The sequence below is a fragment of the Paracoccus haeundaensis genome (genome assembly GCF_006239215.1).
In the GTDB taxonomy this organism is placed as follows: Bacteria; Pseudomonadota; Alphaproteobacteria; order Rhodobacterales; family Rhodobacteraceae; genus Paracoccus; species Paracoccus marcusii.
Genome location: NZ_VDDC01000005.1, coordinates 1 through 193,723, shown reverse-complemented (window position 1 = coordinate 193,723; position 193,723 = coordinate 1). Strand labels below are relative to the sequence as shown.

Below are 193,723 nucleotides of genomic sequence, written 5' to 3'. Positions count from 1 at the left end.
ATAACACCCGCACAGAAACTGAAAATGGCTGCGTGAGTTCTACGACCAAACCCCGTTAAAACGGGGAGGATTACCCTGTGACAGAACTGGAAAGAGCAATGCATGCTGCCAATTTCGATGGTGAAATGCCTGCCCTTGATGCCGGAGAGCTTGATCTCTGGATACACGCTCTACAGCGAAATGATGTTTGGTTTCTTTGCGGCCCTGATCGCGCCAGCATGAAGTTCGGGTGTCAGGCAGGTCAAAAAGACAAACTGGTCTCCTTGGAGCAAGCGCTTTCAAGGCTGAATATCGGCGCCGCCAATCTCAAGGCACACTACCAGGAACGCTGGCTTAGTGATGTTAAGGTAAAGTTCACGCTCGGATTGCACTAATTAGCTTCTGATCTTGGTCGCAACTCAACAAAAACTCGCCTGAAAGGACGTCGCGGTCAGCGAGACATGCGCGTCCAGCGGCGGGTGCAGCTCAAACGCTTTCGGCTCGCGCGCGAAGTTCCAGAGCCGGAACAGGGACCATTCCGAACGCCGCTCCTCGGCTACGTCCAGCTCGTTGCGGCTGATGTGGAAAGGGGTGCGTTCCCAGCCATTCGTCGTCTTCACCTCGATCAGGCGCGGACGGCCATCCGGCGCGAAGCTGGCGATATCGTAGCCGGCACCATCGCCATCCTCCTCTGACACCCACCGGACCTTGCGCGCAAGATCATCGCGGCCCGCTGATTTCAGGGCTGCACGTTCATGCGCCAGGACGCGCTCCTCACCGGCCCGGCCGAGGGCGCGGTTTCGTTCGTCTCTCGCCGCGACATCGAATTTGCGGGCGATGTGCAGCATCTGCTCCAGTTCCTGTGGCGGCGGCTGGTTCGACAACGTGGGCGGCGGCCCGATCCAGATCGGCCGCGCCTCCGCGAGGCCAGTCGGCGCTCCTGCACCCGAATGGCGGCCGAGCCAAGCCGGGTTCAGCGCCAGCCAACGCGTCACGGCATCCACCAGCGTCATCTGGAAATTGAAGGCGGGCTTGTAGCCCGGGATCCAGTCCTCACCCAGCCCCTTCATCACGGCGCTGATGTTCTGGTGCTTGAACTCGACCGATCCCTCGGACCGATCATTCAACAACGGTAGAAGCCCGCGCCGGTGCTCGGCCTTTTTGTAGGGGCGGCCAGAGACGTCGTTGGCCAGCATCGCGAAGTAATCCGCAACGATCAGGTCGTTCTCTTGATCTGTCCAAGGCTCGTTCGAGATTGCGCCAGGCTAGGGGCCGAAACTGCGTTTGTCATCAGAGACTTCGCGCAAAACTCCCAAGACATACCAACTACAACGCCGCCCGTGTCGCGTCGCCATCTGCTTTGAGACAAGCCGGGACCAGTGAAACAAGGGCGCAGCGCGACCTCATCAGATTACTGAAATATATGGTGATTTATTACCCGTCTCGCCGAGAGTGAGGGGCGGGTGGAAAGAGACGGTGGGCGTTCGGAGACCGATCTCGCGCGGTTGGGCCGTCTCCGAAGGACGGATGGCTCCTACAAACCCCTTTGGCACATAAAGAAAAAGGCCCCGCGAGGGACCTGTTTTCGGGTTTGCAATGTGCAAGTGGCGGAGCGAGAGGGATTCGTTCAGTCTTTTATATAATTGTTTTGATTGAATATCGTTAGATATGGTGTCTCAAATAGTGAACCAGAAGGTGAACCAAAGTTAGCAGTATGAGCTCTAAATCCTGTCGACCTCCATCGTCTGTGGTTTTCGCCGGCCTTGATCCTGCGGGCCTACTGTTCCGCTGATTTTGTACGCGGATTTCGTCGGTTTTGTTGACCGGCCGTACTTGACGCAAGAAGCCGCCTTCTGGGACAGCTCTCAAGCGATTACTTTTTGAGATATAGAACTGGCTACGGCGACATTTGACCCTGCGGCCTTCAGGTTATGAGGCGGACCAAAAGGAGACCACCGGGCCCATAAATTTCAACCACTTACGCGCCAACTCGTTGATCTCCCTTGATTACCTCGCCGCTCTAAGCCGCAGTCAACGGATGCGATTGCAGCCCAAACCGTGAACGACGTAGGTCGGCCGGTTGACCTATTGTTGACCCGTGATGACCCTCACCTCAACTTCGCCCCTAGCTGATCTTCTTGTCGATGAAGCCCAACGTCGATGCATTCTCTAAAAGCGTCCGAACCTTGCTCCGATCCAGTCCATTCGGCACATCGGCATCGATCTCGAGCTTAAGTGTCACCTCGCTGCCGGGAAGCACGGTAAGCTGTTCGATGATTGCCTCCACAATCTGCCGCATTTCGTGTGCAGGCCGATCTGCCGAGATCATGACGGTCCCCATGAACCGAGTAGGATCGCGTTCAGGCTGCACGACAGCTGCCGTTGGCTTTAGGCCGGTCTGTTCTGCCGCAGCTTTCGCGGGTGTTTGCACCGGTTCCGATGGTGCAGCAGCGGCCGCTGCGGTTTCAAGCGTCTGCTTTTCCGCCACCTCTGGCTTCACGATCACACTGTCAGAGTCTATGACCACCGGGGCGTTCGCGGCATTCTGCAGGACCAAGCCAATGTAGCGGCCGCTCTTTTCGTCCCATCGTTCCGCATAGGCGAATGGACCGGGCACCATAGCGCCGACGGCCGCGCGCACGGCCTTGATCAGGACGTTCCGATCCTTGACCCGCGGCAGGTAGATGTAGCGATTCAGGTATTCCCAGAGATCCCTGAGCGACAGGTGGCCTTTCCCATTCCAAATGTACTTCTGCAGTTCGCGGTCTAGTCGGGCGGGACCAAGCTCCGGCAGCAGGCCCTCGTCGCTGGCCAGCTTCTTGCTGGCACGGGAAAGAAGGCCATCCTGCGCGGGAACCTTGGACGCAATCCACTCGACATCGGCCTGCGCGCCATCCTGCATCGGATACAGGAGGTAGCACCAGGTCTCCTTGAGCCGCGTCTTCACAGTCTCGCTCGCCTCGGCAACCTTTGCCTTGGCAAGCGCGCTGTCTCGCTGCGTCAGGTTCAGCCGATCCGTATCTTTGACGATCCCTGCCCAAGCTAAGGACGAACGCATCGCCTCCTTCAGCCCATCAAGCTGACGCGACTCCGCCGCGAGGAAAACAAGCATATTGCGATAGACCCGCGGCGTGGAACCCCGCTGGAGGAGGATATCTTTGGCCTCGGCCATCGCATCGGAGTTCTCGCGCCCGGTATGCGGATGGGCCACGCCAAGCACAACGGCACGAACGCCACCGGCTTCGTCGGGGACGTCAGCGGAACTGCTGGGCGCGACCTGCACAGTGTCGAAGTGCCCGCGGTCGCCCAAACCGTTGATGTAGGTCGCCAGCGCCTTGTCGATTTCCAGAAGGACCAGCGGCTCTTCGATTTGTCCGGCCCGATCTGCCGCGAGCCGATTGAGGCTGGCTGACATCGAGTACCAGTATCGGCCAAGATCGCCATGCATGAACCTGGCGTTGTTCGCGAGGCGGCGGAGGGCATCGCCGAAGATGGCAGGACGTTCACCGGGCTGAACCACGCCCAGATTGATCTGGCGATCATCGAGGCCTTTGTTGTCTTGCCCATGGGTCGGAGCGGTTCCCATGAAGATCGCCCGCGCGACCCGACGCGTGGCCGAGTAGCGGTTGAGGTTCGGGGCCGACTGGTCGATCCGGTAGGGCGTCGAGTTCGGCCCATCGACATCGCCAGCGATGATCGACTGCCATGACACGTCGAGGTAATGCAGCAACTCCGGTTCGACGCGCGCCGAGCTAATGGACACGCTTCCCGGCATGATCATCACCGAGGGGTCATTGTTCATCCACAACTCGTGGATCACCTGCGCCATCAGACGCAGAACGCCACGGGTGCGCTGGAACTTCTCGAGCGAACCCCAGCTAGTGTAGAGCTGATCGAACAGCTCCGGATGGATCGGATACGCCTTCTCAAGCTTCCGGCGGTAATCCTCGCCCTCGCAGTTCTGCGGGAACTCGTTCGGGCTGTCGCGATACATCTTCGCGAACTGCTTCAGCGTGTTGTCGCGGTGATGGAACTTGTCGCCCGGGATTTCCTTGAACAGCCGCCGTCGGACGATCTCGTAGCTTTCCTCTTGGTCAGCCGGGCGCCAGCCGGTCTCGACCCGGCTGAAAGTCTGCTTCAGACGCGAAAGCGCCTCTTGGCCCCCTTCTCCGCCGACCTCGATCTGCGAAGCGGGCAGCGATGCCACGAGAAGTGTGCCCGGGCTGGCTTTCACCGCCTCGGTCAGCGACTGCACGAACGACAGGTTCGAGTCGAACGACCCCGAGGGCAGTCCCTCAACCTTGTAGATCTGGCGCAGGTAGGCGACCCACTCGTCGATCAGGATAAGGGATGGAGCGCATTGCCGGAACAGTTCCTCCAGCAAGTTCGACCCCGGCGCGATGCCGTTGGCGTCGTTTTCGGCCACCAGCGCATAGCCCGCCTCGCCCCCAAGCTGGAACGCCAGTTCCCCCCAGGTCGTGCGGATCGGCCGCCCGTAATCCTTCTGGCGCTTGGCCGCGTCCGAGGGGCCATAGGACGTGCCCACCAGCACCGCCCGGTTCACCTTGCCCGACACGGTCAGCCCTTCGCGCGACAGAAGCTGGTCGAGCCCCGGCAAATCCTCGACCGGCGTGCCCCCCGCCATGTGGTATAGCGCCAGCATCGAGTGGGTCTTGCCGCCGCCGAAGTTCGTCTGCAACTCGACCACCGGATCGCCGCCGGTGCCCGACAGCCGCTTCGCTGCGCCGATCAGCAGCGTCGACAGGCCCGAGGTCAGATAGGTGCGCGAGAAGAACTCGGTCGGGTTGCGGTACTCCGACGGCGCGCTGCCGTTGTGCACCTTGGCCAGGTCGGCCGCGAACTCTGCCTGCTGGAACTCGCCGGTCGCCACGTCCCGGTGCGGCTCAACCACCTCGCGCCAAGGCAGCAGCCCAGCCACCGTTTCGACCGAGATGTCGGACCGCTGGCTTTTCTTCCGCTCCTCGTTGCGCTGCAATTCGGTGAACTTGGTGCGCAGGATCGTGTCGCGCATCTTGCCCAGCTGGTCGGCCACGTCCGAGGCGCTGATCGCCTCCATCAGCCGCCGCATGCTGTCCAGCGCGCGTTCGGCATCGTCATAAGTAAAGGTCTCGTTGTGCGACAGCTTGTTGCGCACATCGACCAGCTCGTTGACGATCGACCGCTCGGCCCGACCCAGAACGGTCTTGAACGCCTCCATCCAGAAGCGGTCCATCGCGTTCAACAGCGCCGCCTGATCCCAACCCACCTTGCCCTGACTGTTCGGCCGCAAGCCCGAGATCTTCTCCAGAACCTGAACCTGCCAATGCCCCTGCAACGAGGCCTCGAGCCGCCGTTCGACAAAGGGGATCAGCGCTTCGGGCAGCAGTTCCATGCCCTCGAACACATACTGGCGCGTGCTTTTTGCCATGGCTCTACCCCTTAAACCTCAAATCTCATCTGACCGCTGCGGTTCGTCAGCGGAGCGGTGGCGGCTTCGCGGGTCAGGTCGGTCCAGTCCGCGATCAGCGCGTTGTAGGCGGTCGCCTCCTTCGCGTCGCCCCGCTTTTCGCAGATGTTGTAAAGCACATAGGCCAGGTCGCGCACGTCATCCGCCTTGGAGCCGAACTTCTTCAGCATCACCGCCGCCTCATAGCCGATCCCGTATTTCTCGTGCAGGCGCACCAGATGCTGGCAGCATTCCCAGACCGTCAGGTGGCCATCGGCATCCGGCTCCCACTCCGCATCCATCTCGTCGCGCTTCAGGATTCGCACCTTTCCGGCCGCGCTTTCCACGATCCCGGCATGCTTCACGCTTTCAACTGAGATGCCGCGCGCCGTGGCGATGTTGTTCGCCGTGCCGTAATCGCCCGCCTTCAGCCCGTTCTGTTCGAACCAGGTGATGGCAAAGCGGGTGTCGGCGTCGAACTCGCCCTGGATGCCGCCAAGGTATTCGTCGAGCTCGCGGTTGATCAGTTGCAGCGCGGCTTTCACAGTCATCGGGCTGTCGTCGGATTCCAGCACCGCCTTGTAGCGCGAGAAGACACCCATGCCGGGACCGATGGCCGATTGCGGCATGTCGGCCGGGGCGATGTTGGCAGCCTGAAGTTCTCCGATGGCCGGGGGCAGTTCGCGTTTCAGGGCACGGATGAACTCGGCCCGGGTGATGACCTCGGCCGAGGCTTCCTTCTTGCGACAGACGAGGACGACGGAGTTTGCGAGGGCGTTACTCTCCTGCCCCCTCATTCGGTTCGCAAGTTCTGTTCGCATCGGCCACGTACTTACGACTGAATACCCGGCATCTAGAATCCCCTGCAGGAATGTCGCCCAACCAGTTGAGCTAATCCCTTCGTTCGCGACCTCACTTTGTTTGAAAGCATAGTAGATCGCCGCAGGAAAAACATTGGCGGACTGGAGAGCCATGTTCGCGATTGCTCTGCGCATCCCGTCCAGAAAGAAAACTTCGGCTGCGTCCCTCCCGCCTTGCCGGTGGGGAGCAGCAATCAATTCCTCTGCCTTCGGAGTAGCCAATACACTGAATATATCAGGATAGACTGATCGGAGGGCTGGCTTTAGCCAACAAAAGAAAAAGTCTGACAGATCAGCGTAGCCTATATTGTCATAGTAAGGTGGATCAGTAGAAATTACCGCTCCCTCGGGGTAGACAACGGTTTGAGCGTCGTGGTTGATCTCAATACCTTCGCCACTGGGGTGAAATCGCTCAATCACCTTGACGATGCTTCCAAGACTAGTCCGGTAGTCTCCCGCAGCATCGCAAAAAACGTTGTTTTCGCCAAAGTCCCACATCATGGGAATAGCCTGACGACCGAAAAGGTTTCGGACCTGTGTTTTCGACGATTCCCATCTGCAAAGTGAGTTTTGAATGTCGGTCAATCTGCTGACGCCAAACGCCAAATACACACTAACTGCCTCGGCATAGGCTTTTGCGCCTTTGCCACCGTCGCGCAGCAAAGTAGGATCGGCGGAAAGTGTGGCGGATGCGTCGGCCTCAATCTGTGCCCGCGCCTCATGCACAAGATCGCTGAAGGTGTTCAACGCCACTAGCTGCCGATCGGTGAAAAGATCACCGAAGGTCTCCATTCCATAATCTGGAGGAGTGAACGCGCGGCGATCAGGCGAAATCGTCATCTCGGGCCGCCATGAGGGCTTCGCAGCGCAGGCGGCTTCGACCTGTTCGGCGATTGGAGCAACAAAAACCCGCTCTCGCGGACCTTCTGCAACAATTGCGATGAGTTGCTCTCCCAAGCCTTCCTTTGCAGTACGCCGAACGTGTTCCATTGTGATCGCGGTATCCGAGATCAGGCAGCGGAAGTTTGCCCCGCGCCCGGCCTTCGTTCCCTCTTTAGCCGCCTCAAGCTCGGCTTTCGTCCCACCCTGCCGGATACGATAGGTGATCGTCTTGGCCTGCCGGTCAACGATCGGCTCAATCCAGGCCTCTTTCCCGGTCTTGGAGGACAGAAGGAAGCTCGACGCAATTGGCACCTGCACATCCGCAAACGCCGGGTCCGGGCTCGGCACCGTCCGTGCCCAAATCCAGGCGATCACCGTAGCTTTGCCGCCCCCATACTCCTTCGGCAGGTCCACCTGCGGGTAAAGATGCCCGATGCGCTCCCACGCCTTCTCGCGCATCCATTCGCCATAGTATTTCACATCCTCGGCCAGCCCTTCGGCATTGCGGTAGAACGACCGATCCTTGATGCCAGGGTGGATGGGAGGCATGTCCTTGAACTTCGGCGGGATCTCGATCATCGCCTTGCCGATCATCACCGCCACCGGGTTCAGGTCGGACCCATAGGCAGGCAGGCCCAGCCGCTGCGCCTCGAGCGGGATCGACCCGCCGCCCGAGAACGGGTCATAGACCGGCGGCAGCACCCCACCGCAAGACCGCCGGATTTCCGCCCGCGCGCGTTCCAGCACCTCCTCGTTGGTCGAATTCTCCCACTTCACCAAGTCTTCGATGATGGCAAACAGCCGCTGCCGCTCGCGCTCCTGATCCTCATGTGTCGGAAACTGGTCGGGGTGGCTGGAGGGATCATCCACCAGCTGCGCAAACAGCACCGCCCGACAGGCCGCCAACGGCCGCCGCGCCCACCACAGGTGAAGGGTGGAGGGGTGCCCATGCCGGATCGACTTCTCCCGCGCCGAGGCGGCATTGATGGCCTCAAGCGGGATGGCGACTTCGATCAGTTTTTTCTTGTAGGGCGCGGTCATGACTTCTTCTTTGCTTTCTTGGGATCGCGGGGCTGAGCGACCAATAGGTCAACGCCGAGGCCGACGCGAACAAGTTCTCGCATCACCAGTAGGTCTGTCGTGACGGATCTCACCCGATCATCCATAGCGGCAGAACCATCAGCCGCTTGTCTCCGGGTTTCAATGCGATCACGCACTTTCGCCTCGGCATCGCGGAGTTCGGGCGGCAGGAGAGAAAGGACTCCTTGCCGAATTTCCCCGGCGGTGTCCTCAAGAGACCGGTCCACCCGCTTCGTCAAATCTTCATCAATGCCTCGCACGAGGTCATCAAACTTCCGTACCTTCACCTCTCTCGGCTCCGAACAGCGCCAAGCGCTGCGAGCCGCAGCTGAATAGGCAACCGCGTGGTTATCATCGTCTGGGAGTGGTCCTATGCCTAAGGGTGAAAAAAGGGCAGAATGCAAATGCACCTCTGCACGGCCATAGGCCGCGTTGAAATTGGCACAATCTTCAATCATCGGCGAGGCGTAGAGGACCGAGTTTGGGAAACGCGCCTCAAGCCTCATCAGGTGGATGTGTTGATCTGAGAGGTTGCGACGCATCAAAGGCATTCTGAAGAACGGCACTGTCAGTCCAGGAAGGCCCAGAACTGAGATTTCTCGTGCCGTCTCTCGTACCATCAACTCCGGCAATTTGAACTGAAAGAACAGGGGTAATCCGGGCATGTCGATCTTGACGTCATACCCGAGTTGAGCCTCCTGCACGAGATTAGGGAACACTGGCGCCGTGCTCGGGCCCGAGGCGCTCCACCGGATCAGGTTTTCTGTGAAAGCGTATCCATATGAAAATTCTGAGAAATCCAGCTTCATCGCGGCACCTCGGCCCTTTCGAGCAGGCGCTTCAAATTGAACTGGATCGCCGTGTGTTCGAACGAGGGTTCGTGGTCTGACAGCGCCCCGCGAACATACCGCGGTTCGCGAGCAAAGCCACTCTCGATCTGGACAATGGCCAGGATGTATTTCCCGGGCTCGTGCAGCGAGGTGATGATCTCCTGCCGGGTCAGCATCACCGTATCGGAGCCATCGATGCGGCCCTTGACCTCGATGAAGCGCAGATGGCCAGAGCGGGGATCGTAGGAAGCGATGTCGTAGCCGACCTTCTGCGCCGAGACGTCGCTCGGCTCGTTGCCCAGCGCCCGCTCGGCGTTGATGACTGCCTCCATGGCCTTCAATTCGCTGATCCGCCGGGCCTCCGGGTCTTCGGCAAAGGCATTGGGCTTGGCGCCGCTTGCGACGGCCGCCTTCGCCAACAGCAGCCCCTTCGGCACGACGACCATGCCACCCCGCACCCGCGGCGGCTGAGCCGAGATGAAGCGTTCCTTCTCCAGCAGCTCCATCCGGCGTTTCAGACGGTCGGCCAGGTCTTCGGCCCGACGTTCTGCGTTCTGCCAGTTCAAGCGGGTCTTCTTCCCGGCCTTCTCATCCTCACGCAGCTCGGCGGCCCGGTTGTCCCAGAAGTTGATCTCCTTCTTCAGGCGGGCCTTCACCTCCTGCTCGACCTTGGCGACCTCGGGCAGGCGCCGCGCCTTCACCTCGGCCACGTGGCTTTGCGCCAGATCAACCGTTGCGAAGCGGATCGCAGCCTTCTCCAGATCGTTGCGCAGCCAGTCCTCGTGCAGCTTGTCGGAAACCAGCGCGATTTCCTCGGCCGTGGCAGGGCGCAGGTTCAGGTGCGGGGCGATCCCCGCGTTCGCCGCTTTCCCTGTCTTGTCGATCGACGCGAACTGTAGCTTCTCCGAGATGATTTGGGGTTTGCCGGTGCTGGTCGGGCGGCCATCCTGGACGCTGTGTTCCAGCAAGAAGATGGCGGACAATTCCTGGCCGAGGTCGGTTTCATCGACCATGACCGCGCCCTGTTTCATCAGGTGATCGTACTGTTCGCGCACGATGCTGATGACGGCTTCGAGCAGAGGGTGGCCAGGGCAGACGAACGTTGCCACGGGCTGCTGGTTCACCTTGCCCTTCTCGAAGCAGATGCGTTCGTACTTCTTCTGGACTGGCGAGCCGGTCCCGATCTGCCTGTCGCGCTCGCGGATGCTGACGGGGACATGGGTGATCTCCCAACGCCCCTCCTCCCGAGGCTTGATCTGGCCGCCAAGGCGCTTGAACGCCTCGACAAAGAAACTCTGGATGTGGTGCGGTTGCAGGCGCTGGGCCTCGGCACGTTCCATGTCGATGCGGATTTCCTGCACTTTGGCAGCTGGCATCGTGTCGTTGGTCAGCGCCCGGCGCGCGAGAAGATCAAGGAGATGCTTCTGATCGACGGCACCGTCGACGGCCTGGAACAGCCGGGCCTTCACATCAGGCTGCTCGCCATACTGTATCGCTTCGAACAAGAGATCCTTTAGCGCCGTGCCGTCGAACAACTCGCCAAGGACGTCGTAAACCCGCCCGCCCAGCGCCTCTCGCGCGGCCTCGAGTTTTTCCAGAAGCCGAGCGTAGACCTCCCCTTCGCGCGTGTCGGCCGCCACGAGGTTCCAGAGATGGCAGACCTCGGTCTGGCCGATCCGGTGGATACGGCCAAACCGCTGTTCAATCTTGTTCGGGTTCCAGGGGAGGTCGTAGTTCACCATCAGGTGGCCACGCTGAAGGTTCACGCCTTCACCAGCCGCGTCGTTCGCGATGAGCACCAGCATGTCCCGGTCCTGCATGAACCGCTCGACGATCTTCCGCCGATCCTCGCGGGACACGCCGCCATGGATCACCTCGACCGCATCGGCGCGGCCAAGGCGCGACCTCACGCGATCATGCAGGTAGTAGAGGGTGTCTTTCGGCTCGGTAAAGATGATTAGCTTTCGGCGGTTGCCCTGCGAGTCAACCATCAACTCATCATCGAGGATACGGTTCAGCTGCGACCACTTGGTGTCCTGGCCAGAGCTGAGAACGCCCAGCGCCATTCGTTCGAGGCCTTGCAGCGTTTCGACCTCAAGGGCGAGCTGATCGACGGTTTCCGCGGTCGTCGCGGTCGTGGAAATCCGATCTTCGATATCGTCGATCTCGTCCTGACCGAGTTCCTCGAGGTTCTGCAGGGCATCATCCGGCACGTCAGGGGCATCGAAACCGGACCTCTTGCCGCGGACCATCAGCCGCGCCTCGGCCAGTTCTGCCTCCAGCCGTTCGCGCCGCCTTTTCAGCGACTGGTAGATCGCGGCCGGTGAAGAGGCGAGGCGACGCTGAAGGATTTGAAGGGCAAAGCCGACGTTGTTCCGTTTCCTGCCATCCTCAGCCGCAAAACGCTGGACCCGGTTCATCTCGTTGCGAACGTACTCGGTCACAGCAGCGTAAAGCGCAGCCTCTTCGGGCGACAACTCGTACTTGACCGTATAGGCACGGCGCTCGGGGAAGAGCGGGCGGCCATCAAAGCGCAGCAGTTCCTCTTTAGTAAGGCGCCGCATCATGTCGGCAGTGTCGGCGTAGTGAACGCCGTCGCGGAACCGGCCCTCGAACCGGTCACCATCCAGCAGCGCCATGAACAGCTGGAAGTCCTGCTCATGCCCATTGTGCGGGGTTGCCGACATCAGGAGCAGGTGACGGCAGGCTTCGCCGAGTTTCTGACCGACACGATACCGCTTGGTGTATTTCGCCTCACCGCCGAAGTAGGTCGCGGACATGCGGTGAGCTTCGTCACAGATAATCAGATCCCACTCAGCCGCCTGCGCGAGCTTGTCCTGCAGTTCCTCATTACGGGCGAGAACATCAAGCCGAGCGATCAGTCGATTGCGGTCGCTGAACGGATTCCCAGAGCGAGAATTCTCGATCATGTCGCGGGTTAGGATGTCAAATTCCAGGCCGAACTTTTCCCCAAGTTCGTCTTGCCACTGTTCGACCAGACTACCCGGCGCAACGACAAGGCAGCGCTCAAGATCGCTGCGGGCGATCAGTTCCTTGATCAGGAGACCCGCCATGATGGTCTTTCCTGCACCCGGATCGTCGGCGAGAAGAAACCGCAACGGCTGGCGCGGGAGCATTTCGCCGTAGACCGCAGAAATCTGGTGCGGAAGCGGATCAACCAGGCTGGTGTGGATCGCAAGGTAGGGATCGAAGTAATGCGCCAGCTTGATCCGATTTGCCTCCGTGACAAGGCGCAGCATTTCGCCGTCAGCATCAAATGACCAGGCCCGCCCGCGAGCCTCGATTTGAATCCGAGCTTGATCATCGCGATAGAGGGTTGTCTCGGAAACGCCCGCTCCCGGCACACGATAGATTAAGTTTATGGCTTGATCGCCAATCCATTCAACGGAAACAACCTCTACCGGCTGACCGGGAACAACGCCGCGCAATTGAGCGCCATTCTTGATGTCCTCCAGGGCGGCCATTTTCTCTCCACTTCACGCACGATCAGGTCAGATCGATTTCAAGAACCGCCATACACGGGCCAGATTACCAAAATGCTTGAAAAACCATTGCATTCGGCCCTTACAAGGTATGCGGACGAAGCGCGAGCGACAAGCCTGTCAAACACTGCTTTGGCTAGTAACTGGTGCCGCAAGAGGCGGCACCCTATCATTCCCCCACTATCCTGAGCCTCGGCTTCAGCATCTCACCCACGGCGTTCACCCCGGCCCGCAGGGGCGCGTCGATCAAGTGGGCGTAGCGCTGGGTGGTGCCGACCCTTGTGGATCTCGGTGCCGGGTTCCCGGTCGCCACAGCCGGGCTGATCACGCTGACGATCTGGTGCCCGGCGGCGGGCGCTTCGATCTGGCTGCGCGCCGTCAACGAGCTGACCGGCGCCATCTTCGAACAGGAGGTGACGACCGACCTGCCCCAGGCGGCAACCTTCCTCGCCCCGCGCCTCTTCCTGAATAACGGCGCCACCGCCGCGGCGGTCGCTTTCGAATGCACCGGCCTCTACCTCGAGACCGACTTCTGATCCTGAAAGGAGCCCCAATGTCCCCTGCCGCCTCATCCGCCTATGTCGCCGAACTGCGCCAGCAGATCGCGATCCTCTCCGAACGTTGCGCCCTTCTCGCCGCCGAACTGGCCGCAGCAGGGGAAGCCCCAAGCCCGCCGCCCGACCAGCCCGCTGCCGGTTGAACCCTGCCCAGACGGCCCCGCGCCCCGCCCTTCCGGCGGGGTTTTTCTTTGCCCGAAAGGACCACACCCATGACCGACCAAATCGATGCGCTGAAGGCGCTGCAAATGGCGCTGGCGCGCCTCGGTTACTACACCGGCGCGATCGACGGCCTTTTCGGCCCTCGTACCGAGGCCGTGCTGAAGGCTGTCGCGGCCGAGGGTGGCGCGATCCGCACCCTGAAACCTGCGGTCGCGGTGCCAAGCGAACCGATGATCTTCCAGGGCAGCGCCCGCTATCCGGTGGACGAGATCGTCATCCATTGCGCCGCCACTCACCCGGACTGGATGCGCGGACAGCCACTCACCGCCAAGCGCAAGGAGATCGACCGCTGGCACCGCGAAGAGCGCGGCTGGCGCAAGATCGGCTACCACCATGTGATTGATCGCGACGGTGCGATCCTGCCTGGCCGGGCCGAGACTGAAATCGGCGCCGGGGTCGAAGGCCATAACCGCGGCGTGATCCATATCTGCCTGATCGGCGGCGCGGGTTCGGCCGCCACCGATCCGTTCGAGCGCAACTTCACCGCTGCCCAGGATCGGGCCCTTCGGGGCCTGATCGACGCCATCCGCGCCGAGACCGCCATCACCCGCATCACCGGTCACAACGACCACGCCGCCAAAGCCTGCCCGGGCTTCGTCGTGCGCACTTGGATCAACCGGGCCTGAAACCCACCAAAGGAGAGACCATCATGAACCTGATCAATCAACCCAGCCTTCGCCCGACCCGGAAAATGGCCGCAGTCGGCTGGACGAGCCTGCTTGGCCCGATCGTGGCCGCGATCATCGCACCCTGGCTGCCCGGGCTGTCAGAGGCCTGCGGTGGGGAGGTCGGAGCGTCCCTCGTGGCAGGCGGTCTCGCGCTCGCACAGGGGGCCGTGAACTTCGTGGCTGGGTATGTTGTAAAGGATCGGAAAAACAGATCGTAGCCATCATCAACAAGCAGTCACCCGACCCAGGACCACGAAAAAGCTTCAGGCGGTCACCGAAGTAGGGAGGTAAGGCTGCTGTCGGCTTCGAGGCGCTTACGCAGCTTCTCAACTTCAGCATGCCTTTCCGCTCCCAAGACTGCTGCAATAATCTTGGTTGCCTGTTCCAAAACCGCGTCCTTCCTTTTTGGGGCCTTGGCTACTGCTTTCGATATCTCATGAGGAGTCATCGGTGTATCAACACCCTCACCTGCACGCTTCGCGAATTCCTTTTCCAAATGAGAGATCGTTGAATCTGGCACCCAAATTGCAGCCTCGCGAAGCAAACCACTTATCTTTCTCTGCAGGGAGGCCTGCTCCCAATCTTGTGTTCCAATGCGCGAGTAAAGCTGCCCAACTAGCCAACCGAGTTTCGCTTGGAACTCTGCTCGGAGCTGAAGGACCTTTGCTCTCTTACAGGCGGCAAAGTGAAGATCGGATTTTAAAGCGATCGACAGGTTCAGAAAGGCTGCGCAGTCCGATCCAAGGGCGGTACCCTGTCCCTCAAGAAAGAAGTAACCAGGTTCATTGTTGTTGATTAGACGCGAAAGAAATTCCGACGCCTTTGACTTCACTTTATCACTCAACACAGGCAGATCGGCTGTTACGGCCGCGGCGTTGGCCTGAGAAATATGCCGCTCAATCACCAGATCGAGAGATCGGACTGGCGCAATTGAAATATAGGGCGCCTTACATTTTCCACCTGCGCTGCGAACGACGAGATCGCAGCTCTGAGTTAGAACCATAAAGAATAGGTTCTTCGGATGATCGTGGAAATGGGGGTGAACTTGCTTCAGGATATCGTTTATTTCATGGGTCCGAGCAAGGATGTCACCCTGCATTAGCTCATATTGATCTACTTCCTCGTCGTACGTAAAGTGCATATCTTTTATTCATGCTTCAACTTAACGGGACTTACCGAGCATCGTATTGCTTCTTGCGGTCCAACCTTCTACCTCATGGTTGAGTTTACGGATGGCAAGCTTTTTTGATACGGTTGCTGGAGCCATTGAGAGCTTAATTCCCTCAGAAACCACATGGCTAGAAGCACTCCCAGTTATGACAAACTCGTCGCCCTTTCGTTGCACGTACGTCTCAGTGTGCAGCTTGGCACGAGGGGCATTGCCTTCGACCGTCCAACCACCAATGGAGTGACCTGTGCCAGACTTTTTATTGACGCTAGTGACCATTGTCTTCCTCCCCGTAAAGTTGATTTACTAGCTCAGCCGCTTGAGCATAGTTCGTCCACATTCGCCGATAGTCGCTTTCACCACGAAGCACTTGCAGGGCCTGCTCCACCGATGCAATCACATGATGATAATTGAACTTGACTATATGTATCCCTGCGTCAAGCGTGCGGCTTATATTAACTATCACACTGCCGTCGTGATTTCTGAAGCTTGAATTGATGCTTGCCGATGCGGCATCCCATCCCTGCGGCATTTGGTCGACCAAATCCTGCCGAGCCGCGGTAAATCCATTGACGCAAACATCGCTCGGAGCCTCATCACGAAACTCGAAGTTATGCCCAAGTCCGGACACAGGAGTGTGCTTCAGGACGTCGATCATCCGGGCGACGGCATCTTCACAAGCGGCGATTGAGGCCTCACTGGTCTCCGGTGGTGCCACGATAAGAGCATCCGGCCGTACGACATATGAGAAATCGCCGACATTGTAGCGTGGGAATTCGAAAATCATTCCGACACCAGCCGGGATAAGAACCTGAACACGCTCCTCGGCCTGGCGCTGAAGTCCATGACGTAAGACCCACTCCGGAGATAGAATCGCAGTATTCCAAGCACCTGCGATGACCAGGGCGGTTTCCGTCGGGTTGTTCTGTATCATCGCGTTGAACGCCGCCTTCGAAGAATGTCACTCAACCGTAACTACCCTCGAACGACCTCAAGGCGCAAGCGTGCGTTACGTTAGGATTTTGGTGTTCTTCAGCGGTGCCTTACTCTGAGGACTGCGTGGCGCGGTTGCAGCGGTCAAAAGGGCAAGATCTTACGGCGGTCGGCGAGGCCCATCTCGATGAGCCGGTTGAGGACTAGGCAGAACGCACGGGTGAGGAGGTTGAGGCTGCCAGCCAGACGGCGTTTCCTGCCGTGCGCGTTCTTCAGCGGTTTTCGCGCGATCTGCGCCCTGCCGGGCTACTATCCCACTGATCTTGCACTCAGTTTCCGTCCGTTTGTTGACCTATTGTTGACCCGCCGTTCGGACATGCAAAAGCCCCGCGGTGAGGCGGGGCGTAAGGCATTGATAACGTTGCTAGATTTTTGTTGCGGGGGCAGGATTTGAACCTGCGGCCTTCAGGTTATGAGCCAAAGCTACAGAGTAAAGCTGAAGGCTTTGAAATTAAACAGTTGGCATGTAACCATCTCAAATCAAAAAGCCTTCATGCAGACGCTGGTTAATTCCCTGCCCGTTTCGACTGCACTATTTGCGTCAAAACGACAGGCCTCGGTTGAGGTAGCGTTGAGTTAGGCAAGCCCAGGGTTTGCATCATCTACAACACCCATTCAGTCTGTAGTTTCCAAGCGGCTCCTGCCGGGTCCAGGAAAAGTCTCAGCCACTCTATCACTCAGCATCAATGAGAGAGAGGAAGTACATCATTGACAGAATCAATGAATAGTTACAATTTTTATAACTAGAGATAGGGGGTAGGGACTATGGATATAGACCAGAGAACACTCGATATCCTGATAAAAAGCAAAGCTCTTCTGGATGCGATCAAAAGTGACCCGCTCACGCCATATCTAGCTAGCACGGACACTGAAAGTAGCGAGGCATCAGAGACCTCTGAGGATACCGAAGGATCAGAAACGACAGAGCATAGTGAAGACAAAGAAGGGTCGTGTCGCGAATGTGGTGGAAATTGGCGAGCAGCGCGCTCCGAGCATGTAACGTTGGCTCCGGTCAGGCCGCGAGGTCAAGAGACATCGGCACGAGAGGCTGAGAAAGGGTTTCCCAGCCATCGACTTTTCGCATCTGGATCTGCCCTGACGCCAGGAGCGCCCAGAGCAGCATCGGCACGGTTTCAGCGCAGGGCAGCACGGTCTGGGTCTTGATGCGGCGGCGGAACTCCTCGTTCAGACGCTCAATGGCGTTGGTGGTCCGTGCGGATTTCCATTGCGACGGATCGAGGCGGGTGAAGCTGAAGAGGCGATCGCCGGCCTCCTCAAGGCTATCGGCCACGGCCCGGCACTTGAGCTTCCACTTGCGGAGGAAGGCCTTGCGGCGCGTCTCGATCTCGGCGGCGCTGTCGGCATAGATCATGTCGCGGTAGTCTTCGCTCAGCTCGTCATGCAGGCGCTTGGGCGCGTGGCCAAGCAGGTTGCGGTGCTTGTGAACCGTGCAGCGCTGGATGGGCAGGTCCCCGCCCCAGAGCGCCACGAGCGCGGCTTCAAGGCCGGGGGCGCCGTCAACGATTACGAACTCGGGCCGCCTGAGGCCCCGCGCGTCCAGGTCGGCAAGGAAGCTGCCCCAGGCAGCCGTGCTTTCGCCGCCCATGTTCCTGATCGAGAGGAGCACCTTTTGTCCGTCGCGGCGGATGCCGATCGCCGCCAGCACCGAGATGTTGGTGGCCTTGCGGTCCAGCCGGGTCTTGATGACGGTGCCGTCGAGGATGAGCCGCACGATCTCTTCGCCGGTCAGGTCGCGGGCGGACCAGGCGTCCCAGTCGACCTTCACCTTGCGCCAGGCGCGGCTGACCACGTCCTTGCTCACCGCCCCTTCGAATAAGCCAAACAGCGCCCGCTTGACGCGCCGGGTATTGGTGCCGGCCAGATAGACCGCCGCGATCAGGGCCTCGGCCTTCTTGGTCAGCCGCCTGTAGCGGGGCAGTGCCTTCGAGCGCCATTCGGTGATCTTGCCGGCTTCGTTCTCGATCCGAGCACGAGGAACCCGCACCGTCTCGGTGCCGAATGTGCCGGTCAGCTGCCGATCGCGGTGCCCGTGGCGGTAGCCCCTGGCCCGCTCATTGCCGCGGCCGTAACGAAGCCGACCAAGAAAGACGGCCAGTTCCTCTTCGAACATGGCCTCAATGGTGGCACGGACATTTGCCCGCAGGCGGTCCTCGATCGGATCATACCCGCCTGCGTCGGGCAGTAGCGAAAAGGACGAGCTGTCGGTATTCTGCTTCATGGCGTGATCTCCCTGGCGGTTGCAGCCGCCGGCTGGGTGGGTGTCAGTTCACCCGGAGATTACGCCGCCATCCAATTTCTACCACTTCCGAGACACGACCCAAAGAAGGCAAGGAAGGCACAGAAGATTCTGAGGGAAGCGAAGGCAGCGAGAGCAGCGAGGATACTGAGCAGAGTGAAAACACTGAAAATAGCGAGACCTCGGAAAGTAGTGAAGATACGGAAGACGCTGAAAGTGAATACTAAAGCCTAATTGCTCCCTATATCTACCCTCCGAATCCTGATTATCTTACAAACGAAGAATTCCGCATGCATCACGATAGAATTATGGAGCTAAAGGATGTTCTTGAACAAAGATATTCTCTTAAGCTCTAGCCAACAACTTGATGTAACTTCTAATCTTTACAGTTCAGAAAGTTGGCACGAAGAAAATTTAACTCCCCCCGCCCCAATCACCAAAGGCAACTTGGTATTCCCGCCTTACAATTTTAATTATAGATTAACCATTACACATGATGGTACGCCTTCATTGCAGGATTCGCTCCCGGACGATACTACGCTGTTTTGCCTTCCTTATGATTTCAATGGCAACTTAATAAAATTCGAGCCTGAGGTTTTCTCCTCCGCTTGGGCATATCTTTATTTCTCACGATCCGCTACGCTGGATTCTTTTACGGAATTCAGGGAAGCCACTTTGCGAAAGCCACCCGCACCGGAAGCCAACCAATGGAAGCCACCTGAGAGAAGCTGCTGAATCCACTCGCGATTAAATGTTGACAGGCTGCCCGTCTTGACTCATACATAAATCATCGATGAACCGCGCCCGGAGGTATGACCTCGCGGGCGCTTTTGTTTTTCTTTATCCCTGCGACAAATGCCGGCGCCGAGGTCCCTTGATGGACCTGGCATTCGGCGTCGGGCAACCCAATACATCGAGACCATTCATGGACCTTGTCTTCGCGCCAAGCGAGATCGAGACGTGGCCAATTGACCGGCTGCGCCCCTATGCCCGCAATGCCAAGATCCATGGCAGTGACCAAGTTGCCAAGATTGCCGCCAGCATGGCAAAGTTTGGCTGGACGGTTCCCTGCATGGTGGCTGACGATGGCGAGTTGATCGTCGGCCACGGCCGCGTACTGGCAGCGACGATGCTGGGGCTGACGGATGTGCCAGTGATCCGGCTGGGTCACCTCGACGAAGCCGAGCGCCGGGCCTATCGCATTGCTGACAACAAACTGACTGAGCTCGGTGAATGGGACGAGGCCGTCCTGCGCGACGAGATTGCCGGGCTGCTGGCCGAGGATTTCGATCTGTCGTTGCTGGGCATTACCGACGAGGATTTGGATGCACTGCTGCGGGACCCGGACACTGCTGACGGCGATGGTCCAATGGAGGGCGAGGACGACGTCCCAGAAGCACCCGTTTCACCGGTCTTTGTCCCGGGTGACCTATGGCAGCTGGGATCGCACCGGCTGATCTGTGGCGACAGCACATCGGCCGACGTCGTCGGGCGGCTGTTTGGTGACGTAAAGCCGTTGCTGATGGTGACCGTCCCACCCTACGGCGTGGAGTATGATCCCAGCTGGCGCAACCAGGCGGGTGCGGCAAAGACCAAACGCACCGGCAAGGTACTAAATGACGACCGGGCCGATTGGCGCGAGGCCTGGGCGCTGTTTCCGGGCGATGTGGCCTACGTCTGGCACGGCGCCCTGCACGCCGCGACGGTTGCCGAGAGCTTGACCGCGGCAGGCTTCACCGTTCGCTCGCAGATCATTTGGGCCATGGACCGGCTGGTGCTGAGCCGCGGGGATTATCACTGGCAGCATGAGCCGTGTTGGTATGCAGTTCGCAAGACCGGCAAGGGTCACTGGGCCGGGGATCGCAAGCAGACCACGCTGTGGTAGATCGCCAACAAGGATCAGGATGCTGCCACTGTTCATGGCACCCAGAAGCCGGTGGAATGCATGCGCCGCCCAATCATGAACAACTCCAGTCCAGGTCAGGCGGTGTATGAACCGTTCATGGGATCTGGAACCACGCTGATCGCAGCGGAAGCCACCGGAAGGGTATGCTTCGGGATCGAGCTGAACCCAGTCTACGTGGATGTGGCGGTGGAACGCTGGCAGCTGTTTACGGGAGATACTGCGGTGCTAGCCGATAGCGGTAAAACGTTCGCAGACGTTAAGGCGAAAAGTATCTAGCTCACCAGTTGCCGGGACACCTATGGTACAAATGCCTCGACCTGAAACAATTGCTTGAGAAGATAATGGCGACGACGACCCATTGGGACTGGAGTGATCCGAAAGGACAAAGACGTCTCCATACCGTAGGTGACCACATCCTATGGTCCTATTCGGCGCTGACCGTCACTCGCATAGCAATGTCATGCGAAAAGGCCGGGAAGCCTCACCCGTACCGAGACGGCCGAACCAAGGGCGCCAATATGATGATGAAGCAGTACGAGGGGCTGCAAAAAAACATTACCAATCTGGACCGGGATGATCGCTTGGCCCAAGGGGGCTCCGCAGTTTGTGCCCACTTCGGGTGCTCTGCGATAACATTCCACTTCGACCACCTAATTCCGCAGAGCAAAATCAAAGACGACTACATCCCGCTGAACCAGGTTCGCTCTTGCCCACGCTGCAATACGAGCCGCGGCAATAAAGAGCTGATGGTTTGGCACCGCGAGAACAGAACATTCCCAAGCCTGGCTGTGCTGCGCCGATATCTCAAGCTGTGTTACGGGTATGCCAAACATCGGGAATGCCTGGACGACTTGGCTAAGGACGCGTCAAAAAATGGCTTGCCGTTCGACCCTGTGGCGCTTCCTCGGAAATTGCCTCCCTTGGAGCAGCTCGTGTGGGACTATGCCCACCCGGAATTCTGGCCGGCGCAGGGTGAAGTTACTTGAGTATCTGAAGAGCTTGGCAGTCCGATCAAACCCTCGGTCAGCCAGGCCTCCGGCTTAAGCAACCCGATAGACCCGCCCCCTGCCCTCCTCCTTGGCGGAGGTCACCGTCAGCCCCAGCTTCTTGCCCAAGGCGCCGGACATCGCGCCACGGGCGGTGTGAGCCAGCCACCCAGCGGCGGCAACGATCTCAGCCATCGTGGCGCCGCTGGGGTCTTGCAGCATCTCGATCAGCATAGCTTGCTTTGTCCCCGCTCGCGGTGTTGGCGACTTGGGTGCTGACGTCTCGGAGGTGCGCTTAACAATCGTGACTGTCGGCGGCTTCAGAGGAGGGTCGATCCCGATAGCTAGCAACCCCTTGTCGGTGACCATCAGCGTCGTGCCATGCCCATCGCCGGTCTCACGCCACAGCGGCTCATTGCGACGGAGATTGGCATCAACCTCCTGTAGCCAGCCAAGTGCGATCATGCGGGTCACCGCCATCTTCGCCGCCGCGCCATGCAGTCCGGGCGGCAAAGGCATTGCAATATGGTCCGGGCGCTGGGCGCCGGCAGTCAAAACTGCAGGTTGGGTTTCCGACAATCTGGTCATCGCTTGATCTCCGAGTGGCGTCGTCGTCCCGGCATCGCTCTGTCATCGAGTTTAATCAACTAAATTCACAGCAATATCATTGCGATCATCGACACAGGACCTGCCATGGAGGGGATGAGCGAGCGCGAGTACTCCACCCATTCCGGCCTGTCGCGTGGGGCGATCCAAAAGGCCCGCAAAGCCGGGCGGCTGGTGGTCAATAGCGATGGCTCGATCAATGCCGCGGCGTCCGATGCGCGCCGAGGGGCGCCTGAACACCAAGGGACGCGCTGTGGCGTCACGATCAAAGACCGGCCTCGGCGTGGCGACGGTGCCGATCTTCCTGCTATTGTCGCAGGTCTGGCTTCGGAAACGACTCGACCTGGCACGGGCTGCAGGGCAGGCATGGGACAGCATACCTGGGAGCATTGCCAAAAATTGGAAGATAATTTGAATAGCTAAAACGCATTATGATTCAAAATTTTCTATGCTAACTACACGCCGAATAGGGATAGAATATTGCTTAATAATCCCAGCACGTCACTAGCGACCGCTATAGTGCCAATCAAGGTAACACTGGCAAATAATGTTTGCAGTTTTCGTACAGGGTTTTTTGAGAGTTCTTGAACTGTTGCAACGTCACGCGGCTTTACCTTCCTCGCAACAGGGGTACCTATAACGTTCGCTTGCTCAAAATAGGCGTCATTTGTATCGCATTTTCCCGCACTGCTAGCCTCATTTATGCCCTTTTGATTAGCAATTAGAGGCAGCTTCTTCCTCTGCGTCAATTCGAACAACACTTGTTCGCTGATACTATCTGCAAACAAGCATGCGGCCTCGATAATATTAGGCTCTTGATTGTATAGATCTGCAAGTTCAGCTTCTCCACGGGCAGTCAGTACATAGAATCTCCAAGACGGAAGAGAGCTATCACTAGCCACAGATCGAAACGTAACTAAACCTAAATCTTCAAGGTAAGCATAACTACCTTCTGCCTTGCTATCATTTGAATTTGATACACCATGAATGATGGCACCATCTGAATTCCGGTCAGCATTTATAATGGAGAGCCAGAAAAATTTCTCAGCTCCAGACATATGGAAAAAAAAGAAAAAAAAGAAAGCACGTACTCCTTAATGAAGGCAGAAAATTCGATGCTTGGCACGCTAGAAGCAGAAGCAATGCTCGATCAAGCCTTTTTCGGGTTTCTTCGTAAGTTTAGTGTCACAGCGAAGGTGTATGGCACGCAGTGACGCGCATGACATATTGCAACGTCGGTACCTGGTCTTGCCCCCGTTTCACCGGACACTCAGGCAGTTGCGGTTTGAGCTGCGATGAACTCGCGAGGCGAGCGCATCTTCAGCCCTGAATGCGGGTGATTGTCGTTGTAGTCCTCGATCCAGCCTCCGATCAATCCGAGAACGGTTTGGGCGTCTGGTAGCGGCGTCACTTGGACGTAATCGCGCTTGAGCGTCTTCACGAATGGCGAGACCTTGTCCGCCATTGGTCCGAGGACAATGGTCGAGCGACATGCCATTGCTCTGAGGGCTCCGGACCGGGGTGAAGCAAGGCTTCAGACCAAGTTGGCGCGCGAAGATCTGCGTGTCCCTGGCGATGTAGGGTGAGCCGTTGTCGGACAGCATCTCGACGACCGCAGGCGCACGGTATGTTCCGAAGCGACGCTCGACGGCCTCTAGCATGATGTCGCGGATGTCTGACCCGCTGACCCCTGCATTTACGACGGCACGCCAAGCGATGATTTCGCGGTCGTGGGCATCGATGATGAAGGCACCGCGGACGATATCGCCATTCCAGCAGGTGAACTCGAACCCATCCGAACAGTGAGCCGGTGAGGCGCCACTGGTTCGAGCCCACCGGCGAACGCAGGTTAGAGCGTATAACGATGACCTTGCCGTCGTGAACATGCTCGGGACGCTCCGTATATGTCCGCGCAAGCAGCAGGCTATGGGCCTGCATGATCCTGTAGACCCTTTTGTGATTGACCGGTGCCAAGCATTCTGACCGCAGCTGGCGGTTCAGGATCGCGGTGATGCGGCGGTAGCCATAAGTCGGCCGGGACGTCACCAGCGTGGTGATCCGCGGCACCAGCTCACCGTCTTGCGCCTTGTGGTAGCGCCGACGCGGCTTCGTCTTGCCCTTCAGTCGATCGACCAGGTTCGAGCGGGCCACACCGAGGGTTTCTGCCACGACCTTCACCGGAAACCGCCTGTCAGCGGCGACCGCACATGCCAGGTCGGTTTTTTTGAGCGTGACTTGTCCAGGGCCTCGCGCAGGATCTCGGCCTCAAGCGTCTTGCAGCCGAGATGCCGTTCAAGTTCGCGGATGCGATCCTCGAGCTGCCGCACGACCTTGTTGCTGGTGACGTCATCATCCTCGGTCACGGCGACACTCCCCCCTTCGAGCATGAGCCTTCGCCAACGATACGAGCCAAGTTGGGTGCAACGCCATTGCGCCGCGCAACAATGGAAATGCTGGCGTGATCCTCCAGCGTCTCCTCGACGATCCGCAGCTTTTCGGCAGCAGTCCAGCGGCGCCGACGACCGCCATCGGTGATGATCTCAATCTCAGACATAAGCACGTGCTCAGGCATATACCTAAGCCTCCATGGCTATGCCCAAATGTCCGGTCGAAACGGGGGCAAGTTCAGAGTCATAGCCTCGATCTGCATCAGCAAAGCAGGCGCGGGCAGATTATCGTCCATCAAAGCCCCAATAATCCGTTGTTTGACCCGGTGTGATGTCCGACCTCATGGGCAGGCCTGCGCCATTGACGCGGAGATGGATCTTGGTCGCAAAACCACCTCTTGAGCGGCCAAGACCCTGTCTCGGCGTCCCTCTTTTGCGCCCGCTGCCTGATGATGGGCGCGAACCACTGTGCTGTCGATCATCTGAAGTGCGTCCGGCACGATCCGGCTTTCGTTCAGGGCCTCCAGGATCTACTCCCACAAACCCGCCAGGGTCCAGCGTCGGAACTGGCGGTAGACGCTGGACCACTTCCCGAACTCTGCCGGCAAGTCACGCCACTGCGAGCCTGTCCGGGCTATCCAGAAAATCCCATCGAGAACGAGCCGATGGTCGGTAGGTTTGCGCCCGTTCGGCGCTCGGATGGCAAGAATGAAGCGCTCGTGAAAAGCCCATTCTTCGTCCGACATCAAATCTCGTGCCAAGCTGGTCTCCATCACAGATACCAGCTTGAATCACAATCAGCGCGCCCTGTGAATCCTTTTTGTCAACACGGCCTAGTGTACGCTCGGCCATGTTCTTCGCTGATGTAGAAGCAGCGAGAAGTTTGGTCCATACCAACCATTCGTGCATTACTTGGCGAATGGTTGGTATGGACCAGAACTGTCGGGTGATCCATTGCTTAAAATTCAGATGCAGCTATAAGATAACAACAGAAAAAGCGAATTAGTTGGAGGGATAAGCCAGCCAAATCACGGTATCCAGTTCAGCAATGTTTTTTGCCGGATGCTCTGGATTCTGATGGAGCGATAGACGAAGCCTCAGCGCCAAGTCGAGGTATCTCGCTCCTTCTGACATTCCAGGTGAACCGCGAAAATTCTTGTCTAAAAGATAACGCTGAACTGGCTGATTCAAAACCGGGTATAACTCCGGAAACTCCAGGCAAAGCATTTCTGATAAGAAGGCTTTCCTAGCTGGGTTATTTGCGTCTGCTAAACGATCAATTTCAGAAACCGCAGTGTCGTCCCGAGTGGAAGTAGTTGCATCGACGATCTTAAGATAGCTTTCAGCCAGCTGTTTGAAATTGGCTTCCTTTCCTCTTCGCTCCCAACCCTTACCCTGTAAACGGCCTCCTACTTCACCACCCCAGTATCTTGGAAGTTGGTCATAGAACCTGGAGGAGCTGATAGTGCCGGCGCCGCATTGACGAAAGAGTTCAATTAAACCATCCCGATTTTCTCGAAACCGTTTAAGCTGCTTCCGGCGCTTCCTGACAGCTGTCTCCGCTCCTGTTGGATTCGGCAGCTGTATTGGCAGCACCTCAGCTATCTGAACATTGTTTTTATGGGGTCTTGGGTCGCTCCCTCCGCGTGGTTTACTCTCACGGTAGGAATTAAGCCAGTCTGGCGATATCGGGACCGAAAAAGCAGCCATTTGATCCACCCAATCTCGTGCTCGATCGAAATCTTTTGAACTAATCGGCAATGCGACATTTGCTTCATAGTTTTTTTCAAATGCAGCTAGCGAAAGATTAGACGAGCCAATAACAGCGTAGGATTGCCCGCCTGCCTCGCGCCAAAATATAGCTTTGGGGTGAAATCCCTGAATTTGATCGGCAACCCGAAAATGAACCTTGTGTTTTGCAGGAACCCACTTTAGGACATCCTTGCAAGCTAGCTTTCGCGTAATTCCAAAGTCTTTTCCGACTATCATCCTGAAGCGCGCACAGTTCTTGTTAAGCTTCGTGGTGCTATCCCAGTTTGTTAAGTATGCATTGACGATTAGAAGCTCAACTGCCGAGTTAAATGCACGATGGTAAAATGATTTTAAATTGCTATCCTCGTTTTTAGAGTGAAAAAAGAGGTGAAACGATTTCGTACATTCAATAGTTCCTGATACATGATTCATTAGCGTACCATTTTACCTAACTTGCATATTGTTGGGATAGATACTGATACGGCCGTTTCTGGCCAAGGAAGACTTAACTGAATGTGTCGACCGGACGATTCGGATTTTACTAAATTTTACGGGTAAGGCCAAACAGCTGCGATCATGCCCACGAGGGTTCGCCGCCGAGCAAAGCGGAAAGCCGGTCATTCAACAAATTTTCTTGCCTTAGCGCGGCCAGAAATCTTGTGAAGCTGACGACATCCACAATGATGTCAGTCTGATCGAGCTCATTCGGCCCCTCTGCCCTTCTGATAGTCTTCGGATTGTCAGTAACCAGATGCACCATAATCTCACTCACCCCTAACGCACCGATATTACGCAGAATGGTGTGAATAGTCCCTGTACTCAAGGACATCCCGTGAAGACGTTTAACGCCGCCCTGCAGGCCCATCTCGACGATGGCACGACGACGCTGTGCCAGGGCTGCGACTGTCCCGTGCCGACGGTGTCGCACTCGGGTTCACCGATCATGACCAGGCACTGGAATTAGACGGCAGCTCCTTCGAGCCGGAGAGCGGCTTTGCTGCCTCGGAAATCCGCTCCAGTTCCGATCTGGGTGTTGACGACCAGGATGTGGCAGGGGTGCTGAGCTCAGACAGGATGACCAAGACGGACATCCTGGACAGACGCTGGGACAATGCCAGCGTGGAGCTGTGGCGGGCGATCGCACACCCAAAATTCGATCCGGCTGGCAACCTATCCGAAGGGCAGCGCTAGTCTGAACGCAGCCGCATTGGTTTGGTCGAACGCGCCGGTCATCGTTGGCGCCCATGATGCGGGGCCACTGATCCGATCGAACGATGGATTCTGGTTGGCGATCCCGACAGCAGCTGCGGGCAAGTCGACCCGCGGGGTCCGGATCACGCCCGGCGAATGGGAGCGTCGCACGGGTCTCCGACTGCGGTTCATCTATCGGCGCCGCGGGCCAAGCCTGCTGGTCGCAGAGGGGTGCCTGAATACCAAGGGGCGCGCTGTGGCGTCGCGATCAAAGAATGGCCGCGGCGTGGTGACGGTGCCGATCTTCCTGCTGGTGCCGCAGGTCAAGCTAGGGAGAAGGCTCAATCTGGCACAGGCTGCACGGCAAGCGGTAGACAGCGTGCCAGGGAGGTTCGTGGCGGGGTGGAGCAACACCGTCGAATATTAATCGATTCCACTGGAATACTCAGTCAATTCCCTTGCAGTTCTCGCCCTTGCTAGCTCAGATCAGATACAATTGATGTTTCCCTAGAGGTTGTGATGAATTCGTTTCTGGCTGCGCTGTTGACGTCGACTATTTTTGCCCACCCAGCTTTTTCAGAAGTCACGTTTCCGGAAAGTCGGAAGTTCGTCGGAACGGACGAGTTCTATGTTCTGGAAAGCTTTGGCGACTGGGACACCCTCTGTATGAAGGCACAAAATGGCGAGGATTTCTGCCTCGCTAACTTAGAGTTCGAAGAACCAACCCTGGCTCTGGCACTTGAGCTAGCAGTTTGGCCGTCGGTATACCCACTGGGCGATGCAAGGGCCGATGTCGATACGGTTCCACGGGCCTCCGTCTCAGTCGACCCCAGGTCCGTTGCTGAGCACTACGAAAACTACTCGGCATTTATCAGCACCATAGACGATCAAAGCTTTGACGGCTTTTGGTGCAACATTACCGATGAGGATTGTGATCGCGGACCCAGCCTTGCACGTGCTGAAACCAACCAGCTGCTGTCAGGGCGAACGGCAGAGATCTCGCTTTTTTCTCGCTTGGATGCGACGAACGACGCCCCTGCAGTGGCAACAGTCGAAGTTTCAGTAGGGAATCTGCGCCAAGCCTTCGAAAGGGCCGCGGCATTCAACGCTGAGATACTTGGTTACGACCCAGAGGACATGGTTGAAACTCGCACTTGTGGTTTTAAGCTCGCTGGCGAAGACAAGCGGATTTCGTATGTTTACGATGAAGACTACCACGCAGAGAACAGCACGTTTCGCGAGAACATGTTAGGGTCAAAAGGTGGTGATTGCCCAAGCTATGTTACTATAGCATATGCCGCACCAGATGCGACCTCAGCTCAACAAAAGCTCTTTTGCTTGTCCTATGACAAGACGACCGAACAGTACTTGGGCTTTGAGGAAGGGGCGCAGAACGCCTACGGCCTGTGCAAGCAACCCAAGCGGAGCTTTTGCGAGCGTGTCAACGCATCTACGACGGCTGCGACCTCTATTGCCGGGTTCGGCAGTGGCGTGGTGGGATCGGCAGTCGGGTCAACAAACGTGGCCGGAGTGTCCGTCGTAGCACACAGCTCGGGAGCTTACATTTTGACAGGGACATCTGGTTATATCGCCGGCACGTTAGGAACCATCGGCACCTCGGCGCTTGCTGTGCTCACGGCACCGGCTACCATTGCAGGTGCGGCGGTTTCAGTCGTAGCACTCGGCGGCGCCGTCTATGTTTGCTCAGGTACAAACTGACGGACTTGCTGGGATTGCTCTCCATCTTAGGCAAGACAAATCGGTTGTCGGTGTCGACGATTGCACTATCCGATCACTGATTGCGGCGTGGTTCACGACGACCAGTAGACATCCTTGCCGACCGGGCCTGGCCATATTTTGTCAGGGTGCAGCTCATGGATCCAGATGAGGGGCCATGCGGATGTTGCCCGTGCAAGGCTCAACGCGCCCGCCGAGTCGTCGGCAAGCGCGTATCCCCAGCGGCAGCACTGGCGGTCATCGGTCCAACAGGCTTCGAGTTTCCAAACTTGCATGCTAACAGGAGTGCACACGATTGCTGAAAAAATGGTTAGCGAGGTCCGTCAGGCTGCCTTCTTGAGAATGAATTTCCGGTGGTATGAGAGGTAAGGCAGCTGTTCGGCTCGGAAAGGCCCACAAACCGTCCCCTCTTCGATTTGCCACTTCGCCAAAGTCTCCTCATCACATCCGATACCCAGCAGGATGGCGCCATCGTCAGTAAAGCTGAGATATCCCCGGTCAAAAAGGTGGTCGATGTGAGGGCTCAGCAACAGACCGTTATTGCCGTCAAGCTTCTCAAAGTCCGTTGATGCCGCCCACGGCTTGATGTGACTTGCTCTGAGGTGCTGGAGGTTGGTGACCCCAGTCACCCGGCAGGCCTTCTCAAACTGCACGAGGTTGGATCGGTAAATGCCTTGCCCGCGTCGAGACTGGACCAGCCGAAGCTTCTTCGTTTCGCCGATATCCGTTCGGTTCGAAATGGCTTTTTCGACCTCAGCTTCGGTTTGGTCAATCGCGATATCTACAGCTTGCGGGCTGACAGGCGCATTCAATGTTGCGACATCCCACTGGCCACCAAGCAACCGTATGAGGATCTCCGCCATCTCGGCTGGAACAACGGCGAGATACGCCCCTTGATTGCCATCTCCGTTTGCTTGGATCGGTGAGTACTTCTCGGGCAGTGTCGGGGCTAAAACACCCATGTGATCTTTGACACGCAACGGCTGATCAAGCTTCGAAAACGAGACAGGAACCCGCCAGCCCTCGTTCAACCACGCACTCCCTGCTGCCCCAAATTCAGTTGGCTTCGGCATAAGGATGGCCGGCGCAACGCACACACCAACGGCTCGGAGTTTTGCGTTCGCAAAGGAGAAGACAACGTCACCCGGCCGGACACGCTTCATGTTCTCGTAAAACTCGTGGCGTCCGCCGTCGCTGCGGGTCAGCGGCGACCAAAGATAGCCACCATCTACTTCATGCTTGTAGGTTTGCTTGTTGTTCACCCACCAAAAGGACCGGCCTTTAATCTTTGGTTCAGCCGCGAGAGCTTCTAAGTCCAATATTTCGAAGCCGAGGCCCGTCAGGTGGGGGACGACATAACCGAGACCGCCGCTGTGCTCCTCATATTTCATTGCCCCTAGATCCGGGCGCGCATACCCCCGCGCAACACCGAAGATCGCCTTTGAATCGTAGAGGTTTCCATCTTGTCGAAGGAAGTACCGTTTGGCTTCGCCGTACCCGTACTTCTTCAAAAATTCACCGCGCCCATCCGCATCGAACTCATCGATGGCCTGAAGGACAGCTGCCCGATCAATATCCAGGATGCTCAAGCTCACAGTCTCCAAATGTCTTTGCCGCCGCATTCTCTGAGGGGCTGATAAAATTGATGACGACATTTTCCGGGCAGCCGTCGCAATGCGATGCCGGTCCTGCCCCACAAGGCAACGATCCGCTATGTTACATTGGGAGGTGCATCATGCGACACCGTTTAGCAGCGTGTCGAGTACAGTCGCGGTGACGGCTCCTACGGCCACGTCGCCGAAGGCAGTTCGAAATTGATTAGGTGAGATTGTCCCTGACCACAAACTACGACCAGCGGCAAATGCACCGGATACAAGGGTCGACATTGCAACACCCTCACCGAGTTCGCGCACCCTCCTTCTACACTAAATCTCCCAGGCTTCATCATAAGCTACATCAGCTAAGCCACCGCGATAATTAGACACTTTGAAGGTAAAAATTGTTTGATCGGAGGCCGGCGATCGGCAAAGGCTATAACGTCACCCTTATGCCGATGCTTTATTTTTCAGGATCCACATGAAAATTTTTACCCGCTGTTTCTTCACCTTTGTGGCATTTGCACCCCTTGGACATTCGTCGGTGTTTGCGGCCGATATCCAGATTACGCAGGGGGATACCACAACACCGTCCATCATCGACATCACCGGGCCAATCGAAAGTGGAGATGCCGATCAATTCTATAATCTCGCGCAGCGCACTGAGAGGGCTTGTATCGACCCAGCAGAATCTGCACAGGTTAAGCCGCTAATGCGAATGCTTCAGCGGGGGTTTTCATGTCCAGCGCCTGATGCGGGCGTCGGTTGTTGTAGAAGCTGATCCAGTCGCCGATGGCGCGCGTCGCGTGCTGGATGCTGTCGAAGCGCTGGCGATGGATGCACTGTTCTTTCAGTGTCCGGATCACACGCTCGACCATGCCATTCTGCTGCGGGCAATGCGGCGTGATAAACTCCTGCTTCAAGCCATAGCTGCGGACCAGTGCGGTGTAGCGGCGTGACGTGAAGACCAGGCCGTTGTCGGACCTCAGAAGGAACTCGCGCGTGACCTTTCCCAAGGTGCCGAACCGGCTGATCAGGGCGTGCTCCAAGGCGCTGGCCGCCGTTGTCGCTTTGCCGGAGCGCGACAGATGCCAGCCCAGTAGCTCGCGGGTGTGGCAGTCGATGACCAGGGCCAAAGTGGTCCAGCCGTCGCGCCCTGCCCAGACTCGGCACAGGTCGGTGGACCAGCGCTCGTTCGGCGCGTTCGCGACCGAGGGCACGGCCTCGATGCGGGGCCGCATGCCGATCGGGCGCTTGCGGACCTGCCAGCCTTTGAGCTGGAAGATGCGCTGAACCGTGTTCTTGTTGAAGCCCAGAAGCCAGGCGACCGTGCGATAACCGAAGGAAGGCTCCTTTTCGATCATCGCCTTGATCGGCTCGGCAAAGCGGGGATCGATCTTTGGCGTGGCCTTCGTCGGCTTGTAATAGACGGTCCGCCGCGGCACGCCGAACCAGGCACAGAGCTTGGTCAGCGGCACCGCGATCCCATCCGCCAGAAGGCCCTCATGGAGCGTCCGGATCAATTGCCGTCCTCCCGCTCCATGAGGGCCGCCAACTTTTTTCTGGCGCGCAGCTCCAGCATGGCCTCGCCATAGGCCTCCTGCAGGTCCTTCAGCTGCTTCTCATACTGCTCGCGGATCTCCAGCGGGTTCGCACGCAACGCGTTCTCCATGCCCCGCTTGGCGTCATCCACCCAGCCCTCGATCTCCGAAGGCGACAGGTCATACGCCCGACTGGCCTCTGCCACCGTCGTCTTGCCCTGAATGATCTCGACCACCAGCGCCGTCTTTCGCTTGGCCGTCCACCGCTTGATGCTGTCGTCCATCGTCACACTCATCGCTACCGTCTCCTTTGTAGCATGAGCAGATCTTCACTGGGTCGATACAAATGCTTCTACCTGCACGCTTGGGAGACCGGCTCTCAGGCCAAGGCTGGCATCGGGGCCTGGATCACCTTCTACAACCACCAGCGGCCTCAAGCCGCCCATGGCGGTCAACCACCCGCCGTAGTCTACTTCAACACCATCGAAACCGAACAGCAGGTGCAGGCAGCAGCTTAAAGCTGCCGGAAATCTGTCCAAGGATTGGGGAGTAGCTCAGTCCGTTGATGCCGCCCATGGCTTGATATGACTTGCTCTGAGGTGCTGGAGGTTGGTGACCCCGGTCACCCAGCAGGCCTTTTCAAGCTGCGCGAGGTTGGATCGATAGACTTCTTTCTCGCGTCGAGACTGGTCCAGCCGGAGCTTTTTCGTTTCGCCGATATCCGCTCGGTTCGACATGGCTTTTTCGACCTCAGCTTCAGTTTGGTCAATCGCGATATCTACAGCTTGAAGCCCGACAGGCGCATCCAATGTTGCGACATCCCACTGGCCACCAAGCAACCTTAAGAGGATCTTCACCATCTCGGCTGGAACAGCGGCGAGATACGCCCCCTAATTGCCATCTCCGCTTGCTTGAATCGGCGAGTACTATTCCGGCAATGTCGGAGCTAAAACACCCATGTGATCTTTGACACGCAAAGGCTGATCAAGCTTCGAGAACGAGACAGGAACCTGCCAGCCCTCGTTCAACCACGCACTCCCTGCTACCCCAATTTCATAATCTCCGGCGCACCCGGCCGGCATATTGCGATACCTCAAGGCTCCGCAAGCAGCCTCGTGCACCCACTGCCAATATCGGCTGAGATCAGAAGAGCGCTCTCGCCATTGGTCCATGAACAACGGCCGCGTCATTCATTAGCATATATCCCGAAGCTACCAACAACCTTAATACTTTACAGTTCTGCTTGCGACAACAATGTCGCAGCTACCAAAAAGCGCCGCGAGAAATTCCTGCTCGAAGCTATACACTTCTGTGTCTCCCACGATTACCGAATAGCTAGGATATCCATCATGGCAGCCACTAACCACTATCTCTCTAGCGGCCCGGTCAACAGTGATCGTAAAGCGGTAATTGATGTTAGGTAGGACCCCAACAGCAGACGCTGTTTGTCCCTCCATGATAAAAGATGCGACCTCGCCGGAAAAAATTGGGGAGTAAACCGTAAATCTGTCGCGCACACTTCCAAGTTCAATCCCGACCAAATTTGTTACGCCGGTTAAAAAATCCGAGGACAATGATCTGGACGAATAGTCAATTTTAACTGTGTGCCTAGACTTCATGCCAGCCTGGAAGCTCAGTGCCCCCTCTTTAATCCTGGTTTCCACAACAACCGCATCGGGTAATGCCATAGTTTGCTGTGCCGAGAGCAACACAGCAACTGATCCCAATAGCATGACCGCGCAATGTTGGAGGCGCATAACCTTATGTCTCTAGCTCTATATTCCCACGGGCCACAAGCAAGAGCCTATGACCATTCTGCAACTGCGCTGGCGGAATGCTGTAACCAGTTCCATGTTACCTCGGTGAAGGTGGATAACACTTGCACTTGACAGCCGAGCACATCGCAGGCCAACTTGCAAGGGCAAGATCAGCATGGGAGTGAACTTACCGTGCTTACTAGTTTCTTCTCGCGAACGTCGGCCGGGCAGAATGCAGCCCTGCTAGTTGGTGGAGTAGCCGCTATGGCGTTAGCTGGAGCGCTGCCGCAGCAAAGTCTAGCGCAAGAACTCCGCTTCACGATCGACTGCGATCCTGTCCTTGTAGAAACACTGACTACAGTCGATCCTTCCGCCGCAGATGTAGCTGCCGCCACAACGCCTGCGCAGGATAGCAACTTCGCAAAGAGAATTGACGTTTCGAAGAATGAGGACAGCTGTCTACTATCGGCACTCCCATCGTATGTTGAAGGTAGCATACAACTTGCCATCACTCGCAAATCCCTGGCGGATGAGAAGTTCTTACTGGGTTCCGTGGACGAGGCAAAGCAATGGTATGATGCAGCTCTGGATGCAATTTCGGAGCTAGCGGAGATGCCTCCGGCCGCTCGCGCCGCTTCCGACTTCCAGCTTTCGCTTTTAGATAGAGACATAAAGTACCGGCAGCGACTACTTGCGGTAGGCGCAGACTTCTGGGGGAGTGGATATTTCAATCACCCGGCCAATCCAGTGAAGTTGCTGCAAGAGCTGCAAGAGAACTATGACGAATTTAGTACGTTGATCGCAGAAATTGAGCATTATCGGGCGAGAGCTGACAATACAGCTGTCGACCAGGCGACCCTCCGCGCCGTGCATAGCCAATCATCGTCGGACGAACAGGCGGAGAGGTGGCGATCTGATCAGCAGGCCGAGGTTGTTGAAAATAGTATTCTAGCCCGACAGCTTTTATTGCAGAGGCTTAAAGATAATCAGCGAAGGCAGCAGGAGATCGCAGCAGAGCTCTCTGAAAATCGCGATACGGTGGCGAAACTCAACAGCCAGTTAACAAATTCTGTTATTTCGGCCATTGCTAGCTCGGCTGGTATTAGCCCAGATATGGTAGAGGCTGCCACTTCTGGCGGCGATTTACCGGAAATTGCGCTCGGGTTAGCTTTCTCGGAACCAAGCTTCAGAGATGCAATTGGATCGCTTTCTCCCGATGTGGCTGGCCTCATAGACGTTGTGGCTGAGATTGAGTCTGTTGCTGGTAACATTGAGGACGCAAAGGTTGCATTAATTCATCTTCAGCAGGGCTTGCATGAGCAAAATATTACGAAGCTTTTGCAGGCCGGCTCTTTCATTTGGGAAAAGCTACCCAATGATGATCGTCAGCGCCTCTTGTCGGCAGTTGAGGCAAGTGTCCCTCTTGAGGAGTTGATCGATCTTGTTCCCGAGAATGAAGCTCTCATTGAAGAGATCAGCACGGTCGTCATAGAACTCGTTGTCAGTCAAAGGCCGTGGGAGGATGTCACTAAGGATTCGCTTCGCCGGAACGGGCTTCTACCTGCTTGGGAGTTAGCTACAGTTATTTCGCAAGCAAGCGATGGCCAGCCTCTGGACCAAACAGTACAGGCCATACTCGCCAAAGCTCTCGTCCAAGAGGTGTCTCAAGCAGGGGCTGGTAAGACTATTGACCAAGCGGGGGAGCAGCTAGCTGAGTTGCGAGCTTTGGTTGGGGAAGTCATACCAGATTACACGAGTATAGCCAGATCGGTGGAGCTACTCACCGCCGTTGAACGCGCCGTTGAACATGGGTCAGTTACCATTGAGATATCACAGAACGAGCTACTGGTGAGAGCCGAAGAGGCGGTAGTTAAAGTACCATTCCTTGAGGCAAAGACTATTATCAACAGGCAGGTGAACTCACAGGGCTTATCCTCCGCGCTGATTGCAAGTAGTGATGGCTCTGCCCGTATCTCCGTGGTTGATAGCATGGTGTCATTGGGTTTGACGGCCGCTCAAAAAGGCGGCGTTCCTCCGGAGCAAGCTTTGATGGCGTTGATCCAGGCCGACGCGGTCAGCGCGGGAACACTACTGGAGCTTGGTCAGGTAACTGGCGCGGATTTGCGCATGCAAATCGAGGCTCGACCTGGGCTTAAGTCCGCGTTGAACGAAGCGGGTGCAACCTTGCTTGCCGCTCAAGCTGCCGCAGGCGATCCCGCGGTATTAGCCGCGGCATCGCCGCCCGCTAGAACTAAAATCCAAGAAGCGGGCCTCTCCGTACGGCGCACCGACGTTGCAGGTACTTCTGCAGAGGAAATGGTCGCTCAAATCATTCTTGCGAACGCTGTGCCAGGCGGCGCTATTGCGGTAACTGTTCTGAACGCAGCCAAGTTAGTCGGACAGATCGAGCTGGCGATCACTAAGGGGAGGGAGCTGTACAACGAGGACAATGCTCTGATGCGGGAGCAGATACATCTTGCCGATATGATCGGGTCTACCTCGCGTGCACAAGGACTCGCGGAGTACGATCAGCAGATCGCCGAAGTACGGAGTGCAGGTGCCGCTGCAGCGGGTAGTGAGTATCTAAGGGGAATATTTAAAGCTTCCGCGAGCATCACTGACTCCCAGGCACAGGCGCGTCTACGGATCCCCTTGGCCATCTACTACGCAGAGCAGATGCGGAGAAGTTATGACGAGCTAAACCATGCCCTCTCGTTGTGGATCGGTAGTGATGGGAGTCCCCGCGGTACAATCGCTCGGTTAGTCGAAGACGATCCCCAATTTTTGAGGTTCGCACTCGATGAGGATATACAACTTTACCAGTGGCTTGTCCGAGATTTCGAAGGGGAGAGAACCGACCTGCGGCGGCTTATGACGCACTGGCGTCAGCTTATTGCATTGACGACAGACGTTTGCCGACGGGTAGGTTGCAGCTCCGATGCCGCGGTACTTGGGCCGGTGAAACAAACCGGGCCGGTGCGGCTGAGCGGACTTGTGGGAGAAGGCCAGTGGGCTAGCTTTAAGCGATGGGCAGCGGCACCTTCTGGGCCAACGTTCGAATTCAACATTCTTATTTCACCTGAGACCGAGATAATTGACCCTCGCCTTCAGCTGCTCCGAGTGGTCGAAGTATTTTTGGGCATCGAAACGGAAGACGGGCGGGTAGTTGATCCAAAAGCTGCGACCCTGAGACATCCCGGAGTGGCTTACGTATCTGAAAATCAGGGGAATTTTTTCAAGGAGTTCTACCCCTCAATCGAGAAAAATGACTTGGAATGGGATGAAGATGTCGACGTCGGTCAATTAAAACTGCGGTGGGCTCGTACTGCTGATTTGTCTCGGCGCGATTTCGAAGGATATGGTCTGTACACAGTTTGGCAATTGACCATAAGCCAGCGTGACTTACGAGAGATACCATCTGAGATACTGATAAATTTTGCCATTCAATATAAGCCAGAGCGGACAGGGCAGCCGGACGAGGAGAGGACTATATCGTTCCTGGCTTCTGAACCAACCATCGAGCTCAAACAAGGCGAGCAATCCGTCACTGAGTTGAATGGTGGAAGCATCAGCCTTATCTCGTCGGATTTTGATCCATGCTCGCGTATCCGCGTCATTTATGATGTACTTTCGTCCACAGGAGAGCGGGATGACGGAGCATCGGCTATCAATGGGATCACAGTTCCGGCTTGTCGCATTATAGGGTCGCGAAATTTAGATCCGACTCCAAGGTGAAACGGAGGTTAACATATGCGGCATACTTTCTTTATAGCGTGCTGTGCTTTTGCTGCTTGGTCAATGGCCTCAATGGGCGAGTCGCTGGCACAAAGTATGACTGGAACAGTTGCACCGGCTAACCGCGACTTCGCTGACGTAGTATCCGGACCTCAGTCTAAAATATTCGCAGGTACCGACATAGATGTAGATATTGTCGGCGGGCAGGCCGATATCAATTTTGTTCACAGGGAGCGAAGAGAATGCACCTGGTATGGCCGGTGTTGGTACGACAGGTGGATTGATCATAGGTTTTATGCACCCAACGAATGGCCAGAGGGAATAGAATACAGGTTCATTAATGAGGACAACCCATCAGAGATGTCTGATGTTGTTGTACTAAATTCTCAGAACAAGCGAATTAGGGCACCGTTGACCAGCCCTGGTAGATACGGCGCTTCGTATCGTTTGCAGGCACGCGTTAGAGGAGATATCGATCCAAACAGAACGCGAGGAACTTACGAGTTACGGGTCAATGTTGACACAGCCTTTCGTCACGATAACTTTGTCAAATACTTAAACAATGGGGGCTTCTCGCCTGTTGCTGCTGATCTCGCGCCGATGCTTCAGCTGGACGTGTGGACTCGCCAACAACATCGAGAGGGGCTAGTTCGCTCGTTGATCAACTATGCAAGCATAGTATTTCCCACCATTAGCCCCGATAAGTTAAAAACTGAGGAGCACTTCAAGGTGCTCGAAGTGGCGAAATTGATAGATCCTAATTCAACAGTGCTCAGTCGCGCGCTGGCGACCTACTACGTCGACCAAGGCGACTATGCGTCTGCCGGGCTGCAAATTAAGGAGGGCATCAAGAGAAAGGAAGAGCAACTCAAGTCTGACCAAAGCAATACAACTGTTCAGAACCTTAGATCGCTTAGGATTGATCTTGCAACCGACTATGCGCATCTGGGAGGGTTGGCAGAAAGAGAAGGGTCGTTAGCGAGCAGCGCTGACTATGAACGAGTTGACTCGATCTTCGTAAGGGCTGCGGATCACGCTCGCGGAGCGAACGCCAGGGATTTACTCGCCCGAGTATTGACTAGTCGGGCAAAGATCTTGCGGAAGAGTAGGACCTTGGAAGCTCTGGAGAGGTCAGGGGTGTCGTTCCAGGCAGCACGTGCGCTGCTAGGGCGCCCAATCAGTGGCACATTGCTGCACACCACAATGAATGGATCGCACGCACTGATGGCGGACAGTGATCCGTCTAGGGGAGTTGTATTCGAAAAGATCGATTCGTTAGCAGATGAGGCCGCACTGGAGGGTCAACAACTCCCTTATCCCGCAGTACGTACCAACAAGGGCTTGACACCTTTGGACATCGGTTCCGATGGATCAGTATTGGTCGACGATGGCGGGGTGCTCTCGTGGATGTCATTAAGCGATCCAGGTAACGTAGATCTTCGGACCGTTGAAAACGTACACTTTACCGAGGCACACGTTTATAGGGATGGCGTTCTCGGACGTGTTCGAGACGCGACTGGCGCATCGACCTTGCAGTACTTACATGGTTCAGAAGGGCCTAGGCCGGTCCTGACAGCAGACCTACTAACGCTTGGCGGACCTGATCAATGGTTGATGGCTGCGTCACGAGGTGCGAACCATGCGGCCATAGCTTTGAGGGGCAGCTCTGCTACCCAGAAATTTCATACTTTCGAACTGTCAGAGAACAGCCCCAGCGCTGTGCTCTCTTGGGGCTTGGAAAGACCAGATTCGGAGGTGACTCACATCGCACTATCAGACGCCGGCGATCAAATTGCATTCATTATACGAGACACCGCTGGCCAGGCCGAGCTTTTCGTAGGTAACATCGACGGAAGCAATCTTCGATCCGTATATGCGACCTCTAACGACCCAAATGGCCTTGCATTGGGCCAAGCTGCTGGGCTTGTATTCGAAGCTGATGGGGGCTCACTACTTTCGGTAGCTGGCAATAAACTGCTGTACGTTGACCTTCTCAACCCCGCAGCTCAAGCAGTCCTCACACCGATCAATTTGACAAGTACTAGCGCAAAAGTTATTAATGGCACCTTCGGTTTGGATAATTCAGGATCGTTGGTAGTCGGAGTTATCGACGAGGGCCGTGGTAACGGGTTTCTGTTTCGATTGGCCTATGATCAGTCTACTGGTGAATTCGAGTTGAATCCAGAAAGACTGAAGATCGCAAATATGATCTTGGCCGAGCATGTCCCAATATTCCTTGAGAGTCGCGGTGACATATATGTGGGACTCAGCCGGCCTTCCCAGAATAAAGTTTCAGTCGTCCAGCTAACTAATGGCACAGTAGTTGGACGTCGCGAGCTGCCAGTAGATGCTGGAGCGAGACTGTTGGAAGGCGCGTCGTACATAGTATACTCTGACGCAATGGCTAACTCAGTAGTCGTGACCACAGTCAGTTCCGAAGCGGAGCCTCTGTTAATATCAGCGAAGGAAGACCTAAAGGGGATCCCGTTAGGTATAAATGAACGTGCTAAACTCCGCCCCGTTGTGTTGAGTGGTCTTGCTAGAGATGAATGGCTGCTGGCCTGGACAGAGCGGATAAGCGGTAACGTTCGGTACATCTCCCGCTACGTGGGGCCTAGCAAACAAGGAGAGACTTTCGAATTCTCGGTTCGGCAGTATTCCGAGCTGATAGACACGCTAATACCTGTAGCAAGTCAGGTAAGTGTTGGCCCGACCGATCTCCAACCTGGTTTTCGCCTGTCGCTTATCGGTGGAATTCACAGCGGTAGCCAGCCTTTACCCGTGGTATCTTTCAGCAGTCAACTCTCGCGTGGCAGTTACCGGAGTCAACTTGATGCTGCCAATGCTAACGCGCCACTGCAAATACCGGTTTTCGATTTGTCGACCTGGCCGCCGGCTCCGGTTAATATCATAGCGAAGCCAACCACGCAGGTCCAGGCGTTCTCAAGGTCGACTGGCGTCTCGATTGGCGTGGAGGCCACGGGCGCAAACGACATGCGCTACGTATTGCTAAGAGGAGATGGCTCAGATCAGCCTATCGCGGCATCGTCGATGCTCCAGGCAGATGAAGTTGCTGAGTCCCCGTTGATCGTCATTCCGGGCCCGCTGACCACCGATGGAAACTTACAGGGAACGTCTTTGATATCGTTGGTACGCACCGCCCAAGGAACACATAGTGTGCGGCATGCTAATGTTACGGCAGACGGAACAATCTTGAACTGCGCTTCGTGCGGGTCGTACTCAGCCTCGATTGGGTCGCCTTACAGCCTATTCTCGGCGGCGGGTGATGTTCGAACGGATGCAGATTGGACTTTGCTCAAGGGTTTCGCCTCAAGTAGCGAGGCATGGGGGGTATTATCAGGGCCGAGTGTAATAATGCTGGACAAGAAATCAGGGACGATTCTCGATGAAGTTCCTCTAGGTGTGCCATATAGCCTATTCTCTTCCAAAGCCCACTTAGTAATAAGCCCGGAGAAAATGGGACTGTTGTATTCGCCACTGCAGGATCCCAATTAGGTGCGCTTTACGGACGTTGTTTCGCAAAGTTCTAGGGTGGATGCAGATCATGAATTTGATGTGGTAGCTGGGTTCGCGTGAGTAGATCTACAGCGCCAAGCGACAAGACCACTGACCTGCTCCTCTAAAAAGTCCGCGATTTGGGGTTAGTCTGTTCCTTGTCAAGGAGACGGACGATGAAGCTATCAAGGTTCACGGAAGAACAGATTATTGGCATGTTGAAGGAGCACCAGGTCGGGCCCGGAGCGAAGGATCTGTGTGAACCGCGCCGAGTTTGCCGGAGGCTGATTTCGGTTAGTTACGCTGCCATGGGTTCGGTTTCCAGAGCTGCATAGAAGTTTACCTCGGCTTCGGCTGGCGGGATGTTCCCGATAGGCTCAAGGAGACGGCGGTTGTTGAACCAGCCCACCAATTCGAGCGTCGCGTACTCCACCGCGTCTAAGCTGCGCCATGGGCCGCGGCAGTGGATGACCTCAGCCTTGAACAGGCCATTGATCGTCTCGGCCAGGGCATTGTCGTAACTGTCGCCGACGCTGCCCACCGAGGGTTCGATACCGGCTTCTGCCAAGCGCTCAGTGTAGCGTATAGACAAGTATTGGGCGGTCTCAACCGGTCGTCGCAACACTCTGCTGATGGAGGTTGCGATGACGACAGGCAAACGAAGATCCGAACAGTCGACGAGGCGCAAATTGCGCTCACCAGGGCGGCCGGGAGTGGCAAGGCAGTCGGAGCGGCGCCGTTTCTGGTCCCTGATTGCATTGGGTCTTTCCAGCGAGGACGCTGCCGCCCGGACCGGCATCTCGCAGCCGGTCGGAACACGGTGGTTTCGAAAGGCTGGCGGCATGCCCCCTTCACATCTAGCTCCATCCGCGGCGGCACCGTCTCGGCGCTACCTGTGCCTGGAAGAGCGTGAAGAGATCGCTCTGCTCTTGGTGCAGAATGTCGGCTTGCGTGAGATTGCCCGCCGTCTTGGCCGCGCTGCGTCGACTATCTCGCGGGAGATCCGTCGCAATGCCGCCACACGCTCCGGCGGGTTTGAGTATCGTGCGACCACGGCCCAGTGGCATGCCGAGCGCGCGGCCGAGCGGCCAAAGGCCGCAAAGCTGGCAACGAACGCGGCTTTGCGGCAGTATGTGCAGGACAGGCTCTCCGGCCATATCTCGCACCCGGGTGGCTCGGTCGTTGTTGGCCCGCCTACAGCCTGGAAAGGCCGGCGACATGGACGGCGGCAATCGCGTCGGTGGGCCAAAGCCTGGAGTCCCGAGCAGATTGCCGGTCGGTTGCGCATCGACTTTCCAGGGGACGAGACCATGCGGATCAGTCACGAGGCCATCTACCAGGCGCTCTACATTCAGGGGCGTGGCGCTCTGCGCCGTGAGCTGACGGCGTGTTTGCGCACTGGTCGAGCGTTGCGTGTTCCCCGTGCCCGGACTGCCGGCCGAGGAAAATCCTTCGTGACATCCGAAATCATGATCAGCGAGCGCCCCGCCGAAGCTGCGGATCGTGCCGTCCCCGGCCATTGGGAAGGCGACCTCATCATCGGCCTCAACCGCTCTGCCATCGGCACGCTGGTCGAGCGGCAGACGCGCTTAACGCTGTTGCTGCACCTTCCACGGATGCCCGGGCATGGTGACGGACCACGCGTGAAGAATGGGCCGCCTCTTGCGGGTCACGGTGCCGAGGCCGTGCGCGATGCCATCGTGCGGAGCATCGTTCATCTGCCCCGCCATCTTCGGCGGTCGCTGTCTTGGGATCAGGGTCCGAGATGGCCCGTCATGCCGAACTGACCGTCGCCGCTGATCTGCCGGTCTACTTCTGCGATCCTCACAGCCCATGGCAGCGCGGCACAAATGAAAACACCAATGGGCTGCTGCGCCAATACTTCCCCAAGGGCACCGATCTTAGCTTGCACGGTCCTGATGATCTCGAAGCTGTTGCAGCTGCGCTCAACGGACGTCCGCGCAAAACCCTCGGCTGGAGAACCCCGGCAGAGGCACTGGACGCGCTGCTCACGAACGCCGAAACTGACCATGTTGCGACGACCGGTTGAGACCGCCTTGCGAGCCCCTGTCGCTGTGATGAACCAGCCCCATGCCCTTTCCGGGGCGGCGATCATGCACTGCCTGTTCCAGGGCATCGAGAACGAACCCCGCATGCGCCGAATTGCTGACGCGCCAGCCAACGATCTTGCGGGCATAGGCATCGATGACGAAGGCGACATAGACGAAACCCTTCCAAGTGGCGACATATATGAAATCCGACACCCACAGCATGTTCGGTGCCGGAACACGGAACTGGCGGTTCACCTTGTCCAGCGGACACGGTGCCTTGTTGTCCGAGATCGTCGTCCGATGCGGCTTGCCTCTGATAATACCCTGAATACCCATGCCCCTCATCAGCCGTGCCACCGTGCAACGGGCGATATCGAAGCCTTCGCGGCGCAGCTGGTGCCAGATCTTGCGCACGCCGTAGACGCGCCAGTTATCTTCGAAAACACGGCGGATCTCGGGACGCAGGGCTTCATCGAGGCGGGCGCGGTCCGACAACCGCGCCGGATCGGCCCGCTTCGCCAGATGTTCATAATAGGTGGACGGGGTAATCGGCAGCGCGCTGCAGATCGGCTCGACCCCGTGCGCATCCCTGTGCGCGTCGATGAAACCCACCATCAGTTCGACCGGCGGTCGAGCTCCGCCATCGCAAAATAAGCTGACGCCTTGCGCAGGATCTCGTTCGCCTGGCGCAGCTCGCGGTTCGCGCGTTCCAGTGCCTTCATGCGGTCGGCCATCTCGGTCGGAATACCTGCCCGCTTGCCGCTATCAACCTCGGCCTTCTTGACCCAATCGTTTAAGGTCTGCGGCGCGCAGCCGATCTTCGCCGAAATCGACATCACAGCCTGCCACCGCGATCCATGCTGACCCTCATTGTCGAGGACCAACCGTACCGCGCGTTCACGCACTTCAGGGGAAAACTTGTTCGTTGTCTTGCTCATGATGCTCCATCCTACTCACGAGTTGGAGCCTCCGGCAAACCCGGCGCGGTTCAGTGTCGCAAGCACGGTGTCAGCGATGCGACCTTTGCTCTGCCCCTGGAAACTGGACCGTTTGAAGCTGGAGTTTTTGGTTAACCTTCCCTGGCTGGGAGAGGAGCGGAGAACGATGAAAGCATCGAGGTTCACGGAGGCGCAAAAGGCGTTTGTCCTGAAGCAGGGCGAGGAAGGCACGCCGGTGGCCGAGGTCTGCCGCAATGCGGGGATCAGCCAGGCGACCTATTTTAACTCGAAGAAGCGATATGGCGGTTTGTTGCCCGACGAGATGCGCCGGCTGAAGGCGCTGGAATGAGGCGCAAGCGCCATGGGTTCGAGCGCAGCGCCGAATGAGAACAGCCGGTTGAAGAAGATCGTGGCCGACCTGACTTTGGATCGGGAAATGCTGCAGGACGTCATCCGGCGAAATGTATGGTTCGCCCCGCCTGTGCAAGGTTCTTCCTGATGACGTGCAGGATTGCATAAATGTATCCGGCCTCTCGCGAGTGAGCTGGTTTTCCAGCCAGGCCATGATGAGATCCGCACGCGCCGTTCCCAATTAGCTTGTTCGGGCACAAAACCCGCTTTCGGAACGGGTTTACGGCGCGTCGATCATCCTTTTCGTCATCATTTCGAGCCTCGCATTCTGATCCGGTCGAACCGGATGGGGTTAAGCGCCACCGCCTGCTGGCAGGCGCCGTTCATATGTTGCTCCGGGCTTGCTGAGCACGACCCAGACCACTCTCGCCATTTTTGCAGCCAAGGCGACCGTAACCTTGTTGACGTGCATCCTGCCTCGCAGTTCGTCTGCCCATTGGCCAAGGCGGTCCTTCGTTCGGTCCAAATGCATCAGAACCGATCGTGCGCCGTGAATCAGAAGCGTTCTGACATAACTACTTCCTCGCTTCGCGATGCCGAGCAGGGTCTGCTTGCCACCTGTCGAGTGTTGCCGCGGCACGAGGCCCAGCCATGCAGCCACGTCTCGTGCTTTCTTGAAGCGCGACGGGTCACCGATGGACGCCAGGATGGCAGTTGCGCCAAGTGGTCCGACACCAGGGATCGTCATTAGCCGACGCGCGGTCTCATCTCTGTCCGCAATGTTCTTGATTTCAGTGGAGACGCTGAGGATCCGCTCTTCCAAGCGAAGAAGGTCCGCCTGTAGCTCCCGCAGGACAACGCGCGCCCGCTCGGTCAGATCATTTTCCGGGTCATCGATCGTGCGGACAATATCAAGTTTGAACACCCCGGCGCCTTGGCGGAGAGCGACGCCGTGCTCCAGACAGTATGAACGCATCTGACAGATAAGATTGGTCCGTCCCTTTACCAGTCGGCTGCGGACACGGTGTAGCATCTGCAGATCAATCTGGTGCGCCTCCTTGATCCCGACGAAGCGCATTGTGGGTCTGGTTGCAGCTTCCGCGATAGCCTCAGCGTCAATGATATCGTTTTTATGCGACTTCACGTAGGGTTTGACGAACTGCGCCGGGATGATGCGGACCTCGTGACCGAGTTCCTTTAGTTTCCTGGCTAGCCACTGAGACCCTGGGCAGGCCTCCATGCTGACAAGAGTCGGCGCCGCTCGCGCAAAGAACTGCAGAAGGGTCTCGCGCCGAAACTTGGCTTTCTGAATGGGTGCGCCGGAAGTATCGAGACCGACCACGTGAAATAGGGATTTGCCGATGTCGATGCCAAAGACTGCGCAGATTTTGGGTTGATGGTGCATGCTCATATCTCCCCTATTGACGGTGACACGATTATCGCCCGAGGCGGCGGGGCGAACCATCCTATTAGCTCTGAAGCCTGGTCGGATGCGCGAGCTGGTTCGCGGGATGTGCATCGATTGGGGCGTGTCGATACGCGGCGCTTGTGGGGCCCTGCAGTTCGACACCTCCACGTTCCACTACAAGTCCCGGCGCACCGATCAGGCGGCCGTCGCACGACGGATCAAGGAAATCTGCGAAACGCGCCTGCGCTACGGCTATCGGCGCGTGCATGTCCTGCTGCGACGGGAGGGGTGGGTGATCAACATCAAGAAGACCCGCAGAATTTACAATGAACTGGCCTTGCAGCTCAGGAACAAGAACCCGAAGCGGCGGGTGAAGGCCAAGCTGCGCGATGATCGCCAGGAGGCAGTCGGGCCAAACGAAGTCTGGGCCATGGACTTCGTTCATGACCAATTGGCCTTGGGCAACAAGCTGCGGATCCTGACGATCGTGGATACGCATTCCCGTTTTTGTCCAGCAGCTGACCCGCGCTTCAAATACCGCGGTGAGGATCTGGTCCGGACACTGGAACGGGTCTGTGCCCAGGTCGGCTATCCCAGGACGATCCGGGTCGACAATGGCAGCGAATTTATCTCTCGAGATCTCGACCTGTGGGCTTATGCCCACGACGTTACCCTGGACTTCTCACGCCCCGGCAAGCCCACGGACAACGGCTTCATCGAGGCGTTCAACAGCAAGCTCCGGTCCGAATGCCTGAACGCGCGTCGCCATTGCCGCTCGGACCAATGGCGCAACAATGGCAACTTCATGAGCCTTGCAGACGCGCGGGAAAAGCTGGAAGATTGGCGTAGACACTACAACGAGGACCGACCCCATAGCGCGATCGGATATAACGTCCCGATCGCTCTGCATTATCCCGGCGACGCAGTCAGCCCGTCGCCATGACCAAGCCGGAAAATTCCAGCATCCGGCGGTCCAAAGTCGGGGAGCAGCGCAGAAAGAGCCGCCCTAAGTTCGCCATCTGTACAACGGGCGGGGGCAACGATAGCTTCGTTCTCAATAGCGTTCATTATTTCTTTTGGCACATTCATTGCTGGTGGGATTAGCCGTGCAAACTTTTCTGCTTCAGCGACCTTTATTATCGAGGATGGTGAGAAGGCACGTGCAGGTGTCCCTTTTGGTCCGCCCGCTAAATCTCTAAACGCTTGGTAAATCTTGCCGTGACAATCTTGGAGCTTAAGAAAAGCACTATAGGTCGCTGTACCTTCAGCGGCTGGTATGACGCTGCCGATAATGTCAATGATGTAGCTTGCCCTCGAACTAGCCGTCTATCTTTTTCCTTCCAGTTCTTTATGGATTCGATGGGATCCCATAAAATTCAAACCCATTCAGCCTGCGCTTTTAATTTAATTTCACACTTCCATCAAGGGAAAACCATAAATTTAGTGATTTAACGCTTACGGGCGTTATAGGAATACTTTGCGTAAATATATTGTCGGCATAATTTAATAAATAATTTAATTTTAGGAGTTTATTCATATCCCGGCCGAATATAAATTAATTGTTTGCATTTATTTAATTTAGATCGATAATATTCAGAGGAACGCAAATAAAATAGTTTTTGGTGTGAAGCCTAACCGCCCGTTCTTTTCATCGTTGGCATTTTTTTGCCAGGTGAACGTCGGCACAAAGGTCCCGAAGGTCATGTGTGCCGCCCTGAGCGATGACCAGGTAGTAGATGCAGTCACGAGCCGGGGTGATTAGCCCGCTTAGGGCGTAACACCTGACACAACAGACATCCCGACGCCTGATGATGTCCATGTGTAGTCTATACGTGCTGTCGTTGTGGTGGTTCTCAGCTTTGGTCTACTTGCCCGTCATGGGGTCAGCAGCGTCTTCATGATCGCTACGACCGTATGGACTTTGTGAGGGCATGAGCGGTCTACGTATCGGATCAGCTTGACCTTGTGACTTTCTGCATCAGCAAGGATGCCTGCCTTCACAGCGTCATTAATAAGTCTAATTTCTTTTGGCAGTTTCTGAATTGTTGCTGAGACGATATCCCGAATAAGTTGGGGATTGGCTTTCTTGTACAGCCCTTCTGATTTGATCATGAATTGATTGCTAGCCCGATCAAATTTGATTTCGCCTTGCAGTTCGATAAGGATGCGTTCTGCAATGCCCTTGTCGGAAATTTGGAAATCCAATGATTGCAAGATTCGCTTTACTGAATATTCAGTTTGGGTTGCCTGATGGATGCGGGCTTGGTCTGACCGGGCTTGGTCAATGTCTTCGCGTGTAATGATACGCATATTTTGTTCTTTCGAATGAAAAAACCCGCCAATCGATTGATCAGCGGGCTAAGGTTTGACAACAGATTTTGAGGAAACGTCTTTTGTGTCTAACGAAAGTATTTAGGGGACGGAACTTTATTGTAACTAGTTTGCCAAGCGACCAGCTTGCTCGACAAACCGAGTGTACTCCTTATGAAATCCGTAAGCCTTTTTGTATTGCATTCTCTCCAATGCGTCGTACTCCCGCTTTATTATATCCCTCACTTTCTCGACTTTCTTGTCCTCTGAATAAAAATAGGCAGCAAACCACTCATTACGCGGCTTTCGTGATATCCAAGACATTGCGCTAACGTAATCGAAAAATCTGAAGTTTGCCTTCACGTAGTGCTTTGATGAAATTTCCTTTCCACTTAAATTGAGGTCATGATCTTGAAGGAAGGCGTTGTGCTCTTTGTTGTGATCCGGCTTTATTCCTTTCATTGTTGCAGCGATTATTGAGCACAAATATACGAAATCCATTTTTGGGAATTCGTCTTCCCACATAATTGTAGCAGCAGAAAACAAATCCATGAAATGTTCTGCTTCTCGTAGCGTAAATTTACACGATTGAATGAGGGCTACTACAAAATCTAGTGGGTCAGGTAGGATCGTCTCGGTAGCAAAAACACTTTCATTGACGTCAAGTGTTCTCCACAAAGTTCTAACAAACCCTTCCATATCCGGATCATCAAGATGGTATGTGCGGGAAAAAAATCTGCTCAGGTAATCCTCACTTGCAAATTCACTGCCGTATACCGCTCTAATCGAGTGGGATAACTGACTTGTGTTTGTTGATAGAATAAAAACCAAACCTTCGACGTCAAAAAGATGTTTAATTCTTTCCAGCATTTCTAGTGCGTAAGTCGGTCTGCATCGATCTAACTCATCAATTACAATATAGAGTGGTGAATTGATCTTTCCGCCGATACTAGAACTTTGAAGAAAACTTCTCAAGGTATCTTTGAAATTAGATTGACTTTCTTTTGCTGCCAGAAAGTAATTAATTTTTTCCTGGGCGTATCGTTCAAATTCATCACCAGCAACGTTCATCACTTGATCTTTGGCCTCAACCAATATGTCTTTAGTGGTTCCGGAGCTTATATCATCATAAATTTCCTCAACAGCATCAGAGAGATGCCGAAGTCCAATAGTCTTCACAGTTCCCTTAGCTATTGTAAGTAGATGCTTTCCATAACTTCTTTTAACGTGGTTGAACGTTTTGGATATCGCGCTGGAATCATCCTCAGCTTTCGGATTGACTCCAACAAGGTACCTTTCAATTTCTGCCATAACAGCGGTAAAGGGATCATCCGAATGATCATCCGCCCACGCATCAATATAGAGTGCCGGGCATGAGTTTGCGTTAAGATGCCTTACCAGTCGTTTAACAAAGTATGTTTTCCCTAAACCCCAATTAGCGTCCACGTTGAGAACAAATGAACCTCTCCCTCCCCACTTTCGGTAGCTTTCTGCAAACACTGGCAGAATAGTCGTAAGCAACTGAGCCTCTTGCTTCCGCTTAAGAAGGTCATCAGCCCAAATCTCATCAACAGTATCTGTCATTTTTCCATTTCCTATTTCGAATGATAATGTTGCTGATATGGTGGCTCGGTGACAAGAGTTGCCCTTGACGGTCAACTATGTTCCTGTTGTGTTCTCACCATGAGCGACATCACGATCCAAGACGTCATGGACTCATCAGCCACGATCCGCATCCAGTGCGTAACGTGCGGGCGCTGCGCTGTGCATGCAGGTCCGCGTCTGGTCGCAAAGCTAGGGCCGCGTGACATGCAGCTTCGGACGCTACAACGTCGCCTACGCTGTCGATCCTGTGCCTCACGCGCTGAAATCGTCATGCTGCTTCCGGACATCGACATCCAGACTGCGAAAGGCATTGCAATCTACAAGAAGCGAACCCGTACCATAGGCAGCTTGGATCATGGTCACGGGCGATAAAGCACCCAAGTCCAAGGCCTGCCAGTCGTATAGACGAAATGCAACTTCCGAGGCAGTATTCCGTCAGCATTACTCCATCGACGGGAATCAATATGAAGACCAGCTTTGCAGCGGTTTATTTGATCATAGGTGCCGGTGTGGCCTTCGGGGATAACACAGATGGCTTTTATATGATGGGAAATGATCTCTACGAAGGATGCACAGACAGTCACTCTGGCGTTGCAGAGTATGTCATGGCCGTCTTTGACTACAGCAGCCACGTAGCGTGGACACATAAAGCAATGGACGCGCGACTGTGTTCAGCAGATGGCGTAAAAAGCAGCCAACTCAGAGACGTTGTCTGCATGTACTTGCAAAACAATCCGACCACTCGGCACGAGGAAGCAGCCTCTCTCGTCTCGCAGGCTATCCGCGAAGCATATCCCTGCACGAACTGATGGGAACTCACATGAGGCAGGGCATTGCAGTAGGTGTTTTCGGGGGTGCAATTGTAGGCTTCATCGTAGCCCTGTTCTCAGGGGTGTTGGGACTATCACAGATCGAGAAAGCACCTGATTGGCTACAAGGCTGGTCAGGTACGCTTGGGGTTTTGGTAAGTGTGTATGCCGTCTACCTCGTGGGTCAAACTCTCACAGCGACACAGGATGCTTTAAAGGTCACACGGAAAATGGCAGACGACCAAACCAAGATCGGCCATGAGCAGACACAGGCACTTGTGTTGTACGAAGATCATTCTGTCACAGGTACATTCGGAACAAACAGGGTAGTAATTAAACTAAAGAATTACGGAATCACGCCTGCAATTAATGTTAAAGTGTTCCCATATCTTGTCACCCATGAATGGGTAGAAGTTGACCGGGAGACAGGTGCGGGCTTTGTCAAAGAAACAAGAAAGGAACCACTAGGGGCAATAATGAATTCAACTTTGCCACCCGGAGGAATCATTGTATTAGACAATAATCTGAAGTGTGCGAAATCAACCATATACAGTTCGAGAACCCTAGAAATCGAGGTTCAGTACAACACAATTTATGACTCCATTAAACCAGTCACTCGGCAGGTGATATTTGAGGCCCCTGAAACTGGAAATTCGATCAAACTTATTTTGCAGTAGCGTTTCTATCACCCCTGCCATGCGCTGTGGCGCAATCATCGTGTGACAGTGCGACTCCAAGCAACAAATTCGAAATCTCAGCACCGAAAAACAAGCAAAAGCTGATAAGCACAATGATTACATAATGATAACAAGATTCATTAAAAAACCTAACACCCAGGATTTCCGCCATCATTATCACTGTATTTCAATGGCTTGTTAATTACGCTCCATTTGAGAAACCGCGAGGTACCGAATCCCCGGCGAAGCCGGAAACCAAACGCGCCAACCTTCTTGAACGATGATGATGCTTTAGTAACCGTTCATGAAGTAATCAGATTTCCCGGTGCTAGCTGCAATTGTACAGGGGCACATGAGGCGTCAGCCGAATGTGCGCCGTGAATGATCAATAGTCCGAATAAGCGTAAGGGGGCGGGATGCGAAGCAGACCGAACCCTATCCGACGATAGGAGGATCACAGATGGATCGTTCATAAAATGCCCAATGAGATATCCATAAGGATATCATTGATTCAGGAAACAATGGAACCTCGATTTAAACGGGTAACAAGAAAAATAATTTAATATTTTCAATATGAAAATACCCATGAAATATACGGGTAACAATATTCTTGTTACCCGTTTAAATCGAGGTCTCATTCATTATAGAGTTTAGAACGGTCCTTCGGACCTAATCTTACACAAGATGATGAACATCCTTATGGACATCCCATGAACGCTCAGATGAACATCCTTATGGATATCCCGTGAATATGACATTAATGAAAGGGATACCCATGAAATATACGGGTAACAAGAACATTGTTACCCGTTTAAATCGAGGTTTTGTTTTTCAAACAAATTCATAATATCCACTTGTTACCCGCTTTAATCGTCGTTCCACCTACTTTCATGGGATTGAGGATTGTCCGCACGCTCACTACCGGCTCATTTATCCAGTCGGTCAAATTTTTTGCTAACTCTTGCACCTGATTTGAGGAATTGCCCCGTCGTATCATGCGTTTTTCACTTTTCACAAGCTGACTGCTGGGAAAGCTATTCCGCACCCATCACATCCCATGTCGTCCGATAGTCAGAACTTTACTCGGTTCGGTCCACTTTGTTCATTGACATCATTGCGTCTTTGGCGTACACAAAGCCATCTATATGACAGATAGCCATTGATCCGCTTTTCAGAGCATACCAATGGCGCATTCCTGACATTCCATAAAATTATTGCTTAAACAACCTCATGCGGGGTTTTTTGGCGTTTTTATGCCCTGTCGGAAACACAATGTCACCTAGATACTTATGTCTTCCTTATTGGATTGATTTTGTGTGTTGCAGAAAGGGATTCGGAGTAGCTACCGAATCCCAGAAGCACTTAAGGCACCAAAATAAGCGAAAGGAATACCAAACACAAAACTCATTGGATAAAGGAAATTACAATGCCCGAAGAAATAGTGCGCCGTTGCTCATGCTGTTATAAAGCAATTACTCCCCCGAAGGGTCGAGGTCGCCCGAGTCTCTATTGCGAGGAATGCGCGCCAAAGAGCAAACAGCAAAAGAATAAGCTGCGAGATATAGCTAAAGCTAACCGAGCGCTAGCTGTGCTAGATCACCTAACGAAACGACACAATAGTCTACGTATACGTGGTGAAATCGATGAAAAAGTTCTATTCGCCACTTTGTATGCAGAAATTCGTAAGAATCCAAAGTGCTTGCCAACCGACATGCGACGTGCTTTGACTCGATATATTGATCCAGAATTTAGAAAACCCAAGGATTGGATACCGACATTCGGGACTTATTTCGGACGATTTTGTAACGAGTTTAGAGGTATACGAGTATCAAACTTGGTTAAACTATACCCAAAGCCGGAGGAGATTAAGGAGTTCATCGATCTTGAGGAGTCAACTAAAGCACAGTTTGGTGGTGACTTTCCCTACTCTCCATCAACAGAATACTCTGCAATTGAACTTTTGATGGGAGGTTATGCAATCGATGATTCCGTTATCGAAGAAGATGCGGAAGATAGGAAATCTGACTCTCTATTAGAGGCATTTGAGATCGTAGATTACGTCGAACCGGAGAAAGAAAACATTGAAAATGCAATCTACAAAATTATGGAAAAAGGTGGAATATTTGGCATGGGTTATCCGCAGCATATAAGATTGCACTTTTGTAAGCTTGGATATTCCGAGAATGAGATAAATTCGGCATTGCGATCTCTACTTGAGAGCGGGCGTCTGGAATATGACTTTGGACAATATATGCTACCAAAGCCTGTACCTAAATGTAGACGGCGGCTTACAGCAGCCTGATCACGTCATACAGTCCCCTAGTGGCTTCGTGGTGGGGGCTTTCTTATCATAAAGGAACGATACCAGTGACCCTACAGATGAACCCCCTCCCCCCGCGTGAGCGGACACGATCTCTATTTAGCATGACGCATCCAGCGAGCAACTGTTCTGCCGTGAACCGAGAGGCGGGCAGACCGATCAACCGTCCCGCTGCAACAGTCACGGCGCAAGTCTACTGACACGTGAAAGTGGATTGTGTTGCCTTCATGACCACGTTGTCATGAAGAAAAACGCCCCACCAGTGAGGCAGGGCATTCCGGGTCATGTAACTTGGTTTGCCTTAAGGCTGGACTTCACCAGCAGCCGGGATGGGCTTGGCGTTAATCTTACCCTCTTTGTATGCCTGAATAATCCAGTGAGGCATCTGGCCCCGCTTTCCGACCTCGTAATCCTTTCCCGAGTCTTCCGGGTTATGGATTACATGTCCTGCATACTCGCGCTTGATCTTAGCTTTGATATCTGCGTCTGCGTCGTTGCCCTTGGGCTTGCGACCAGAGACAGGCGCGGACGCGGGAGAGCCTGCGCCGATGAACATTGCGAACTGATGGGGATCAATCCCTGCATTCGTCAGTTGCTCTTTCAGCGAATTCATGGCGTTTTCTTCTGAAACGCTGAGCGCTTCTTCAATGTTATTCTTAAATTGAAGAAGGTCGGCGCGGTCCATCGTGGACAATTCTTCAATAGAGTACACGCTAGGTGCTTTCGGGGCCATTATTCATTTCCTCACTTGCTATGCCATTACAGATAGAACAGCCGCATCAATTGTCAATTACCAAATTAAATTTAACAAGAAAAGGTTTCCAAATGACTAATGTAATACCCTTCCGGTCAACCACGTCTGTGACTATTCGCGACTTGGAACGATGGCTTTCCATTGCGGCTGAACTGGCGCATACATATCCAGACGCTCTAATGATTTTTGATAGAGTCGATACGGAGTTGAAGCAGGCACGAGCCGAACAGGATGCAATGTTGCTAAATGATCCTGTCTCTCAAGCCCGCGCCCGTTTGGCAGCTAGAAAAGCTAGTTGATCAAAGCGCAAGTGGAAGCAATAACCCGTGAATGTGGGCGAAATCCCCACCCTTTCCATATCGCTCACGCTTCAAGCCATGGCCCATCAGATCGCGCCTGATGCGTTCGTCAATTCCCGCAACTAGCAACCGATCCTCAAATGAGTGTCGAAGACTATACATCGACTGATCATCGGACTCGGTCAGCCCATTCTCACGTAGAAATTTATTGACCGTCGCTGACAGACTAGCACTACTTGAAGCATATCGAGGGAAGCCTGTAGGGGCATGCTTTAACGCCTCAAGGCTGATGCCCGTCAGTGGTATGATCCTCTCCGCATTGGCATTCTTAAGTGTCCTGTGGTCTTCGGGCCTGATCAAGATATGAGGAACGTCGGTATCAAGCCTGATAGTACTTGCAACCAACCCTGCCCCTTCCGATGGTCGGTAGCCTGTATTGACCATACCTAGCAAAATCACGCGGGCCTCAAGGTTCAAGCCGTCCAGCGCACCATCAGCAAGTAGCTTGGTCTTGATCCAATCATCCGAAAACGGAGGTCTGGTAGCTTTACGTTTGGTCGTATCGGATATTGTCAGACCCTCGGTACTATACGCGAGAGTAATCTTCTTAGCCCGCGCGACCGTAGCCCACATGGCTTTTAGGTACGTCAAATCCTTGTTCGCTGATGAAGCTTGAATTTCCTTGGAAGCAACCTTCTTCACAAGCCAGCTTCGAAATTCGTACATGTCGTCTTGGCTAATTTCGCCTAGTGGCTTGTTGCTGACCGCCTTGATGAAATTATTGGTTGCTTTCAACCGTGGCGCTTTGTGCCTTCTGATTTGATCGGCGCTTTTTCCTATGATCTTGTCCGCGCCGACACGATAGAATTCCTCAAGGGCCTGACGAACATTCAGCTTCGGCACCTTCACGAGTCCAATCAGAGCCTCAGCCTCAAGCTTATCGACCTTTCCAGATTTGCCCTTCACTGCATCAAGACGCTGACCAATTTCAGCGATAGGTAGTTGCGCTACATGATCAGCGGTCATGAAGCGATACCCGCGCCTTTGGGCCAGTCTACTAGCGGCTTCCATCCGGGAGTCAGCCTCAGCATCGTTCCCTTCAAGTTTGCATTCCCAACTTTCAACTAGTTCGGTCCAGACTTCCTCTGCCTTCTTGGACGCGATCTTTGGGGAGTCGGTAAACAAACAAAGCTGTATGATCTTACGGCCTTCGACGGCAGCGTATCTGGCCGGGACTTTGCGCCGGATATAGTAGCTGTCGCCACGCAAGACTGGTTTGGGAGATTTCATCGGATGGTCCTTCCGGCACGATTCCGTTGCCTGCATCATGGCTACGGTGAACCAGAACGCAACCCAAAAGATGAACCAGAAAGTGAACCAAAGAAGCAGTTTAGCCGCGTGAAATTTCGTACCCTACGCAAATTTCTTACGATTTACAGTGGTTTAGTGATGTTATGATTGATTGAATTTGGCGGAGCGAGAGGGATTCGAACCCTCGAGACGGTCTCCCGCCTACACACTTTCCAGGCGTGCGCCTTCGACCACTCGGCCACCGCTCCGTGACGCGGGTCTAGCCCGACGCACGGCGCGGTGCAAGGGGATCACAGCTTGGAAACGCGCTTTTGCAGTTCGGCAAGCTGGCGACGGATCTCGGCCATGTCGCGCTCGTCTTCGGGGGTTGCGGGGCCGGCGGGGGGCGTAGGCGTGCCATCCTCGCGTTCGGGGCCCGAGGCGCCACCGCGCCAGCCGCCCATCATCGCCTTGAGAAACATCTGCTGCTGGCGCTGCAGCGCGTCGAATCCCGGCATCGTGGCCATGGGATTGGGCATCGCCGCCATGTTCTCCATCAGCTTGGACTGTCCCTCGCGCAGCATTTCGAAGCTGGCGGCAAGGAACTGCGGGACGACCGATTGCGCGTTGGTCGTATAGCTGCGCACCAGGTCGGTCAGAACGTCCAGCGGCAGGACGCTCTCGCCCCGGCTTTCATGTTCGGCGATGATCTGCAGCAGGTACTGGCGGGTCAGATCGTCGCCCGACTTCAGGTCGATGATCTTGACCTCGCGGCCATCGCGGATGAAGCCCGCGATATCCTCCAGCGTGACATAGTCGCTGGTCTGCGTGTTATAGAGGCGGCGGCTGGCATAACGCTTGATCAGCAGCGGCGCAGTCGATGCGGCCATCCTGGGTTCCTTGAATTCATCCTGGCCGCCATGATGAATTCTGCACCCGCAAAACGCAAAGGAAAAAGCCCCGGCGCGCAAATGCGAACAGGGGCGACCGAAGTCGCCCCTGCCCGGTCGTTTCCGGTGATCAGGCGATCACTTGTCGGCGGTCGCCGTGGCGGCCTTCTTGACGGCGGTCTGGGTGTCACGGGCGGCCTTTTCAGCCACCTTCTGCGCATCCGACGCCATGTCCTTGCCGGCGGTCAGCATCAGGTCGACGGTGTCCATCTGGACCTTCTTGGCGACTTCGGCATAGGCAGCCATGTGCTCGGCGGCCATTTCGGCTGCGGCCGAGGCGAAATCGCTCATGGCCTTGGCGTATTCGGACGGGTCCTGCTTGACGGCAGCCAGCTCGCCCATGCGCGAGATCGAGTCCTTGGCCCAGCGGGCCGAGATCTCGGTCGAACGCTCGGCGGCGCTCAGCGCGACGCGGGCCAGCTTCTCGCCCATCATCGACTGCGACTTCATCGCGTCCTGCATCGAGCTGGTATCGATGGGAAAGTTCGCCATCATGTCCTGCATCGTCTTGGTCATATCGGGGGTCTTTGCCATGTCGTTCACTCCTGTGATGCAGCGACCGAGAGACAGAGGGAACGGGTCGCTGCGATCCATTCCATGCCACCAATATGAATGCTGCACCGCAGCATTTCAAGTATTTTTTCTGCGGCGCGGCGAAAATCCGGCGGGCCGGCGCAAGCCCTTGGAAAGTCCTGTGCGCCAGCCCCGCTTCAGCCTGCGCGCTCGTGGACATAGCGGCCAGGGGCGGGATCAAGACCCGCTCCGGGGTCGCGGGCGGGCACCATCGGACCGGCCCGCTCGGCCAGCCATGCACCCCAGGTCGGCCACCAGCTGGACTGCTGGAACGCGGCCGCGTCCTTCCAGTCCTGATGCGTGCCGCCAAAGCCGTGATCGCTGAGGTAGTGGCCGTATTTCTGCCGCGTGGGCGGGTTCACGATGCCCGCCACATGCCCCGATTGCGACAGGATGAAGGTCTTGTCCTTTGATCCCATCTGCGCCACCCCGCGCCAGCAATCCTTCCAGGGTGCGATGTGGTCACCCTCGCAGGCGACCGAACACAGGGGCACCGTGACGTCGGACAGGTGCAGGCGGTGGCCCAGCAGTTCGAACCCCTCCTCGGCAAAGGCGTTCTTCTGGCACAGGCCGCGCAGGTACTGTATCGCCATGCGTCCAGGAAGGTTGGTGCTGTCGCCGTTCCAGAACAGCAGATCGAAGGCCGGCGGCGTCTCTCCCATCATGTAGCTGCGGATGGCAGGGCCCCAGACCAGGTCGTTGGCGCGCAGGAAGCTCATGGTGCGCGACATCAGCTGCGCCCGCAGCAGGCCGTGGCGCTGGACCTCGGCCTCGATGCCGCCGACGAAATCGTCCTGCAGGAAGCTGGTGAATTCGCCCTGGTCGGAAAAGTCCGTCAGCGTGGTCAGCAGCGTGGCCGAGTTCACGCGGCGATCGCCCTTCTGCTTCAGCAGCGCCAGCGTCAGCGACAGCGTGGTGCCCGCGATGCAATAGCCGACCGCGTTCAGCCGCGCCTGTCCCGTCAGGGCCTGCACCTGGTCCATCGCGTCCAGATAGGCCTGGACGTACTCCTCCATGCCGGTGTCGGACAGGCTGGCATCGGGGTTCTTCCAACTGACGACGAACAGCGTCTGACCCTGATCCACCAGCCAGCGGATCAGACTGTTCTGGGGCTTCAGGTCCAGAATGTAGAACTTGTTGATCCAGGGCGGAAAGATCACCAAGGGCAGCGCATGCGCCTTGGGCGTCGTGGGCGCGTACTGGATCAGCTCGAACAGCGGCGCGCGATAGACGACGGTGCCGGGCGCGGTGCCGATGTTCTCTCCGACCGTGAAGGCGCGGCGATCGGCCAGGGACACGATCATCTCTCCGCCATGCTGCTCGACGTCGCGAACCAGGTTCTCTAGCCCCTTGACCAGGCTTTCGCCCTCGGTCTCGACGGCCTTCTCCAGCGCGTCGGGATTGGTCGCAAGAAAGTTGGTGGGCGCCATCATGTCGATGATCTGCGCGGTCATCCAGTGGACACGCTTGCGGGTCACGTCGTCGGGCAGGTCCAGCGTCGCCGTCGCATCCTTCAGCGCGCGCGCATTGGTCAGGTACTGCTTCTTGATCAGGTTGAAATAGGGATGGGTCTGCCACAGCGGGTTGGCAAAGCGGCGATCGGCGGGGCTGTCATCCTCGGGGGCGGTCAGCTGCCCAGTGGCCAGCGCCTTCTGCGCGCGGGCATAGTTCGACAGGGTCTGTCCCCAGAAGGTGACCTGCGTCTCGATCATCTTGGCAGGATGTTCCGCCAGCGTCTTCAGGAACGCGTTCGCGGCGGTCAGGTACAGCTCGGCACCCGGCCCCTCGACGCCGGGATTGGGCAGGTTGCGATCGGCCAGCGCGGCCATCAGGCGGTGACCCAGGGTCTCGATCCGCTCGATATTCTCGGCCAGCTTGTGGGCGGCGGGGGCGGGCTTGGGCGCCGCAACCTTAGCTTCGGCCTCGGGCGACGTGACCTCGACCCGCGGCGTCTCGATCTTGGATTCGGCGGCCTCCACCTTGGCCTGGGGCGTTTTCACCTCGACCTCCGGGGTCTTGGCCTGGGGCTTGGGCTTCGCGCGCGCCTTTGCGGTTGTTGCCGGTTTCGCACGTGATTTGGCAACATTTTTACCCGTCTTGTCCGGCTGTCTTGCCATGATCCGTAATCCCCCCTACTTATACGGTCATGATATGCGCAGGGCAGGCAAGGCGTAAACCCGGCTTCTGACCCCGTTCCCGCCGCCCCGTCGCGCGCAGATCATGTGCCGCGGCGCAGCAATTGTGGGGTTACATGTCGGTCAAAGGTCTTCGCGGCATCGTGTCCTATGACGCGATGGAGACGATTCGGAACACGAACGAATGGATGGGCGCGACCGCCCGCGCGATCGGGGCCTATCCCGCCTTCGCGCTGGTCCCGCATCCCGCGTTCCGGATGCTGGGGGCCTGGGGCCGTGTCACCGAACGCAGCTTCGCACGCATGGTGATCAAGCCCGACTGGGAGATCCCCCCTATCGCCGGAGAGGACGGGCAGGACCACGTCGTCTATGTCGAGCCGGTCTTGCGCCGGGCCTTCGGCGACCTGATCCATTTCCGCGTCGCCCGTCGCGACCCCCTGCCCCGCAAGGTCTTGCTGGTCGCGCCGATGTCGGGTCACTACGCGACCCTGATGCGCTCGACCGTGCTGTCGCTTCTGAACGATTGCGAACTCTACGTGACCGATTGGCACAATGCCCGCGACATTCCGGTCAGCGAGGGCAAGTTCGACGTCGAGGATTATACCCGCTACCTGGTCGACTTCATTCGTCACCTGGGCCCCGACGTGAATGTCATTGCGGTGTGTCAGCCGGCGCCCCTGGCCTTGGTCGCGACAGCCATCCTGGCGGAGGAGGAGCCGGCCGCGCAGCCGCGCACCCTGACCCTGATCGGCGGCCCCGTCGACCCCGATGCGGCCGCGACCGAGGTCACCGATTTCGGCAACCGCATCACCATGGGTGAGTTGGAGCATCTGGCGATCCAGTCCGTGGGCTTCAAGTATCGCGGTGCCGGGCGCATGGTCTATCCTGGGCTGGCGCAGCTGTCGTCGTTCATCACCATGAACATGCAGACCCATACCCGCGCCTTCATCGAACAGATCTATGCCGAGGCGCGCGGCACCGCCAGTGAAGGCGACAAGCACAACAAGTTCTATGACGAATACCTGGCGGTCATGGACATGACGGCTGAATTCTACCTGTCGACCGTCGAACGCATCTTCAAGAACCTCGAGATCGCGCAGAACCGTTTCACCGTCGACGGCCGTCCCGTCGATATCGGCAAGATCACCGACGTCGCCGTGATGACGGTCGAGGGGGCGAATGACGACATCTCGGCGCCGGGCCAATGCGTCGCGGCGCTGGAACTGTGCACCGGCGTGCCCGATGCCAGGAAGGTTCAGCATCTTGAACCGGGCGCCGGCCATTACGGCATCTTTGCAGGCAAGTCGTGGCGCCTGAACATCCGCCCGCTGGTTCTTGACTTCATTGACGAAAACGCAGCCCTTCCGGACAGCGTCAAGCCACGGCGCAAGCGTCGGGCCGGCGGCGCGGCCGCCGATTGCGGCGTCAACGATCCGGTCCATTCGGACAACGTCGCGGTCTGACGCCAGTCCCGCGGGACGGGGGAACCCGGTCCCGCGGATCGTTGTTTATCCCGCGATCGCCGCCTGATGCGGCACGAAAGGATCGCAGGATGACCGACCACAATCACCAGTTCTGGAGCCGTCTGGACGACATCAACAGCGGCATGCTGGGTGTGACCCAGGATTCGCGGCTTGTTCCGATGTCGCATTATACCGACCGCAAGGTCGGCGTGCTGTGGTTCATCACCGCCAAGGACACCGACCTGGCCCGCAGCGTGGCATCGGGTCCGCAGGATGCGATGCATGTGGTCAGCGATGGCGGCCAAGGCCTTTACGCCCGCATCCACGGCACCCTGTCCCTGTCCGACAACCGCGCCAAGCTGGACGAGTTGTGGAACGCAGTCGCCTCCAGCTGGTTCGAGGATGGCAAGCAGGACCCCGACGTCCAACTGCTGCGTCTGGACCTGACCGAGGCGGAAGTCTGGGCCACCGGCGGCAGCATGGCCTTCCTGTACCAGATCGCCAAATCCAAGATCACCGGCGACAAGCCCGACATGGGCGACCACTATTCCCTGACGTTCTGAACGACCTCCTCGATCGTCGCGACGATCAGGTCCAGACAGTCGGGCGAGGAGAACCGGTGATCGGCCCCCTTGACTAGGGTCAGCCGCAGATCCTCGCCCGACGCATGGTCCAGCAGGTCCATCGCCCAGGACACCTGCACATCCGCATCCGCTGTCCCCTGCAGCATCCGCGCCGGAAAAGGCAGCGAAAGCGGCTGGTTCAGGACCAGTTGGTCGCGGCCATCCTCGATCAACCGGCGCGTCACGACCAACGGCTCTCCGTACTCGCTTGGCAGGGCAATGCGGCCGTCGCGCATCAGCGCCTCGCGTTGACCGGGTGAAAACCCGACCCAGAACCCGCTTTCGGTGAAATCAGGCGCCGCGGCAATCGTGACAAGCCCGGCAACGCGGTCCGGGATCGTCCGTGCCATCAGCAGGCTGATCCACCCGCCCATCGACGATCCGACCAGAACCTGCGGGCCCTGTGTCAGCGCCTCGATCGCTGCACGGGCATCGGCGGCCCAATCCCCAATACAGCCCTCTTCGAACACGCCATCGCTGGCGCCGTGCCCGGAATAATCGAACCGCAAAAAGGCACGCCCCTGCGCCGCCGCCCAGTCGCGCAGATGGACCACCTTCGACCCCTGCATGTCGGACCGGAACCCGCCCAGGAAAACGATTCCGGGGCCCTGCCCCTCCAGGCGTTCATAGGCGATGCGCCGTCCCGTATCCGTCGTCAGATAATTCGTCATTCGCTCACCTCGTCCAATCCCCATGCGACCCAGGCCCCCAGGGCCGACGCCGCGGCGAAGGCGGCCACCGCCCAGTGCGCGCCCAGCACCGCCAGCCCCGCAGAGGCGGCGCCGGCCACCAGCAGGACAACACCGACCACCAGGTTCGACACCGCGGTATAGGCGGCGCGTTGATCATCGGGCGCCATGTCGACCAGATAGGTCGTCCGCCCCTGCCGCACGCCGTGATAGGCGATCATCAGGCCGAACAGAACCACCGCGATCGCGCCCGTCACCTGTGCCAGCCCCACCGCGGCCAGAACCAGGGCCGCACCCAGGGCGATTGCCCCCGCGACGCCCGACCAGATCAGCACCCGGCGGGCCGACCGGTCCGACATCCGCCCCCAGACCCAGGACGAAAGCAGGGATGCCAGCGCCGATGCCAGCACCAGAAGGCCCAGCTGACGGTCTCCCTGTCCCGCCGCGGCCAGCACCAGCAGATAGGGCGGCGCCAAGGCCGATCCCACCAGCAGCGACCGCGCTACGATGAACCGGGCCAGCTGTCCATCCTCACGCACCAGACGCAGCTGGCCGATGGACTGCGACAGGCTCAGCACCTCCTCACGCGGCTGCGCCTCCTCGTCCAAGGTCGCAAAGATCGCACCGCCCAGGTTCCAAGCGACGCCCGCCAGCGCCACCGCGCCGATGACCAGCACCGCCCGGTCCAGCGGCTGCCACAGCAGCAGGCCGGCAAAGACGATGACCCCCGCGGCACCTACGCTGCTGGCGAAACCCGTGGCAGCGCCGCGCCGCGACTTGCCCACCGTCTTGCCCAAGACATCCTTGTAGCTGGCCGAACAGACCGACCGCGCCAGGGCCAGCACCGCTAGGGCCGCGATGATGGCCCCGCCCGCGGCCGGCCCCTCTATCGTCAGGGCGATGCCCGCGATGGCCAGCGCCGCCAGACCCTGCACGACGCTGCCCACGGCCCAGGCCCATTTGCGTCGCGGCAATGCGCCGATTGCCCCTGCGGTGAACAGTTGCGGCAGCAGCGACCCGGCCTCGCGGACGGGCACCAGAAGGCCGATCACGCCCGCCCCAGCCCCCAGATGGGTCAGCAGCCAGGACAGAACCAGTTTCGCGTCGACCAGCCCGTCCGCCAGCTTGGACGCCGCCAAGGACAGGATGTGGCGCAGGAAGTTGCGCGGCTCGACCCGGCTCTGGGCGTCGGACAGGCCGCCGTCGCTGTCGGGGTCCTCAACCAGACGCTCGAACAGTTGCTCCTCGAAATCGCTGTGGTGGCTCATGCTGGCTTCCCGTGTGTTGCCGTAATCTTGACTAATCGCGCGGGCACGTCCATGCCTGCCCGACCATAACCCGCAACCGGGCGTTCCGTGGGCGCCAAACCGACGAGGAGGACAACATGTCCCAGATCACCCTCACCTTTCCCGATGGCAATGCGCGCGACTATCCCGCCGGCGTGACCGCCGCCGAGGTCGCCGAAAGCATCGCGCCCAGCCTTGCCAAGCGCGCCATTTCCGCCAGCCTGGACGGCAGCCACATCGACCTGGCTTGGCCGATCACCGCCAGCGGCCAGATCGCCATCCATTCGATGAAGGACGAGGCGCAGGCGCTGGAGCTGATCCGCCACGATTTCGCCCATGTGATGGCCCGTGCGGTCCAGGCGATCTGGCCCGACGTCAAGGTCACCATCGGCCCCGTCCGCGACCACGGCTGGTTCTATGATTTCGACCGGGCCGAACCCTTCACTCCCGACGACCTGGGCGCGATCGAGGCCAAGATGAAGGAGATCATCAACGCCCGCGAACCCGTCCGCACCGAGATCTGGGACCGCGACCGCGCGATTGCCCATTACAAGGCGGCGAACGAGCCCTTCAAGCTGGAGCTGATCGACCGCATCCCAGAAGGTCAGGACCTGCGCATGTACTGGCACGGCGACTGGCAGGACCTGTGCCGCGGTCCGCACCTGCAGAATACAGGCCAGCTGCCTGCCGATGCCTTCAAGCTGACCCATATCGCCGGGGCCTATTGGTTGGGCGACGCGACGCGACCCATGCTGCAGCGCATCTATGGCGTGGCCTTCCGCAACCGCGACGACCTCAAGGCGCACATGACGATGCTGGAGGAGGCCGCCAAGCGCGACCACCGCAAGCTGGGCCGCGAGATGGACCTGTACCACATGCAGGAGGAGGCGCCGGGCCAGGTGTTCTGGCACCCGAACGGCTGGAACATCTATACCACGCTGCAGGACTACATGCGCCGCAAGCAGCGCGCCGACGGTTATGTCGAGGTCAACACGCCCCAGGTCGTCAGCCGGAAATTGTGGGAAGAATCAGGGCACTGGGAGAACTATCAGGAAAACATGTTCATCGTCGAGGTCGACGAGGAGCATGCCAAGACCAAGACCATCAACGCCCTGAAGCCGATGAACTGCCCGTGCCACGTTCAGATCTTCAACCACGGCCTGAAATCCTATCGCGACCTGCCGCTGCGCATGGCCGAGTTCGGGTCCTGCAACCGCTATGAACCCTCGGGCGCGCTGCACGGCATCATGCGCGTGCGCGGCTTCACCCAGGACGACGCCCACATCTTCTGCACCGAGGACCAGATCGAAGCCGAGACCAAGAAGTTCATCGACTTCCTGGCCGGGATCTATTCCGACCTGGGCTTCGAGGGCTGGCGGATCAAGCTGTCGACGCGCCCCGAAAAGCGCATCGGCACCGAGGAAAGCTGGGACCGGGCCGAGGCCGCCCTGGGCAACGCCTGCAAGGCCGCGGGCCATGACTACACGGTTTTCCCCGGTGAGGGCGCCTTCTACGGGCCGAAGCTGGAATTCGTGCTGACCGACGCCATCGGTCGCGACTGGCAATGCGGCACGCTGCAGGTTGACCCCAACCTGCCGGAACGCCTGGATGCGGAATATGTCGGTGCCGACGGGCACAAGCACCGGCCCATTATGCTGCACCGCGCGGTGCTGGGCAGCTTCGAGCGTTTCATCGGCATCCTGATCGAGAACAGCGCCGGCAAGCTGCCCTTCTGGCTGGCGCCGCGTCAGGTGGTCGTGGCCTCGATCGTGTCGGATGCGGACGCCTATGTGCACGAGGTCGTGGCCGCCTTGCGCGCCCGCGGCATCCGCGCCGAGGCGGACATCCGCAACGAAAAGATCAACTACAAGGTCCGCGAACATTCCGTCGGCCGCGTTCCCGCGATCCTGGCCATCGGCATGAAGGAGGTCGAGGACCGCACCGTCTCGCTGCGCCGCCTGGACGCGCAGGGCAGTCGCACCGTGACCTTGGACCAGGTCGTGGCCGATCTGGCGGCCGAAGCCACGCCCCCGGACCTGCGTTGAACCCCGCCTGCGTCAAACGCGGCACCAGGGGGCCGCGTTTGACTCTTGCGTTTTGCAACGATTCGGGCATCCTCTCAGTCGCGTGAGCGAAGACTTTCTACCGCCTCCCTCTTGGGCAGCCGGAAGACCGAAAGCGGGCTGCACGGCCTGGCGCAATCCTGCGTCGGGATGACTTGAAGGAGAATACGGTTATGGCGACCGGAACGGTAAAATGGTTCAACTCGACCAAGGGCTTCGGCTTCATCGCGCCCGATGACGGCGGCAAGGACGTGTTCGTGCACATCTCGGCCGTGGAACGTGCCGGGCTGACGGGCCTTCAGGACAACCAGAAGATCGCATTCGAGCTGCAGTCCGGCCGTGACGGCCGCGCCTCGGCCAGCGATCTGAAACTGCTCTGATCCGCCATCGCGCGTGATCCGGACGGCCCGTTCGCGCGGGCCGTTTTTTATTGGGCGACAGGCAGGACGCAGGAATGAACCTGGCCGAACATGTGCTGCGGGCGGGGCAGGCTGTCCCGGACCACCAGGCTCTGGTCGTCATGGGCGCGGACGACGCGCAGATCTGGACCCATGGCGATCTGCGCCGCGCGGTGCTGGGCACGGCCACGGGCCTGACGCGCGCGGGCCTGCGCCCGGGCGACCGGCTGCTGATGCGGCTGGCGAACCGCCCGGCCTTTCCCATCGCCTATCTGGGGGCAATCGCTGCGGGGGTGATCCCGGTGCCGACCTCGGCCCAGCTGACCGGGGCCGAGATCACGCGCATCGCTGCCCGCATCGCACCCGCGATGATCGTGGCCGGCGCGGGCGTGCCCCTGCCCGACCATCCCGCCCCCGTCCTGACCGAGGGTGACCTTGACGGCATTGCCACGCTTCCCCCGGCCGATTTCGCCCAAGGGTCCGCGGATCGCCTGGCCTATATCGTCTTCACCTCGGGCAGTTCGGGCCAGCCCCGGGCCGTCATGCACGCGCATCGCGCGATCCTGGCGCGGCAGGCGATGATGCAGGGCTGGTACGGGCTGCGCGTCGACGATCGCCTGCTGCATGCCGGGGCGTTCAACTGGACATTTACCCTTGGCACCGGGCTGCTGGATCCGTGGACCCTGGGGGCGACGGCATTGATTCCCGCCGACGGCACCCCGATCGAACGCATCCCCCTGCTGGCCGCGCGTCACGGCGCGACGATCCTGGCCGGGGTGCCCGGTGTCTTTCGCCGGATGCTGCGCGCGGACTGGCCCCCGATTGCCACCCTCCGCCACGCCCTGGCCGCCGGAGAGCGGTTGGACCCCGGCCTGCGCACCGCCTGGACCGCCCGCACCGGCACCGACCTGCACGAGGCGATGGGCGCCTCCGAAATCTCGACCTTCCTTTCGGGCAGCCCGTCCCGGCCCGCGCCCCACGGCACGGCGGGCTTTCCGCAGCCCGGCCGTCATGTCGCGATCCTGGGCGACGATGGCCCCCTGCCGCCGGGACAGCCGGGCGCGCTGGCGGTCCGGCGCGACGATCCGGGCCTGTTCCTGGGCTATCTGGACGATCCCGACGCGACGCGCGCCTGCTTTCGCGGCGACTGGTTCGTGACCGGCGACATGGCGCAGGCCGATGATCGCGGCGCGATCACGCTGCTGGGGCGGGCCGACGACATCATGAATGCCGGCGGCTTTCGCGTCGCCCCGCCCGAGATCGAGGATCACCTGGCCAGCCATCCCCATGCGGGTGACGTGGCGGTGGCGGAACTGCCCACCGCGCCGGGGGTCAGCATCGTCGCGGCCTTCTGGACCGGTGCCGCGACGCCTGACCAGATGCAGGCTCTGGCCGAGGCCGGCCTTGCCCGCTACAAGCAGCCCCGCGCGTGGATCCCGTTGGACGCGCTGCCGCGCACGCCCACCGGCAAGATCAACCGCCGCGCCCTGCGCGAGGCGCATCGCAAGGACCGACCATGACCCGCCTGGACATCTTCGCCGATCCCGTCTGCCCCTGGTGCCTGATCGGCAAGGTCGAACTGGATCGCGCCCTGGAAAGCCGCCCCGATCATCCCTTCGCGATCACCTGGCACCCGTTCCGCCTGAACCCCGCCATGCCGCCCGAAGGGATGGACCGCGTGGCCTATCTGCGGGCCAAGCTGGGCGATCAGGTCGATGCCGCCGCGCGCGCGCTGGCGGAACGCGCCGCGGCCCTCGGCCTGACGCTGAACCCCTCGCCGCGCGAACCCGACACGACCGATGCGCATCGCCTGATGCACTGGGCCGGGCTGGAAGGTGCACAAGGCCGGGTGATGGCCGGCCTGCTGCGGGCGCATTGGCAGGATGCCCAGGACATCGGCGATGCGTCCGTCCTGTCGGCGATCGCCGGGGCGGCCGGCATGGACCCTGCCCTGACCGCGCGCCTGCTGGCCAGCGACGCCGACCGCGACGAGGTCGCCCGTCGCGAATCGCACGCCCGACAGCGCGGGATCTCGTCGGTCCCGACCTTCATCGTCGCGGATGCCCATGCGGTCAGCGGCGCCCAGCCCGCTGAATTGTGGCAGAGCGTCATCGACGAGATCATGGCAGCATCCCGTTAGCGTCAACTTGCAGACTCTGCAAGATGGGCCTATCTGAGGGTCTGACCCAACCGGTGACCCCATGACAGACGTTTCCCACCCCGGGCTTGCGCAACAGCAGCGCCTGCCCCTGCCCGAATTCATCGCGATGCTGGCATTCCTTTTCGCCACCATCGCCTTTTCCATCGACGCGATGCTGCCTGCATTGCCTGACATCGCGGCGGACCTGACGCCCGACAACGTGAACCGCGCCCAGCTGATCCTGACCACCTTCGTGGCCGGGATGGGACTTGGCACGCTGTTCGCGGGCCCGCTATCCGACGCGCTTGGCCGCAAGCGCACGATCACCATCGGCTTTGGCATCTACATCGCCGCGACCATCGCCGCGATCTATGCCGATTCGCTGGAGCTTCTGCTGGTTGCCCGCTTCGTGCAGGGCCTCGGCGCCGCCGGTCCGCGCATCGTGGGCCTGGCCCTGGTCCGCGACCTCTACGAAGGGCGCGAGATGGCCCGGATCAGCAGCTTCGTCATGATGATCTTCATCATGATCCCGGCTGTGGCGCCGACGCTTGGTGCGGGGATCATCGCGATCTCGGACTGGCACGGGGTGTTCCTGGCCTTCATCGCCTTCGCTTTGATCGGCGCGTTGTGGCTGAACATCCGCCAGGCAGAGACGTTGCCCCCCGCCGCCCGCCGTCCGCTGCGCATCGGCACCCTCTATGCCGCCGCGCGCGAGGTCCTGTCCGACCGCCAGGTGATGCTGGCGACGCTGATCCTGACGCTCGGCTTTGGGCAGATGTTCGGCCTGCTGTCCTCGGCCCAGCAGCTTTTCGGCGAAACCTACGGCAAGGGAGAGAACTTCCACCTGTGGTTCGCCGCCATGGCGCTGCTGTCGGGGTCGGGAACGGTACTGAACGCAACCTTCGTGATGCGCTTTGGCATGCGGCGGATCGCGAAATGGGCCTACGTGATGCAGACCATCGTGTCGGGACTGGCGCTGACGCTGATCCTGTCCGGCGTGCTGCCGCAGGGATTGGAGTTCCCGGTCTTCTTCTTCTGGGCGGTCAGCGTGTTCTTCATGGCCGGGGTGACCTTCGGCAACCTGAACGCACTGGCGCTGCAGCGCATGGGCCATATCGCCGGCATGGCCGCATCCATCGTCGCGGCGATCTCGACGCTGGCGGCGGTGCTGATCGCGGCCCCGGTTGGACTGCTTTATAACGGCACGGCGATCCCAGCGATCACGGCGACGCTGATCTGCTCGGGCCTGGCCTGGGCGCTGATGCGGCGTCTGAACGACTGAAGAAGGGCGGGGCCTTGCGGTCCCGCCCGTTCGTCATGGAACCGCCCACGGGGGGTCCGGGGGGCTGGCCCCCCGGCCGTCGCGGGACGCAAGGCTCAGGCGGCAACCCCTTCGGGCGCGCGCGCGCCGGTCATGTAGGCCACGGCATCCGACATCGAATGTTGCTTGGGGTCGATCACGCACAGCCGCTTGCCCAGGCGGTGGATGTGGACGCGGTCCGCCACCTCGAACACGTGCGGCATGTTGTGGCTGATCAGCACGATCGGGATGCCCCGCGACCGCACGTCCTGGATCAGGTCCAGCACCCGGCGGCTTTCCTTGACGCCCAGGGCGGCGGTCGGCTCGTCCAGGATGATCACCCGGCTGCCGAAGGCCGCCGCCCGCGCCACGGCGACGCCCTGGCGCTGACCGCCGGACAGGGTCTCGACGGGCTGGGCGATGTTCTGGATCGTCATCAGGCCCAGTTCGGACAGCTTGGCGCGGGCGAAATCGTCCATCGCCTGCTTGTCCAGCATCCCGAACCACTGGCCCATGATGCCCTTCTTGCGGATCTCGCGCCCCATGAACATGTTGTCCGAGATCGACAGCGCGGGCGACAGGGCCAGCGTCTGATAGACCGTCTCGATCCCCATCTTGCGGGCATCCAGCGGGCTGTCAAAGCTGACCACCTGGCCGTTCAGCCGGATCTCGCCCTCGTCGGGCTTGACCGCGCCCGAGATGGCCTTGATCAGGCTGGACTTGCCGGCGCCGTTGTCGCCGATCACGGCAAGGATCTCGCCGGGATAAAGGTCGAAGTCGGCGTGATCCATGGCAGTCACACGGCCGTAGCGCTTGACCAGGTTGCGGGCGGTAAGCAGCGGCTCGGTCATGACGACACCTTTCTGATCCATTGGTCAATGGCGACGGCGAAGATGATCAGCCAGCCGGTCGCAAACAGCTGCCACAGCACGTCCACACCCGCCAGCCGCAGGCCCGAGTTGAACACGCCCACGATCAGCGCCCCGATCAGCGGCCCCACGATCGACCCGCGACCCCCGAACAGCGAGATGCCCCCGATGACCACGGCCGTGATCGATTCCAGGTTCGCCTCGAAGAACGACGTCGGGCTGATCGACCCCACGCGACCGATGGACGACCATGCCGCCAGGCCGCAGATCAGGCCCGCCACGACATAGACCGACAGCAGCACGCGCTTGGTCTGAATGCCGGCCAGCGCGGCCGATTCCGGGTCGTCGCCGACCGCATAGACCCGCCGCCCCCAGGCGGTATAGTACAGCGCATAGAACAGCACCGCGAACACAACCAGCATCAGCACCACGCCATAGGTCAGCACGGCGCCGCCCAGGTTGAACCGGGTGCCGAAGAACTTCAACAGCGGCGCGTCCATGTCCAGGGTCTGGCTGCGGATCGTCTCTCGACCCGACAGGTAGTAGTTCAGCGCCAGGAACACGTTCCAGGTCCCAAGCGTGGTGATGAAGGGCGGCAGCTTCAGCCGCGTGACCAGAAAACCGTTCAGCGCGCCGGTTCCCGCCCCGCAGGCCAGGCCGACCAGGATGGCGATCGGGACCGGGATGCCGAAGTTGACCGCCAGCTGCCCCATCACGACCGAGATCAGCACCATGACCGCGCCGACTGACAGGTCGATGCCCGCGGTCAGGATGACCAGCGACTGCGCCGCCGCCAGCGTGCCGACGACGGCCACCTGCTGCAGGATCAGCGACAGGTTGAACGCCGAGAAGAAGTTGGGAGAGATCAGCCCGAAGGCGATCAGCGACAGGACCAGCACGATGACCGGAACCATGGTGGGATACTGGTGCAGGAAATGCTGCACCCGGTCCAGCGTGCTGCGGTGACGATGGTCGAACTGCGCGACCTTCTCACCGGCAACGCGCTCGACCACGGGATCGGGGGTGTCGGACATCGGGGACCTCGTGGCGTGTCACGGAAGGCGACGGCGGCCAACCCGCCGTCGCGACGTCATGCGGCGGGGGGCATCAGCCCCAGCACTGCTCCAGGCCTTCGGCCACGCTGATCGACGGCACGCCCTCGACCGGCTTGTCCGTGACCAGGTTCACGCCGGTGTTGGTGAAATCCAACCCTTCGCTGGTTTCCGGCTTGGTGCCGTCGGCGGCAAAGGCCGCGATGGCCTCGATGCCCATCGACGCCATCAGCAGCGGATACTGCTGGGCGGTGGCGCCGATCACGCCCGCCTCGACGTTCTGGACACCGGGGCAGCCGCCGTCGATCGACACGATCAGGGCGTTCTCTTCCATGCCGAAGGACTTCAGCGCCTCATAGGCGCCGGCCGCGGCCGGTTCGTTGATCGTGTAGACCAGGTTGATCGCCGGATCGCGCTGCATCAACGCCTCCATGGCCTGCTGACCGCCTTCCTCGTTGCCCGAGGTGACCTCGTGGCCGACAATGCGGGCATCGTCCTCGTCACCGATGACGTTCTCGTCCTTCACGTCGATGCCAAAGCCCGCCATGAAGCCCTGATCGCGCAGCACGTCCACCGACGGCGCGCTGGCCGACAGGTCCAGCATGGCGATCTTGGCATCCGCCGCAGCATCGCCCATCTGGCCCGCGGCCCAGGCGCCGATCAGGCGGCCCGCCTCGCGGTTGTCGGTGGCAAATGTCGCGTCGGCTGCATCGATCGGGTCCAGCGGCGTGTCCAGCGCGATGACCAGGATCCCCGCCTCGCGGGCCTGGCCCAGCGATTCGGTGATGGCCTTGGTGTCGGACGCGGTGATCAGGATGCCCTTGACGCCCGCCGCGATGCAGCTTTCGACGGCCTGCTGCTGGGTCTCGTGGTCGCCGTCGATCTTGCCGGCAAAGGTCATCAGCTCGATGCCCAGCTCCGCGGCCTTGGCGGTGGCGCCTTCCTTCATCTTCACGAAGAACGGGTTAATGTCCGTCTTGGTGATCAGGCAGGCCTTGGTGGCCTCTTGCGCTTGGGCAAAGCCTGCCGACAGGGCAAGCGCGGACACCGCGACGGATGCGCGGATAACGGTTTTGATGGTCACTTGACTAACTCCTCCAGCACGACGGTTCCTCGGCCGTCTTGATGTTACAAAGCACCAGAAGATTGCGCTTGTCAATAAATCAATCATGTTGATTAATGCGATTCAGGAGGACGGAACCCATGCCCCTAGATCGTGACGGCCCCGGCGCGCTCAGCCGGAACGAACGGCTGATCCTGTCGCTGATCCGACGGCGGGGACCGATGCCGCGCGCGGCGCTGGCGCAGCTGACGGGGCTGTCGGCACAGTCCATCACCAACCTGACGCGCAAGCTGATGATGGCGGGCTATCTGGATGCCGGTGCGGTGGTGCGGGGCAAGGTCGGCCAACCCTCGACCCCGCTGGCGCTGGCCCCGGACGGGGCGTGGTTCCTGGGGCTCAAGATCGGACGCCGGCTGGTCGAACTGGCGCTGGTCGATTTCGCGGGCCGCGTGCGCATGCACCGCCAAGAGGTCTATGCCCATCCCACCCCCGACCGCGTGCTGGCATTCGCGCGTCAGGGGCTGGACACGATGACCGCATCGCTGGACCCCGGCCAGCGCGCACGTCTGATGGGCCTGGGTGTCGCGACCCCCTATCGGCTGTGGGACTGGGGCCAGGAGATGGCCGACTGGCTGGACCACGACCTGCAGGCCGAACTGTCGCGCAGCCTGCCCGTCCCGATCTTCGTGGAAAACGACGCCACCACCGCCTGCGGGGCAGAGCTGATCTTCGGCAAGACGGATCTGCCGCGGGACTTCATCCATATCTACATCGCCCATTTCGCGGGCGGCGGGATCGTCCTGGACGGCGCGCTGCGCCATGGTCCGACCCGCAACGCGGGCGCCCTGGGGTCGATGCCCATTCCGGTCGTGGGCGCACAGGGCGGCCAGCTGCTGGAAAAGGCCTCGGTCTCGGCGCTGGAGGCCCTGATCGGACGGTCCCTGCCGCCAGACGATTCGGGCTGGGACGTTCCCACCGGGATCGAGGCGGAATGGGCCGACCAGGCGGGCCGGGCGCTGGCCTTCGTCGCGCTATCGGCGGTGGCTCTGGTCGATCTGCCGCTGGTGGTGATCGACGGGGCGGTACCGCCCGCGACGCGCGCGCGGCTGGCCCAGGCGACCCGCGTGGCGCTGGAGGGGATGCCGACCGCCGGCATCGACCGTCCGCAGGTGATCGAGGGATCGCTTGGCCGCAGCGCGCGCATCCTGGGGGCCGCGGGGCTGCCGCTGGCGCATTTCTTTCAGCCGGACGGGGCGCTGGACTAGGGCGATTGCGGTTGACACCGGGGCCTGCGCGTCTATACGGCACGCTTCGTTGGTGTTGGTGGACCCCGCAAGGGGAACCCTGTCAGGCCCCGGATCGCAAGACCCCTGGGCCAAAGGACAACGCCCTTCGCAACCTGTTGAAGGAGATCAGCCGTGACCAAACGCACGTCTGCCAAGTACAAACTCGATCGCCGCATGGGCGAGAACATCTGGGGCCGCGCCAAGTCGCCCGTCAACCGTCGCGAATACGGCCCCGGCCAGCACGGCCAGCGCCGCAAGAACAAGCTGTCGGACTTCGGCACCCAGCTGCGCGCCAAGCAGAAGCTCAAGGGCTACTACGGCGACCTGACCGAAAAGCAGTTCCGCCGCATCTATGCCGAAGCCGAGCGGATCCGTGGCGACACCGGCGAGAACCTGGTCGGCCTGCTGGAGCGCCGCCTGGACGCCGTCGTCTATCGCGCCAAGTTCGTGGCGACCATCTGGGCCGCCCGCCAGTTCGTGAACCACGGCCACATCCAGGTCAACGGTCAGCGCGTGAACATCGCGTCCTACCGCGTCAAGGAAGGCGATGTCATCTCGATCCGCGAGCGTTCGCGCCAGCTGGCCATCGTGCTGGAAGCCGTCGCCCTGACCGAGCGTGACGTCCCGGACTATCTGGAAGTCGACCACAACAAGATGACCGCGACCTTCGTGCGCACCCCGGCCCTGGGCGACATCCCCTATGCCGTGCAGATGGAACCGAACCTGGTCGTCGAATTCTACGCGAAGAACTGATCTTCGCCAGATCGACCGTCTTTGGGCCGCATCTTCGGATGCGGCCTTTTGCATGGCATCGCGCCCATTTTTCCGATCGTCGTTCGATCAGGATCGGCTGGCGGGGCGGCGTTCGTCCCCTTTGGACTGCCGTGATGGCCCACATCCAGCGCGGACCCTTTGAACTGACCGCCCCAACCAATCCCGGTTCTGGCCGCTTGACCGGAAACGGGGCTTGGATCGCGCATCCCAGCGGTCATCGGGCCAGGATTGGCTTTGGCCCCATCGGATTGCGGATCTGTGCATCATTGATCGGGACACGGTCATCCGCTGTGGCGGCGATGGCATCGTGCTGCGCCATGTCGACATCCCGCCGATCAACGCAGCGGAATTCGTCCTTGCCCAAGCATGCGGCACGCGACGGTTTGGGGGCTTTCCTTGGCATCGGCACGGCACTAAACGGGGCCGGACACAAGGATGGACCCCCATGACCCAGACCCCCGTGCAGCCCGGCATCATGGATATCGCGCTTTACGTCAGCGGCGAAAGCACGCTGGCGGGCCGCGACGACGTGCTCAAGCTGTCGTCGAACGAGAACCCGCTTGGCCCCAGCCCCGCGGCCCAGGACGCGTTCCGCCGCGCGGCGGGCGATCTGCACCGCTATCCGGCGACCGATCACGCGGGCCTGCGCGCGGCCATCGGCCAGGTGCACGGGCTGGATCCGGACCGCATCATCTGCGGCGTGGGCTCGGACGAGGTGCTGCAGTTCGTGGTTCAGGCCTTTGCCGGTCCGGACGACGAGGTCATCACGACCGAGCACGGCTTTTCGATGTATCCCATCCTGGCACGCATGGTCGGCGCGATCCCGGTGACCGTGCCGGAGGACACGCGCCGGGTCGATGTGGACGCGATCCTGGCCGCGGTGACCGAGCGCACACGCGTCGTCTTCATCGCGAACCCGGCCAATCCGACCGGCACGATGCTGGGCGCGGACGAGTTGCAGCGCCTGGTCGACGGCCTGCCGCCGCAGGTGTTGTTCGTCCATGACGGCGCCTATACGGAATTCGCCGACGGGTTCGACGGCGGCGCGTCGCTGGTCGACCGGCATCCGAACGTGATCATGACGCGGACCTTCTCCAAGGCCTATGGCCTGGGCGGGCTGCGCATCGGATGGGGCTATGCCGCGCGCGCGGTGATCGACGTGCTGAACCGCATCCGCCAACCCTTCAACCTCTCCAACGCCCAGATGGAGGCCGCACGTGCCGCCGTCCTGGACCGCGACTTCACCGACCGCTGCATTGCGCTGAACGCGCGGATGCGCGACCGGATTCGGCAATCGCTGATCCAGATGGGCATCGGCTGCGACGAAAGCTTCGCCAATTTCGTGCTGGCCCGCTTTGACAGCCCCCAGACCGCGGCCGCGGCCGATGCGGCACTGCGCGCCGAAGGCATCCTGGTGCGGCGCGTGGGCGGATACGGCCTGCCCGAGGCGCTGCGCATCACCGTGGGCGACGAGGCGGCCGTGACGCGGGTGCTGGACTGCCTGGGCAACTTCATGCAGGGGCGCGCGCAATGACCCAGGTCTATGACAAGGTGGCGCTGATCGGGCTGGGCCTAATTGCGGGATCGATGGCGCATGCCATTCGCGACGGCGGCCTGGCCGGCCGCGTCACCGGCTATGCCCGCAGCCAGGCGACGCGCGACACCGCACGCGAGATCGGCCTGTGCGAGGTCTGCGACACCGCCGCCCTGGCGGTGGCCGGCGCCGATCTGGTGGTGCTGGCCGTCCCCGTCGGCGCCATGGCCGAGGTCATGGCCGAGATCGCGCCCCATCTGGCCCCCGGTGCCACGATCACCGATGTCGGTTCGGTCAAGCAGTCGGTCATCGACGCGGTCGCCCCCTGCCTGCCGGCAGGCGTGCATTTCATCCCCGGACACCCGCTGGCCGGCACCGAACATTCAGGGCCCCGCGCGGGCTTTGCCAGCCTGTTCCGCAACCGCTGGTGGCTGTTGACGCCGCTGGCCGACACCGACCCGGAGGCGCTTGCGCGGCTGGACCGGCTGATCACCGCGATGGGCGCCAAGACCGACCGGATGGACGCCCCCCATCACGACCTGGTCCTGGCCGTGACCAGCCATGCGCCGCACCTGATCGCCTATACGATGGTGGGGGTGGCCGACCACCTGCGCCGTGTGTCCGGCGAGGAGGTGATCCAGTATTCCGCCGCCGGTTTCCGCGACTTCACCCGGATCGCGGCCAGCGACCCGACGATGTGGCGCGACGTGTTCTTGCACAACAAGGAGGCGACGCTGGACATCCTGGGTCGCTTCACCGAGGAGCTGTTCGTCCTGCAGCGCGCGATCCGCATGGGCGACGGCCAGCAGCTGCACGACTACTTCACCCGCACGCGGGCGATCCGCCGCGGCATCATCGAGGCCGGACAGGACACCGAGGCGCCCGATTTCGGCCGCACCCCCGGCGCCCGACCCGCGGGCTAGATCGCCGGGGCGGGGCCGATCGGCACACCGCCCAGGATCAGCTGGCCATCGCGCATGATGACGGCCACGCGCAACTCGCCCTCGGCCGCTGCGGGAAAGTCGGGGCCGGGCAGCGTGTCGTCCAGTTCCGCCCGCGACAGCTGCGACAGTCCCGCCCGCAGCAGCATCGCGGCCTGCGCCGGGATCAGCCCCAGCCCGGTGGCCATCCCGATCATCGCATCCGCGTCTGCGGAATACAGCGCCACCTGCCCTTCGGCCAAGCCCTGGTCGTCGCGCGACAGGCGACCCACGATGCGCAGGCCGATCGTGTCGGCGCGCAGGTCCAGACCGGCGGTCTGCCAGCCGACGATCTGCGGCGCGGCGTCGCCGGTGACCGTGGGCGTGCTGTCCAGCCAGATCCGCAGCGGCCCCGTGACCGACAGCGGTCCGGGGATCGGACCGGGGTCCAGCCCCAGCTGCGCCAGTCCGCCGACCTGCAGGTCGGTCAGTCCCAGATCGAGGTCATAGGCGGCGCGCGCGGGGCGCGGCGCATCCGATCCCAGCCCCGCCAGCCGCGCCTGCAGCGACAGGCCCTGCGCCAGGGGCTGGCCGTCCAGCGTCAAGTCGCGGGCCTGCACGTCCAGCCGGTTGGGCGCCATGCCGTTCAGAGGGGACAGGGCCATGCTGGCCACGGGTGCAGACAGGCCCAGCTGCCTCACCTGCCCGCCTTGGGTAACCGCCGCCCCGTCGGGCAGGTCCAGCCGCGCGGTCAGCGGCGACGCAGGCGACAGGAACAGGCGCGCCCAGGGCAGGCTGATGGAAAGCGCCGGGTCCGACCAGGACGGTTCGGACAGCGCGACGCCGATCCGGCGCGGATCGCGCAGGGGCGAAACCGATGCGGCCTGCAGCGCCGGGTCCTGCGCGATCAGTGCGGCCACGCGGTTGCAGGCCAGCGTCTCGGCGCCCAGCCAGCCGCCCGCCAGCAGCGCCAGCACCAGTCCCGTCCCGATCACCATCCCGCGCATGCCCGCCCTGCCCTTTTTTCCCGCCCCGTCCTGCCCTACCTTGTGCCCCGAAAGGACGGACAATGGAACGCATCGATTGGGTCTTCGGCTATGGCTCGCTGATCTGGAACCCCGGTTTCGATCCGGTCGAGACCGTGCATGCGCGCCTGGCCGGATATGCCCGCAGCTTCTGCCTGCGGTCGATCCAGCATCGCGGGACCGAGGCCGTGCCCGGCCTGGTGCTGGGCCTTGATCCGCAGGACGGCGCCAGCTGCCAGGGCGTGGCCCTGCGCATCCGCCCCCACGATCATGACCGCGTCCTGGCCGACCTGCGTGCGCGCGAACTGGTGACCGACGCCTATCGCGAGGCGATCCTGCCTGTCGATCTGCAGGACGGTCGGCGGGTGCAGGCGCTGGCCTATGTGATGCGGCGCGACCACTGGCAATATGCCGGCGGCCTGCCCACCGACGAACAGGCCCGCATCATCGCGCAGGCGCATGGCGGGCGCGGCCCGAATGCCGAATACCTGTTCAACACCGCCGCCCATCTGGCGCAGATCGGCATGCCCGACGACCATCTGGACGCGCTGTCCGATGCCGTCCGGGCGCTGTTGCCGCCGCCCGGCTGACCCGCGCCGTCGGAATGCTTGGCAAGTGAGGCGCCCCGTCCTACAGTCGAGCAAAAGCATCGATGGGACGGGGATTTACCGGTGAGCGATCCGACACATGGCGACCCCAGGGCGCCCTCGCGGCTGACCCTGACGAACCGGCGCATCTCGGCCACGCGGGACAAGGCACTGATCGGGGCGGCGGGCGCGCCGCGCTTTTCCCAACCGGTGCGGCAGATCCTGATGATGCTGATTGTGCTGGGGCTGGTCCTGGCGGGGGGCTGGTTCGCCTATGGGCGGATCCTGTCCATCTTCGACGCGAACCGCTGGCTGAACGGACTGATCCTGACGGTCTTTGCCCTGGGCGTGCTGGCCTGCTTCTGGCAGGTGGGGCAGCTGACCCGGTCGGTCAGCTGGATCGAACGGTTCGCCGCCCGGCGCCGCGACACCGACCGCAACGGCACCATCCAGGACGAGGCGCCCCGCCTGCTGGCCCCCCTGGCGGCCCTGCTGGGATCGCGCGGGCCCGGAGGAGAGGCGATCAGCGCCAGCGCCGCAAGCTCGATCCTGGATTCGGTCGCGACGCGCATCGACGAGGCGCGCGACATCACCCGGTATCTGGCAAATCTGCTGATCTTTCTGGGGCTTCTGGGCACATTCTACGGTCTTGCGACAACCATCCCGGCGGTCGTGGCGACCATCCGGGCACTGTCGCCTGAAAACGGACAGTCGGGGCTGGACCTGTTCCAGAACCTGATGACGGGCCTTGAATCACAGCTGGGCGGGATGGCTACGGCATTCTCCTCGTCGTTGCTGGGTCTGGCGGGGTCGCTGGTGGTGGGCCTTCTGGAGCTGTTCGTGACGCACGGCCAGAACCGGTTCTATCGCGAACTGGAGGAGTGGATGTCGGGCTTTACCCGGATCAGCATTGCCTCCGGTGACGGGGACGGTGTCGATCAGGCGGCACTGGCCGGGTTCCTGGACCAGATGGCGGGACAGATGGACCGCCTGCAGGCCTATCACGCCGAACGCGACGCCATGCGCGACGAGGCCGCGCTGATGGCCGACGAACGCGTCGTGGTCATGGCACAGGCGATCGACGCGCTGGTCCAGCAGGTGCAGGCGGACCGCGACGCGCCCGATGGCCAGTCCGAACGCCTGACCCAGGCCCTGACGCGGCTGGCCGATCACCAGCCGCCCGCCCCCGACCTGACACGGCTGGAGGCCGCGCTGGACCGCCTGACCACCGAACTGACCAATGGCCGGAACGAAGCGGTTGCCGATCTGCGCGCCGACATCCTGGTGCTGACCCGCGCGGTCCGCGCCGCGCGCTTTGGTGATCCGTTCCGCGACGACCTGCTGGGCCGCGACCCCGCCCGCGGCGAGGGCTAGACCGATGCGCCTGTCCCGCGGATCCTCGGCGCAGCGTTTCTCGTCCACGATCTGGCCGGGCTTCGTCGACGCGATGACGGCGCTGCTTCTGGTGCTGATGTTCGTGCTGACGATCTTTACCGTGGTCCAGGGGGTGCTGCGCGAACAGATCACCACCCAGGACGACACGATCAGCACCCAGGACGAGACGATCACCGATCAGGGTCAGGTCATCTCGCGCCAGGAACGCCAGCTGAACGAACTGGGCGCGCAGGTCGCGTCCCTGGGTCAGGCGCTGAACGCGTCCCAGGATCGCGAAACCGACCTGACCCGGTCGCTGGAGACCGAGGCCGAGCGTGCCGCCCGGGCCGAGGCGGAGGCCCGCGACCGGGCCGCCCGCATCGCCCGCCTGTCCAGCCAGCTGGCCACCGGAGAGACCCAGCTGGCCGAGGCGCGCACCCGCCTGACCGACTTCGAGGCCGAGGTCGCTGCCTTGCTGGCCGAACGCGCACAGGGTCAGGCGCGGCTGGAGACGTTGGAGACACAGCTGGATCAGGCAGAGGACCGCGCATCGGCCGCGGAACTGGCCGTCGCGGCCGCCCGCTCCGAGACCGACGCGCAGGCCGAGGCCGCGCGCCTTGCCGCCGCCCGCCGCGATGCGCTGGAGGCGCTGGCCGCGGACCTGCGCGCTCAGGTCGGCCAGCAGCGGGCGCAGCTGGACCGGACCCAGGCCAGCCTGACCGAGGCCGAACAGACCCGCCTGGCCGAGGCCGAGGCCGCAGCCCTGCTGCGCGAGCGGCTGGAGGGGGCGGATGCCGAACTGACCGCCATGACACTGGCCCTGGAGGAGCGTCGCCGCGAGGCGGAGGAGACGCTGACCCTGCTGGCCGCCGCGAATGCCGCCCGCGACGCGGCGGAGACGCAGGCCCAGGCCCAGCTGTCCGAGGCCGAGCGTCAGGCCGCCCTGCTGGCCACCGCGCGGGCGGAGCTGGCCGATCAGGAGGACCTGTCGCAGGACAGCCAGCGCCGGGTGGCGGCGCTGAACGAACAGGTGGCGCAGCTGCGCTCTCAGCTGGGGTCGTTGCAGGCGCTGCTGGATGCGGCGGGGCAGGAGCAGGCGGATGCAGAGCTGCGCGTGTCCGACCTGGGCCAGCAACTGAACGCCGCCCTTGTCCGCGCCGCCGAGGAAACCCGCGCCCGCCTGGCGCTGGAAGAGGAGGCCCGCCTGGCGGCCGAGGCGGAGGCCCAGGACCTAGCCCGCTATCGGTCCGAATTCTTTGGCCGCCTATCGCAGATCCTGTCGGGGCGCGAAGGCGTGCAGGTCGTGGGCGACCGTTTCGTGTTCCAGTCCGAAGTGCTGTTCGCCCCAGGAGAGGCCACCCTGTCCCAGGCTGGCCGTGAACAGGTCGCCGGGCTTGCCACCCTGCTGCGCGACATCGCCGACGAGATCCCGCCCGAAATCGACTGGATCATCCGCGTCGACGGGCATACCGACAATCTGCCCCTGTCGGGGACCGGCCGCTATGCCGACAACTGGGAACTGAGCCAGGCCCGCGCCCTGGCCGTGGTACGTTATCTGTCCGACGATCTGGACTTTCCGGCCGCGCGCCTGGCGCCCACGGGCTTTGCCGACACCCGCCCCATCGCGACCCAGGACACGCCCGAAGCCCGCGCCCTGAACCGCCGGATCGAACTGAAGCTGACCGAGCGCTAGTGCCCGACGGTACGGGAGAACACGTTGATCACGACGACCCCGGCGACGATCAGGCACAGCCCGATCACCGCCGGCAGGTCCAACCGCTGGCCGAACACGACCAGCCCGATCATCGCGACCAGGGCCACGCCGAACGCGCTCCAGATCGCATAGGCCACGCCCAGGGGCAGCACCTTGAGGCTGACAGACAGCAGGTAGAAGCTGGCCAGATAGCAGACGGCCATCCCCACCGTGGGCGCCAAGCGCGTGAACTGTTCCGAGCGCTGCAACAGCGTCGTGCCCAGAACCTCCAGCGCGATGGCGAACCCCAGGGGGATGTAAGGGGACAGGGTCATCGGGCCTCGCGCTTTAGGGGACGGTCGTCGGGCAAGCCTGCCATATGTTTCAGGTGGCGTTCCAGTTCGGAATTGATCTCGGCCCCGACCAGCACGATCGTCGCGTTCAGCCACAGCCAGGTCATCAGTGCGACCACCGCACCCAGCGATCCGTAGGTCTCGTTGTAATTGCCGAAATTCACCGCGTACCAGGAAAACAGCATCGAGGTCGCGACAAGCGCCAGCCCGGCAAAGACCGCGCCCGGAGAAATCCAGCGCCAGCGTGACTTGGGCGCCGCGGGCCCCCAGCGATAGACCGCCGCCAGCGCCGCGATCAGCAGGCCCAGCATCAGCGGCCAGCGGATCACGGCCAGGATCGTCTCGGCCCCCCAGCCGATGGGCAACAGCCGCAGCAGCATGGGCACGACCGCGATCACCGCCAGCATCAGCGCGATCATCGCCAACCCGCCGATGGTAAAGCACATCGCCACCAGGTTCAGCCGCACGATGCCGCGCGTCTCGCGCTGAAAGAATGCGACGTTCAGCGCCGAAAGCAGCGCCTTCATTCCGCCATTCGCCGAATAGAATGCGACCAGCAGCGCGACGACCCCGGCCAGGGACAGCGCGCCCGTCGAGGCCGAGGCAATGGACACGACCTGCGCGCGGATGATCTCCAGCGAGCTTTCGGGCAGCAGCGGTTCGATCAGTTCCAGGTGGCTCTGGATGGTCGAGGGGTCCGCCCACAGCCCGTACAGCGACACGAAGGCGGTGATCGCCGGAAACAGCGACAGCAGGCCGAAGAAGGTGACGCCCCCGGACACCGACGTGACGCGATCGTCGCCGATCTGGCGAAACGTCGATTTCGCCACCGCCAGCAGGTCGGCCCGCGTCATGTCGCGAAGCCCCGGCATCCGCTTGGCGGGCACCGGGGCGGGGTCATCGGCCATCAGGCCGAAACGCCGTTTCGTGTCGTCATCCAGCGGGCCGAACAGGGCGTCGCGAATGCCGGTCCCTTGGGTCATGCGTCGTCCCTGATGGGCGGATCAGATCCGGGTGTCGTCGGATTGCGGGCGCGGGGCACGCTGCTGGACGGGGCCCGGATTGGGACCGGGCGCACCATTCAGGATGGCACGCAGCTGATCGGCCGCGGCCACGAAATCGCCCACGATGGTCGTCGCCTGGCTGGAAACGCCGCGGAACGACTGAAAAGCCCCCGCCAGCGACTGCGCGACGCCGTTCAGACCGTCCGACAGGTCGGTCGCGGTGCGCGTCAGGTCCTTGGCGAAATTGCCGCTGCGGCCGCGCGACGCTTTGGCGCGCAGACGGGCGGCATGGGCGTTGTCTTCGCGGGCCTGGGCACGGACGCGGCGGCGCATCGCCTCGCGCTCGTCCTCTTCCAGATGGGCGAACCGGGGGGCGGCTGCCGGGCGATAGGCCGGGCGGGGCGCATCGTCCGTTCCGGCCAGCTTGCGCGCAGCGATGGCCGCGGCGGCCGTTACCCCTGCCATGCCCAGCGCGACGCCGGCCCAGACCACGGCCTTGGCGACGGTCGAGGTGTCGTCCGTGCGGCGCGACTGCGGGCCACGATGGCCGGCAGGCACGGGGCGCGGACCAAAGCGGGTCTGGCTGGTGCGGTCGGCCTCGGTCAGGGGCGGGCGGGGGGTCTGGGGGCGGCGCATGGCAATCTCCGGTCGGTTGTCGCGTCTGTTGCCACCGAACCCCCCTTGCGCGGGGAATGTTCCCGCAAAGCCAGCCGGGGCGCATGAAAACTTGCCCCCGCCCCCCTGCCCCGCTATGCCCCGACCCAGCAAAAGGAGCCCGCCATGATCCCGCGTTACAGCCGCCCCGAAATGGTCGCCATCTGGTCCCCCGAGACCAAGTTCCGCATCTGGTACGAGATCGAGGCCCATGCCTGCGACGCGCAGGCCGATCTGGGCGTGATCCCGCGCGAGAATGCCGAGGCCGTCTGGAAGGCCCGCGACGTCCAGTTCGACGTGGCCCGCATCGACGAGATCGAGGCCGTCACCAAGCATGACGTCATCGCCTTCCTGACGCATCTGGCCGAGCATGTGGGCGCCGACCAGGCGCGTTTCGTCCACCAGGGCATGACCAGCAGCGACGTGCTGGACACCACCCTGAACGTGCAGCTGGTCCGCGCCAGCGGCCTGCTGCTGGCGGGCATGGACCGGGTTTTGGCCGCCCTGAAGGCCCGCGCGCATGAACACAAGGACACCGTCCGCATCGGCCGCAGCCACGGCATCCACGCCGAACCGACCACCATGGGCCTGACCTTCGCGCGCTTCTATGCCGAGATGGCCCGCGGTCGCGCGCGCCTGCAGGCCGCGCGCGAGGAGATCGCCACCGGCGCGATCAGCGGCGCGGTGGGCACCTTTGCCAATATCGACCCCGCCGTCGAGGAGCATGTCTGTGCGAAGCTGGGCCTGCGCCCCGAACCGATCAGCACCCAGGTCATCCCGCGCGACCGCCATGCGATGTTCTTTGCCACCCTGGGCGTGATCGCCTCCAGCATCGAGAACATCGCCATCGAGATCCGCCACATGCAGCGCACCGAGGTTCTGGAGGCCGAGGAGTTCTTCAGCCCCGGTCAGAAGGGCTCGTCAGCGATGCCCCACAAGCGCAACCCCGTCCTGACCGAGAACCTGACCGGTCTGGCGCGGCTGGTGCGCATGTCGGTCATCCCCGCGATGGAGAACGTCGCCCTGTGGCACGAGCGCGACATCAGCCATTCCTCGGTCGAGCGTGCGATCGGGCCGGACACGACCATCACGCTGGATTTCGCGCTGCACCGCCTGGCGGGCGTGGTCGAGAAGCTGGTGATCTATCCAAAAAACATGCTGCGCAACATGAACCAGTTCAAGGGTCTGGTCATGTCCCAACGGGTGCTGCTGGCCCTGACGCAGGCCGGCGTGTCGCGCGAGGACAGCTATCGCCTGGTTCAGCGCAACGCCATGAAGGTCTGGGAAAAGGGCGCGGATTTCCGCACCGAACTGCTGGCCGATGCCGAGGTGACCGCCGCCCTCACCCCGGACGAGATCAACGAGAAGTTCGATCTGGGCTATCACACCAAGCATGTCGACACGATCTTTGCCCGCGTCTTCGGCGCCGACCCGCTTTAATTTCGGGTCGCCGTCAACCTTGCGTTAAGGCTGTCGTGGCAATCTGCCGTCGGATGCGATGACGGAGGCGGCGATGACGGGCCAGACAGGGCTGAACCAGCGGCAGAAGGCGGCGGTGATCGTGCGCCTTCTGCTGGACGATGACGAGGTCGCGGGACTGGACCGCCTGAACCCCAATGCCCAGACGCTGCTGGCGCAGGAGATGGCGGGGATGGAGCTGATCGACCGCAACACCCGCGACGCCGTCATCACCGAATTCTGCGACCGGCTGGAATCGGTCGGTGTCACCTTTCCGGGCGATCTGGACGGCACGCTGGCCATGCTGGGCGCACGGTTGTCGGACGACAGTTCTGACGCGCTGCGGCGCACCGCGGCGATCACCGGGCAGTCCGACCCCTGGGTGCGTCTGTGCAACCTGCCCAAGGAATCCCTGATCGCGCTGGCGAATGCCGAATCCGTCGAACTGGTGGCGCTGATGCTGTCCAAGCTGCCGGTCGAGGCGGCATCGGCCACCTTCATCGCCCTGCCCCGCGACCGGGCGCGCGTGGTAGCGCAGGCGATGTCGATGACCTCGGGCGTGACGCCCGCGGCGCTGCGCCGGGTCGGGCTGGTGCTGCTGCAGGCGGCCGAGGCGCTGCCCAAGCCCGCCATCGCCACGCCGGCCTGCGACCGCATGGGCGCGATCCTGAACTTTGCCACCGCCGATCTGCGCGATGACGTGCTGGGCGCGCTGGACGAACGCGACATGGAATTCGCGGATGGCGTGCGCAAGGCGATCTTCATCTTTGCCCATATCCCCACCCGGATCGAACCGCGCGAGGTGCCCAAGATCGTCCGCGAACTGGATCAGACCACGCTGGTCCGCGCCCTGGCCGCGCCGGGCGAGGCCGATGCCGCGGCCGCGGAGTTCATCCTGTCGAACCTGTCGCAGCGCATGTCCGACGGACTGCGAGAGGAGCGGGAGGCCTTGGGCAAGCCCCGCCCCAAGGATGTCGAGGAGGCAATGACCGAGGTCATCAGCGCGATCCGCCGTCTGCAGGAGGCGGGTCAGCTGACCCTGAAGATGCCGCAGGAGGACGAATAGGGTCTTGGCGCGGGCAGGCCCCCGCGCGATAACCCCGGCGACCGGAGGCGCAGATGACCAACCAGATCGCGATTGCCCTGCTGCTGCTGATCGCCGCGGCCTTTGCCGTGGACCATGTGTGGCTGGACGGACACCTGCCGCTGATGGCCGCGCGAGCAATGGATCGGTTGATAGAGTATCTCAGCTTCTGGCGCTGACGGGCGGGGCTGCTGCCCGTTTCGGCATTTGCATCGCCCCTGCCGCCACGCTACACCACGGGCAACCATCACCTGCTCGAGAGGGATACCCATGGCAGTCAAGGTCGCCATCAACGGCTTCGGCCGGATCGGTCGCAACGTCCTGCGCGCAATCATCGAATCGGGCCGCACCGATATCGAGGTCGTCGCCATCAACGATCTTGGCCCGGTCGAGACCAACGCCCACCTGCTGCGCTATGACAGCGTCCACGGACGCTTTCCGGCACAGGTCACGGTGTCGGACGACAGCATCGACGTGGGCCGCGGCCCGATCAAGGTCACCGCGATCCGCAACCCGGCCGAACTGCCCTGGGGCGATGTCGACGTGATCATGGAATGCACGGGCCTGTTCACCTCCAAGGAGAAGGTGCAGGCGCATCTGTCCACCGGTGCCAAGCGCGTCCTGATCTCGGCCCCGGGCGAGAACGCCGACAAGACCATCGTCTATGGCGTGAACCACGACACGCTGACCAAGGACGACCTGGTCGTCTCGAACGCCAGCTGCACCACGAACTGCCTGTCGCCGGTGGCGAAGGTGCTGAACGACACGATCGGCATCGATCGCGGCTTCATGACCACGATCCACAGCTATACCGGCGATCAGCCGACGCTGGACACGATGCACAAGGACCTGTACCGCGCCCGAGCCGCGGCGCTGTCGATGATCCCGACCTCGACCGGGGCCGCCAAGGCCGTGGGCCTGGTCCTGCCCGAGCTGAAGGGCAAGCTGGACGGCGTGGCCATCCGCGTGCCGACGCCCAACGTCTCGGTCGTGGACCTGGTGTTCGAGGCCAGCCGCGACACCTCGGTCGCCGAGATCAACGGCGCCATCAAGGCGGCCGCCGACGGCCCGCTGAAGGGCGTCCTGGGCTATACCGAGGAATCGCTGGTGTCGTCCGACTTCAACCACGACCCGCATTCGTCGATCTTCCACATGGACCAGACCAAGGTCATGGAGGGCCGCATGGTCCGCATCCTGACCTGGTACGACAACGAATGGGGCTTTTCGAACCGCATGTCGGACACGGCCGTGGCGATGGGCAAGCTGATCTGACACCCCCGCCGGACCAAAGGAAAGGGCCCCGTTGCGGGGCCCTTTTTCATGGCAAGACGCCACATTCAGTCGGCATAGATCATCCGCACCGTCATGCCGCCATCGACCACAAAACGCTGGCCCGTCACGAACCCGGCCTCGTCCGAGGCCAGCCACGCGACCAGCCCGGCGATATCTTCGACCCGGCCGACGCGGCCCACGGGATGCTGATTGCGGTCGGCGTCGGAATGGTCCGCATCGCTGCGGTTCGCGGTCTTCTGCCACGGCCCTGTGTCGATCCAGCCGGGCAGGATGCAGTTCGCGCGCACCTTGGGCCCCAGGCTGACCGCCAGCGCATGGGTCATCGCGACCAGCGCGCCCTTGGCCGCGGCATAGGCCTCGGTGTCGGGTTCCGATTGCAGCGCACGGGTCGATGCCATCGTGACGATGCTGCCCCGCGCCTGACGCAGCAGGGGCACCGTCGCGCGGATCACCAGAAACGCCCCGGTCACGTGGCTGTCCTGCCACCGCTGCCAGTCCTCAAGGCTCAGATCCTCGATGGGGCCGCTGACCGGGTCGGCGATGCCCGCATTCGACACCACCAGGTTCAGACCTGCCCCCTTCAGCCAGCCCTGTAGGGCCAGCATTCCCTGCGCCACCTGCCGTTCGTCGCCGACATCGATGGGCAGGGCCAACAGGCCGGGATCGGCCGCGCCGATCTCATCCAGCGCCTCTGCATCCAGATCGAAAACCGCGACGCGCCAGCCGTCTGACCGCAGGCGGGTCACGATGCCCCTGCCGATGCCCTGTGCGCCGCCGGTGATCAGTGCCGTCTTCATCCGCCCGCTCCATCCCGATGTTGCGTCATGGACCAACGGGGCGGATGCACGGCTTGTTCCGCCTCAGCCGGCCTTGACCGCGGACAGGCGCCGGGAATTTGCGCGGGTCCGTCGGGCATAGGGACGCATGCCGGCCGACAGCATGCGTTCGGCGCTGTGCCCACGCATCCCGGCGCTGGCCATCGCGAACAGCGATTCCGATACCGCAGCCTGCTTTTCGGCGACCATGCGGAACGGCTCTCCGGGGGCCTGGACCATCAGGCCCATCATCCCCGCCATGCGCAGCCCGATCACCATGTTCGATTCGATCGCGATCCGCGCGAACTGGGACGCAAGCCGGGCCTGGGCTGCGGGAAGAATCATCGGCATCATCGGGTTCATCGGCGAGGGTCCTTTCGGCTGCCATCACAGGAACTGCCCGGCAAAGCCACATTGCGCCCCATGGCGCAGACACTCAACCGCGACTTTCGGACAGGGTTCCCGAAATCTGAACGCGGCTGCTTGGCAAGACGGTGCTGCCGTGGTTAGAGGCAGCCTCATGACACAGACGCTGACCCTTCGCCGCCCGGACGACTGGCACCTGCATCTGCGCGACGGCGCGATGCTGGCCGCGGTCGCGCCGCATTCCGCGCAATTCGGCCGCGCGATCATCATGCCCAATCTGGTGCCGCCGGTCACGACCGGCGCCCAGGCTGCCGCCTATCGCGACCGCATCCGCGCCGCCCTGCCCCAGGGTGCTGCGCTGGACCCGCAGATGGTGCTGTACCTGACCGATACGACGGACGCGGCCGATGTCGTAGGCGCGTTCCGGGACGGGATCATTCGCGCGGTCAAGCTGTATCCGGCGGGCGCCACCACGAATAGCGCATCGGGCGTGACCGATTTCGACCGCGTCCAGCCCGTGCTGGAGGCGATGGCCGAGGCCGGCGTGACGCTGTGCGTGCACGGAGAGGTCACCGACCCGTCCGTCGACATCTTCGACCGAGAGGCCGTGTTCATCGACACGGTCCTGGACCCGCTGCGCCGCCGTACGCCGGGCCTGCGCGTTGTGATGGAGCATATCACGACCTCGCAGGGCGTCGATTACGCCCGCGCGGGCGGCGACGACCTGGGCGCGACGATCACGACGCATCATCTGGTCATCAACCGCAATGCCATCTTGGCGGGGGGCATCCGGCCGCATTACTACTGCCTGCCGGTCGCAAAACGCGAATCCCACCGCCTGGCGCTGCGCGAGGCCGCGACCAGCGGAGATGCGCGGTTCTTCCTAGGCACCGACAGCGCGCCGCACACGGATGCGGCGAAGCTTCAGCCCTGCGGCTGCGCGGGCTGCTTCACGGCGCCGAACACTATGTCGATCCTGGCGCAGGTGTTCCAGGACGACGGCGCTCTGGACCGGCTGGAAGCCTTCACCAGCCTGAACGGCGCAGCCTTCTATCGCATGGCGCCGAACGAGGACCGCATCACCCTGACGCGCCGCGACACGGCCGTCGACTATCCGGCGCAGATCACCGCGGGCGACGAGACCGTCACCGTCTTCGACCCCGGTTTCCCACTGTTCTGGCATCTGGAGGACCAATGAGCCTGACCTTCCCCGCGCGCGAGGAGATCGCCCGCCTGACCGCCCGGATGCTGCTGGAAATCAAGGCCGTCGACTTCAACGCGGCCCAGCCCTTCACCTATGCGTCCGGTCTCAAGGGGCCGACCTATGTCGATTGCCGCCGCATCATCAGCTTTCCGCGCGTCCGCGCCACGCTGATGGATTTCATGGCAGCGACGGTCATGCGCGACGCGGGCTTCGAGGCCTTCGACAACGTCGCGGGCGGTGAGACCGCGGGCATCCCCTTCGGCGCGCTGGTCGCCGAACGCTTGGGCCTGCCGATGACCTATGTGCGCAAGAAGCCCAAGGGCTATGGCCGCAACGCCCGGATCGAGGGCGTGATGACCGAGGGCCAGCGGGTCCTGCTGGTCGAGGATCTGACCACCGACGGCGGCAGCAAGCTGTCCTTTGTCGACGCGATCCGCGAGACGGGCGCGACCTGCGCGCATACGGCGGTGATCTTCTACTATGGCATCTTCCCGGAGACCACGCAGCGACTGGCCGATCACGGCGTGGCGCTGCACCACCTGTGCACCTGGTGGGACGTCTTGGCCGAGGCCCGCGCCCAGGGGGCCTTCGACGACGCGACCCTGACCGAGGTCGAGGCCTTCCTGACCGACCCCCGCGCCTGGCAGGCGGCGAACGGCTGAACCGGGGTTATCCCCAACAAACTGCGGCCGGCCCCATGACGCGGCCGGCCGCTTCGGTTTAATCTGGACCGCAACCAACGAAGGGGCAGGCAGACCATGAGCACTCTCACCGTCACCAGCGCGCATTTCATCGTTCCCGGACAGGCCGACGGGCCCGAGGACAAGCAGGCCATCCCCTTTTCGCTGGAGGCGGAGCAGCAGTTGCTGGGCGCGCTGCTGACCAACAACGACGTGTTCGACCGGGTCAGCCAGATCATCAAGTCGGACCATTTCTATCACCCGGTCCATGCCCGCATCTTCGACATCTGCGCCGAACGCATCCGCCGCAACGCGCTGGCCAGCCCCGTCACGATCAAGGCCTTCCTTGAGAACGACGACGGCCTGAAGGAACTGGGCGGCCCGGCCTATCTGGCCCGCATGGCGGCGGCGGCGATCAGCGCCTATGCCGCGCGCGACTATGCCCAGATGATCCGCGAATTCGCCCTGCGGCGCGAGTTGATGACCCTGGGCCAGGACATCGCCGCCCGCGCCGCCACCGTCGAGGTCGGGGACGACGCCGAGGAGCAGATCAAGGCCGCGGAACAGACACTCTACAAGCTGGGCGAGGCCGGGGTGGCCGAACGCGGGTTCCAGTCCTTCCTCAAGGCCGTGACCGGCGCAGTTCAGGTCGCCAACGCCGCCTATCAGCGCGACGGCAAGCTGTCGGGGATTTCCACCGGGCTGATCGACCTGGACGGCAAGATGGGCGGTCTGAACAATTCGGACCTGATCATCCTGGCCGGCCGCCCGTCGATGGGCAAGACCGCGCTGGCAACCAACATCGCCTTCAACATCGCCAAGTCGCACAAGCTGGGCGAAAAGCCCGACGGCACCCAAGGCTCGATCGAGGGCGGCGTCGTCGGCTTCTTCAGCCTCGAGATGTCGGCCGAACAGCTGGCCGCCCGCATCCTGTCCGAGGCCGCCGAGGTGCCGTCCGAGCGCATCCGCAGCGGCAACATGGACGAGGGCGAATTCCGCCGCTTCGTCGAGGCCGCGCACGCGCTGCAGAACTGCCCGCTGTTCATCGACGACACGCCCGCCCTGCCCATCAACCAGCTGGCCGCCCGCGCCCGCAAGCTGAAGCGCACGCATGGGCTGGACGTGCTGATCGTGGACTACCTTCAGCTCTTGAAGGCCGCGACCGCCAAGGACAGCCGCGTGAACGAGGTGTCCGAGATCACCCAGGGCCTCAAGGCCGTGGCCAAGGAGCTGAACATCCCCGTCATCGCCCTGTCCCAGCTGTCGCGCCAGGTCGAGAACCGCGAGGACAAGCGCCCGCAGCTGTCGGACCTGCGCGAATCCGGCTCGATCGAGCAGGACGCCGACATCGTGATGTTCGTGTTCCGCGAGGAATACTACAAGGAACGTGAAAAGCCCTCGGACAGCGACCTGGACGCGATGGCCCGCTGGCAGCAGGTGATGGAGAACGTCCACGGCAAGGCCGAGGTGATCCTGGGCAAGCAGCGCCACGGCCCCATCGGCACGGTCGAGCTGGCCTTCGAGGGCCAGTTCACCCGCTTCGGCAACCTCGCCCGCGACCGCCAGAGCCAGTGGGACTGACGCCATGAACCTGCCCGTCCCCGTGGCGACCATCGGCCTCCTGCTGGCCTCGAACATCTTCATGACCGTCGCGTGGTACGGTCACCTCAAGTTCAAGACCGCCCCCCTGGTGACGGTGATCTTCATCAGCTGGGGCATCGCCTTCTTCGAATACCTGATGCAGGTGCCCGCGAACCGCATCGGCTACGGCTATTTCAGCGCCGCGCAGCTCAAGACCATCCAGGAGGTCATCAGCCTCTCGGTCTTCGCGATCTTCTCCTGGGTCTATCTGGGCGAACGGATCGGTTGGCAGCACGGCGTGGGCTTCTCCCTGATCTGCCTCGGCGCCTGGTTCATCTTCCACGACTTCGGCTGATCGCGGGGGTGGCCCGGAGGGGGCGCTGCCCCCGCCGGCGGGGGGTCCGGGGGGCCGGCCCCCCGGCTCGCTGCGCGGGACGCAATCCATCTGGCGCATCCCCCCGCAGCCGCGCTATGGATTTCGCGCGGAGGTTTTGCAGATCGTGCATTCCGCCCCTCGAAAGGTCCGACCATGCGCACGCCCCCCCATCTTCTGACCCTCGTCGCCCTGTCCGGGGTGTCCGCGCTGTCGATGAACGTGTTTTTGCCCTCGCTGCCCGGCATGGCGCGCGATTTCCAGGTCGATTACGGCGTGATGCAGCTGTCAGTCTCGGCCTATATCGGGGCCAGCGCGGTCCTTCAGCTGCTGGGCGGCCCGCTCAGCGACCGCTTTGGCCGCCGGCCCGTGGTCATCTGGGGGCTGATCGGCTTCCTGCTGGCCACCGTCGGCACGCTGCTTGCGACCACGGCCACCACCTTCCTGGTCTTCCGGCTGGCGCAGTCGGTCATCACCGTCTGCATGCTGGTCCCCCGTGCCGTAATCCGCGACCTCTATGACGGCGATCGCGCCGCCTCGATGCTGGGCTACGTCACGATGGGCATGGCCGTCGTGCCGATGATGGCCCCCGTCTTCGGCGGCGTCCTGGACGAGCTGTTCGGCTGGCAGGCCAACTTCGCCGTCATGGGCCTTCTGGGCATCGCCGTCCTGGCGCTGGCCTATCGCGACATGGGCGAGACCGTCCGTGGCGGCGGGATGAGCCTGCGCGCCCAGATGGTCAACTATCCGATCCTTGCCCGATCGCATCGGTTCTGGGGCTATTGCCTGGCCGCGACCCTGTCGTCGGGGGCGTTCTTCGCCTATCTGGGAGGCGCGCCCTTCGTCGGGGAACAGGTCTTCGGCCTGACCCCCGCCCAGGTGGGCTACTGGTTCGCGGCGCCCTCGATCGGGTATCTGCTGGGCAACTTCCTGTCGGCGCGCTTCTCTCCGGTCATGGGCCTGAACCGGATGATCCTGATCGGCGCGGTCATCTGCCTCGTCGCGCTGTCGGCCGCGCTGCTGGTCGACCTGTCGGGCGTGGTGCACCCGCTTGTCTTCTTCGGCGCCATCGCGCTGATGGGGCTGGGCAACGGCATGGTCCTGCCCAACGCCAATGCCGGCATGATGAGCGTGCGCCCCGAACTGGCCGGGACCGCGTCGGGCCTGGGCGGCGCCCTGGCCGTGGCCGGCGGCGCAGCGCTTTCGGCGCTGGCGGGCGCGCTGCTGCAACCGGGCAGCGGCGCCACGCCCCTGCTGGCGATCATGTGCGCCTCTGCCCTGGGCGGGTTGCTGGCGATCACCTGGGTGCTGCGCCGCGAACGTCAGCTGGCCCTGCAGGGCTGAACCCCTTGCTCGACCGCCTTTGCAACCGCTAGAACCGGCTTTGCAAACGGGGGATGGGACGTGGCGACACAAAAGATCTATGCCGGCAGCGCGCTGCGCGAAACCCGCGCCCGCGCCGCCCTGACCCAACGCCGCTTTGCCGAAAAGCTGGGCGTGTCCCTGCCCTATCTGTCCCAGATGGAGAACAACCACCGTCCCATCAGCGCGGGCGTCCTGCTGCGCTTGGCGCAGGAATTCGGCGTTGACCTGACCACCCTGGCCGCGGGCGATGCCGAGCGCATGGTCATCGACATGCAGGAGGCGCTTGCCGACCCGCTGTTCGATGCGGCACCCCCTTTGGCCGACCTGCGCCTGGCCGCGACCAATGCCCCGGTGCTTGCCCGCGCCTTCCTGGACCTGTACCGCGCCCATCGCGAAGGCCAGGAACGCCTGGCCGCCTTGGACGAGGCGATCGGCGCCGCCAGCCAGAACAGCCTGTCGACCCCATGGGAAGAAGTTCGTGACTTTTTCCACTATTGCGACAACTACATCGACGCCGTCGACCGTGCGGCCGAACGCTTTGCCTGCCCCGACGGGCGGCGTGGCGACCTCTGGGCAATGGCGGTCGCAGCCCTGGCCGCCAAGGGCATCCGTGTCCAGCTGACCGAACTGCCTGCCAACGCGGTCTTCCGCCGCGACGGCGACCGGCTGCTGGTCAATGCCGCGGCCGAGGCGCCGACCCGCCTGTTCCAGCTGCTGCATCTGGTGGCCCTGGAACGCCAGTCCGACCTGCTGGAGGCGACCCTGGACTTGGCGCGCTTTCGCAGCCCCACCGCCCGCCAGATCGCCCGCCTTGGCATGGCCAACTATTTTGCAGGTGCCGCGCTGATGCCCTATCGCGCGTTCATGGCCGCGGCCCAAGCCGAACGCCATGACCTGGAACGGCTGTCGCACCTGTTCGACGCGTCGCTGGAACAGGTCGCGCATCGGCTGTCCACGCTGCAGCGGCCGGGGGCCAAGGGCGTACCCTTCTTCTTCGTGCGCGTCGATCAGGCGGGCACGATCACCAAGCGCCATTCCGCGACCCGCCTGCAATTCGCCCGCTTTGGCGGTGCCTGCCCGCTGTGGAACGTCCATCAGGCGTTCGAGCAGCCGGGCCGCTTCCTGCGCCAGCTGGCAGAGACGCCGGACGGGGTCCGTTACCTGCTGCTGGCACGCGACGTCTCGAAGCATGCGGGCGCCTTCAACGCGCCGGTCCGCCGATTTGCCATCGGGTTGGGGGTCGAGGTCGCGCATGCGGGCGGGCTGGTCTATGCCGACGGGCTGGACCTGACCAAGCCGCGCGCCTATCAGCCCATCGGGATCTCGTGCCGGATCTGCCCGCGCCCGGACTGCCATCAGCGCTCGGTCCCGCCGATCGACCGGCCGCTGCGAATCCCCGCGGATCGTGATGGCCCCCTGCCCTATGAAATCACTTAGGTTTCTCGCCCCCAGGTTGCACGATTGGCGGATCCTTGCCGATAAAGGCAGGGTTCCGCCAATGCGGGGAACCAGACCGTAGGGTCTTGTTGCCAAGAAGGCACAGCTGCTGTTTACCCGTGACCGAACGGAACAACCCGCCGAACTGCTGACAACGGCGTGCCTTCGAGGGACAGTATCTGACAATGACGGTGATGGATCGACTGAACGCGTCGCTGGAAAAGTGGCTGCCGGAGCAACGGCTTTTCCTCCGCTCGGATGATACGACACGCTTTGTCCGCCTGCGCCCCGTGACCCAGATGGTCGGCATCAGCGGCATCACGCTGGTCTTCGGCTGGACGCTGGTGGCCAGTTCCTTCCTGGTCATCGACGCCGTCAGCTCGGGCAACACCCGCGAACAGATCCAGCGCAGCCAGGCCGCCTTCGAGGAACGCCTGGCCGAGCTGCAGGCCGAACGCGACGCCCGCGCGGCCGAGGCGCTGGCCGCGCAGTCGCGCTTTGCCGTGGCGCTGGACCAGGTCTCTCAGATGCAGTCGCAGCTCCTCTCCTCCGAGGAGAGCCGCCGCGAGATGGAGACCGGCCTGGCTGCCGTCCAGTCCACGCTGCGCGACACGCTGGCCGATCGCGACACCGCCGTCGCCGCCGCCGATGCGGGCACGACCCCCGCCCCCGACCGTACCGAGGAATTCTCGGTCGCGCTGGACATCCTGTCGGGAGAGCTGCGCAGTTCGGCCGACCAGCGGTCCGAAGCCGTCGAGGAGGCCGAGGCCGCCAAGCTGACCGCACAGGAACTGACCGTCGAGCGCGACCAGATCCTGGCCCGCAACGACGAGATCCTGACCCAGCTGGAGGACGCCGTGACCGTGTCCGTGGCCCCCCTGGACGAGGTCTTCCGCAATGTCGGCATGAACCCGGACGAGGTTCTGCGCACCATCCGCAGCGGCTATTCCGGGCAGGGCGGACCGCTGACGCCGATGTCCTATTCGACCCGCGGCAACGCGGCGCTGACCGACACCGAACTGAAGGCCCGCCAGATCATCGTTACGCTGGACCAGATGAACACCTATCGCATCGCGATCGAGAAGCTGCCGCTGGCCATGCCGGTCACCGACAACTTCCGCTATACCTCGGGCTTCGGCCGCCGGTGGGGTCGCATGCACGAGGGCATCGACATGGCCGGTCCCGTCGGCACGCCGATCCACGTCACGGGCGACGGGGTCGTGACCTTTGCCGGGCGCAGCGGCGCCTATGGCAACCTGATCAAGATCCGCCACGAGCTGGGCACCGAGACCCGCTATGCCCACCTGAGCCGCATCCATGTAAAAGTTGGCGATCGGGTGTCGCAAGGCGACCGGATCGGTGATATGGGGAATACCGGACGCTCGACCGGGCCGCATCTGCATTACGAAGTGCGCATGAACGGTCGGGCCGTGGACCCGATGAGCTTCATCAAGGCAGCAGACAATGTTCAGTAAGACCCGCGTGACCGAGACCCGCCCGACCCCCGACGCAGCCCCGCAGGCGGCCCCCGTCGCGCCCGAGCGCAGCACCCCCGAGGCGCAGGCACCGGCCTCCGCACCCCGTGCGCGCGTGGCACCCTCGGTCCTGTCGGCGGACCTGACGGTGACGGGCAACATCAAGACGCAGGGCGACATCCAGATCGAGGGCACGGTCGAAGGCGACATCCGCGCCCATCAGCTGACCATCGGCGAAACCGCCACCATCAAGGGCGAGATCGTCGGCGACGACGTCATCGTCAACGGTCGCGTCATCGGTCGCGTGCGCGGCCTCAAGGTCCGCCTGACCGCCACCGCGCGGGTCGAGGGCGACATCATCCACAAGACCATCGCCATCGAATCGGGCGCCCATTTCGAGGGTTCGGTCCAGCGCCAGGAAGACCCGCTGAACAACGGCGGCACCAAGAAGCTGGCCCCGCCGACCGAGTGATCGGCCCCTGCCACCCGTCCCGACAAGGCCCGCGTTTCGCGGGCCTTTTTCATGGATTGCGGTCCCCCTGCGATGCGGGTCCAATGCGCGCGAACCGCGGAACGGCGACGGGTGCCCATGCGGGCGGGCCCGTCACGGGATAGGCGATCACGGGAGAAAATGATGAAAAGCATTCTGATCACGGGCGCCGGCAGCGGCATCGGGCAGGCCACGGCGCGGCTGTTCCTGGACCGCGGCTGGCGCGTGGGGCTGGTCGGGCGCAGGCCCGAACCCCTGCACCAGACCGCCGACGGGCATGACGGCGCGCTGGTCCTGCCCTGCGACATCACCGACGACGCCGCGGTCGAGGCGGCATTCGCGCAGGCCGTCCGCAGCTGGGGCCGCCTGGATGTCCTGTTCAACAATGCCGGACGCGCCGCCCCGCTGGCCGATCCCGACCATCTGTCGCCGGACGATTTCCGTGACGTGATTGCGACCAATGTGACGGGCATGTTCCTCTGCGCGCGCGCGGCCTTTGCGGCAATGCGGGCGCAGTCGCCCCAGGGCGGGCGGATCATCAACAACGGCTCGGTCGCGGCCCATGCGCCGCGGGCGGGGTCGGTCGCCTATACGATGTCCAAGCATGCCGTGACCGGCCTGACGCGCAGCCTGTCGCTGGACGGGCGCGCGGTGAACATCGCCTGCGGCCAGATCGACGTGGGCAATGCCGCGACGCAGTTGCTGCGCGAGGCCGCCGCCCGCGATCCCGATGCCGAACCGGTGATCGACGTCGCCACCGTGGCCGATGCCGTCTGGCACATGGCAACGCTGCCCCAGGGCGCGAATGTTCAGTTCATGACGCTGATGGCGACCAACATGCCCTTCATCGGGCGCGGCTAGCCATAGCGGCGCAGCAGCGCGTCCGCGACCGGGGGGGTGACGAATTTCGACACGTCCCCGCCCAGGCGCGCGATCTCCTTGACCAGCTTGGAGGCGATGGCCTGGCGCCGGGCGTCGGCCATCATGAAGACGGTCTCGATGCTGCTGTCCAGGGCACGGTTCATGCCGACCATCTGGAATTCGTATTCGAAATCGGCCACCGCGCGCAGGCCGCGCACGATGATGCTGGCACCCACGTCGCGGGCACAGTCGATCAGCAGGTTCTCGAACGGGTGGACGACGATCTCTCCGCCGGTCTTGGCGACGATGGCGTCGCATTCGGCCTGGACCATGGCCACGCGCGCCTCCAGGTCGAACAGCGGGCCCTTGTCGCGGTTGATCGCGACGCCGATCACCAGACGGTCGACCAGCGCCATCGCCCGCTGGATGATGTCGATATGTCCAAGCGTGATCGGATCGAAGGTTCCGGGATAAAGGCCGATGCGCATGGATGTCGCGTCCTTGGGGTCATGGTCCTGACCCCAAGGCAAACCGCATTTGACCCCGGATTGCAAGATCGTGAACGGCTGCGACGATGCGTCAGCTGCCCATGATCATCCCGGTCAGGGCTTCCTTTTCGGCCGCCAGCTCCTTCAGGCGCCCGCTGACCGCATCGCCGATCGAGATCACGCCCAGCATGTCGCCCTGACCGTCCACCACCGGCATGTGGCGGAACCGCCCCTGGGTCATGCGCTCCAGGATGGTCAGCGCGTCCTCTCCGGTGGTGCAGGTCTGGACCTGGGTGGTCATCACGCCGCTGACAGGCTGGGACAGCACGTCGGGTCCGTGCTTGCCCAGCTGACGGACGATGTCGCGTTCGGACAGGATGCCTTCGGGCCTCCGGCCATCGGTGGACACGACCACCGCGCCGATGCGCTTTTCGGCCAGCAGCGTCGCGGCCTCGCCCAGGGTGGTGGTCGGCGCGATGGTCACGATCGTCGCGGAATCGATCCACGGCTTGGCATTGTCGGACTTCATCGACAGCAACTGTTTGACCAGCATCACGGGCCTCCCTCGGACTTGTTCCCCTTCATCATTTTCGCCAAATCGGTTCGCGTCAAGTGCGACCATCGGGGGCCGCGGAAAGCTGCCCCTCCAGTCGGGCGACCTCGGTGCGGATGCCTTGGGCCACCGCCTCGGCCAGCAGGGTCAGCCGGCGCGAGGCGCGGTCGTCGGCATGCCGGATCAGCCAGAAGCTGCGTTTCAGCGCGATGCGTCCGGTCAGCACGCGGCGCACCCCCGGGGCAAAGGGGATCGCGAAATCATGCACGATGCCAAGGCCCGCCCCGGCGCGCACGGCCTGCATCTGCACCGCCACGGAATTGCTGCTGATCTGGGCCGCCTCGACCCCAGTCGCGGACAGATAATCCAGCTCGCGATCGAAGATCATGTCCGGGATATAGCTGATCATCCGATGCCCGTGCAGATCCTCCAGCCGGTCCAGCGGAGGGTGGCGCGACAGGTAATCGTCATGCCCCGCCAGGTGCAGGTGATAGTCGACCAGCCGCTGGACCATCAGCCGCCCCGTGTCGGGCGGCGACACGGCGATGGCCATGTCGGCCTCGCGCCGGGTCAGGTTCACGACGCGCGGCAGGGCCACGATCTGGATCTCCAGCCCCGGATGGGCGGCGCACAGGTCGCGCGCGACCTGCGGCAGCAGATAGTTCGCGCAGCCGTCGGGCGCCCCGATGCGCAACTGTCCCGACAGGCCCGCATCCCCGCTGACGGCCTCGGCTGCGGCGGTGGCGGCGCGTTCGGCGGCCTCGGCCGGGGCCATCAGGCGCGACCCTTCGGCGGTCAGCTGATAGCCCCCCGGTGTCTTGAGAAACAGCGCCGCCCCGACCGACGCCTCCAGCCGCGCGATGCGGCGGCCGACGGTCGATGCGTCCATCGCCAGCCTGCGCCCGGCGCCCGACAGGCTTTCGGCCCGCGCGACGGCCAGAAAGATGCGCAGATCATCCCAATCCATCGCCGTCCTTTGCAAAAACGCAAAACCCTTTTGCCAGCATTCCCCTTTCTTCAGCAAATCCGCAAGACTAGGCTGCGCCCAACAGTTGCAGGAGGACGCGATGAAAGAGATACATCACTGGATCGACGGCAAGGAATACAAGGGCACCTCTGGCCGATTTTCCGACGTCTACAACCCCGCCACGGGCGAGGTTCAGGCCCGCCTGTCGCTGATCACCAAGGCCGAGATGGACGACGCCATCGCCCGCGCCGCCAAGGCCCAGATCGCATGGGGCGCCACCAATCCGCAGCGCCGCGCCCGCGTGATGATGGCCTTTGTCGGCCTGATCAACCGCGACATGGACAAGCTGGCCGAGGCCCTGTCCAGCGAACACGGCAAGACCTTCCCCGACGCCAAGGGCGACATCCAGCGCGGGCTGGAGGTGATCGAATTCTGCATCGGCGCGCCGCATCTGCTGAAGGGCGAGTTCACCGACAGCGCCGGCCCCGGCATCGACATGTATTCCATGCGCCAGCCCCTGGGCGTGGTCGCGGGCATCACGCCCTTCAACTTTCCGGCCATGATCCCGCTGTGGAAGATGGGCCCGGCCCTGTCCGCCGGCAACGCGATGATCCTGAAACCCTCCGAGCGTGACCCCTCGGTGCCGCTGATGCTGGCCAAGCTGCTGCAGGAGGCGGGCCTGCCCGACGGCGTGCTTCAGGTGGTCAACGGCGATAAGGAATCGGTCGACGCGATCCTGGACAGCGAGGTCATCCAGGCCGTGGGCTTTGTCGGCTCGACCCCGATCGCGCAGTACATCTATGAACGCGCCGCCGCGACCGGCAAGCGCGCGCAGTGCTTCGGCGGTGCGAAGAACCACATGATTATCATGCCCGACGCCGACCTGGACCAGGCCGCCGACGCGCTGGTCGGCGCGGGTTACGGGGCTGCGGGCGAGCGTTGCATGGCGATCTCGGTCGCGGTGCCGGTGGGCGAGAAGACCGCCGATGCGCTGATCGAGAAGCTGATCCCGCGGATCGAAAAGCTGAAGGTCGGTCCCTGGACCGCCGGCAACGACATCGACTACGGCCCGGTCGTGACCAAGGCCGCCAAGGAGAACATCCTGCGCCTGGTGCAGTCGGGCGTGGATCAGGGCGCCGACCTGGTCGTCGACGGCCGCGACTTCAACCTGCAGGGCTATGAGGACGGCTTCTTCGTCGGCCCCCACCTCTTCGACCGCGTGACCCCGGACATGGACATCTACAAGACCGAGATCTTCGGCCCGGTCCTGTCCACCGTCCGCGCCGCGACCTATGAGGACGCGATCAAGCTGGCGCTCGACCACGAATACGGCAACGGCACTGCGATCTATACCCGCGACGGCGACACGGCGCGCGACTTCGCGAACCGCATCAACATCGGCATGGTGGGCATCAACGTGCCGATCCCGGTGCCGCTGGCCTACCACACCTTCGGCGGCTGGAAGAAATCGGGCTTCGGCGACCTGAACCAGCACGGCCCGGATGCGTTCCGCTTCTATACGCGGACCAAGACCGTGACGGCGCGCTGGCCGTCGGGGATCAAGGAAGGCGGAGAGTTCAACTTCAAGGCCATGGACTGACGCCGGAACCGGCCTTCCCCATGCGGGGGGCGCTGCGCGGGGGGTCCGGGGGGCAGCCAGCCCCCCGGCACCTCGCGGGACGCAAGCCCGGCGCGTCGTGGCAACCAGGACGGACCCATGACGACTGATCCCGACTTCACCCTGGGCATCGAGGAGGAATATCTCCTCGTCGATGCCGAAACCCTCCAGCTGGCCGCGGCCCCCGAGGCGCTGATGCAGGCGCTCACGGCCGATCTGGGCGAGCAGGTCAGCCCCGAATTTCTGCGCTGCCAGGTCGAGATCGGCACCCCGGTCAGCGCCGACATCCGCACCGCGGGCGATCACCTGCGCCACCTGCGCCGCACCGTTGCCCGGCGCGCCGCCGAACATGGGCTGGCGCCCATTTCGGCATCGTGCCACCCGCAGGCCGACTGGCGCGAACAGGATCATACCGACAAGGACCGCTACAACCAGCTGTCGCGCGACATGGGCGGCGTGGCGCGGCGCATGCTGATCTGCGGCATGCATGTCCATGTGGGCATCCCCGACCCCGCGCAGCGCATCGACCTGATGAACCAGCTGGCCTATTTCCTGCCGCATCTGCTGGGCTTGTCCGCCTCCAGCCCCTTCTGGATGGGCGAGGATTCGGGCCTTGCCTCGTACCGCACCACGGTCTTCGGCGACATGCCCCGCACCGGCCTGCCGCCGCAGATGGGCAGTTGGGACGAGTTCGAACGCTCGGTCCAGGCCCTGACCGACCTGGGCATCATCGAGGACAGCAGCAAGATCTGGTGGGACCTGCGCCCCAGCAGCAAATACCCCACGCTGGAGACCCGCATCTGCGACGCCTGCCCGCGGATCGAGGATGCGCTGACCCTGGCTGCCCTGATCCAGACCACCTTGCGCATGTTGTGGCGCCTGTCGCGCGCCAATCAGCGCTGGCGGCAATACGAGCCCTTCCTGCTGGCCGAGAACCGCTGGCGCGCGCTGCGCTATGGCACCACCGAGGGTCTGATCGATTTCGGCGCGGGGCGGATCATCCCGTTCGACCAGATCGCCGACGACTGGCTGGGCCTGATTGCGCAGGATGCCGACGCGCTGGACTGTCAGCCCCATGTGGCCCGCCTGCGCGAGATGGTGGCGCATGGCACCGCGGCCGAGGCGCAGCGCGCCGTCCATGCCCGCGCGCGTCAGGCCGGGGCCGACCCCGACGACGCGCTGCGCGCCGTCACCCGCCATCTGGTGCAGGAGTTCACCCGCGACCTGTAACCGCTTGCAACACTGTCGCAACATCTGGCAATTAAACAGATGTTCAATTCAGACCGGTCCGGGGAGGGGCTGCCGATGGATTTCGCACTGACCGAGGAACAGCAGGCCATCTTCGACATGGCCCGTGATTTCGGGGCCGACCGCATCGCGCCCCACGCGCAGGACTGGGAACGTCAGGGCACCATCCCGCGCGACCTCTGGCCCGACGTGGCGGCCCTGGGCCTGGGCGGCATCTTCGTCTCCGAGGATCACGGCGGCACGGGGCTGTCGCGCCTGGACGGCACGCTGGTCTTCGAGGCGCTGTCGATGGCCTGCCCCTCGGTCGCGTCCTTCCTGTCGATCCACAACATGTGCGGCGGCATGATCGATAAATTCGGCAGCGATCAGGCCCGCGACCGCTGGCTGCCCGACCTGTGTTCGATGACCCGCATCTTCAGCTATTGCCTGACCGAACCGGGTTCCGGGTCGGACGCGGCCGCCCTGCGCACCCGCGCCGACCGCGACGATCAGGGCTGGCGGCTGAACGGGACCAAGGCCTTCATCAGCGGCGGCGGCTATAGCGACGTCTATGTCGCCATGGTCCGCAGCGGCGGCGACGGCCCCAAGGGCATCAGCACCGTCATCGTGGAGAACGGCACGCCGGGCCTCTCCTTCGGGGGGCTTGAGGACAAGATGGGCTGGCGGTCCCAGCCCACGACCCAGGTCCAGTTCGATGACTGCATCCTGCCCGCCGACAACCTGCTGGGCGAGGAAGGCCGCGGCTTCAGCTATGCCATGGCCGGGCTGGACGGCGGGCGCCTGAACATCGCCGCAGCCGCCCTGGGCGGCGCGCAATCGGCGCTGGACCGGACGCTGGCCTATATGGGGGACCGCAAGGCCTTCGGCAAATCGCTGGACCAGTTCCAGGCCCTGCAGTTCCGCCTGGCCGAGATGGAGACCGCCCTGCAATCGGCCCGCATCTTCCTGCGCCAAGCGGCGTGGATGCTGGATCAGGGCGCGCCGGACGCGACCAAGTTCTGCGCCATGGCCAAGCTGCACGTCACCGATCGCGCCTTCGAGGTCGCCAACCAATGCCTGCAGCTGCACGGCGGATACGGCTATCTGGCCGATTACGGCATCGAGAAGATCGTGCGCGACCTGCGCGTCCACCAGATCCTGGAGGGCACGAACGAGATCATGCGCCTGATCATCAGCCGCGCCCTTTTGGCGGAAAGGGCCTGACATGGACGACCTGACCATCTACACCGCCGGGCGCGCCGGGCGCATCACCTTCACCCGGCCCAAGGCGCTGAACGCCCTGACCCATGCCATGGCCCGCGCCATCCACGACGCCTTGGACAATTGGCGCGACGATCCTGCTGTCGCGCTGGTCATCATCGATGCCGAAGGGGACCGCGCCTTCTGCGCCGGGGGCGACATCGCCGCCGTCTATCACGCGGGCCGCGCGGGCGATCACCAGGTCGGGCGCGACTTCTTTCGCGACGAATACCGCATGAATGCGGCCATCGCCGATTTTCCCAAGCCCATCGTGGCTTTCATGCAAGGGTTCGTCATGGGCGGCGGCGTGGGGGTGGGCGGTCATGCCAGCCACCGGATCGTCGGCGACACGACGCGCATCGCGATGCCCGAAAGCGGCATCGGCCTGATCCCCGACGTGGGCGGCACCTGGCTGCTGGGTCGCGCGCCGGGGCGGATCGGTGAATACCTGGCGATGACCGGGGGTCGGATGACGGCAGGCGACGCGATCCATGCCGGCTTTGCGGACATGTATATTCCCGAAGCGGACTGGCCGGGCCTGATCGCCATGCTGGAGGACAGCGGCGACGTGACCGGCCTGCGCGGCCACCCTGCCCCCGCGGCGACGCTGGACCGGCGCGACCTGTCCGCCTTTGGTGGCCGCACCCTGGCCGATATCACCGCCGCGTTGCAGGAGGCGGGCGACGACGAATCGCTGGAGGCGCTGCGGCGCAATTCGCCGCTGTCGATGGCGGCGGGGCTGGCGATGGTGCGTGCGGCCCGCGGCGACGACTGCATGCAGCAGTCGCTGTCGCGCGAATACCGCTTTACCGCCCGCGCCACGGCCGAAAGCGATTTCCTGGAGGGCGTGCGCGCCCAGATCATCGACAAGGATCGCAAGCCCGTCTGGCGCCGGGACGCGTCCGATGACACGCTGCGCGCGATGCTGGCCCCGCTCGGGGATGACGAACTGCAATGGGAGACTGCAGAATGAAGATCGGCTTCATCGGACTGGGCAATATGGGCGCGCCCATGGCCGCCAACCTGGCCGCCGCGGGCCATCAGGTCACGGGTTTCGACACCGCAGCCCCCGCCCCTGCGGGCGTGACCCTCGCCGCCAGCGCGACCGAGGCGGTGTCGGGCGCGGATGTGGTCTTCACCATGCTGCCCAATGGCCAGATCCTGCGCGACGTGGCCGGCCAGATAATCCCCGCCATGCAGCAGGGCGCGGTCCTGTGCGACTGCTCCACCGTCGACGTGGACAGCGCGCGCGCCGTGGCGCAGGCGGCCCGCGCGGCGGGGCTGGGGGCGCTGGACGCGCCCGTCTCGGGCGGCACTGGCGGCGCACAGGCCGGCACGCTGACCTTCATGGTGGGTGGCGCCGAAGCCGATTTCGCCACCGTCCAGCCGCTGTTCGCGGTCATGGGCCAGAAGGCCGTCCATTGCGGCGACAGCGGCGCCGGACAGGCGGCCAAGATCTGCAACAACATGATCCTGGGCGTCACCATGATCGCCACCTGCGAAGCCTTTGCCTTGGCCGACAAGCTGGGGCTGGACCGCCAGAAGATGTTCGACGTCGTGTCGACCAGTTCGGGCTATAGCTGGTCGATGAACGCCTATTGCCCGGCGCCGGGCGTGGGCCCTGTCAGCCCCGCGGACAACGGCTACAAGCCCGGCTTTGCCGCCGAACTGATGCTCAAGGATCTTGGCCTGTCCCAGCAGGCGGCCGAATCGGTTGGCGCGCAGACCCCGATGGGGGCGTTGGCGCATCAACAATATGACGACTTCGTCACCCGCGAAGACGGCCGGGGACAGGATTTTTCGGCCATGCTGCCCCGATTTACGGCGCGGAACGGTTGATCGGAACGGGTTGTTAACCCCTGCCGTGGTGATATGCGGTGGCGAGCCTGCGAACGGGGTGCAGCCATCATGGACCGGATCTTGCGACGTCTCTCCACCGCCCTGCTGATCGGCGCATGCGCGCTGGTCCCTCAGGACGGCTTTGCCCAGCAGCGCCCCACTGTCGGTGAGGTGCCGGCGCCCGAGCAGGTTCGCCAGATCGACAAGCCCGGCGCCGTGGGCCTTGGGCCGCAGCTGCCGGGCAGCGTCTATGCCGTCGTATCGGGCCATCTGGTCCGCATCCAGATCGGCAGCGGCAAGATCCTGTCGATCCTGCGGCCCCTGCCCGACTGAACGTGGCAGTTCCGCATCGGCATGCCTGCCATGCGGCGTCGCAGCGGAACCCGTCAGGCAATCCCGGGTTGACCCGTTGTAACTGATCCGAGGATATGATGACGCCGCTGCACCCCTTTGCCGCCGTGGCGGCCGGGACAATGCTCGGCCTCGCCGCCCTGACCGCCCCCAACACCACGCCGACCCGTGGACTGCAGGCCGTGCCGGCATGTACGACGGAATGTCTGGGCGGGCATGCAACCATGCCGATGGTCGGTGACAGCGTTCCGGAGGACCAACTGCATCGTGTCAGCGCGCCGGGCCGCTATGGTCTGTCTCAGGCGCCCGATGGTGACAGCTATGCCGTGGTCGGTGGCCATCTGGTGCGGATCGATGCAGATGAGGGGCGTATCCTGTCGGTTCTGCGACCCGCACCGCGGATTCTGGACTAACCGTCCAACAAGGCGCGCGCGGCCTCGGTCGCGGCGTCGGTGACACGGTCGCCCGACAGCATACGCGCGATCTCGGCCACGCGCTCGGGTTGGGGCAGCGGCGTGACGGTGGATGTGGTCATCCCGTCGGTCACCGATTTCGACACCCGGAAATGCACCGCGCCCAAGGCCGCGACCTGCGGCGAATGGGTGATGACCAGCACCTGCGCACCATCCGCCAGATTCTGCAAACGGCGGCCGACGGCATCGGCGGTGGCCCCGCCGACCCCGCGATCAATCTCGTCAAAGATCATGACCAGCGCGTCATTCCCCCGCGCCAGACAGACCTTCAGCGCCAGCAGAAAGCGGGACAGTTCGCCACCGGAGGCGATTTTGTCCAACGGCCCCGACGGCGCGCCCGGGTTGGTCGCCACCGTGAACGCCACGGTATCGCGCCCGTCCGGCCCGGGCTCGGCGGGCGATACGACGGTGCGAAAGACCGCACGTTCCATCTTCAGCGGTACCAATTCAGCGGTCACGGCGCGGTCCAACCGGGTCGCGGCTTCGGTGCGGGCGGCGGTCAGCGCATCAGCCGCGGCATCATAGTCCGCCTGAGCGTCCCGCGCGGCACGGCGCAGATCGCCCATCCGCGCCTCACTGGCGTCCAGACGCTCCAGCCGGTCGCGCAGCTGCTGCGCCAGCCCGGCCAGATCGTCGGGCAGAATGTCATGCTTTCGCGCCAAGGCACGCAGCGCGAACAGACGCTCCTCGGTCGATTCCAGAGCGTGCGGATCGAAATCCAGCGCGGCCAGCGTGTCCTCGACCCCGCGGGTGGCCTCGCCCAGCTCGATCAGCGCGCGTGACAGGGCGGCAAGCGGCTCGTCCAGTCGACCTTCGGCCTGCTCGGATGCGCCCTCCAACCAGCGCGCGGCGTCGACCATCGCGCCTTCGGCACCGTCTCCCGCCAGCATCTGCAGAGCGCGCGCCACGTCATCCCGGATGCGCTCTGCGCCCTGCATGGCGCGGCGCGCGATGTCCAGGCGCTGTTCCTCGCCGGGTTCGGGGGCCAGCTTGTCCAGTTCCGCCACGGCGTGGCGCAGAAACTCTTCTTCCTGCCGGGCGGCGGCCAACGCGGCCTCGGCCTCGGCCAGCGCCCGGTCCGCATCGCGGCGTGCGGCCCAGGTGCGGCGGACCGCCGACAGGTCCATCGCGCCGAACGCGTCCAGCAGGGTGCGATGCCCGCGCGGATTCAACAGCCCGCGGTCGTCATGCTGCCCGTGCAGCTCGACCAGGACCTCGGACAGCTGCCGCAGAACCTCGCCCGACACCCGGCGGTCATTGACCCAGCCCGTCTTGCGCCCATCCAGCGTATTCACGCGGCGCAGGATCAGCTCGTCGTCATCGATCGTGATCCCGGCCTCGGCCAGCAGGGTGCGAGCGGGATGAACCTCCGGCAGGTCGAACACCGCCTGAACCTCGCCCTGCGCGGCCCCCTGGCGGACCAGTTCGGCGCGGCTGCGCCAGCCCAGGACGAACCCCAGGCAATCCAGCAGGATGGACTTGCCTGCGCCGGTCTCTCCGGTCAGCACGTTCAGGCCGGGGCCGAACGACAGCTCCAGCCGGTCGATCAGCAGCATGTCGCGGATGTCCAGCGATCTCAGCATGGGCCACGGCCCCTGCGCACGGCCTGCATTACAGCCAGCGTCCCTGGATGGTCTGGCGATAGACGTTGGTCAGCCAGCTGTCACCGCGCACCTCGGCCGACAGGCCGCGGCCGCGCAGCTGCCGGAACGCGTCGTCATAGAAGGGCGAGGACTGGAAGTTGTGTCCCAGGATGGCGCCCGCCGTCTGCGCCTCGTCCAGCAGTCCAAGGGCCAGATAGGCCTCGACCAGACGCAGCAGCGCCTCGGGGGTCTGGGTGGTCGTCTGGAACTCTTCGACCACCACGCGGAACCGGTTCACCGACGCCGCGTAATGCCCCTGCTTCAGGTAATAACGCCCGATCTCCATTTCCTTGGCGGCCAGATGATCGAACGCCAAGTCGAACTTCAGGATCGAACTACGGGCATATTCGCTGTCGGGATACTGCTCGATCACCGTCCGCAGCCCCTGCAGTGCCTGGAAGGTCAGGCCCTGATCGCGCCCGACGTCGTCGATCTGATCGTAATAGGACAGCGCCAGCAGATACTGCGCATAGGCGGCATCCTCATCGGTCGGATAGGTGTCCAGGAACCGCTGCGCCGCGCCGCGGGCCTCTTCGTAATTGCCCGCCTTGTGGTTGCCATAGGCCTGCATGATCAGCGCACGCTTGGCCCATTCGGAATAGGGATAAAGCCGCTCGATCTCGCTAAAATAGACGACGGCATCCTCGGGGTCGCCGCTGTTCTCCAGCTCGAACTCGCCCCGCTTGTAGATTTCCTCGGCCGTAAAGCGGTCCAGATTCTGCTTTTGCGCCGCGTCTTGGTTGCCGCCGCAGCCAGTCAGGACAACGCCCGCCAGCACCGCAGCCACCACCGAAGCCGAGATTTTCGAGCCCGCCATCTTTATCCTGCCCTACGATTTGCCGATGCGCTGCCCGCGTGCGGGCGGCGCTGCCGGGATCCTCTAGCACAGAACATCAGGGGGCGCAAAATGGCAATCCGTTGAATTCGGCCAAGGTCCCGGCGCCCCGCGCCGTCACTCGGCCGCAAAGGCCGCGGCAAGTTCGGGGCGTGCATAGTCGGCGACACCCGCACCCGGCAGGCGGCCTTCCAGCTCGGGCGTGCACCGCTCCCAGGTCCATGCGGTGGGGTCGGCGAACAGCGCCCGCAGCAGGCGGTTGGTCATCGCGTGGCCCGCGCGGTGGCCGGTATAGCGCGCCAGCAGCGGCGCACCGGCCAGCGCCAGATCGCCGGTGGCGTCCAGCATCTTGTGGCGCACGGCCTCATCCGCGTGACGCAGACCGCCCGGCGACAGGACGCGCCCGCCATCCACCACGACCGCGTTCAGATAGGTCCCGCCCAGGGCAAGGCCGTTACGGCGCATCGCCTCGACATCCGACGCGCGGCAGAAGGTGCGGCTGTCGGCCAGTTCGCGCAGGAACGCGCCATTGGCCATGTCCAGACGCTTTTCCTGATGCCCGATCGCGGCGTCGGTAAAGTCGATCTCGAAATCGATCTCCAGGTGGTCGGCGGGCGACAGGCGGGCAAAGGCCTCGCCCTCGCGGACCTCGACCGTGCGCAGGACGCGGATCGCGCGCAGCGGTGCGGCCTGACGCGCGATGCCGGTGTCCAGGATCGCGTCCACGAAAGGCGCGGCCGAACCGTCCAGGATCGGAATTTCGGACCCATCGACGGTGATCAGCGCGTTGTGGATACCCGTGCCGGCCAGCGCAGCCATCACGTGCTCGACCGTCGAGAGGGTCACACCCAAGCCATTGTCCAGCAGCGTGCACAGCTTGGACGGCGTCACATGGTCCCACAATGCCGGAATGTCGACCGCAGGCGACAGGTCGGTGCGGCGAAAGACGATCCCGTGGCCGGGCCGTGCGGGATGCATGACCAGACGCGCGGGCGCACCGGAGTGGAGCCCGACGCCCTGCAATGTCACTGTGTCTTTCAGCGTCGCCTGCATGATCTGCCTGCCTTCGGATTCGTCGTGGGGCGCACTTGCCCCTTCTGTCACTCCAGCTAGGTCCGGCAGTGAGCGCATTCAATTAACGTTTTGTAACGGGGTGAAACATTCCCCTGCCCTGCCCTGCCCTGCAACCCGATGGCCGTTTTCGCCCAAGAGGTTGACTGGCAAAGGGAAAGGGCCGCTTTGCAGCGGCCCTTGCAACCAGCGGATGTGCCGGCTTCGTGATCCGTCAGTTGGCCTGACGGCGCAGGAAAGCCGGGATCTCGACATTGTCCTTGCCGTTCGAGTCGGGGCTGGCCAGATCGTCGAAGTCGGTGTCGTGCTGGCGGGCGCGGACGGCGACGCGGTCGTTCACACGCTCGGCGATCGAGGATGCGGCCGGCTTGGCGCCGCCCGGCTGGTCGTTGCCATGGCCTGCCATGCGCTCCAGCATGCGGCCCAGACCGCTCATCCGGCTGGTGGCGGGCTGTGCGGGCTGCTGCTGCGGCTGTGCGGGAACGCGACCGTGGTTGTCCACGGCGCGGCGCAGGCGGTCCATCACCTCGGGTGCAGGCTGGCCGGCGCGCGGGGACTGCGGCGCACGGGGCGCGACAAAGGCCGACGCGTCGTCGTCGATGCGCACGGCGTTCTGGCGGGCGCTGTCCTTCGGCTGATAGGCCGGCTGCGGCATGTCGTCCTCGGCGCGCGGGTCGTGGCGCGGGGCCTCGACACGGGCTGTCTCGGCAGAGGATGCGATCGGGGGCGCCACGCGGCGCGCCGGGATCGCCGGCTGCTCCTCGGCGGCGGCACCGACCTGCGGGTTTTGGGTCAGCGGTGCGGCCATGCCGCGGCGGGGCGAGGGAACCTCGGCCACCGCGACGGCGGCGTCGATGCCGGTCGCCACGACCGAAACGCGGATCGTGCCGTCCATGTCGGGGTCCAGGGTCGAACCGACGATGATGTTGGCATCGGCATCCACCTTGTCGCGGATGACGTTGGCCGCCTCGTCCAGTTCGAACAGGGTCATGTCATAGCCGCCGGTGATGTTGATCAGCACGCCGCGCGCACCGTTCAGGCTGATCTCGTCCAGCAGCGGGTTGGCGATGGCACGCTCGGCGGCTTCCTGGGCGCGGTTCTCGCCCGAGGCCTCGCCAGTGCCCATCATGGCCTTGCCCATCTCGTCCATCACTGACCGCACGTCGGCAAAGTCCAGGTTGATCAGGCCCGGCTTGACCATCAGGTCGGTCACGCCCTTGACGCCCTGGTACAGCACGTCGTCGGCCAGCGCGAAGGCGTCGGTAAAGGTGGTCTTTTCGTTGGCCAGCCGGAACAGGTTCTGGTTCGGAATGATGATCAGCGTGTCCACGACCTTCTGCAGGGCCTCGACGCCCTCCTCGGCCTGGCGCATCCGCTTGGTGCCCTCGAACTGGAAGGGCTTGGTCACCACGCCGACGGTCAGGATGCCCATCTCGCGCGCGGCCTGCGCGATGATCGGCGCCGCACCGGTGCCGGTGCCGCCGCCCATGCCCGCGGTGATGAAGCACATATGCGCGCCCATCAGGTGATCGACGATATCTTCGATCGTCTCCTCGGCGGCCTTGGCGCCGATCGTGGGCTTGGCACCCGCGCCCAGACCCTCGGTGACCTTGGGCCCGATCTGGATGCGCGAGGTCGCACGCGACTGCTGCAGCGCCTGCGCGTCGGTGTTGGCGACCACGAACTCGACCCCGTCGAGCTGCTTCTGAATCATGTTGTTGACGGCGTTGCCACCTGCGCCACCGACACCGAAGACGGTGATGCGCGGCTTCAGCTCTTCTTCGTCATTCATCATCAGATTGAGGTTCATGGTGTCCGCCTGTTACCGCTGCTGCATTGGGGAGGCGGGTGTACCGCTCGAATCCCGTTTCTTAATGGTTACCGTAACAATTGGCACCAGTTCCGTCACCCGAAAAAGCCGGGCGTTTCGCAAAATCTGGAGGGGCTACCCTTGAAATAGGCGGCATCTTGCCATGTCTTCCGAATGTGGTGGGAAAACCCTTGCCACCCCCCAGAACCAAGGTGGTGCAATCACCAGTTGTTCTTGAACCAGCGATAGGCGCGACGCAGGCTGCGCGCGGGATAGCGGTCGGCCGGCATCTCGAAATCCCACCATTCATCCTGCGGATGTGCGGCGAACAGCGCCAGGCCGACGGCGCTGGAAAAGCTGGGATCGGTCAGCTGATGGGCCAGACCGTCGATGCGCAGCGGCCGCCCGCAGCGCACGTTCGGACCCAGGATGCGCGTCGCCAGACCGTCCAGGCCTGGGATCTGACTGCCACCCCCGGTCAGCACGATCTGCTGGCTGGGCATCCAGTCGAACCCGGCCGCGTCCAGCACCTCGCGGACATGCTCCAGCATCTCCTCAACGCGGGGGCGCATCACGCCGATCACGTCGGCGCGGCTGACCTGGCGGCGGTCCGCCTCCCAGTCCCCGGTCTCTCCGCCGACCTCGATCATGTCGCGGTCGTCGCGGCCCGTCGCCTCGACGCCCCCGTTCAGCGTCTTCAGGCGCTCTGCCACGGGCAGGCTGACGCGCAGACCCTGGGCGATGTCCTGGGTGATCAGGTTGCCGCCGATGGGCACGTGATCGGAAAAGATCATGTGCTTCTTGACGAAGATCGACACGCCGGTGCCGCCACCGCCGAAATCGACGCAGGCCGCGCCCAGCTCCTGCTCATCCTCGACCAGCGACGCGCGGGCCGAGGCATAGGGCGCCGAGGCGATCCCCGCCAGTTCAAGATCACAGCGGCGGATGCACTGGACCAGGTTGCCGATGGAATCGCCGTCCACGGTCAGCACATGCATGTCGCAGAACAGCTTGTTGCCCAGATGGTCGCGCGGGTCGGCCAGGTTGCTGCGGTTGTCGACCGCGAAATTCACCGGCTGCGCGTGCAGCACCTCGCGGCCGCGGCCGAAATCGGGCGCGTCGCAGGCGGCCAGCACGGAAGCCACGTCATGTTCGCCGACCTTGCCGGATTCCAGCACGATCTCTCCGGCCAGGCCATACGAGGCCGGCCGGCCGCCCGACAGGCAGGCGATGACGTGATCGACACGCACGCCCGCGACCTTCTGCGCGGCGGCGACGACCGTGCGGATCGCGCGCTCGGTCTCGGCCATGGTCTCGATCTCGCCGCGGCGCATCCCGCGCGACCGGGTCGATGCCGCGCCGATCACGCGGAAATTGACCTGCCCCGCCATCGGGCCCACGCCGTCGGTTTCCCGGAAGGTGCCATTGCCGTCGATGCGCAGGACAAGGCAGGCGATCTTGGACGTGCCGATGTCCAGGATGCCGATCACGCCCCGCTGCAGGGCCGCCCGGCGGATGTTACGCATCGCGCGTTGCGTCTGATACAGGTCCACCATTCCTCAGCCCTCCGTCTTCTTGTCATCGGGCAGCACGCTGCCATCGGGTCCCAGCAGCGGCAGCCCGCGTGCGGTGCGTATCGTGTTGCGCGCGTCGATCCCTAACCGCAGGACGGGCCGCGTCGGGTCGCGCAGATCGACGATTGTGATGTCGCGGCCCAGCATGTCCTCGGCCCGATCCATTGCGATCGCGGCCTCCAGCGCGATCACCGCACCGGTCTCGGGCAGCAGGATGCGCTGGCCGTGATCCAGCACCAGGTCCCACCGCCGTTCGCCGCGCCGCACAAGGCCACGCACGCGGGGCAGGATCGGACCCGCGGCGTCGAACAGGGCCAGCGCCTCGGTCGTGGCCAGATCCGCCCCCTCTCCGGTGATCAGCGGCAGGTCGGCGCGCACCTCGCGCGAGGTCAGGCTGGCCACGCGATGGCCGCCGGCGTCCAGCATGTCGATGCCGCGCGCGTGGCGCCACAGGATCGCGGGTTCGCGTTCCTTGACCACCGCCGACAGGATACCGCCCGGCTTGATGCGCAAGTCGATGGATTCGACCGCGTCCAGCTGCAGCACCTGCAGGCGCAGCGCCGCCAGATCGATATCGAAGCTGGAGGCCGGCAGATCCACCGGCAGCATCGCGCGCAGGGCCCGGTCCACCACCGGGGTCGCCCCCTCGATCGTCATGATGCGGACCTGGAATTCGTCGCGGCTCTGGACCTTGGTCACCACGCTGGCGACGGTGTCGTTCAGCGCGGCGCGACGGTCCTCGTCGGCCAGCCACAGCCCCCCGATCATCGCGATGGCAAAGGCCGGAAGGCCCACGCGCAACACCCGGCGGTACAGCGGCGTCAGCCACATCCGCTCCAGGCGGTACTTCAGGCGCGACGGCGCGGGGTCGCGGCGCTGCCGCGCGGCGGGCGGGGTGATCTGCTTTCCGGGACGGTGATCGATCACGACCGGCACAGCGCGTCCTCCACCATCCAGCGCATCAGCGCGGGAAAGTCGATGCCCGCATGGGCCGCCTGTTCGGGGGCAAGACTGGTCGGCGTCATGCCGGGCTGGGTGTTCAGCTCCAGGATGATCAGCCCGTCCACGCCGCGCGTCTCGTCCCACCGGAAATCGGTGCGCGTCAGGCCGGTGCAGCCAAGCGCCTTGTGCGCGCGCACGGCCATCTCCAGGCAGGCGGCGCGGATGTCGTCGGGAATGTCCGCGGGGATCACGTGGCGCGACCCGCCGACGGTGTATTTCGCGGCGTAATCGTACCAGCCGCTGGTCAGGATCTCGGTCACGTCCAGCGCGCGGTCACCCATGACCGTGGTCGTCAGCTCCCGCCCGGGGGCATAGGTCTCGACCATCACGCGCTCGGGCATGTCGGCGGACAGCGCGGGCGGCTGGTTGGCGCCGTCATGGACGATGTAGACGCCAACGGACGATCCCTCGTCATTGGGCTTGACCACATAGGGGGGCGGAATGACGTGGCGCAGGCGCACCTCGGCGGCATCGGCGATGACGCTCTCGACCACGGGCAGGCCGGCGGCGCGGAATGCCTGCTTGGCGCGCGTCTTGTCCATCGCCAGCGCCGAGGCCAGCACGCCCGAATGGGTATAGGGCAGGTCCAGCCAGTCCAGCAGGCCCTGGACGCAGCCGTCCTCTCCCCACCGGCCATGCAGGGCGTTGAAGACGACGTCGGGTGCGGCATCGGCCAGACGCCGGACGATCTCGTCCCCGCGCGCGGTGCCAAGATCGATCTCGGTTACCTGATATCCCGCCACCCGCAGCGCATCTGCGCATTCGCGTCCCGACGACAACGACACCTGGCGTTCAGCCGAGGGTCCGCCCATCAGAACAGCGACCGAGTGGGCTGTCCTGCTCGACCTGCCCGCCACTTTTCGCCTTTCGTGCCCGGTTGATCCGGGCTTGATCTGGTCCGCGCCCCCTTGAACGGAGGCGTCATGTCGCATCAGGTTACAAGCAAAGCGCGAACCGCAAAAGCTCAATTTCGGCTGTCTGCGCAGAATGTTGCGCAGCGGGCGTCAGTCCGTGTCGGGACCGGGGTCGCCGATGCGGATGACCTCCCATTGCAGGTCGTGGCCGCTCTCCTCCAGCACGCGGCGCCGGACCAGTTCGCCCAGGGCCTCCAGCTCGGCTGCGGTCGCGCCGCCGGTGTTCAGCAGGAAGTTCGGATGCTTTTCCGACATCTGCGCGCCGCCCCAGCTGTGCCCGCGCAGCCCCGCCCGGTCGATCAGCGACCATGCCTTCAGGTCATGCACGTCATCCGCCTGCCCGGTCGAGCTGAACCCCGCCGGGTTGCGAAAGGTCGAACCGGCGCTGCGTTCGCGGGTGGGCTGGCTTTCATCGCGCCGTGCCAGCTGATCGGCCATCTTGGCGTGCAGCCGGTCGGGGTCGCCCGGCGCGGCACGCAGCCTGGCACTGGTGATCACCCAATCGGTCGGCAGATGCGTCTCGCGATAGCCGAAACGCAGATCGGCGGGCGTTAGCGTGACGCGTGCGCCCTGCCGCGTCACGGCCTGCGCGTCGATCAGGTGGTCGGCCACATAGCTGCCATAGCAGCCCGCGTTCATCCGCACCGCGCCCCCGATGCTGCCCGGTATCGTGCGCAGGAAGGTCAGGTCCAGCCCCGCCTCCGCGGCCCGGCGGGCGACCTGCGCGTCCAGCGCCGCGGCACCCGCGGTGACGGTGTCGCCGTCGATCTCGACGCTGTTGAAGGCGCGGCCAAGGCGGATGACCACGCCGCGGATGCCGCCGTCGCGCACGATCAGATTGCTGCCCACGCCCATCGGAAAGACCGGGACACCGGGGTCCAGCGCGGCCAGGAAATCGGCCAGGTCATCCTCGTCCGCGGGCTGGAACAGCCAGTCGGCGGGGCCGCCGACGCGCAGCCAGGTCAGGCCGTCAAGGGTTCTGTCAGGGATCAGGCTGCCGCGGGGGGTGGGAAGGTCGATGCTCATGGCCTTGGGTGGTAGCCAGCGGCGCCCCGTCCGTCAACCGCGGGACTAGAGGACCAGCGTCGCCGCGGCGGCCAGACCCGCGACCAGCATCGACGCCAGCGCCAGGACGATCTGGGGGCTGCGCCACGCCAGGCGGTGGCCGCGGATCCGCGCCAGTGCCAGCCCGGTCAGCATGCCCAGCAGTGCGGGCAGGACGGTAAAGCTTTGCGCGACGACGGCCGCCAGGTCGTGAAAGCCCCCCTGCCCCTGCGCCGCCCGAAACAGCTGCAGCGCGATGGCCGCCAATAGCACCGCCAGGATCAACAGCGGCCAGCGCAGCTGCAGCCGCGCGCTGCCCCAGGCGATGACGCCCGCGCCCGACAGGCACAGGCCCGCGATGATCCAGGGGTTCATCGCTGTCCTTCGGCGGTGTTCATCGGGGCTGGCGTGGGCAGCCGCGCCGCGCGGCGCCGCGCGGTCGGACGGCCCAGCAGCATCAGCAGACCCAGTCCAAAGCCCAGAACGCCCAGGCCCGGTCCCCATTCCAGCGTCAGCCAGCCCAGAACCGGGACGCCTGCCAGCACCAGGACCCAACTGGCGCGTCGCTGCCAGCGGCGGTTCAGGCGCGGGGTCAGGCAGGCCAGCGTCAGCCAGACCGCCGCCCCCGCCAGCGCCAGCAGCGGCAGGATCGCAAGATCGGGCGTGGCCGTCACGCGGCCTGGCCCTGCAACCGCGCGGGCAGCCCGTTGGCCCAGGTCGAGATCGTGCCCGCCCCCAGGCAGACAACCATGTCACCGGGCCGCGCCTGTTCGCGGACCAGTCGCTCCAGGTCGTCCTCGGACAGGATGGCGCGGGCGTGGCGGTGGCCGTGGGCGATCAGCCCCGCCACCAGGTCGTCGCGCGAAGCGCCGGGAATGGGCTCTTCTCCGGCGGAATAGACGTCGGCGATGGCGACCACGTCGGCCTCGTTGAAGCAGGTGCAGAAATCCTCGAACAGGTTCGACAAGCGCGAATAGCGGTGCGGCTGGTGAACCGCGATCACGCGGCCAGTGCTGGCCTGGCGCGCGGCCTTAAGGACGGCGGCGATCTCCACCGGGTGGTGGCCGTAATCGTCGATGATGGTCACGCCGTTGATCTCTCCGACGCGGGTAAAGCGGCGGCCGACGCCGCCGAACTTCGCCAGCGCGGTGCGGATCTCGGATTTCTTGATGCCCAGGTGGCGTGCGACGGCCACGGCCGCCAGGCAGTTCGAGACGTTGTGGTCGCCCGGCATGGGCAGGGTGCAGCCCTCGATCATCGGGATCGGACCGTCGGTCGCCTCGCCCTGCAGGGCAATGTCGAAATGCGCGATGCCCTTGTCATAGGTCAGGTTCATCGCCCGCACGTCGGCCTGCGCGTTGAAGCCGAAGGTCACCACGCGGCGGTCGGTCAACCGGCCCACCAGCGCCTGCACCTCGGGATGGTCGGTGCAGCAGACGGCCAGGCCGTAGAACGGCACCGATGACGCGAAGTTGGTGAAGGCCTGGCGCAGCGCATCGAAGCTGCCCCAATGCTCCATGTGTTCGGGGTCGATATTGGTGACGATCGCGATGTCGGCGGGCAGGCGGTTGAAGCTGCCGTCGGATTCGTCGGCCTCGACCACCATCCACTCGCCCGCACCGGCCCGCGCGTTCGAGCCATAGGCGTGGATCACGCCGCCGTTGATGACCGTGGGGTCCAGCCCGCCCGCATCCAGCAGCGTCGCGACCATCGTGGTAGTCGTCGTCTTGCCATGCGTGCCGGCGATGGCGATGTTCGATTTCAGCCGCATCAGTTCGGCCAGCATCTCGGCCCGGCGCACGATGGGCAGGCCGCGCAGGCGGGCCTCCTCCAACTCGGGGTTGCCCTTCTTGATTGCGGTCGAGATGACGATGACGCCTGCGCCCGCCACGTTCTCGGCGCGCTGGCCCTCGAAGACGGTGGCGCCCAGGGTCTCCAGCCGGTCGGTGATCTTGGATTTCTTGGAATCGCTGCCCTGGACACGATAGCCCAGGGTCAGCAGCACCTCGGCGATGCCCGACATGCCGATGCCGCCGATGCCCACGAAATGGATGGGGCCCAGCTCTCCGGGCAGTTTTGTCGCTGCGTTCATCGCGTGATCTCCTCGACGAGGTCGTACAGGCGGCGCGCCGCGTCGGGGCGCGCCAGGGTCAGGGCCGCCTGCGCCATGGCCGTGGCCTGGGCGGGGTCCGTCAGGATCGCGCGGATGTCGCGCGTGAGGCTGTCCGCGTCAAGCACGGATTCGGGATGGACATGCGCCGCGCCCGCATCGGCCAGCGCCTGCGCATTCGCGGTCTGGTGATCGCCGGTGGCGGCGGCAAAGGGGATCAGGATCGCCGGGCGGCCGATCACGGTGATGTCGGCCAGCGACGATGCGCCCGACCGGCTGATCACCAGATGCGCGGCCGCGATGCGGTCCGGCACGTCGGTGAAGAAGGGCTGAACCTCGGCCGCGATGCCGGCTGCGGCATAAGCGGCCGTGACCTGATCGGCATCCTCGGGGCGGGCCTGGTGGCTGACCTGCAGACGGGCGCGCAGGTCCGCAGGCAGGCCGGCGATGGCGGCGGGCACGACCTGCGACAGGACGCGCGCCCCTTGGCTGCCGCCGATGACGAGCAGGTTCAGCGCCCCCTCGCCCGGCGCGACATAGGGGCTGGCGGCCCGGTCCAGGACCGCGCCGCGGACCGGGTTGCCGACGTGCTGACCCGAAATGCCCTGCGGCAGGATCGTGGGCCAGGTGCCGCAGGCCACGCGGTGCACGCGCGCCGCGAACATCCGGTTCACCCGACCCATGACGCCGTTCTGTTCGTGGATCATCCGCGGCAGGCCCATCAGATGCGCCGCCGACAGCGCCGGGATGGTCGGATAGCCGCCGAACCCGATCACAACCGCCGGGCGGTCGCGCCGGAAGGCCCGGCGAGCGGCCAGCACCCCGGCGGCGATCTTGAACGGTGCCGCCAGCTTGCCCGACAGCCCGCCGCGCGCGGTGGTCGCGGATTTCACGACCTGGCGCTCGACCGCCTCGGGGAAGCCGCCGGCATAGCGCGCACCGCGGTCATCGGTGGACAGCTTGACGCGCCAGCCCTGTGCCAGCAGCAGCTCTGCCAGGGCCTGGGCCGGAAACATGTGGCCGCCGGTACCTCCGGCGGCGATCAGGGCAAGGGGGGCGGCCATCAGCGGGACCGGCGCAGGATTTCGGCGAACTCGCCCTGTGGACGGGTGCGGGTCAGCGCCAGCAGCATGCCAAGCGCAATGCCGGACGCGATCATGGACGAGCCGCCATAGCTAACGAAGGGCAGCGTCATGCCCTTGGCGGGCAGCAGGCGCACCGCGACGCCCATGTTGATCAGCGCCTGCACGCCGAAGGCGCAGGCCAGGCCCGTGCCGGCGATGCGGGCGAACGGATCGCGTTCCCGCACCAGCCGCAGCAGCGAGCGCATGACGATGGTCATGTAAAGCAGGATGATCGCCAGGACCATGATGAAGCCGTATTCCTCGGCCGCGACGGCGATGATGAAGTCGGTATGCGCATCGGGCAGCGACCATTTCACCGTCCCCTCGCCCACGCCGACGCCGAAGAAGCGGCCCTCCTGGATGGCGTTCGTGGCAAAGTAGATCTGGGTGTTCGCGTCGATTTCCGATGACAGGAAGCTGTTGATCCGGCGGGCAAAGTGTTCGGACGCGTTATAGGCGAACAGACCGCCCATCCCGGCCAGTCCCGCGACGCAGACGATCAGGATGACCGGCGATCCGGCGACGAAATACATCACCAGCCACGAGAACAGCACCAGCGATGCCTGGCCGAAGTCGGGCTGCAAGGCCAGCAGGATGACGATCGTCATCGCGGCGCCGAAGGAGTAGATCCGCCCCGGAGGGCCGCCCGGTTCCTGCGCCGAGGCCATGAACCAAGCGCAAAGCGCCACGAAGCCCGGCTTGAGGAATTCCGACGGCTGCACCGACACGAAGCCAAGCGACAGCCACCGCGTCGCACCCTTTCCGAAGTCGGTGCCGATGATCGGCAGGGCCAGGATCAGCATGAAGGACACGGCAAAGCCCAGAACACCGATGCGGCGGATCTGGCGCGGGGTCAGCATCGAGATGACCAGCATCACGAACAGGCCCATTCCCCCAAACACCATCTGCCGCTGGACATAGTAGAACCGCGGCAGGTTGTTCTTTTCTGCTAGGGGCACCGATGCGGCCAGCCCCAGCAGAAGACCGATGGCGAACAGGCCAAGGACGCAGGTCAACGACCATTTGTCCAGGGTTCGCCACCAGCGTGGAAGAATCGGGTCGCCCGCCCGAACGGGCGTCGTGCCGAAGACCATCTCGGTCATGGGAATACCGCCGTCACTGCCTCTGTCCTGTCCGGTTTGCCCGGATCTGGGCACAAGGATAGCGCGATTGTCGCAGGCGCGCTACCAGAGATTGTCCGCGGGGCGGGGCGCGCGCCGCAACGTGATCGCGCAACGGGGCCGGAGCCCGCAAGCGGCCTCCGGCGCGCTGCCGCCCGGCCCAGTGCCGGCTGCGCCGGCCGTGCGGTTCAGCCCAGGGTGGCCAGGGCGGGGAACGTCTCCAGCAGCCAGAAGCTGAAGGCAGAGAAGGCGCCGGTCAGCAGCATGACACCCACGACGACCAGAAGCGCGCCCATGACGCGTTCGATGGTCTTGAGGTACGGCTTGATGCGGTTCATCAAGCCGATGGCCCGGTTGATGAAGATCGCCGCCAGCAGGAACGGGATCCCCAGCCCAAGGGCATAGACCGCCAGCAGTGCGGTTCCGCGGGACAGTTCGCCCCCGGTGGCCGCCAGCGACAGGATCATGCCCAGTTGCGGGCCGATGCAGGGCGTCCAGCCAAAGGCGAAGGCCAGCCCCAGCACATAGGCGCCCAACGCGCCGCCGCCCTGCTGGCCCGATTGCAGCCGGGCCTCGTGGTCCAGAAGGGGGATGCGGATGACGTGCAGGAAATGCAGGCCCATCACCACCACCATGACACCGGCGACGCGGGCCAGGATGTCCTGATACTGCAGAAAGGCGCGTCCGAAGGCCGACGCGGCGAAGCCCATCACCAGAAAGACCGTCGACAGGCCCAGCACGAAGAACAGCGCGGGCACGACGGCGCTGCGTTCGCGGGTCTTCAGCCCGTTCACCCCCACCCCGGTCATGTAGGCCAGATAGGGCGGCACGATCGGCAGCACGCAGGGCGACAGGAAGGACAGGACACCCGCCAGCAACGCCACGAAGGCGGCAGGCAGGAAGGCGGCGGTGGCGAGTTCGATTCCCAACATCGCGACACCTTAGCGGGTGGGGATGCAAAGGACAGGGGCCATAGCGTCACGGATGCGTGGGCCGGATGGCAAAAGGGGCGCGGTGTTGCCACCGCGCCCCTGGTTCAGCGAACCTTACCGGCCCGACCACCATCCGCGCCGCTTGGAGGGCGCGGCCTCGGCGACGGGTTCGGGCTGAGCCTCGGCCTGCGGTTCGGGCTCCGCGGGTGCCGCATCGACCGGGGCCGCGGCGGTCTCGACCAGCGCCTCGGCCACCGCTTCGGCGGCGACGGGGGCGGCGTTCAGGCCGGGCAGCGCATCGGCGCGGGCATCCTGGCTGTCCTGCAGATCAACGACCTCGGCCAGGGGCTGCGCATCGACCGGCTTTCTGGACCGCGACCGGCCGCGCGAACGCGTCCGGGTGCGACCGGCAGGTGCCTCCTCCTCGGCCTGGGGCGCATCGGCCTCGGGCTGATCATGGGCAGCTGCGGCAACCGGTTCGGCGGCGGCGGGGGCTGCTACGTCCTCGTCGGACTGGTCCTCGCCCTCGTCGTCCTGATCGTCATCGGCGCGCTGATCCTCGCCCTCGGGACGCTCGCCGGATTTCCGACGACGACGACGACGGCGGCGACGCGACCGACCCTCGCCATCCGCGTCCGCATCGGCGGGACGCTCGGCGCGCGGCTCGGCGGCGGGTTCGGACGCCTCGACGACCTCGGCCACCGGCTCCTCCTGCGGCTCGACGACGTCCAGGTCCTCCTCCTCGTCGATGCTGGCCATCAGGTCGGCATTGACGCCCAGGGGAACGTGGCTGGGCTCGGGCAGCACGCGGGTCGCGGTCTTGAACTTCTCGATCGCGAAGTCCGGGGACACCAGTGCTGGGTCCGCCTCGACGCGCACGGACAGGCCGTAACGCGCCTCGATGCCCGCGACATGCTCGCGCTTGGCGTTCATCAGGAAGTTGGCGACGGCGACGGGCGCCTTGACCAGAACCTCGCGCGAACGCTTGCGGGTGCCCTCGTCCTCGATCGCGCGCAGGATGGTCAGCGCCAGGCTGTCATCGCTGCGGATCAGGCCGGTGCCGTGGCAATGCGCACAGGGCTGCGTGGTCGATTCCAGCATGCCGGGGCGCAGGCGCTGGCGCGACATCTCCATCAGGCCGAACCCCGAGATGCGGCCGATCTGGATGCGGGCGCGGTCGGATTTCAGCTTGTCCTTGATGCGCTTTTCCACGGCGGCGTTGTTGCGACGCTCGTCCATGTCGATGAAGTCGATGACGATCAGCCCGGCCAGGTCGCGCAGGCGCAGCTGGCGGGCGACCTCGTCTGCGGCCTCAAGGTTGGTCTTGAGCGCGGTCTCCTCGATCGAGCCCTCCTTGGTGGCCCGTCCCGAGTTCACGTCGATGGCGACCAGCGCCTCGGTGATGCCGATGACGATGTAGCCGCCCGATTTCAGCTGCACGACCGGGTTGAACATGCCCGCCAAATAGCTTTCGACCTGGAAGCGCGCGAACAGCGGCATCTGGTCCTGGTAATGCTTCACGCTGTCGGCATGCGTCGGCATGATCATCTGCATGAAATCGCGCGCCTGCTGATAGCCGCGCTCGCCCTCGACCAGCACCTCGTCGATGTCCTTGGAATACAGGTCGCGGATGTTGCGCTTGATCAGGTCGCCTTCCTCATAGATGGCGGCCGGTGCGATCGACTTGAAGGTCAGGTCGCGGATCTGCTCCCACAGGCGCAGCAGGTATTCGTAATCGCGGCGGATCTCCATCCGGGTGCGCTCGCTGCCCGCGGTGCGGATGATCAGGCCGGCGCCCTTGGGCACATCAAGTTCGCCCGCGATGTCCTTGAGTTTCTTGCGATCCGCGGCATTGGTGATCTTGCGGCTGATGCCGCCGCCACGCGCGGTGTTGGGCATCAGGACGCAGTAGCGGCCCGGCAGCGACAGATAGGTGGTCAGCGCGGCACCCTTGTTGCCACGCTCCTCCTTGACGACCTGCACCAGCATGATCTGGCGGACCTTGACGACCTCCTGGATCTTGTAGCGGCGCGCACGCGGCTTTCGGGGCGCGCGGACCTCCTCGGTCACGTCCTCGTCGGCGACCGATTCGATCTCGTCGTCCTTGTCGGTCGCGTCCTGGCCCGCGTCGTCGGTCGTCGTCTCGTCCGAGGCATCGACCGCCTCGGCGCGGGGCTTGCGGCGCGAACGGCCACGCTCCTCCTCGGCCTCTTGGGCCTCGGCATCGGCGCGTTCCTCGGCCTTCAGCGCCTCGCGGTCGGCCGCGGGGATCTGGTAATAGTCCGGATGGATTTCCGCAAAGGCCAGGAAGCCGTGGCGGTTCCCACCGTAATCCACGAAGGCCGCCTGCAGCGAGGGCTCGACCCGCGTGATCTTGGCCAGGTAGATGTTCCCGGCGATCTGGCGCCGGTTGGCCGTCTCGAAATCAAATTCCTCGACTTTGGTTCCATCGACCACGACCACCCGAGTTTCCTCGGCATGGGTGGCGTCGATCAGCATTTTCATTGCCATTGTTATGTCTTTCGCGCAGCCGAAGACCGGGCGGCGCCATCGGCATCCCCCGGTTCGGTCTGCGGTGTGATGAGGACACGGGCGCGTCACCGTCGAAGACGTCCGGTCGGACGGGGCATCCTGCCCGCCCGTCCCGAAGTCTGCCGTCCAAAGCGCGCGTCATCGCGTCTGTTCCCTAGGATGGCCCGATGCCGCAAGGCGGGGCCGCTGTTCATCTGACCTCCTGCGCCGCCCCGCAATGCGGTGGCGCGACGGAGGCTTGGTTTTCCGCGGGACACATGGCTGCCCGGTATCGGGATCAGAGGTGCCGCGCTGCGAAACTTTCGGCGCGTGGCAACCCCCGGTTGCGGGCAGCCCTGCGCATGGGGCCAACATAGCGGTGGAACCCATCAAAATTCAATGCCGAAAACGATCCGGGCCCGGCATGGGCGAATTTGCGGCAGCCGCGCAACGTCACGCAGCATTAACAGATTTTTCACGCGCCCGTCGCAGCCTGTCCCTAGTCCGGGATCGACCGGGAACGGAGGCCGCGATGCCCGTGATGCGGATGGATGCCGACCAGCCTGTGCCCCCTGCCCTGCGGGACGCCGCGCGCCGCCTGCCCGCGGGGGCGCCGGTCCTGGTGATGCTGCACGGCTATCGCTATTCCCCGGCCCATCCGGCGTATGACCCGCATCGCCACATCCTGTCGCCCCAGGCCGGTCCCGGCGGCATCTCGTGGCCGCAGCAGCTGGGCTTTCAGGGCGATCCGTCCGAAGGCCTGGCCCTGGCCTGCGGGTGGGAGGCACGGGGCAGACTGCGCCATGCCTATGACCGCGCCGCCGGGGCCGGGGCGGACCTGGGCGCGATGATCGACGATCTGGCGACGCTTGCGGGGCGGCCCGTCGGGCTGATCGGGCATTCGCTTGGCGGCCGCGTGGCGCTGCAGGCGCTGGCCCATGCCGCGCCCGGCCGCATCGGCCGGATCGTCCTGCTGAACGCCGCCGAATTCCAGGACGCCGCCCAATCGGCGCTGGACAGTCCGGCGGGCCGCATGGCCGAGGTGCTGAACGTCACCGCCCGCGAAAACGACCTGTTCGATTTCGCGTTGGAACAACTGCTGTCGCGCGGGCGCAGGCGGGCGCTTGGCGCAGGACTGGCGCAGGCCCGCGCCAACTGGGTCGACCTGCAGATCGACGATGCCGCCACCCTCGAGGCGCTTGAGACCTTGGGCTTTCCCACCGCCCGTGGAGCCCGGCTTATGTCGCATTGGACGCCCTATCGGCGCCAGGGACTGTTCGCCTTCTACCGTGCGGCGCTGTGCCACCCCTGGGCCCTGCCCCTTGGGCTGCTACGCCATCACCTGCCGGTGCGGCCACAGCCGCGCTGGTCGCGGCTGCGGGCGGGGCCGGTGTCCCTGGGCGGAATGCGGGCCTAGGGCTGGGCATCGTCCTTGGCGGGCAAGGCATGATCGCGATACAGTTTCGCATTGCCCAGCAGGAACGCGAACAGCAGCACCGGCAGGCCGAAGGTCTTGAACCAGACCCAGGTGCTGTCCGACAGGTTGCGCCAGACCAGTTCGTTCGCGATGGCCAGCGCCACGAAGAACAGCGCCATGCGCAGCGTCAGCTTGCGCCAGCCTTCCGCGTCCATCGGCAGCGCCTCGGACAGGACGGCGCCCAGCCAGTTGCGGCGCAGCATCAGGCCGACGCCCAGGATGGCCGCGAACAGCAGATAGATGATCGTGGGCTTCAGCTTGAAAAAGCGCGGATCGTTCAGCCAGACCGACAGCCCGCCAAAGACGATGACCAGCACCAGCGTGGCCACCTGCATCGGTGCCAGCTTGCCGGTGATGCGCCACTGGATCGCGGTCGTCAGCATCAGCGCGGGAATGAAGGCCAGCGTAGCCAGGATGAACCCGCCATAGCTTTCCCCCGCGATGGTCACGGTGTCGTTGCGATACAGCATGAACACCGCAAAGAACAGGATCAGGGGGCCGAACTCCAGCGCCGGCTTGACCCAGGGTTTCGTGTTTTCCATCCCGACTGCCTTCCTGTGGCCGCCCGTCAGGCGGCGAATTCCACGATGACCGCGCCAAGCGCGATCAGCGCCATCAGCGCGACGCGCCGCGGCCCCACCTTTTCGCCCAGGATGACCCAGCCCACAAGGGCGGCGAACACGGTCGAGGTCTCTCTCAGCACCGCGGCGCGACCCACGTCGTCGATGCGCGTGGCCAGCATCACCGACCCGAAGCTGGCGAATGCCACCACGGCGCCGATCATGCCGCGCGCGGCCAGCGGCACGACCTCGGCCCGCGGCAGGGCGGCCAGCCGGCGCCAGCTCAGCAGCGGCATGAACAGGCCGTCCAGCACGAAGAACCATGCCAGAAACGTGAACGGGTTCGCCGCCAGCCGGATGCCCCAGGCGTCATAGGTCGTATAGGCCGCGACCGTCGCCCCGGTGATCAGCGCCCAGGCCAGCGCCGGGACCAGCGTGTCGCGACCGACCTTCAGCTTGCGCAGGCTGTTCAGCGCCAACCCGAAGATGCCGCCGACCAGCAGGCCCAGCCCCACCCACTGCACCGCGTTGAAGCGTTCGTCGAAGACGATCATCGCGACCAGGACGACGACCAGCGGCGCGGACCCGCGCACCACGGGATAGACGACCGTGAAGGCCCCCCGCTGATAGGTCTTGGCCTGCGCGATCTTGTAGGCGATATGGATGCCCATCGCGCCCGCCAGCACCGGCCACAGGTGCGGATCGGGCCACGGCACCAGGAACAGCGCGACCGGAAGGGCCAGCACCAGATAGGACAGGTCGATCGCGGCGAGGCTGATCCAGGGATCGTGCCGCCCCTTCTGCAGTGCGCCGAAGACCGCGTGCAGGAAGGCCGCCGTGATCGCCAGGATCGATGCAAGCCGCGCACCCTGTTCGGTCCCGGCGATCTGGATGATGAAATCGCCCATGCCGCCTGATGGCCCCGATTTGCAGGATGTGCAAGACGCGACGGGTCAGTCCAGCCGGATCGCCGCCACGATCGGTCCCGGCAGGGCACGCTTGCCCATCATCTGCTGGACCAGCAGGGCGTGGCGCGTGTCGTCGGGAAAGGATGCATCGCCGACCAGGTCCGCGCGCACCGTCAGGCGCAATGGCTGCAGCCCGTCCCACCGCGTCAGATGCTGCATCCCCAGGACCACGTTGGTATAGATGACGGTCTTGCCGCGGTTTTCTCCGGCGGTCATGTCGACGGGGCGTTCGGGGGCATAGCGAACCAGCAGCACGTCGACCTTGCCGCCCAGATCGGACAGGGGCTGCAGCTCGATCGTCTCTCCGGCGTCGGTGCGCTCTCGCTGGATGGTGACCTCGGCGGGGGCAAAGCGGTGGGCGTCGATCAGGCCCATCAGCTGCGCGGGCCCCGGCGCGACCGCCGTGTCCTGTCCGTCCACGATCATCTGCGGCGTATAGACGGACCGTTCGCCCACCGCATGGGCATAGGCGCTTTGGCGTTCGGTGAATTCGGGCCGGGCAAAGCTGTCGGCCCAGCCCAGATAGTCCCAGTAGTCGACATGGAAGGACAGCGGCAGCACGTCGTGCTGTCCCGCCAGCATGGTCAGCATCGCATCGGCCGGCGGACAGGACGAACAGCCCTGAGAGGTAAACAGCTCGACCACGACCGGCAGGTTCGCCGAGGGCAGGTCCGCCGTCACCGGCGGCGCGGCCTCGGCCGGGACGAAACCGTTCACGCCACCCGATTCCGTCAGCGACATCGTCGAGGGGCTCTGCCGGCCCGGATCGTCGGGCGCCAGGATCAGCGGCGCCTCCGGGCGGTTCATCTGGCTGGGCGCGGGGCTTGGCGCGCTGCGCTGCGTGATGTCGGCATGGCCGCCATCCTGCGCCAGCGCCGGCGCCGCGGCCAGCATCGCCACCAGCATCATGGCCCCGCCCATCCCGCGGCAGGGCCGCAACGCAGATCGGGGCCACAGGGCCATAAGATGTTTCCCGTCATGTTTCACATCCAGCGTGTTAACGGGTGGCGCGGTGAAACACCAAATCAAGGCTTCGTCAGCGCGTGCGACGGACCGATGCGTGCCTCTTGAGCAACAGCGCGAAAGATGGTATGCAATCGCATACAATTCGCGACGCAACCCTTGCGCGATGCCCCCCGATGGGGCAAAGCAAGGCACACGCCGGACCCATCCATTCTTGCAGACAGGGAGGCCTTGATGCCCATCCAGACCGGAACCGACACCGCCAAGACGCGCCGCACGCTGAGCGCGGGCGCGCAGAGCGTCGACTATTACTCGATCGCCGCCGCCACCGAGGCGGGGCTTGGCGACTTTTCGAAACTGCCGGCCGCACTGAAGGTCGTGTTGGAGAACATGCTGCGCTTTGAGGATGACGGCCGCACCGTGTCCGTCGACGACGTCAAGGCATTCGCGCAATGGGCCACCGACGGCGGCAAGTCCAGCCGCGAGATCGCCTATCGCCCGGCCCGCGTGCTGATGCAGGACTTCACCGGCGTTCCGGCGGTGGTCGATCTGGCCGCGATGCGCGACGGCATCAAGGCGCTTGGCGGCGACCCGCAGCAGATCAACCCGCTGAACCCGGTCGACCTGGTCATCGACCACTCGGTCATGATCGACGAATTCGGCACCCCCCGCGCCTTCCAGCGCAACGTCGAACTGGAATACGAGCGCAACATGGAGCGTTACACGTTCCTGAAATGGGGCCAGAAGGCGTTCAACAACTTCCGCGTGGTCCCGCCCGGCACCGGCATCTGCCACCAGGTGAACCTGGAATACCTGGCCCAGACCGTCTGGACCGACACGGACCAGAACGGCAAGACCGTCGCCTATCCCGACACGCTGGTCGGCACCGACAGCCACACCACCATGGTCAACGGCCTGGCCGTCCTGGGCTGGGGCGTGGGCGGGATCGAGGCCGAGGCCGCGATGCTGGGCCAGCCGATCTCGATGCTGATCCCCGAGGTCGTGGGCTTCAAGGTCACCGGCGCGCTGCGCGAGGGCGTCACCGCCACCGACCTGGTGCTGAAGGTCACCCAGATGCTGCGCGCCCACGGCGTCGTCGGCAAGTTCGTCGAGTTCTACGGCGAGGGGCTGGACCACATGCCGCTGGCCGACCGTGCGACCATCGCCAACATGGCCCCCGAATACGGCGCCACCTGTGGCTTCTTCCCGATCGACGACGAGACGCTGCGCTATCTGCGCCAGACCGGCCGCGAGGAGGACCGCATCGCCCTGGTCGAGGCCTATGCCAAGGAGAACGGATTCTGGCGCACGGCGGATTATGCGCCCGTCTACTCCTCGACGCTGGAGCTGGACCAGAGCACGGTCGTCCCGGCGATCTCGGGGCCCAAGCGCCCGCAGGACCACGTCCCCCTGACCGAGGCCGCGACCGCCTTCGGCGAATACATCCGCGGCATCCGCCCGGCACCGTCCGTCCCGGCCGAGGAGAAGGCCGAGATGACCGAGGAAGCCGGATCCCCCGATCCCGCGCCCGAGGAAATCCCCGGCGGCAGCCACGGCCACCTGAACAGCGGTGCCGTCGAGGGCGAGGACTATACCCTGCGTGACGGTTCGGTCGTGATCGCCTCGATCACCTCCTGCACCAACACCTCGAACCCATATGTGCTGATGGCCGCGGGCCTGGTCGCCCGCAAGGCGCGCGCCCTGGGCCTGACCCGCAAGCCCTGGGTCAAGACCTCGCTGGCACCCGGCTCGCAGGTGGTCGAGGAATACCTCAAGGCCGCGAACCTGCAGGAAGACCTGGACGCCCTGGGCTTCAACCTGGTGGGCTTCGGCTGCACCACCTGCATCGGCAACTCGGGCCCGCTGCAGCCCGAGATCTCGAAGGCCGTGAACGACAACGACCTGGTCGCCGTGTCGGTCCTGTCGGGCAACCGCAACTTCGAAGGGCGCATCAGCCCGGACGTCCGTGCGAACTATCTGGCCAGCCCCCCGCTGGTCGTGGCCTATGCCATCGCGGGCGACATGAACATCGACGTGACCAAGGACCCGCTGGCGCACACGCCGGACGGCAAGCCGGTCTACCTGAAGGACATCTGGCCCACCTCCAAGGAGGTTGCGGACCTGGTCGACACCATCGTCACCCGCGAGATGTTCCAGGCGAAATACGCCGACGTCTTCAAGGGCGACGAGCGCTGGCAGGGCGTCGAGATCACCGACAGCGAGACCTATGACTGGCCGGCCTCGTCGACCTACATCCAAAACCCGCCCTATTTCCAGGGCATGTCCAAGGATGCGGGCACGATCAGCGACGTCAAGGGCGCCCGCGTCCTGGCGCTGCTGGGCGACATGATCACGACCGACCACATCAGCCCCGCAGGTTCGTTCAAGCCCACCACCCCGGCGGGCAAGTACCTGACGGAGCGCCAGGTCTCGCCGCGCGATTTCAACAGCTACGGCTCGCGCCGCGGCAACCACGAGATCATGATGCGCGGCACCTTCGCCAACATCCGCATCCGCAACGAGATGCTGGACGGGGTCGAGGGCGGCTACTCCAAGGACGCGTCGGGCAACCAGGCTGCGATCTATGACGCCGCGATGTCCTATGTCGAACAGGACACCCCTCTGGTGATCTTCGGCGGCAAGGAATACGGCGCGGGTTCGTCGCGTGACTGGGCGGCCAAGGGCACCAACCTGCTGGGCGTCAAGGCCGTGGTCGCGGAATCCTTCGAGCGGATCCACCGGTCGAACCTGGTCGGCATGGGCGTCATCCCGTTCGAGTTCACCAACGGCGACACCCGCCATTCGCTGAACCTGACCGGCGACGAGGTCGTGACGATCGAGGGGCTGGCCGGCGACTTCAAGCCGCTGTCGATGGTACCCTGCACGATCAAATACGCCGACGGCACCGAAAAGACGATCCAGCTGAAGGCCCGCGTCGATACCGAGGTCGAGATCGACTATCTGAAGAACGGTGGCGTGCTGCACTATGTGCTGCGCAACCTCGCCGCCGCCTGATCGGCCCGCGCTGCGAAAAGGAAACCCCCGGCACCGCGCCGGGGGTTTTTTCATGACCAAGGCCAAGATGGGCGCCGACCACGGCGGGGCGGGCATCTTTGTTGCCGAAAACCCCCGCGAGGACCGACGCGCGGACAGCCCCCCGCCCGACGCGGATCAGCCGCCGATGGCGACACCCTCGCGGCGCGGGTCGGCGCCGCCCTGCAACCCGTCGGGGGTGACCACGATCCCCTGCAGGCCCGACGTCAGCTCGGTCTCGTTCAGCTCGAACCCCATCGCGGTCAGCCCGTCGGTCAAGGCCGCGGGCAGCCCCGCCTCGACGTCCATCGGGCCGAAACGGTTCACCAGGTTCGGCCCGGCCACGGCGGCCTGGATGTCCAGGCCCCAGTCCAGATGCGCCACGATGGCCCGCGCGACATAGCCGATGATCCGGCTGCCGCCCGGCGATCCGATCACCATCACCGGGGCGTCGTCCTTCAGCACGATGGTCGGCGCCATCGACGACCGCGGCCGCTTGCCCGGCGCGATGGCGTTGGCGATGGGCCAGCCGTCGGCGTCATGCGTCTCGAAGCTGAAATCGGTCAGCTCGTTGTTCAGCAGGAACCCCGCCGCCATCACCCGCGACCCGAAACCGTTCTCGATGGTGGTGGTCATCGACAGCGCATTCCCGTCGCCATCCACGATCGAGATATGGGTGGTCGAGGGCAGTTCCAGCGCGCTGTCCTGACCCCACAGGGCGGCATGGCTCCACCCCGGCTGGCCGGCGGTGACCTCGGGCAGGCTGTCGTCGCCCTGCAGCAGGGCTGCGCGTTCGTCCAGATAGGCCGGGTCGATCAACCCTTGGGTCGGCATCGCCACATGATCGGCATCCGCCATGAAGCGGCCCCGATCGGCGAAGGCCAGACGCGAGGCGTCGCCAATCAGGCGCCACGCCTCTGGACTTTCGGCGCCAAGCGAAGCCAGGTCATAGCCGCCCAGCATCCCCAGGATCTGCCCTACCGTCAGCCCCCCGGAGGACGGCGGCCCCATGCCGCAGACGTCGTGATCGCGATACGCGACGCAGACCGCCGGACGCTCCACGACGCGATAGGCCGACAGGTCGGACCGGGTCAGCAGGCCCGGATTGTCCTCGGCCCCGCGGACCGCCGCGACGATCTGGTCCGCGATGGGACCGTCATAGAAGGCATCCGCACCGTCGCGGGCCAGCGCCCGCAGCGTGTCGGCATAGGCGGTGTTGGTCAGCGTCGCCCCCTGCGCGACGGGTTGACCGCCGGGAAAGAAATAGTCCGTCGTCGCCGGATAGCGGGCCAGGGCATCGCCTTCGGACGCGACCAGCGAGGCCAGCCGCGGCGACACCGTGAACCCGTTCTGGGCCAGATCGATGCCGTCCTGGAACAGCCCGGCCCAGTTGGCGCGCCCCCATTTGCGATGTGCTGTCTCCAGCAGTCGCGGCGTGCCGGGGGTGCCGACGGACCGACCGCCCACCACCGCCTCCATGAAGTCCAGCGGCTGACCCTGGTCATCCTGGAACAGCGTGGGGGTCACGGCCATCGGCGCGGTCTCTCGGCCGTCCAGCGTGGTCACCTCGCCCGTGGCGGCGTCGTACCAGACAAGAAACGCCCCGCCGCCGAGGCCAGAGCTTTGCGGTTCCACCAGGCCAAGCACGACCTGGACCGCGACCATCGCGTCGGCCGCACTGCCGCCCTGTTCCAACACGCGGGCGCCGGCCTGCACGGCCAGCGGGTGGGCAGCGCTGATCATCCAGTCGGGGGCGGTAACCGGGCGACCCTCGGCCTTGGCGGCAAGCCCGTCGCGGGCGGCCTGCGTCAGATCACCAAAGCCTTCGGTCGCGACCTGCGTCCCCGACGCGGCCTCGGGCGCGATCGCGTCGGTCGCCTGCTGGGCCATGCCCCAGGTGGTGCTGCCCATCAGCAGCGCCAGTGCCAGACCTGTCCGTGTCATCTGTCGTCTCCCCTATTTGTGCGTGCCTTTGGGTCAGCATGTCGCGCAAGGGGACTGGGTGCAAGCGGCCTAGTCCTGGTCGGCCAGTGCGCGTTCCAGTTCCGGCAGGAATCGCGTCTGGTAATCGGCATCGACCAGCGGGCCAGCGAACCGGTACAGAACCGTCCCGTCGCCATCGACGATGAAAGTTTCCGGCGGCGCGGTCACGCCCCAGTCGATGGCTGCCCGTCCGCGCGGATCGGTCGCCAGCGCCGCGAAGGGGTCGCCGTCGGCTGACAGGAACTGCAGCGCGTTGGCCTCGACATCGCGCAGATCGACGCCATAGACGGGCAGCTGTTCGGACAGCGCCATCAGGGTCGGATGTTCGATCCGGCAGGGCGGGCACCAGCTTGCCCAGAAGTTCACCAGCTTGACCCCCGGCTCGCGCAGCATCGCGTCGGTCAGCTGGGTCTTGCCGGGCAGGGTCGTGGCCGGCACGGGCGGCGCCTGGCGCCCGATCATGGCCGACGGCACGCTGCCCGGATCGTCGCGGTTCATGCCCCACAGGAAGGTCGCGGCCAGCGCCGCGAAGGCCAGCGGGGGCAGCAGCATCAGCGGCGCGATCCTAGCCATTGCGCTCGAACTCCTGCAGGGCGCGGCGGGCGCGGGCATTGGCCGCGACGGTGTGCCAGACCAGCCCCGCGATCAGCACGATGCTGACCCCATAGGCGGCCAGCACGGTGCCGGCATACCGTCCAAGATCGATCATGCGCGCATCTCCCTGGCTTGCAGCGCGGCCAGGCGGCGCTTGCGGATTTCGGTTCTGGTGCGGATCAGGATCAGCGCCAGCGTCAGCAGGAAGAACCCCAGCATCGACAGGTACAGCGGGTGGCGATAGACCGCGGACATTCGCTCTCCGGGGGCGACGGACAGGCTGGCGCCCTGGTGCAGGCCCTGGTTCCAGAACAGCACGGCATAGCGCGACAGCAGCGCAAAGACCGACCCCACCAGGCACAGCACGCCCGTCAGGTCGGCGGCGCTGTCGGGATCCTCGACCGATGCCCAGAGCGCGATATAGCCGATGTAGAACAGGAACAGGATCAGGAACGAGGTCAGGCGCGGGTCCCATTCCCACCACGTCCCCCACATCGGCTGGCCCCAGATAGCCCCGGTCGCCAGCGCAATCAGCGTCATCACCGCCCCGATGGGGGCTGCGGCGCGGGCCGCCAAGGCGCTGACATGATGGCGGCGGATGATCCAGATCAGCGACGCGACCAGCATCATCACCCAGATGTTGATGGCCATCATCGCGGCGGGCACGTGCAGGAAGACGATCTTGACCGTCGATCCCTGCCGGAAATCTTCGGGCGTCAGGAACCCCCAGACCACCCCGCCCACGCAGCAGATCGCGGCGCTGCCGACCAGCCAGGGCAAGGCCCCTTCGGTGGTGCGCATGAACTTGGCGGGGTTTGCGTATTCCCAGATCGACATGTGTCCGTGTATTCCCTGTTTTCCCCGCGCCCTCAAGGGCGTCTCACCGCAGATTGACCCGCAGCGCCGCCGCTGCCGCCAGCGGGATCAGCGCCAGCACGGCCAGCGTGATGCCCGCCAGGAACACCAGCGGCGTGCCGATGGCCTGCCCCTCGACCCCGCGGCGGGTGATCTCGGCGCCGAAGATCAGTGTGGGGATATACAGCGGCAGGACCAACAGCGACAAAAGCAGCCCCCCCCGGCGCAGCCCGACGGTAATCGCCGCTCCGAAGGCCCCCAGCATCGACAGCGCCGGCGTGCCCAGGGCCAGCGACAGCACCAGCGCCGGCACGGCCTGCATCGGCAGATGCAGCAGCAGCCCGAAGATCGGGGCGGCCAGCACCAGCGGCAGGCCGGTGGTGATCCAATGGGCCAGGGCCTTGATCGCGACCGCCCCCTCCAGCGGCAGGGGGGCGGTGGCCAGCAGGTCCAGGCTGCCGTCCTCGTGATCCAGCGCAAAGATGCGGTCCAGCGACAGAAGGCATGCCAGCAGCGCCCCGACCCACAGGATGCCCGGCGCTACTGGGGCCAGCGTCGCACGGTCCGGACCGACACCAAAGGGCACCAGCGCCGACAGGATCAGGAAGAACGCGACGCCCAGGCCAAACCCACCGCCCGCCCGCGTGGCCAGACGCAGGTCGCGGATCAAGAGCGCGATCATCCGAACGCCTCGTTGAAGCCGGACGGCCGCGCGATGGGCGCACCGGGTCGGGCGCGGAACGGGGTCAGGTCCAGGACGCGCGCCTGCGGCAGGGTCAGGTCGATATGCGTGGCGATCAGCGCCGCACCGCCCTGCCCCAGATGGTCGGCCACCACCTGCGCGAAGCGCGCGACCGAGGCGGCATCCAGCGACACCGTGGGCTCGTCCAGCACCCACAGCGGACGGCCCGTGACCAGCAGCCGGGCCAGCCCCAGCCTGCGTTTCTGCCCCGCCGACAGCGCCGCGGCGGGACGCGTGGCCAGCGTGGTCAGGTCCATCTCGGCCAAGGCCCGCTCGACGCCCTGACCGCCAAAGACCCGTGCCCAGAATGTCAGGTTCTCGCGCGCCGTCAGCGCCGGTTTCAGCCCGTCGGCATGGGCGGCATAGGCGACGACGTCGTCGGCCATGTCGATCCGCCCCGTGACGGGGGATTGCAGCCCCGCGACCGTGCGCAGCAGCGTGGTCTTGCCCAGCCCGTTCGGGCCGCGCAGGATCAGCGCCTGACCGGGGTCCAGGGCAAAGCTGACGCCCTCGACCGTCCGCAGACCTCCGCGCGCCACGGCAAGGTCATGGACGGCCAGCAGGCTCACACGGGGATCAGGGCGCAGGCGACGCGCCGCCCTTCGGACAGGGTGACGTTGTAGGTGCGTGCCGCAGTGGCCGAGGCCATCGCCTCGACCCGCACGCCAAGCGCGTCCAGCTGCGCCGCCAGGTCGCGCGGGGCATAACCGACCTGCGCCCCAAGGCCCAGGAACAGCACGTCCACGCGCCCGGCCAGCGCCAGCAGCGGGCCGGGATCGTCCAGCCCGCCCCAAGGCGTCACACGGTCAGCCTCGACCACCTGCGCACCCTGATGGACCTTTCCGGCAATGCGGAAGAAGCCGGGTCCATAGCCGTCGACCGCGTTCTGGCCGGTGAAATCCGTGGGCGTCAGGGCGGGCATCAGACCTCCTCGGCGCCCTCGAAGGGGGACACGTTCTTCTTGGGACCATCGCCGTCCTTGGACCAGTCGCGTTTCACGCCCAGCCACAGAACGACGCTTTTGGCGACATAGACCGTGGAATAGGTGCCCACGAACACGCCCCACAGCATCGCAAAGACGAACCCGCGCACCACGTCGCCGCCCAGAACCAGCATCGCGGTCAGCGCGATGGCGGTGGTCACCGCAGTCATGACGGTCCGCGACAGCGTCTCGTTCACGGTCAGGTTCATGACGTCGATCAGCTTCATCGTCTTGAACTTGATCAGGTTCTCCCTCAGCCGGTCGAAGACCACGACGGTATCGTTGACCGAGAAGCCCAATGTCGTCAGCAGCGCCGCGATGGTCGTCAGGTCGAACTTCATCTGGAACAGCGCGAAGATGCCGACGGTCAGGATGATGTCATGCAGAAGCGACACCACGGCGCCGACCGCGAACTGCCATTCGAACCGCAGCCAGATGTAGAGAAGGATGCCCACGGTCGCCGCCGCCACCGCCATGATGGCGGTGCGGATCAGTTCGGCCGACACCTTGGGTCCGACGGATTCGACCGAGGCGAAAGTCACCTGCGGATCGACCTGCTGCAACGCGGCCTCGACCTCGGCCAGCTGCTCGGGAGAGACCGATCCGGCCTCGTCCGTCGTGCCGATGCGGACCATGGCGACGTGTCGGTCGGCCCCGAAGGACGGGTCGAACACCTCGGTGATGGACACGTCGCTGAAACCCATGCCGTCCAGCGCCTGGCGATAGTCGCCGATGTCGAAGGCGGTGGTGCTTTCGGTGCGGATCGTCGTGCCGCCCCGGAAATCGATGCCGTAGTTCAGCCCCATGAAGATCGTGGCCAGGATCGACACGACCACCGCCACGGCGGACGCCCCGACGGTCAGCCACTGCCAGCGGAAGAAGTCGATCCGGGTGACGTCGGGGACCAGTTTCAGACGGAAGGCCATGATTGCGTCCCCCTTACAGGTTCAGCTGGACGGGCTTGCGCCATTCCAGCCAGGTGAGGATCATCAGGCGCGTCAGGAAGATCGCCGTGAAGACCGAGGTGACCAGACCGATGGTCAGCGTGACGGCAAAGCCCTTGACCGGGCCCGAGCCCAGATAGAACATGACCGCGGCCGCGATGAAGCTGGTGACGTTGGCGTCCATGATCGCGCTCATCGCTTCGCGGAAACCGTCCTCGATGGCGCGGAACGGCCGCTTGGCGCGGCGCAGCTCCTCGCGGATGCGCTCGAAGATGATGACGTTGGCGTCGACCGCGGTACCCACCGTCAGGACGATGCCCGCGATGCCCGGCAGGGTCAGGGTTGCGCCCATCATGCTCATGATCGACAGGATCAGGATGACGTTGACCGCGACCGCGATCGAGGCGAACACGCCGAACAGGCCATAGCTGGCGATCAGGTAGGCCGCGACCAGCCCGGTGGCAACGATGGCCGAGATGCGCCCGGCCTCGATGCTGTCCTGGCCCAGTTCGGGGCCGATGGTGCGTTCCTCAAGGAAGGTCAGCTCGGCCGGCAGGGCGCCGGCGCGCAGCAGGATCGACAGCTGGTTCGCCTGGTCGAAGTCCATCGAGCCCGAGATCTGGCCCGATCCGCCGGTGATCGCCGAGCGGATGACCGGGGCCGAGATGACCTCGTTGTCCAGGACGATCGCGAAGGGCTGGCCGATATTGGCCGAGGTATAGGCCCCGAACGCCCGCGCCCCCGTCGGGTTGAAGCGGAAGTTGACCGAAGGCAGGCCGTTCTCGTCGCTGGCGGGCATGGCGTCCACCAGATCCTCGCCGGTGACGACGGGGCTTTGCTCCAGGATATAGAACAGGTTCGGCTGGTCGATGGACGGCGCGATCGTCTGGCCGACGCCGGGCTGGGCCTGCGGGTCGGCGGTGGTGCCCACGACCGGGTTGAAGGTCAGCTGCGCGGTGGTGCCGATCAGCTCCTTGAGTTCCGCGGCCGATCCGATGCCCGGCACCTGGATCAGGATGCGGTCCTCGCCCTGGCGGGTGATGGTGGGTTCACGCGTGCCGACCTCGTCGACGCGGCGGCGCACGATCTCCAGCGATTGCTGGATCGTGCGGTCGTCGGTGACGGCCTTTTCGGCATCCGACAGCTGGATGGTCAGGGTCGCGCCCTGGGTGCTGATGGCCAGCGACTGCTGGCCCGCGCCGGTCAGCGTGGTGACGGGCGTGGAGAATCCGCGCACGATCTCGGTCGCGGCGGCCATCTGGTCGGCATTGCCGATCTCGATGGCCAGGACGCCGTCGGGGGAGGCCACGCGGCGGACCGATCCGACGGTGTCGCGGGCATCCGACAGCGCGCGGCGCAGTTCTGGCCACAGCGCATCCATGCGCGACTTGTAGACCTGGTCGACCTGCACCTCGCCCAGCAGATGGGCGCCACCGCGCAGGTCCAGCCCCAGATTGACCAGATGCGACGGCATCCACGACGGCCACCCATCCCGCGCCGCGGCCAGTTCGGGCGTCTCGACGCCGGTGGCCTCGATCTGGGCCACGGCATCGTTATGCGCCTCGACGCGGGCGTAGAAGGCGTTGGGCAAGGCATATAGCAGGCCCAGAAGGCAGATCCCGAAAATCAGGACGCGCTTCCATCGGTCGATCTGAAGCATCTTGGCTAGGGCCTTTTCAGCTGTTTGCGGCGACAGGTTCGGTCTTGGTGACGACCTGTGCCAGGGTGCTGCGGATCACGCGGACACGCACGCCGGTCGCGATCTCGACCTCCAGCTCGTCCTCGCCAACCGACACGACCTTGCCCAGGATGCCGCCCTGGGTGACGACGCGGTCGCCCTTCTTGACGTTCTCGACCATCGTGCGATGTGCCTTCAGACGCTTCTGCTGGGGGCGGATCATCAGGAAGTACATGATCGCGAAGATCAGGATCAGCGGGATGAACTGCGCGAATGCGGCACCGGCACCGGCGCCGCCGGCGGCTTGGGCATAGGCGGGGGTCACGAACATCAAGGGTCCTTTCGGTCTGGGGGCGCGACCGGGGCCGCGTCAGGATTGGCGCGCAACCTAGCCGCGCTGTCCGCCCTTGGCAAGAAAGCGCCCGCCGCCTTGCGGGCAAGGGCAGCGAACGTCCTTGTGATCAGGGTTGCGCCGGCTGCGCCCGTTCGACCAGCCGCGCGAAGAAGCTGGCCCCGACCGGAGAGATCGCGTCGTTGAAGTCGTAGGCCGGGTGATGGACCCCCGCGCCGTCCCCCTGACCCAGGAACAGATAGCAGCCGGGCCGCGCGTTCAGCATATAGCTGAAATCCTCGGCCCCCATCTCGCGGCCGGCGTCGGGATCGACATTGGCGGGGCCGGCGATCTCCTTTGCGACGCGCACGGCAAAGGCCGTCTGTTCGGCATCGTTGACCGTCGCGGGATAGCCTTCCTGATAGTTCAGGCGGATCTCCACGTCATAGGCCTGGGCCTGCCCGTCGCAGATCTGGGTCATGCGGCGGCGCACCATGTCGCGCACATGGGGCGCAAAAGTCCGCACCGTCCCGCAGATATAGGCCGTGTCCGGCACGATGTTGTCGGCGCTGCCGGTGTGGATCTGGGTGACCGACAGGGCCAGGTCGTCGGCGGTATGGTGGTTGCGGCTGCTGATCGTCTGGATCGCGCTGACCACCGCCACGGCGGCCACGATCGGGTCGGCGGTCAGGTGCGGCATCGCGCCGTGCCCGCCGCGGCCCTGCACGTCGATCTCGAACGTGTCAACGGCGGCCATGATCGGACCGGGGGTGGTCTGGAAGCTGCCGGTCTGCTGGCCGGGATTGTTGTGCATCGCAAAGACGCGTTCGATGGCAAAACGGTCCATCATACCGTCCTGGACCATCGCGTCGCCGCCGCCGCCGTTCTCCTCGGCGGGCTGGAAGATCAGCGCGACGCGGCCGGCAAAGTTGCGCGTCTCGGCCAGGTACTTCGCGGCCCCAAGCAGCATCGTCGTGTGCCCGTCATGCCCGCAGGCATGCATCCGCCCCGCCACGGTCGAGGCCCAGGGAAGGCCCGTCGTCTCGGTCATGGGCAGAGCGTCCATGTCGGCGCGCAGGCCGATGGTCGGGCCCTCTCCCTGCCCGCGGATGATCGCCACGATGCCGGTGCGGCCGATCCCCTCGTGGATCTCGTCCACGCCGAACTCGCGCAGGCGCGCCGCGACGAACGCGGCGGTCTGGCCGCAGTCGAAGCCCAGTTCGGGATGCTGGTGCAGGTGGCGGCGCCATTCGGTCATCTGATCTGCGAAATCGGCGATGCGGTTCAGGACGGGCATGTGGACTTGGGCCTTATGCTGTGGCAGTCGATGGGCCATCTTCCGCCTGACGAAGGGAATTGCAATGACCCTCGACCCCGCCGCGCAGATCACGCGCCTGCTGGACATCATGGCCGCGCTGCGCGACCCCAGGACCGGCTGCCCCTGGGACATCGAACAGGACTTCGCCTCGATCGCGCCCTACACGATCGAGGAGGCCCACGAGGTCGAGGACGCGATCCAGCGCCAGGCCTGGGACGAGCTGCCCGGAGAGCTGGGCGACCTGCTGCTGCAGGTGGTGTTTCACGCCCAGATGGCGCGCGAGGCCGGGATGTTCGATTTCGCCGACTGTGCCGCCGCGATCAGCGACAAGCTGATCTTCCGGCATCCGCATGTCTTCGGCGACGAATCCCGCGACAAGTCCGCCGAACAGCAGGTCGAGGACTGGGAGGCGATCAAGGCCGTCGAACGGGCCGGCAAGGCCGAACGCGGCACGCTGGACGGGGTCGCCCTGGGCCTGCCCGCACTGACGCGGGCGCTTAAGCTGCAGAACCGGGCGGCGCGCGTGGGCTTTGACTGGCCCGGCCCTGCGGACGTCCTGGACAAGATCACCGAGGAAACGGCCGAGCTGGTCGAGGCCCGCGATACCCTGGGCCCCGACGCGATGGAGGAGGAGTTCGGCGACCTGCTGTTCGTGATGGCCAATCTGGGCCGCCACCTGAAGATCGACCCCGAACTGGCCCTGCGCCGCGCCAACGCCAAGTTCACGCGCCGCTTCGCCGCCATCGAGGCCGCGCTGGCCGCCGACGGCCGCCGCCCCGAGGACAGCGACCTGGCCGAGATGGACCGCCTGTGGAACGCGGCCAAGGTCGCGGAGAAGACCGCCGGTTAGGCCAGCGCGGCCTCGGTCACCTGCGCCAGGGCCGCGTCATAGACCTCGATCCCGCCCTTGGACGCCCCCTCGGACAGGGTGCGCTTCCAGGCGCGGGCGCCGGGCTGACCGTGGAACAGGCCCAGCATGTGCCGCGTGAACTGGTGTAGCCGCCCGCCTTTGGCGATGTGGTCAACGATCATCGGGCGCATCGCCACGGCGACCTCGGCCGGGGCGGCAAAGGGCGGAACGTCGCCCCACAGCGCATCCGCGCCGCCCAGGATGTTCCACGGTTCGTGATAGGCCGCGCGGCCGATCATCGCCCCGTCCATCACCGCCAGCTGGTCGCGGGCCTGATCCAGCGTCGCGATGCCGCCGTTGATCGACAGATGCAGCGCCGGGAACTGCGCCTTCATCGCGTGGACCAGCGGATAGTCCAGCGGCGGAACCTCGCGGTTTTCCTTGGGACTCAGGCCCTTCAGCCAGGCCTTGCGCGCGTGGATCGTCACCCGCCGGATGCCCGTGCGCTGCAGTATGTCCAGAAATTCGGGCAGCACCTGTTCGGCCTGCTGGTCGTCCACCCCGATGCGGCACTTGACGGTCACGGGCACGGCGCCGACGTCCTGCATGGCCGCCACGCAATCGGCGACCACCTGCGGCGTGGTCATCAGGATCGCACCAAAGGCTCCGGACTGCACGCGGTCGCTTGGACAGCCGCAGTTCAGGTTGATCTCGTCATAACCCCAGGGGGCGGCCAGGCGCGTGGCCTGGGCCAGTTCCGCGGGGTCCGATCCGCCCAATTGCAGCGCCACCGGGTGTTCGGCGGCGTCGTGATCCAGCAGGCGCGGCCGGTCGCCGTGGATGATCGCCGGCGCGGTCACCATCTCGGTGTACAGCAGCGCACGGCGCGACATCAGCCGGTGGAACCGCCGACAATTGCGGTCGGTCCAGTCCATCATCGGCGCGACCGAAAGGCGCGCGGCATCACTGATCGGGTCGGGCATGGGCGGTCCGGGATTGCGGGTCAAGGCCGCCGATATAGGCGCCCGCGGCGAAAAGCGCAAACCGGCAAGGGAAATGGTGGGTGATAAGGGATTTGAACCCCTGACATCTTCGATGTGAACGAAGCGCTCTACCACTGAGCTAATCACCCGTCGGGCTGGTCATTACCGCCAGCCGCAGCCGGTTGCAAGAGGGCGATGCGCGTTTCGACTAGCTGTTTTCCACGCCATCAGGCCGGTGGGGGGGCACGGCGGCGCAGTCGCAGCGTGATGACATCGCCGCCGCGGGCGTCACGCTCCAGATTGATTCGCGCCCGCCCCAGGGGCGGCACCGCCAGGGTGTGCCCGGCGGACAGGACCATGCCAAGCTGCGCCAGCGTCGCCTCGATGATCGGGCGCGCATCGGTGCGCCGGGCGCCCGTCGCGGCCACAACGCGGTCGATGAAGTCGCGCTTCTGAACGACGATCGCCACATGCGGATCGTGCAGCACGGGCGTCGGGCCGTCGGCCCCGATGATTTCGGCTGGCATTGCTGTTCCCCCCCGTCAGGCAATGATGGGATCAGCCTAGCGCGATTTGACGTTGCGTCAATCTTTGTTAACGCTTGCCCGCACCATGGAAAAAGGGCCGGGGATTGCCCCGGCCCTCTCCCTGTCAGTGCGCGACGGCGCTGCCCTGCCCATCGCTGCCGCGATGGTTGGCTAGCCGCGCGGCCTCGGCCGCCTCTTCGGCGGCCTCGTCCCATTCGATGGCCTTGGGTTGGCGCACCAGGGCGTGGCGCAGAACCTCGCGCACGTTGCTGACCGGAATGATGGTCAGCCCCTGTTTGACGTTGTCCGGGATCTCGACCAGATCCTTTTCATTGTCCTGCGGGATCAGCACCGTCTTGATACCGCCACGCAGGGCCGCCAGCAGCTTCTCCTTCAGCCCGCCAATGGCCAGCACATTGCCGCGCAGCGTCACCTCGCCGGTCATGGCGATGTCCTTGCGGACCGCGATTCCGGTCATGACCGACACGACCGAGGTTACCATGGCGATGCCCGCCGACGGTCCATCCTTGGGCGTGGCGCCCTCGGGGACGTGGACGTGGATGTCGCGCTTGTCGAATTCCGGGGGCCTGACCCCGATATCCGGCGCGATCGAGCGCACGAAGCTGGACGCCGCGTCGATCGATTCCTTCATCACCTCGCCCAGTTTGCCGGTGGTCTTGACGCGACCCTTGCCCGGCAGGCGCAGCGCCTCGATCTGCAGCAGATCGCCCCCGACCGAGGTCCAGGCAAGACCCGTCACCACGCCGACCTGGTCCTCCTTCTCGGCCAAGCCATAGCGGTGGCGGCGCACGCCAAGGTATTCCTCGACCTTCTCCGGCGTCACCTCGACCGATTTGACCCTGCCCTTCAAGATCTCGGTCACGGCCTTGCGGGCCAGCTTGGCGATCTCGCGCTCCAGCGAGCGAACCCCGGCCTCGCGGGTGTAATACCGGATCATGTGGGTCAGGGCCTCGTCCGAGACGCTGAACTCTCCCTTGCGCAGACCGTTCGCGGCGATCTGCTTGGACAGCAGGTGGCCCTTGGCGATCTCGCGCTTTTCATCCTCGGTATAGCCCGACAGGCTGATGATCTCCATGCGGTCCAGAAGCGGGCCAGGCATGTTGTAGCTGTTGGCCGTGGTCACGAACATCACGTTCGACAGATCGTATTCCACCTCAAGATAGTGGTCCACGAAGGTCGAGTTCTGTTCCGGATCCAGCACCTCCAGCATGGCGGATGCCGGATCGCCCCGGAAATCCTGGCCCATCTTGTCGATCTCATCCAGAAGGATCAGCGGGTTGGTCGTCTTGGCCTTCTTCAGCGCCTGGATGATCTTGCCCGGCATGGACCCGATATAGGTCCGGCGATGACCGCGGATCTCGCTCTCGTCGCGCACGCCGCCAAGGCTGATGCGGATGAACTCGCGCCCCGTCGCCTTGGCGATGGACCGTCCAAGCGAGGTCTTGCCCACGCCCGGAGGACCGACCAGCGTCAGGATCGGGCCCTTCAGCTTCTGGCTGCGGGCCTGCACGGCCAGATACTCGACGATCCGCTCCTTGACCTTGTCCAGGCCATAGTGGTCGGCGTCCAGGATCGCCTCGGCGCGGCTAAGATCCTTGCGGGTGCGCGACTTGACGCCCCAGGGCAGCGACAGCAGCCAGTCCAAGTAGTTGCGGCTGACGGTCGCTTCGGCCGACATGGGTGACATCGACTTCAGCTTCTTCAGCTCGCTGTCGGCCTTGTCGCGGGCCTCCTTGCTGAACTTGGTGGCGGCAATCTTCTGCTCCAGTTCGGCCAGCTCGTTCTGGCCGTCCTCGCCGTCGCCCAGCTCCTTCTGGATCGCCTTCATCTGCTCGTTCAGATAGTACTCACGCTGTGTCTTCTCCATCTGGGTCTTGACGCGCGACTTGATCTTCTTCTCAACCTGCAGGACAGACATCTCTCCCTGCATGTGGCCATAAATCTTCTCAAGGCGTGCCGCGACCTCCAGCGTGTCCAGCAGGTCCTGCTTGCGCTCCAGGTCGATGCCCATGTGTCCAGCGACAAGGTCGGCCAGCTTGCCGGGCTCGGACGCCTCGGACACGGCGGTCACGACCTCCTCGGGGATGTTCTTGCGGACCTTGACGTAACGCTCGAACTCCTCGGTCACGGTGCGCACCAGCGCGGCCACCGTGGCCTCGTCGCCCATCGTTTCGTCCAGGACACGGGCCTCGGCCATGAAATGGTCGTCATGGGGCACGAAGTCGGTGATCTCGACACGCTCGCGGCCCTCGACCAGCACCTTCACGGTGCCGTCCGGCAGCTTGAGCAACTGCAGCACGTTGGCCAGAACACCGGCGCGGAAGATGCCCTCCTCGGTGGGTTCGTCGATGGCCGCGTCCTTCTGGGCGGCCAGCAGGATCGGGCTGTCCGATTCCATCACGGCCTCCAGCGCGCGGACCGATTTCTCGCGTCCGACGAACAGGGGAACGATCATGTGCGGGAAGACGACGATATCCCGCAGGGGCAGCACCGGATAGGTCTGGGTGGTGAATTCCGTCATGGTATGTCCTTTCTGCCCGAAGCCGCGGCCCCGTCATGGCGACGCGCGGCCTCTGCATGCGATCAATCTAGGGGTGTCGCCCCCCGCGTTCAATATGACCGCAACAATGCCACCTATTTCGTCAGCGCGGAATGACGATCTCGGCCCGCAGACCGCCCAGACGCGGGCCGCGCCCAAGCCGCAGCTGCCCGCCATGCGCGCGCGCCACGTCCGCGGCGATGGCCAGGCCCAGCCCGGCCCCCTGCGCGCTGTTCCTGCGCCGCGACGGATCCAGCCGGGTAAAGGGCCGCATCGCCGCGTCCAGGCTGTCCTCCGGGATGCCGGGGCCGTCATCCTCGATCCCGATCCGCAGGCTGCGCGGGCCAAGCGAGGCGTCCATCTCGGCCCGGCTGCCGTAACGCACCGCGTTGCCGATCAGGTTCTCCAGCGCACGGCGCAGCATGTCGGGGCGAAAGGTGGCCAACCCGTCCCGATCGCCCTCGAATTGGACCAGGCTGGCCTGCTGGCCGGCGCGTTGCGCGTCCGCGACCAGGCCCTCCAGGAAACCCGCGGCGGCGATGGGCTGGGGCGCGCTGTCCTGCGCGTCGTCGCGGGCATAGTCCAGAAAGCCGTCGACCATGCGGTTCATCTCCGCGATGTCGGCCTCCATCGCGCTGATGTCACCGGGCTCAGGCGGCATGTCGGGCCCGATCATCGACAGCCCCAGCTTCATCCGCGTCAGCGGCGTGCGCAGGTCGTGGCTGATTCCCGACATCATCAGCTTGCGCTGGTCGTTCTGGCGCTCCAGCCGGTTGCGCATGTCCAGAAACGCGGTGCCCGCGCTGCGCAGCTCGACCGCCCCGGACGGGCGATAGGGCACGATCCGCCCCTTGCCGTATTCCTCGGCCGCATAGGCCAGCCGCCGGATCGGGCGCAGCTGGTTGCGCAGGAAGATCATCGCGATCCCCGTCATCAGGACCGACGTGAACACCATCAGCACCAGCAGCTGGTGCGGGTTCGACGCGCTGACCCGCCGCCGCTCGAAGCTCAGCGCATAGGGTCCGTGCGGCCCGTCCAGCGCCACCGACACCCGCCGGTCGCTGCTGGCCAGATCGACCGAGATCACCTGCGGCAGCGCGTCGCGCAGCACCTCGGTCACCACCCGTCCCGAAAAATCATAGAACAGCCGCCGATCCTCGGCAGGCGGATCGACCGGCAGCGCCAATTCCAGCTCCAGCGGGCGCGCCACGGACACCCCGGCGCGCCGCGCCGCGTCGGGCGTCGCGGCACTGTCGATCAGCCGCGCGACGAAGGTCAGCTCGTGCGACATGCTGGCGGTCATCTGCCGCGTCACGCCCTCGAAATGGCGCTGCAGGAACATCACGCTGACCACAGTCGTCACCACCACGACCGGCAGGAACAGGATCAGCGCCGCGCGCGCATAGAGGCCCCGTGGGACCAGCTTGCGCATCTGCGTGGCGTCGGCATTGTTCGACATGGCGGCCTCCTGCGTTGCGCGCTAGGCTAGCCCCATGACCCCGCCTGCGAAAGAGCCGCTGCAGATCCTGGCCCCGAATCCGTCCCCCCTGACCGGGCCGGGCACGACCACCTTCCTGCTGGGCGACAGCCATGTCGCGGTGATCGACCCCGGCCCCGACGATCCCGCCCATATCGACGCCGTCGCCCGCGCCGGCCGCGGCCGCATCAGCCATATCCTGATCACGCACGCGCATCGCGACCACAGCGCCGGAGCCGCACGCCTGTCCCGCCTGACCGGCGCCCCGGTGCTGGCCTTTGGCGATGCGCTGGCAGGGCGGTCGCCGCTGATGTCCCGTCTGGCGCTGGAGGGTCTTGGCGGGGGCGAGGGGCTGGACCACGCCTTCGCGCCCGACCGCCACCTGCGCGACCAGGAGGTGATCACCACGCCCGACTGGTCGCTGACCGCGTGGCACACGCCCGGTCATGCGGCAGGGCACCTGTCGTTCCAATGGGGTGACCGGATCTTCTGTGGCGACCTGGTGATGGGCTGGTCCTCGACGCTGATCTCTCCGCCGGATGGGGACCTGGCGGAATACTTCCGCTCGCTGGAACGGCTGGCGGCACTGTCGCCGCGCGTCCTGCTGCCGACCCACGGGCCCGCGATCACGGCCCCGCAGGACCGGATCGCGGAACTGGCGCGGCACCGCCGCGACCGCACGTCCCAGATCCTGGCCGCCCTGCGGGTCCGTCCCGATTCCGCGGCGGGCCTCGCGCGCCGCATCTATGCAGTGCCCGAACCGGTTCTCCCCATCGCCACGCGCAACGTCCTGGCCCATCTGATCGCCCTGTCCCAGATCCGAGCCGTTGATTTTCCCGGCGTTTTGACGATCGAGACGGTTTTTTCAACCGGATGACAAAAAACCCCATAACGCCACTGGACGCCCCTGACCGAGGTTGCTATATCCGCCCCGTGTTCCGGCGTAGCTCAGCGGTAGAGCAGTTGACTGTTAATCAATTGGTCGTAGGTTCGATCCCTACCGCCGGAGCCAGACCTCTCTAAGTTCTTGAGTAGGTTTGGTTAAACACACAGGTGCCAGACAGACGGCACAACATTCCCCAAACTTCGATGATGACTGCAACGTATTCACGTCGGCAGCTTGCATATTCTATCCGGTGCCCTGCAGTCGCCTGACCGCAGGGCTGTCCGATGGCTCCGGCTGTCAGCCGTCACACGTCGCTTGCCGCCACCGCCAGGTCGGCAAGACGCAAAGCGGCGTCGCGATCGGCGGCCACGGCGATGAAGCGGGCATTGTGACAAAAACGCGCCCCGGGAACGCCCGATGCAGCCTCGAAGGCGCTATCGGTCAGGCCGGCCCAGATTGCTGGCAGGTCTGCGCGCAGGGCGAACCCGTCCGCATCGCGGCGGATGCCGGTCAACGCCCAGTCCGTGTCCCGCGGATGGATCACGAACAGCAGATGGTCCGCCCCCGCCGCCGTGATGGCGGAGCGAAACGGCATCCCCATCGGCAGTTCCAGCACCCGACCGTCGCCCGCGGCGGCGATGGCTGCCATAACGACGGCCTCGGCGCGATGCTTTGCGGCCTTGCGGGCCACGGCCGCCTCGACGAAGGCGCGGGCGATCGCGACCGCACCGTCAAAGGCACGGTCGTCGGCGTCGGGGCTGCGGTCATCGAAGACGGGCTTCAGGCTCTCCAGCAGCATCGGCAGGGACAGATCGGCAAGCGGCCCCGTCGGCGACAGCGCACCGTTGTCGACCAGGTCGATGGGCAGAACCAGGTCGGCGTCAATCGCCGCGTGGATCGCCCCGAGATCTGCTTCGGGCACCTGCAGCGCGGCCAGGTAGTCGCGCCCGAACTGCCGCCAGATCAGTCCGAAGGAACTGTAGGGCTGGCCGTCGTCGCGCAGCGGAGGAGATTTCTGATGGTGATCGAAGATCATGCGCGCGGCATCGAAATCGCGGCCCACGTCATAGATGATCCGCCCTTCCGCAGGCGTGATCCAGTCGGCGTCGCGCGTCCGCATGATCCGCGCCTGCGGGTGCAGCCGGGTCAGAATGACCGTGGACAGGACCTCATCGGCGTGAAAGCCGCCGGAATGGGTGACAAGATGCGTGACGGTCATGGAATATCCCTCAAATGCAGATGACCGCCCGAGGGCGGTCAGCAAAGCTTTGTGTCGATAGCGGATGCGGCCTCAGTGGCTCCAGGGCTCGCGGCGGTCCGTTGCGAAATTCTCGCCATAGCCGCGGGGGCGGATGTTCGTGCCACGGCGGTGCGGTTCCTGCACCACGAATTCCAGACCATGATCTCGGGCGTAATCCTCGGCCTGCTTGCGGGTGTCGAAGCGCAGGCGGACCTGGCTTTGGGTGTCGCCGCTGCTGGTCCAGCCCATCAGCGGATCGACCTCGCGCGCGTCGGCGGGCGGGAATTCCAGCACCCAGCCCTTGGTCTTGGCGGTACCGGACTGCATCGCGGTGCGGGCGGGCTGATAGATGCGCACGGGCATGGGTGATCCTTCGGATTGACTGTCCGCTGTATCGCCAAATCCGGGCGGCGGATCAAGCCCCCTGCCCCGGTCATGCCGACGCAGGTCAGGGCTGCAGGGTATCGGGCAGATCCTGGAACGGAACGCTCAGCTGCGCCGCGCCGGTCTGCTTGTCCAGCAGGCAGACGGACAGTTCCGACGGAAGGTCCGGCAGCGTCGCGACGACCAGTGCCAGCGCGTGGGTCTCGGTGCCGAATTCGTTCGGGGTCACGGACAGTTCCGCGTCGGGCGCCGCGTCCTGCGCCAGGCGGGTGCATTCCGCCACGGTGCGGTCGCGCAGTTCGGCCCATGCCTCGTCTGTCGAGGATTGCGCGACGGCGGGCCAGAATGCCACCATCGCCACCCAAACCGTATGTTTCATCATCTTGCCACCGGAACAACTGAACATGGCCCACGTTGGCATTCCAACACGCCGTTGTCACATGAGAGAGACGTGATCATGACCCCCTTTCGCCACCCTGTCCTTTGCGCGTCGCTGCTGATGCTGACCCTGGGCGCCTGCGCCGGCAGCCCTTATGACGTTCCCGCCCGCCAGTGCGACCTGTCCCAGCACCAGGCCCTGGTCGGACGCAACATCGGAGAGGTTCACCTGCCGCCCAACCTGCGCAAGCGTGAGGTGCACAACCAGGGCGTCATGACGCGCGACTACAATCCCGCGCGTCTGACCATGTTCCTGGACGCCAAGGGCTGGATCGCCCGGGTGGAATGCAGCTAGCGGCCGCGCTTGGACCGCTTGTTGCCGCCCCGCTGACCGGCCCGTCCGGCAGTCGAACGGCCCGATGACTTGACGGCGGCCTCGGCCGCCTCCTCGATCACCGACTGCCGCGCCATCGGATCGTCCGAGATCGCCAGGTCCACCGCCTCCAGCCGCTTGACCTCGTCGCGCAGGCGTGCGGCCTCCTCGAACTCCAGGTTCTCTGCGGCCTTGCGCATCTGGGTGCGCATCGCGTCCAGATGGGCGGCCAGGTTCGCGCCGATCAGCGGCTTGTCCACCTTCGTGGTCACGCGCGACTGGTCGGTGTCGCCCTGCCACAGGCCTGCCAGCACGTCCTCGACGTTCTTGCGGACCGTCTGGGGCGTGATGCCGTGCTCCTCGTTATAGGCCATCTGCTTGGCGCGACGCCGTTCGGTTTCGGCCATGGCCCGTTCCATGCTGCCAGTGATCCGGTCGGCATACATGATGACCCGCCCTTCGGAATTTCGCGCCGCCCTGCCGATAGTCTGGATCAGCGACGTCTCGGACCGAAGGAAGCCTTCCTTGTCGGCGTCCAGAATGGCCACCAGCCCGCATTCGGGAATGTCCAACCCCTCGCGCAGCAGGTTGATGCCCACCAGCACGTCGAACGCGCCCAACCGCAGGTCGCGCAGGATCTCGATCCGCTCGATCGTGTCGATGTCGCTGTGCATGTAGCGGATCTTGATGCCCTGCTCGTGCAGGTATTCGGTTAGATCCTCGGCCATGCGCTTGGTCAGCGTGGTGACCAGCGTGCGGTAACCTGCGGCGGTGACGCGGCGCACCTCGTCCAGCAGGTCGTCGACCTGCATCTCGACCGGGCGGATCTCGATCTTGGGGTCCAGAAGGCCCGTCGGGCGGATGATCTGTTCGGTGAAGACGCCGCCGGTCTGGTCCATCTCCCACTGCGCAGGCGTGGCCGACACGAACACCGACTGGGGCCGCATCGCATCCCATTCCTCGAATTTCAGCGGGCGGTTGTCCATGCAGGACGGCAGGCGGAAGCCGTGTTCCGCCAAGGTGAACTTGCGCCGGAAGTCGCCCCGGTACATGCCGCCGATCTGCGGGACCGACACGTGGCTTTCGTCGGCAAAGACGATCGCGTTGTCGGGGATGAACTCGAACAGCGTAGGGGGCGGCTCTCCGGGCGCGCGCCCGGTCAGATAGCGGCTGTAGTTCTCGATGCCGTTGCAGACACCGGTCGCCTCCAGCATCTCGATGTCAAAGGCGGTGCGCTGCTCCAGGCGTTGCGCCTCCAGCAGCTTGCCCTCCTCGGTCAGCTGCTTCAGGCGCATCGCCAGTTCCTGCTTGATGCCCTTGATCGCCTGCTGCAGCGTCGGGCGCGGCGTCACATAGTGGCTGCTGGCATAGATGCGGATCTGCTTGAAGCTGTCGGTCTTGACCCCGGTCAGCGGATCGAACTCGGTGATCGCCTCAAGTTCGTTGCCGAAGAAGTCAAACCGCCAGGCGCGGTCCTCAAGGTGGGCGGGCCAGACCTCGACCAGATCGCCGCGCACGCGAAAGCTGCCGCGCTGAAAGCTGGTGTCCAGCCGCTTGTACTGCTGCGCGACCAGCTGGCCCAGGAACTCGCGCTGGTCATAGCTTTCACCCACGACCATGTCCTGGGTCATCGCCGAATAGGTCTCGACCGAACCGATGCCATAGATGCAGCTGACCGAGGCCACGATGATCACGTCATCGCGTTCCAGCAACGCCCGCGTGGCGCTGTGGCGCATCCGGTCGATGGCCTCGTTGATCTGCGATTCCTTCTCGATATAGGTATCGCTGCGGGCCACATAGGCCTCGGGCTGGTAATAGTCGTAATAGCTGACGAAGTACTCGACCGCGTTGTCGGGAAAAAATCCCTTGAATTCGCCGTAAAGCTGGGCGGCCAGCGTCTTGTTGGGCGCCAGGATGATCGCGGGACGCTGCGTCTCCTCGATGATCTTGGCCATGGTGAAGGTCTTCCCCGTCCCCGTGGCCCCCAGCAGCACCTGGTCGCGCTCTCCGGCGCCGACGCCCGCCACCAGTTCGGCGATGGCCGTGGGCTGGTCGCCCGCCGGTTCGAATTCGCTTTTCAATGCAAAGCGTTTCCCGCCCTCCAGCTTGGGGCGGGTCACTTCGGGAACGCGCATCACGGGCGCGTTGGTGTTGTTGTGACCCATGAGGTTCCTGATCCGTTCGGAGTTGCCCTCAAGATGTGATGGCAGCCGCCCGGTTTCAACCGCGTTTCAGACGCCTCGGCTGAAGTTCCGCCCAGCCTTCGCCGCCCGACAGCTCATCCGCCAGGATTTCGGCCGTGACCGGGCCCAGGGTAAAGCCCTGGTGGCCGTGACCGAAATGCGCCCACAGGTTCGGCTGGTCCGGCACGCGGCCCACCACGGGCAGCATGTCGGGCATGCAGGGGCGCCGTCCGGTCCAGGGTTCGGCCTCGACCGCCGCCCCGATGTCGAACAGCTCGCGCGCGGCCTTCTCGCCATGCTTCAGCTGCGGCGGCGACAGGCGCGGATGGGGCGTCAGCTCGGCCGCGGTGGCGATGCGCAGACCGCGGCGCATCGGCGACAACACAACCGAATTGCCGAAATCGGCGATCGGGTGATGGGGCGGCAGCTCCATGTGATAATGCTTGTGATAGCCGCGCTTGAACACCATCGGCACCTTGAGGCCAAAGCGCTGCGTCAGCATCGGCGACCAGGGCCCAAGCGCGATGACGGCATGCTCCGCCTCGACCTCGTCGGCGCGCCAGCCCGCGCCATGGCGGTGCAGGTCACCGGCATCGCCGTTCACGACGCGCCCGCCCCGCTTCTGGAACAGCGCCGCATAGCTGGCGACCAGGCCGCCCGGATCGGCGCAGTTCCAGCTGTCGGACCAATGGGTCGCGCCCTCGACCTCGATGCGGATCGCGGGCTCCATCGCGCGCAGTTCGGCCCCGCTCATCAGCCGCGCCTGCACGCCGAACTCGGTCGCGAAACGTTCGGCGGTCTTGCAGGCGACATCCATCTTGGCGGGGGTGCGGTGGATCTCGATATAGCCGTTGCGGCGGATGATGTTGTCGGCGCCCGCCGCCGCGATCAAGGGGCCGTGGCGGTCGGTCGACTGGCGGATCAGCTTGCCCCAGGTCACCGACGCCCGCCTGTGCGCGGCAGGCCGCGAATTCCACGCATAGGTGGCCACCGCGCCCAGTTGCGACAGCAGGCCCTGCGGCGTCCATTTCACGTCATAGCCGCGCCCCAGGGCGATCTGGAACAGAGCGCCGGGCGACAGCGGCATGGCATAGGGCTCGACCGCTTCGGTCTGGATCAGGCCGGCATTGCCATAGCTGGTCTCGCGCCCCGGCACGCCGCGTTCGATGATGGTGACGTCATGCCCGCGCGCCTGCAGCGCCAGACCGGTGCTGACACCCACCATACCCGCACCCAGAACCAGAACCTCGGCCATTCCCGCCCCCATCGCTGATGATAGGTCAGGGATGCAGACATTCCCGCCATCCGGCAAGATTTATCGGGCATTCTTCGACGCCCCTCGAAATCTTTGCAAGAATCAGGCGAAAAGCTCGCGGCAGAAGATCAATCCTTCGACCAGCGCGTCCACATCTGCCTGCGTGTTGTACATCGCGAAGCTGGCACGGGCGCTGGCATTGATTGCCAGATGCTCCATCAGGGGCATGGCGCAGTGGCTGCCCGCACGGACCGCGATTCCCTTCTTGTCCAGGATGGTCGAGATGTCATGCGCGTGCGCCCCATCCATCGTCATGGAGAAGATCGCGCCCTTGCCTGGCGCATCGCCCTGCACCTGCAGCCAGTTCAGCGCCCGCAGGCGGTCGCGGGCATGGTCGCGCAGCGCGCGCTCATGGGCGGCGATGTTCTCCATCCCCAGGGACATCATGTATTCCAGCGCGGCGCCCAGACCGATCTGGTTGACGATGCCGGGCGTGCCTGCCTCGAACCGCAGGGGCGGGTCGTTATAGGTGACGGCGTCGCGGCTGACGGTGCGGATCATGTCGCCGCCGCCCAGGAAGGGCCGCATCTCGGCCTGGCGGTCGGCGCGGATCCAGATCGCCCCCGAACCGGAGGGTCCGTAAAGCTTGTGCCCCGTGATGCAGTAGAAATCGGCGCCAAGCGTCGACAGGTCCACCGGCATGTGGACCGCGGCCTGCGACCCGTCCACGACCATCGGCAGGTCGGTGCCGCGGCGGATCGCCGCGATGTCCACGACCGTCCCGGTCACGTTCGACATGTGCGTCAGCGCCAGCATCCGCGTGCGCGGCGTGATCGCGGCCAGCACCTTTTCCGGCGGCAGGCTGCCATCCGCATCGGGTTCGACCCATTTCAGCACGACGCCCTGGCGTTCGCGCAGGAAATGCCACGGCACGATATTGGCGTGATGTTCCAGCAGCGACAGCACGATCTCATCCCCGGCTTGCAGGCGCGGCGCGGCCCAGGCATAGCTGACCAGGTTCAGCGCCTCGGTCGAGCCGCTGGTGAAGATCACCTCGTCGACCGCGGGCGCGTTCAGGAACCGTGCGATGATCCCGCGGACGCGTTCGTAATTATCGGTCGCAAGGTTCGACAGGTAATGCAGGCCGCGATGGACATTGGCGTATTCGCCCTCATAGGCGCGGGTGATGGCGTCGATCACGACGCGCGGCTTCTGCGCGCTGGCGCCGCTGTCCAGATAGACAAGCGGGCGCCCGTTGACCGTCGTCGACAGGATCGGAAAATCGGCGCGGACGGCGTTGACGTCAAAGCTCATTGCGGCATCTCCGGCATGAGGCCTAGCGCGGCCATGAAGAACGACAGGACGAATCCCATGACCAGCAGCGTGCCGAACATGACCAGCAGCACCTTGGGGCCGCTGGTGAACCCGTGGAGCGCCTTGGTGAACTGCACCGTCAGCCACAGGAACAGCGCGACCGCGATGATCCCCAGGATCCCCGCCAGCCCCGGCAGGGCCAGCGACAGCACGATCTGGGCCAATTGCACGACCAGCAGCATCACCTCGATCCAGACGGTCAGCAGCAGGGCATCCTCGAACCGGCCGTGGCCGCCGAACATGCGCCCGACCCCGGCCATCAGACCCGCGCCCAGCACGATCGCGACCAGCTGCATTCCGGCCAGGACCAGCGGCTGCCGGCTTATCGAGAACACGGCCGCCCCCTCGTCCGAGGGCAGCGGGAACAGCAGGGTCGAGCCGTAGGCCAGCAGCCCCGACAGCGACACCGCCAGAACCAGCGCCATCCAGCGCACCTGCATCGGCCAGCGCTGGTCGATCAACCAGCGGGCCGCCCCTTCTGGATCGCGCAGGGTCCGGCGCGCCAGCGCCTTGAAGTCGTCGAAGGTCATTTGCGTCTCGCCAGCGCCATGATCCCGGCGCCCCAGATGAACAGGAATCCCGCACCCGCCACCGTGCGGGTCAGGGTCAGCGCGGGGGACGGGCCGATCAGCCCCGCCACCATCCCGCCCAAAAGCGTCGCGGGCGCCACCGCCATCAACGCCCAGAACAGCGCCAGGCGCGCATGGCGCGCCTCCAGCCGCCACGGGGTCAGGCGGCTGAGCAGCGCCGTCAGCCCCGCCATGGCATAGGCCACCAGCGGCATCATGAACATGGTCCCAAGGGCCGCACCCCCGATCCGCGCATCCAGCGGGATCGACGGGTCCAACTGCGCCGCGCGCGACAGGCCCGGCGCCTGCCCGACCAGCGTGATCAGCATCGCCACCATCAGCACGACCAGCAGCGTGCTGTCGGGCATCGCCGACAGGCCCCGCACCACCCGGCGCGGGGCCCACCAGCTTTCCAGCACGCGCAGCACCATCCCGCCGCGCGGGCCGGTCATCCCTGCGGGCGTTCGGTCAGCCACGCGTCCAGCCGTTCGTTGATCTCGTCGCGCAGGCTCTCGTCGTCGACCTCGGCCAGGGCGTCGGCCAGGAACGAAAGCACCAGGAACACGATCGCCCGGTCATAGGGCACCCCGCGAGAGCGCAGGTAGAACAACGCCCCCTCGTCGATCGCGCCCGTCGTGGACCCGTGCGAACACTTGACGTCGTCGGCATAGATCTCAAGCTCGGGCTTGGCCAGGAACTGGCTGGCCTCGTCCAGCAGCAGGGCCTGGCTGATCTGATAGCCGTCGGTCTTCTGCGCGCCGTTCTTGACCAGGATCTTGCCCTGGAACACGCCGGTCGCCCCGTTCTTCAGGACCTTCTTGAACACCTGCCGGCTTTCGCCGCGCAGCGCGCCATGGGTCACGAAGACGGTGTCGTCATGGTGGAACGGACCGACATCGCCGTCGCCCAGCACCGCCGCGGCGACATGGGCCACCGCATCGTCGCCGACCATGTCCACGACAGCCTCGTGGCGCATGGTGGTGCCGTTAACGACCAGCGCGAAACTCTTCAGCACCGCACCCTCGCCCACGCGGGCGAACAGGTGCGACAGGCCGACCTTGGGATCGACGGCGCGCTTGGCCGCGATGTGGTGCAGCGTGGCGCCCGGCAGCAGATCGGCCTCGATCATGCCGTTCGACCGCGCGCCGACCATGCCGCTTTCCAGCAGCGTCAGTTCGGCGCCCGATTCGACCCGGATCACGTGATGCCAGACGGCATCCGCGCGGTCCGACCCGCGGCGATGCAACACATGCACCGGACGCGAGGGCTTGCCTGTCACGCGGATCAGCAGGCCGTCGGCCGCGACGGCCGTGTTCAGCGCCGCGAACGGCCGCTTGACCGGGGTCTGACCCGCCAGCTCCAGCGTCCCGTACAGGTCGGCCGACCAATGATCGCCCGCCCGGTCGGCCTGCGCCAGGGTGGTGATCTCGATCCCTTCCAGCGACAGGTCGTCGGAAGCCGCGGCGTCGAACGAACCGTCGACAAAGACCAACGTCAGCTTGTCACGCGCGGTGAACAGCGGCGATTCTGGGCCCGTATCGATGGCCAGCGCCTGCGGCTCGGGCGCGTTGAACGGGTGCGGGTCGGTATAGCGCCAGTATTCGTCACGCGGGCCCGGCAGGCCCATGGCGCGCAGCCGTGCCAGCGCGTCGGCGCGCGCGGCGGCGGTGAACCCACCCGTGGGCAGCGTGGTCGCGGCCAGCCGCGCATCCAGCGCATTGGCGGGCTTGGGCGCGCCGGTGACCTGCGGGGTCTGGATTTCCTGAACGGCGGATTCGGACATCAGCCGGCCTCCGCCAACAGGTCGCCATAGCCGTTCTCTTCGACTTCCAGCGCCAGTTCGGGGCCGCCCGACTTGATGATCCGGCCGTTGGACATGATGTGCACGACGTCCGGCTGGATATGGTTCAGCAGGCGCTGATAGTGGGTGATGACGAGAAAGCTGCGGCCTTCGCTGCGCAGGGCGTTCACGCCGTCGCTGACAAGGCGCATCGCATCGACGTCCAGACCCGAATCTGTCTCGTCCATGATGCACATGCGGGGCTCCAGCATGGCCATCTGCAGGATCTCGTTGCGCTTCTTCTCGCCCCCCGAAAAGCCGACATTGACGGGGCGCTTCAGCATGTCGGGGCTGATCTGCAGCTCTGCCGCCTTGGCGCGCACGACCTTCAGGAACTCTCCTGCAGTCAGCTCGGTCTCGCCGCGCGCCTTGCGCTGCGCGTTCACGGCGGTGCGCAGGAACGTCATGTTGCCGACGCCCGGAATCTCGACCGGGTACTGGAACGCCAGGAACAGGCCTGCGGCCGCACGCTCCTCGGGCTCCATGTCCAGCAGGCTCTCGCCGTCCAGCGTGGCGCTTCCGTCGGTGACCTCATACCCGTCACGGCCCGACAGTACATAGGACAGCGTGGACTTGCCCGACCCGTTCGGGCCCATGATCGCATGGACCTCTCCGGCCGGAACCTCCAGCGTCAGACCCTTCAGGATCTGCTTGTCCTCGTCCTCAAGTTTGACGTGCAGGTTGTTAATTTTCAGCATATTTCCCTCAAACGGCAAAGGCGCCACCGGGGCGCCGCATCTATGGTGGCCGGGCAGCAATGCCCGGCCGGATCGATCAGCCCACCGAGCCTTCCAGCGAGATCGCGACCAGCGCCTGCGCCTCCATGGCGAATTCCATGGGCAGGGCCTGCAGGACCTCGCGGCAGAACCCGTTGACGACCAGCGCCACGGCCTCTTCCTCGTCCATCCCGCGCGACCGGCAATAGAACAGCTGGTCGTCGTCGACCTTGCTGGTCGTCGCCTCGTGCTCCACGCGGCTGCTGCTGTTCTTGACCTCGATATAGGGCACGGTATGCGCCCCGCACTTGTCGCCGATCAGCAGGCTGTCGCACTGGGTATAGTTGCGGCTGTTCGTGGCGCGCGGGTGCATGGTGACCAGCCCGCGATAGGTGTTCTGCGCCTGCCCTGCCGAAATCCCCTTGGACACGATCCGCGAGCGCGTGTTCTTGCCCAGGTGGATCATCTTGGTGCCGGTATCGGCCTGCTGCCAGTTGTTGGCGATGGCGATCGAATAGAACTCGCCCTGGCTCTCATTGCCGCGCAGGATGCAGGACGGGTACTTCCAGGTGATCGCCGATCCGGTCTCGACCTGCGTCCACATCACCTTGGCCCGGTCGCCGCGGCAGTCGGCGCGCTTGGTGACGAAGTTGTAGATGCCGCCCTTGCCGTCCTCGTCGCCGGGGAACCAGTTCTGGACGGTCGAGTACTTGATCTCGGCATCCTCAAGGATGACCAGCTCAACGACTGCGGCATGCAGCTGGTTGGTGTCGCGCTTGGGCGCGGTGCAGCCTTCCAGATAGCTGACATGGGCGCCCTTGTCGGCGATGATCAGGGTCCGTTCGAACTGGCCGGTGTTCTCCGCATTGATGCGGAAATAGGTCGACAGTTCCATCGGGCACTTCACGCCGGGCGGGATGTAGACGAAGCTGCCATCCGAGAACACCGCGCTGTTCAGCGTCGCGAAATAGTTGTCAGACTGCGGTACGACCGATCCCAGGTACTTGCGCACCAGTTCGGGATGCTCGCGGATCGCCTCGCTGATCGAACAGAAGATCACCCCGGCCTTGGCCAATTCGTCCTTGAAGGTCGTGCCCAGGCTGACGCTGTCGAAGACGGCGTCAACGGCCACACGGCGACCCTCGGCGGGCGCATCCTCGGCGCCCTCGACGCCCGCCAGGATCATCTGCTCGCGCAGCGGGATGCCCAGCTTGTCATAGGTCGCCAGCAGCTTTGGGTCCACGTCGTCCAGCGACTTGGGCTTCTCCTCCATGCTCTTGGGACGCGCATAGTAATACTGGTCCTGATAGTCGATCTCGGGATAGTTCAGCATCGCCCATTTCGGCTCTGCCATGGTGACCCAGCGGCGATAGGCTTCCAGCCGCCATTCGGTCATCCATTCCGGTTCCTGGTTCTTGGCCGAGATCAGACGGACGATATCCTCGTTCACGCCCTTGGGCGCATAGTCCATCTCGATCTCGGTGTTCCAGCCGTATTTGTAGCTGCCCATGTTCTGGACAGTCTCGACCGTTTCCCGGTCTACGCCTTCGCGCACGTCAAGATCGGTGATGTCCGTCATCCTTCAGTCCTTTTCCTCAAATGGCCGCGGTCGGTCCATTCCTGTCGCGCCAGCGTGAATACGCCTTTTCCCAGGCATCCGCAAATCGGTTGATCTGATCGTCCCCAACAGCGGGGCTTATCGAGATCCGGATCGCCGATTGCGCAAGCTGATCGTCGAACCCCATCGCCTGCAGGGCGCCGCTGGCCCGGACCTTGCCCGATGAACAGGCCGAGCCGGCCGAGATCGCGAACCCTGCCAGATCCATCTGCATGACCTGGGTTTCGCCCTTCCACCCCGATGTAAGAAGGCATGTCGTGTTCGGCAAGCGCCGCACGGCCTTTCCGACGATCACCGCGCCGGGCGCGATGTCGCAGATCCGCGCCTCCAGCGCGTCGCGCCGCTCGCGGACCGCGTCCCACAGCCCGGCGTCCAGATCACGTTGCGCGGCCGTGGCGGCGGCGGCAAAGGCCAGGATGCCGATCAGGTTCTCGGTCCCCGCACGGCGCCCCTGCTCCTGCCCGCCGCCCTTGATCAGCGGAGGCAGGTCGGTGCCTTTCTTCAGGATCAGCGCACCGATTCCCTTCGGCCCGCCCAGCTTGTGCGCGCTGACGAAGCCTGCCGTCACGCCAAGCCAGTTGAACGCCATGGGCACCTTGCCGAAGGCCTGCGTCAGGTCGCTGGAATGCAGCCCCTGCGGCAGGTCCTGCATCACGCCGGTCTCGTTGTTGGCCAGCTGCAGGCTGGTTCGTGCGGGGTCGGTCACCGTGACGATGCCGTCGCCGTCGACCGCAAGGTCCGCCTCGCACCAGACCTTGACGGCGCTGTGTTCCACGGGGGCGCAGTGGAACCCGCCCTGCCCCAGGACCATCGCCGCGGCCTCGGTCGCACCGGCGGTGAAGACCACGTCGGCCCCGTCTGCGCCCAGGGCCACGGCCACCTGCTCGCGGGCGCGTTCCAGCGCCATCTTGGCGGCCCGCCCCTCGGTATGGACCGATGACGGGTTGCCAGAGATTTCCAGCGCCTCGGTGATGGCGGCCTTGACTTCGGGGCGCAGCGGGGTGGTGGCGTTCCAGTCCAGATAGGTTCTCATGCCAATGCCTCCGCGACCCGCGCGGCCAACCGGGCCGCCACGGCATGCTTGTCCATCCGCGGCCAGTCCTCGGCGCCGGCTTCGGTGATCAGCGTGACGGTGTTGTGGCTGCCGCCCATGATGCCCGTCGCGGGGCTGACATCGTTCGCCACGATCCAGTCGCAGCCCTTGCGCAGCCGCTTCGCGGTCGCATGGGCGGTCACATCCTGCGTTTCCGCCGCAAACCCCACGACCAGGCGCGGACGGCGCGCATCGCGACTGATCCAGGCCAGGATGTCCGGGTTTTCGGCCATCTGCAGCGTCGGCATGTCGCCGGTCTTCTTGATCTTCTGGTCGCTGCCGTTCAGCACGCGCCAATCGGCCACCGCCGCCGCCATCACCGCCGCATCGGCGGGCAGCGCGGCCGCGACCGCATCCCGCATCTGCTGCGCCGTTTCCACCGCGATCACGTCGACGCCCTGCGGCGCGGGCACGGATGCGGGGCCGGTCACGAAGCTGACCCGCGCGCCCAGATCGCGCAGCGCCGCGGCGATCGCCGCCCCCTGCGCCCCGCTGGAGCGGTTGGCGATATAGCGCACCGGGTCGATCGGCTCATGCGTGGGGCCGGACGTCACGATCACATGCCGCCCCGTCAGCGGCCCGTCGGTCAGGGCCGCACGGATCGCGGCCACGATCGCCTCGGGTTCGGCCATGCGGCCCGCGCCGTATTCGCCGCAGGCCATGTCGCCGTCGTCCGGGCCGACGAACAGCACGCCGTCGCCCCGCAGCGTGGCCAGGTTGCGCTGTGTCGCGGGGTGGTGCCACATCCGCACGTTCATCGCCGGTGCGATCAGGACGCGCTTGTCCGTCGCCAGCAGCAGGGTGGATGCCAGATCATTCGCCGATCCCTGGGCCATCTTGGCCATCAGATCGGCCGTAGCTGGGGCCACGACGACCAGATCGGCCTGCCGCGGCAGCTGGATATGGCCGATCTCGGCCTCGGCACCCTGATCCCACAGCGTGTCGTGCACCGGCTCTCCGGCCAGCACGGACAGGGTCATGGGCGTGGTGAACTGTGCGCCGGCCGCGGTCAGCACCGGCGTCACCGACGCGCCCGCTGCGCGCAGCAGCCGGATCAGCGCCGGCGCCTTGAAGGCCGCGATCCCGCCGCCCACGATCAGCAATATCCGCCTGCCCTGCATGCACTACCCCCATCGGTCCTGCGCCCCAGATAGCGACGCGGCGCCGCTGCCGCAAGGAAAGCGCGCCCGTTAACGCTTCCTTAAGGCTGCTGCCGTTAACCATTCCAGGACAACCGAGGGGTAACATGGTCGCCATCGCCTATTCCGTGGCCTTCGAAGGCATCGAGGCCCGCCTGGTCGAGGTGCAATGCGCCGTGGCGGCGGGCCTGCCCGGCTTCTCCATCGTGGGTCTGCCCGACAAGGCGGTCAGCGAGGCCAAGGAACGCGTCCGTGCGGCCTTCGGCGCGCTGGCCATCGCCCTGCCGAACAAGCGGCTGACCGTCAACCTGTCCCCTGCCGATCTGCCCAAGGAGGGCTCGCATTTCGACCTGCCCATCGCGCTGGCGGTGCTGGCCGCGCTGGACATCGTGCCCCGGGAGGAACTGGCCCGCTGCGTGGCCCTGGGCGAGCTGGCGCTGGACGGGCGGCTGGTCGCGGTCGCGGGCGCGCTGCCTGCCGCCGTCGCGGCCGCGGATGACGACCGCGCGCTGATCTGTCCGCGCGCCTGCGGCGCCGAGGCCGCGTGGATCGAACAGGTTCCCGTCCTGGCCGCCGACACGCTGCGCGCCGTGGTCGATCACCTGACCGACCGCGCGCCCATCGCGCCGGCCCGCCCCGGCCAGGTCGTCGACGGTCCCCAGCCCCCGTGCCTGTCCGATGTCCGCGGCCAGGAACGCGCCAAACGCGCGCTGGAGATCGCCGCCGCGGGGCGTCATCATCTGCTGATGGTCGGTCCCCCCGGCGCGGGCAAATCCATGCTGTCGGCGCGCCTGCCCGGCCTGATGCCGCCCCTGACCGCACGCGAGGCGCTGGAGACCTCGATGGTGCATTCGGTGGCGGGGCTGCTGAAGAACGGCCAGATCTCGCGCCGCGCGCCCTTTCAAAGCCCGCACCACACCGCGTCCTCCCCGGCCATCGTCGGCGGCGGCCCCAAGGCCAAGCCGGGAGAGATCAGCCTGGCCCATAACGGCGTGCTCTTTCTGGACGAGCTGCCGGAATTCGACCGCAAGGTGCTGGAAAGCCTGCGCCAGCCGGTCGAGACGGGCGAGGTCTTCGTCAGCCGCGCCAACGCGCATATCCGCTATCCCAGCCGGTTCCTGCTGATCGCGGCGGCCAACCCGTGCCGCTGCGGCTATCTGGCCGATCCGGGCCGGGCCTGTTCGCGCGCGCCGGTCTGCGGCGACAGCTATCTGGGCAAGATCTCCGGGCCGCTGATGGACCGGTTCGATCTGCGGCTGGAAGTGCCGGGCGTCAGCCTGACCGACCTGGACCTGCCGGCGGGCGACACGTCCGCGACGGTGGCGGCCCGCGTCGCCGCGGCCCGCGCGATCCAGGCAAAGCGGTTCCGCAACCATCCCGGCGTGACGGTGAATGCCGATGCGCCGCCGCCGCTGCTGGACGCGATCGCCGCGCCCGATGCGGACGGGCGCGCGCTGATCCTGAAGGCGTCGGAAAGGCTGGGCCTGACGGCGCGCGGTTATCACCGCATCCTGCGCAGCGCGCGCACCATCGCCGATCTGGACGGGTCGGACCATGTCCTGACCTGCCACCTGGCCGAGGCGATCAGCTATCGCCTGCCCTTCGTCGCGGGGGGTTAGCCCTTGCCGGCCACGCGCCGCTCGATCGCCTCCCAGATGGCCTCGGCGGCATTGATGCCGTCGAACCGCTCCAGCTCCTGGATGCCGGTGGGCGAGGTCACGTTGATCTCGGTCAGCCATCCGTCGATGACGTCGATCCCGGTGAAGATCAGGCCCTTCTCGCGCAGCACGGGGGCGATGCGGGTGCAGATCTCGAATTCGCGCTCGGTCAGGCCGATCTTCTCGGCGCGCCCGCCGACATGCATGTTCGACCGGGCCTCGCCCTCTTGCGGGACGCGGTTGATGGCGCCCACGGGTTCGCCGTCGACCAGGATGATGCGCTTGTCGCCCTTGACCACGGCGGGCAGGTACTTCTGCGCGATCATGGGTTCGCGGTTGATGCCCGCGAAGGTCTCCAGCAGGGCCGACAGGTTCGGGTCGCCGGGCTTCAGGTGGAACACCCCCGCCCCGCCATTGCCGTAAAGCGGCTTGACGATGATCTCTCCGTGGCGCGCCCGGAACGCCTTGAAGGCAGCGGGGTCGCGGGCGATCATGGTGGGCGGCGTCAGGTCGGGAAAATCCAGCACCATCAGCTTTTCGGGGCAGTTCCGGACCCAGAACGGGTCGTTGACCACCAGCGTCTGGGGATGCACCCGGTCCAGCAGATGGGTCGAGGTCACGTAACCCATGTCGAAGGGCGGGTCCTGGCGCAGCCAGATCACGTCGAAATCGCCGGCCTCGACCTCGGTCCAGTCGCCGAAGGTGACGTGGTCGCCCTCGGTCCGGCGCAGGGTGACGGGGCGGCCGCGCACGACGATGCGCCCCTCGTCATAGCGCAGCTGATCGACGGTGTACTGGAACAGCCGGTGGCCGCGGGCCTCGGCCTCCAGGCCGATGCGGAAGGTGCTGTCGGCGTGGATCGAGACATCCTCGATCGGGTCCATCTGCAAGGCGACATACAGGCTCATGGGGCCCTCCTGAATTTCGGACAAGTTGTGGCCCGCCGCCGGGGCGGATGCAAGCCTGCCTCAGACCTCGCCGAAGGCATTGGGGATCAGCTCCACCCGACCGGTGGCATCCACCAACGCCACGTCGAAGCGCATGGAAACCTCGCCCAGGCCCTGTCGGTCGCAATATTCCAGCGCGGCTTGGGTGATCCGGCGCATCTGCGCGGGCAGCAGGTGCAGGGCGGCGTCGGCATGGCTGCGCGACGCCTTGACCTCGACGAAGACCAGGTCGGGACCGTCCTGCACGATCAGGTCGATCTCGGCCCCCTGCCCGCGCCAGCGCGTCGCCAGAACCTGCGCGCCGCGCTGGCGATAGAGGCGAAGGACGCTCTCCTCGGCCAGGCGGCCGGACAGGTCGGCGGTGCGGCCCCGGCCCGCGCGCCTGCCGCCCGGCTCAGTCACGATCCGCCAGCCCAAGCGCCAGCTGATAGACGTCGCGGCGCGGCAGGCCCAGTTCCTGCGCGGCCTCGCGGGCGGCGTCCTTGACGGACATGGTGCGCATATGCGCAGTCAGGACGGCGCGCACGCGGTCCTCGTCCATCTCAACGGCGGAGGGGCGGTCAAGGACCATCACCACCTCGCCCTTCAGCGTGGCCATGCGCGGATCGGCGGACAGGTCGGCAGCGGTGCCGCGGGTCACCTCCTCGAACTTCTTGGTCAGTTCGCGCGCGACGACGGTGATGCGGGCCGGGTCGATCAGGGCCAGATCCTCCAGCGTGCGGGACACGCGGCGCGGGCTCTCGAACAGGATCAGGGTCGAATCGACCGCCATCCAGCGGCGCAGCCAGGTCTGGCGGGCGGACTGGGTCGGCGGCGGAAAGCCCAGGAACAGGAACCGGTCGCTTGGCAGCCCCGCCAGCGTCAGCGCCGCCAGCGCCGAGGACGGCCCCGGCAGCGCATGCACCCGCGCCCCGGCCTCTGCCGCGTCCAGCGCCAGCCGATAGCCGGGATCGGCCACCAGCGGCGTGCCCGCATCGGAACAGTACGCCACGCTGGCCCCGTCCGACAGCGCCGCCAGCAGCGCGGGACGCGCCCGGTCGCCGTTGTGGTCGTGATAGGACAGGATGCGCCGCCCGCGCAGCGGCACGCCGTGGATGTCCAGAAGATGGCGCAGCACGCGCGTGTCCTCGGCCGCCAGCATGTCGGCGCTGTTCAGCACGTCCAGCGCGCGCAGCGTGATGTCGCGGGCCGCCCCGATGGGGGTCGCGACCAGGTACAGGCCGGGGTCCAGGCGCGCGGCCTCGACATGCGCGGCCAGGCGGCGGGCGGGGTCCTGCCCAGAGTTCGGCATAGGGTTCGGCCCATGGTTCGGGGGGTCGCGGCGGTCGGTCATCCTGCCTCCGGTTCCGGCCCGCACGGGGCCGGCGCTGATTGCCAATCGCAAAGACAGGACATAGGCTGCCGCCATCCGCGCGCGTCATAACATAAAGCAGGGAAGTTTCACATGTCAGCCTTCGCCACAACCCGGCCTGCGGGTCTGCGCCATGTCCTTTTGAAAGCGGCGACGGTGGTATCGGCCCTGTTTCTGGCCGCGTGCGAGCCGACCGGCGGAACCACGCAGGCCAGCGGCCCCGAGACGGGCCCCCTGATCGACCCGTCCGAACCGGTGCGCGTGGCGCTGCTGGCGCCGGGCGGGACCGGGTCGGACGACCTGGAATGGCTGGCCCGCAGCCTGAAGAACGCGGCCCGCATGGCCGCGGCCGACGCCCAGGGCGCGACCATCGACCTGCGCGTCTATGACAGCGGCGCATCGACCGAAAGCGCGGTGGCCCAGGCCAATGCCGCCGCCGACGCGGGCGCGCAGATCGTGCTGGGTCCGCTGTTCGCCGACGGCGCCAACGCGGTGGGCAACGCCATGAAGGCGCGCAACATCAACGTGCTGACATTTTCCAACAACACCCAGGTCGCGGGCGGCAACGTCTTCATCCTGGGCAACAGCTTCGAGAACGTGGCCGACCGCCTGGTCGGGTACGGCATGACGCAGAACAAGCGCAACGTGCTGGTCGTGGCCGAGAACGACGTGGCGGGCCAGCTGGGCGGCCGCGCGATCGAGGCCGCGATCGCCCGCAACGGCGCCCGCATGGCGGGTCGGGTCGACCACCCGGTCTCGATCACCGGGGTCGACGGCGTGGTGCCCCGCATCACCCAGGCCGCGACGTCGGGGTCGATCGACGCGGTGTTCATGACCGCCAACAACCAGGCCGTCCTGCCCTATCTGACCGAACAGCTGGCCGCGGCGGGCGTGCGGTCGCCCGGCACGCAGATGATCGGCCTGACCCGGTGGGACCAACCCTCGTCGCGCCTCGGCATGCCGCAACTGGCCGAGGGGTGGTTCGCGATCCCCGACCAGACCCTGCAGCGCCAGTTCGAGGCCCGCTATGCCGGTGCCTATGGCGAGGCGCCCCATCAGCTGGCTTCGCTGGCCTATGACGGGGTCGCGGCGATTTCCTCGCTGGTGCGCAATGGACAGCGCAACGCGCTGACCACCACGGGCCTGACGCAGCGGGCGGGCTTCAACGGCGTGGGCGGCGTCTTCCGCCTGCAGCGCGATGGCACCGTTCAGCGCGGCCTGGCGGTCGCCACCATCCGCGGCGGCCAGCTGGTCGTGCTGGACCCCGCACCGCGCAATTCGCGCGGGCTGGGGTCGTGACCGGGGCCGGACGCACCGACCGATGACCATCGTCGCGGCCCGACCCGACCTGGACACCGACCAGCTGCTGGCCCGCCTGGACCGGCAGCTGGCGGGAACCACCGACCCCCGCCAGATCCGCGCGCAGACCGTGGCGATGCTGGCCCTGACGCGATCCGTGACGATGGAGGCGATCGAGGCCGCCTTTGCCACCCATCCCCGCGCCGCGCGCGAGACGGTGCGTGCCATCGCCATGATGACGGATGCGCTTGTCACCGCGGTCCATCACGTGGCCACGACACGCCTGCACCCCCAGCAGTCCTCGTCCGAGACGCAGCGCCTGGCCGTGCTGGCCGTCGGCGGCTATGGCCGGGCCGAGATGGCGCCCTCCTCCGACGTGGACCTGCTGTTCCTGACCCCGTGGAAGATCACCCCCTGGGCGGAAAGCGTCGTCGAATCGATGCTGTACATGCTGTGGGATCTGAAGCTGAAGATCGGCCATTCGATCCGCAGCGTGGACGACTGCCTGCGCCTTGGTGCGGCGGACATGACGATCCGCACCTCGCTGGTGGAACACCGCTTGGTCACGGGCCACGCCCCTCTGGCCGAGGAGCTGCGCACCCGCCTGTGGGCCGAACTGTTCGAGCGGACCATTCCCGAGTTCATCGAGGCCAAGCTGGAGGAACGCGCCGCGCGCCACACCCGTCAGGGCGGCCAGCGCTATGTCCTGGAACCCAACGTCAAGGAGGGCAAGGGCGGCCTGCGCGACCTGCAGACGCTGTACTGGATCGCGAAATACATCCACCGCGTCGACAGGGCGGTCGAGCTGGTCGATCTGGGCGTCTTCACCCGCGACGAGCATCTGGCCTTCTGGCAGGCCGAGGATTTCCTGTGGGCGGTGCGCAGCCATCTGCATCTGATCGCGGGGCGGCCGTCGGACGTGCTGTCCTTTGACATGCAGGTCGAGGTGGCGCGGCGCATGGGCTATGTCGACACCACCGCCCGGCGCGCGGTCGAGTACTTCATGCAGGACTATTTCCGTCACGCCACCCGCGTCGGAGAGCTGACCCGCGTCTTCCTGACGGAACTGGAGACCCGCCATGTCCGCGCAGCACCCTTCCTGGGCCGCATCTTCCGTCGGCGGCGCAAGATGCGCGCGGGTTTCGTCGATCAGCAGGGTCGCCTGTCCTATGAAACCGAGGCGACCTTCCTGGCCGACCCGCTGAACATCCTGCGCCTGTTCGAGGAGGCCCTGCGCACCGGCGTGCTGATCCACCCCGAGGCGCTGCGCCTGGTGGCCGCGAACCTGGACCGCATCGACGACAAGGTGCAGTCCGACCCCGAGGCGATCCGCATCTTTATGGACCTGCTGCTGCGGCACGGAAACCCCGAACGCGCGCTGCGGCGCATGAACGAACTGGGCGTGCTGGCCGCCTTCATCCCGGAATTCGAACCCGTCGTCGCGATGATGCAGTTCAACCTGTATCACCACTATACCGTCGACGAACACTCCATCCAATGCGTCGCCGCCCTGGCCGAGATCGAGCGCGGCGAACACCCCGAGGACCTGCCGCTGTCGTCGGAGATCATCCAGGCCGGCGTGAACCGTCGGGTGCTGTACCTGGCGACCCTGCTGCACGACATCGGCAAGGGCCGCCCCGAGGATCATTCGATCCTGGGGGCGCGCATCGCGCGGCGGATCGCGGCGCGCTTCGGCTTTGCCCAGGACGACATCGACACGGTCGAATGGCTGGTGCGCCATCACCTGCTGATGTCCGACGTGGCGCAGAAACGCGACATCAGCGACCCGCGCACGCTGCGCGACTTTGCCAAGGCGGTGAAGACGCGCAAGCGGCTGGACATGCTGCTGGTCCTGACCGTCTGCGACATCCGCGGCGTGGGTCCGGGCACCTGGAACAACTGGAAGGCCGCGCTGCTGCGCCAGCTGCACCAGGAGACCGCGGCCGCGCTGGAGAACGGGCTGGAGGAGCTGAACCGCGACCGTCGCCAGACCGAGGCGAAACGGTCGCTGCGCCACCTGCTGATCGCCAAGGGTTGGGACGCCCGCACCATACGCGCCGAACTGGGCCGCCATTACGACGCCTATTGGTCGGGCCTGCAGACCCAGACGCAGGCCGTCTTCGCCGACCTTCTGTCTGGCCTGGGCGCGGACGAGATCCGCATCGACCTGCGCGCCGATCCCGACCGGGATGCGACCCGCGCGGCCTTCGTGCTGTCGGACCATCCGGGCATCTTCTCGCGGCTGGCCGGGGCGCTGACGCTGACCGGGGCGAACGTGGTCGACGCGCGCACCTATACCACGCGGGACGGCTATGCGACGGCGGTGTTCTGGGTCCAGGACGCCGAGGGGCATCCCTTTGCCGAGGATCGCCTGCCCCGCCTGCGCCAGACCATCCTGCGCACCTTGGCCGGAGAGATCGTCGCCCGCGAGGCCTTTGCCAGCCGGGACAAGCCGAAAAAGCGCAACCGAGAGTTCAAGTTCCCGACCCACATCACCTTCGACAACGAAGGCAGCGACATCTATACCATCATCGAGGTCGACACCCGCGACCGCCCCGGCCTGCTGTACGACCTGACGCGGACACTGGCCGCGACCCACATCCAGATTGTCAGCGCCGTCATTGCGACCTATGGGGCGCAGGTGGTCGACAGCTTCTACGTCAAGGACATGTTCGGCCTGAAGCTGCACAGCCCCGCGAAACGTGACGGGCTGGAAAAGAAACTGCGCACGGCGATCGCCGACGGCGTGAAACGGGCCGAGGCTGAACAGGCATGAAATCCGGATTGGTGCGGGGGTTCCTCTCCGTTGGGCTATGGACGCTGATCTCGCGCGCGTCGGGCTTCGTGCGCGACATTCTGATGGCCGCCTGGCTGGGCACCGGCGCCGTGGCCGAGGCGTTCCTGATCGCGCTGTCCCTGCCCAACATGTTCCGCCGCTTCTTCGCCGAGGGCGCGTTCAACACCGCCTTCATCCCGATGTTCTCGAAGAAGCTGGACGACCCGGCCGACGCGCAGCGTTTCGCGCGCGAGGCGTTCTCGGGGCTGTTCATGACGGTGCTGGCGCTGTCGGCGGTGGCGATGATCTTCATGCCGGGGCTGGTCTGGCTGATGGCGTCGGGGTTCGCGGGCGATGAACGGTTCGACCTGGCGGTCGAATACGGGCGGATCACCTTTCCCTACATCCTGCTGATCTCGATGGCCTCGATGATCTCGGGCGTCTTGAACGCGAACGGGCGATTTACCGCCGCGGCGGCGGCGCCGGTGCTGCTGAACCTGCTGTTCATCGTCGCGATGGGGCTTGGGCGCTGGCAGGGATGGGACCTGGGCCTGACCCTGGCCTGGGCCACGCCCGTCACTGGGGTGGCGCAGCTGGCGCTGGTCTGGTGGGACGCGCGGCGGACCGGATACACGTTCTGGCCGCACCGCCCGCGCCTGACGCCCGACATGCGCCGCCTGATCGCGGTGGCCCTGCCCGCGGCCTTCGCAGGCGGCGTCGTGCAGATCAACCTGCTGGTCGGCCGCCAGGTCGGATCCCGGTTCGAGGGCGCGATCGCCTGGCTGTCCTATTCCGACCGGCTGTACCAGCTGCCTCTGGGCGTGGTGGGCGCGGCGGTCGCGGTCGTCCTGCTGCCCGAACTGGCCCGCCGCATCCGGGCCGAGGATCACGCGGGCGGCCAGTCGGCCTATTCCCGCGCCACGGAATTCGGACTGTTCCTGACGCTGCCCTCGGCCTTCGCGATCGCGGTGATCGCGGAACCGATGGTCAGCACGCTGTTCGAACGCGGTGCCTTCACCGCCTTCGACACACAGCAGACGGCGGCGGCGCTGATCGTCTATGCCTTCGGCCTGCCCGCCTTCGTGCTGCAGAAGATCCTGCAGCCGCTGTATTTCGCGCGCGAAGATACCAGGACCCCGTTCCGCTTTGCCCTGATCTCGATGGTGGTGAACGCCGTCGCGGCCTTTGGCCTGATGCCGATCTTCGGCTTCCTGGCGGCGGCGCTTGGCACGACCATCGCGGCCTGGATCATGGTGGCGCAGCTGTGGTGGGGCACCCGGTCGATGGGTCAGGCGGCGCGCGCCGATGCGCGCCTGCGCCGGTCGTTCCCGCGCATCCTGCTGGCATCGGCGCTGATGGCTGCCGTCCTGTGGGCTACCCGCGGCTGGCTGGAGGCCGCAGGCCTGGGTCGCGGTGCGGGGCTGGCGATCCTGGTCTTTGGCGGCGCCGCGCTTTATTTCGCGCTGGCCTTTGTCATCGTGGGCTATCGCCCGTCGGAACTGCGCGCCGCCGTCCGGCGCGGTTAACGCTGGCGCAGCTGCGCCAGCGCGCGGGCCATGCCCCCGTCGACCAGCACGAAGGACAGCGCGAACCCGAACCCAAAGCCCGCGATCTCGGCAATCCAGCCCAGGCCCGCGCCGCCGAAGATCAGGCCGAAGACCAGCTGGAACAGCAGCAGCATGCCGATCAGCGTGAAGGCCCGCATCCGGTTCGCGTTCTCGGCCGCCAGCCGCGTCCAGATCAGGAAGGTGAACGCCCCCACCAGCCCATAGACCGCCGGATAGCCGCCGATCAGCGGCGCGGACCGCGCGCCCACCGCCTGGATGATCGCGGCATAGACCAGCGCACCGCCGATGGCCGACCCGAAATACAGCGCCAGCACCGCCCAAGGGCGGAAGTTCTGCGCGACCATGTTCCCCAAAGCCAGCGTGAAGACCACGACGAACAGCGCATGCATGGCGTTGACATGGATGAACACGAAGCTGAGGAACCGGTACATCTGTTCCAGATCGAACGCCCCCAACGTCCAGGCGCGCTGCGCCAGTTCGGGCGGAAACGCCGCCATGCGGATCGCGGACAGGCGCAGGCCCACGCCCTCGGCCCCGCCGATCAGGCCCGCGCCGCCCAGGGCAAAGACCGCCTCGGAGGCGATGACGGGCACGGTCAGCAGCCAGATAACGGGCGGCAGCGGGTTCAGCGGCGATTCAGGCAGGCTTGATCGCATGGGGTTTCCTTGGGTTGCGAAGGCACCGGTCAACCGCTAAGCCAGCGGGCAGGAAATTCCAAGGCAGGCCGCTCATGTCCGACCCGATCAACGCCCAGTTCCGCCCACGCATCTTTTCCGGCATCCAGCCGTCGGGCGGGCTGACGCTTGGCAACTACCTTGGCGCGCTCAAGCGGTTCGCAGCCCTGCAGGGCCCGGACGCGCAGACGATCTACTGCATCGTCGACCTGCACGCGATCACCGTCTGGCAGGACCCCCAGATCCTGCTGTCGCGCACGCGCGAGGCGGCGGCGGCCTTCATGGCGTCGGGCGTGGACCCCGCGCAGTCGATCCTGTTCAACCAGTCCCAGGTCAGCGCCCATGCCGAGATGGCGTGGCTGTTCAACACGGTCGCGCGCGTGGGCTGGATGTACCGGATGACCCAGTTCAAGGACAAGGCCGGCAAGAACGCCGAGAACGTCAGCCTGGGCCTTCTGGCCTATCCGGCGCTGATGGCGGCCGACATCCTGACCTATCAGGCGACCGCCGTCCCGGTCGGAGAGGATCAGAAGCAGCATCTGGAACTGACCCGCGACATCGCGGCCAAGTTCAACCACGATTACGGCGTCACCCATTTCCCAATCACCGAACCGCTGATCGAAGGCGTGGCCACCAAGGTCATGTCCCTGCGCGACGGGTCAAAGAAGATGTCGAAATCCGATCCGTCGGATGCCAGCCGCATCAACCTGACCGACGATGCCGACACCATCGCCCAGAAGATCCGCAAGGCGCGCACCGATGCCGACCCCCTGCCCGGCCAGATGGACGGTCTAAAGGACCGCCCCGAGGCGCGCAACCTGATCAACATCTATGCCGCCCTGACGGACGAGACCCCCGACCAGGTCCTGGCCCGGTTCGAAGGTCAGGGGTTCGGCGCGTTCAAGCCCGCCCTGGCCGAGGTCGCGGTCGAGGCGCTGTCGCCCATCACCCGGCGCATGTCCGAATACATGGCCGACCCCGCCCAGATCGATGCGATCCTGGCCGACGGGTCCGACCGCGCGGCGGCCGTCGCCATGCCGATCCTGGAGCGGACCAAGGACATCATGGGTCTGCTGCGCACCCGCGGCTGAGGCCCCCCGGCCGCAAGGGGGTTGCGCCAGCGGCCTCTTTGCGGCTATCAGCCCGACACGTGCATGGACCCGGTGAGATTCCGGGTGGCTCTTCCGGCCGCCGATCCGCCGGACAATTCGAACCTTGACACTTGACTGTCGGACCGCAGGCCACGACGGCCCGGTCAGGAACGGATGACACATGTTTTCACTGACGACCTACAAGAACGAATGGCTGGGCAACATCAGGCCCGACCTGCTTTCGGGCCTTGTCGTGGCCCTGGCGCTGATCCCCGAGGCCATCGCCTTTTCCATCATCGCGGGCGTGGACCCCAAGGTGGGGCTGTATGCCAGCTTCTCGATCGCGGTCATCACCGCGATCACCGGGGGGCGTCCCGGCATGATCTCGGCCGCGACGGCGGCGACGGCGGTGCTGATGATCACGCTGGTGCGCGATCACGGGCTTGAATACCTGCTGGCGGCCACCGTGCTGGCCGGCCTGATCCAGATCGGCTGCGGCCTGGCCGGTCTGGGACGCTTCATGCGCTTTGTCTCGAAATCGGTGATGACCGGGTTCGTGAACGCGCTGGCGATCCTGATCTTCATGGCGCAGCTGCCCGAACTGGACCTGTCCGCACCCGGCGTGACCTGGTTCACCTACGTGCTGGTCGCCGCGTCGCTGGCGATCATCTACCTGTTCCCGCGCATCACCAAGGCGATCCCGTCGCCGCTGGTCACCATCGTCGTGCTGACCGGGCTTGCGATGACCTTCGGGTGGGACGTGCGCACGGTGGGCGACATGGGCGCGCTGCCCGACACGCTGCCGATGTTCCTGATCCCCGACATCCCGCTGACGCTGGAGACGCTGCAGATCATCCTGCCCTATTCCATCGCGGTCGCCATCGTGGGCCTGCTGGAAAGCCTGATGACCCAGAACCTGGTGGACGAGCTGACCGACACACGCAGCAACCGCAACCAGGAATGCATCGGCCAGGGCCTGGCCAACACCGCCACCGGCTTCATCGGGGGCATGGCGGGCTGCGCCATGATCGGACAGTCGATGATCAACGTCAAATCCGGCGGGCGGGGGCGGCTGTCGTCCTTCACCGCCGGGGTGGCGCTGCTGATCCTGGTGGTGGGTCTGGGCGATCTGGTCAGCCGCATTCCCATGCCGGCGCTGGTCGCGATCATGATCATGGTGTCCATCGGCACCTTCAGCTGGTCGTCGCTGGCCAACCTGCGCACCCATCCGCGCTCGTCCTCGGTGGTGATGCTGGCGACCGTCGCCACGGTCGTCTGGACCCACAACCTGGCCATCGGGGTGCTGGTGGGCGTGCTGCTGTCGGGGATCTTCTTCGCCGCCAAGATCGCGCAGCTGTTCGGCGTGACCTCGACCCTGTCGGCGGACGGCCGCAGCCGGACCTATGTCGTCGAAGGGCAGATGTTCTATGCCTCGGTCGAGGATTTCATGGCCGCGTTCGACTTTGCAGAACCGCTGGATCATGTCACCATCGACGTCAGAGGGGCGCATATCTGGGACATCAGCTCGGTGCAGGCGCTGGACATGGCGATCCTGAAGTTCCGGCGCGACGGCGCGCAGGTGCAGCTGATCGGCATGAACGCCGCCTCGGAGACGCTGGTCGACCGGCTTGCCATCCATGACAAGCCCGGCGCCCTGGACAAGCTGACGGCGCATTAGAGGGGGAGACGGCACATGAACGACAAGATCATCGCCCTGGTGGACGGCTCGGTCTACGCGGCCTCGGTGTGCGAACATGCGGGCTGGCTTGCCGCGCGCAGCGGCATGCCGGTCGAGCTGCTGCACGTCCTGGGCCGCAGGTCCCCCGCCCCGTCGCAGGACCTGTCCGGCACGATCCGCCTTGGCGCGCGCAGCGCCCTGCTGGACGAGCTGGCAAGCCTTGACGAACAGCGCGCGCGCCTGGCGAACGCCCAGGGCCGCGCCCTGCTGGAGGATGCGCGCAACCTGACCCTGGGCGCCGGCGCCGCGCGGGTCGAGACGCGCTTGGAACAGGGCGACCTGATCGCCCATGCGACCGGCAAGGCCGCAGGCCCCGCCCTGATCGTGATCGGCAAGCGCGGAGAGGCCGCCGATTTCGCGGCCGACCATCCCGGATCGAACCTTGAACGCGTGGTCCGCGCGGCCAAGGTGCCGGTCCTGGTCGCCGCCCGCGCCTTCCGCCCCATCGCCAGCGTGATGCTGGCCTTTGACGGCGGGGCCTCGGCGATGAAGGCGGTCGATCACGTGGCCTCCAGCCCGGTCTTCGACGGGCTTCGGATCGAGGTGGCGATGGCCGCCCCGGTCAACCGCGAGGCGCAGGTCCAGCTGGAGGAGGCGATCCTGCGCCTGCGCGCCGCCGGCCGCGATGCCCGCGCCGAACTGCTGGACGGCAGCGCCGACAGCGCGCTGATCGCACGGATCGAACAGCAGGATCACGACCTGCTGGTCATGGGGGCCTATGGGCATAGCCGCATTCGCCGGTTGATCATCGGATCGGTCACGACGCGCATGCTGATCGATTCCCGCAGATCCGTGCTGCTGTTCCGCTGACCCATAAATAAACAGTTAACAGCGCACAAATTTACAGCCTCCAGTTGCAGATTCGACGCGGACGCCGGCCTCCGGCCCCCGCGTCGGATCAACCCTGACCGGCCCTGCACAACGTGCAATGTGAACCGGAAAGTTCATAGGTTAATCAATCAATTGCACGATGTGCGACGCGGGTCGTGAAAAACGCGCCCACGTGGGGCGGGCGCGTGGATTTTGTTGACAACCGCCGGGGTGCGGGCGTAACGCCATTGAAACAGGGTTAACAAGAATCGTTTTCAAGAGGGATGACTGTCATGGCCACGATCTTTGGCAGCTATGATGGCGATGGCGCGACCATTCTTCAGGGCAACTCCTCGGAGGGAACCCAGAACGTCACGTTGTCGGACTGGGCGTTCAGCCGGCAAACCGAGCCGGGCGACAACCGGAGCGTGTACGACATCAGCATGAAGGGCGGCGACGACACGCTGGAGGGCGGAAACCTGTCCGGCCAGGGCGCCCCCGTCGCCTTCGGCCAGGTCGACCTGGGCACCGGCGACGACATGGCCCATCTGTCGCGCACCACCTTCGAGACGATCTCGACCGGCGACGGCGACGACACGCTGAAGCTGGAGCAGTCGTTCGGCGCGCGCGTGGACCTTGGCAAGGGCGACGACGTCCTGTGGTTCGACATGAAGCCGGACCACAGCCTGTCGGATGCCGACAAGATGCGCGGCGGCGCCAAGCTGGACGGCGGCAAGGGTCAGGACACGCTGAACCTGCGCGGGGAGTGGACGCTGACCTTGTCCAGCGGCAACGTCACCATGGACACCGACGGCGACGGCAAGGCCGACCTGGTCACCAACGTCTACAGCGACAGCGACATCGGCTCGATCCTGGCCTATCCGCGCATCCTGCAGGGCACGGTCTCCTATGGGACGATGACGCTTCGCGACGGATCGACGGTGGCATCACGGTCGGGCTTTGCCAACTTCGAGGCGATCAACGCGGTCTGCTTCACCGCCGGCACGCTGATCGACACCCCCCGCGGCGCGGTCCCGATCGAGACCCTGCGCCAGGGCGACACGGTCATCACCCGCAACGGCCCCAAGGCCCTGGCCTGGATCGGTTCGCGCAGGCTGGACGCGGTCGATCTGGCGGGGAACCCCAAGCTGCTGCCGATCCTGGTGCCCGCCGGCGCCTTCGGCAACGGCCTGCCCCTGCGCGACATCCGCTTTTCGCCCCAGCACCGCGTCGTCATACGCTCGGCCATCGCCGAGACGATGTTCGGCGCCCCCGAGGTGCTTGTCGCGGTCAAGCAGCTGATCGGCGTGAACGGCATCGACGTGGACGGCGACGCCCGCAGCGTCCAGTACCTGCACCTGATGTTCGCCGACCACCAGATCCTGTCGGTCGAGGGGATCGAGGCCGAGAGCCTGTTCCCCGGGCGCCAGGCGCTGACTTTTCTCAGCCAGGACCAGCTGTCCGAACTGCGCGCGATCTTCCCCGATTTCGACGCGATGACCGAGACCGATCCGGCCATCCCGTTCCTGAAGGGTCGCGAAGGACGCTCGCTGGCCGCCCGCCACGCCCGCAACGACCGCCCGCTGTATTCGTAAGGACCGGCCTGCGGTCATTGGACAGGCCCAGCATGTCGGCGACGGCAAGGCTGGGCCGCTTGGGATCATGACACTCCATACCGACCTGCCCCCCGCCCTGCTGCGCCGGACCGAAGTCACCGTCGGCAGGCACGCGGCCCGGCCCGACCTGATCGTGCCGTTGGCCCGCCAGATGCACCGGGAAAGCCTGTTCGCGGACCTGCCCTTCGACCAGCCGCAGGTGGAGCGCCTGCTGGCACAGGTCCATGACGACAGCGGTTATCACGGTGCCGTCGTCGTGTCGCTGGAGGCCGAGCCGGTGGCCTTTGCGCTGTTCGCGTTCGAACCGATGCGGACCCATTCCGCCAGCTGGATCACGGTGATCCACACCGCGCATCTGCGCAGCGACATCCGCGACACCGCCACGGGGTCCGCCGTCTGGCAGCGGGTGATGCTGGCCGTGCGCGGCTGGTCCGCGCCGCGCGGCGTCCGGGGCATCCAGGTTGCCCTGGGTCTTGGCGTCGCCGTTCCGCGGATGGACGCGCTGCTGACCGCGGATGGCGCCACGCCCCTGGGCGGCGCCTTCTTCAGTCGGCTGTAATGTCCGCGCGGGCCCCACGATGACCGCCCAGCTGACCCATGACGACCCCAGACTTGGCCTGCGCCCGGCAGAGGCGCGGGCCGACGATCCGTTGACCGGTGTCGCGATGCGCCTGCTGGGCGATGCCCTGACGGGCAGCGGCGACGAATGCGTCTGTGCCCCCGCCCTTGGCGTGCCGGTGCGCCTGCTGGCCCTGCGGCGCGGGGCGGACCTGATCCACGTGCTGAACCCCCGCCTGTCGTCGCTGTCCGACCTGCACCTGAACCGTGCCGAGACACGGCCCCAGACCGGCCCCGTGCAGCGCCATGCCTGGCGCGCACGGCGCGTGACCCTGGCCGGGACGCAGCCCGGCGGCCTGCCCCTGTCGCTGGACCTGGACGGTCCGCTGGCCATCGCCGTCCAGCAGGCGGTCGAGCTGCTGGACAATCGCGACGCGCTTTCCTGGGTCACGCCCTTCCACCGCGCCTGGCTGCGGGCGACCGACGCCCCGGTCCGGGCCCGCGCGCGGGCGATCAATCACGGCCTGCACCGCCCGGATGGGGCGGCGCTGCGCCTGCTGGACGACCGCCGGGTGCAGGTGCTGAGCGATGACGGCACCCCCTTGGGCGTGATCGACGCGCTGAACCCGGCCATGCCGGTCGAGGGTTGGGCGCGTCGCTGCCTTGGGCTGCTCTGCGCGACATCGGCCCTGAGGCACGTGATGGTGACAGGGCCGGCGCATCTGCCGCTGGCCGTTGCGGCGCTGGCCCTGGTGCCCGGCCTGACGGTGCATCACCCCGCGGCGGGCTGGCCCCTGGCAGCGATGCAGGTGCTTGACCTTGGCGCGGCGTTCCGGCCAGCGCAGCTGTCGGATGCGGCACCCGATGCGCCGCGGCTGGATGCGATCGTCGCGGGGGCGGATGACGACTGGCTGCACGGCCCGGACGCGCTGGCGCGCATCCGCCACGCCGGGCGGCGCCTGTCGGGCGACGGCGGCGTCCTGCTGATCCATGGAACGGGCCCCCTGCCCGCGATCCGCGACCTGCTGCAGGCCGCGTTTCCCGCGGTCCATGCGGTCCTGGACGGCGATGCGACGTTCCTGGTCGCGACAAAGGCGCGGCTGGACCTGGGCGTCGCCCATGCCCGCGTGCAGGCCATCGTGAACCGCACCGATCAGCAGCCGCTGCTGGCCGCGGGCTGCACGGGCTGGCAGACGGCTCCCCGGTCATGACGGTCGCCGCATCCGTGGCGCAGCGGCCGCGCATCCTGTTCCTGCACCTGTCCGGCCCCGGCCAGTTCGAGTTCCTGGGCCGCTGGCTGGCGGGCCAGGGCTGGGACGTCACCTTCATGCATGGCGGCATCGACGCCGACCCTGCCCATGACGGCATCCGCACCCGCCGATTTGCGCTGCGCGACACCACGATCCCCACGGGCGATCCGCGTCACATCCTTGACCACGCCGCGCAGAACTGCCGCGGCGCGACCGAGCTGATGTTCCGCATGCGCCATTCCGAAGGCTATGTCCCCGACGTCGTGGTGGCCCATGCGGGCTGGGGCGTGGGGTTGGGGGTCAAGCTGGTCTGGCCGGACTGCACCTATGTCGCCTATCACGAATGGTATTACACCGACCGCAACTGGGACAAGCGTCGGGCGGAAAAGCCCGCCGACCTGGCGGTGATGATCTCGGACCGGATGCGCAACCTGCCGATCACCGGCGAATTCGACCTGGCCGATGCCAGCTGGTGCCCGACGCTGTTCCAGGCCAGCCGCTTTCCTCCGGTGCTGCGCCGCCAGATCACCGTGATGCCCGATGGGGTCGATTGCGACCTGCACCGCCCCGACCCGCAGGCGCGCATCGATTTCGACTGGTTGCGCCTGCCCGCCGACCGCCCCGTGATCACCTATGCCACCCGCGGGATGGAGCCCTTGCGCGGCTTTCCGCAATTCCTGCGCGGCGTCGCCCGCCTGCAGGCGCGGCGTGACGACTTCGACACGGTGATCCTGGCCAATGACAGCGTGTCCTATGGCCGACCGCTGGCGCGCGGCGACAGCTGGTGGCTGCGGATGATCGACCAGCTGGACCTGGATCACCGCCGCATCCACGTGAACGCCATGCGCCCGCGCGATGAATATGTCCGCACGCTGCAGGCCTCGCACGCGCATGTCTATTTCACCGAGCCCTTCGTCACCTCCTGGTCCCTGTCCGAGGCAATGGCCACCGGATGCCTGGTGATCGGGTCGAACACCGCCCCGGTGCGCGAACTGGTCCGCGACATGGAGAATGGCCTGATCGTCGACATGGACGACGCAGACGAGGTCGCGGACGCGATGGCCTGGGTGCTGGACAATCCGGGTGACGCGGCCGACCTGCGCCGCGCCGCGCGCCGGACGATCCTGGCCGATCACGATGCGGCGCGGGTGTTTCCGGCCAAGGATGCATGGCTGCGCGCGGCCATCGGCGCGGCGGTCCACTGACCTTGTTGGACAAATTGCCGCGCGACCCCGCGTCGCCGTCGAAAAGGCTCGCAATCGGGCGTGAACCGTTCCAACATGGGGACTGTTGACGGTGGATGACGGGTCACGGGGTGCCGCCCCGGCCTGACCTTCCCGCCAGGTCAGAACCCAAGCGCGAAGGCACTGATGAGACGAGACGTCAACCCGATCCACGCCACCCTTCTGCAGACCAGACTTGAGGAGATCGCCCAGGGATTCGGTGCCGTGTCGCAGCCGCTCGGCGCGGCCATGAGCCATGGCGCGCTGTCGTCGGGCAAGCGGTTCCGCGGCATGCTGATGCTGCTTGCGGCAGAGGCCTCGGGCGGGGTCTGCGACACGATCGTCGACGCCGCCTGCGCGGTCGAGATGGTGCATGCCGCATCGCTGATCTTCGACGACCTGCCCTGCATGGACGATGCCGGGCTGCGCCGCGGCCAGCCCGCGACCCATGTGGCGCATGGCGAAAGCCGTGCCGTGCTGGGCGGCATCGCCCTGATCACCGAGGCGATGGCCCTGCTGGCCGGTGCGCGCGGCGCGTCGGGCACGGTGCGGGCGCAGCTGGTGCGGATCCTGTCGCGGTCGCTGGGACCGCAGGGCCTGTGCGCCGGCCAGGACCTGGACCTGCACGCGGCCAAGAACGGCGCGGGGGTCGAACAGGAACAGGACCTGAAGACCGGCGTGCTGTTCATCGCCGGGCTGGAGATGCTGGCTGTGATCAAGGAGTTCGACGCCGAGGAGCAGACCCAGATGATCGACTTTGGCCGTCAGCTGGGCCGCGTGTTCCAGTCCTATGATGACCTGCTGGACGTCGTGGGCGACCAGGCGGCGCTTGGCAAGGATACCGGCCGCGATGCCGCGGCCCCCGGCCCGCGGCGTGGTCTGCTGGCCGTGTCCGACCTGCAGAACGTGTCCCGCCACTATGAAACCAGCCGCGCCCAGCTGGACGCGATGCTACGCAGCAAGCGCCTTCAGGCTCCGGAAATCGCGGCCCTGCTGGAACGGGTTCTGCCCTACGCCGCGCGCGCCTAGGCGTGATGCGGCCGGGTCCAGAGGCCCTGCCGCGACACGCCCGCCCCCGGCAGGCGTGATCGCGCGACATCCCAGCCCCCGATGCCCAGCAGCCCGATCTTGGCGGCCTTGGACGTGCTGATCCGCTGGCGATAGGCCTGCGGCCCGCCCTTGCGGATGCGCAGCCCGATGGCGCGATAGATCCGCAACGCGGCGGCGATGGACCAGGCGCAGCGCGGCGGCAGATCCGCCAGACCCACCCGCGCCGACGCGTAATAGGGTTCCGCCGCATCCAGCAGCCGCAGGATCACGGTGTACAGCTCCGGCGACGGCACCGGCCCGTCGATCCGCGCGCCCGCCTGGTCCAGCCAGTCCCCCGGCAGATAGCACCGCCCGATGCGCGCATCGTCGATCACATCGCGCGCGATGTTGGTCAGCTGGAACGCCAGCCCCAGGTCGCAGGCGCGGTCCAGGACAGGGTCGTCGCGCACGCCCATCACGCGGGCCATCATCACGCCGACGATGCCTGCGACGTGATAGGAATATTCCAGCACGTCATCCAGCGTGCGATAGTCGCGCGCCTCGACATCCATCGCAAAGCCTTCGATCAGGTCCATGGGCCAGGCCTGCGGAAAATCATGCCGCCGCGCCACCGCGCGCAGCGCCGCAAAGGGCGGGGTCACCGGACCGTCGCCCTGCAACGCGGCCAGCGTGTCGGCGCGCAGGCCGTCCAGCCGCGCCTGCGGGTCGTTCACCGCCTCGGGGCGGCTGCCCAGGGCCTGACCGTCGATCACGTCATCCGCGTGGCGACACCACGCATAGAGCATCACCGTGTCGTCGCGGATGCCCGGCGGCATCAGCTTGGCCGCCGTGGCAAAGCTTTGCGACCCTTGGGTGATCGCCTCGGTCGAGGTCAGGACCAGATCGCTCATGCGCCCGCCAGGTCGGACAGCATCACCTGGGCCGTGGCCTTGGCCGAGCCCACGACGCCCGGAATGCCCGCGCCCGGATGGGTGCCCGCGCCGACCAGATAGAAGTTGCGGATCGTCTTGTCGCGGTTGTGCGGCCGGAACCACGCGGATTGCGTCAGGATCGGCTCGACCGAGAAGGCGCTGCCATGATGGGCGTTCAGTTCACTGGCGAAATCGGCGGGGGTGAAGATGCGCGTGGTGGTCAGGTTGGCGCGCAGGTTCGGGATCAGCCGCTCCTCCAGACTGGCCAGGATGCGGTCGGCATAGCGCGGCCCCTCGACCGCCCAATCGATGTCCGCGCGGCCGAGATGCGGCACCGGGGCCAGCACGTAATGCGTGGACATGCCCGGTGGCGCCATGTCCGGGTCGGTCGTGCAGGGCGAATGCAGATACAGCGAGAAATCCTCGGCCAGCTTCGGGCCCTTGAAGATCTCGTTGACCAGCTCCTTGTAGCGGGGGCCGAACAGGATGGTGTGATGCGCGATGTCCTTGGGCGCCTCGCGCAGACCGAAATGCAGCACGAACAGCGACATGGACCAGCGCTTGCGGTCCAGCGATTTCGCGCGGCTCTGCCCGCGGGCCGTGTGGCCCAGCAGGTCGCGATAGTTGTGCATGACGTCGCCGTTGCTGGCGACCATGTCGGCCTTCAAAGACCGCCCGTCGGCCAGGGTGACGCCCGTGGTCCGCGCACCCTCGGTCTCGATCCGCGCGACCTTGGCGTTCAGCATCATCTGACCACCAAGCCGTTCGAACAGCGTGACCATGCCCGCGACCAGCTGGTTGGTGCCGCCCTTGGCGAACCAGACCCCGCCGCGCCGCTCCAGCGCGTGGATCAGCGCATAGATCGAACTGGTCGAGAAGGGATTCCCGCCCACCAGCAGCGTGTGATACGAAAACGCCTGCCGCAGATAGGGGTCCTTGATGAAGGTCGCGACCTTGGCATGGACGGACTTGTAGGCCTCAAGCTTCATCAGCGCGGGCGCGGCCTTCAGCATCTGGCCCAGCTTCAGGAAGGGCACGGTGCCCAGCTTGACGTAGCCCTCCTGGTACACCTCCTCCGCGTAATCGCGGAAGCGGCGGTATCCCTCCAGATCGTCCGGGTTGAACTGGGCGATCTGGCGCTCCAGCTGATCGGCCTCGTTTACGTAATCAAAGACCTTCCCGCCCGGCCACATCAGCCGATAGAAGGGTGACACCGGCATCAGCGTCACGTCGCGCGCCATGTCCTGCCCGGTCAGCGCCCACAGCTCTTTCAGCGCATCGGGGTCGGTGATGACCGTGGGACCTGCGTCGAAGACGTGTCCCTGATCGTGCCAGACATAGGCGCGCCCGCCGGGCTTGTCCCGGGCCTCGACCAGGGTGGTGGCGATGCCCGCGGACTGCAGGCGGATGGCCAGGGCCAGCCCGCCAAAGCCTGCGCCGATCACGATGGCGGTCTTGGCCGCAGGCGAATGGGCGTTCATGCGTTTTCCTTCAGCAGGGGACGTTCGGGCAGGCAGCGGATGGCCGTGCCAAGGGGAATGGGCGGTTTACCGGTGACGATGCGCAGCTGATCCGCCACGCTCAGCCGGCCAGCATAGAAGCGTTCGATCAGTCCATGCGGCATGCGGTAGAACCGCTGCAGCAGGGTATAGCGCCGATCGGGCGCGCAGCCGCGGAACAGCATCCGGTTCAAAAGGCGCAGAAAGCGGTCGCGGCGTGCCCGGTCGATCGCGTAATCGCGGATGGCGCCGCGCAGCGCGTCGGTGCCGGGCGGCCCGGACAGGCCCGCCACCACGTCCGCCACCTGCGCCGCATAGGGCAGCGAATAGCCGGTGACCGGGTGAAAGAACCCCGCGCGCAGTCCCACGGGGACAGGTCCCGCCGCGTGATCGGTCCAGAAGCCCGCCGCGTCGTGGGCCAGCGCAATGGGCAGGATGCCGCGTTCGCGCCGGACCTCGGCCCCGGTCCAGCCCCGCTGGCGGGCATAGTCGTGGGACGCCGCCGCCAGCGCGTCGTCGTCCAGATCGCCGCCATCGGAATAGCGCGTGTCCTCGATCAGGATGCGCGTCGGAGAGAAGGGCAGCAGATAGATGAAGCGGTACCCGTCCTGCTGGGTGACGGTCGCGTCCATGATCATCGGGCGGGGCACGCCGTGGGGGCGGTCGGTCTCGATCTCGACGCCCACAAATTTCTGGAAACCCACGGTCAGATGCCGCGACGGCTGCGCGCCCCGCCCGTCCAGGACCGCGCCCGCCTCGATCCGGGTGCCGCAGGACAGCGTCGCCCCGTGAGCATCCAGCAGGGCGATGTCGCTGTTCCAGCGGATCTCGGCGCCCGACCGGACCACCGCATCCGCCAGCGCCACCCCGTCCAGCGACCCGTAACCGGTGGCCAGCCGCCGGGCATGGCGGGGAAAGCGCACCTCCTGGTCGGGCCAGTTGGCGCGGCGCAGGGGCTTCAGCCGCGCCAGCCAGTCCGGCAACAGGTCGGGGTCGTGGCAGGACCAGGTGTGGCCGTCTGACGGTCCCGCGGCATGGTCCAGCAGCAGCACGCGCAGGTCGGGCCGCGCCGCGCGCAGCGCCAGGGCGATCAGCCCGTTCGCAAGGCCCGCCCCTGCCAGCAGCACGTCATGGGTCACGTGCGCTCCTGCGCCTCGGCTCGCAGCACGCCCGACGTCTTCAGGTCCTGCTTCAGCTTGTCGACCGGGGGCGCATAGATGAAGCCGAAGCTGACGCAATGGTCGCGCCCCTCGACCGCATGGTGCAGGCGGTGCGCCTGATACAGGCGGCGGGCATAGCCCTTGCGTGGCACATAGCGGAACGGCCAGCGCTGATGCACCAGCCCGTCATGCAGGACGAAATAGATCAGCCCATAGACGGTCATGCCCAAGGCGATCCACCACAGGACCGGCGCCCAGATCCAGCCTACCGTGAACAGCACCGTGGCGATCACCGCAAAGACCAGGCCGTACAGGTCGTTCTTTTCCAGCGCGTGGTCGTGTTCCTCGTGGTGGGACTTGTGCCAGCCCCAGCCCAGGGGGCCATGCATGATCCAGCGGTGGACGGAATAGGCCGTCAACTCCATCACCAGCACGGTGGCGACGACGATCAGGAAATTGGTCATGCGGTGTCCCCCTTTGTGCGGGTGCTGGGCAGGCGCCACCACGGCACCGTCGGGTGCAGGTGGTGTTCGTGATGATAACCGCCAAAATGAAAGCAGGTCAGCAGCGACACGGGGTCGCTGATCCGCGACGACCGCGCATTATGGCGGTCCGGGAACGCGTCGTGGCCGGGGCGGTGCGGCAGCCAGGTGCCGAACACGAACAGCTGGATCGACGCCAGGATCGACGGCAGCGGCCAGAAGACCACGTACATCCAGCGATCCCCCAGGATCAGCGCATAGACCGTCACGATGACGGGCAGCAGCAGCCCCTCACGCCAGCCGAAATAGGTGCCGATGAAGCGGGCGTACCAGCGGACCGGGCCGCCATGGTCGAAATCGGGGTCGTCGTCGGTTCCGGCATGGCGGTGATGGGCCATGTGCTTGACGATCATCTTGCGCCACGAAAATCCGGCATACAGCCACAGGACCAGCTGGCCCATCGCCGCATTGGCGCGCGGACGCCCCGGCACGACCGACCCGTGCATCGCGTCATGCGCGATGATGAACAATCCGACCGACAGCCAGGTCAGCCCCAGGAAATTCGCGATCGCCAGGATGGGATGCGCCGCCGCGTCCAGAAACCACAGCGCATGCACATGCAGGGCCAGCCACGCGGCGATGATGCCGCCCGAGACGATCAGGCTGGTGGCGGTCAGATCTGCCTTGGGCAGGGCATGTGCGCTCATCTTGTCCCCCGGACCGGCGATCCGCGCAAACTACAGTCCCGCATCGCCGGTTTCCATCCCCGTTGCTTGCGACCATTGGCCACCCGGCCCAGGCACCAGCAAAGGCGCGCGGCGCAGCGCCGCAAGGTCGCCGGATCCCGTGCAGAACATCGCGATGCGCAGCTGGGTCACGACGTCAGACAGGTGATCGGACAGGGCCTCGGCGCTGTGGCGCGCGGCGGGCAGCGCGCGGGCCGCCTGCCCCACGAGGTCCGCGCCAAGGCGGATGGCCCGCGCGGCGTCCAACCCGTGACGCACCCCGCCCGACCCGACCAGAACCTGGTCCGGACCCATCATCGGCGCGATGGCGCGCAGCGACGCGGTCGTGGGAATGCCCCAGTCGTGGAACGGTGCCGCCAGCGCCTGCAGGCGGTCGGGGCCGCGTTCGGCCTCGACCCGCGCCCAGCTGGTGCCGCCGGCGCCGGCGACGTCCAGGATCGTCACGCCCGCGTCGATCAGACGGCGCGCCACGGGCGCCGACAGCCCCGCACCGACCTCCTTGACGCCCAGGGGGACCGGCAGGCTGGTGGCCAGCTCCTCGATCCGCGGCAGCAGGGCCGCAAAATTGCGGTCACCACCTTCCTGGATCGCCTCCTGCAGTGGGTTCAGGTGCAGGATCAGCGCGTCGGCCTGGATCATGTCCACCGCGCGCTGCGCCTGCGCCACGCCAAAGCCATAGTTCAGTTGGACCGCGCCGATATTGCCCAGGATCGGAATCTGGGGCGCACGCGCACGCAGGCTGGCGCCCAGGCCGCCATTGCCGCCCGCCTCGACCGCGATGCGCTGCGATCCGACGGACAGGGCGATGCGGTGATGGGCGCAGGCCTCGGCGATGTGCAGGTTAATGCGTTCCGCCTCGTCCGGACCGCCGGTCATGGCCGAGATCAGCAGCGGCGCCCCCAGGCTGCGTCCCAGGAACCGCGTTCCCGTAACGACGGCATCCATGTCCAGATCGGGCAGCGCCTGATGCAGGAACCGGACCTGGTCGAACCCGCTGTCCAGCCGGTCCTGCGCCCCGCGGCCTTCGGTGACGATGCGCAGGTGATCCGACTTGCGACGAGAGATTTCGGTCATGTCCTGCCATCCGGTTGCGTCATCCGACTATCGCGTCAATGCCTTCCGGGTTCCAGCCCCAGTTCCAAGAGGACGAACTGTCGCGTGCCACGGTCCGGCGCCGTCGAACCCTTTGGACGGCGCCGCGCGGCGATCTGCAAAAAGGGGCCAGAAAGCCCCTTGCCCCCCCTTGGCGACATCCATATACGGGTCGGCGGAGACGTGGCCGAGTGGTCGAAGGCACACCCCTGCTAAGGGTGCAGGCCCGAAAGGGTCTCGAGGGTTCGAATCCCTTCGTCTCCGCCATCACCTTACCGTCACGATATGATCACCTGATCAGACGCGGTTCTGTGGTCGTCGTGAATGTCGTCGGGCGCCTCCGTCGCATGACCAAAGCACCGTCGGCCATGGGCCAGGCGAACCATCATTCCGTCCGCGGCGATGAGGGTGCCGGTCGCCCGACATCCTCACCGCAGCAGATGCAGATCTTTGGACGGTCAGCGGCGGGGGATGATCCGGTCCGCCTCAAGCTGTTCGAACAGGTCGATGAACGCCTCGTCCGTCGCCTGATAGGCGGTGAAGCCCAACTTGCGGCTTTTGGACATGTCGGTCACGACCTCGATCGGCCGACCCAGGTCGGCGTCAGTGTGCCACGGCGACACAAGGCGGGTGATGTCCGGCTCGGCCAGCCCCTCGCGTTCGGCGATGTGTGCCCAGATCGCGGCGTCGTCCGCCATCTGGTCGGCCAAGGGGCGTTCGGTGCCGTCGAAATCCTCGGTTTTGACGCCGAACCAGTCGGCCAGACGGTGCCACATCCAGTTCCAGCGGAAGACGTCGCCGTTGACGATATTGAAGGCCTGGTCATGCGCGGCGGGCGTGGTCGCCGCCCAGATGACCTGGGCGGCCAGCTGGCGGGCGTCGGTCATGTCCGTCAGGCCGTTCCACTGCACGGCCGATCCAGGAAAGCGGAACGGGCGCCCGGTCTCGCGGCAGATGGTGGCATAGACGGCCAAGGTGGTGCCCATGTTCATGGCGTTCCCGACCGCCTTGCCGATGACGGTGTGTGGCCGGTGGATGCTGTAGGTGAAGCCGTCGCGGCGCGCGGCCTCGAACAGTTCATCCTCCTGCGCGTAATAGAAGTTCGCAACGTCCAGCCGCCCCTGATCCTCGCGGAACGGGGTCTTGGGCAGGCTGCCCTTGCCATAGGCCTCGAACGGTCCAAGGTAGTGCTTCAGCCCGGTCACCAGCGCCGCGTGGCGCACGGTGCCAAGCGGACGCAGACCGTTGAACAGGTTGCGCAGCATCAGGGCGTTGACGCGGATGTTCTCGGCCTCGGTCGACTGGCGCAGCCAGGTGGTCAGGAACACATGCGTCGGGGCCAGACCGTCCAGGGCGGCGGCAACGGATGCGGGGTCCAGCAGGTCGGCGGCCACGGGCGTCACGCCCTCCTGCGGCTGCGGATTGCGGCTGAGGCCCAGGACGGCCCATCCGTCGCGGACCAGTTGGGCGGCGATGGCCTGGCCTTGAATGCCGGTGGCGCCGACGACCAATGCGGTGCGGGTCATGAATCTCTCCTGTCTTTGTGCTGTCAGAGGATCTAGTCAGCGCGGCGCGGTCGTGCCAGACGGCACCAAATTGGGACATAGCCACCGAAAGGTAACCACCATGGAACCCGGCAGCATCGACACCGACTGGCGCGAGGATTGCGCCCCCCGACGCACGATGGAGATCTTTGCCACGAAATGGACCAGCATGATCCTGCACACGCTGCATGCCCAGCACGGGGGCGCGGCGCGCAATGGGGTGCTGCTGCGCAGCCTGCCCGGGATCTCCAAGAAGATGCTGGTGCAGACCCTGCGCGAGATGGAGGACAGCGGCCTGATCGACCGCCATGTCGAAAGCACGGTTCCGCCGGCAGTCGAATACAGCCTGACGCCGCTTGGCAGGCGCTTCGTCGATCTGGTCGAGACGGTCTATGCCTGGGGCCGGGCCAATGCCGACGCGCTGGATCAACTGCAGGCCCGCGCGACGTCCCGGCGCAACCGCTAGGCCCGCGACCAGTCGCGCAACCAGCGCATCGCGTCGAACCCCGGCGCGCCGGCGGGGGCATAGATCTGGTGGTCCAGCTGGCGCAGCAGGGCCTGCCTGCGCGGCCCGCCGCCCCCGCGCCACGCCAGATGTGCCGCCGCGGCCGCACGCAGCCTGGTCAGATCGCCGATGGCCGCCGCCCTGCGCATCGCGGCCGCATGCGGGCCGGGCCGCAGCCGGCGCAGGCCGCGCCCGATCGCGGGCAGCCTGCCCCACAACACCACGGCCAGCGCGACCACCCCGCCCGACAGCGCCAGCCCCGCCATCTGCCAATGCAGGGCGACGCCCGTCCCCGATGCGGTGCTGAAACCCGCGAAGCCGAAGGGGATCGGCTTCATCGCCGCCACCTCGATCCGGCGGCTGTCGGTGTCCAGCCAGGGAAAGGGGATCGCGGGCAGGACGCCTGGCTCGCCCGTGCGGGGGCGCATCTGCCATTCCCAGACCACGCGGGCGACCGGGCCGTCCGGGGTGGGGATCGTCTCGCGGATTTCCGGCAGGGTAAAGCTGATCAGCCAGGGCTGGGCGATGTCGGGGCGCGGCGGCAGGTGATGGGCCATCGCGCCCAGGGCCTCGATGGTGACGCGGCGGGTCAGGATGTCGTCCTTGGCCAAGCGGCCGGGCGGTGCGGACAGCTCGTCCGTCAGCACCAGCCTGCGTGCCGTCAGGGGGCGGCCCGAATGGGGAAAGGGCTTGACCGTCAGGCGCGTGATGCCCGACGTGACGCTGACCTCCTCGCGGACGCCGCTGCGGGTGATGTTGGTCAGGTTATGGGTCAGCGGACCGATGGTCAGGTCCCCTGCCCGGCGCGGAAACAGCGCGATGTCGCGTTCGAAGATCTGGATCATCCGACCGCCGATGCGTTCCTGGAACCAGCGGTCGCGGTCGATCTGCATCCAGTCATAGGCGTCGGACGACGGAAAGGTTAGGCTTTCCAGCGACACGGTCAGGTCGTATTCGCCGCGGAGCGTCAGGCGCACCATCTCGGCCACGACGGGGTTGCCGTGATCGTGCAGGATCAGCAGCCGCGCCTCTCCGGGGGCCAGGGGTGCGGGGGTTTCGGCGCGCAGCGGCGTGGCCAGCATCAGCAGCAAGAGGATCAGCCGGATCACCACGGGTCACCCGCCTCTGGCCGGATCAGGCCCAGCCCGGCGCGCCGGTCGTGTTCGCCCTGCAACCGCAGGGCCAAGAATTCGCCGGGATCGTCGGCGATGGTTTCCAGCCACGCGTCGCTGGCGGCCATGCCCCGCGCCTCGACCGGTCGGCGCCAGCTTTCGGCGGCGGCGTCGGTCAGGGCGTTGGCGATCATCTCGTCCGGGGCGGGACGCCCGCCCCGCCCCAGGATGCGACCCGGTGCGACGCTGTCGCCCTGCTGCGGCGGAAACATCGTCGCCACCAGGTCGCGGCTGGCGCGGGCCTGTTCGTCGGCGGGGTTGGCGAACAGCACCGCGTCGAAATAGGCGACCGCCAGGGGATAGTCGCCTGTGGCGGCCAGCGACAGCGCGCGGTTGTAGGTCTGCGACCGGCCCGCGCGGGCGAAATCGGCATCGGCCAGGTCATGGTCGCCCAACCGGTAGTGGGCCACGCCCCGTGCGCCCGGATCGTCCAGCAGGATCAGCGCGACCCGGTCCCACCCCGCCCGCAGCGCCAGCGCACCAAGCGCCGCGGGGCCGGCAAGGACCAGCGCCGCCACGGCCAGGACCAGAAGGACCGCCGCCGCCCTCATTGCCGCCGCCTCAGCATCTGCAGCAGCGGCAGGGCGGCCAGCGCGGCCAGGAACGGCCCCAGATCGCGATAGCCGAGGGCCGTCACCGCCGGATCGCGACGGCGATCGCCCCCCTGGCGCAGCCGGGCGGCCAAGCCGTCGACATCCTGTGCCAGCACCATCTGACCGCCCGATTGCACCAGCTGCGCCAGCGCATCGGGCGCAGGGGTGGGCGCCTGCGGCGCGGCGCCCACGACCCGGACCGCCCAGATGCGCGTGCCCAGGGCGGCCAGACGCCCGGCCTCGGCCACGGCCTGGCCATCGACCCCGGCCCCGTCAGAGATCAGGACCAGATCGGCCTGCCCCGCATCGCCGAACATCTGCCCGGCCAGGCCGATGGCGGCTGCGGGCCTGCTGCCCTGGCCGGGCACCGTGTCGGCATCCAGGACCGCGATCAGCGTCTGCAGCGTGCGCGGATCGGTGGTGGGGGCGGATGCGGCATAGGCCTCTCCGCTGTAGAGGATCAGGCCGACGGGCCGGCCGGCCAGCCCCTGCAGCAGGGCGGCGGCGGCCTGTTGCGCCTGCGCCAGCGCCGGTCCCCGCGCGACCGAGGGGGACAGGTCGATGGCGATCAGCACGCTGTCGGTGCGCGCCAGGACGGGCGCATCGGCGCGCGGCAGCGCCGGCCCGGACAGGCCCAGCACCAGCAGCGCCGCCGCCCCCACGGGCAGCAGCGGGCCCCACCGGCCGGTGCTGCCGCCCAGGGCGCCAAGCGCGCGCATCGCGGCCAGCATGTGCGGAGGCATGACCTGTTCCCACCCGCCGGCGGACGGCCCGCGACGGTCCAGCCACCACGCCAGCGCCAGAAGCGGCACCAGACCCGCTAGCCACCACGGCCGCAGCAGCAGCGCGCCGGTCATTCCCGCCTCCGGATCGCGGCCAGCATCAGGCAGGCGGCGCACAGCATCGCGGGCCAGATCCACAGCGACCGCCAATAGCGCAGCGGCGGCCGTTCGCCCGGGCTGGGCTCCAGCCGGTCCAGCGCCTGCGCCATCGCGGTCAGGTCGGCGGTGTCGCGCACGCGAAACAGCGCGCCCCCCGCGGTTTCGGCCACCGCGCGCAGGGTCGCCACGTCGACCGCGTCGCGGGCGGTGGGGCGGGTCTCCAGGTCCTCGGGGCCCAGGGCGATGGTGTGGATGCGCAGCCCGTGCGACGCCGCCAGGCGCGCCGCGTCCACCGCCAGCACGCTGCCCGAGGTGTCGACCCCGTCCGACAGCAGAACCACGACCCGGCCGGGTGACGTGCTGTCCTGCAGCCTGCGGATCGCCAGGCCCAGGCCATCGGCGATGGCCGTGCCGCGGCCCGACACGCCGATCTGCGCCTCGTCGATGGCCTGAACGACGGCGTTCAGATCGAAGGTCAGCGGCGCCGCGACATAGGCGCGTCCGCCGAAGATCACCAAGCCGATCCGGTCGCCCGTCCGGCTTTGCACAAAGGCGCGGGCGGTGCGCTTGACCGCGTCCAGGCGGCTGACGGGCTGACCGTCCAGGGTGAAATCGGCCTGTTCCATGCTGCCCGAAAGGTCCAGTGCCAGGACGATGTCCCGCCCGCTGGCGGGAACCACCTGGGCCTGGCGTTCCACCTGCGGCCCCGCCAGGGCGACGACAAGCAGCACCCAGGCCGCAGCCGCCAGCCACGGGGCGCGGTGCAGCGGCGGCAGGCTGCCAGGCGTGGCATGGGGCAACAGGTGGTCGGGCACGTCCAGCGCCGCGCGGGGTCGGACCACCGGCGGCAGCAGCCAGCGCAGCAGCAGCGGCAGCGGCAGCAGCGCCAGCAGCCAGGGTGCGGCCAGGCTCACCTGCGCCACGGACGGCGCA

General features: G+C 64.4%; 164 protein-coding genes, 4 tRNA genes, 11 pseudogenes and 2 other annotated features. Of the genes and pseudogenes, 75 read left to right on the top strand and 104 right to left on the bottom strand.

Annotated elements, in window-relative coordinates:
• The first annotated feature begins 77 nt into the window (after positions 1-77).
• Positions 78-374: a hypothetical protein gene (locus FHD67_RS02845; RefSeq protein WP_139597755.1), complete on the top strand. Its 297-nt coding sequence runs from the start codon at positions 78-80 to the stop codon at positions 372-374.
• 24 nt (positions 375-398) lie between these two features.
• Here the strand turns inward: FHD67_RS02845 and FHD67_RS02840 are convergent, their stop codons facing one another.
• From FHD67_RS02840 to FHD67_RS02820, 5 genes are all read right to left on the bottom strand, one after another.
• Positions 399-1,235 carry a protein NO VEIN domain-containing protein gene (locus FHD67_RS02840; RefSeq protein WP_139597754.1) on the bottom strand — a complete coding sequence of 279 codons (837 nt, stop codon included), beginning with the start codon at positions 1,233-1,235 and terminating at the stop codon, positions 399-401.
• A gap of 869 nt (positions 1,236-2,104) precedes the next feature.
• A complete protein-coding gene (locus tag FHD67_RS02835) occupies positions 2,105-5,407 on the bottom strand; it encodes a DUF499 domain-containing protein (RefSeq protein WP_139597753.1) in 3,303 nt (1,100 codons plus the stop codon).
• A gap of 11 nt (positions 5,408-5,418) precedes the next feature.
• Positions 5,419-8,208 (bottom strand): DUF1156 domain-containing protein, encoded by a 2,790-nt coding sequence (locus FHD67_RS02830; RefSeq protein ID WP_139597752.1) that lies wholly within the window; start codon positions 8,206-8,208, stop codon positions 5,419-5,421.
• On the bottom strand, positions 8,205-9,056 hold the full coding sequence (locus FHD67_RS02825) for a hypothetical protein (protein WP_139597751.1): 852 nt from the start codon (positions 9,054-9,056) through the stop codon (positions 8,205-8,207). Before FHD67_RS02825 ends, FHD67_RS02830 begins: the two co-directional genes overlap by 4 nt.
• A complete protein-coding gene (locus FHD67_RS02820; protein ID WP_139597750.1) occupies positions 9,053-12,562 on the bottom strand; it encodes a helicase-related protein in 3,510 nt (1,169 codons plus the stop codon). The genes FHD67_RS02825 and FHD67_RS02820 overlap by 4 nt, the downstream gene beginning before the upstream one ends.
• A gap of 284 nt (positions 12,563-12,846) precedes the next feature.
• Between FHD67_RS02820 and FHD67_RS02815 the strand changes: the two genes are divergently transcribed.
• The 4 genes from FHD67_RS02815 (at position 12,847) to FHD67_RS02805 (ending at position 14,245) form a co-directional block, all read left to right on the top strand.
• Positions 12,847-13,116, top strand: a complete 270-nt coding sequence (locus FHD67_RS02815; RefSeq protein ID WP_218062265.1) for a hypothetical protein — start codon at positions 12,847-12,849, stop codon at positions 13,114-13,116.
• 17 nt (positions 13,117-13,133) lie between these two features.
• The gene (locus FHD67_RS20355) at positions 13,134-13,280 is read left to right on the top strand and encodes a hypothetical protein (protein WP_176695035.1); all 147 of its coding nucleotides are present in this window, start codon (positions 13,134-13,136) and stop codon (positions 13,278-13,280) included.
• A 69-nt stretch (positions 13,281-13,349) separates the two neighbouring features.
• Positions 13,350-13,985, top strand: a complete 636-nt coding sequence (locus FHD67_RS02810) for a peptidoglycan recognition protein family protein (protein ID WP_139597749.1) — start codon at positions 13,350-13,352, stop codon at positions 13,983-13,985.
• A 23-nt stretch (positions 13,986-14,008) separates the two neighbouring features.
• On the top strand, positions 14,009-14,245 hold the full coding sequence (locus FHD67_RS02805; protein ID WP_139597748.1) for a hypothetical protein: 237 nt from the start codon (positions 14,009-14,011) through the stop codon (positions 14,243-14,245).
• Between the two features lie 53 nt (positions 14,246-14,298).
• Here FHD67_RS02805 and FHD67_RS02800 read toward each other — a convergent pair whose 3' ends face one another.
• The 3 genes from FHD67_RS02800 to FHD67_RS02790 form a co-directional block, all read right to left on the bottom strand.
• Complete coding sequence (locus FHD67_RS02800; RefSeq protein WP_139597747.1) at positions 14,299-15,126, bottom strand: hypothetical protein; 828 nt, start codon at positions 15,124-15,126, stop codon at positions 14,299-14,301.
• A 337-nt stretch (positions 15,127-15,463) separates the two neighbouring features.
• A complete protein-coding gene (locus FHD67_RS02795) occupies positions 15,464-16,129 on the bottom strand; it encodes a hypothetical protein (protein WP_139597746.1) in 666 nt (221 codons plus the stop codon).
• A 1,071-nt stretch (positions 16,130-17,200) separates the two neighbouring features.
• Entirely contained in the window at positions 17,201-18,427 is a 1,227-nt protein-coding gene (locus tag FHD67_RS02790) for an IS256 family transposase (protein ID WP_139597745.1), read from the bottom strand.
• 345 nt (positions 18,428-18,772) lie between these two features.
• On the opposite strand from FHD67_RS02790, the gene FHD67_RS02785 reads away from it, so the two are divergent.
• The 3 genes and pseudogenes from FHD67_RS02785 to FHD67_RS02775 all read left to right on the top strand — a co-directional run bounded on the left by FHD67_RS02785 (position 18,773) and on the right by FHD67_RS02775 (position 21,337).
• Complete coding sequence (locus tag FHD67_RS02785; protein ID WP_139597744.1) at positions 18,773-19,180, top strand: hypothetical protein; 408 nt, start codon at positions 18,773-18,775, stop codon at positions 19,178-19,180.
• A 190-nt stretch (positions 19,181-19,370) separates the two neighbouring features.
• A pseudogene (locus tag FHD67_RS02780) lies at positions 19,371-20,627 on the top strand (site-specific DNA-methyltransferase).
• Positions 20,628-20,869: 242 nt separating this feature from the next.
• Positions 20,870-21,337 carry a hypothetical protein gene (locus tag FHD67_RS02775; protein WP_218062264.1) on the top strand — a complete coding sequence of 156 codons (468 nt, stop codon included), beginning with the start codon at positions 20,870-20,872 and terminating at the stop codon, positions 21,335-21,337.
• A gap of 54 nt (positions 21,338-21,391) precedes the next feature.
• Here FHD67_RS02775 and FHD67_RS02770 read toward each other — a convergent pair whose 3' ends face one another.
• A complete protein-coding gene (locus FHD67_RS02770) occupies positions 21,392-21,925 on the bottom strand; it encodes a DUF3489 domain-containing protein (protein WP_139597742.1) in 534 nt (177 codons plus the stop codon).
• Positions 21,926-22,030: 105 nt separating this feature from the next.
• Between FHD67_RS02770 and FHD67_RS21155 the strand changes: the two are divergent.
• Positions 22,031-22,237: pseudogene (locus FHD67_RS21155) on the top strand (hypothetical protein); the annotation flags it as partial.
• A gap of 161 nt (positions 22,238-22,398) precedes the next feature.
• Here FHD67_RS21155 and FHD67_RS02760 read toward each other — a convergent pair.
• The 4 genes and pseudogenes from FHD67_RS02760 to FHD67_RS02745 form a co-directional block, all read right to left on the bottom strand.
• Positions 22,399-23,001, bottom strand: coding sequence for a hypothetical protein (locus tag FHD67_RS02760; protein ID WP_139597741.1), 603 nt, complete (start codon positions 22,999-23,001; stop codon positions 22,399-22,401).
• A 212-nt stretch (positions 23,002-23,213) separates the two neighbouring features.
• Positions 23,214-24,515: pseudogene (locus FHD67_RS02755) on the bottom strand (IS3 family transposase).
• Between the two features lie 52 nt (positions 24,516-24,567).
• Positions 24,568-25,103 (bottom strand): annotated as a pseudogene (locus FHD67_RS02750) (IS5 family transposase); the annotation flags it as partial.
• Positions 25,104-25,332: 229 nt separating this feature from the next.
• Entirely contained in the window at positions 25,333-26,514 is a 1,182-nt protein-coding gene (locus FHD67_RS02745) for a phospholipase D-like domain-containing protein (RefSeq protein WP_139597740.1), read from the bottom strand.
• A gap of 400 nt (positions 26,515-26,914) precedes the next feature.
• Here FHD67_RS02745 and FHD67_RS02740 point away from each other — a divergent pair.
• From FHD67_RS02740 to FHD67_RS20675, 3 genes and pseudogenes are all read left to right on the top strand, one after another.
• Positions 26,915-27,216 (top strand): annotated as a pseudogene (locus FHD67_RS02740) (baseplate hub domain-containing protein); the annotation flags it as partial.
• A gap of 16 nt (positions 27,217-27,232) precedes the next feature.
• Positions 27,233-27,700 (top strand): annotated as a pseudogene (locus FHD67_RS02735) (DUF6441 family protein); the annotation flags it as partial.
• Positions 27,701-27,792: 92 nt separating this feature from the next.
• A complete protein-coding gene (locus FHD67_RS20675; protein ID WP_218062263.1) occupies positions 27,793-28,992 on the top strand; it encodes a hypothetical protein in 1,200 nt (399 codons plus the stop codon).
• A gap of 341 nt (positions 28,993-29,333) precedes the next feature.
• On the opposite strand, the gene FHD67_RS02725 is transcribed toward FHD67_RS20675, so the two are convergent.
• From FHD67_RS02725 to FHD67_RS02715, 3 genes are all read right to left on the bottom strand, one after another.
• Complete coding sequence (locus tag FHD67_RS02725) at positions 29,334-30,599, bottom strand: HNH endonuclease (RefSeq protein WP_139597739.1); 1,266 nt, start codon at positions 30,597-30,599, stop codon at positions 29,334-29,336.
• 707 nt (positions 30,600-31,306) lie between these two features.
• Positions 31,307-32,128 carry an IS3 family transposase gene (locus tag FHD67_RS02720; RefSeq protein WP_045982277.1) on the bottom strand — a complete coding sequence of 274 codons (822 nt, stop codon included), beginning with the start codon at positions 32,126-32,128 and terminating at the stop codon, positions 31,307-31,309.
• Positions 32,125-32,430 carry a DUF1153 domain-containing protein gene (locus tag FHD67_RS02715; RefSeq protein WP_229825963.1) on the bottom strand — a complete coding sequence of 102 codons (306 nt, stop codon included), beginning with the start codon at positions 32,428-32,430 and terminating at the stop codon, positions 32,125-32,127. Before FHD67_RS02715 ends, FHD67_RS02720 begins: the two co-directional genes overlap by 4 nt.
• A gap of 33 nt (positions 32,431-32,463) precedes the next feature.
• Between FHD67_RS02715 and FHD67_RS21040 the strand changes: the two genes are divergently transcribed.
• Positions 32,464-32,664, top strand: a complete 201-nt coding sequence (locus FHD67_RS21040) for an integrase core domain-containing protein (protein ID WP_139597738.1) — start codon at positions 32,464-32,466, stop codon at positions 32,662-32,664.
• A gap of 36 nt (positions 32,665-32,700) precedes the next feature.
• Here the strand turns inward: FHD67_RS21040 and FHD67_RS02705 are convergent, their stop codons facing one another.
• Positions 32,701-33,006: a hypothetical protein gene (locus FHD67_RS02705; protein WP_139597737.1), complete on the bottom strand. Its 306-nt coding sequence runs from the start codon at positions 33,004-33,006 to the stop codon at positions 32,701-32,703.
• Positions 33,007-34,167: 1,161 nt separating this feature from the next.
• Here FHD67_RS02705 and FHD67_RS02695 point away from each other — a divergent pair.
• On the top strand, positions 34,168-37,638 hold the full coding sequence (locus tag FHD67_RS02695) for a hypothetical protein (protein WP_139597735.1): 3,471 nt from the start codon (positions 34,168-34,170) through the stop codon (positions 37,636-37,638).
• A gap of 72 nt (positions 37,639-37,710) precedes the next feature.
• Positions 37,711-41,154 carry a hypothetical protein gene (locus FHD67_RS02690; protein ID WP_139597734.1) on the top strand — a complete coding sequence of 1,148 codons (3,444 nt, stop codon included), beginning with the start codon at positions 37,711-37,713 and terminating at the stop codon, positions 41,152-41,154.
• Between the two features lie 298 nt (positions 41,155-41,452).
• On the opposite strand, the pseudogene FHD67_RS02680 reads toward FHD67_RS02690, so the two are convergent.
• Positions 41,453-41,755, bottom strand: a pseudogene (locus tag FHD67_RS02680) (integrase core domain-containing protein); the annotation flags it as partial.
• A gap of 43 nt (positions 41,756-41,798) precedes the next feature.
• On the opposite strand from FHD67_RS02680, the pseudogene FHD67_RS02675 reads away from it, so the two are divergent.
• Positions 41,799-43,204: pseudogene (locus tag FHD67_RS02675) on the top strand (IS30 family transposase).
• Between the two features lie 7 nt (positions 43,205-43,211).
• Here FHD67_RS02675 and FHD67_RS02670 read toward each other — a convergent pair.
• A pseudogene (locus FHD67_RS02670) lies at positions 43,212-44,143 on the bottom strand (IS3 family transposase); the annotation flags it as partial.
• Positions 43,746-43,862, bottom strand: a sequence feature (AL1L pseudoknot). (Overlaps the previous pseudogene by 117 nt.)
• A 166-nt stretch (positions 44,144-44,309) precedes the next feature.
• On the opposite strand from FHD67_RS02670, the pseudogene FHD67_RS02665 reads away from it, so the two are divergent.
• Positions 44,310-44,603, top strand: a pseudogene (locus tag FHD67_RS02665) (transposase); the annotation flags it as partial.
• A gap of 243 nt (positions 44,604-44,846) precedes the next feature.
• Here FHD67_RS02665 and FHD67_RS02660 read toward each other — a convergent pair.
• The gene (locus FHD67_RS02660) at positions 44,847-45,899 is read right to left on the bottom strand and encodes an IS110 family RNA-guided transposase (RefSeq protein ID WP_246071196.1); all 1,053 of its coding nucleotides are present in this window, start codon (positions 45,897-45,899) and stop codon (positions 44,847-44,849) included.
• A 67-nt stretch (positions 45,900-45,966) separates the two neighbouring features.
• On the opposite strand from FHD67_RS02660, the pseudogene FHD67_RS02655 reads away from it, so the two are divergent.
• A pseudogene (locus tag FHD67_RS02655) lies at positions 45,967-46,845 on the top strand (IS3 family transposase); the annotation flags it as partial.
• A 932-nt stretch (positions 46,846-47,777) separates the two neighbouring features.
• On the opposite strand, the gene FHD67_RS02650 reads toward FHD67_RS02655, so the two are convergent.
• Positions 47,778-48,212 (bottom strand): hypothetical protein, encoded by a 435-nt coding sequence (locus FHD67_RS02650; protein WP_139597732.1) that lies wholly within the window; start codon positions 48,210-48,212, stop codon positions 47,778-47,780.
• 126 nt (positions 48,213-48,338) lie between these two features.
• Positions 48,339-49,871, bottom strand: a complete 1,533-nt coding sequence (locus FHD67_RS02645) for a KAP family P-loop NTPase fold protein (RefSeq protein ID WP_139597731.1) — start codon at positions 49,869-49,871, stop codon at positions 48,339-48,341.
• A 410-nt stretch (positions 49,872-50,281) separates the two neighbouring features.
• Between FHD67_RS02645 and FHD67_RS02640 the strand changes: the two genes are divergently transcribed.
• From FHD67_RS02640 to FHD67_RS02630, 3 genes are all read left to right on the top strand, one after another.
• Positions 50,282-50,626 (top strand): Rap1a/Tai family immunity protein, encoded by a 345-nt coding sequence (locus FHD67_RS02640; protein WP_139597730.1) that lies wholly within the window; start codon positions 50,282-50,284, stop codon positions 50,624-50,626.
• Positions 50,627-50,637: 11 nt separating this feature from the next.
• Positions 50,638-51,303, top strand: coding sequence for a hypothetical protein (locus FHD67_RS02635; protein ID WP_139597729.1), 666 nt, complete (start codon positions 50,638-50,640; stop codon positions 51,301-51,303).
• A gap of 1,426 nt (positions 51,304-52,729) precedes the next feature.
• A complete protein-coding gene (locus tag FHD67_RS02630; protein ID WP_139597728.1) occupies positions 52,730-53,605 on the top strand; it encodes a hypothetical protein in 876 nt (291 codons plus the stop codon).
• Positions 53,606-53,924: 319 nt separating this feature from the next.
• On the opposite strand, the gene FHD67_RS02625 is transcribed toward FHD67_RS02630, so the two are convergent.
• The 6 genes from FHD67_RS02625 to phaC all read right to left on the bottom strand — a co-directional run bounded on the left by FHD67_RS02625 (position 53,925) and on the right by phaC (position 59,363).
• Positions 53,925-54,308, bottom strand: coding sequence for a hypothetical protein (locus tag FHD67_RS02625; RefSeq protein ID WP_139597727.1), 384 nt, complete (start codon positions 54,306-54,308; stop codon positions 53,925-53,927).
• Between the two features lie 368 nt (positions 54,309-54,676).
• Entirely contained in the window at positions 54,677-55,966 is a 1,290-nt protein-coding gene (locus tag FHD67_RS02620) for a DUF6538 domain-containing protein (RefSeq protein WP_139597726.1), read from the bottom strand.
• A 179-nt stretch (positions 55,967-56,145) separates the two neighbouring features.
• A tRNA-Ser gene (locus tag FHD67_RS02615) sits at positions 56,146-56,235 on the bottom strand.
• A 42-nt stretch (positions 56,236-56,277) separates the two neighbouring features.
• Positions 56,278-56,856 carry a polyhydroxyalkanoate synthesis repressor PhaR gene (phaR, locus tag FHD67_RS02610; RefSeq protein ID WP_045981194.1) on the bottom strand — a complete coding sequence of 193 codons (579 nt, stop codon included), beginning with the start codon at positions 56,854-56,856 and terminating at the stop codon, positions 56,278-56,280.
• A 138-nt stretch (positions 56,857-56,994) separates the two neighbouring features.
• The gene (locus tag FHD67_RS02605; RefSeq protein WP_045981193.1) at positions 56,995-57,450 is read right to left on the bottom strand and encodes a hypothetical protein; all 456 of its coding nucleotides are present in this window, start codon (positions 57,448-57,450) and stop codon (positions 56,995-56,997) included.
• Positions 57,451-57,626: 176 nt separating this feature from the next.
• A complete protein-coding gene (gene phaC, locus FHD67_RS02600; RefSeq protein WP_246071197.1) occupies positions 57,627-59,363 on the bottom strand; it encodes a class I poly(R)-hydroxyalkanoic acid synthase in 1,737 nt (578 codons plus the stop codon).
• A gap of 377 nt (positions 59,364-59,740) precedes the next feature.
• Between phaC and phaZ the strand changes: the two genes are divergently transcribed.
• Together phaZ and FHD67_RS02590 are read left to right on the top strand one after the other, a co-directional pair.
• Positions 59,741-61,087, top strand: a complete 1,347-nt coding sequence (phaZ, locus tag FHD67_RS02595) for a polyhydroxyalkanoate depolymerase (RefSeq protein ID WP_045999480.1) — start codon at positions 59,741-59,743, stop codon at positions 61,085-61,087.
• Between the two features lie 89 nt (positions 61,088-61,176).
• Positions 61,177-61,650, top strand: coding sequence for a pyridoxamine 5'-phosphate oxidase family protein (locus FHD67_RS02590; RefSeq protein WP_045999481.1), 474 nt, complete (start codon positions 61,177-61,179; stop codon positions 61,648-61,650).
• Here the strand turns inward: FHD67_RS02590 and FHD67_RS02585 are convergent.
• Both FHD67_RS02585 and FHD67_RS02580 read right to left on the bottom strand, forming a co-directional pair.
• Complete coding sequence (locus FHD67_RS02585) at positions 61,632-62,381, bottom strand: alpha/beta hydrolase (protein WP_139597724.1); 750 nt, start codon at positions 62,379-62,381, stop codon at positions 61,632-61,634. The genes FHD67_RS02590 and FHD67_RS02585 overlap by 19 nt on opposite strands.
• Positions 62,378-63,667, bottom strand: a complete 1,290-nt coding sequence (locus FHD67_RS02580) for an MFS transporter (protein WP_139597723.1) — start codon at positions 63,665-63,667, stop codon at positions 62,378-62,380. The genes FHD67_RS02585 and FHD67_RS02580 overlap by 4 nt, the downstream gene beginning before the upstream one ends.
• A gap of 116 nt (positions 63,668-63,783) precedes the next feature.
• On the opposite strand from FHD67_RS02580, the gene thrS reads away from it, so the two are divergent.
• From thrS to FHD67_RS02555, 5 genes are all read left to right on the top strand, one after another.
• Entirely contained in the window at positions 63,784-65,730 is a 1,947-nt protein-coding gene (thrS, locus tag FHD67_RS02575; protein ID WP_139597722.1) for a threonine--tRNA ligase, read from the top strand.
• A 191-nt stretch (positions 65,731-65,921) separates the two neighbouring features.
• Positions 65,922-66,128 (top strand): cold-shock protein, encoded by a 207-nt coding sequence (locus FHD67_RS02570; RefSeq protein WP_042244736.1) that lies wholly within the window; start codon positions 65,922-65,924, stop codon positions 66,126-66,128.
• 74 nt (positions 66,129-66,202) lie between these two features.
• Positions 66,203-67,666: a class I adenylate-forming enzyme family protein gene (locus tag FHD67_RS02565; RefSeq protein WP_139597721.1), complete on the top strand. Its 1,464-nt coding sequence runs from the start codon at positions 66,203-66,205 to the stop codon at positions 67,664-67,666.
• A complete protein-coding gene (locus FHD67_RS02560; RefSeq protein WP_045999485.1) occupies positions 67,663-68,286 on the top strand; it encodes a DsbA family oxidoreductase in 624 nt (207 codons plus the stop codon). Before FHD67_RS02565 ends, FHD67_RS02560 begins: the two co-directional genes overlap by 4 nt.
• Positions 68,287-68,347: 61 nt before the next feature.
• Positions 68,348-69,568: a multidrug effflux MFS transporter gene (locus FHD67_RS02555; RefSeq protein ID WP_045999486.1), complete on the top strand. Its 1,221-nt coding sequence runs from the start codon at positions 68,348-68,350 to the stop codon at positions 69,566-69,568.
• Positions 69,569-69,663: 95 nt separating this feature from the next.
• On the opposite strand, the gene FHD67_RS02550 is transcribed toward FHD67_RS02555, so the two are convergent.
• From FHD67_RS02550 to FHD67_RS02540, 3 genes are all read right to left on the bottom strand, one after another.
• On the bottom strand, positions 69,664-70,437 hold the full coding sequence (locus FHD67_RS02550; RefSeq protein ID WP_045981184.1) for an ATP-binding cassette domain-containing protein: 774 nt from the start codon (positions 70,435-70,437) through the stop codon (positions 69,664-69,666).
• A complete protein-coding gene (locus FHD67_RS02545) occupies positions 70,434-71,489 on the bottom strand; it encodes an ABC transporter permease (RefSeq protein WP_045999488.1) in 1,056 nt (351 codons plus the stop codon). Before FHD67_RS02545 ends, FHD67_RS02550 begins: the two co-directional genes overlap by 4 nt.
• 73 nt (positions 71,490-71,562) lie before the next feature.
• A complete protein-coding gene (locus FHD67_RS02540; RefSeq protein WP_369799399.1) occupies positions 71,563-72,585 on the bottom strand; it encodes a sugar ABC transporter substrate-binding protein in 1,023 nt (340 codons plus the stop codon).
• 125 nt (positions 72,586-72,710) lie between these two features.
• Here FHD67_RS02540 and FHD67_RS02535 point away from each other — a divergent pair, with 125 nt between their 5' ends.
• The 4 genes from FHD67_RS02535 (at position 72,711) to FHD67_RS02520 (ending at position 77,087) form a co-directional block, all read left to right on the top strand.
• On the top strand, positions 72,711-73,835 hold the full coding sequence (locus tag FHD67_RS02535) for an ROK family transcriptional regulator (RefSeq protein WP_176695031.1): 1,125 nt from the start codon (positions 72,711-72,713) through the stop codon (positions 73,833-73,835).
• Between the two features lie 153 nt (positions 73,836-73,988).
• On the top strand, positions 73,989-74,609 hold the full coding sequence (gene rpsD / locus FHD67_RS02530; RefSeq protein WP_045981180.1) for a 30S ribosomal protein S4: 621 nt from the start codon (positions 73,989-73,991) through the stop codon (positions 74,607-74,609).
• A 466-nt stretch (positions 74,610-75,075) separates the two neighbouring features.
• Positions 75,076-76,164, top strand: coding sequence for a histidinol-phosphate transaminase (hisC, locus tag FHD67_RS02525; protein ID WP_139597719.1), 1,089 nt, complete (start codon positions 75,076-75,078; stop codon positions 76,162-76,164).
• Positions 76,161-77,087, top strand: a complete 927-nt coding sequence (locus FHD67_RS02520; RefSeq protein WP_139597718.1) for a prephenate/arogenate dehydrogenase family protein — start codon at positions 76,161-76,163, stop codon at positions 77,085-77,087. Before hisC ends, FHD67_RS02520 begins: the two co-directional genes overlap by 4 nt.
• Here FHD67_RS02520 and FHD67_RS02515 read toward each other — a convergent pair.
• The gene (locus FHD67_RS02515; RefSeq protein ID WP_139597717.1) at positions 77,084-78,091 is read right to left on the bottom strand and encodes a DUF2125 domain-containing protein; all 1,008 of its coding nucleotides are present in this window, start codon (positions 78,089-78,091) and stop codon (positions 77,084-77,086) included. The two genes, FHD67_RS02520 and FHD67_RS02515, sit on opposite strands and share 4 nt — an antisense overlap.
• A gap of 62 nt (positions 78,092-78,153) precedes the next feature.
• On the opposite strand from FHD67_RS02515, the gene FHD67_RS02510 reads away from it, so the two are divergent.
• The 3 genes from FHD67_RS02510 to FHD67_RS02500 all read left to right on the top strand — a co-directional run bounded on the left by FHD67_RS02510 (position 78,154) and on the right by FHD67_RS02500 (position 81,763).
• On the top strand, positions 78,154-78,699 hold the full coding sequence (locus FHD67_RS02510) for a gamma-glutamylcyclotransferase (protein WP_139597716.1): 546 nt from the start codon (positions 78,154-78,156) through the stop codon (positions 78,697-78,699).
• 222 nt (positions 78,700-78,921) lie between these two features.
• Positions 78,922-80,070, top strand: coding sequence for a biopolymer transporter ExbB (locus FHD67_RS02505; RefSeq protein WP_139597760.1), 1,149 nt, complete (start codon positions 78,922-78,924; stop codon positions 80,068-80,070).
• Between the two features lie 4 nt (positions 80,071-80,074).
• Positions 80,075-81,763, top strand: coding sequence for a peptidoglycan -binding protein (locus FHD67_RS02500; RefSeq protein WP_139597715.1), 1,689 nt, complete (start codon positions 80,075-80,077; stop codon positions 81,761-81,763).
• Here the strand turns inward: FHD67_RS02500 and FHD67_RS02495 are convergent.
• From FHD67_RS02495 to FHD67_RS02485, 3 genes are read right to left on the bottom strand one after another with little or no spacing between them, the layout of a single operon-like run.
• Positions 81,760-82,098, bottom strand: a complete 339-nt coding sequence (locus tag FHD67_RS02495) for an SMR family transporter (RefSeq protein ID WP_045981174.1) — start codon at positions 82,096-82,098, stop codon at positions 81,760-81,762. The genes FHD67_RS02500 and FHD67_RS02495 overlap by 4 nt on opposite strands.
• Positions 82,095-83,099, bottom strand: coding sequence for a YihY/virulence factor BrkB family protein (locus FHD67_RS02490; RefSeq protein ID WP_139597714.1), 1,005 nt, complete (start codon positions 83,097-83,099; stop codon positions 82,095-82,097). Before FHD67_RS02490 ends, FHD67_RS02495 begins: the two co-directional genes overlap by 4 nt.
• 21 nt (positions 83,100-83,120) lie before the next feature.
• The gene (locus FHD67_RS02485; RefSeq protein WP_139597713.1) at positions 83,121-83,756 is read right to left on the bottom strand and encodes a hypothetical protein; all 636 of its coding nucleotides are present in this window, start codon (positions 83,754-83,756) and stop codon (positions 83,121-83,123) included.
• 144 nt (positions 83,757-83,900) lie between these two features.
• On the opposite strand from FHD67_RS02485, the gene purB reads away from it, so the two are divergent.
• The 4 genes from purB (at position 83,901) to gap (ending at position 87,588) form a co-directional block, all read left to right on the top strand.
• Positions 83,901-85,214 carry an adenylosuccinate lyase gene (gene purB / locus FHD67_RS02480; RefSeq protein WP_139597712.1) on the top strand — a complete coding sequence of 438 codons (1,314 nt, stop codon included), beginning with the start codon at positions 83,901-83,903 and terminating at the stop codon, positions 85,212-85,214.
• A 73-nt stretch (positions 85,215-85,287) separates the two neighbouring features.
• Positions 85,288-86,298, top strand: coding sequence for a FliG C-terminal domain-containing protein (locus FHD67_RS02475; protein ID WP_139597711.1), 1,011 nt, complete (start codon positions 85,288-85,290; stop codon positions 86,296-86,298).
• Positions 86,299-86,351: 53 nt separating this feature from the next.
• Positions 86,352-86,495: a hypothetical protein gene (locus tag FHD67_RS20340; protein ID WP_045981171.1), complete on the top strand. Its 144-nt coding sequence runs from the start codon at positions 86,352-86,354 to the stop codon at positions 86,493-86,495.
• Positions 86,496-86,586: 91 nt separating this feature from the next.
• Complete coding sequence (gene gap, locus FHD67_RS02470) at positions 86,587-87,588, top strand: type I glyceraldehyde-3-phosphate dehydrogenase (RefSeq protein ID WP_045999498.1); 1,002 nt, start codon at positions 86,587-86,589, stop codon at positions 87,586-87,588.
• 65 nt (positions 87,589-87,653) lie between these two features.
• Here gap and FHD67_RS02465 read toward each other — a convergent pair whose 3' ends face one another.
• Positions 87,654-88,406, bottom strand: a complete 753-nt coding sequence (locus tag FHD67_RS02465; protein ID WP_045999499.1) for an SDR family oxidoreductase — start codon at positions 88,404-88,406, stop codon at positions 87,654-87,656.
• A 63-nt stretch (positions 88,407-88,469) separates the two neighbouring features.
• Entirely contained in the window at positions 88,470-88,787 is a 318-nt protein-coding gene (locus tag FHD67_RS02460) for an antibiotic ABC transporter (protein WP_232303263.1), read from the bottom strand.
• A 157-nt stretch (positions 88,788-88,944) separates the two neighbouring features.
• Between FHD67_RS02460 and pyrC the strand changes: the two genes are divergently transcribed.
• From pyrC to FHD67_RS02415, 9 genes are all read left to right on the top strand, one after another.
• Positions 88,945-89,988: a dihydroorotase gene (gene pyrC / locus FHD67_RS02455; protein ID WP_139597710.1), complete on the top strand. Its 1,044-nt coding sequence runs from the start codon at positions 88,945-88,947 to the stop codon at positions 89,986-89,988.
• Positions 89,985-90,656, top strand: coding sequence for an orotate phosphoribosyltransferase (locus tag FHD67_RS02450; RefSeq protein WP_139597709.1), 672 nt, complete (start codon positions 89,985-89,987; stop codon positions 90,654-90,656). The genes pyrC and FHD67_RS02450 overlap by 4 nt, the downstream gene beginning before the upstream one ends.
• A 96-nt stretch (positions 90,657-90,752) precedes the next feature.
• Positions 90,753-92,255: a replicative DNA helicase gene (locus tag FHD67_RS02445; RefSeq protein WP_084693681.1), complete on the top strand. Its 1,503-nt coding sequence runs from the start codon at positions 90,753-90,755 to the stop codon at positions 92,253-92,255.
• A 4-nt stretch (positions 92,256-92,259) separates the two neighbouring features.
• Positions 92,260-92,610, top strand: a complete 351-nt coding sequence (locus FHD67_RS02440) for a DMT family protein (protein ID WP_127898173.1) — start codon at positions 92,260-92,262, stop codon at positions 92,608-92,610.
• A 174-nt stretch (positions 92,611-92,784) separates the two neighbouring features.
• The gene (locus FHD67_RS02435; RefSeq protein ID WP_139597708.1) at positions 92,785-93,972 is read left to right on the top strand and encodes a multidrug effflux MFS transporter; all 1,188 of its coding nucleotides are present in this window, start codon (positions 92,785-92,787) and stop codon (positions 93,970-93,972) included.
• A gap of 60 nt (positions 93,973-94,032) precedes the next feature.
• A complete protein-coding gene (locus tag FHD67_RS02430; RefSeq protein ID WP_045981164.1) occupies positions 94,033-95,430 on the top strand; it encodes a helix-turn-helix domain-containing protein in 1,398 nt (465 codons plus the stop codon).
• A 194-nt stretch (positions 95,431-95,624) separates the two neighbouring features.
• Positions 95,625-96,905 (top strand): DUF5930 domain-containing protein, encoded by a 1,281-nt coding sequence (locus tag FHD67_RS02425; protein WP_045981163.1) that lies wholly within the window; start codon positions 95,625-95,627, stop codon positions 96,903-96,905.
• Positions 96,895-97,377 carry a bactofilin family protein gene (locus tag FHD67_RS02420; protein WP_045999503.1) on the top strand — a complete coding sequence of 161 codons (483 nt, stop codon included), beginning with the start codon at positions 96,895-96,897 and terminating at the stop codon, positions 97,375-97,377. The genes FHD67_RS02425 and FHD67_RS02420 overlap by 11 nt, the downstream gene beginning before the upstream one ends.
• A 162-nt stretch (positions 97,378-97,539) precedes the next feature.
• Complete coding sequence (locus tag FHD67_RS02415) at positions 97,540-98,256, top strand: SDR family oxidoreductase (protein ID WP_139597759.1); 717 nt, start codon at positions 97,540-97,542, stop codon at positions 98,254-98,256.
• On the opposite strand, the gene coaD is transcribed toward FHD67_RS02415, so the two are convergent.
• The 3 genes from coaD to FHD67_RS02400 form a co-directional block, all read right to left on the bottom strand.
• A complete protein-coding gene (coaD, locus tag FHD67_RS02410) occupies positions 98,253-98,744 on the bottom strand; it encodes a pantetheine-phosphate adenylyltransferase (protein WP_045999505.1) in 492 nt (163 codons plus the stop codon). The genes FHD67_RS02415 and coaD overlap by 4 nt on opposite strands.
• Positions 98,745-98,835: 91 nt before the next feature.
• Complete coding sequence (locus FHD67_RS02405; protein WP_045981159.1) at positions 98,836-99,297, bottom strand: CBS domain-containing protein; 462 nt, start codon at positions 99,295-99,297, stop codon at positions 98,836-98,838.
• A gap of 55 nt (positions 99,298-99,352) precedes the next feature.
• The gene (locus tag FHD67_RS02400) at positions 99,353-100,264 is read right to left on the bottom strand and encodes a LysR family transcriptional regulator (RefSeq protein ID WP_139597707.1); all 912 of its coding nucleotides are present in this window, start codon (positions 100,262-100,264) and stop codon (positions 99,353-99,355) included.
• Between the two features lie 100 nt (positions 100,265-100,364).
• Here FHD67_RS02400 and FHD67_RS02395 point away from each other — a divergent pair, with 100 nt between their 5' ends.
• The 7 genes from FHD67_RS02395 (at position 100,365) to FHD67_RS02365 (ending at position 106,972) form a co-directional block, all read left to right on the top strand.
• The gene (locus FHD67_RS02395; protein WP_045999507.1) at positions 100,365-101,864 is read left to right on the top strand and encodes a CoA-acylating methylmalonate-semialdehyde dehydrogenase; all 1,500 of its coding nucleotides are present in this window, start codon (positions 100,365-100,367) and stop codon (positions 101,862-101,864) included.
• Between the two features lie 117 nt (positions 101,865-101,981).
• Positions 101,982-103,112 carry a carboxylate-amine ligase gene (locus tag FHD67_RS02390; protein ID WP_139597706.1) on the top strand — a complete coding sequence of 377 codons (1,131 nt, stop codon included), beginning with the start codon at positions 101,982-101,984 and terminating at the stop codon, positions 103,110-103,112.
• Positions 103,113-103,187: 75 nt separating this feature from the next.
• Positions 103,188-104,333, top strand: a complete 1,146-nt coding sequence (locus FHD67_RS02385) for an acyl-CoA dehydrogenase family protein (protein WP_045999509.1) — start codon at positions 103,188-103,190, stop codon at positions 104,331-104,333.
• A gap of 1 nt (position 104,334) precedes the next feature.
• Positions 104,335-105,342 (top strand): enoyl-CoA hydratase/isomerase family protein, encoded by a 1,008-nt coding sequence (locus FHD67_RS02380; RefSeq protein WP_139597705.1) that lies wholly within the window; start codon positions 104,335-104,337, stop codon positions 105,340-105,342.
• On the top strand, positions 105,339-106,208 hold the full coding sequence (gene mmsB, locus FHD67_RS02375; RefSeq protein ID WP_045999511.1) for a 3-hydroxyisobutyrate dehydrogenase: 870 nt from the start codon (positions 105,339-105,341) through the stop codon (positions 106,206-106,208). Before FHD67_RS02380 ends, mmsB begins: the two co-directional genes overlap by 4 nt.
• 81 nt (positions 106,209-106,289) lie before the next feature.
• Complete coding sequence (locus FHD67_RS02370; RefSeq protein ID WP_127898166.1) at positions 106,290-106,541, top strand: hypothetical protein; 252 nt, start codon at positions 106,290-106,292, stop codon at positions 106,539-106,541.
• A gap of 95 nt (positions 106,542-106,636) precedes the next feature.
• The gene (locus FHD67_RS02365; protein ID WP_139597704.1) at positions 106,637-106,972 is read left to right on the top strand and encodes an RcnB family protein; all 336 of its coding nucleotides are present in this window, start codon (positions 106,637-106,639) and stop codon (positions 106,970-106,972) included.
• Here the strand turns inward: FHD67_RS02365 and recN are convergent.
• The 15 genes from recN to FHD67_RS02290 all read right to left on the bottom strand — a co-directional run bounded on the left by recN (position 106,969) and on the right by FHD67_RS02290 (position 124,723).
• A complete protein-coding gene (gene recN, locus FHD67_RS02360; protein ID WP_139597703.1) occupies positions 106,969-108,615 on the bottom strand; it encodes a DNA repair protein RecN in 1,647 nt (548 codons plus the stop codon). The two genes, FHD67_RS02365 and recN, sit on opposite strands and share 4 nt — an antisense overlap.
• A 28-nt stretch (positions 108,616-108,643) precedes the next feature.
• Positions 108,644-109,492, bottom strand: coding sequence for an outer membrane protein assembly factor BamD (locus FHD67_RS02355; RefSeq protein ID WP_045999513.1), 849 nt, complete (start codon positions 109,490-109,492; stop codon positions 108,644-108,646).
• 135 nt (positions 109,493-109,627) lie between these two features.
• Positions 109,628-110,563: a UDP-3-O-acyl-N-acetylglucosamine deacetylase gene (lpxC, locus tag FHD67_RS02350; RefSeq protein ID WP_139597758.1), complete on the bottom strand. Its 936-nt coding sequence runs from the start codon at positions 110,561-110,563 to the stop codon at positions 109,628-109,630.
• A 232-nt stretch (positions 110,564-110,795) separates the two neighbouring features.
• Positions 110,796-112,391 carry a cell division protein FtsZ gene (gene ftsZ, locus FHD67_RS02345; protein ID WP_127898162.1) on the bottom strand — a complete coding sequence of 532 codons (1,596 nt, stop codon included), beginning with the start codon at positions 112,389-112,391 and terminating at the stop codon, positions 110,796-110,798.
• 221 nt (positions 112,392-112,612) lie between these two features.
• Positions 112,613-113,947, bottom strand: coding sequence for a cell division protein FtsA (gene ftsA / locus FHD67_RS02340; protein ID WP_045981146.1), 1,335 nt, complete (start codon positions 113,945-113,947; stop codon positions 112,613-112,615).
• Between the two features lie 3 nt (positions 113,948-113,950).
• Positions 113,951-114,901, bottom strand: a complete 951-nt coding sequence (locus tag FHD67_RS02335) for a cell division protein FtsQ/DivIB (protein ID WP_045981145.1) — start codon at positions 114,899-114,901, stop codon at positions 113,951-113,953.
• Positions 114,889-115,824, bottom strand: coding sequence for a D-alanine--D-alanine ligase (locus FHD67_RS02330; protein WP_176695030.1), 936 nt, complete (start codon positions 115,822-115,824; stop codon positions 114,889-114,891). Before FHD67_RS02330 ends, FHD67_RS02335 begins: the two co-directional genes overlap by 13 nt.
• 147 nt (positions 115,825-115,971) lie before the next feature.
• On the bottom strand, positions 115,972-116,907 hold the full coding sequence (gene murB / locus FHD67_RS02325; RefSeq protein ID WP_139597701.1) for a UDP-N-acetylmuramate dehydrogenase: 936 nt from the start codon (positions 116,905-116,907) through the stop codon (positions 115,972-115,974).
• Between the two features lie 45 nt (positions 116,908-116,952).
• Entirely contained in the window at positions 116,953-117,300 is a 348-nt protein-coding gene (locus FHD67_RS02320; protein ID WP_139597700.1) for a hypothetical protein, read from the bottom strand.
• Entirely contained in the window at positions 117,297-117,599 is a 303-nt protein-coding gene (locus FHD67_RS02315; RefSeq protein ID WP_064503538.1) for a DUF2484 family protein, read from the bottom strand. Before FHD67_RS02315 ends, FHD67_RS02320 begins: the two co-directional genes overlap by 4 nt.
• Entirely contained in the window at positions 117,596-119,017 is a 1,422-nt protein-coding gene (gene murC / locus FHD67_RS02310) for a UDP-N-acetylmuramate--L-alanine ligase (RefSeq protein WP_045999519.1), read from the bottom strand. The genes FHD67_RS02315 and murC overlap by 4 nt, the downstream gene beginning before the upstream one ends.
• The gene (locus FHD67_RS02305) at positions 119,014-120,099 is read right to left on the bottom strand and encodes a UDP-N-acetylglucosamine--N-acetylmuramyl-(pentapeptide) pyrophosphoryl-undecaprenol N-acetylglucosamine transferase (RefSeq protein ID WP_045999520.1); all 1,086 of its coding nucleotides are present in this window, start codon (positions 120,097-120,099) and stop codon (positions 119,014-119,016) included. Before FHD67_RS02305 ends, murC begins: the two co-directional genes overlap by 4 nt.
• On the bottom strand, positions 120,099-121,262 hold the full coding sequence (ftsW, locus tag FHD67_RS02300) for a putative lipid II flippase FtsW (RefSeq protein ID WP_045981139.1): 1,164 nt from the start codon (positions 121,260-121,262) through the stop codon (positions 120,099-120,101). Before ftsW ends, FHD67_RS02305 begins: the two co-directional genes overlap by 1 nt.
• 206 nt (positions 121,263-121,468) lie before the next feature.
• Complete coding sequence (locus FHD67_RS02295) at positions 121,469-122,212, bottom strand: cytochrome c biogenesis CcdA family protein (RefSeq protein ID WP_045999521.1); 744 nt, start codon at positions 122,210-122,212, stop codon at positions 121,469-121,471.
• 114 nt (positions 122,213-122,326) lie between these two features.
• On the bottom strand, positions 122,327-124,723 hold the full coding sequence (locus FHD67_RS02290) for an Rne/Rng family ribonuclease (protein WP_139597699.1): 2,397 nt from the start codon (positions 124,721-124,723) through the stop codon (positions 122,327-122,329).
• Positions 124,724-125,255: 532 nt separating this feature from the next.
• On the opposite strand from FHD67_RS02290, the gene FHD67_RS02285 reads away from it, so the two are divergent.
• Positions 125,256-126,140: an alpha/beta fold hydrolase gene (locus FHD67_RS02285; protein WP_176695029.1), complete on the top strand. Its 885-nt coding sequence runs from the start codon at positions 125,256-125,258 to the stop codon at positions 126,138-126,140.
• Here the strand turns inward: FHD67_RS02285 and FHD67_RS02280 are convergent.
• The 3 genes from FHD67_RS02280 to FHD67_RS02270 are packed head-to-tail and all read right to left on the bottom strand — an operon-like array spanning position 126,137 to position 128,691.
• On the bottom strand, positions 126,137-126,742 hold the full coding sequence (locus FHD67_RS02280) for an inner membrane-spanning protein YciB (protein WP_045981135.1): 606 nt from the start codon (positions 126,740-126,742) through the stop codon (positions 126,137-126,139). The two genes, FHD67_RS02285 and FHD67_RS02280, sit on opposite strands and share 4 nt — an antisense overlap.
• Positions 126,743-126,768: 26 nt before the next feature.
• A complete protein-coding gene (locus FHD67_RS02275) occupies positions 126,769-127,668 on the bottom strand; it encodes a DMT family transporter (RefSeq protein ID WP_139597697.1) in 900 nt (299 codons plus the stop codon).
• Between the two features lie 45 nt (positions 127,669-127,713).
• Positions 127,714-128,691 (bottom strand): DUF1223 domain-containing protein, encoded by a 978-nt coding sequence (locus FHD67_RS02270; RefSeq protein ID WP_139597696.1) that lies wholly within the window; start codon positions 128,689-128,691, stop codon positions 127,714-127,716.
• Positions 128,692-128,925: 234 nt separating this feature from the next.
• Between FHD67_RS02270 and acnA the strand changes: the two genes are divergently transcribed.
• Complete coding sequence (gene acnA, locus FHD67_RS02265) at positions 128,926-131,706, top strand: aconitate hydratase AcnA (RefSeq protein WP_045999526.1); 2,781 nt, start codon at positions 128,926-128,928, stop codon at positions 131,704-131,706.
• Positions 131,707-131,862: 156 nt separating this feature from the next.
• On the opposite strand, the gene ggt is transcribed toward acnA, so the two are convergent.
• The 11 genes from ggt to FHD67_RS02210 form a co-directional block, all read right to left on the bottom strand.
• A complete protein-coding gene (ggt, locus tag FHD67_RS02260; RefSeq protein ID WP_139597695.1) occupies positions 131,863-133,668 on the bottom strand; it encodes a gamma-glutamyltransferase in 1,806 nt (601 codons plus the stop codon).
• A gap of 69 nt (positions 133,669-133,737) precedes the next feature.
• Entirely contained in the window at positions 133,738-134,280 is a 543-nt protein-coding gene (locus FHD67_RS02255; RefSeq protein ID WP_232303264.1) for a DsbE family thiol:disulfide interchange protein, read from the bottom strand.
• Positions 134,273-134,416 (bottom strand): heme exporter protein CcmD, encoded by a 144-nt coding sequence (gene ccmD / locus FHD67_RS02250; protein WP_045981131.1) that lies wholly within the window; start codon positions 134,414-134,416, stop codon positions 134,273-134,275. The genes FHD67_RS02255 and ccmD overlap by 8 nt, the downstream gene beginning before the upstream one ends.
• Positions 134,413-135,138 (bottom strand): heme ABC transporter permease, encoded by a 726-nt coding sequence (locus tag FHD67_RS02245; protein WP_045981130.1) that lies wholly within the window; start codon positions 135,136-135,138, stop codon positions 134,413-134,415. The genes ccmD and FHD67_RS02245 overlap by 4 nt, the downstream gene beginning before the upstream one ends.
• Positions 135,139-135,181: 43 nt before the next feature.
• On the bottom strand, positions 135,182-135,838 hold the full coding sequence (ccmB, locus tag FHD67_RS02240) for a heme exporter protein CcmB (RefSeq protein ID WP_045981129.1): 657 nt from the start codon (positions 135,836-135,838) through the stop codon (positions 135,182-135,184).
• Positions 135,835-136,467 carry a heme ABC exporter ATP-binding protein CcmA gene (gene ccmA / locus FHD67_RS02235; RefSeq protein WP_045999529.1) on the bottom strand — a complete coding sequence of 211 codons (633 nt, stop codon included), beginning with the start codon at positions 136,465-136,467 and terminating at the stop codon, positions 135,835-135,837. The genes ccmB and ccmA overlap by 4 nt, the downstream gene beginning before the upstream one ends.
• Positions 136,464-136,820 carry an Mth938-like domain-containing protein gene (locus FHD67_RS02230; protein WP_045999530.1) on the bottom strand — a complete coding sequence of 119 codons (357 nt, stop codon included), beginning with the start codon at positions 136,818-136,820 and terminating at the stop codon, positions 136,464-136,466. The genes ccmA and FHD67_RS02230 overlap by 4 nt, the downstream gene beginning before the upstream one ends.
• Positions 136,820-137,806, bottom strand: coding sequence for a protein translocase subunit SecF (gene secF, locus FHD67_RS02225; protein ID WP_139597694.1), 987 nt, complete (start codon positions 137,804-137,806; stop codon positions 136,820-136,822). Before secF ends, FHD67_RS02230 begins: the two co-directional genes overlap by 1 nt.
• Before the next feature lie 13 nt (positions 137,807-137,819).
• Positions 137,820-139,484, bottom strand: a complete 1,665-nt coding sequence (secD, locus tag FHD67_RS02220; RefSeq protein WP_045981125.1) for a protein translocase subunit SecD — start codon at positions 139,482-139,484, stop codon at positions 137,820-137,822.
• A 16-nt stretch (positions 139,485-139,500) separates the two neighbouring features.
• Positions 139,501-139,833 carry a preprotein translocase subunit YajC gene (yajC, locus tag FHD67_RS02215; protein ID WP_045981124.1) on the bottom strand — a complete coding sequence of 111 codons (333 nt, stop codon included), beginning with the start codon at positions 139,831-139,833 and terminating at the stop codon, positions 139,501-139,503.
• A 130-nt stretch (positions 139,834-139,963) separates the two neighbouring features.
• The gene (locus tag FHD67_RS02210) at positions 139,964-141,130 is read right to left on the bottom strand and encodes a M20 aminoacylase family protein (protein ID WP_045999532.1); all 1,167 of its coding nucleotides are present in this window, start codon (positions 141,128-141,130) and stop codon (positions 139,964-139,966) included.
• Between the two features lie 64 nt (positions 141,131-141,194).
• Between FHD67_RS02210 and mazG the strand changes: the two genes are divergently transcribed.
• Positions 141,195-142,001 carry a nucleoside triphosphate pyrophosphohydrolase gene (gene mazG / locus FHD67_RS02205; protein ID WP_139597693.1) on the top strand — a complete coding sequence of 269 codons (807 nt, stop codon included), beginning with the start codon at positions 141,195-141,197 and terminating at the stop codon, positions 141,999-142,001.
• Here mazG and dusA read toward each other — a convergent pair.
• The 5 genes from dusA to FHD67_RS02180 all read right to left on the bottom strand — a co-directional run bounded on the left by dusA (position 141,998) and on the right by FHD67_RS02180 (position 147,530).
• Entirely contained in the window at positions 141,998-142,984 is a 987-nt protein-coding gene (gene dusA / locus FHD67_RS02200; protein WP_139597692.1) for a tRNA dihydrouridine(20/20a) synthase DusA, read from the bottom strand. The genes mazG and dusA overlap by 4 nt on opposite strands.
• 74 nt (positions 142,985-143,058) lie before the next feature.
• Positions 143,059-143,133 (bottom strand) — tRNA-Val (locus tag FHD67_RS02195).
• A 78-nt stretch (positions 143,134-143,211) separates the two neighbouring features.
• Positions 143,212-143,511 (bottom strand): hypothetical protein, encoded by a 300-nt coding sequence (locus tag FHD67_RS02190; RefSeq protein WP_045999535.1) that lies wholly within the window; start codon positions 143,509-143,511, stop codon positions 143,212-143,214.
• 124 nt (positions 143,512-143,635) lie between these two features.
• Complete coding sequence (lon, locus tag FHD67_RS02185; protein ID WP_139597691.1) at positions 143,636-146,053, bottom strand: endopeptidase La; 2,418 nt, start codon at positions 146,051-146,053, stop codon at positions 143,636-143,638.
• 121 nt (positions 146,054-146,174) lie between these two features.
• Entirely contained in the window at positions 146,175-147,530 is a 1,356-nt protein-coding gene (locus FHD67_RS02180; RefSeq protein ID WP_240542524.1) for an ATP-binding protein, read from the bottom strand.
• A 34-nt stretch (positions 147,531-147,564) separates the two neighbouring features.
• On the opposite strand from FHD67_RS02180, the gene FHD67_RS02175 reads away from it, so the two are divergent.
• Together FHD67_RS02175 and FHD67_RS02170 are read left to right on the top strand one after the other, a co-directional pair.
• Complete coding sequence (locus FHD67_RS02175) at positions 147,565-148,425, top strand: MBL fold metallo-hydrolase (RefSeq protein ID WP_139597690.1); 861 nt, start codon at positions 147,565-147,567, stop codon at positions 148,423-148,425.
• Positions 148,426-148,485: 60 nt separating this feature from the next.
• Positions 148,486-148,560: transfer RNA gene (locus tag FHD67_RS02170), tRNA-Asn, on the top strand.
• Between the two features lie 178 nt (positions 148,561-148,738).
• Here FHD67_RS02170 and FHD67_RS02165 read toward each other — a convergent pair.
• The 3 genes from FHD67_RS02165 to FHD67_RS02155 form a co-directional block, all read right to left on the bottom strand.
• Positions 148,739-149,653 carry an MYG1 family protein gene (locus tag FHD67_RS02165; protein ID WP_139597689.1) on the bottom strand — a complete coding sequence of 305 codons (915 nt, stop codon included), beginning with the start codon at positions 149,651-149,653 and terminating at the stop codon, positions 148,739-148,741.
• A gap of 72 nt (positions 149,654-149,725) precedes the next feature.
• Entirely contained in the window at positions 149,726-150,037 is a 312-nt protein-coding gene (locus tag FHD67_RS02160) for an ETC complex I subunit (RefSeq protein WP_042248244.1), read from the bottom strand.
• Between the two features lie 85 nt (positions 150,038-150,122).
• Positions 150,123-150,440 carry a hypothetical protein gene (locus FHD67_RS02155; RefSeq protein ID WP_139597688.1) on the bottom strand — a complete coding sequence of 106 codons (318 nt, stop codon included), beginning with the start codon at positions 150,438-150,440 and terminating at the stop codon, positions 150,123-150,125.
• A 75-nt stretch (positions 150,441-150,515) separates the two neighbouring features.
• Between FHD67_RS02155 and FHD67_RS02150 the strand changes: the two genes are divergently transcribed.
• Positions 150,516-150,791 carry an I78 family peptidase inhibitor gene (locus FHD67_RS02150; protein ID WP_176695028.1) on the top strand — a complete coding sequence of 92 codons (276 nt, stop codon included), beginning with the start codon at positions 150,516-150,518 and terminating at the stop codon, positions 150,789-150,791.
• On the opposite strand, the gene uvrB is transcribed toward FHD67_RS02150, so the two are convergent.
• The 10 genes from uvrB to coaBC form a co-directional block, all read right to left on the bottom strand.
• Positions 150,788-152,974, bottom strand: a complete 2,187-nt coding sequence (uvrB, locus tag FHD67_RS02145; RefSeq protein ID WP_139597686.1) for an excinuclease ABC subunit UvrB — start codon at positions 152,972-152,974, stop codon at positions 150,788-150,790. The genes FHD67_RS02150 and uvrB overlap by 4 nt on opposite strands.
• A 55-nt stretch (positions 152,975-153,029) precedes the next feature.
• A complete protein-coding gene (locus FHD67_RS02140) occupies positions 153,030-154,247 on the bottom strand; it encodes an NAD(P)/FAD-dependent oxidoreductase (RefSeq protein WP_139597685.1) in 1,218 nt (405 codons plus the stop codon).
• A gap of 102 nt (positions 154,248-154,349) precedes the next feature.
• Positions 154,350-155,561, bottom strand: a complete 1,212-nt coding sequence (locus FHD67_RS02135; RefSeq protein ID WP_139597684.1) for a cysteine desulfurase — start codon at positions 155,559-155,561, stop codon at positions 154,350-154,352.
• Positions 155,558-156,151, bottom strand: coding sequence for a Yip1 family protein (locus FHD67_RS02130; protein WP_046000959.1), 594 nt, complete (start codon positions 156,149-156,151; stop codon positions 155,558-155,560). Before FHD67_RS02130 ends, FHD67_RS02135 begins: the two co-directional genes overlap by 4 nt.
• Positions 156,148-156,666, bottom strand: coding sequence for a hypothetical protein (locus FHD67_RS02125; RefSeq protein ID WP_232303350.1), 519 nt, complete (start codon positions 156,664-156,666; stop codon positions 156,148-156,150). The genes FHD67_RS02130 and FHD67_RS02125 overlap by 4 nt, the downstream gene beginning before the upstream one ends.
• Positions 156,639-157,973, bottom strand: coding sequence for a SufB/SufD family protein (locus FHD67_RS02120; protein WP_139597683.1), 1,335 nt, complete (start codon positions 157,971-157,973; stop codon positions 156,639-156,641). The genes FHD67_RS02125 and FHD67_RS02120 overlap by 28 nt, the downstream gene beginning before the upstream one ends.
• Complete coding sequence (sufC, locus tag FHD67_RS02115) at positions 157,973-158,728, bottom strand: Fe-S cluster assembly ATPase SufC (RefSeq protein WP_139597682.1); 756 nt, start codon at positions 158,726-158,728, stop codon at positions 157,973-157,975. The genes FHD67_RS02120 and sufC overlap by 1 nt, the downstream gene beginning before the upstream one ends.
• Positions 158,729-158,804: 76 nt before the next feature.
• Positions 158,805-160,325 carry a Fe-S cluster assembly protein SufB gene (gene sufB, locus FHD67_RS02110; RefSeq protein WP_045982235.1) on the bottom strand — a complete coding sequence of 507 codons (1,521 nt, stop codon included), beginning with the start codon at positions 160,323-160,325 and terminating at the stop codon, positions 158,805-158,807.
• Positions 160,326-160,341: 16 nt separating this feature from the next.
• Positions 160,342-161,397 carry a cysteine desulfurase family protein gene (locus FHD67_RS02105; RefSeq protein ID WP_139597681.1) on the bottom strand — a complete coding sequence of 352 codons (1,056 nt, stop codon included), beginning with the start codon at positions 161,395-161,397 and terminating at the stop codon, positions 160,342-160,344.
• A complete protein-coding gene (coaBC, locus tag FHD67_RS02100; RefSeq protein WP_139597680.1) occupies positions 161,394-162,578 on the bottom strand; it encodes a bifunctional phosphopantothenoylcysteine decarboxylase/phosphopantothenate--cysteine ligase CoaBC in 1,185 nt (394 codons plus the stop codon). The genes FHD67_RS02105 and coaBC overlap by 4 nt, the downstream gene beginning before the upstream one ends.
• Before the next feature lie 125 nt (positions 162,579-162,703).
• On the opposite strand from coaBC, the gene FHD67_RS02095 reads away from it, so the two are divergent.
• A complete protein-coding gene (locus FHD67_RS02095; RefSeq protein WP_139597679.1) occupies positions 162,704-164,215 on the top strand; it encodes a YifB family Mg chelatase-like AAA ATPase in 1,512 nt (503 codons plus the stop codon).
• On the opposite strand, the gene gshB is transcribed toward FHD67_RS02095, so the two are convergent.
• Genes gshB through rsmI form a run of 3 tightly spaced genes read right to left on the bottom strand, consistent with a single transcriptional unit; the run spans position 164,212 to position 166,534 of the window.
• The gene (gshB, locus tag FHD67_RS02090) at positions 164,212-165,162 is read right to left on the bottom strand and encodes a glutathione synthase (protein ID WP_139597678.1); all 951 of its coding nucleotides are present in this window, start codon (positions 165,160-165,162) and stop codon (positions 164,212-164,214) included. The genes FHD67_RS02095 and gshB overlap by 4 nt on opposite strands.
• Positions 165,163-165,222: 60 nt before the next feature.
• Complete coding sequence (locus FHD67_RS02085; RefSeq protein WP_139597677.1) at positions 165,223-165,603, bottom strand: YraN family protein; 381 nt, start codon at positions 165,601-165,603, stop codon at positions 165,223-165,225.
• Entirely contained in the window at positions 165,596-166,534 is a 939-nt protein-coding gene (rsmI, locus tag FHD67_RS02080) for a 16S rRNA (cytidine(1402)-2'-O)-methyltransferase (protein ID WP_246071195.1), read from the bottom strand. Before rsmI ends, FHD67_RS02085 begins: the two co-directional genes overlap by 8 nt.
• Before the next feature lie 111 nt (positions 166,535-166,645).
• Between rsmI and FHD67_RS02075 the strand changes: the two genes are divergently transcribed.
• Genes FHD67_RS02075 through murJ form a run of 3 tightly spaced genes read left to right on the top strand, consistent with a single transcriptional unit; the run spans position 166,646 to position 172,153 of the window.
• A complete protein-coding gene (locus tag FHD67_RS02075) occupies positions 166,646-167,851 on the top strand; it encodes a penicillin-binding protein activator (RefSeq protein ID WP_139597676.1) in 1,206 nt (401 codons plus the stop codon).
• A 22-nt stretch (positions 167,852-167,873) separates the two neighbouring features.
• The gene (locus FHD67_RS02070) at positions 167,874-170,627 is read left to right on the top strand and encodes a [protein-PII] uridylyltransferase (RefSeq protein ID WP_139597675.1); all 2,754 of its coding nucleotides are present in this window, start codon (positions 167,874-167,876) and stop codon (positions 170,625-170,627) included.
• Positions 170,624-172,153: a murein biosynthesis integral membrane protein MurJ gene (murJ, locus tag FHD67_RS02065; protein WP_127898130.1), complete on the top strand. Its 1,530-nt coding sequence runs from the start codon at positions 170,624-170,626 to the stop codon at positions 172,151-172,153. Before FHD67_RS02070 ends, murJ begins: the two co-directional genes overlap by 4 nt.
• Here the strand turns inward: murJ and FHD67_RS02060 are convergent.
• Entirely contained in the window at positions 172,150-172,851 is a 702-nt protein-coding gene (locus FHD67_RS02060) for a rhomboid family intramembrane serine protease (RefSeq protein WP_045982227.1), read from the bottom strand. The two genes, murJ and FHD67_RS02060, sit on opposite strands and share 4 nt — an antisense overlap.
• 74 nt (positions 172,852-172,925) lie before the next feature.
• Here FHD67_RS02060 and trpS point away from each other — a divergent pair, with 74 nt between their 5' ends.
• The 8 genes from trpS to FHD67_RS02020 all read left to right on the top strand — a co-directional run bounded on the left by trpS (position 172,926) and on the right by FHD67_RS02020 (position 182,184).
• Positions 172,926-173,960, top strand: coding sequence for a tryptophan--tRNA ligase (gene trpS, locus FHD67_RS02055; RefSeq protein ID WP_045982226.1), 1,035 nt, complete (start codon positions 172,926-172,928; stop codon positions 173,958-173,960).
• 62 nt (positions 173,961-174,022) lie between these two features.
• Positions 174,023-174,078, top strand: a sequence feature (sul1 is cis-regulatory element that is thought to sense ions involved in sulfur or methionine metabolism; They are found in Alphaproteobacteria).
• Between the two features lie 63 nt (positions 174,079-174,141).
• On the top strand, positions 174,142-175,638 hold the full coding sequence (locus FHD67_RS02050; RefSeq protein WP_139597674.1) for a SulP family inorganic anion transporter: 1,497 nt from the start codon (positions 174,142-174,144) through the stop codon (positions 175,636-175,638).
• A 15-nt stretch (positions 175,639-175,653) separates the two neighbouring features.
• The gene (locus FHD67_RS02045; protein WP_139597673.1) at positions 175,654-176,508 is read left to right on the top strand and encodes a universal stress protein; all 855 of its coding nucleotides are present in this window, start codon (positions 175,654-175,656) and stop codon (positions 176,506-176,508) included.
• A 293-nt stretch (positions 176,509-176,801) separates the two neighbouring features.
• Positions 176,802-178,103: a Hint domain-containing protein gene (locus tag FHD67_RS02040; protein ID WP_176695027.1), complete on the top strand. Its 1,302-nt coding sequence runs from the start codon at positions 176,802-176,804 to the stop codon at positions 178,101-178,103.
• Positions 178,104-178,170: 67 nt separating this feature from the next.
• Positions 178,171-178,683, top strand: a complete 513-nt coding sequence (locus tag FHD67_RS02035) for a hypothetical protein (RefSeq protein ID WP_046000948.1) — start codon at positions 178,171-178,173, stop codon at positions 178,681-178,683.
• Between the two features lie 19 nt (positions 178,684-178,702).
• Positions 178,703-179,893 (top strand): hypothetical protein, encoded by a 1,191-nt coding sequence (locus tag FHD67_RS02030; protein WP_046000947.1) that lies wholly within the window; start codon positions 178,703-178,705, stop codon positions 179,891-179,893.
• Positions 179,890-181,137, top strand: coding sequence for a glycosyltransferase family 4 protein (locus FHD67_RS02025; RefSeq protein ID WP_139597671.1), 1,248 nt, complete (start codon positions 179,890-179,892; stop codon positions 181,135-181,137). The genes FHD67_RS02030 and FHD67_RS02025 overlap by 4 nt, the downstream gene beginning before the upstream one ends.
• Before the next feature lie 165 nt (positions 181,138-181,302).
• Positions 181,303-182,184 carry a polyprenyl synthetase family protein gene (locus FHD67_RS02020; RefSeq protein ID WP_139597670.1) on the top strand — a complete coding sequence of 294 codons (882 nt, stop codon included), beginning with the start codon at positions 181,303-181,305 and terminating at the stop codon, positions 182,182-182,184.
• On the opposite strand, the gene FHD67_RS02015 is transcribed toward FHD67_RS02020, so the two are convergent.
• Genes FHD67_RS02015 through fni form a run of 6 tightly spaced genes read right to left on the bottom strand, consistent with a single transcriptional unit; the run spans position 182,181 to position 188,077 of the window.
• Positions 182,181-183,095: a phytoene/squalene synthase family protein gene (locus tag FHD67_RS02015; protein ID WP_139597669.1), complete on the bottom strand. Its 915-nt coding sequence runs from the start codon at positions 183,093-183,095 to the stop codon at positions 182,181-182,183. The two genes, FHD67_RS02020 and FHD67_RS02015, sit on opposite strands and share 4 nt — an antisense overlap.
• Positions 183,092-184,597: a phytoene desaturase gene (locus FHD67_RS02010; protein ID WP_139597668.1), complete on the bottom strand. Its 1,506-nt coding sequence runs from the start codon at positions 184,595-184,597 to the stop codon at positions 183,092-183,094. The genes FHD67_RS02015 and FHD67_RS02010 overlap by 4 nt, the downstream gene beginning before the upstream one ends.
• A complete protein-coding gene (crtY, locus tag FHD67_RS02005; RefSeq protein ID WP_139597667.1) occupies positions 184,594-185,754 on the bottom strand; it encodes a lycopene beta-cyclase CrtY in 1,161 nt (386 codons plus the stop codon). The genes FHD67_RS02010 and crtY overlap by 4 nt, the downstream gene beginning before the upstream one ends.
• The gene (locus FHD67_RS02000; protein WP_045982218.1) at positions 185,751-186,239 is read right to left on the bottom strand and encodes a sterol desaturase family protein; all 489 of its coding nucleotides are present in this window, start codon (positions 186,237-186,239) and stop codon (positions 185,751-185,753) included. The genes crtY and FHD67_RS02000 overlap by 4 nt, the downstream gene beginning before the upstream one ends.
• Positions 186,236-186,964, bottom strand: coding sequence for a fatty acid desaturase (locus FHD67_RS01995; protein ID WP_127898117.1), 729 nt, complete (start codon positions 186,962-186,964; stop codon positions 186,236-186,238). The genes FHD67_RS02000 and FHD67_RS01995 overlap by 4 nt, the downstream gene beginning before the upstream one ends.
• A gap of 30 nt (positions 186,965-186,994) precedes the next feature.
• A complete protein-coding gene (gene fni, locus FHD67_RS01990; RefSeq protein WP_139597666.1) occupies positions 186,995-188,077 on the bottom strand; it encodes a type 2 isopentenyl-diphosphate Delta-isomerase in 1,083 nt (360 codons plus the stop codon).
• 195 nt (positions 188,078-188,272) lie between these two features.
• On the opposite strand from fni, the gene FHD67_RS01985 reads away from it, so the two are divergent.
• Positions 188,273-188,362 (top strand) — tRNA-Ser (locus tag FHD67_RS01985).
• A gap of 191 nt (positions 188,363-188,553) precedes the next feature.
• Here FHD67_RS01985 and FHD67_RS01980 read toward each other — a convergent pair.
• Positions 188,554-189,621: an SDR family oxidoreductase gene (locus tag FHD67_RS01980; protein ID WP_139597665.1), complete on the bottom strand. Its 1,068-nt coding sequence runs from the start codon at positions 189,619-189,621 to the stop codon at positions 188,554-188,556.
• Positions 189,622-189,721: 100 nt separating this feature from the next.
• Between FHD67_RS01980 and FHD67_RS01975 the strand changes: the two genes are divergently transcribed.
• The gene (locus FHD67_RS01975) at positions 189,722-190,105 is read left to right on the top strand and encodes a winged helix-turn-helix transcriptional regulator (RefSeq protein ID WP_046000940.1); all 384 of its coding nucleotides are present in this window, start codon (positions 189,722-189,724) and stop codon (positions 190,103-190,105) included.
• Here FHD67_RS01975 and FHD67_RS01970 read toward each other — a convergent pair.
• The 4 genes from FHD67_RS01970 to FHD67_RS01955 are packed head-to-tail and all read right to left on the bottom strand — an operon-like array spanning position 190,102 to position 193,704.
• Positions 190,102-191,253, bottom strand: coding sequence for a BatD family protein (locus FHD67_RS01970; protein ID WP_139597664.1), 1,152 nt, complete (start codon positions 191,251-191,253; stop codon positions 190,102-190,104). The genes FHD67_RS01975 and FHD67_RS01970 overlap by 4 nt on opposite strands.
• The gene (locus tag FHD67_RS01965; protein ID WP_139597663.1) at positions 191,250-191,867 is read right to left on the bottom strand and encodes a hypothetical protein; all 618 of its coding nucleotides are present in this window, start codon (positions 191,865-191,867) and stop codon (positions 191,250-191,252) included. The genes FHD67_RS01970 and FHD67_RS01965 overlap by 4 nt, the downstream gene beginning before the upstream one ends.
• Entirely contained in the window at positions 191,864-192,766 is a 903-nt protein-coding gene (locus FHD67_RS01960; protein ID WP_139597662.1) for a VWA domain-containing protein, read from the bottom strand. Before FHD67_RS01960 ends, FHD67_RS01965 begins: the two co-directional genes overlap by 4 nt.
• Entirely contained in the window at positions 192,763-193,704 is a 942-nt protein-coding gene (locus tag FHD67_RS01955; RefSeq protein WP_139597756.1) for a VWA domain-containing protein, read from the bottom strand. Before FHD67_RS01955 ends, FHD67_RS01960 begins: the two co-directional genes overlap by 4 nt.
• Positions 193,705-193,723: the final 19 nt, after the last annotated feature.

Bases quoted from the DNA above. Each gene is read 5' to 3' on its own strand.
- FHD67_RS02835 (WP_139597753.1), bottom strand. From the start codon at position 5,407: ATGGCAAAAAGCACGCGCCAGTATGTGTTCGAGGGCATGGAACTGCTG.
- FHD67_RS02830 (WP_139597752.1), bottom strand. From the start codon at position 8,208: ATGACCGCGCCCTACAAGAAAAAACTGATCGAAGTCGCCATCCCGCTT.
- FHD67_RS02825 (WP_139597751.1), bottom strand. From the start codon at position 9,056: ATGAAGCTGGATTTCTCAGAATTTTCATATGGATACGCTTTCACAGAA.
- FHD67_RS02820 (WP_139597750.1), bottom strand. From the start codon at position 12,562: ATGGCCGCCCTGGAGGACATCAAGAATGGCGCTCAATTGCGCGGCGTT.
- FHD67_RS20355 (WP_176695035.1), top strand. From the start codon at position 13,134: ATGTCCCCTGCCGCCTCATCCGCCTATGTCGCCGAACTGCGCCAGCAG.
- FHD67_RS02810 (WP_139597749.1), top strand. From the start codon at position 13,350: ATGACCGACCAAATCGATGCGCTGAAGGCGCTGCAAATGGCGCTGGCG.
- FHD67_RS02805 (WP_139597748.1), top strand. From the start codon at position 14,009: ATGAACCTGATCAATCAACCCAGCCTTCGCCCGACCCGGAAAATGGCC.
- FHD67_RS02800 (WP_139597747.1), bottom strand. From the start codon at position 15,126: ATGCAGGGTGACATCCTTGCTCGGACCCATGAAATAAACGATATCCTG.
- FHD67_RS02795 (WP_139597746.1), bottom strand. From the start codon at position 16,129: ATGATACAGAACAACCCGACGGAAACCGCCCTGGTCATCGCAGGTGCT.
- FHD67_RS02790 (WP_139597745.1), bottom strand. From the start codon at position 18,427: ATGAAGCAGAATACCGACAGCTCGTCCTTTTCGCTACTGCCCGACGCA.
- FHD67_RS02775 (WP_218062264.1), top strand. From the start codon at position 20,870: ATGATGATGAAGCAGTACGAGGGGCTGCAAAAAAACATTACCAATCTG.
- FHD67_RS02770 (WP_139597742.1), bottom strand. From the start codon at position 21,925: ATGACCAGATTGTCGGAAACCCAACCTGCAGTTTTGACTGCCGGCGCC.
- FHD67_RS02760 (WP_139597741.1), bottom strand. From the start codon at position 23,001: ATGTCTGGAGCTGAGAAATTTTTCTGGCTCTCCATTATAAATGCTGAC.
- FHD67_RS02745 (WP_139597740.1), bottom strand. From the start codon at position 26,514: ATGAATCATGTATCAGGAACTATTGAATGTACGAAATCGTTTCACCTC.
- FHD67_RS20675 (WP_218062263.1), top strand. From the start codon at position 27,793: ATGAATTCGTTTCTGGCTGCGCTGTTGACGTCGACTATTTTTGCCCAC.
- FHD67_RS02715 (WP_229825963.1), bottom strand. From the start codon at position 32,430: ATGGACGACAGCATCAAGCGGTGGACGGCCAAGCGAAAGACGGCGCTG.
- FHD67_RS21040 (WP_139597738.1), top strand. From the start codon at position 32,464: ATGAGCAGATCTTCACTGGGTCGATACAAATGCTTCTACCTGCACGCT.
- FHD67_RS02705 (WP_139597737.1), bottom strand. From the start codon at position 33,006: ATGGTGAAGATCCTCTTAAGGTTGCTTGGTGGCCAGTGGGATGTCGCA.
- FHD67_RS02695 (WP_139597735.1), top strand. From the start codon at position 34,168: ATGGCGTTAGCTGGAGCGCTGCCGCAGCAAAGTCTAGCGCAAGAACTC.
- FHD67_RS02690 (WP_139597734.1), top strand. From the start codon at position 37,711: ATGGGCGAGTCGCTGGCACAAAGTATGACTGGAACAGTTGCACCGGCT.
- FHD67_RS02660 (WP_246071196.1), bottom strand. From the start codon at position 45,899: ATGCACCATCAACCCAAAATCTGCGCAGTCTTTGGCATCGACATCGGC.
- FHD67_RS02650 (WP_139597732.1), bottom strand. From the start codon at position 48,212: ATGCGTATCATTACACGCGAAGACATTGACCAAGCCCGGTCAGACCAA.
- FHD67_RS02640 (WP_139597730.1), top strand. From the start codon at position 50,282: ATGAAGACCAGCTTTGCAGCGGTTTATTTGATCATAGGTGCCGGTGTG.
- FHD67_RS02635 (WP_139597729.1), top strand. From the start codon at position 50,638: ATGAGGCAGGGCATTGCAGTAGGTGTTTTCGGGGGTGCAATTGTAGGC.
- FHD67_RS02630 (WP_139597728.1), top strand. From the start codon at position 52,730: ATGCCCGAAGAAATAGTGCGCCGTTGCTCATGCTGTTATAAAGCAATT.
- FHD67_RS02625 (WP_139597727.1), bottom strand. From the start codon at position 54,308: ATGGACCGCGCCGACCTTCTTCAATTTAAGAATAACATTGAAGAAGCG.
- FHD67_RS02620 (WP_139597726.1), bottom strand. From the start codon at position 55,966: ATGAAATCTCCCAAACCAGTCTTGCGTGGCGACAGCTACTATATCCGG.
- phaR (WP_045981194.1), bottom strand. From the start codon at position 56,856: ATGGCCGCATCGACTGCGCCGCTGCTGATCAAGCGTTATGCCAGCCGC.
- FHD67_RS02605 (WP_045981193.1), bottom strand. From the start codon at position 57,450: ATGGCAAAGACCCCCGATATGACCAAGACGATGCAGGACATGATGGCG.
- phaZ (WP_045999480.1), top strand. From the start codon at position 59,741: ATGTCGGTCAAAGGTCTTCGCGGCATCGTGTCCTATGACGCGATGGAG.
- FHD67_RS02590 (WP_045999481.1), top strand. From the start codon at position 61,177: ATGACCGACCACAATCACCAGTTCTGGAGCCGTCTGGACGACATCAAC.
- FHD67_RS02585 (WP_139597724.1), bottom strand. From the start codon at position 62,381: ATGACGAATTATCTGACGACGGATACGGGACGGCGCATCGCCTATGAA.
- FHD67_RS02580 (WP_139597723.1), bottom strand. From the start codon at position 63,667: ATGAGCCACCACAGCGATTTCGAGGAGCAACTGTTCGAGCGTCTGGTT.
- thrS (WP_139597722.1), top strand. From the start codon at position 63,784: ATGTCCCAGATCACCCTCACCTTTCCCGATGGCAATGCGCGCGACTAT.
- FHD67_RS02570 (WP_042244736.1), top strand. From the start codon at position 65,922: ATGGCGACCGGAACGGTAAAATGGTTCAACTCGACCAAGGGCTTCGGC.
- FHD67_RS02565 (WP_139597721.1), top strand. From the start codon at position 66,203: ATGAACCTGGCCGAACATGTGCTGCGGGCGGGGCAGGCTGTCCCGGAC.
- FHD67_RS02560 (WP_045999485.1), top strand. From the start codon at position 67,663: ATGACCCGCCTGGACATCTTCGCCGATCCCGTCTGCCCCTGGTGCCTG.
- FHD67_RS02555 (WP_045999486.1), top strand. From the start codon at position 68,348: ATGACAGACGTTTCCCACCCCGGGCTTGCGCAACAGCAGCGCCTGCCC.
- FHD67_RS02550 (WP_045981184.1), bottom strand. From the start codon at position 70,437: ATGACCGAGCCGCTGCTTACCGCCCGCAACCTGGTCAAGCGCTACGGC.
- FHD67_RS02545 (WP_045999488.1), bottom strand. From the start codon at position 71,489: ATGTCCGACACCCCCGATCCCGTGGTCGAGCGCGTTGCCGGTGAGAAG.
- FHD67_RS02535 (WP_176695031.1), top strand. From the start codon at position 72,711: ATGCCCCTAGATCGTGACGGCCCCGGCGCGCTCAGCCGGAACGAACGG.
- hisC (WP_139597719.1), top strand. From the start codon at position 75,076: ATGACCCAGACCCCCGTGCAGCCCGGCATCATGGATATCGCGCTTTAC.
- FHD67_RS02520 (WP_139597718.1), top strand. From the start codon at position 76,161: ATGACCCAGGTCTATGACAAGGTGGCGCTGATCGGGCTGGGCCTAATT.
- FHD67_RS02515 (WP_139597717.1), bottom strand. From the start codon at position 78,091: ATGCGCGGGATGGTGATCGGGACGGGACTGGTGCTGGCGCTGCTGGCG.
- FHD67_RS02510 (WP_139597716.1), top strand. From the start codon at position 78,154: ATGGAACGCATCGATTGGGTCTTCGGCTATGGCTCGCTGATCTGGAAC.
- FHD67_RS02505 (WP_139597760.1), top strand. From the start codon at position 78,922: ATGATGCTGATTGTGCTGGGGCTGGTCCTGGCGGGGGGCTGGTTCGCC.
- FHD67_RS02500 (WP_139597715.1), top strand. From the start codon at position 80,075: ATGCGCCTGTCCCGCGGATCCTCGGCGCAGCGTTTCTCGTCCACGATC.
- FHD67_RS02495 (WP_045981174.1), bottom strand. From the start codon at position 82,098: ATGACCCTGTCCCCTTACATCCCCCTGGGGTTCGCCATCGCGCTGGAG.
- FHD67_RS02490 (WP_139597714.1), bottom strand. From the start codon at position 83,099: ATGACCCAAGGGACCGGCATTCGCGACGCCCTGTTCGGCCCGCTGGAT.
- FHD67_RS02485 (WP_139597713.1), bottom strand. From the start codon at position 83,756: ATGCGCCGCCCCCAGACCCCCCGCCCGCCCCTGACCGAGGCCGACCGC.
- purB (WP_139597712.1), top strand. From the start codon at position 83,901: ATGATCCCGCGTTACAGCCGCCCCGAAATGGTCGCCATCTGGTCCCCC.
- FHD67_RS02475 (WP_139597711.1), top strand. From the start codon at position 85,288: ATGACGGGCCAGACAGGGCTGAACCAGCGGCAGAAGGCGGCGGTGATC.
- FHD67_RS20340 (WP_045981171.1), top strand. From the start codon at position 86,352: ATGACCAACCAGATCGCGATTGCCCTGCTGCTGCTGATCGCCGCGGCC.
- gap (WP_045999498.1), top strand. From the start codon at position 86,587: ATGGCAGTCAAGGTCGCCATCAACGGCTTCGGCCGGATCGGTCGCAAC.
- FHD67_RS02465 (WP_045999499.1), bottom strand. From the start codon at position 88,406: ATGAAGACGGCACTGATCACCGGCGGCGCACAGGGCATCGGCAGGGGC.
- FHD67_RS02460 (WP_232303263.1), bottom strand. From the start codon at position 88,787: ATGAACCCGATGATGCCGATGATTCTTCCCGCAGCCCAGGCCCGGCTT.
- pyrC (WP_139597710.1), top strand. From the start codon at position 88,945: ATGACACAGACGCTGACCCTTCGCCGCCCGGACGACTGGCACCTGCAT.
- FHD67_RS02450 (WP_139597709.1), top strand. From the start codon at position 89,985: ATGAGCCTGACCTTCCCCGCGCGCGAGGAGATCGCCCGCCTGACCGCC.
- FHD67_RS02445 (WP_084693681.1), top strand. From the start codon at position 90,753: ATGAGCACTCTCACCGTCACCAGCGCGCATTTCATCGTTCCCGGACAG.
- FHD67_RS02440 (WP_127898173.1), top strand. From the start codon at position 92,260: ATGAACCTGCCCGTCCCCGTGGCGACCATCGGCCTCCTGCTGGCCTCG.
- FHD67_RS02435 (WP_139597708.1), top strand. From the start codon at position 92,785: ATGCGCACGCCCCCCCATCTTCTGACCCTCGTCGCCCTGTCCGGGGTG.
- FHD67_RS02425 (WP_045981163.1), top strand. From the start codon at position 95,625: ATGGATCGACTGAACGCGTCGCTGGAAAAGTGGCTGCCGGAGCAACGG.
- FHD67_RS02420 (WP_045999503.1), top strand. From the start codon at position 96,895: ATGTTCAGTAAGACCCGCGTGACCGAGACCCGCCCGACCCCCGACGCA.
- FHD67_RS02415 (WP_139597759.1), top strand. From the start codon at position 97,540: ATGAAAAGCATTCTGATCACGGGCGCCGGCAGCGGCATCGGGCAGGCC.
- coaD (WP_045999505.1), bottom strand. From the start codon at position 98,744: ATGCGCATCGGCCTTTATCCCGGAACCTTCGATCCGATCACGCTTGGA.
- FHD67_RS02405 (WP_045981159.1), bottom strand. From the start codon at position 99,297: ATGCTGGTCAAACAGTTGCTGTCGATGAAGTCCGACAATGCCAAGCCG.
- FHD67_RS02400 (WP_139597707.1), bottom strand. From the start codon at position 100,264: ATGGATTGGGATGATCTGCGCATCTTTCTGGCCGTCGCGCGGGCCGAA.
- FHD67_RS02395 (WP_045999507.1), top strand. From the start codon at position 100,365: ATGAAAGAGATACATCACTGGATCGACGGCAAGGAATACAAGGGCACC.
- FHD67_RS02390 (WP_139597706.1), top strand. From the start codon at position 101,982: ATGACGACTGATCCCGACTTCACCCTGGGCATCGAGGAGGAATATCTC.
- FHD67_RS02385 (WP_045999509.1), top strand. From the start codon at position 103,188: ATGGATTTCGCACTGACCGAGGAACAGCAGGCCATCTTCGACATGGCC.
- FHD67_RS02380 (WP_139597705.1), top strand. From the start codon at position 104,335: ATGGACGACCTGACCATCTACACCGCCGGGCGCGCCGGGCGCATCACC.
- mmsB (WP_045999511.1), top strand. From the start codon at position 105,339: ATGAAGATCGGCTTCATCGGACTGGGCAATATGGGCGCGCCCATGGCC.
- FHD67_RS02365 (WP_139597704.1), top strand. From the start codon at position 106,637: ATGATGACGCCGCTGCACCCCTTTGCCGCCGTGGCGGCCGGGACAATG.
- recN (WP_139597703.1), bottom strand. From the start codon at position 108,615: ATGCTGAGATCGCTGGACATCCGCGACATGCTGCTGATCGACCGGCTG.
- FHD67_RS02355 (WP_045999513.1), bottom strand. From the start codon at position 109,492: ATGGCGGGCTCGAAAATCTCGGCTTCGGTGGTGGCTGCGGTGCTGGCG.
- lpxC (WP_139597758.1), bottom strand. From the start codon at position 110,563: ATGCAGGCGACGCTGAAAGACACAGTGACATTGCAGGGCGTCGGGCTC.
- ftsZ (WP_127898162.1), bottom strand. From the start codon at position 112,391: ATGAACCTCAATCTGATGATGAATGACGAAGAAGAGCTGAAGCCGCGC.
- ftsA (WP_045981146.1), bottom strand. From the start codon at position 113,947: ATGGTGGACCTGTATCAGACGCAACGCGCGATGCGTAACATCCGCCGG.
- murB (WP_139597701.1), bottom strand. From the start codon at position 116,907: ATGAGCATCGACCTTCCCACCCCCCGCGGCAGCCTGATCCCTGACAGA.
- FHD67_RS02320 (WP_139597700.1), bottom strand. From the start codon at position 117,300: ATGAACCCCTGGATCATCGCGGGCCTGTGCCTGTCGGGCGCGGGCGTC.
- murC (WP_045999519.1), bottom strand. From the start codon at position 119,017: ATGAACGCAGCGACAAAACTGCCCGGAGAGCTGGGCCCCATCCATTTC.
- FHD67_RS02305 (WP_045999520.1), bottom strand. From the start codon at position 120,099: ATGGCCGCCCCCCTTGCCCTGATCGCCGCCGGAGGTACCGGCGGCCAC.
- ftsW (WP_045981139.1), bottom strand. From the start codon at position 121,262: ATGACCGAGATGGTCTTCGGCACGACGCCCGTTCGGGCGGGCGACCCG.
- FHD67_RS02295 (WP_045999521.1), bottom strand. From the start codon at position 122,212: ATGTTGGGAATCGAACTCGCCACCGCCGCCTTCCTGCCTGCCGCCTTC.
- FHD67_RS02290 (WP_139597699.1), bottom strand. From the start codon at position 124,723: ATGGCAATGAAAATGCTGATCGACGCCACCCATGCCGAGGAAACTCGG.
- FHD67_RS02285 (WP_176695029.1), top strand. From the start codon at position 125,256: ATGCCCGTGATGCGGATGGATGCCGACCAGCCTGTGCCCCCTGCCCTG.
- FHD67_RS02280 (WP_045981135.1), bottom strand. From the start codon at position 126,742: ATGGAAAACACGAAACCCTGGGTCAAGCCGGCGCTGGAGTTCGGCCCC.
- FHD67_RS02275 (WP_139597697.1), bottom strand. From the start codon at position 127,668: ATGGGCGATTTCATCATCCAGATCGCCGGGACCGAACAGGGTGCGCGG.
- FHD67_RS02270 (WP_139597696.1), bottom strand. From the start codon at position 128,691: ATGGCCCTGTGGCCCCGATCTGCGTTGCGGCCCTGCCGCGGGATGGGC.
- acnA (WP_045999526.1), top strand. From the start codon at position 128,926: ATGCCCATCCAGACCGGAACCGACACCGCCAAGACGCGCCGCACGCTG.
- ggt (WP_139597695.1), bottom strand. From the start codon at position 133,668: ATGACACGGACAGGTCTGGCACTGGCGCTGCTGATGGGCAGCACCACC.
- FHD67_RS02255 (WP_232303264.1), bottom strand. From the start codon at position 134,280: ATGGCTAGGATCGCGCCGCTGATGCTGCTGCCCCCGCTGGCCTTCGCG.
- ccmD (WP_045981131.1), bottom strand. From the start codon at position 134,416: ATGATCGATCTTGGACGGTATGCCGGCACCGTGCTGGCCGCCTATGGG.
- FHD67_RS02245 (WP_045981130.1), bottom strand. From the start codon at position 135,138: ATGTCGATCTGGGAATACGCAAACCCCGCCAAGTTCATGCGCACCACC.
- ccmB (WP_045981129.1), bottom strand. From the start codon at position 135,838: ATGATCGCGCTCTTGATCCGCGACCTGCGTCTGGCCACGCGGGCGGGC.
- FHD67_RS02230 (WP_045999530.1), bottom strand. From the start codon at position 136,820: ATGCCCGCCCTGACGCCCACGGATTTCACCGGCCAGAACGCGGTCGAC.
- secF (WP_139597694.1), bottom strand. From the start codon at position 137,806: ATGGCCTTCCGTCTGAAACTGGTCCCCGACGTCACCCGGATCGACTTC.
- secD (WP_045981125.1), bottom strand. From the start codon at position 139,484: ATGCTTCAGATCGACCGATGGAAGCGCGTCCTGATTTTCGGGATCTGC.
- yajC (WP_045981124.1), bottom strand. From the start codon at position 139,833: ATGTTCGTGACCCCCGCCTATGCCCAAGCCGCCGGCGGCGCCGGTGCC.
- FHD67_RS02210 (WP_045999532.1), bottom strand. From the start codon at position 141,130: ATGCCCGTCCTGAACCGCATCGCCGATTTCGCAGATCAGATGACCGAA.
- mazG (WP_139597693.1), top strand. From the start codon at position 141,195: ATGACCCTCGACCCCGCCGCGCAGATCACGCGCCTGCTGGACATCATG.
- dusA (WP_139597692.1), bottom strand. From the start codon at position 142,984: ATGCCCGACCCGATCAGTGATGCCGCGCGCCTTTCGGTCGCGCCGATG.
- FHD67_RS02190 (WP_045999535.1), bottom strand. From the start codon at position 143,511: ATGCCAGCCGAAATCATCGGGGCCGACGGCCCGACGCCCGTGCTGCAC.
- lon (WP_139597691.1), bottom strand. From the start codon at position 146,053: ATGACGGAATTCACCACCCAGACCTATCCGGTGCTGCCCCTGCGGGAT.
- FHD67_RS02180 (WP_240542524.1), bottom strand. From the start codon at position 147,530: ATGTCGAACAATGCCGACGCCACGCAGATGCGCAAGCTGGTCCCACGG.
- FHD67_RS02175 (WP_139597690.1), top strand. From the start codon at position 147,565: ATGACCCCGCCTGCGAAAGAGCCGCTGCAGATCCTGGCCCCGAATCCG.
- FHD67_RS02165 (WP_139597689.1), bottom strand. From the start codon at position 149,653: ATGACCGTCACGCATCTTGTCACCCATTCCGGCGGCTTTCACGCCGAT.
- FHD67_RS02160 (WP_042248244.1), bottom strand. From the start codon at position 150,037: ATGCCCGTGCGCATCTATCAGCCCGCCCGCACCGCGATGCAGTCCGGT.
- FHD67_RS02155 (WP_139597688.1), bottom strand. From the start codon at position 150,440: ATGATGAAACATACGGTTTGGGTGGCGATGGTGGCATTCTGGCCCGCC.
- FHD67_RS02150 (WP_176695028.1), top strand. From the start codon at position 150,516: ATGACCCCCTTTCGCCACCCTGTCCTTTGCGCGTCGCTGCTGATGCTG.
- uvrB (WP_139597686.1), bottom strand. From the start codon at position 152,974: ATGGGTCACAACAACACCAACGCGCCCGTGATGCGCGTTCCCGAAGTG.
- FHD67_RS02140 (WP_139597685.1), bottom strand. From the start codon at position 154,247: ATGGCCGAGGTTCTGGTTCTGGGTGCGGGTATGGTGGGTGTCAGCACC.
- FHD67_RS02135 (WP_139597684.1), bottom strand. From the start codon at position 155,561: ATGAGCTTTGACGTCAACGCCGTCCGCGCCGATTTTCCGATCCTGTCG.
- FHD67_RS02130 (WP_046000959.1), bottom strand. From the start codon at position 156,151: ATGACCTTCGACGACTTCAAGGCGCTGGCGCGCCGGACCCTGCGCGAT.
- FHD67_RS02120 (WP_139597683.1), bottom strand. From the start codon at position 157,973: ATGTCCGAATCCGCCGTTCAGGAAATCCAGACCCCGCAGGTCACCGGC.
- sufC (WP_139597682.1), bottom strand. From the start codon at position 158,728: ATGCTGAAAATTAACAACCTGCACGTCAAACTTGAGGACGAGGACAAG.
- sufB (WP_045982235.1), bottom strand. From the start codon at position 160,325: ATGACGGACATCACCGATCTTGACGTGCGCGAAGGCGTAGACCGGGAA.
- FHD67_RS02105 (WP_139597681.1), bottom strand. From the start codon at position 161,397: ATGAGAACCTATCTGGACTGGAACGCCACCACCCCGCTGCGCCCCGAA.
- coaBC (WP_139597680.1), bottom strand. From the start codon at position 162,578: ATGCAGGGCAGGCGGATATTGCTGATCGTGGGCGGCGGGATCGCGGCC.
- FHD67_RS02095 (WP_139597679.1), top strand. From the start codon at position 162,704: ATGGTCGCCATCGCCTATTCCGTGGCCTTCGAAGGCATCGAGGCCCGC.
- gshB (WP_139597678.1), bottom strand. From the start codon at position 165,162: ATGAGCCTGTATGTCGCCTTGCAGATGGACCCGATCGAGGATGTCTCG.
- rsmI (WP_246071195.1), bottom strand. From the start codon at position 166,534: ATGACCGACCGCCGCGACCCCCCGAACCATGGGCCGAACCCTATGCCG.
- FHD67_RS02075 (WP_139597676.1), top strand. From the start codon at position 166,646: ATGTCAGCCTTCGCCACAACCCGGCCTGCGGGTCTGCGCCATGTCCTT.
- FHD67_RS02070 (WP_139597675.1), top strand. From the start codon at position 167,874: ATGACCATCGTCGCGGCCCGACCCGACCTGGACACCGACCAGCTGCTG.
- murJ (WP_127898130.1), top strand. From the start codon at position 170,624: ATGAAATCCGGATTGGTGCGGGGGTTCCTCTCCGTTGGGCTATGGACG.
- FHD67_RS02060 (WP_045982227.1), bottom strand. From the start codon at position 172,851: ATGCGATCAAGCCTGCCTGAATCGCCGCTGAACCCGCTGCCGCCCGTT.
- trpS (WP_045982226.1), top strand. From the start codon at position 172,926: ATGTCCGACCCGATCAACGCCCAGTTCCGCCCACGCATCTTTTCCGGC.
- FHD67_RS02050 (WP_139597674.1), top strand. From the start codon at position 174,142: ATGTTTTCACTGACGACCTACAAGAACGAATGGCTGGGCAACATCAGG.
- FHD67_RS02045 (WP_139597673.1), top strand. From the start codon at position 175,654: ATGAACGACAAGATCATCGCCCTGGTGGACGGCTCGGTCTACGCGGCC.
- FHD67_RS02040 (WP_176695027.1), top strand. From the start codon at position 176,802: ATGGCCACGATCTTTGGCAGCTATGATGGCGATGGCGCGACCATTCTT.
- FHD67_RS02035 (WP_046000948.1), top strand. From the start codon at position 178,171: ATGACACTCCATACCGACCTGCCCCCCGCCCTGCTGCGCCGGACCGAA.
- FHD67_RS02030 (WP_046000947.1), top strand. From the start codon at position 178,703: ATGACCGCCCAGCTGACCCATGACGACCCCAGACTTGGCCTGCGCCCG.
- FHD67_RS02025 (WP_139597671.1), top strand. From the start codon at position 179,890: ATGACGGTCGCCGCATCCGTGGCGCAGCGGCCGCGCATCCTGTTCCTG.
- FHD67_RS02020 (WP_139597670.1), top strand. From the start codon at position 181,303: ATGAGACGAGACGTCAACCCGATCCACGCCACCCTTCTGCAGACCAGA.
- FHD67_RS02015 (WP_139597669.1), bottom strand. From the start codon at position 183,095: ATGAGCGATCTGGTCCTGACCTCGACCGAGGCGATCACCCAAGGGTCG.
- FHD67_RS02010 (WP_139597668.1), bottom strand. From the start codon at position 184,597: ATGAACGCCCATTCGCCTGCGGCCAAGACCGCCATCGTGATCGGCGCA.
- FHD67_RS02000 (WP_045982218.1), bottom strand. From the start codon at position 186,239: ATGACCAATTTCCTGATCGTCGTCGCCACCGTGCTGGTGATGGAGTTG.
- FHD67_RS01995 (WP_127898117.1), bottom strand. From the start codon at position 186,964: ATGAGCGCACATGCCCTGCCCAAGGCAGATCTGACCGCCACCAGCCTG.
- fni (WP_139597666.1), bottom strand. From the start codon at position 188,077: ATGACCGAAATCTCTCGTCGCAAGTCGGATCACCTGCGCATCGTCACC.
- FHD67_RS01980 (WP_139597665.1), bottom strand. From the start codon at position 189,621: ATGACCCGCACCGCATTGGTCGTCGGCGCCACCGGCATTCAAGGCCAG.
- FHD67_RS01975 (WP_046000940.1), top strand. From the start codon at position 189,722: ATGGAACCCGGCAGCATCGACACCGACTGGCGCGAGGATTGCGCCCCC.
- FHD67_RS01965 (WP_139597663.1), bottom strand. From the start codon at position 191,867: ATGAGGGCGGCGGCGGTCCTTCTGGTCCTGGCCGTGGCGGCGCTGGTC.
- FHD67_RS01960 (WP_139597662.1), bottom strand. From the start codon at position 192,766: ATGACCGGCGCGCTGCTGCTGCGGCCGTGGTGGCTAGCGGGTCTGGTG.